This window comes from Arthrobacter sp. FW305-BF8, assembly GCF_021789315.1.
In the GTDB taxonomy this organism is placed as follows: Bacteria; Actinomycetota; Actinomycetes; order Actinomycetales; family Micrococcaceae; genus Arthrobacter.
The window spans coordinates 3,949,041-4,176,636 of sequence record NZ_CP084561.1; the positions used below are offsets into that span (position 1 = coordinate 3,949,041).

216 protein-coding genes and 1 tRNA gene (2 of these 217 only partly in view) are annotated in these 227,596 nt (G+C 67.0%); 112 read left to right on the forward strand and 105 right to left on the reverse strand.

The features are described from left to right. The 7 genes from LFT45_RS17880 to LFT45_RS17910 all read left to right on the forward strand — a co-directional run. Nucleotides 1-295, forward strand: partial view of a glutamate--cysteine ligase gene (locus LFT45_RS17880; RefSeq protein ID WP_236804940.1) — the 3' end only. The gene continues 860 nt to the left of window position 1, outside the view; the window shows 295 of its 1,155 coding nt (coding positions 861-1,155); its start codon lies beyond the left edge, outside the window; the stop codon is at nt 293-295. A 29-nt stretch (nt 296-324) separates the two neighbouring features. Further along, complete coding sequence (locus LFT45_RS17885) at nt 325-1,761, forward strand: M20/M25/M40 family metallo-hydrolase (protein WP_442863571.1); 1,437 nt, start codon at nt 325-327, stop codon at nt 1,759-1,761. Then, nucleotides 1,733-2,707 (forward strand): alcohol dehydrogenase catalytic domain-containing protein, encoded by a 975-nt coding sequence (locus tag LFT45_RS17890; protein WP_236804942.1) that lies wholly within the window; start codon nt 1,733-1,735, stop codon nt 2,705-2,707. The genes LFT45_RS17885 and LFT45_RS17890 overlap by 29 nt, the downstream gene beginning before the upstream one ends. Before the next feature lie 14 nt (nt 2,708-2,721). Further along, nucleotides 2,722-3,288, forward strand: a complete 567-nt coding sequence (locus tag LFT45_RS17895; RefSeq protein ID WP_236804943.1) for a hypothetical protein — start codon at nt 2,722-2,724, stop codon at nt 3,286-3,288. Nucleotides 3,289-3,414: 126 nt separating this feature from the next. Further along, nucleotides 3,415-4,017, forward strand: a complete 603-nt coding sequence (locus LFT45_RS17900) for a Rho termination factor N-terminal domain-containing protein (RefSeq protein WP_236804944.1) — start codon at nt 3,415-3,417, stop codon at nt 4,015-4,017. A 121-nt stretch (nt 4,018-4,138) separates the two neighbouring features. After that, nucleotides 4,139-4,429 (forward strand): hypothetical protein, encoded by a 291-nt coding sequence (locus LFT45_RS17905; protein WP_236804945.1) that lies wholly within the window; start codon nt 4,139-4,141, stop codon nt 4,427-4,429. 92 nt (nt 4,430-4,521) lie between these two features. Further along, nucleotides 4,522-5,196 (forward strand): DUF6766 family protein, encoded by a 675-nt coding sequence (locus tag LFT45_RS17910; protein ID WP_236804946.1) that lies wholly within the window; start codon nt 4,522-4,524, stop codon nt 5,194-5,196. Between the two features lie 7 nt (nt 5,197-5,203). Here the strand turns inward: LFT45_RS17910 and LFT45_RS17915 are convergent, their stop codons facing one another. Next, on the reverse strand, nt 5,204-5,491 hold the full coding sequence (locus LFT45_RS17915; RefSeq protein WP_236804947.1) for a DUF6221 family protein: 288 nt from the start codon (nt 5,489-5,491) through the stop codon (nt 5,204-5,206). A 73-nt stretch (nt 5,492-5,564) separates the two neighbouring features. Next, a complete protein-coding gene (locus tag LFT45_RS17920) occupies nt 5,565-6,116 on the reverse strand; it encodes a universal stress protein (RefSeq protein ID WP_236804948.1) in 552 nt (183 codons plus the stop codon). A gap of 106 nt (nt 6,117-6,222) precedes the next feature. Between LFT45_RS17920 and LFT45_RS17925 the strand changes: the two genes are divergently transcribed. From LFT45_RS17925 to LFT45_RS17950, 6 genes are all read left to right on the forward strand, one after another. Next, nucleotides 6,223-6,696, forward strand: a complete 474-nt coding sequence (locus LFT45_RS17925) for a hypothetical protein (RefSeq protein ID WP_236804949.1) — start codon at nt 6,223-6,225, stop codon at nt 6,694-6,696. A 206-nt stretch (nt 6,697-6,902) separates the two neighbouring features. Next, entirely contained in the window at nt 6,903-7,526 is a 624-nt protein-coding gene (locus tag LFT45_RS17930; RefSeq protein ID WP_236804950.1) for an arsenate reductase/protein-tyrosine-phosphatase family protein, read from the forward strand. Nucleotides 7,527-7,580: 54 nt separating this feature from the next. Beyond that, on the forward strand, nt 7,581-8,663 hold the full coding sequence (locus LFT45_RS17935; RefSeq protein ID WP_236804951.1) for an LCP family protein: 1,083 nt from the start codon (nt 7,581-7,583) through the stop codon (nt 8,661-8,663). Nucleotides 8,664-8,692: 29 nt separating this feature from the next. Continuing rightward, nucleotides 8,693-8,857, forward strand: a complete 165-nt coding sequence (locus tag LFT45_RS17940) for a hypothetical protein (RefSeq protein WP_236804952.1) — start codon at nt 8,693-8,695, stop codon at nt 8,855-8,857. Between the two features lie 232 nt (nt 8,858-9,089). After that, entirely contained in the window at nt 9,090-9,896 is an 807-nt protein-coding gene (locus LFT45_RS17945) for a histidine phosphatase family protein (protein WP_440157781.1), read from the forward strand. Continuing rightward, the gene (locus LFT45_RS17950; RefSeq protein ID WP_440174599.1) at nt 9,880-10,875 is read left to right on the forward strand and encodes an ADP-dependent NAD(P)H-hydrate dehydratase; all 996 of its coding nucleotides are present in this window, start codon (nt 9,880-9,882) and stop codon (nt 10,873-10,875) included. Before LFT45_RS17945 ends, LFT45_RS17950 begins: the two co-directional genes overlap by 17 nt. 23 nt (nt 10,876-10,898) lie before the next feature. Here the strand turns inward: LFT45_RS17950 and LFT45_RS17955 are convergent, their stop codons facing one another. After that, nucleotides 10,899-12,317, reverse strand: a complete 1,419-nt coding sequence (locus LFT45_RS17955; protein ID WP_236804953.1) for an ABC transporter substrate-binding protein — start codon at nt 12,315-12,317, stop codon at nt 10,899-10,901. Between the two features lie 378 nt (nt 12,318-12,695). Here LFT45_RS17955 and LFT45_RS17960 point away from each other — a divergent pair, with 378 nt between their 5' ends. Next, nucleotides 12,696-13,118, forward strand: a complete 423-nt coding sequence (locus tag LFT45_RS17960; RefSeq protein WP_236804954.1) for a hypothetical protein — start codon at nt 12,696-12,698, stop codon at nt 13,116-13,118. Nucleotides 13,119-13,182: 64 nt separating this feature from the next. Continuing rightward, a complete protein-coding gene (locus LFT45_RS17965) occupies nt 13,183-13,599 on the forward strand; it encodes a CBS domain-containing protein (protein ID WP_236804955.1) in 417 nt (138 codons plus the stop codon). Here LFT45_RS17965 and LFT45_RS17970 read toward each other — a convergent pair. After that, complete coding sequence (locus tag LFT45_RS17970; RefSeq protein WP_236804956.1) at nt 13,593-14,522, reverse strand: FRG domain-containing protein; 930 nt, start codon at nt 14,520-14,522, stop codon at nt 13,593-13,595. The genes LFT45_RS17965 and LFT45_RS17970 overlap by 7 nt on opposite strands. A gap of 110 nt (nt 14,523-14,632) precedes the next feature. Between LFT45_RS17970 and LFT45_RS17975 the strand changes: the two genes are divergently transcribed. The 8 genes from LFT45_RS17975 (at nt 14,633) to LFT45_RS18010 (ending at nt 25,394) form a co-directional block, all read left to right on the forward strand. Then, the gene (locus tag LFT45_RS17975; RefSeq protein WP_236804957.1) at nt 14,633-15,001 is read left to right on the forward strand and encodes a LuxR family transcriptional regulator; all 369 of its coding nucleotides are present in this window, start codon (nt 14,633-14,635) and stop codon (nt 14,999-15,001) included. Between the two features lie 105 nt (nt 15,002-15,106). After that, nucleotides 15,107-15,571 carry a DUF4383 domain-containing protein gene (locus LFT45_RS17980; RefSeq protein WP_236804958.1) on the forward strand — a complete coding sequence of 155 codons (465 nt, stop codon included), beginning with the start codon at nt 15,107-15,109 and terminating at the stop codon, nt 15,569-15,571. Nucleotides 15,572-15,701: 130 nt separating this feature from the next. Continuing rightward, on the forward strand, nt 15,702-17,453 hold the full coding sequence (gene ctaD, locus LFT45_RS17985; RefSeq protein WP_236804959.1) for an aa3-type cytochrome oxidase subunit I: 1,752 nt from the start codon (nt 15,702-15,704) through the stop codon (nt 17,451-17,453). A 150-nt stretch (nt 17,454-17,603) separates the two neighbouring features. Beyond that, the gene (locus tag LFT45_RS23375; protein ID WP_336885586.1) at nt 17,604-17,996 is read left to right on the forward strand and encodes a hypothetical protein; all 393 of its coding nucleotides are present in this window, start codon (nt 17,604-17,606) and stop codon (nt 17,994-17,996) included. 631 nt (nt 17,997-18,627) lie between these two features. Beyond that, on the forward strand, nt 18,628-20,868 hold the full coding sequence (locus tag LFT45_RS17995) for a S9 family peptidase (RefSeq protein WP_236804961.1): 2,241 nt from the start codon (nt 18,628-18,630) through the stop codon (nt 20,866-20,868). Between the two features lie 197 nt (nt 20,869-21,065). Next, nucleotides 21,066-21,860: a peptidoglycan-binding protein gene (locus LFT45_RS18000; protein ID WP_236804962.1), complete on the forward strand. Its 795-nt coding sequence runs from the start codon at nt 21,066-21,068 to the stop codon at nt 21,858-21,860. A 7-nt stretch (nt 21,861-21,867) separates the two neighbouring features. Continuing rightward, nucleotides 21,868-24,504, forward strand: a complete 2,637-nt coding sequence (locus tag LFT45_RS18005) for a hypothetical protein (protein ID WP_236804963.1) — start codon at nt 21,868-21,870, stop codon at nt 24,502-24,504. 83 nt (nt 24,505-24,587) lie between these two features. After that, complete coding sequence (locus LFT45_RS18010; protein WP_236809413.1) at nt 24,588-25,394, forward strand: class I SAM-dependent methyltransferase; 807 nt, start codon at nt 24,588-24,590, stop codon at nt 25,392-25,394. A gap of 45 nt (nt 25,395-25,439) precedes the next feature. Here the strand turns inward: LFT45_RS18010 and LFT45_RS18015 are convergent, their stop codons facing one another. Beyond that, on the reverse strand, nt 25,440-25,775 hold the full coding sequence (locus LFT45_RS18015) for an STAS/SEC14 domain-containing protein (protein WP_442863572.1): 336 nt from the start codon (nt 25,773-25,775) through the stop codon (nt 25,440-25,442). 173 nt (nt 25,776-25,948) lie between these two features. Between LFT45_RS18015 and LFT45_RS18020 the strand changes: the two genes are divergently transcribed. Continuing rightward, entirely contained in the window at nt 25,949-27,658 is a 1,710-nt protein-coding gene (locus tag LFT45_RS18020; RefSeq protein WP_236804964.1) for an ATP-binding response regulator, read from the forward strand. Between the two features lie 86 nt (nt 27,659-27,744). Here LFT45_RS18020 and LFT45_RS18025 read toward each other — a convergent pair whose 3' ends face one another. After that, complete coding sequence (locus LFT45_RS18025; RefSeq protein ID WP_236804965.1) at nt 27,745-27,903, reverse strand: hypothetical protein; 159 nt, start codon at nt 27,901-27,903, stop codon at nt 27,745-27,747. Between the two features lie 212 nt (nt 27,904-28,115). Between LFT45_RS18025 and LFT45_RS18030 the strand changes: the two genes are divergently transcribed. From LFT45_RS18030 to LFT45_RS18040, 3 genes are read left to right on the forward strand one after another with little or no spacing between them, the layout of a single operon-like run. Then, entirely contained in the window at nt 28,116-29,183 is a 1,068-nt protein-coding gene (locus LFT45_RS18030; protein ID WP_236804966.1) for a hypothetical protein, read from the forward strand. Further along, the gene (locus LFT45_RS18035) at nt 29,184-29,600 is read left to right on the forward strand and encodes a DUF7793 family protein (RefSeq protein ID WP_236804967.1); all 417 of its coding nucleotides are present in this window, start codon (nt 29,184-29,186) and stop codon (nt 29,598-29,600) included. It begins immediately after the preceding gene. Further along, entirely contained in the window at nt 29,584-31,125 is a 1,542-nt protein-coding gene (locus tag LFT45_RS18040) for a putative bifunctional diguanylate cyclase/phosphodiesterase (RefSeq protein WP_236804968.1), read from the forward strand. Before LFT45_RS18035 ends, LFT45_RS18040 begins: the two co-directional genes overlap by 17 nt. A 62-nt stretch (nt 31,126-31,187) precedes the next feature. Here LFT45_RS18040 and LFT45_RS18045 read toward each other — a convergent pair whose 3' ends face one another. Together LFT45_RS18045 and pta are read right to left on the reverse strand one after the other, a co-directional pair. Continuing rightward, nucleotides 31,188-32,342, reverse strand: coding sequence for an acetate kinase (locus tag LFT45_RS18045; protein ID WP_236804969.1), 1,155 nt, complete (start codon nt 32,340-32,342; stop codon nt 31,188-31,190). 8 nt (nt 32,343-32,350) lie between these two features. Beyond that, a complete protein-coding gene (pta, locus tag LFT45_RS18050; RefSeq protein ID WP_236804970.1) occupies nt 32,351-34,477 on the reverse strand; it encodes a phosphate acetyltransferase in 2,127 nt (708 codons plus the stop codon). Nucleotides 34,478-34,730: 253 nt separating this feature from the next. Between pta and LFT45_RS18055 the strand changes: the two genes are divergently transcribed. The 4 genes from LFT45_RS18055 to paaK are packed head-to-tail and all read left to right on the forward strand — an operon-like array spanning nt 34,731 to nt 37,681. Then, entirely contained in the window at nt 34,731-34,925 is a 195-nt protein-coding gene (locus LFT45_RS18055) for a hypothetical protein (protein WP_236804971.1), read from the forward strand. After that, complete coding sequence (locus LFT45_RS18060) at nt 34,903-35,805, forward strand: CPBP family intramembrane glutamic endopeptidase (RefSeq protein WP_236804972.1); 903 nt, start codon at nt 34,903-34,905, stop codon at nt 35,803-35,805. The genes LFT45_RS18055 and LFT45_RS18060 overlap by 23 nt, the downstream gene beginning before the upstream one ends. 36 nt (nt 35,806-35,841) lie before the next feature. Further along, the gene (locus tag LFT45_RS18065) at nt 35,842-36,297 is read left to right on the forward strand and encodes a hotdog fold thioesterase (RefSeq protein WP_236804973.1); all 456 of its coding nucleotides are present in this window, start codon (nt 35,842-35,844) and stop codon (nt 36,295-36,297) included. Between the two features lie 10 nt (nt 36,298-36,307). Further along, nucleotides 36,308-37,681: a phenylacetate--CoA ligase PaaK gene (gene paaK, locus LFT45_RS18070; protein WP_236804974.1), complete on the forward strand. Its 1,374-nt coding sequence runs from the start codon at nt 36,308-36,310 to the stop codon at nt 37,679-37,681. 60 nt (nt 37,682-37,741) lie between these two features. Here the strand turns inward: paaK and LFT45_RS18075 are convergent, their stop codons facing one another. After that, nucleotides 37,742-39,931, reverse strand: a complete 2,190-nt coding sequence (locus LFT45_RS18075) for a multicopper oxidase family protein (RefSeq protein ID WP_236804975.1) — start codon at nt 39,929-39,931, stop codon at nt 37,742-37,744. A 251-nt stretch (nt 39,932-40,182) separates the two neighbouring features. Here LFT45_RS18075 and LFT45_RS18080 point away from each other — a divergent pair, with 251 nt between their 5' ends. From LFT45_RS18080 to LFT45_RS18095, 4 genes are all read left to right on the forward strand, one after another. After that, nucleotides 40,183-40,800, forward strand: coding sequence for a TetR/AcrR family transcriptional regulator (locus LFT45_RS18080; RefSeq protein ID WP_236804976.1), 618 nt, complete (start codon nt 40,183-40,185; stop codon nt 40,798-40,800). Nucleotides 40,801-40,868: 68 nt separating this feature from the next. After that, nucleotides 40,869-41,702 (forward strand): DUF427 domain-containing protein, encoded by an 834-nt coding sequence (locus LFT45_RS18085; protein ID WP_236804977.1) that lies wholly within the window; start codon nt 40,869-40,871, stop codon nt 41,700-41,702. Nucleotides 41,703-41,953: 251 nt separating this feature from the next. Further along, nucleotides 41,954-42,277 carry a helix-turn-helix domain-containing protein gene (locus LFT45_RS18090; protein WP_236804532.1) on the forward strand — a complete coding sequence of 108 codons (324 nt, stop codon included), beginning with the start codon at nt 41,954-41,956 and terminating at the stop codon, nt 42,275-42,277. Next, on the forward strand, nt 42,274-43,128 hold the full coding sequence (locus LFT45_RS18095; protein ID WP_236804533.1) for an IS3 family transposase: 855 nt from the start codon (nt 42,274-42,276) through the stop codon (nt 43,126-43,128). Before LFT45_RS18090 ends, LFT45_RS18095 begins: the two co-directional genes overlap by 4 nt. A gap of 110 nt (nt 43,129-43,238) precedes the next feature. Here the strand turns inward: LFT45_RS18095 and LFT45_RS18100 are convergent, their stop codons facing one another. Further along, nucleotides 43,239-43,646, reverse strand: a complete 408-nt coding sequence (locus tag LFT45_RS18100) for a VOC family protein (protein ID WP_111902543.1) — start codon at nt 43,644-43,646, stop codon at nt 43,239-43,241. A gap of 157 nt (nt 43,647-43,803) precedes the next feature. Further along, nucleotides 43,804-45,915 carry a phenylacetic acid degradation bifunctional protein PaaZ gene (paaZ, locus tag LFT45_RS18105; protein ID WP_236804978.1) on the reverse strand — a complete coding sequence of 704 codons (2,112 nt, stop codon included), beginning with the start codon at nt 45,913-45,915 and terminating at the stop codon, nt 43,804-43,806. A 137-nt stretch (nt 45,916-46,052) separates the two neighbouring features. Here paaZ and LFT45_RS18110 point away from each other — a divergent pair, with 137 nt between their 5' ends. From LFT45_RS18110 to LFT45_RS18120, 3 genes are all read left to right on the forward strand, one after another. Then, on the forward strand, nt 46,053-46,511 hold the full coding sequence (locus tag LFT45_RS18110; protein WP_440157768.1) for a PaaI family thioesterase: 459 nt from the start codon (nt 46,053-46,055) through the stop codon (nt 46,509-46,511). A 36-nt stretch (nt 46,512-46,547) separates the two neighbouring features. Next, on the forward strand, nt 46,548-47,297 hold the full coding sequence (locus LFT45_RS18115) for an ABC transporter permease (protein WP_236804979.1): 750 nt from the start codon (nt 46,548-46,550) through the stop codon (nt 47,295-47,297). Between the two features lie 114 nt (nt 47,298-47,411). Further along, a complete protein-coding gene (locus LFT45_RS18120) occupies nt 47,412-47,708 on the forward strand; it encodes an antibiotic biosynthesis monooxygenase family protein (protein ID WP_236804980.1) in 297 nt (98 codons plus the stop codon). A gap of 44 nt (nt 47,709-47,752) precedes the next feature. On the opposite strand, the gene LFT45_RS18125 is transcribed toward LFT45_RS18120, so the two are convergent. Together LFT45_RS18125 and LFT45_RS18130 are read right to left on the reverse strand one after the other, a co-directional pair. Continuing rightward, nucleotides 47,753-49,948, reverse strand: coding sequence for a S1 family peptidase (locus LFT45_RS18125; RefSeq protein WP_236804981.1), 2,196 nt, complete (start codon nt 49,946-49,948; stop codon nt 47,753-47,755). Then, entirely contained in the window at nt 49,945-50,670 is a 726-nt protein-coding gene (locus LFT45_RS18130; RefSeq protein ID WP_442863573.1) for a tyrosine-protein phosphatase, read from the reverse strand. The genes LFT45_RS18125 and LFT45_RS18130 overlap by 4 nt, the downstream gene beginning before the upstream one ends. Nucleotides 50,671-50,909: 239 nt before the next feature. On the opposite strand from LFT45_RS18130, the gene LFT45_RS18135 reads away from it, so the two are divergent. From LFT45_RS18135 to LFT45_RS18145, 3 genes are all read left to right on the forward strand, one after another. Beyond that, nucleotides 50,910-51,785, forward strand: a complete 876-nt coding sequence (locus LFT45_RS18135; RefSeq protein ID WP_236804983.1) for an SGNH/GDSL hydrolase family protein — start codon at nt 50,910-50,912, stop codon at nt 51,783-51,785. Nucleotides 51,786-51,854: 69 nt separating this feature from the next. Next, complete coding sequence (locus tag LFT45_RS18140) at nt 51,855-52,286, forward strand: SRPBCC family protein (protein ID WP_236804984.1); 432 nt, start codon at nt 51,855-51,857, stop codon at nt 52,284-52,286. Between the two features lie 34 nt (nt 52,287-52,320). Next, the gene (locus tag LFT45_RS18145) at nt 52,321-52,551 is read left to right on the forward strand and encodes a DUF6480 family protein (RefSeq protein ID WP_236804985.1); all 231 of its coding nucleotides are present in this window, start codon (nt 52,321-52,323) and stop codon (nt 52,549-52,551) included. A gap of 69 nt (nt 52,552-52,620) precedes the next feature. On the opposite strand, the gene LFT45_RS18150 is transcribed toward LFT45_RS18145, so the two are convergent. The 5 genes from LFT45_RS18150 to LFT45_RS18170 form a co-directional block, all read right to left on the reverse strand. Continuing rightward, nucleotides 52,621-53,475 (reverse strand): 3-hydroxyacyl-CoA dehydrogenase family protein, encoded by an 855-nt coding sequence (locus LFT45_RS18150; protein ID WP_236804986.1) that lies wholly within the window; start codon nt 53,473-53,475, stop codon nt 52,621-52,623. Then, a complete protein-coding gene (locus LFT45_RS18155; RefSeq protein WP_236809420.1) occupies nt 53,472-54,278 on the reverse strand; it encodes an enoyl-CoA hydratase/isomerase family protein in 807 nt (268 codons plus the stop codon). Before LFT45_RS18155 ends, LFT45_RS18150 begins: the two co-directional genes overlap by 4 nt. A 44-nt stretch (nt 54,279-54,322) precedes the next feature. Beyond that, a complete protein-coding gene (locus tag LFT45_RS18160) occupies nt 54,323-55,534 on the reverse strand; it encodes a thiolase family protein (RefSeq protein ID WP_236804987.1) in 1,212 nt (403 codons plus the stop codon). Between the two features lie 188 nt (nt 55,535-55,722). Further along, on the reverse strand, nt 55,723-56,412 hold the full coding sequence (locus tag LFT45_RS18165; protein ID WP_236804988.1) for a pentapeptide repeat-containing protein: 690 nt from the start codon (nt 56,410-56,412) through the stop codon (nt 55,723-55,725). Beyond that, the gene (locus LFT45_RS18170) at nt 56,412-56,870 is read right to left on the reverse strand and encodes an SRPBCC family protein (protein WP_236804989.1); all 459 of its coding nucleotides are present in this window, start codon (nt 56,868-56,870) and stop codon (nt 56,412-56,414) included. Before LFT45_RS18170 ends, LFT45_RS18165 begins: the two co-directional genes overlap by 1 nt. 120 nt (nt 56,871-56,990) lie before the next feature. Between LFT45_RS18170 and LFT45_RS18175 the strand changes: the two genes are divergently transcribed. Next, complete coding sequence (locus LFT45_RS18175) at nt 56,991-57,167, forward strand: CsbD family protein (protein WP_236804990.1); 177 nt, start codon at nt 56,991-56,993, stop codon at nt 57,165-57,167. Between the two features lie 139 nt (nt 57,168-57,306). Continuing rightward, nucleotides 57,307-58,029: a dienelactone hydrolase family protein gene (locus LFT45_RS18180; RefSeq protein ID WP_236804991.1), complete on the forward strand. Its 723-nt coding sequence runs from the start codon at nt 57,307-57,309 to the stop codon at nt 58,027-58,029. A gap of 71 nt (nt 58,030-58,100) precedes the next feature. Here the strand turns inward: LFT45_RS18180 and LFT45_RS18185 are convergent, their stop codons facing one another. After that, nucleotides 58,101-59,561: an amino acid permease gene (locus tag LFT45_RS18185; protein WP_236804992.1), complete on the reverse strand. Its 1,461-nt coding sequence runs from the start codon at nt 59,559-59,561 to the stop codon at nt 58,101-58,103. Nucleotides 59,562-59,815: 254 nt separating this feature from the next. After that, the gene (locus LFT45_RS18190; protein WP_236804993.1) at nt 59,816-60,193 is read right to left on the reverse strand and encodes a VOC family protein; all 378 of its coding nucleotides are present in this window, start codon (nt 60,191-60,193) and stop codon (nt 59,816-59,818) included. Between the two features lie 406 nt (nt 60,194-60,599). Between LFT45_RS18190 and LFT45_RS18195 the strand changes: the two genes are divergently transcribed. Further along, nucleotides 60,600-60,887, forward strand: a complete 288-nt coding sequence (locus LFT45_RS18195; RefSeq protein ID WP_236804994.1) for a hypothetical protein — start codon at nt 60,600-60,602, stop codon at nt 60,885-60,887. Continuing rightward, entirely contained in the window at nt 60,884-62,695 is a 1,812-nt protein-coding gene (locus tag LFT45_RS18200) for a hypothetical protein (protein WP_236804995.1), read from the forward strand. Before LFT45_RS18195 ends, LFT45_RS18200 begins: the two co-directional genes overlap by 4 nt. 109 nt (nt 62,696-62,804) lie before the next feature. On the opposite strand, the gene LFT45_RS18205 is transcribed toward LFT45_RS18200, so the two are convergent. Next, nucleotides 62,805-64,535, reverse strand: a complete 1,731-nt coding sequence (locus LFT45_RS18205) for an ABC-F family ATP-binding cassette domain-containing protein (RefSeq protein ID WP_236804996.1) — start codon at nt 64,533-64,535, stop codon at nt 62,805-62,807. A 179-nt stretch (nt 64,536-64,714) separates the two neighbouring features. Here LFT45_RS18205 and LFT45_RS18210 point away from each other — a divergent pair, with 179 nt between their 5' ends. The 5 genes from LFT45_RS18210 to LFT45_RS18230 all read left to right on the forward strand — a co-directional run bounded on the left by LFT45_RS18210 (nt 64,715) and on the right by LFT45_RS18230 (nt 69,167). Continuing rightward, the gene (locus LFT45_RS18210; protein WP_236804997.1) at nt 64,715-65,476 is read left to right on the forward strand and encodes a CPBP family intramembrane glutamic endopeptidase; all 762 of its coding nucleotides are present in this window, start codon (nt 64,715-64,717) and stop codon (nt 65,474-65,476) included. A gap of 67 nt (nt 65,477-65,543) precedes the next feature. Then, the gene (locus LFT45_RS18215) at nt 65,544-65,984 is read left to right on the forward strand and encodes a VOC family protein (RefSeq protein ID WP_236804998.1); all 441 of its coding nucleotides are present in this window, start codon (nt 65,544-65,546) and stop codon (nt 65,982-65,984) included. Nucleotides 65,985-66,005: 21 nt separating this feature from the next. Further along, the gene (locus tag LFT45_RS18220; RefSeq protein WP_236804999.1) at nt 66,006-66,974 is read left to right on the forward strand and encodes a 1,4-dihydroxy-2-naphthoyl-CoA synthase; all 969 of its coding nucleotides are present in this window, start codon (nt 66,006-66,008) and stop codon (nt 66,972-66,974) included. A gap of 61 nt (nt 66,975-67,035) precedes the next feature. Next, a complete protein-coding gene (locus LFT45_RS18225; protein WP_236805000.1) occupies nt 67,036-68,193 on the forward strand; it encodes an AMP-binding protein in 1,158 nt (385 codons plus the stop codon). A gap of 92 nt (nt 68,194-68,285) precedes the next feature. Continuing rightward, the gene (locus LFT45_RS18230) at nt 68,286-69,167 is read left to right on the forward strand and encodes a 1,4-dihydroxy-2-naphthoate polyprenyltransferase (protein ID WP_236805001.1); all 882 of its coding nucleotides are present in this window, start codon (nt 68,286-68,288) and stop codon (nt 69,165-69,167) included. A 21-nt stretch (nt 69,168-69,188) separates the two neighbouring features. Here the strand turns inward: LFT45_RS18230 and LFT45_RS18235 are convergent, their stop codons facing one another. Further along, nucleotides 69,189-69,512, reverse strand: a complete 324-nt coding sequence (locus LFT45_RS18235; RefSeq protein WP_214852757.1) for a DUF4229 domain-containing protein — start codon at nt 69,510-69,512, stop codon at nt 69,189-69,191. Between the two features lie 198 nt (nt 69,513-69,710). On the opposite strand from LFT45_RS18235, the gene LFT45_RS18240 reads away from it, so the two are divergent. Further along, nucleotides 69,711-70,229, forward strand: a complete 519-nt coding sequence (locus LFT45_RS18240) for a PLD nuclease N-terminal domain-containing protein (protein WP_236805002.1) — start codon at nt 69,711-69,713, stop codon at nt 70,227-70,229. A 151-nt stretch (nt 70,230-70,380) separates the two neighbouring features. Further along, entirely contained in the window at nt 70,381-71,406 is a 1,026-nt protein-coding gene (locus tag LFT45_RS18245; protein ID WP_236805003.1) for a DUF808 domain-containing protein, read from the forward strand. 127 nt (nt 71,407-71,533) lie between these two features. Here the strand turns inward: LFT45_RS18245 and ccsB are convergent, their stop codons facing one another. The 5 genes from ccsB to LFT45_RS18270 are packed head-to-tail and all read right to left on the reverse strand — an operon-like array spanning nt 71,534 to nt 76,427. Further along, a complete protein-coding gene (gene ccsB / locus LFT45_RS18250) occupies nt 71,534-72,643 on the reverse strand; it encodes a c-type cytochrome biogenesis protein CcsB (RefSeq protein WP_236805004.1) in 1,110 nt (369 codons plus the stop codon). Then, complete coding sequence (gene resB, locus LFT45_RS18255; RefSeq protein WP_236805005.1) at nt 72,643-74,385, reverse strand: cytochrome c biogenesis protein ResB; 1,743 nt, start codon at nt 74,383-74,385, stop codon at nt 72,643-72,645. The genes ccsB and resB overlap by 1 nt, the downstream gene beginning before the upstream one ends. After that, nucleotides 74,385-75,140, reverse strand: a complete 756-nt coding sequence (locus LFT45_RS18260) for a cytochrome c biogenesis CcdA family protein (RefSeq protein ID WP_236805006.1) — start codon at nt 75,138-75,140, stop codon at nt 74,385-74,387. Before LFT45_RS18260 ends, resB begins: the two co-directional genes overlap by 1 nt. Nucleotides 75,141-75,146: 6 nt before the next feature. Beyond that, nucleotides 75,147-75,758 carry a TlpA family protein disulfide reductase gene (locus LFT45_RS18265; RefSeq protein WP_236805007.1) on the reverse strand — a complete coding sequence of 204 codons (612 nt, stop codon included), beginning with the start codon at nt 75,756-75,758 and terminating at the stop codon, nt 75,147-75,149. A gap of 3 nt (nt 75,759-75,761) precedes the next feature. After that, the gene (locus LFT45_RS18270) at nt 75,762-76,427 is read right to left on the reverse strand and encodes a histidine phosphatase family protein (protein WP_236805008.1); all 666 of its coding nucleotides are present in this window, start codon (nt 76,425-76,427) and stop codon (nt 75,762-75,764) included. 198 nt (nt 76,428-76,625) lie between these two features. Here LFT45_RS18270 and LFT45_RS18275 point away from each other — a divergent pair, with 198 nt between their 5' ends. Further along, entirely contained in the window at nt 76,626-77,174 is a 549-nt protein-coding gene (locus LFT45_RS18275; protein WP_236805009.1) for a YceI family protein, read from the forward strand. A gap of 383 nt (nt 77,175-77,557) precedes the next feature. Then, nucleotides 77,558-78,379 (forward strand): hypothetical protein, encoded by an 822-nt coding sequence (locus tag LFT45_RS18280; RefSeq protein ID WP_236805010.1) that lies wholly within the window; start codon nt 77,558-77,560, stop codon nt 78,377-78,379. A gap of 97 nt (nt 78,380-78,476) precedes the next feature. On the opposite strand, the gene LFT45_RS18285 is transcribed toward LFT45_RS18280, so the two are convergent. Both LFT45_RS18285 and LFT45_RS18290 read right to left on the reverse strand, forming a co-directional pair. Continuing rightward, nucleotides 78,477-79,190 carry a redox-sensing transcriptional repressor Rex gene (locus LFT45_RS18285; RefSeq protein ID WP_236805011.1) on the reverse strand — a complete coding sequence of 238 codons (714 nt, stop codon included), beginning with the start codon at nt 79,188-79,190 and terminating at the stop codon, nt 78,477-78,479. Between the two features lie 86 nt (nt 79,191-79,276). After that, nucleotides 79,277-79,534, reverse strand: a complete 258-nt coding sequence (locus LFT45_RS18290; RefSeq protein ID WP_236805012.1) for a glutaredoxin family protein — start codon at nt 79,532-79,534, stop codon at nt 79,277-79,279. A gap of 83 nt (nt 79,535-79,617) precedes the next feature. On the opposite strand from LFT45_RS18290, the gene LFT45_RS18295 reads away from it, so the two are divergent. Beyond that, nucleotides 79,618-80,436: an HAD family hydrolase gene (locus tag LFT45_RS18295; RefSeq protein ID WP_236805013.1), complete on the forward strand. Its 819-nt coding sequence runs from the start codon at nt 79,618-79,620 to the stop codon at nt 80,434-80,436. 171 nt (nt 80,437-80,607) lie between these two features. Here the strand turns inward: LFT45_RS18295 and LFT45_RS18300 are convergent, their stop codons facing one another. The 8 genes from LFT45_RS18300 to LFT45_RS18335 all read right to left on the reverse strand — a co-directional run bounded on the left by LFT45_RS18300 (nt 80,608) and on the right by LFT45_RS18335 (nt 89,279). Further along, nucleotides 80,608-80,706 (reverse strand): 30S ribosomal protein bS22, encoded by a 99-nt coding sequence (locus LFT45_RS18300; RefSeq protein ID WP_003792170.1) that lies wholly within the window; start codon nt 80,704-80,706, stop codon nt 80,608-80,610. A gap of 219 nt (nt 80,707-80,925) precedes the next feature. Then, entirely contained in the window at nt 80,926-81,138 is a 213-nt protein-coding gene (locus LFT45_RS18305; RefSeq protein WP_003797758.1) for a helix-turn-helix domain-containing protein, read from the reverse strand. A gap of 98 nt (nt 81,139-81,236) precedes the next feature. Then, nucleotides 81,237-82,373, reverse strand: coding sequence for a 3-deoxy-7-phosphoheptulonate synthase (locus tag LFT45_RS18310; protein WP_236805014.1), 1,137 nt, complete (start codon nt 82,371-82,373; stop codon nt 81,237-81,239). A gap of 338 nt (nt 82,374-82,711) precedes the next feature. Continuing rightward, nucleotides 82,712-84,016 carry an MFS transporter gene (locus LFT45_RS18315; RefSeq protein ID WP_236805015.1) on the reverse strand — a complete coding sequence of 435 codons (1,305 nt, stop codon included), beginning with the start codon at nt 84,014-84,016 and terminating at the stop codon, nt 82,712-82,714. Between the two features lie 90 nt (nt 84,017-84,106). Then, nucleotides 84,107-85,630, reverse strand: coding sequence for a rhamnulokinase (locus LFT45_RS18320; protein ID WP_442863574.1), 1,524 nt, complete (start codon nt 85,628-85,630; stop codon nt 84,107-84,109). Next, nucleotides 85,627-87,678, reverse strand: coding sequence for a bifunctional aldolase/short-chain dehydrogenase (locus LFT45_RS18325; protein WP_236805016.1), 2,052 nt, complete (start codon nt 87,676-87,678; stop codon nt 85,627-85,629). The genes LFT45_RS18320 and LFT45_RS18325 overlap by 4 nt, the downstream gene beginning before the upstream one ends. A 5-nt stretch (nt 87,679-87,683) precedes the next feature. Beyond that, nucleotides 87,684-88,850 carry an L-rhamnose isomerase gene (rhaI, locus tag LFT45_RS18330; RefSeq protein WP_236805017.1) on the reverse strand — a complete coding sequence of 389 codons (1,167 nt, stop codon included), beginning with the start codon at nt 88,848-88,850 and terminating at the stop codon, nt 87,684-87,686. Nucleotides 88,851-88,910: 60 nt separating this feature from the next. After that, a complete protein-coding gene (locus LFT45_RS18335) occupies nt 88,911-89,279 on the reverse strand; it encodes an L-rhamnose mutarotase (protein ID WP_236805018.1) in 369 nt (122 codons plus the stop codon). A 178-nt stretch (nt 89,280-89,457) separates the two neighbouring features. On the opposite strand from LFT45_RS18335, the gene LFT45_RS18340 reads away from it, so the two are divergent. The 3 genes from LFT45_RS18340 (at nt 89,458) to LFT45_RS18350 (ending at nt 94,772) form a co-directional block, all read left to right on the forward strand. Beyond that, nucleotides 89,458-90,483, forward strand: a complete 1,026-nt coding sequence (locus LFT45_RS18340) for a LacI family DNA-binding transcriptional regulator (RefSeq protein WP_236805019.1) — start codon at nt 89,458-89,460, stop codon at nt 90,481-90,483. A gap of 164 nt (nt 90,484-90,647) precedes the next feature. Further along, nucleotides 90,648-92,717: a DUF6807 family protein gene (locus LFT45_RS18345; RefSeq protein WP_236805020.1), complete on the forward strand. Its 2,070-nt coding sequence runs from the start codon at nt 90,648-90,650 to the stop codon at nt 92,715-92,717. 39 nt (nt 92,718-92,756) lie between these two features. Beyond that, on the forward strand, nt 92,757-94,772 hold the full coding sequence (locus LFT45_RS18350; RefSeq protein ID WP_236805021.1) for a beta-galactosidase: 2,016 nt from the start codon (nt 92,757-92,759) through the stop codon (nt 94,770-94,772). Nucleotides 94,773-94,863: 91 nt separating this feature from the next. Here LFT45_RS18350 and LFT45_RS18355 read toward each other — a convergent pair whose 3' ends face one another. From LFT45_RS18355 to LFT45_RS18365, 3 genes are all read right to left on the reverse strand, one after another. Further along, nucleotides 94,864-96,213, reverse strand: a complete 1,350-nt coding sequence (locus tag LFT45_RS18355) for an ABC transporter substrate-binding protein (RefSeq protein WP_236809423.1) — start codon at nt 96,211-96,213, stop codon at nt 94,864-94,866. A 142-nt stretch (nt 96,214-96,355) separates the two neighbouring features. Then, nucleotides 96,356-97,303, reverse strand: coding sequence for a carbohydrate ABC transporter permease (locus tag LFT45_RS18360; RefSeq protein WP_236805022.1), 948 nt, complete (start codon nt 97,301-97,303; stop codon nt 96,356-96,358). Then, complete coding sequence (locus tag LFT45_RS18365; RefSeq protein WP_236805023.1) at nt 97,293-98,237, reverse strand: carbohydrate ABC transporter permease; 945 nt, start codon at nt 98,235-98,237, stop codon at nt 97,293-97,295. The genes LFT45_RS18360 and LFT45_RS18365 overlap by 11 nt, the downstream gene beginning before the upstream one ends. Nucleotides 98,238-98,610: 373 nt before the next feature. Here LFT45_RS18365 and LFT45_RS18370 point away from each other — a divergent pair, with 373 nt between their 5' ends. Together LFT45_RS18370 and LFT45_RS18375 are read left to right on the forward strand one after the other, a co-directional pair. Beyond that, nucleotides 98,611-100,641: a DUF6807 family protein gene (locus LFT45_RS18370; protein WP_236805024.1), complete on the forward strand. Its 2,031-nt coding sequence runs from the start codon at nt 98,611-98,613 to the stop codon at nt 100,639-100,641. Beyond that, nucleotides 100,638-101,771: a M24 family metallopeptidase gene (locus LFT45_RS18375; RefSeq protein WP_236805025.1), complete on the forward strand. Its 1,134-nt coding sequence runs from the start codon at nt 100,638-100,640 to the stop codon at nt 101,769-101,771. The genes LFT45_RS18370 and LFT45_RS18375 overlap by 4 nt, the downstream gene beginning before the upstream one ends. A gap of 108 nt (nt 101,772-101,879) precedes the next feature. Here the strand turns inward: LFT45_RS18375 and LFT45_RS18380 are convergent, their stop codons facing one another. Genes LFT45_RS18380 through LFT45_RS18395 form a run of 4 tightly spaced genes read right to left on the reverse strand, consistent with a single transcriptional unit; the run spans nt 101,880 to nt 106,365 of the window. Next, the gene (locus LFT45_RS18380) at nt 101,880-103,013 is read right to left on the reverse strand and encodes a mandelate racemase/muconate lactonizing enzyme family protein (RefSeq protein WP_236805026.1); all 1,134 of its coding nucleotides are present in this window, start codon (nt 103,011-103,013) and stop codon (nt 101,880-101,882) included. Further along, entirely contained in the window at nt 103,013-103,918 is a 906-nt protein-coding gene (locus LFT45_RS18385; protein ID WP_236805027.1) for a 5-dehydro-4-deoxyglucarate dehydratase, read from the reverse strand. The genes LFT45_RS18380 and LFT45_RS18385 overlap by 1 nt, the downstream gene beginning before the upstream one ends. Then, nucleotides 103,915-104,922, reverse strand: a complete 1,008-nt coding sequence (locus LFT45_RS18390; protein ID WP_236805028.1) for an NAD-dependent epimerase/dehydratase family protein — start codon at nt 104,920-104,922, stop codon at nt 103,915-103,917. Before LFT45_RS18390 ends, LFT45_RS18385 begins: the two co-directional genes overlap by 4 nt. A gap of 24 nt (nt 104,923-104,946) precedes the next feature. After that, nucleotides 104,947-106,365: a Gfo/Idh/MocA family protein gene (locus LFT45_RS18395; protein ID WP_236805029.1), complete on the reverse strand. Its 1,419-nt coding sequence runs from the start codon at nt 106,363-106,365 to the stop codon at nt 104,947-104,949. Nucleotides 106,366-106,583: 218 nt separating this feature from the next. On the opposite strand from LFT45_RS18395, the gene LFT45_RS18400 reads away from it, so the two are divergent. Further along, on the forward strand, nt 106,584-107,597 hold the full coding sequence (locus LFT45_RS18400; protein WP_236805030.1) for a LacI family DNA-binding transcriptional regulator: 1,014 nt from the start codon (nt 106,584-106,586) through the stop codon (nt 107,595-107,597). Between the two features lie 107 nt (nt 107,598-107,704). On the opposite strand, the gene LFT45_RS18405 is transcribed toward LFT45_RS18400, so the two are convergent. Further along, nucleotides 107,705-108,295 (reverse strand): TetR/AcrR family transcriptional regulator, encoded by a 591-nt coding sequence (locus LFT45_RS18405; protein ID WP_236805031.1) that lies wholly within the window; start codon nt 108,293-108,295, stop codon nt 107,705-107,707. Between the two features lie 133 nt (nt 108,296-108,428). Here LFT45_RS18405 and LFT45_RS18410 point away from each other — a divergent pair, with 133 nt between their 5' ends. Both LFT45_RS18410 and LFT45_RS18415 read left to right on the forward strand, forming a co-directional pair. Further along, nucleotides 108,429-109,706 carry an MFS transporter gene (locus tag LFT45_RS18410; RefSeq protein ID WP_236805032.1) on the forward strand — a complete coding sequence of 426 codons (1,278 nt, stop codon included), beginning with the start codon at nt 108,429-108,431 and terminating at the stop codon, nt 109,704-109,706. Next, nucleotides 109,707-112,214 (forward strand): beta-glucosidase family protein, encoded by a 2,508-nt coding sequence (locus tag LFT45_RS18415; protein WP_236805033.1) that lies wholly within the window; start codon nt 109,707-109,709, stop codon nt 112,212-112,214. 82 nt (nt 112,215-112,296) lie between these two features. Here the strand turns inward: LFT45_RS18415 and LFT45_RS18420 are convergent, their stop codons facing one another. Continuing rightward, nucleotides 112,297-113,004 (reverse strand): FadR/GntR family transcriptional regulator, encoded by a 708-nt coding sequence (locus tag LFT45_RS18420; RefSeq protein ID WP_236805034.1) that lies wholly within the window; start codon nt 113,002-113,004, stop codon nt 112,297-112,299. Between the two features lie 107 nt (nt 113,005-113,111). On the opposite strand from LFT45_RS18420, the gene LFT45_RS18425 reads away from it, so the two are divergent. After that, complete coding sequence (locus LFT45_RS18425; RefSeq protein WP_272912724.1) at nt 113,112-114,446, forward strand: alpha-hydroxy acid oxidase; 1,335 nt, start codon at nt 113,112-113,114, stop codon at nt 114,444-114,446. Nucleotides 114,447-114,527: 81 nt separating this feature from the next. On the opposite strand, the gene LFT45_RS18430 is transcribed toward LFT45_RS18425, so the two are convergent. Both LFT45_RS18430 and LFT45_RS18435 read right to left on the reverse strand, forming a co-directional pair. Then, nucleotides 114,528-115,187, reverse strand: coding sequence for an ArsR/SmtB family transcription factor (locus LFT45_RS18430; protein WP_236805035.1), 660 nt, complete (start codon nt 115,185-115,187; stop codon nt 114,528-114,530). A 108-nt stretch (nt 115,188-115,295) separates the two neighbouring features. After that, complete coding sequence (locus LFT45_RS18435; protein ID WP_236805036.1) at nt 115,296-116,507, reverse strand: acetoin utilization protein AcuC; 1,212 nt, start codon at nt 116,505-116,507, stop codon at nt 115,296-115,298. Nucleotides 116,508-116,612: 105 nt separating this feature from the next. On the opposite strand from LFT45_RS18435, the gene LFT45_RS18440 reads away from it, so the two are divergent. Then, nucleotides 116,613-118,046, forward strand: coding sequence for a TrkH family potassium uptake protein (locus LFT45_RS18440; protein ID WP_236805037.1), 1,434 nt, complete (start codon nt 116,613-116,615; stop codon nt 118,044-118,046). Then, a complete protein-coding gene (locus LFT45_RS18445) occupies nt 118,039-118,725 on the forward strand; it encodes a potassium channel family protein (protein WP_003797805.1) in 687 nt (228 codons plus the stop codon). Before LFT45_RS18440 ends, LFT45_RS18445 begins: the two co-directional genes overlap by 8 nt. A gap of 405 nt (nt 118,726-119,130) precedes the next feature. Here LFT45_RS18445 and proC read toward each other — a convergent pair whose 3' ends face one another. From proC to LFT45_RS18470, 5 genes are all read right to left on the reverse strand, one after another. Continuing rightward, nucleotides 119,131-119,964 carry a pyrroline-5-carboxylate reductase gene (proC, locus tag LFT45_RS18450; RefSeq protein ID WP_236805038.1) on the reverse strand — a complete coding sequence of 278 codons (834 nt, stop codon included), beginning with the start codon at nt 119,962-119,964 and terminating at the stop codon, nt 119,131-119,133. A gap of 476 nt (nt 119,965-120,440) precedes the next feature. Next, a complete protein-coding gene (locus LFT45_RS18455) occupies nt 120,441-121,433 on the reverse strand; it encodes a Ppx/GppA phosphatase family protein (RefSeq protein WP_236805039.1) in 993 nt (330 codons plus the stop codon). Between the two features lie 84 nt (nt 121,434-121,517). After that, nucleotides 121,518-121,967, reverse strand: a complete 450-nt coding sequence (locus LFT45_RS18460; RefSeq protein WP_236805040.1) for an SseB family protein — start codon at nt 121,965-121,967, stop codon at nt 121,518-121,520. 50 nt (nt 121,968-122,017) lie between these two features. Then, nucleotides 122,018-124,741: a type I DNA topoisomerase gene (gene topA, locus LFT45_RS18465; RefSeq protein WP_236805041.1), complete on the reverse strand. Its 2,724-nt coding sequence runs from the start codon at nt 124,739-124,741 to the stop codon at nt 122,018-122,020. Nucleotides 124,742-124,915: 174 nt separating this feature from the next. Further along, nucleotides 124,916-125,584, reverse strand: a complete 669-nt coding sequence (locus LFT45_RS18470) for an ArsR/SmtB family transcription factor (protein ID WP_236805042.1) — start codon at nt 125,582-125,584, stop codon at nt 124,916-124,918. A gap of 186 nt (nt 125,585-125,770) precedes the next feature. Between LFT45_RS18470 and LFT45_RS18475 the strand changes: the two genes are divergently transcribed. Then, nucleotides 125,771-126,082, forward strand: coding sequence for a hypothetical protein (locus LFT45_RS18475; RefSeq protein ID WP_236805043.1), 312 nt, complete (start codon nt 125,771-125,773; stop codon nt 126,080-126,082). A 111-nt stretch (nt 126,083-126,193) separates the two neighbouring features. Here the strand turns inward: LFT45_RS18475 and LFT45_RS18480 are convergent, their stop codons facing one another. Further along, nucleotides 126,194-127,801 (reverse strand): DUF7059 domain-containing protein, encoded by a 1,608-nt coding sequence (locus tag LFT45_RS18480; RefSeq protein WP_236809426.1) that lies wholly within the window; start codon nt 127,799-127,801, stop codon nt 126,194-126,196. Between the two features lie 162 nt (nt 127,802-127,963). On the opposite strand from LFT45_RS18480, the gene LFT45_RS18485 reads away from it, so the two are divergent. The 3 genes from LFT45_RS18485 to LFT45_RS18495 all read left to right on the forward strand — a co-directional run bounded on the left by LFT45_RS18485 (nt 127,964) and on the right by LFT45_RS18495 (nt 129,685). Further along, nucleotides 127,964-128,551 carry a hypothetical protein gene (locus LFT45_RS18485; RefSeq protein WP_236805044.1) on the forward strand — a complete coding sequence of 196 codons (588 nt, stop codon included), beginning with the start codon at nt 127,964-127,966 and terminating at the stop codon, nt 128,549-128,551. A gap of 10 nt (nt 128,552-128,561) precedes the next feature. Next, a complete protein-coding gene (locus LFT45_RS18490) occupies nt 128,562-129,005 on the forward strand; it encodes a hypothetical protein (protein ID WP_236805045.1) in 444 nt (147 codons plus the stop codon). Between the two features lie 119 nt (nt 129,006-129,124). Then, nucleotides 129,125-129,685, forward strand: a complete 561-nt coding sequence (locus LFT45_RS18495) for a hypothetical protein (protein WP_236805046.1) — start codon at nt 129,125-129,127, stop codon at nt 129,683-129,685. A 27-nt stretch (nt 129,686-129,712) separates the two neighbouring features. On the opposite strand, the gene trhO is transcribed toward LFT45_RS18495, so the two are convergent. Beyond that, the gene (gene trhO / locus LFT45_RS18500) at nt 129,713-130,606 is read right to left on the reverse strand and encodes an oxygen-dependent tRNA uridine(34) hydroxylase TrhO (protein WP_236805047.1); all 894 of its coding nucleotides are present in this window, start codon (nt 130,604-130,606) and stop codon (nt 129,713-129,715) included. Nucleotides 130,607-130,730: 124 nt separating this feature from the next. On the opposite strand from trhO, the gene LFT45_RS18505 reads away from it, so the two are divergent. Beyond that, nucleotides 130,731-131,423, forward strand: coding sequence for a GNAT family N-acetyltransferase (locus LFT45_RS18505; protein WP_236805048.1), 693 nt, complete (start codon nt 130,731-130,733; stop codon nt 131,421-131,423). A 122-nt stretch (nt 131,424-131,545) separates the two neighbouring features. Then, on the forward strand, nt 131,546-133,942 hold the full coding sequence (locus LFT45_RS18510) for a DEAD/DEAH box helicase (protein ID WP_236805049.1): 2,397 nt from the start codon (nt 131,546-131,548) through the stop codon (nt 133,940-133,942). Nucleotides 133,943-133,995: 53 nt separating this feature from the next. Here LFT45_RS18510 and LFT45_RS18515 read toward each other — a convergent pair whose 3' ends face one another. From LFT45_RS18515 to ssd, 7 genes are all read right to left on the reverse strand, one after another. Next, a complete protein-coding gene (locus tag LFT45_RS18515) occupies nt 133,996-134,346 on the reverse strand; it encodes an Rv3654c family TadE-like protein (protein WP_336885587.1) in 351 nt (116 codons plus the stop codon). A 41-nt stretch (nt 134,347-134,387) separates the two neighbouring features. Further along, on the reverse strand, nt 134,388-134,939 hold the full coding sequence (locus LFT45_RS18520) for a TadE family type IV pilus minor pilin (RefSeq protein WP_236805051.1): 552 nt from the start codon (nt 134,937-134,939) through the stop codon (nt 134,388-134,390). After that, entirely contained in the window at nt 134,936-135,223 is a 288-nt protein-coding gene (locus tag LFT45_RS18525; protein ID WP_236805052.1) for a DUF4244 domain-containing protein, read from the reverse strand. The genes LFT45_RS18520 and LFT45_RS18525 overlap by 4 nt, the downstream gene beginning before the upstream one ends. 405 nt (nt 135,224-135,628) lie before the next feature. Beyond that, on the reverse strand, nt 135,629-136,243 hold the full coding sequence (locus LFT45_RS18530) for a type II secretion system F family protein (RefSeq protein ID WP_236805053.1): 615 nt from the start codon (nt 136,241-136,243) through the stop codon (nt 135,629-135,631). Between the two features lie 43 nt (nt 136,244-136,286). Beyond that, a complete protein-coding gene (locus LFT45_RS18535) occupies nt 136,287-137,090 on the reverse strand; it encodes a hypothetical protein (RefSeq protein WP_236805054.1) in 804 nt (267 codons plus the stop codon). Continuing rightward, nucleotides 137,087-138,316 (reverse strand): TadA family conjugal transfer-associated ATPase, encoded by a 1,230-nt coding sequence (locus LFT45_RS18540; protein WP_236809428.1) that lies wholly within the window; start codon nt 138,314-138,316, stop codon nt 137,087-137,089. The genes LFT45_RS18535 and LFT45_RS18540 overlap by 4 nt, the downstream gene beginning before the upstream one ends. 119 nt (nt 138,317-138,435) lie before the next feature. Next, the gene (gene ssd, locus LFT45_RS18545; RefSeq protein WP_336885588.1) at nt 138,436-139,776 is read right to left on the reverse strand and encodes a septum site-determining protein Ssd; all 1,341 of its coding nucleotides are present in this window, start codon (nt 139,774-139,776) and stop codon (nt 138,436-138,438) included. Between the two features lie 220 nt (nt 139,777-139,996). Between ssd and LFT45_RS18550 the strand changes: the two genes are divergently transcribed. Together LFT45_RS18550 and LFT45_RS23380 are read left to right on the forward strand one after the other, a co-directional pair. Then, entirely contained in the window at nt 139,997-141,820 is a 1,824-nt protein-coding gene (locus tag LFT45_RS18550; protein ID WP_236805055.1) for a bifunctional 3'-5' exonuclease/DNA polymerase, read from the forward strand. Between the two features lie 409 nt (nt 141,821-142,229). Beyond that, nucleotides 142,230-142,343 carry a hypothetical protein gene (locus LFT45_RS23380; protein ID WP_336885589.1) on the forward strand — a complete coding sequence of 38 codons (114 nt, stop codon included), beginning with the start codon at nt 142,230-142,232 and terminating at the stop codon, nt 142,341-142,343. Between the two features lie 59 nt (nt 142,344-142,402). Here the strand turns inward: LFT45_RS23380 and LFT45_RS18560 are convergent, their stop codons facing one another. The 3 genes from LFT45_RS18560 to LFT45_RS18570 form a co-directional block, all read right to left on the reverse strand. Beyond that, nucleotides 142,403-143,080, reverse strand: coding sequence for an NUDIX hydrolase (locus LFT45_RS18560; RefSeq protein WP_236805056.1), 678 nt, complete (start codon nt 143,078-143,080; stop codon nt 142,403-142,405). Further along, on the reverse strand, nt 143,077-143,901 hold the full coding sequence (gene nth, locus LFT45_RS18565) for an endonuclease III (protein WP_440157785.1): 825 nt from the start codon (nt 143,899-143,901) through the stop codon (nt 143,077-143,079). Before nth ends, LFT45_RS18560 begins: the two co-directional genes overlap by 4 nt. Nucleotides 143,902-144,039: 138 nt before the next feature. Further along, complete coding sequence (locus LFT45_RS18570) at nt 144,040-145,629, reverse strand: hypothetical protein (protein WP_236805057.1); 1,590 nt, start codon at nt 145,627-145,629, stop codon at nt 144,040-144,042. A gap of 404 nt (nt 145,630-146,033) precedes the next feature. Between LFT45_RS18570 and acs the strand changes: the two genes are divergently transcribed. The 7 genes from acs to LFT45_RS18605 all read left to right on the forward strand — a co-directional run bounded on the left by acs (nt 146,034) and on the right by LFT45_RS18605 (nt 154,118). Then, entirely contained in the window at nt 146,034-148,031 is a 1,998-nt protein-coding gene (acs, locus tag LFT45_RS18575; RefSeq protein ID WP_236809432.1) for an acetate--CoA ligase, read from the forward strand. 175 nt (nt 148,032-148,206) lie between these two features. Next, nucleotides 148,207-149,517 (forward strand): ABC transporter substrate-binding protein, encoded by a 1,311-nt coding sequence (locus LFT45_RS18580; protein WP_236805058.1) that lies wholly within the window; start codon nt 148,207-148,209, stop codon nt 149,515-149,517. A 15-nt stretch (nt 149,518-149,532) separates the two neighbouring features. Then, complete coding sequence (locus tag LFT45_RS18585; protein WP_236805059.1) at nt 149,533-150,504, forward strand: carbohydrate ABC transporter permease; 972 nt, start codon at nt 149,533-149,535, stop codon at nt 150,502-150,504. Then, a complete protein-coding gene (locus tag LFT45_RS18590; RefSeq protein ID WP_236805060.1) occupies nt 150,501-151,412 on the forward strand; it encodes a carbohydrate ABC transporter permease in 912 nt (303 codons plus the stop codon). Before LFT45_RS18585 ends, LFT45_RS18590 begins: the two co-directional genes overlap by 4 nt. 44 nt (nt 151,413-151,456) lie before the next feature. Continuing rightward, nucleotides 151,457-152,239, forward strand: coding sequence for a DeoR/GlpR family DNA-binding transcription regulator (locus tag LFT45_RS18595; RefSeq protein WP_236805061.1), 783 nt, complete (start codon nt 151,457-151,459; stop codon nt 152,237-152,239). 332 nt (nt 152,240-152,571) lie between these two features. After that, on the forward strand, nt 152,572-153,048 hold the full coding sequence (aroQ, locus tag LFT45_RS18600; RefSeq protein ID WP_102971618.1) for a type II 3-dehydroquinate dehydratase: 477 nt from the start codon (nt 152,572-152,574) through the stop codon (nt 153,046-153,048). A gap of 2 nt (nt 153,049-153,050) precedes the next feature. Next, on the forward strand, nt 153,051-154,118 hold the full coding sequence (locus LFT45_RS18605; protein ID WP_236805062.1) for a DUF2332 domain-containing protein: 1,068 nt from the start codon (nt 153,051-153,053) through the stop codon (nt 154,116-154,118). A 57-nt stretch (nt 154,119-154,175) separates the two neighbouring features. On the opposite strand, the gene LFT45_RS18610 is transcribed toward LFT45_RS18605, so the two are convergent. Further along, the gene (locus LFT45_RS18610; protein WP_236805063.1) at nt 154,176-155,363 is read right to left on the reverse strand and encodes a MarP family serine protease; all 1,188 of its coding nucleotides are present in this window, start codon (nt 155,361-155,363) and stop codon (nt 154,176-154,178) included. Between the two features lie 193 nt (nt 155,364-155,556). Between LFT45_RS18610 and LFT45_RS18615 the strand changes: the two genes are divergently transcribed. After that, complete coding sequence (locus LFT45_RS18615; protein ID WP_003797871.1) at nt 155,557-156,234, forward strand: Crp/Fnr family transcriptional regulator; 678 nt, start codon at nt 155,557-155,559, stop codon at nt 156,232-156,234. 568 nt (nt 156,235-156,802) lie between these two features. On the opposite strand, the gene LFT45_RS18620 is transcribed toward LFT45_RS18615, so the two are convergent. From LFT45_RS18620 to LFT45_RS18630, 3 genes are read right to left on the reverse strand one after another with little or no spacing between them, the layout of a single operon-like run. Continuing rightward, entirely contained in the window at nt 156,803-157,714 is a 912-nt protein-coding gene (locus LFT45_RS18620; protein WP_236805064.1) for an NUDIX hydrolase, read from the reverse strand. Between the two features lie 16 nt (nt 157,715-157,730). Beyond that, nucleotides 157,731-158,264 carry a RidA family protein gene (locus LFT45_RS18625; RefSeq protein ID WP_236805065.1) on the reverse strand — a complete coding sequence of 178 codons (534 nt, stop codon included), beginning with the start codon at nt 158,262-158,264 and terminating at the stop codon, nt 157,731-157,733. A gap of 1 nt (nt 158,265) precedes the next feature. Continuing rightward, entirely contained in the window at nt 158,266-158,421 is a 156-nt protein-coding gene (locus LFT45_RS18630) for a DUF4177 domain-containing protein (protein WP_236805066.1), read from the reverse strand. 37 nt (nt 158,422-158,458) lie between these two features. On the opposite strand from LFT45_RS18630, the gene LFT45_RS18635 reads away from it, so the two are divergent. From LFT45_RS18635 to LFT45_RS18655, 5 genes are all read left to right on the forward strand, one after another. After that, complete coding sequence (locus LFT45_RS18635; RefSeq protein ID WP_236805067.1) at nt 158,459-160,804, forward strand: transglycosylase domain-containing protein; 2,346 nt, start codon at nt 158,459-158,461, stop codon at nt 160,802-160,804. A gap of 2 nt (nt 160,805-160,806) precedes the next feature. Next, entirely contained in the window at nt 160,807-161,754 is a 948-nt protein-coding gene (locus LFT45_RS18640; protein WP_236805068.1) for a metallophosphoesterase, read from the forward strand. A 94-nt stretch (nt 161,755-161,848) separates the two neighbouring features. Next, nucleotides 161,849-163,666, forward strand: coding sequence for an ABC transporter ATP-binding protein (locus LFT45_RS18645; protein ID WP_236805069.1), 1,818 nt, complete (start codon nt 161,849-161,851; stop codon nt 163,664-163,666). Continuing rightward, complete coding sequence (locus LFT45_RS18650) at nt 163,663-165,537, forward strand: ABC transporter ATP-binding protein (RefSeq protein WP_236805070.1); 1,875 nt, start codon at nt 163,663-163,665, stop codon at nt 165,535-165,537. The genes LFT45_RS18645 and LFT45_RS18650 overlap by 4 nt, the downstream gene beginning before the upstream one ends. 82 nt (nt 165,538-165,619) lie before the next feature. Then, nucleotides 165,620-165,696: transfer RNA gene (locus tag LFT45_RS18655), tRNA-Pro, on the forward strand. A gap of 119 nt (nt 165,697-165,815) precedes the next feature. Here the strand turns inward: LFT45_RS18655 and LFT45_RS18660 are convergent. Beyond that, entirely contained in the window at nt 165,816-166,169 is a 354-nt protein-coding gene (locus LFT45_RS18660) for a hypothetical protein (RefSeq protein ID WP_236805071.1), read from the reverse strand. A 116-nt stretch (nt 166,170-166,285) separates the two neighbouring features. Further along, nucleotides 166,286-166,615, reverse strand: coding sequence for a hypothetical protein (locus LFT45_RS18665; RefSeq protein ID WP_442863575.1), 330 nt, complete (start codon nt 166,613-166,615; stop codon nt 166,286-166,288). Nucleotides 166,616-166,651: 36 nt separating this feature from the next. Between LFT45_RS18665 and LFT45_RS18670 the strand changes: the two genes are divergently transcribed. Next, entirely contained in the window at nt 166,652-167,914 is a 1,263-nt protein-coding gene (locus tag LFT45_RS18670) for a helix-turn-helix domain-containing protein (RefSeq protein WP_236805072.1), read from the forward strand. A gap of 70 nt (nt 167,915-167,984) precedes the next feature. Here LFT45_RS18670 and LFT45_RS18675 read toward each other — a convergent pair whose 3' ends face one another. Continuing rightward, entirely contained in the window at nt 167,985-168,923 is a 939-nt protein-coding gene (locus LFT45_RS18675; RefSeq protein ID WP_236805073.1) for a phosphoribosylaminoimidazolesuccinocarboxamide synthase, read from the reverse strand. A gap of 2 nt (nt 168,924-168,925) precedes the next feature. Further along, complete coding sequence (gene purD / locus LFT45_RS18680; protein ID WP_236805074.1) at nt 168,926-170,281, reverse strand: phosphoribosylamine--glycine ligase; 1,356 nt, start codon at nt 170,279-170,281, stop codon at nt 168,926-168,928. 94 nt (nt 170,282-170,375) lie between these two features. Here purD and LFT45_RS18685 point away from each other — a divergent pair, with 94 nt between their 5' ends. The 3 genes from LFT45_RS18685 to LFT45_RS18695 are packed head-to-tail and all read left to right on the forward strand — an operon-like array spanning nt 170,376 to nt 173,424. After that, the gene (locus tag LFT45_RS18685; protein WP_236805075.1) at nt 170,376-171,953 is read left to right on the forward strand and encodes a molybdopterin-dependent oxidoreductase; all 1,578 of its coding nucleotides are present in this window, start codon (nt 170,376-170,378) and stop codon (nt 171,951-171,953) included. Nucleotides 171,954-171,977: 24 nt separating this feature from the next. Continuing rightward, nucleotides 171,978-172,994, forward strand: coding sequence for an asparaginase (locus LFT45_RS18690; protein ID WP_236805076.1), 1,017 nt, complete (start codon nt 171,978-171,980; stop codon nt 172,992-172,994). 28 nt (nt 172,995-173,022) lie between these two features. Beyond that, entirely contained in the window at nt 173,023-173,424 is a 402-nt protein-coding gene (locus LFT45_RS18695) for a sterol carrier family protein (protein WP_236805077.1), read from the forward strand. Nucleotides 173,425-173,559: 135 nt separating this feature from the next. Here the strand turns inward: LFT45_RS18695 and LFT45_RS18700 are convergent, their stop codons facing one another. The 6 genes from LFT45_RS18700 to LFT45_RS18725 all read right to left on the reverse strand — a co-directional run bounded on the left by LFT45_RS18700 (nt 173,560) and on the right by LFT45_RS18725 (nt 179,264). Further along, a complete protein-coding gene (locus LFT45_RS18700) occupies nt 173,560-175,038 on the reverse strand; it encodes a cation:dicarboxylate symporter family transporter (RefSeq protein ID WP_236805078.1) in 1,479 nt (492 codons plus the stop codon). Nucleotides 175,039-175,210: 172 nt separating this feature from the next. Then, nucleotides 175,211-175,555 (reverse strand): hypothetical protein, encoded by a 345-nt coding sequence (locus LFT45_RS18705; RefSeq protein ID WP_236805079.1) that lies wholly within the window; start codon nt 175,553-175,555, stop codon nt 175,211-175,213. Nucleotides 175,556-175,566: 11 nt separating this feature from the next. Further along, nucleotides 175,567-175,980 carry a hypothetical protein gene (locus LFT45_RS18710; RefSeq protein WP_236805080.1) on the reverse strand — a complete coding sequence of 138 codons (414 nt, stop codon included), beginning with the start codon at nt 175,978-175,980 and terminating at the stop codon, nt 175,567-175,569. 139 nt (nt 175,981-176,119) lie between these two features. Then, a complete protein-coding gene (locus LFT45_RS18715; protein WP_236805081.1) occupies nt 176,120-176,881 on the reverse strand; it encodes an SDR family oxidoreductase in 762 nt (253 codons plus the stop codon). 45 nt (nt 176,882-176,926) lie between these two features. Further along, on the reverse strand, nt 176,927-177,670 hold the full coding sequence (locus LFT45_RS18720; RefSeq protein ID WP_236805082.1) for an aspartate/glutamate racemase family protein: 744 nt from the start codon (nt 177,668-177,670) through the stop codon (nt 176,927-176,929). A gap of 25 nt (nt 177,671-177,695) precedes the next feature. After that, entirely contained in the window at nt 177,696-179,264 is a 1,569-nt protein-coding gene (locus LFT45_RS18725; protein WP_236805083.1) for an NCS1 family nucleobase:cation symporter-1, read from the reverse strand. 328 nt (nt 179,265-179,592) lie between these two features. On the opposite strand from LFT45_RS18725, the gene aceE reads away from it, so the two are divergent. Further along, nucleotides 179,593-182,334 (forward strand): pyruvate dehydrogenase (acetyl-transferring), homodimeric type, encoded by a 2,742-nt coding sequence (gene aceE / locus LFT45_RS18730; RefSeq protein ID WP_236805084.1) that lies wholly within the window; start codon nt 179,593-179,595, stop codon nt 182,332-182,334. A 69-nt stretch (nt 182,335-182,403) separates the two neighbouring features. Here the strand turns inward: aceE and LFT45_RS18735 are convergent, their stop codons facing one another. Further along, complete coding sequence (locus LFT45_RS18735; RefSeq protein WP_102974445.1) at nt 182,404-182,589, reverse strand: YegP family protein; 186 nt, start codon at nt 182,587-182,589, stop codon at nt 182,404-182,406. 141 nt (nt 182,590-182,730) lie between these two features. Here LFT45_RS18735 and nboR point away from each other — a divergent pair, with 141 nt between their 5' ends. Then, nucleotides 182,731-183,351, forward strand: a complete 621-nt coding sequence (gene nboR, locus LFT45_RS18740) for a nicotine blue oxidoreductase (protein ID WP_236805085.1) — start codon at nt 182,731-182,733, stop codon at nt 183,349-183,351. Between the two features lie 17 nt (nt 183,352-183,368). Here nboR and LFT45_RS18745 read toward each other — a convergent pair whose 3' ends face one another. The 7 genes from LFT45_RS18745 to LFT45_RS18775 all read right to left on the reverse strand — a co-directional run bounded on the left by LFT45_RS18745 (nt 183,369) and on the right by LFT45_RS18775 (nt 192,450). Then, nucleotides 183,369-184,019 (reverse strand): uracil-DNA glycosylase, encoded by a 651-nt coding sequence (locus LFT45_RS18745; RefSeq protein WP_236805086.1) that lies wholly within the window; start codon nt 184,017-184,019, stop codon nt 183,369-183,371. A 98-nt stretch (nt 184,020-184,117) separates the two neighbouring features. Continuing rightward, the gene (locus LFT45_RS18750) at nt 184,118-185,098 is read right to left on the reverse strand and encodes an aldo/keto reductase (RefSeq protein WP_236805087.1); all 981 of its coding nucleotides are present in this window, start codon (nt 185,096-185,098) and stop codon (nt 184,118-184,120) included. A 57-nt stretch (nt 185,099-185,155) separates the two neighbouring features. Beyond that, nucleotides 185,156-188,011 carry a molybdopterin-dependent oxidoreductase gene (locus tag LFT45_RS18755; protein WP_236805088.1) on the reverse strand — a complete coding sequence of 952 codons (2,856 nt, stop codon included), beginning with the start codon at nt 188,009-188,011 and terminating at the stop codon, nt 185,156-185,158. A 2-nt stretch (nt 188,012-188,013) separates the two neighbouring features. After that, nucleotides 188,014-188,961, reverse strand: a complete 948-nt coding sequence (locus tag LFT45_RS18760; protein ID WP_236805089.1) for an FAD binding domain-containing protein — start codon at nt 188,959-188,961, stop codon at nt 188,014-188,016. After that, nucleotides 188,952-190,202: an XdhC family protein gene (locus LFT45_RS18765; protein ID WP_236805090.1), complete on the reverse strand. Its 1,251-nt coding sequence runs from the start codon at nt 190,200-190,202 to the stop codon at nt 188,952-188,954. The genes LFT45_RS18760 and LFT45_RS18765 overlap by 10 nt, the downstream gene beginning before the upstream one ends. Nucleotides 190,203-190,383: 181 nt before the next feature. Continuing rightward, entirely contained in the window at nt 190,384-191,949 is a 1,566-nt protein-coding gene (locus LFT45_RS18770) for an NCS2 family permease (RefSeq protein WP_442863576.1), read from the reverse strand. Between the two features lie 6 nt (nt 191,950-191,955). Continuing rightward, complete coding sequence (locus LFT45_RS18775) at nt 191,956-192,450, reverse strand: nucleoside deaminase (RefSeq protein WP_236805092.1); 495 nt, start codon at nt 192,448-192,450, stop codon at nt 191,956-191,958. A gap of 428 nt (nt 192,451-192,878) precedes the next feature. Here LFT45_RS18775 and LFT45_RS18780 point away from each other — a divergent pair, with 428 nt between their 5' ends. Together LFT45_RS18780 and ligD are read left to right on the forward strand one after the other, a co-directional pair. Next, nucleotides 192,879-194,267, forward strand: coding sequence for an 8-oxoguanine deaminase (locus LFT45_RS18780; protein ID WP_236805093.1), 1,389 nt, complete (start codon nt 192,879-192,881; stop codon nt 194,265-194,267). 112 nt (nt 194,268-194,379) lie between these two features. Further along, nucleotides 194,380-195,624, forward strand: coding sequence for a non-homologous end-joining DNA ligase (ligD, locus tag LFT45_RS18785; protein ID WP_236805094.1), 1,245 nt, complete (start codon nt 194,380-194,382; stop codon nt 195,622-195,624). 8 nt (nt 195,625-195,632) lie between these two features. Here the strand turns inward: ligD and LFT45_RS18790 are convergent, their stop codons facing one another. Beyond that, nucleotides 195,633-195,803 carry a hypothetical protein gene (locus LFT45_RS18790; RefSeq protein ID WP_236805095.1) on the reverse strand — a complete coding sequence of 57 codons (171 nt, stop codon included), beginning with the start codon at nt 195,801-195,803 and terminating at the stop codon, nt 195,633-195,635. 377 nt (nt 195,804-196,180) lie between these two features. On the opposite strand from LFT45_RS18790, the gene pucL reads away from it, so the two are divergent. Further along, the gene (gene pucL / locus LFT45_RS18795; RefSeq protein ID WP_236805096.1) at nt 196,181-197,089 is read left to right on the forward strand and encodes a factor-independent urate hydroxylase; all 909 of its coding nucleotides are present in this window, start codon (nt 196,181-196,183) and stop codon (nt 197,087-197,089) included. Nucleotides 197,090-197,344: 255 nt separating this feature from the next. Further along, nucleotides 197,345-198,826, forward strand: coding sequence for a nucleobase:cation symporter-2 family protein (locus LFT45_RS18800; protein WP_236805097.1), 1,482 nt, complete (start codon nt 197,345-197,347; stop codon nt 198,824-198,826). Here the strand turns inward: LFT45_RS18800 and LFT45_RS18805 are convergent. Together LFT45_RS18805 and LFT45_RS18810 are read right to left on the reverse strand one after the other, a co-directional pair. Then, a complete protein-coding gene (locus LFT45_RS18805) occupies nt 198,823-199,800 on the reverse strand; it encodes an IS481 family transposase (protein WP_236805098.1) in 978 nt (325 codons plus the stop codon). The two genes, LFT45_RS18800 and LFT45_RS18805, sit on opposite strands and share 4 nt — an antisense overlap. A gap of 218 nt (nt 199,801-200,018) precedes the next feature. Continuing rightward, nucleotides 200,019-200,774 carry an IclR family transcriptional regulator gene (locus LFT45_RS18810; protein ID WP_111904951.1) on the reverse strand — a complete coding sequence of 252 codons (756 nt, stop codon included), beginning with the start codon at nt 200,772-200,774 and terminating at the stop codon, nt 200,019-200,021. A 212-nt stretch (nt 200,775-200,986) separates the two neighbouring features. Between LFT45_RS18810 and LFT45_RS18815 the strand changes: the two genes are divergently transcribed. The 6 genes from LFT45_RS18815 to LFT45_RS18840 all read left to right on the forward strand — a co-directional run bounded on the left by LFT45_RS18815 (nt 200,987) and on the right by LFT45_RS18840 (nt 207,571). Continuing rightward, nucleotides 200,987-202,474: an NAD-dependent malic enzyme gene (locus LFT45_RS18815; protein ID WP_236805099.1), complete on the forward strand. Its 1,488-nt coding sequence runs from the start codon at nt 200,987-200,989 to the stop codon at nt 202,472-202,474. Nucleotides 202,475-202,497: 23 nt separating this feature from the next. Further along, complete coding sequence (gene aceB, locus LFT45_RS18820) at nt 202,498-204,096, forward strand: malate synthase A (protein ID WP_236805100.1); 1,599 nt, start codon at nt 202,498-202,500, stop codon at nt 204,094-204,096. 3 nt (nt 204,097-204,099) lie between these two features. Continuing rightward, the gene (locus LFT45_RS18825; RefSeq protein WP_236805101.1) at nt 204,100-205,374 is read left to right on the forward strand and encodes a DUF6986 family protein; all 1,275 of its coding nucleotides are present in this window, start codon (nt 204,100-204,102) and stop codon (nt 205,372-205,374) included. A 15-nt stretch (nt 205,375-205,389) separates the two neighbouring features. Beyond that, nucleotides 205,390-206,202, forward strand: coding sequence for a bifunctional allantoicase/(S)-ureidoglycine aminohydrolase (locus tag LFT45_RS18830; RefSeq protein WP_236805102.1), 813 nt, complete (start codon nt 205,390-205,392; stop codon nt 206,200-206,202). Nucleotides 206,203-206,371: 169 nt separating this feature from the next. Then, nucleotides 206,372-206,728 carry a VOC family protein gene (locus tag LFT45_RS18835; RefSeq protein WP_111904956.1) on the forward strand — a complete coding sequence of 119 codons (357 nt, stop codon included), beginning with the start codon at nt 206,372-206,374 and terminating at the stop codon, nt 206,726-206,728. A gap of 33 nt (nt 206,729-206,761) precedes the next feature. After that, entirely contained in the window at nt 206,762-207,571 is an 810-nt protein-coding gene (locus tag LFT45_RS18840) for an SDR family oxidoreductase (protein WP_236805103.1), read from the forward strand. Between the two features lie 100 nt (nt 207,572-207,671). Here the strand turns inward: LFT45_RS18840 and LFT45_RS18845 are convergent, their stop codons facing one another. Next, a complete protein-coding gene (locus LFT45_RS18845; RefSeq protein ID WP_236805104.1) occupies nt 207,672-208,847 on the reverse strand; it encodes a zinc-dependent alcohol dehydrogenase in 1,176 nt (391 codons plus the stop codon). 197 nt (nt 208,848-209,044) lie between these two features. On the opposite strand from LFT45_RS18845, the gene LFT45_RS18850 reads away from it, so the two are divergent. Further along, nucleotides 209,045-209,347, forward strand: a complete 303-nt coding sequence (locus tag LFT45_RS18850) for a hypothetical protein (RefSeq protein WP_236805105.1) — start codon at nt 209,045-209,047, stop codon at nt 209,345-209,347. Between the two features lie 58 nt (nt 209,348-209,405). Here the strand turns inward: LFT45_RS18850 and LFT45_RS18855 are convergent, their stop codons facing one another. From LFT45_RS18855 to LFT45_RS18865, 3 genes are all read right to left on the reverse strand, one after another. Next, nucleotides 209,406-210,125, reverse strand: coding sequence for an HAD family hydrolase (locus LFT45_RS18855; protein WP_236805106.1), 720 nt, complete (start codon nt 210,123-210,125; stop codon nt 209,406-209,408). An 11-nt stretch (nt 210,126-210,136) separates the two neighbouring features. Next, nucleotides 210,137-210,472, reverse strand: a complete 336-nt coding sequence (locus tag LFT45_RS18860) for a YegP family protein (RefSeq protein WP_236805107.1) — start codon at nt 210,470-210,472, stop codon at nt 210,137-210,139. A gap of 75 nt (nt 210,473-210,547) precedes the next feature. Continuing rightward, nucleotides 210,548-212,353 carry a glycoside hydrolase family 15 protein gene (locus LFT45_RS18865; RefSeq protein ID WP_236805108.1) on the reverse strand — a complete coding sequence of 602 codons (1,806 nt, stop codon included), beginning with the start codon at nt 212,351-212,353 and terminating at the stop codon, nt 210,548-210,550. 195 nt (nt 212,354-212,548) lie between these two features. Here LFT45_RS18865 and LFT45_RS18870 point away from each other — a divergent pair, with 195 nt between their 5' ends. From LFT45_RS18870 to LFT45_RS18880, 3 genes are read left to right on the forward strand one after another with little or no spacing between them, the layout of a single operon-like run. Next, nucleotides 212,549-213,235 carry a GAF and ANTAR domain-containing protein gene (locus tag LFT45_RS18870; RefSeq protein WP_236809434.1) on the forward strand — a complete coding sequence of 229 codons (687 nt, stop codon included), beginning with the start codon at nt 212,549-212,551 and terminating at the stop codon, nt 213,233-213,235. A gap of 10 nt (nt 213,236-213,245) precedes the next feature. Further along, complete coding sequence (locus tag LFT45_RS18875) at nt 213,246-213,983, forward strand: DUF72 domain-containing protein (RefSeq protein ID WP_236805109.1); 738 nt, start codon at nt 213,246-213,248, stop codon at nt 213,981-213,983. A 52-nt stretch (nt 213,984-214,035) separates the two neighbouring features. Then, on the forward strand, nt 214,036-215,109 hold the full coding sequence (locus LFT45_RS18880) for an App1 family protein (RefSeq protein WP_236805110.1): 1,074 nt from the start codon (nt 214,036-214,038) through the stop codon (nt 215,107-215,109). A 13-nt stretch (nt 215,110-215,122) separates the two neighbouring features. Here the strand turns inward: LFT45_RS18880 and LFT45_RS18885 are convergent, their stop codons facing one another. Next, a complete protein-coding gene (locus LFT45_RS18885; RefSeq protein ID WP_236805111.1) occupies nt 215,123-216,691 on the reverse strand; it encodes a glycoside hydrolase family 1 protein in 1,569 nt (522 codons plus the stop codon). Nucleotides 216,692-216,757: 66 nt separating this feature from the next. Then, nucleotides 216,758-217,150, reverse strand: coding sequence for a VOC family protein (locus LFT45_RS18890; RefSeq protein ID WP_236805112.1), 393 nt, complete (start codon nt 217,148-217,150; stop codon nt 216,758-216,760). Between the two features lie 152 nt (nt 217,151-217,302). Here LFT45_RS18890 and LFT45_RS18895 point away from each other — a divergent pair, with 152 nt between their 5' ends. Then, nucleotides 217,303-218,829: an AAA family ATPase gene (locus tag LFT45_RS18895; protein ID WP_236805113.1), complete on the forward strand. Its 1,527-nt coding sequence runs from the start codon at nt 217,303-217,305 to the stop codon at nt 218,827-218,829. Nucleotides 218,830-218,841: 12 nt separating this feature from the next. Here LFT45_RS18895 and LFT45_RS18900 read toward each other — a convergent pair whose 3' ends face one another. The 3 genes from LFT45_RS18900 to LFT45_RS18910 form a co-directional block, all read right to left on the reverse strand. Further along, nucleotides 218,842-219,231 (reverse strand): hypothetical protein, encoded by a 390-nt coding sequence (locus LFT45_RS18900; protein ID WP_236805114.1) that lies wholly within the window; start codon nt 219,229-219,231, stop codon nt 218,842-218,844. Between the two features lie 33 nt (nt 219,232-219,264). Further along, the gene (locus tag LFT45_RS18905) at nt 219,265-219,603 is read right to left on the reverse strand and encodes a J domain-containing protein (RefSeq protein ID WP_236805115.1); all 339 of its coding nucleotides are present in this window, start codon (nt 219,601-219,603) and stop codon (nt 219,265-219,267) included. A gap of 90 nt (nt 219,604-219,693) precedes the next feature. Then, nucleotides 219,694-220,116: an Hsp20/alpha crystallin family protein gene (locus LFT45_RS18910; RefSeq protein ID WP_236809437.1), complete on the reverse strand. Its 423-nt coding sequence runs from the start codon at nt 220,114-220,116 to the stop codon at nt 219,694-219,696. A 137-nt stretch (nt 220,117-220,253) separates the two neighbouring features. Here LFT45_RS18910 and LFT45_RS18915 point away from each other — a divergent pair, with 137 nt between their 5' ends. Beyond that, the gene (locus LFT45_RS18915; protein ID WP_236805116.1) at nt 220,254-220,568 is read left to right on the forward strand and encodes a MerR family transcriptional regulator; all 315 of its coding nucleotides are present in this window, start codon (nt 220,254-220,256) and stop codon (nt 220,566-220,568) included. A gap of 10 nt (nt 220,569-220,578) precedes the next feature. On the opposite strand, the gene LFT45_RS18920 is transcribed toward LFT45_RS18915, so the two are convergent. Together LFT45_RS18920 and LFT45_RS18925 are read right to left on the reverse strand one after the other, a co-directional pair. Continuing rightward, nucleotides 220,579-220,884 carry an MmcQ/YjbR family DNA-binding protein gene (locus tag LFT45_RS18920; protein ID WP_236805117.1) on the reverse strand — a complete coding sequence of 102 codons (306 nt, stop codon included), beginning with the start codon at nt 220,882-220,884 and terminating at the stop codon, nt 220,579-220,581. Between the two features lie 4 nt (nt 220,885-220,888). Then, a complete protein-coding gene (locus tag LFT45_RS18925; RefSeq protein ID WP_440158362.1) occupies nt 220,889-221,665 on the reverse strand; it encodes a phosphatase PAP2 family protein in 777 nt (258 codons plus the stop codon). 124 nt (nt 221,666-221,789) lie between these two features. On the opposite strand from LFT45_RS18925, the gene LFT45_RS18930 reads away from it, so the two are divergent. The 3 genes from LFT45_RS18930 to LFT45_RS18940 all read left to right on the forward strand — a co-directional run bounded on the left by LFT45_RS18930 (nt 221,790) and on the right by LFT45_RS18940 (nt 224,104). After that, nucleotides 221,790-222,032, forward strand: coding sequence for a hypothetical protein (locus LFT45_RS18930; protein ID WP_236805118.1), 243 nt, complete (start codon nt 221,790-221,792; stop codon nt 222,030-222,032). 124 nt (nt 222,033-222,156) lie between these two features. Beyond that, nucleotides 222,157-222,354 carry a hypothetical protein gene (locus tag LFT45_RS18935; protein WP_236805119.1) on the forward strand — a complete coding sequence of 66 codons (198 nt, stop codon included), beginning with the start codon at nt 222,157-222,159 and terminating at the stop codon, nt 222,352-222,354. A 163-nt stretch (nt 222,355-222,517) separates the two neighbouring features. Further along, nucleotides 222,518-224,104 carry an alkaline phosphatase D family protein gene (locus LFT45_RS18940; protein WP_236805120.1) on the forward strand — a complete coding sequence of 529 codons (1,587 nt, stop codon included), beginning with the start codon at nt 222,518-222,520 and terminating at the stop codon, nt 224,102-224,104. Between the two features lie 89 nt (nt 224,105-224,193). Here the strand turns inward: LFT45_RS18940 and manD are convergent, their stop codons facing one another. The 4 genes from manD to dgoD form a co-directional block, all read right to left on the reverse strand. Next, entirely contained in the window at nt 224,194-225,423 is a 1,230-nt protein-coding gene (gene manD / locus LFT45_RS18945; protein ID WP_236805121.1) for a D-mannonate dehydratase ManD, read from the reverse strand. A 73-nt stretch (nt 225,424-225,496) separates the two neighbouring features. Beyond that, entirely contained in the window at nt 225,497-226,489 is a 993-nt protein-coding gene (locus tag LFT45_RS18950; RefSeq protein ID WP_236805122.1) for a sugar kinase, read from the reverse strand. Continuing rightward, nucleotides 226,486-227,145 (reverse strand): bifunctional 4-hydroxy-2-oxoglutarate aldolase/2-dehydro-3-deoxy-phosphogluconate aldolase, encoded by a 660-nt coding sequence (locus LFT45_RS18955; protein ID WP_236805123.1) that lies wholly within the window; start codon nt 227,143-227,145, stop codon nt 226,486-226,488. Before LFT45_RS18955 ends, LFT45_RS18950 begins: the two co-directional genes overlap by 4 nt. Before the next feature lie 26 nt (nt 227,146-227,171). Next, a protein-coding gene (dgoD, locus tag LFT45_RS18960) for a galactonate dehydratase (RefSeq protein WP_236805124.1) crosses the window boundary here: on the reverse strand, nt 227,172-227,596 show its 3' portion. The gene runs 724 nt beyond the window's last position; 425 of the gene's 1,149 nt are visible here — the last part of the coding sequence; the start codon falls outside the window, past its right edge; its stop codon occupies nt 227,172-227,174.

A 227,596-nucleotide genomic window follows, 5' to 3' on the forward strand; every position in this document is an offset into this window, starting at 1 on the left:
GGCGGGCGTGGACGGAAACCTGGTACACCCGTTGCTTAACGCCCCGCGCCCGGCAACTGAAGTGGTGCAGGCCCTCTTGACCCATGTACACCCCTCCCTGGCAGAAACAGGCGACGAGGAACAGGTAACCACCGGGCTCGCTCGCATTCTTGCGGCCGGCACGGGTGCACGGCGGCAGCGGGAAGTGATGCTCAACAGCCAAAGCCTGACGGCCGTAGTGATGGAGGCCGTGGAACTCACACATGGAACAAGGCAGGGGCTGCCTGCTGTGCCGGGACGACTTCAATCAGCCTGACTACCCGACGGGAGCACCACCATATGGATGTGGACGATAAGGTCCGAAGCTACCTGGACGCCAACCTGCCTGCGCTGCTGGAGCGGCTGACCGAGTGGGTCCGCATACCCTCGGTGGCCGGCGTTCCCGAACGGAAACACAATCTGACCCGGTCAGCAAACTGGCTGGCCGGGGAACTGCGCGACGTCGGGTTCCCCACAACGGAGATCTGGGAGGGGGCCGATGGCCCTGCTGTCTTTGCCGAATGGTCCGGCGCCCCGGACGCCCCCACGGTTCTTATCTACAGCCACCATGATGTCCGCGCCGTCAAGGAGGAAAACTGGGACCAGACCTCCCCGTTCGACCCCGTGCCGCGGGACGGCCGCCTCTACGGCCGGGGAAGTTCGGATGCCAAGGGCCAGGTCATGGCCCACATGTGGGGCCTTCGCGCGCACCTTCACGCCACGGGACGCACGGCACCGGCCGTAAACCTCAAGGTGATCGTGGAAGGCGAGGAAGAGGCTGGCTCCCCGGGACTGGCAGACATTCTTCGGGAGCACCGGTCCCGACTGGACGTGGACGCAGTGATTTTCTCCGACACCCTGCTGTGGCGCGCCGACCATCCGGCACTCTGCACCAGCATCCGCGGCATGCTCGGGGCCAGGCTCGAGGTCTATGGTCCGCTGACGGACATTCATAGCGGCGCCGTGTCCGGCACCGCGCCCAACCCTGCCTTCGCGCTCAGCAACGTGCTTGCGCAGCTGCATGACCAAAAAGGCAGGATCACGCTCCCGGGCTTCTACGACGACGTCGAGGAGATCTCTCCCCGCCGCCGTGCCGAACTGGCCGCACTCCCATTCGACGCGGAGGACTGGCTGGAGCGTTCGCATACCCGCAGCATCGGCGGCGAGGAAGGCTACACGGTTCCGGAGCGGCTCTGGGAGCGTCCCGCCGTCGAGGTCATTGCGGTGGCGGCTGGGGACCCCATCGGCGTTGCCCGGGCAGCGGTTCCCTCGATGGCGTCGGCGGACCTCAGCATCCGCACCGTCTCCGGGCAGAAAGTGAAAGAAGTCGCTGACCAGCTCCGGCGCTGGGTTGCCGCGACCATCAGTGACCGCTACGCCTACGAGCTGTCGATCGAAACCGAGACCGCCCAGGAAGCCTACCGAACGCCGGACTGCGTATTTGTAGAGGCCCTCTCGGTGGCAATGGCAAAGGGCTTCGGGGCTGGCGACGTGGGGCGGATGGGAAACGCGGGCGGCGGACCCGCCGACCTTCTCTCCTCCGCGCTGGATGTTCCGGTGGTCTTTTTCGGGACGGGGCTGGTGGAGGACAACTGGCACGACAGCGACGAAAGCGTAAACATCGACATCCTGAAAGCGGGCGCAGCGACGCTGGCATTTCTCTGGGATGTACTGGGGCGGAAACAGGACGCCCTCTTGACCTCCTCGCTGCCGGGTGGAAGAAAAAGACATTCCAAAGGTTGAACATCCTAACGACGCCATTGCGCGCGTCTCCCTGGCAGCGACCTGCGGCTCGGACCTGCATCTTTATCACGGCATGATGCCTGACACCCGGGTGGGGATGACGTTCGGGCACGAATTTGTCGGCACGGTCCACGAGGTCGGATCCTCTGGGCAGAACCTGAAGCCCGGGGACCGTGTGATGGTGCCGTTCAACATCTTCTGCGGGTCGTGCTACTTCTGCGCCCGGGGGCTTTATTCCAACTGCCACAACGTGAACGCGAACGCCACGGCGGTGGGCGGCATTTACGGGTACTCCCACACCTGCGGGGGTTACGACGGCGGGCAGTCCGAGTATGTACGCGTGCCCTTTGCGGACGTGGGACCTTCCCTGATTCCCGAGTGGATGGACGAGGAGGATGCGGTACTGCTCACGGACGCCGTCGCCACGGGTTACTTCGGCGCCCAGCTCGGTGACATCAGTGAAGGCGACACCGTGGTGGTCTTCGGTGCCGGACCGGTGGGACTATTCGCTGCCAAGTCCTCGTGGCTGATGGGGGCCGGGCGGGTGGTGATCGACGCCGTGGGCGCAGAAGCGGACGGCAACCTCACCCAGCATGTGACGTCCTCCCAGCTGAAGTTGCAGGGCGGGTCGCCTGTGGCCCTCAATTGGGCCATTGATTCTGTCCGCAAGGGCGGGACAGTGTCCGTGATGGGGGCCTACGGTCCCATGTTCAGCGCCGTTAAATTCGGCGACGCCGTGAACAAGGGCCTGACGCTGCGGATGAACCAGTGCCCGGTCAAGCGGCAGTGGCCGCGGCTCTTCGAGCACGTCCGCAACGGCTACCTCAAACCCAGCGACATTGTCACGCACCGCATCCCGCTGGAACACATCGCGGAGGGGTATCACATGTTCTCCGCCAAGCTTGATGGGATCATCAAGCCGCTCATCGTCCCGAGTGCCAGCTGAAAGGAGCGGATGCCATGCCCTACACAGCAGATAAGCCCCAGCCGAAGGAAACCAGCGAGCAACTGCGGGCCCGCATCCCGGGGTGGGGCGTAGACCTGGACCCGAAGGACCGGCCGTCCGTGCCGCGGGAACGCAGGGACCGCCCCACCGGGGCCCACTGGGAGTTCCCTGAGCGGCAGGAAGAGAAGGTACCGCGGGAGCGGTCCATCGAGCACAAGTTCCTTACCCCCGTCTTCGGCACGTCCACCCCGCCCGCCGGCGTCTCCGGAACCCTGCGCAGGTTCGCCTACCGGTACAGCGAAGGCCGGGCGGCCCACTGGCTGATCCTGCTCGCCGCCGACCGCGTGAACGCCTGGGAGGCCCATCTGGGGTCCTTCGTTTCGCTGCATCCGGACAACCCGATCACCGAAACCGGCGTCCTCAGTGAGTTCTCCGGGCACGGCGTCCGGTCACGATTCGGCAAGAAACGTGCCGACCTCGCGCACCAGTGGATCGACCCTGCCCTGGTCGCGGGCCCATGGATCCTCGCCGGTGCGGCCGTAGTGGCCATTGCCCGAAACTTGCGCCGGCACAAGGCCTGACATCCCAGAGTCGAAAACGCACTTCTCCTGTTCAGAGGGATGGGACAGCTTGACGGCGCGCACCGCACGGACTAGACAATAAGTAGCCTTAGTAATTGTTGACGTCCTGCACGAGGAGGAATTGCCATGAGCGACAAGCCAGGTAACCAGACGCCGAACACGCCCGATGTCAGCGAGACGGAGCTGCGCGAGATGAAGGTGGATGCACTGCGCCAGGAGGCGAAGGACGAAAACGTCAGCGGGACTTCCGGGATGCGCAAAGAGGAACTGGTGCAGGAAGTCGCCAAAGCCCGTTCCGAAGGCGGGGGCAACGACGACGGCGGCGCTGACGCTGGTGATCTGGGCGCCGGCCCCGAAGGCGGCAAGATCCGCCACGGCAACGCCTCGTCCAGCTCCTTGAAGTATTCGCAGGAGGTCACCTCCACTGAGGATGAGCCCGAACGGGAGGGCCGCAGCCTGGCCACGACCCACCACGAGGTCATCAGGCAGTGGGCCGAGGAACGCGGTGGGGTGCCGGCCACGGTTGAAGGCACCGAACACGGCGACCATCTTGGCGTGCTGCGCATAGATTTCGGCGGCAACGACACCAACCTGCGCCGCGTCAGCTGGGAGGAATGGTTCAAGACGTTTGACGGCCGAGGCCTGAATTTCATCTACCAGGAACAGCGTACGGATGGAACGCAGTCCAACTTTTTCCGTCTTGAAAACCCGGAACGTGAAGACGCATAGGGCACGGCGAGGCCTCCAGCCTGCATTTCTCGCCCTGCTCACGGTTGCAGGGGGCGCACTTTCCGGTTGCGCACCGGAGGGAACTGCGGCGTCCCTCGCAGCCGAAGAATTCCACCGGGATGTGGCCAATTCCGACATGACCGCGGCATGCTCGCTGCTCCAGTCCAAGACGCGGGAGGACACAGCCCGGGCGAGTGACGCCGGGACGTGCGAAAGCCAGCTGGAAAAGGCAAAAATTCCGGACGCCGGGAAGCTGCTGAGCACCGAGCAGTTCGGCCGCGACGCCTTCGTGGAGTTCGAGAACGACGTTGTCTTCCTGGCCGCCTCCGATGCGGGCTGGAAAATAACGGGCGCCGGTTGCAAACCCAACGGAGAAGAAGCGCCGTTCACCTGCGAAGTGGGAGGCAAATAGAATGCGCTGGAGCTTTGCCCTTTATCTCATCCTGATCTTCGGCGGACTGGCCTACATGGCCATCGTCGGGCTCGTTCGGGGATAGGCGGACGGTGAAAAAAGCACTCAGAAATAACGGCCTTAGCCTCTTCTTCGGCGTGATCTTCCTTCTGGCCCTGCTGGGCCAGGCGCTCACCGGCCACGCACTTTTCAACGAGGAGCAGGTCGCCTCCGGGCTGGAGGAGATCAGCTTCACGCAGTACCTGGTGTCGTCGAACTTTGCCGTGGACGTCTCCGAAAACTGGCAATCCGAGTACCTGCAGTTCCTGCTATACATCTTCGCCACCATCTGGCTGGTCCAGAAGGGATCCCCCGAGTCGAAGGAACTTGACGAGCCCGGCATCGAGTCGGATGAGGAACAACTCGTGGGCGAGTACAGCAATGCGAAATCCCCCAAGTGGGCGCGCGTTTCCGGCTGGCGCCGCACCCTGTACTCCAACTCGCTGTGCCTCACCATGGGGCTGATCTTCCTCCTGTCCTGGCTGGTCCAGTCGATTGCCGGCAACAGTAACTACAACCAGGAGCAGATCCAGAATTTCCAGCAGCCGGTCAGCTGGCCTGAGTACATCGCCTCGCCGGAGTTTTGGAACCGCACCCTGCAGAACTGGCAGTCGGAGTTCCTCGCGGTCGGTTCCATGGTTGTGCTGTCGATCTACCTTCGCCAGCGCGGCTCACCGGAGTCCAAGCCCGTCGGCTCGGCGCACGACGACACCGGCGCCACCGGCTAGTGCCGCCTCACAGCCCGTCAACGGTCCAGCCTTCCTGGTAGTCCGGGTGGTCCTTGTAAACCGCGGCGAGGGACATCAGGACGTACTCGCTCGTGGTGCCAATCGCGGAGGGGACATCGGTGACCAGCGGGACATTGCCCAGAATCACTCGTTTGGCCGCGCATTCCGAAAGCACGCGCCCGGGATTGAACCAGCCGACAACGGGTCCCGCCGATCCCTCCATCTCCAGTCCCCGCCGGGCATCCGCCTCGTCCTCGGCGATCCGCGCTTCCAGAAAATCGATCAGGTCGGCCATGTGAAGTCCCTCGCATTCAGCTTGTCTGGGTGATGGTGTTTGTGTGTGGACCGTCAGGCTAGTCCGAACAGCGTCAGGCGTCCTCCTTCGGGCGGTGCCGTCTCTGCGGAGCGAGCGGAACAACCACTACCGGCCGGGTCTGCCAGTGCGTCAGGTGGCCGGCCACCGAGCCGAGCAGCAACTGCTCCAGCCGCGCGCCCACCCCGCCTTCGCGCGTGCCCACCACAATGACCGAGGCATCCGCCGAATCGGCCAGCCGCGCCAGCGCCCGCGCGGGTTCCCCGACAAGGGTCAGGAGCGACCAGCGGATCCCCGCCTTGCCGAGGACAGCCTGCAGGTGCTCCCTCAGGTGGGCGCTCGTTTGCTCGGCGTCGTCGACGGTTCCGTCCTGCCCCGCCGTTTGCAGCAGGTCCTGGTCGTCCCGCTCGTTGCTGAGGTAGGAGGTGATGTCCACGTAGGCACAGATGAGCTTGACGTTCAGGGAGTACGCCAACCGGGCGGCGCTGTGCACGACGGCGGCCGGCTGCCCGGGCACGATGCCGGCCACCACCGGGCCGGCAATCCGCTGGGGGACGAATTCGTCCTCCCCGCCCGGAGAACCGGCCTTCCTTGCTGGCTCATTCATGAGTGATGCCATTCCACACTGTCCTCACGGCAGATCCGGGTGACTCTCATTGCCAGCCTACTAGGACCCACTGGCATCGGCGGGCAACCAGGTGGAGGATGGGCGCATGGCGGAACGTGATGGTCGCACACAGTTTGCTGTTGCCGGCTGGCTCTTCGGGTCCGCCAGTGTTGTCCTGGGCTTGGTCATTCACGCTGCGGCCGGCCATACCGTGCCTGCGGCGCCGATCGTCGTCGCCACCGCCGCGCTGCTGAGCCTGGCCGGCGCAGCCGTCACCCGCCTTGGTGTTCCGAACTGGGCCCTGCTGGTGCTGGCCGGGGTGGGACAGCAGGTCATTCACTGGGCGTTCGCATTCTTCTCCAACCCGTTGGCCACCACCACCCTGGCCGGCCACGGACATGCAGCCGCAGCCCAGTTCACCGGCCCCGGCCTGCTGCTGGCCGGCGTGCCAACCCAGCCCCTGCACGTGCTGCTCTATGCGCACGTTGCGGCGGCGCTGCTGACATTTCTGCTGGTCCAGCGGCTGAAAAAATCGGCCCCGAAGCGGTTCAGCCCGGGGGCGGCAGCGTACCCCAGATAGGGCAGGCCGAAGGCGTCCCCGATGCTGGGCCAGCAGACATGAGTCCCGGGCCATGCTGGCACCGCTGTCCCGGTAGCAGCATGAAAGAAAGCTGGGAGTTGTTTGGGAGGGCGCACCCCGATCCTCCGGAAGACGGGTTGGCTCACGTGTTAAGTTGAAGTGGTGGGACAGGCCTGTCCTGCGCGCCAGACTGAGAGAGCCAATACGTGGAATCGCCTTCGCCAGTCCGAATCCTGACCGTCTGCACGGGCAACATCTGCCGTTCCCCCGTGGCGGAACGCCTGCTCCAGGCAGGCCTTGACCAGGTGCTCCCCGGCGGCTTCGAGGTGCGCAGCGCGGGAACCCGCGCCCTGGTGGGTGACCCCGTCCAGCCGCTCTCCGCGGACATCATCCACACCTTCGGCGGCACGGCCGAGGGCTTCGCGGCACGCCAACTGTCGGGCAAGATTCTTCGGAACGTGGACCTGGTCCTCACCATGACGTCGGGGCACCGGGGCGAGGTGCTGCAGCTGGACGCGTCGCTGCTGAAGCGCACCTTTACCATCCGCGAGTTTGCCAGGATGCTCGACGTACTGGAGGAGCGCGAGGACCAGCCACCCCGGAGCGGCGGCCTCAACGGTGAACGGCTCGCGGCCAACACCAAGCTGTGGCGCAAGCTTCCCGCCAAGGCAGCATCCGTGCGGCACCTCGCGCTGGCCCCAGACGCCGCGGACAACGACGTCGTCGACCCCTACCGCCGCAGCGACGAGTACTACCGGCAGATGGAAGACGAACTGGCCCCGGCGATCATCTCCATCCTGCGTTTCGCCCGGCTGAACGCGCCCTCTTAAACCCGGCCGGCCGCCGTCGTTCTCATGAGCGACTTTTGATGGTAGCGTCCGATCATGAAATCCCGGAACAGTCCGGGAGCAGGGGGCAACGGCGACCCCGCTCCAGGTGCCAATGGCGGCGCCAAACCCAAGCGGACCATACGCAACGTGGTTTTAATAGGGCTGCTCGGGATTGCCCTGGTGGCCTCCGGCTTCCTGTTCAATGTGGCACAGATATGGAATACCCAGACCGCCAAGACAGAGATCAGCGCGGCCCCGGAAAACCCTCCGCAAACAGCCACCGCCAAACCTTCGCCCGCCAAACCGGTGAAGCCCCCACCCCCGCCCACGCTGCCGATGAACATCCTGCTCATCGGCAGCGATCACCGTAAAGGCGACGCCCCCACGCCCAAGGGCCTGCCGAACCAGCGCTCGGACGTCCTGATTCTGGTGCACCTCGCGGCCGACGGCAAACACGCCTACGGCATCTCGCTCATGCGCGACCTGTGGGTTTCGATCCCTGGATACGGCGAAGCAAAGATCAACGCCTCGCTCGAGCAGGGCGGCATGCCGCTCGCCGTGAAAACAGTGGAATCGCTGTTCGGGCAGAAGATCCAGCACTCGGTCATGATCGATTTTGAAGGCTTCAGGGGAATCACCGAGGCGCTCGGCGGCGTGGACGTGAACGTTCGGGAGGCCTTCACCTCGACGCACGACACGCACCAACATTTTCCCGCCGGAGTGAACCGGCTCAAGGGCCAGCGCGCGCTCGAATTCGTCCGCGAGCGCTACGCATTTGCAGACGGTGACTTCCAGCGCGTCGCGAACCAGCAGCTTTTCCTCCGCTCCACGCTGGGCAAGCTGCTCTCGGCCCGCACCCTGGCGAACCCGGTCACGCTCTACAAGCTGGTCAGCACAGCGTCCAAGTACATTACGGTGGACAAGGGCCTCAATGCTGCGACGCTGGCCAGCCTCGCCTACAGCCTGCGGAATGTCCGGGTGGAGGACGCGGTCTCGTTCACGCTTCCGACGGCGGGATTTGGGACCAGCACCGACGGGCAGTCGATCATCCTGCCGGACTACGGCGCCGTGGCCCAGGTTGGCGCAGCGCTGGGGAAGGACCGGTTGGGGCAGTACGCCGCCACGCTGGGGAAGTGAGACGCTCTCAAATAAGGGGAAATTATTCGATGAGAAAACTCTTATGGATCATCGTTGCCGTCGCGGTGGCGTTTTTCATCGTGGGCGCCGTCATCAAGGCGGTGGCCTTCCTGCTGTGGGTGGCGCCGGTCCTCCTGCTGGCAGCCGTGCTGGTGTTCTTCATCAACCGCTCGGGCGGCCAACGCATCCCCTGACCCTTCCAACGCTTCCTCAGATCCTGCACGTTTCGGCCCATCGCTTCCTCACGTCTTACCTGAGGAAGCGTGCCGGAAAAGGCGACGAGATGTGAGGAAGCGTGCCGAAAAGGGCGACGAGACCTGAGGAAGCGTGTGGGGTTGCGCGGCGGGTGGTTACTCTGCTGACATTCCGGGTACGGCACTAGTAACGTGGAAAATTCGCAGGCCTAGGCTGAACGGGAGTGCAATCGTGGGACAGAACGGAATCTCCGCTGACGGAACGCACAAGGATGCCCCGGTACCGGCTGCCTGGACCGCCGGTGCCGTGGAACTCATCCTGATCCGGCACGGCGAGAGCCAGGGCAACGTGGCCGCCACCGACGCAACGGTTTCGGGCGCCGAGGTGATCGCGGTCCCGGCCCGTGATGCCGACGTCGAGCTTTCCTCCACTGGGCGGGAACAGGTGACGGCCCTGGGCCGCGCACTGGCGGCGGTTCCCGAGGACCGCCGGCCCGACGTCGTCATCTCCTCCCCGTACATGCGTGCCTACCAGACGGCGGAGATCGCCGTGGAGACGGCGGGCTGGCCCGTCCCCGTCCGCTCGGACGAGCGCCTCCGCGACCGCGAACTGGGCATCCTGGACATGCTCACTGCCTTTGGCGTGGAAACCCGGCTTCCGCAGGAGGCAGAACGACGGCGGTGGCTGGGCAAGTTCTACTACCGCCCGCCGGGCGGGGAATCCTGGGCGGACGTGGCACTCCGGCTTCGTTCCGTGATCGGGGAACTGAACGCGCTGGGCAGCGGCCACCGGGTGATGCTGGTCTGCCACGACGCCATCGTCATGCTGTTCCGCTACATCCTCGAAGGCATGTCCGAACGGGAGCTCCTGGACGTGGCGGCCAGCAATCCGGTCCTGAACGCCTCGATGACCCGTTATGTGCGGCCGGACGGCGTGGGCCCGTGGACGCTGGACAGTTTCAACGTGGCCGACCACCTGATGGAGCAGGGCGTTGAAGTGACGGAACACGCCGGGGACGCCAGTGTCCACCCGCGCTGAACCTGCCAGGGCGCCTGCCGCCGACAGTGCCGCCGGCGCGGCCGCCACCCTGATCACGCCGACGCTGCTGCGGAGCTGGCCGCTGCCCTCGGCCGGTTCCGACAAATACTCCCGCGGCGCGGTGCTGGTCATCGGCGGCGGCCGGCGCACTCCGGGTGCCGCACTGCTCGCCGGCACCGCCGCACTGCGCGCCGGAGCCGGCCGGGTGACCCTGGCCGTAGCGGAGTCAGTGGCCGTTCAGCTGGGGGTGACGCTGCCGGAGGCAGGGGTGATCGGGCTGCCCCAGTCCGCAGGCGGTTCCGTGGCCGATGCCGGGCTGGAAAACCTGCTCGCGGACTTCGATGCGGCCGATGCCGTCCTGATCGGCCCGGGACTGGACGACATCGAGCAGACCGAAGCCCTCCTCCGCGGCCTGCTGCGGCATGAGTCCTCCCGGGATCCGGGTGATGCTCCGACAGTTGTGCTTGACGCCTACGCCCTGGGCGCCCTCCCCCGGCTGCTCGACGAACTGGGCCCCTGGGCGGGGCGGCTGATCCTCACGCCGAACCCCACCGAGGCCGGGATCCTGCTGGGCCGGGACGCTGCGGACTTGGCGGCCGACGTCGTCGAGCTCGCCCGGAAGTACCGGGCGGTGGTGAGCTGCCAGGGCGTCATTGCCGGGCCTCCCGGCGTGGGAAACCCCGACGGCGGCGCACCCGGCACCGGCCCCCCCGGCGTCGACTTCCCGGACACCGGAGACCACTGGGAAATCACTACCGGATACGGCGGCCTGGGGACGTCCGGCAGCGGCGACATTCTGGCGGGTGCGATTGCCGGGCTCCGCGCGCGGGGCACCAGCGACGCCCAGGCCGCCTGCTGGGGCACGCACCTTCACGCCGCAGCAGGCGACAGGCTCGCCAGCCGGGTGGGCAGCCTGGGCTATCTGGCTCGGGAACTTGCCGAGGAACTGCCCCCGCTCATGATGGAGTTGTCCACCTAGCAGCGGCCAGCGCAACCGGCGGCTCACTTCATTGACTTCAGGATGGAGCGGAGGGACGCGGCGGCCTTGGCGGCTGCGGCCTGCGGCCCGGCCCGGCCCGCTGCAACGTCGCTGACGGCATTCGCTATGGGCAGTTCGTTCGTAGCAGCAGCGGCAAGGTCACCGTGGCCCGGGACAATCCCCCAGTGTTCCAGGTCCCCGGAGCCCTGCAGCACGGTGGAGAGAAGGTCTTTTCCGTAGACGCTGCCGAAACGCTCAGCCTTTCCCGCTGCCACGGGAATGGACATCCAGGCCTCCGCGTACTCGCCCGGATTTGCGGCGCTGCCGGAGCGCACGGGAACCCGCTCCTCCGGGGCGATTGCCAGCCAGTCGGCATAGCCGTCGGTCAGGAAGTACTCCACGAACCGGCGGGCAGGTTCGGTGTCCGAATCAGCTGTCACGGTCCACGAGATGACCTCGCCGAAGTGTGCCGGACGCTGCCCGTTGGGACCCTGGAGGCCGGCAACTACCCCCGTGTTCCGCGCCAGGAACAGCGGGTCTTTGCTGCATTCGGGGCAACTGGGCCGTGCGTCAACGCGGGTGCCGGCCAGTTCATCCAACATGTGCGTGGGCCAGATCGCCATGGCGGCCTTGCCGGCGAAGTACGCGGTCCGCACCGTATCAACATCCTGGACGCCGGGCCTGGAGTAGTCCCTGAGCAGGTCTCGGTAGAAGGCGAGCGCCGCCACGCACTGCGGGCTGCCGAACGTGATACGACCCTTGGCATCGACCATCTCGCAGCCGTTGCCCTGCGCAATGTGCTCAAAGGACTGCTGCGTGAACGCCTGGCCGGTCTTGTTGGCCGCGACAATGCCCGCCAGCTCCGGGGAATTCAGCTTCCTGGCCGCGGCAACAATGTCCGCGTACGTCCGCGGCGCCTTCAATCCAGCCTCGGCGAAGAGGTCCTTGCGGTAATAGATCAGCTGCTGCCAGGCGGAGCCGGGAACGGCCAGCTGCTGGCCGTTTTCGCGGGTCAGTTCGAGTGCGCGGGCCGTCCAGGTTTGTTCGCCGAGGCTCTGCACTATGTCCGCATTTGTCTTGTAGTTGATGTGGCCGGCCGCCGCCATGGTCCGGACCTGCCCCAGCGACAGGGAAGCCATCACGTCGGGAAGGTCTCCGGAGGCGGCCGAGGAGGTCAGCACCTGGTTGAAGCGGTGCGGGGGCACCCCCACAAGGTCAGCCTTGATGCCTGTGGCCGCGGTGAAATCCTCGATGACCACCCGAAGCTTGGCCATGCGGTCCGGAAGCGTCTCGGTGGTCCAGACCGTGATGTTGTGGTGGTCGGCGTCCAGGTTGGGTGCGGGTGGCTGCCCGTTGCCGGACGTGCACGACACCAGGAAGGCCGCCGCCAAGGACACCGCCGCTAGAACGCCCGCCCTGACGTGGCCTCTGGTCCTATTCACCTGGCGCTCCTGCCAAACGGTGCCGCAGTATGGGTGCACGGCGGGCAACGAACCCCCGCGCACAACTAGGAGACCTGTATTAAGAGCGTATCCAATTGCTGCCCGACTGTCAGCAGGGCGGGGCTTCCGCACCGCTCGGGGCGCAAATGAAGGGACGGCCCCCGCTCATTCCGCCGGAGGCCGTCCGCGAGAGGATCCGGATGCTGCTGCCGTGCGCTATCAGGGATTGAAGGCGTACGACGGCGGCCGGCCGGCTGTTTCGGCGGAGCCCGGCCGGCTGGGGCTCCTATTGCTTGCTCCGGGAGGGCGGGAGTATTTTAAGCGTGGGATTGAGCTCAAGCAGCAGGGCACCGATGCCCCCTTACCAGGAGCACGTCAATGACGACTATCTCCAACGCCCAACTGCCCGGCGAAGCGCAGCGTCCCTCCGGCGACCCCTTGTGGTGTTCCGAGTGCCAGACGGATGAGCACCTGATCGTCGAGTCGATCGAGGCCCTTCATCCCCCGCAGGACGGCTTAGTGGACGTGTCCTACACCTGCGTCGAGTGCGACCACTTCTATGCCCACCCGGCCGGCGTCCACGATGTCGCCGGTGTGCTGAACCGTCACGGCCAGGTGATGGGGGTGCTGCAATTCGGCGGCGAATACTTCCACTGCGGCGCGCCGATGACATCGGCCAGTTCGGGAACCAGCAGCATCTTCGGCTCGGAGCTCGGCCGGCACCGCACCATCCACGACGTGCATCTGCCCACCCGGCTGCTGCACTGCGTCTGCGGGTTCCAAATGGAGGTGCCGGACTGACAAGGACCGCAGGGAGCGGCGGCAGCCCGCCGTCGTACGGGCAACGAAGGTGAGGAGAACGGCAATGTCCATCTTGGCACGCGACATCATGACCGGTGGGGCAGAGTGCATCGGCGCCAACGAAACCCTGGAACAGGCGGCCAGGAAGATGAAAGACCTCGACGTTGGTTCCCTCCCGATCTGCGGTGAAGACAACCGGCTCAAGGGCATGCTGACCGACCGGGACATCGTGGTCCGCTGCCTGGCGGAAGGCGGCGACCCCAAGAGCACCAAGGCAGGCGATCTCGCCGAAGGCAAGCCCGTGACCATCGGCGCCGACGACACAGTCGAGGAAGCCATCAGGACCATGCAGCAGCACCAGGTGCGCAGGCTGCCGGTCATCGACGGCCACGACCTGATCGGAATGCTCAGCCAGGCCGACATTGCCAGGAACTATCCGGAGGACCGGGTGGGCGAACTAGTGGAGTTCATCTCCTACTGAGCGCCAGAGCGGGTGCCGGGCTGCCCATCGCCGGAACCGGGCTGCCCGTCGCCGCTGTCGGCAGGCTCGGTGTCGGCAGGCTCGGTGGGCGAGATCTGGGCGTCCGGGTACACCTGCTCGGGGCGGTCGCCGTAATAACGGGCGAGCCAGCGGCACAGCCCGTCGAGGCCGGGAAACAGCACACGTTCGGTGACGTTTGCCTGGTCCAGGTGGTTCCGGATGGCCCATTTCAACTCAGCCGGAAACACCACCTTGCGGTACAGCTCCGGATGCTCCGCCAGCCAGTCCGCCAGCGAAGCCTCCGGATCCGTCATGATCGAGAACACGGCGGACTGGTTGACGATCCGGTCATCCAGTGACGGAGGTTCAAAGAACAGCGGGACGCCGCCGCCGTCGTCGGACCTGTATTCATCGAAGCCTTCCAGCGACTCAGCCGCAGCGGAGAGGATTTCTGTGGTGAACAGGCCGTGGCCCAGCGGCTCCACATGGGTCCGCAGGCCCGACGGCAGCAGCTCGTGCGCCGCCACGTAGTCCACGCACCAAACCACACCGGGCCGCCCGTAGCCCCGGAGGTTCGAGGTGGCGAAGTGGAGTGCGACGTACGGGGAGAACGTCCAGTCGAGCAGGCGGGTTGGAAGTCCGTGGTGCTGCGCGACGCTCAGCCAGTTCCAGAGCGAATCGCCAGGCGTGGCATTCCGGTGGGCGTACTTCTTGAAGTTGCGCAGCAGGTGCTGCTCCAGGCCACCGGCGGCTTCAGCCTGCAGCCTGGCGAGGCCGGTCTCCAGCGGGTATTCGTCCGAGGAGAGGCCGCGGTAGGCGATGTTGATGCGGTACTTGGCCTCCGACGGCTGCCACTGGTCCTGGGTCAGGGCAAAGACCAGCTCCTGAAGATCTCCAACTTGGACTTCCTGTCCGTTTCCCACAGAACCGCCTTTTGGACTGGCGCCAACACAAGTTGCGCCGGGTACTTATCTTCAGATACTAATCATGCTTACTATATTCATGCCAGCATTGGACAACCGCAGGAGAATCTATGCGCAGAGTGTTTGCCACTTTCACCGCCGTACTTGCCCTTGCCGGTGCCGGACTTTTGCTCGCTGCACCGTCGTATGCAGGGCCATCCGTTACGAGCGCAACGGCGGCTGTCCACGCCGGGACAGTCCAAGCTGTCGCGGTCCAGACGGGCACGTCCGATGCGGCCGGAACGCCCGCGCCCACCGGAACGTCGTCCCCGTCCGCAACCCCGTCGGAGCCTCCGGCCAACCCAGGCACCGGAGAACCGGCCGAATCGGAAGCCAACCGCCTCAACTACGCCCCGTACGTCATCGCGGCGGTATTGATTGTCACCCTGATCGTCATCTTTGTCTGGCGACGCCGCCGCGGGAACAAAACCGTGGTCTAAGTGCCGCCGAGAACGGGCTTCCATAACAGGGCCACATCAGAGTAGCCGCTTCACCAGTTCCAATTGAGTAGCCGTTTCACCACTTCCAATTAAGGAGTAGGCGCCATGACCACCATGGACAGCGCGGCCGGTGCAAGGTCCCGGCTGCAAAGGGCCGCCCAGGCCGTCGGAGCAGTATTCCTGCTCGTCGGCATCCTCGGCTTCATTCCCGGCATCACCTCGAATTACCCGTCGCTGGGAATGGCCGGACCCGCCTCCGAAGCCATGCTTCTGGGCGTCTTCCAGGTATCCATCCTGCACAACATCGTCCACCTGCTCTTCGGCGTGGCCGGACTGCTCATGGCCCGGACGCCGGGACAGGCCAAGAGCTACCTGCTGTACGGCGGGGTCATATACCTGGTCCTCTGGCTGTATGGCCTGCTCATCGGCCACGACACCGCAGCAAACTTCGTTCCGGTCAATACAGCTGACAACTGGCTGCACTTCCTGCTGGGCGTCGGCATGATCGGACTGGCCCTGTTGCTCTCCCGCAACACCAGGAGGGTCCACGGTCCAGCCACGGGCCATTAATCTGTAAACCTTTTGCGGGGGTGCCGCAGGCGCTATCCTGATGCCGTCGGTTCTGTGAACCGCTCACGGTGTTGCCGGCACCCCCGCACCAAACGGGGCGTTGAAGCGCGATGCCGGGGAGTGGCAGAAAATGACCGCATATCAGCAACCAGCCAGCACCACCGCCACCGAGGCTCCTCGTGTGGTGCCCCGCCGAAAAGGCAACATGGTGGTCAAGTGGATCACCTCCACAGACCACAAGACCATCGGGTACATGTACCTGATCGCGTCCTTCGTTTTCTTCTGCCTCGGCGGCGTGATGGCTTTGATCATCCGCGCAGAGCTCTTCGAACCCGGCATGCAGATTCTGGTGACGAAGGAACAGTACAACCAGATGTTCACCATGCACGGCACGGTCATGCTGCTCATGTTCGCCACCCCGCTGTTCGCCGGCTTCACCAACGTGATCATGCCCCTGCAGATCGGTGCACCTGACGTCGCGTTCCCCCGGCTGAACGCGCTGGCCTTCTGGTTCTTCCTGTTCGGCTCCACCATCGCCGTGTCCGGCTTCATCACCCCGCAGGGATCGGCGTCCTTCGGCTGGACGGCGTACGCGCCGCTTAACAACACCACGTTTACACCGGGCATTGGCGGTGACCTCTGGGTCTTCGGCCTGGCACTGTCCGGCTTCGGCACGATCCTAGGCGCGGTCAACTTCATCACCACCATCATCTGCATGCGCGCCCCCGGCATGACCATGTGGCGCATGCCGATCTTCACCTGGAATACCTTCATCACCTCGGTGCTGGTGATCATGGCCTTCCCGCCACTGGCCGCCGCGCTGTTCGGTGTCGGCGCGGACCGCCGCTTCGGCGCCCACATCTACGACCCCGAGAATGGCGGGGCGTTGTTGTGGCAGCACCTGTTCTGGTTCTTCGGGCACCCCGAGGTGTACATCATCGCGCTGCCGTTCTTCGGCATCGTGTCCGAGATCTTCCCGGTCTTCAGCCGCAAGCCGATCTTCGGCTACAAGGGCCTGGTCTACGCGACCATCGCCATCGCCGCCCTGTCGGCCACGGTCTGGGCGCACCACATGTACGTCACCGGCTCCGTGCTGCTCCCGTTCTTTGCGCTCATGACCATGTTCATCGCGGTCCCCACCGGCGTGAAGTTCTTCAACTGGATCGGGACCCTGTGGGGCGGTTCGCTGACATTCGAGACCCCCATGCTGTGGAGCATCGGCTTCCTCATCACGTTCCTCTTCGGCGGCCTGACCGGCATCATCCTGGCCTCCCCGCCGCTGGACTTCCACGTCTCCGACTCCTACTTCGTGGTGGCACACTTCCACTACGTGGTCTTCGGCACCGTGGTGTTCGCGATGTTCGCCGGCTTCTACTTCTGGTGGCCGAAGTGGACGGGCAAGATGCTCAACGAGCGCCTCGGCAAGATCCACTTCTGGATGCTGCTCGTGGGCTTCCACGCCACGTTCCTGATCCAGCACTGGCTAGGCGTTGAAGGCATGCCCCGCCGCTACGCGGACTACATGCCGCAGGACAACTTCGAGGCCATGAACCAGTTCTCCACCATTGGCTCGTTCCTGCTGGGGGCCTCGCTGATTCCGTTCTTCTGGAACGTTTTCATCACCGCCCGGAGCCGGGAAAAGGTGGAAGTCGACGATCCCTGGGGCTTCGGTGCCTCGCTGGAATGGGCCACGTCCTGCCCGCCGCCGCGGCACAACTTCACGTCCCTGCCGCGCATCCGCTCCGAACGCCCCGCCCTGGACCTGCACCATCCCGAGCTGCGCGTTCGCGAACACGACGCCGTGCACTCCCCGGTGGCTGACGCTCTGGGTGCTGCAGACATCGGCGAGCGCGACGTGAAGAACCCGAATCCGGACGTCTGATCCGGCGGCTCCTGGCACTCAGGCCCGGCCGCTGCCGCAGGCACCTTCCGGCACAGACTGAGGCCCCGGACTCCTTGGGGAATCCGGGGCCTCGCTGTGTTCAGTTCAAGTAGCTGTGCAGTTCAGCAAGGTGTGCAGTCCAGCTAACTTATGAACCGCTCAAGCAGCCGCAGCGACCGGGAAGCGGCGCGCTCGGGCGCCCGTACCGCCGTCGGCCGGGGCCAGGACGCGGACGTTGCATTCGGACTGCTGCGGATCAATGGAACGCGGCAGGTGGTGCGTTTTGGAGCATTCCCGCAACTGTTCCAGCGCGACGGGTTCGACACGGGCGTGGCTGACATCGACGACGAGCTGCAGGCCCTGACGGAGGTGGTTGGCGCGCTTCATAACGACGTAAAGAGCTTGGATGCTTTGGGCGGTTACATGTCCCTGGGCGGCGACCTGAGCCTCACCGCAGTCAAGGTCCACGCGGACCAGTACCTTGAGCTTCTGGTTCAAAACTTCTCCCCTCATGCTTGGCCGCGACGCTGCGACCGGATCTAACCCTAGCCTGCATGTGACTCAGGTAACAGGAAAATCCCGAATGTTGCGGAATTGGGACATTTCCCTGCTGCTCGGCATGCGGTTGGCGACGCGCATTTGGGCCCGGGACACGAAAATGGCCCGGCGATGCGGGAATCCCCGCATCGCCGGACCATGTGCGCGTCCTCAGGTATTTTGTGCGTCCCCAGCTAGTTTCCGCGTCCCCAGGTATTTTGCGTGTCCTCACCGCCATCCTCACGCGTTCGACGACGACGGCGGACGGCCGGCGGGCAGCCTAACTGCGGGTCGGGTCGGGGCGCAGTGGCTCGGGCCCGGGGTCCGGCACCGGAAGCGGGCCGGGCGGCTCGGGCGTGGGAACAGGGTTCGGCGGTGCGGGACGGGACGGGTCCGGCCGCATCGGATCCGGTCCGGGCTCCGGCGGAAACGGCTCCGGTTCATGCACTGGCGGGATGGTCATGCTTCCCCCTCGAAGGCTCGTGTGGGTTCATATTGCTGACGCGAGTTCAGGATACGCCCGGCGCCTGAACGGGGACAGGGCCTTGGCTTGCGGGCGGAGAGCGTCAAAAAGCCAACCTCTCCCCCGGTAGCGAACGGCAGCCCAAATGTCGGAGCGGCTCTATATATTGAGGAAATGACCCACACTCCGCTGCAGCAACCCGCAAGCTCCTCCGCCGCTGCCCCGCCCCGGCCGCCCGTCGCCAAGAGGGTGCCGGCCGAGCGAACGCATCACGGGGATACCTTCCTGGACCAGTATGAGTGGCTGCGGGACAAGGAGTCCGAGGAAGTCGTGGCGCACCTGAAGGCAGAGAACGCCTACCAGGAAGCCCTGACGGCCCACCAGGAACCGCTGCGCGAGGCCATCTTCCAGGAGATCAAAAGCAGGACCAAAGAGACAGACCTGTCCGTTCCCAACCGCAAGGACAGCTGGTGGTACTTCAGCCGGTCTGTCGAGGGCAAGGAGTACGGCATCCAGTGCCGGGTCCGCGCCCGAAACACAGGCAATCCCGTGGCGGAGTGGACGCCGCCGGCTGTGGAGGCCGGCGTCGAGATCCCCGGTGAGGAAGTCCTGCTGGACGGCAACGTCGAGGCCGAAGGCAAGCCGTTCTTCTCCGTGGGCGGCACCGCAGTCACCATCGACGGAAACCTTTACGCCTACGCCGTGGACAACTCCGGCGACGAACGGTTCACCCTGCGGATCAAGGACCTGCGAACCGGCGAACTGCTGCCGGACATCATCGAGAACGTCTTCTACGGGGTTTCCTTCTCCCCGGACGGCACCCGCATCTTCTACACCGTGGTGGATGATTCCTGGCGGCCGTACCAGGTCAAGTCCCACGTCCTGGGAACCCCCGTCACCGACGATGAGGTGATTTACCAGGAGGATGACGCCGCCATGTGGCTGGGCTTTGAGCTCTCCTCGGACCGGCGTCACCTCGTGCTCGGCATCGGCTGCTCCGAGTACAGCGAAACGCGCCTGCTGCGCTTTGACGACCCCGCGGGCGGCCTGTCCACCGTCATCTCCCGCAACGAGCGCGTGCTTTACGAGGCCGAACCCTTCCTGCTTGAGGGCCCGGACGGGCAGAAAACCGAACGCATCCTGATCACCCACAACCGCAACGCCGTGAACTCGATGGTCTCGCTGGTGGACCCGGCCGAGCTGTCCAAGCCGCTGGCCGAACAGCACTGGAGCACCGTCGTCGAGCATTCCGACGACGTCAGGGTCAACGGGGCGGGGGTCACCGCCACCCACCTGGTGGTGTCGATCCGGAAGGACACCATCGAGCGGGTCCAGGTGATGCCCCTGTCCGGGCTGGGCACCGCCGCCCAGCAGGCTCCGGTGGAGCCCGCATTCGATGAGGAGCTGTACACCTCGGGGGTGGGCGGCTCCGACTACGAGGCCCCCGTCATCCGGCTGGGCTACACGTCCTACTTCACCCCGTCGCGGGTGTACGACTTCGTCCTGCCCACGCCGGAGCGGCCGGCCGGCGAACTGCTGCTGCGCAAGGAAAGCCCGGTGCTCGGCGGCTACGACGGCTCCGACTACGTGGCCACCCGGGAGTGGGCCGAGGCCGCCGACGGCACCCGGATCCCCCTGTCGGTGCTGCGGCACAAAGCCGTCAAGCAGGACTCGACGGCGGCCGGGCTGGTTTATGGCTACGGCTCGTATGAGCTGAGCATGGACCCGGGCTTCGGCATCGCCCGGCTTTCCCTGCTGGACCGCGGAGTTGTGTTCGTCATCGCCCACATCCGCGGAGGCGGCGAACTCGGCCGGCACTGGTACGAGGACGGCAAGAAGCTCAGCAAGAAAAACACGTTCACAGACTTCATTGCGGCCACAGACTGGCTGGCGCAGTCCGGCTGGGTGGCACCGGACCGGATCGCCGCACTGGGCGGATCCGCGGGCGGCCTGCTTATGGGCGCGGTGGCCAACCTCGCCCCGGAGAAGTACACCGCCATCGTGGCGCAGGTTCCGTTCGTTGATCCCCTCACCAGCATCCTGGACCCCGAGCTGCCGTTGTCGGCCCTCGAGTGGGAGGAATGGGGCAACCCGATCACCGATCCCGCGGTGTATGAGTACATGAAGTCGTACACGCCGTACGAGAATGTCCGCGAGGTTGCCTACCCGAAGATCGCGGCGGTGACGTCCTTCAACGACACCCGCGTGCTCTACGTGGAGCCGGCCAAGTGGGTGCAGGAACTGCGGAACAAGACCACGGGCAGCGAGCCGATCGTCATGAAGATTGAGATGGACGGTGGCCACGGCGGGGCTTCGGGCCGCTATGTGCAGTGGCGCGAGCGGGCCTGGGATTACGGCTTCATTGCGGACTCGCTAGGGGCCACGGAGCTGCTGCCCGGCGCCGGGCTCAAATAGCCCATCCGTTGCTCCGGAAGTGCCCTTTTGAACCCTGAGAAGGGCATCTTCGGAGCAATGAAGGGGTTTTGTGGGGTTCCCGCCTGCGCTGAGGTGTTTTCAGGAAATAGTAATCCTGCTTACTATTGACGGGCATACGGGCTCGGTGCACCTGTCCGCTGGGGGCGGGGAATCCGACGCCGGAACTGGAGCCTAGCGTGAGCAATGAACAGGGATTGACCCCGCTTTCCGACGACGAACTCAATGCGCAGGCGGGCACCGCCCTGCCGGACAAGGAAGTCGCGTCCGTACTCGACCTCAACGCGGACCTCGACTTGGGCATCAGCGCCGCCGCGCCGATCGACCTCGCCGTGGCGGCCAATGCCAACGTCGCAGCGCCGATTGACGCGGCGGCCTCCGCCAACATCCTGTCCTTTGGGTCGGAGTCGCAGGCCCTCGCCGACCAGGGCGTCATCATCGACCAGGGAATTACGGCGGATGCCACGGCGGACTCCGCGCAGGACAGCACCATCACCCAGGGGTCCGGTGTTGACGGCGGTAATGCTGACGGCGGAAATGTCGACGGCGCGACGCCGGACAGCACCTCGGATGGCGTCATCGACGGCGGCACTCCCGACAGCACCTCGGATGACGTCATCGACGGCGGCACGCTGCCCGATGGCACGGTTCCCGACGGCACCCTTCCGGACGGAACCCTTCCCGACGGCACGGGTGTCGGTGCCCTACCCGTCGATCCGGCCGATGCCCTCGGCGGAGACCTGCTCAACGTCAACGTAGATCTCGCGGCCGACGCCGACATCGCCGCACCCATCAACGGCGCCGTGGCTGCGAACGCCAACGTTGCCGCGCCCATCGACGCGGCAGTTGCAGCCAACATCGGCTCGATCGACAGCGATGCCTTCGCCGTGGCCCAGCAGGACGCCATCATCACGCAGGACATCGACGGCGAGGCAACCGCATCGGCAGATCAGCAGTCCGATCTGCAGCAGTAGTTCCTGAATGAGCGCCAAACACAGCGGGCCGTCCGGAGTGGACGGCCTGCCGGTTTCCCCTACGCCCCCAGCCGGCCCGGTTCCCTCACCGGATCCGGTTCCCTCACCGGGTCCGACGACGGCGGGCGGGTCCCCCACGCGAGGTACCCGCGCCGCCGTCGTACTCAGCCCTGGCACAAGCGGCGACGTGCCGGTGCGGGCGGCGGGGATCCAGCTCATCGGTGAGGCGAAGGGGTCCGGGTACCGGGAGGCCCCTTCGCTGGTCCGCCGAGCCGACGGCCAGACCATCCAGCTCACCCGGCTGCTTTTTCACGTCCTCGAAGCCATCGACGGTGTTCGGGACGTGGATGAGATCGCCGAGGTGGCCAGCCCGCGGTCAGGCCGGCTCATCACCGGAGACAATGTCAGGACGCTGATCGAGGGGCAGCTGCTGCCACTTGGCCTGCTGCAGCTGGCGGACGGGTCGCAGCCGGAAGTCCGCCGAACGGATCCGCTGCTGGGCATGCGATTCCGGTACACCGTCACGGACCCGGAACGCACCCGGAGGCTGACGGCCCCGTTCGCGGTGCTGTTCAATCCCCTGATCGTGGCAGTTGTCGCCGTGGGATTCCTGGCATCGTGCTGGTGGGTCCTGATGGTAAAAGGCCTGGCCTCCGCCACGCACGACGCCTTCGCCAACCCTTGGCTGCTCCTGCTGATTTTCGCCGTCACGGTACTGTCGGCCGGCTTCCACGAATTCGGCCACGCCGCTGCAGCACGCCGCGGCGGTGCTACTCCCGGCGCGATGGGTGCCGGGCTCTACCTCGTCTGGCCAGCCTTCTACACGGATGTCACCGACTCCTACCGGCTGGGGCGTGGTGGCAGGCTGCGGACGGATATGGGCGGCCTGTACTTCAACGCCATCGTCGCGATCGCCACCATGGGTGTCTGGTGGGCGACAGGTTTCGATGCGCTGCTCCTGGTGGTGCTCACGCAGATCCTGCAAATGGTGCGCCAACTCCTTCCTCTGGTCCGCTTCGACGGGTACCACATCCTGGCCGACGCCACAGGCGTGCCCGACCTCTTCCAGCGGATCCGGCCAACTCTGCACGGGCTCCTGCCCTGGCGCTGGGGCAAGCCTGAACCCGAGGCGCAGGCCCTTAAGCCGTGGGCGCGGGCCATCATCACGGTCTGGGTCCTGGTCACCGTCCCCCTGCTGCTGCTCAGCCTGGTGCTCATGGTTGTCTCCTTCCCGCGGCTCCTGGGCACGGCGTGGGCGAGCCTGCAGCATCAGCAAGCCCTTCTGTCCGGAAGCCTTGCGAGTGGAAATGTTGGTGACGGTGCCGTGCGCGTGCTGGCGATTGCCGCCGTCGTCCTTCCCGTGCTGGGCGTGGTGTACATGCTGCTGCGGCTGGCGCGGCAACTCCTCACGGGACTCTGGACCAAAACCCGGGGCAGGCCCCTGCAGCGCGCCACCGCCTTGGCAACGGCGGGCGCCGTCGCCGCCGGGCTGGCGTGGGCGTGGTGGCCAGGGCCCGACAACTACCGCCCGGTGCAGCCCTACGAACGCGGGACCCTCGCCGATGCCACGGCCGCCGTCTATCCGGCCATGGCTGGTCCCGACGGCGCCCTTCACGAGGGCCGGACGGGGCAGACCGTGGCGCTCTGGCCGGACGGAACGGCGCTGCCCACGCGGGAGGAGCCGCAACTCAGCATGGTGCTCGTGCCGAGGCAAGGAGCAGCAACCGCATCCGCTCCGGGCCAAACGGAACGCAACCAGCCCGGCCCGGCCCGAGACCAAAGCCCGGGTACGGCAACCGGTGACGCCGCGCCGCCGTCGTGGGTTTTTCCCTTCGACAAGCCCCCGGCCCCGGAAGAAGACGGCAACCAGGCACTCGCCGTGAACACGACCGACGGCTCCGTTACTTACGACGTCGCGTTCGCGCTGGTGTGGGCCGAGGACGGGCCGGTGGACACCCGCAACGAGGCGTACGCCTTCGCCAGTTGCACGGACTGCGCGGCGGTGGCCGTCGGGTTCCAGGTGGTGCTGATCGTTGGCCAGGCGGATGTGGTGGTCCCCGAGAACCTGTCCGCCGCCGCGAACTACAACTGCCTCCGCTGCCTGACGTACGCCCTGGCCAGCCAGCTGGTACTCACCCTGGACGGGCCGCTCAGCACGGACGGCGTGGCCCGGCTCAATGCGCTGTGGCAGGAGATCGCCGAGTTCGGACGCACCCTGCAGGGCGTTCCCCTGTCCGAGATCGAGGGACGGTTGGGCGCCTACAAGGAACAGCTCATGGAGATCATCCGAACCGATCCAAGCGCCACGCCCCAAACCGGCACGGGCGCGCCGTCGCCGGGATCATCGCCGTCGCCCGGAGCCACTGGCGGGTCTGACCCGGGCTCGGGATCCCAGCCGGGTGCACCGACGCCGGGCCAGCCGGCCGTCCCGTCGCAAGGTGCGCAGTCGGGCGCAGCATCTCCGGGTGCCCCGCCGCCAGAAACGACGGCGGGCCCTGCGGTTCCCGCGCCAGCCTCCACAGGTGCGGCCCCGGACCCCGCAGTTCCCGCACCAGCCCCCACAGGTGCGGCCCCGGACCCGGCGGCTACGGGTCCTGCCAGCGCGGCGCCCGGGTCACCGACGCAGGACGCGGCCGGCCCGTAGACCCCCGGGCGGCGAAATAACGAGCGCGGGCCACGGGGTGCCCGCTGAACGGCGATGTGTCCCAGGCAACATATATTTGAATGATGCTCTCGGCGCTCAAGAAATACCTGCTGCTCCCCAAACTGGTGAAGTTGTCCTCGAACGCGCCAAAGGATCCCGGTGTGGCCTGGGACCAGTACTGGGGGCGGGTGGGAGCCACTGGCGCCCGAGGCGACGTCCTGTGGGATTCCGGCAGTGACCACGAGCTGCAGGCGTATCTGGAGCACCTGACGCGGCAGCTGGACCCCAACATTCCCCTCGTCGATGTCGGGTGCGGCAGCGGCGTCTTCAGCCGCGCGCTTGCCACCTACTTTCCGTACGTTCTGGGGGTGGACGTCTCAGCCAACGCCGTCGCCCGTGCGGCCACCGAATCAGAAGGGCTGGCGCGGGTCTCCTTCGTCGCGGCCGACATGACAAGCGCCGCGGGCACCCGTGCCGTGGCCGACGCCCTGGCCGCAGCCGGATTCTCCGGTGAAGCCAACATCTTCATCCGGGGCGTCTTCCACGTGCTGAAACGGCCTGCCCAGGCAGCGTTGGCCGGGCAGCTGCATACGCTCGTGGGCAAACGCGGCCGCGTGTTCCTGGCCGAGACTAACTTCCGCGGGAATCCCATCGAGTACGTCAGTCATCTTGGTGCGACACCGCACTCCATCCCCGGACCCCTCGAAAAGGCCATCCGCGCCCTGCCCATCCCCGGCCGCTTCGGCGCCGAGCAGCGCCGGCGGGCCTTTCCGGAGGCGCAGTGGGATGTGGTGGAAGACGGTCCGGTCACCATTGAAACCCGGCCCCTCAGGTCCGTTGACCGGCCGGAACAGATTCCGGGCTATTTCGCGGTGCTCCAGGCACGCTGAGGGCGCGAAGGAGCCCGCCGGAGAGCCGGCGGGCAAGACCTGGGGCTACCTGAGCTTCAGCCAGGCGAGGGCGTCGGCCTCGGACGTGAAAAACCTTGTGGGGCACGGGAGCTTGTTGATGCCCAGGAAGAAGTTGGCCATTACCCGGTCTACCGGAGACGAACCGAGCAGCGCGATCCTTGAGGCCTGGCACGGACGGCCGAAGACGGCACGCGCGCCGCGGCTCACATCGGCAGTCGTGGCCATGTCCACGAGCATGGGATGCCGGTTCTGACCGCAAAGGAGGTTCACCCTCTCCATGGCAGCCTCGGCATCGGCCTCGGTGATGCTGGCGTCCCGCGCCCAGGTCAGCCGAAGGAGGTATTCGGGATCCAATTCCAAGTCGAACAGTGTGTGACGGCCCGTGCTGTGGGAATCCAAATCAAACCTCCGCGGTGGCTAAGGGGACAAGTATCAAGGTACAGCCATTCCGTACGCGGCCAACGCTCCGCGGACTGATAATGTGAGTCCAAAGTCACGGTAGCCTCAAAAGGCACTCGCAACACAGGGGGCACATGGTCCAGGCACCGGCGGAGTCTGCCTCCGCACCTCGCGAGGCGGTGGTCGCCCTAACCGACGCCGCCCGCCTGGACGCCGTGGCGTCGGTTCTCACCGATGCGGGTTTTACCGTCCGTAAAGCGCCCGACGCCGGATCACTTGCCGATGCGCTGGAAGGCAACACCGCCGCCGTCGTACTTCTTGATACCGAACTGACGGACGGGTACGCGTGGGAGGGCACCCCCGTGCTGCTGCTGGTGGACCTCGCCGGTGACTTCGACCTGGCCCAGCTCGAACCGTGGGGCATCGCCGACTACATCTCCTATGACGCAGCTGCCCGGGAGCTGACCCACCGGGTGGAAACGCTGATTGGCCGGGCCCGGGAACGCCGCCGCATCCGGGCTGAAGCCGAGTTCCTGCGCGAAAGCCTCCGGAACGTCTCGGCCGCCATCCGCGGCACCAACAGCCCCCAGCAGATGGCGGGGCACCTGGTCCGCGGCTTCGGGGAATCCCTGGGGGTGGACCACGTCTGGTTCACCACGTTCCAGGATTCGCGCGTGCCAAGGATCAGCGCCCAGTGGTGCCTGCCCGGCCACTCCAAGCTGCCGGACACGCTCGGCTCCTTCGAGGATGCTGCCCGGGAGCAGACGACGTCGCTGTGGTCGGCCGCCGAGGCCCTCGCGGTTCCGGACCACCAGAGGGAACAATCCGCAGCACTGGCCGAGGGATTGCGGGAGTGGTCCGGCCTGGGCCCGGTCCGCGCGTCGGTTGCCCTGCCCGTGGGGGAAGGCGAGACGGCCCTGGGGATCGTTTGGATAGCGCAGGTGTCGGCTCCTCGCGACTGGACCAGGGCCGAGATCGCCCTAATCCAGCACGTCGCTGGCAACCTCGCCCACAGCCTCATCCAGGGCCACCTGATCAGCGCCCAGTTGCAGGTGCTGCAGCAGCTCCGCGAACTGGACAAGGCCAAGACAGACTTCCTCGCCACGGTCAACCACGAGCTCCGCACGCCGCTCACGTCCATCACGGCCTACCTCGACATGATCCGCGACGGAGCCGGTGGCCCCGTTCCCGCGGGCATCGAATCCATGATGGACGTCATCTCGCGGAACTCCGACCGCCTCCGACGGCTGATCGAGGACATGCTCACGGTCTCCCAGCAAGACACCCCCGGCAACCTGAACCTCAAGCAGGTGGAGCTCGGCCAGGTCCTGCGGATCGTCGTGGCCGCATTGCGCCCGCTCGCCGAGTCGCGGAACGTCACCATCGCCGGCGCCGACTCGCACGAGGACGTCAAGGTCCAGGCCGACGAGGCCCAGCTGGAGCAGGTCTTCACCAACATCGTGGCGAACGCCATCAAGTTCACGCCCCATGGCGGCCGGATCAGCATCACCTTCATGTCCCTTGACTCCGCGGGCGGGAGGTCCTGCGCCGCCGTGAGCATCACAGACACAGGGGTGGGGATTCCCGATCAGGAAATCGCCCAGGTGTTTACGCGTTTCTACCGGGCATCCAATGCTTCCTCAGCCGCCATCCCGGGCAGCGGCCTGGGACTCGCCATCGCACAGGACATCGTCCGCCGCCATGGCGGCTCACTGGACCTTTCGTCCGTTCTGGGCAAGGGAACCACCGTATCCGTGACCCTTCCGGTCGACGGACCCCAGGCCGAGGAGAACGCCGAGGACGACCACGACGCAGGGTCCGGCGGCCCCACGCCCGACGCCTAAACAACCGGCTTAGCCCAAACGAAAGCCGCCCCGGCCATTATGGTCCGGGGCGGCTTTTCACAATTTTGCTTGGCCAGGGGCCAATCCTAGTGGGGCCACCAGCCGACGCTGGCGTAATTGACCTCGGAGCTCGAAGTGGAGGTCGTGGAGATGTCCTTGTCCTTCGAGGCCGCGTTGGCAGGAGCAGCGAAGCCTGCAACTGCAAGGATGCCGGTCATAACAAGTGTTGCGGCAAGTTTCTTCATCCGCTGTCCCTTTCGTTGTTTGTAGCTGTAAACCGAATTGCACATTACGGCGACAGTATACGGTCATCAGATCAAGGTTTGGTCAAGTCAAATCCTGTCAATTCCGAAGGATTCGCCATGTTTTTTTCGCCCGTTCTTGCAATTGCCGTAACAACCGTGGTTCTGCCCCTTACCCGGTCCTCCCACGGACGGGATTGTGGATAATTGGGAGCATGCCTATGCAGCGTGACCTGTCCCCCTTCGTGATTGCAGAGCTGGCTGCGCGCGAAAGCTGGAAGCGGCGGGACTACACCGCCGGACACGACCAGGCCGGGCACGCGGCGGAACTGGCCCGGGAGGCCGGTGACGAGCTGCGCTGGTGGAAGATGGTCCTGCTACAGGCCGAATGCCTGCGGGACCAGGGCGCCATGCAGGAGTGCCAGAAGCTCGCCGCGGAACTCGCAGCCCATCCGGTTGCGGGTTCGGCCCCCGATCTGGGTGCCCGCGCCGCCATGCTGCTGGCACATTCGTTGCAGGGCCTTGGCCGGCTCCACGAGGCGGTGGATGCTGCTTCCACCGCAGCCGCTCTGGTGGCCGGCGACTTCGAAAACGTTTACCTGCACATCCACGCCCAGCAGGCACTGATCGCCGCCCTCGGGGAAAGTGGCCGGCTCGAGGACGCCTGGGAGGAGTGCATGGACCTGGAGTCGCTGCTCACCGAGCACGTGGACGAAGATACAGCCGGCAAGGCCTATTGGGTTATTGGCAACGTCGCGTTCCTCAGCAACCGGGTCAGCGAAGGCGGCCACTACCACGACCTGGCCGCGGGCAAACTTTCCCCCTCGCAGGACGTCGACCTGTGGGCCAGGTTCAACCGCGCCTCCGCCGAAATGCGCCTGCAGGCTAAGCTGGCTGACGCGGCAACGCTGCGCTGCATCGAACGCGCGGAACTTGCCACCGAAGTGGTGGGCGGCAGCGAACGGGACATCCTGGAGATGTCACTGGTGCGTGCCCACTGGTGCTTCCTCACCGGGGACATGGAAGCGGCAATCAGCCTCCTGACTCCGCTTCGCAGCAAGTTCCCCATCCTTGCCACCCAGACCGCGGCGGAAGCCACCTTCATCCTGGGCAAGGCACTGATGGCGCAGGGACACGAACCGGAATCGCTGCGAATGCTTGACGATGCCGCTACGCTGTTCGATACAGCTGCTGCACCGGAGCGTAGCGCCACCGTCCGTGGCTTCATCGCCTCAGCGGAGCCTTCGGACCGGCGCCAACAGCAATTTCTCCAGGGGGGGTAAATGCCAGAAGCCAGAGTGTTTCCCGGTGCCGCGCCGCTGCAGCCCACGGCGCCTCCCGCCGCTGCCGTCTTTACCGTGCTGCCCGACCTTGCCGTCAAAGCGGTCCTCCCGCCCGGCGCGCACCTTAACGAGACCGCGGCCGCCCACCTGCACCGCCGCCTCGGCGAGCTGGCGGGAGAACGGAGGGTCGCCGTCGTACTTGAACTCACGGGAGTGGCCTCCGTGACCCGCGCGGCACGTGCTGCCTACGCAGCGATCCCGTCGGTGTCCGCCTGGGCGATCCTGGGCGAATCGCCGGTGGACAGGCTGCTGGGGCACTTTCTGCTGGGCGGCGAATTCAGCTCCGTGCCGGCCCGCTATTTCACCGACGAAAACGACGCCCTCGACTGGTTGAGCCGCCTTGACGACGTTCTCTAACGACGATCCCCGGCTGGGGAAGCTTCTCGACGGAATCGTCCGCCTGGCAGCCGGGGAACTCCACTCGCGCATTGAGATTTCCGAGGCCAGGGACGAGCTGGACGCGGTGATCATGGGCACCAACCTGCTCGCCGAGGATTTGCAGATCATCTACCAGGAGCTCGAGCAGCGCGTGGAACTGCGCACGCGCATGCTCAACGCGGCGCACGAAGAGCTGCAGCAGATGGCGCTCACCGATTCCCTGACCGGACTCTACAACCGGTCGGCGCTGGTCAGCGCCGTCAACGCGGCCCAGGCAGAGGTGGCCGACGGCGGGCCTCCGCCGGCGCTGCTGCTGCTGGACCTGGACGCCTTCAAGAGCATCAATGATTCGTACGGCCACTCGATGGGCGACCAGGTGCTGGCAACGGTCGGCGCACGGATCCGTTCGTGCGTGGGCGACGGCGGCATGGTGGCCCGGCTGGGCGGCGACGAGTTCGCCGTCCTGCTTCCTCCCACCACGCCGGCCAAGGCGGCCGCCGTCGGAAACCGGATCCTGGATTCGCTCAACGAAACCCTGCAAGTGGACGGCAAGACCATCCGCTGCGGCGCGAGCCTGGGGCTTCGGATTGCGGATCCCGGCGAGACGTCGGAGGAGCTGCTGATGGAGGCGGACATCGCGATGTACGCCTCCAAGGCCGATGGCCGCAACAAGCTGCGGGTGTTCGAACCGGCCATGCTGCATGCCCGGCAGCTCCGCAACCAGCTGGTGGGGGAACTGCGCGAGGCTATCGCTAATGACCAGCTGGTGCTGTACTACCAGCCGGTCATCGAACTTGCCTCGGGCAAAATCGAAGGCGTGGAGGCCCTGGTCCGTTGGAAACACCCCAAGCGCGGCCTGATTATGCCGGACGAATTCATCCCCATCGCCGAGGAAACCGGCCTCATCTCGGAGCTGGGCAACTGGGTACTGAAGAATGCGGTGGAGCAGCTCCGGCTCTGGCGATCGTCTTCCGCAACCGGCCGGCACAATTTCGACATGCGCATCAACATTACGGCGGCGGACCTTCAGCGGCTCCAATTCATTGAGGACGTCCGGGAAGCGCTCACCGCCGCCGACCTCGAGCCGGGCCTGCTGGTCCTGGAGCTCACGGAAGGCGCGATCATCCAGGGCAACGAGCTCGACAGGTACACGCTCGCCAGCCTCCGGAAGCTAGGCGTGGGCCTGGAGATCGACGACTTCGGCACCGGATACTCGTCCATCAGCTACCTCCGGCGCCTGCCCGTGGACCGGGTCAAGGTGGACCGGACACTGCTCACCGCCCTCGGCAGCGACCCCGCGCAGCCGGCCCTGATCGCCGCCATCCACCAGCTCATCCGGGCCTGCGGGCTCGAGGCCGTGTGGGAGGGCGTTGAGAACGCGGAGCAGGCCGAGCACCTGCGCAGCACGGGCTGCATCAGCGGGCAGGGCTACTACTTCAGCCGCCCCCTCCCCGCCGCGGAGTTCACCGACCGCCTCGCCACGCAGGACGTCTGGCCCGGCTGAGGACCGCTGATTGGCTCGCGGGTTTCGACAAGCTCAACCAGCGGGGCGCAATGGACGAGCGCCTAGCCTCCGACGACGGCGGCTGTTGCCTCGGCGATGGCGCGCTCCTCGTCCGTGGGCACCACCAGCACGGGGATGGCGGAGGCCTCGGTGGAAATCAAGCGGGGTTCCCTGGACCGCTCACTGTTCAGCCCGGCGTCGAGCTCGATGCCCAACGCCCCCAGCTTCTCCCCCACCAGGGCACGGAACTGGTGCGAGTTCTCGCCTATCCCGGCCGTGAAAACCAGCGCCTTCGCCCCGCCGACCGCCACGTGGTAGCCCCCGATGTACTTGGCCAGCCGGTAGGAGGTGACAGCCAGGGCAGTGGCCGCGCGCGCATTGCCGGACTCGGCCGCCTCCACCACCGAGCGCATGTCGTTGCTGCCGGCCAGCCCCTTGAGCCCCGACTCGCGGTTCAGCATCGAATCGAGGTCCTCGGCGTTCCAGCCGGTGCGGGCCAGGAACACCAGGATGGACGGATCCAGATCGCCGGAGCGGGTGCCCATGACCAGGCCCTCCAGCGGCGTGAAACCCATCGAGGTGTCCACGGATTTGCCGCCCCGGATCGCCGTGACGGAGGCGCCGTTGCCGAGGTGGGCGATCACGCCGTCGAACTCCTCCACGGGGATGTCCAGCAGCGCGGCGGCACGGTTGGTGACGTATTCGTGAGACGTGCCGTGGAAGCCGTAGCGGCGGATCCCGTGGTTGGTGTAGAGCTCGTCGGGAACGGCGTAGCGCCAGGCGTGCTCGGGCAGACTGCGGTGGAAGGCGGTGTCGAACACGGCCACCTGCGGCATGTCCGGCCACTTCTTGGTGATGGCGCGGATGCCCAGCACGTTGGCAGGGTTATGCAGCGGCGCGAGCGGGTTGAGCCGCTCGATGGCACGGGTGATCTCGTTGTCGATCAGCACGGGCTCGCCGAACCGCTCGCCGCCGTGCACCACCCGGTGCCCGACCGCGTCCAACTGCCTCTCGCCCAGCACCTCATGGATGGCCGCGTCCACCTGTTCGAGGGCTTCGGCATGGTCCGCCGGGCCGACCACTTCGCCGTCGCCCTGGCCGCCGTTGGACACCCCGATCCGCTCGATCAGTCCCTCGGTGAGCACGCTGCCTTCGGCGACGTCGCGGACCTGGTACTTGAGCGAGGACGAGCCGGAGTTGATGACGAGCACGAGCATGGGGCCTCCTAAGCCTGGGCTGCTGAAACGGCGGACGGTTCTGTACTGGGTTCTGGGGCGGGTTCCGCGGTCTGCGCTTGGATGGCGGTGATGGCCACCGTGTTCACGATGTCCTCCACGGTGCAGCCGCGGGAGAGGTCATTGACGGGCTTGCGCAGCCCCTGCAGGACCGGCCCGACGGCGACTGCTCCGGAGCTCTGCTGCACCGCCTTGTACGTGTTGTTGCCGGTGTTGAGGTCCGGGAAGATGAACACGGTCGCCTGCCCGGCCACGGACGAGCCAGGCATCTTGGATTCGGCGATGGAAGCATCCACGGCGGCGTCGTACTGGATGGGGCCTTCGACGGCGAGGTCCGGGCGGCGCTCACGCACCAGGTCGGTGGCCTGCCGGACTTCCTCCACGGCCTCGCCGGAGCCCGAACCGCCGGTGGAGTAGGACAGCATGGCCACCCTCGGCTCCACGCCGAACTGGCCCGCGGTCTCCGCCGAGGCCAGTGCGATGTCCGCGAGCTGCTCCACGTTCGGATCCGGGTTCACCGCACAGTCGCCATAGACCAGCACCCGGTCCGGCATGAGCATGAGGAACACCGAGGAGACGATCTTCACGCCCTCCCGGGTCTTCACGAACTCCAGCGCCGGGCGGATGGTGTGGGCCGTGGTGTGCGCTGCGCCGGAGACCATACCGTCCACGACGCCGAGCTGGACCATCATGGTGCCGAAGTAGCTTTCGTCCTGCATGACCTCCAGCGCCCGGGCCAGGTCCACGCCCTTGTGCGCCCGCAGCTCGGCGTACCTGGCGGCGAAGTCCTGGCGCAGCTCGGACGTTGCGGGGTCCACGATGTTGATGCCGGCGAGGTCGATGCCCCGGCTGGCCGCGAGCTCCCGGACGTCGGCTTCCCGGCCCAGCAGCGTCAGGTCGCAGACGTCCCGGCGGTGCAGGATCTCGGCGGCCTTCAGGATCCGGATGTCCTTGCCCTCCGGCAGCACGATGTGACGGCGCTGCGAGCGGGCCCGTTCAATGAGGTCGTGCAGGAACCGCAGCGGGGTCATTCGCTCGGCGCGGGGCAGGTGCAGGCGCTCGAGCATCTCGGCCTCGTCCACCTGCCGGGACCACAGCCCCAGCGCGGACGCCACCTTCCGCCGGTGGCCACTCCAGATCTCACTGCGGACCTCGGAGACGCGCCGGGCCGTGGTGTAGGTGTCGTCCTCCGTGGCGAACACCGGGAACGGGGCGGAGGCCAGAAGCGGATAGATGTTGGCGTCCGGGGCCAAGCCGCCGGTGAGGATCAGCCCCGACGGCACCGGGAACTCAGGCGAGAACGACGACGCCAGGCAGGCCACCATCACGTCCGCCCGGTCGCCGGGCGCAATCACCAGCGCGCCGTCGTCGAGCACGTTCAAAAAGTTGCCCACGTTCATGGCGGCCACCTTGACGTCACGGACGTCCCGCTCCATGTCCGCGCGGCCGGCAATCTGCTGCAGGCCGAGGACGGCGCCCACCTCCCCGGTGGTGGGCCGGGCGATGTCCTCCAGTTCAGGGAAAACGTACACCGGCCGGCCGGAGGCGCCCGGCTTCACCGCGGCGACGATTGCGTCCACGTCCTCCGGGTCCGCCCGGTTAACCATCATGGCCAGCAGCGAGCACTTCTCGGCGGCCAGCTCCTTGCGGGCAACGTCGACGGCGGCCGCAGCCTCCGCCACGCTGCGACCCTTGGCGCCCACCACCGCCACGACGGGCGCGGCCAGGTTGTTGGCGAGACGCGCGTTGAGGTCGAACTCGACGGCGGCGTCGTGGCCGGTGAGGTCCGTGCCCTCCACGATGATCACGTCGCAGTGCCGGCCCATCTCCGCGAAGATCTCCACACAGCGGGAGTCGATGTCTTCGCGCCTGCCCTCCGCGAGCAGGCCTCGGACTTCGGTGAATGTCAGCCCTCCGCGGCAGCGATCGTCCCCGAGATCAAAGCGGGACTTCATCAGCGCCACCATCGGATCCGCGCCGGCGTCCTCCCCATGGACCACCGGCTTGAAGAATCCGATCCGGTCCGCGTGCCGGTGGAGCGTGTCCGCCAGGCCCAGCGCTATGAGCGACTTCCCCGATCCCGGAGTGGTCGCACTGACATATATCCCTTTGGCCATGTTCTGTCCCCTGGTTGGAAGCTCCTGCATGGAACGTACTGCATTGGACGTGCCGGTGTGCTGACTTGCACGCGCCGGGGCGCGCACTCCCCCATACTTTCACTTGTTGCCTCGCTTCCGGGAGCAGACAATGGTGTTGATTGCCACGTCGGCGCACATTCGCCGTCCGGACCCGGAGTGGGCCAGCGCCCCGGGACCGGCCCATCCGCAGCAGCCTCCCGAGCTGCAACGTTCCTGAACGATGGTGGTCCCGATGAACCCCGCTGGCCGCGCTTCCGATCCATCCGCAGCATCGTCCGCCCGTCCCCTGCGCCGGCTCATCGCTGGGCTCCCGGTGGCAGCGTTCCTGATCGTAGCGGCCACCGTTTTGCTGGTGGTCCTGGCGCTGCTCCGGAACTTCCGCACACTGACGGCGGAGGCGGGTCATGGCGCAGCCGTCGCCGGCTGAGCAGCCCATGCCCGCCGGACGGGCAGTGCCCGCTGACGGCGGGGACCGCCGTCGGACCCGAAAGGACGGGCCGCGGCGCCGGGCCCCGGCCTGGCCGGCGGGCCACCGGCTCCCGCTGTTCTTTGCTCTGGCCTTCGCCATTTCCTGGATGCTTTGGCCGCTGACCCTCCTCAACCCGGACAGCTCGCCCCTGGTACCGTTCGGACCCGCTTTGGCCGCGGCCATCACCGCCTACCTCGCAGGCGGCAAGGCCGAGCTGCTGCGACTGCTCCGGCAGCTCGCCCGCTGGCGCGTGGCCGGCCGCTGGTACGCTGGCGCCGTGGGACTGCCATGCCTGCTGGTGGCGGTCTCTGCCGGTCTCACCGTCTCCGGCGGCGCACCCGAGCCTTCGCTTGGCCCGAACCCCGGCTGGTTCATGCTGCTGGGCACCTTCGCCTTCACACTGGTGGCCGTGGGCCTCTTCGAGGAGCTGGGCTGGCGCGGCTACGCCCTGCCGCTCCTGCAGCGGGACCGCCCCGCCCTGTCCGCGGCGCTGCTCCTCGGGCTGGTGTGGGCGGCATGGCACCTGCCCGAGCTGCTGTCAGATCCCACCGGGCAGCGGCCGCCGCTTCCGTTCCTGCTGATGGTCCTGGCGCAGTCCGTGCTGCTGGCCTGGCTCTACAACAGCAGCGGAAGTGTGCCCATCTGCATGGTCTTCCACGCGGCATTCAACACCTCCGGCGCCCTGGTCTTCCCCGCCATGCTGGGGCCCGACTACCTCACGCTCTGGTGGACCGTGGCGCTCCTCCATGTCCTGGCAGCACTGGTGGTCATTGCCGTCGCCGGCCCCCTCCGCCTGGCCCGCACCCTTGACACGCACCCCTCCAATGGGATTACCTAATGAACATTCGGTAAATAAAGCTGGAGGCAACGACGCATGGCTGAAACGGCAATCCCCGGTGTGGCCCACCACATCCTTGAGAACGACTACGCCTCGGAATGGATGGGCATAGAAGTCCTCGCCGTGAGCGACGGCCACGCAACCATCCGGATGACCCTCCGGCAGGAAATGCTCAACGGCTTCGGCATGGCCCACGGCGGAATGATCTTCGCCTTCGCAGACACCGCTTTCGCCCTCGCCTGCAACCCCGCCTCGCCCGCCGACCCCGACAGCATCACCGTTGCTGCCGGCGTCGACATCAACTTCCTCAAGCCGGCCTACCAGGGCCAGGTGATCACCGCCGTCGCCGACCGCCGCTCCAGCGCTGGCCGCAGCGGCCTTTACGACATCCAGATCTTCGCTGCCGATCCCGGTGCTGGGGCCAGCGCCGGCCAGCCGGGGGAACTCATTGCCGAGTTCCGCGGACGCAGCCGTACCATCCCCAAGAAGTAGGAAGCAGACCATGACCCTCCACGCCCCTGAACCCACCGTCGCTGCGCGCACTGTGGCCGTCCCCGCCGCCACCGACGCCATCCTGGACCCCGAGGAGACCATGTCCCGGGACGAGCTTGAGGCGCTGCAGCTCAGCCGGCTCCAGCACACCGTCGCGTACGCCTACGACCGGGTCCCGCTGTACAAGCGCAAGTTCGACGACGCCGGCATCCACCCCTCGGACCTGCGCGAACTCGCTGACCTCGGCAACTTCCCCTTCACCACCAAGGAGGACCTGCGCCAGGAGTACCCGTTCGGCATGTTCGCGGTGCCGCAGAGCGAGGTGGCCCGCGTGCACGCGAGCTCCGGCACCACGGGCCGCCCCACCGTCGTCGGATACACCAAGCAGGACCTGGCCGACTGGGCCAAACTGGTGGCCCGCTGCCTCCGCGCCTCCGGCGTCCGTCCGGGCATGAAGGTCCACAACGCCTACGGCTACGGCCTGTTCACCGGCGGACTGGGTGCCCACGCCGGCGCCGAGGCCCTCGGCTGCACGGTGATTCCGATGTCCGGCGGGCAGACCGAGCGCCAGATCCAGATGATCCAGGACTTCGAGCCGGACGTCATACTGGCCACGCCCACCTACCTGCTCACCATCGCCGATGCCATGGCGCACATGGGGATCGACCCGACCTCCACCTCGCTGAAGTACGCGGTCCTGGGTGCGGAGCCATGGACGCAGGAGATGCGGCACGAGCTTGAGGTCACCATGAACATCAAGGCATGCGACATTTACGGGCTCTCCGAGGTCATGGGCCCCGGCGTCGCGGGCGAATGTGTGGAGACCCAGGACGGCAGCCACATCTGGGAGGACCACTTCCGGCCGGAGATCATCGACCCCTTCAACCCTGCCCCGGGCAAGGAGAACGTGCTGGGCGACGGCGAGCACGGCGAGCTGGTGTTCACCTCGCTCACCAAGGAAGCCCTGCCGATCATCCGGTACCGCACCAAGGACCTCACGCGCCTGCTCCCCGGCACCGCCCGCCCGGCACATCGCCGGATGGGCCGCATCACCGGCCGCAGCGACGACATGATCATCCTCCGCGGCGTGAACCTCTTCCCGTCCCAGATCGAGGAAATCGCCCTGCGCATCCCCGAGCTCAGCCCCCACTTCCAGCTCGAACTGACCCGGCCGGAAGGCCAGCGCATGGACCAGCTGACCGTGAAGATCGAGCGCCGTGACAATGTCACGTCCGAGGACAGCACGACGGCGGCCCGCACCCTGCGCGAGCAGATCAAGATCCACGTGGGTTCTTCGTGCACCGTGAATGTGGTGGAGCCAGGCTCGCTCGAACGCTCCAACGGCAAGCTGCGCCGGATCTACGACCTGCGCCCGAAGGGGTAAGTCCATCCGCACGCCGGGACCCGCCAGCCGGCGGGTCCCGGCGCCAGGTTCAACGGACGGTCATGGCGTGATCGACCAGCCGAACATCATGGCGTGGTCCTCGTGTGCCAGGTTGTGGCAGTGCGCCACGTACGGGCCCACGAAGTCGCGGAAGCCCCGGTAGAGGATCGTCGACTCGCCGGGATCGAGGGCCACCAGGTCTTCCTTGGACACGTCATCGGGATGCGACTTGTCGCCACCCCGGGTAACGTCCTTGCCGTTGCGCATGACCGTCCGGTGTTCCTCCATGTGCAGGTGGAACGGGTGGACCCAGCCGCCGCCCCCGTTGCGGACCTCCCACAGATTAAAGCTGCCCTTCCTTTGCTGGGCCAGGGGTGCGCGGCCGGCGGGATTTCTCAGGCTCGCCGCCACCGCTGCCGGGTCAAAGGGCTTGCCGTTGATGAGCCACTCGGTCTCCCCTCCCAGGCTGCCGCGCTTCACCTCGAAGACCATCCTGTTGTCCAGCATGGTCTGCCAGTTGCTTGGCAGCGGCGGAAGGGGCCGGAGGGCCGTGGGGATCAGGCTGTCATCCGGGGCGCTGTCGCCGATCACGAACTTAAGCACCGGCACCTTGTACTTCGGGTCCGGCGAGAAGCGGGACGAGTTGGACCACATGCGTCCGTTGGGCATCTTCATCACGTTGGTGAGGTAGATGACGTCGCCCTTCGTGGTGGGCGTACCGTCCTGGTACCGGGTGAAATCGATGATGACCTCGCGGCGCTTGGCCGGCCACAGCTCAAAGGAGTCGCGCTTGAGCGGCACTGGCAGCAGCCCGCCGTCGGACGCGATCTGGGTGAACTGCATGCACTGCTGCGCGTCGGGGATGCGGTACTGGCCGTCGAGTTCGTCGTCCTGGTAGCCCAGGGACGCCGACGATTTTGGTCCCTGGGTAGAGCTCATCAGCTTGAACTCGTAGATCCTCGCGACGGAAGCATCCAGGAAGCGGAAGCGGTATTTGCGTCGCTTTACCTCCAGTACCGGCGACGCGGTGCCGTTGACCGTGAAGATGTCGCCCACGAAGCCGTGATTGGGGAAGTGCTTGTAGAAGGTCTTGCCCCACCACTCCGGATGCTCGGCCGGGTTCTTCGCGGCCGGGAACTCGTTCTGCACGTCGTGGATGTCCTTGTGCACAGTTTCGCCGTCGTCCAGCCGGCAGTCGTAGAAGGCCAGCGGGATGTCGTACTTGACGTCGAAGGACCCGTCCGGGTTGTTGGTTCGCACGCCGGGCAGCCGCAGTCCCTGGCGCTCGTCGCCCATGTCCGTGCCGTATTTCGGGTCATAGATCGGGTACAGGCCCACCATGCCCTTGTAGACGTTGGAGCCGGTGTGGTCCATCCGGTGGTCGTGGAACCAGAAGAAGCTCTGCTTCTCGCGGTCGTCGCCGCCGGCCGGCCAGTTCAGGTAGAGGTTGTCCACGAACATCTTTGGCAGGTAGCCCGGGTGCTTCGGCCCGCTCACCATGGAGTAGTGCGGGTTGCCGTCGCTCTCCGGGGCAGTGTGGCCGTTATGCAGGTGGGTCAGAAAGGACCAGTCCGGTGACCCGAAGTCCTGGCGGTCCAGGTTCAGCGGGTTCTCGTCCAGATGGTTTTCGAACCGCACCAGCACTGGCCTGCCGTATTCGGCGTTGATCATCGGGCCGGGAAAGGTCCCGTTGAAACCGTAGATCGTGCTCGGGGGCAACGTCCGCTTGATGCCGGCATCGACCCTTCTGCCGAGTGAGTCGTATGACCGCGTCGGATTGCCGTCCGAGTCGATCGGAAGCACCTGCGACGTCGTGAACCTGTGGGTCCGCAGCAACACGTCGATCTTGTAGACAATGGGGTCCGGATAGCCGATCCGACTCGGCCACAACTGATGCTGCTCGTTGCGCAGCGAGTTCTGCTGGCCCGGCCCCGGCCCCGGCGGATTCCGCCAGGAGCTATAGACCGACCGCGGCACCGGGGCCAGCGCCTTGGGGATGGGCAGCGCGTCACGGAACGGCGTGAGGATCAGCGGACTCGTTGGGTATTTTTCGATGTAGAACAACTCGTCACTCAGGGCTGTCGATGTGGCGGCGAATGCGCCGTCGGGTGACAGGAGCCCTCGCTGAGCCAGCATCGGACCGGCCCAGGTTTGTGCGGCCGCGAGCGCCGCTCCGGCTCCTCCGGCCGCACCCAGGCGCAGCAGCGCGCGGCGTCCCAGCCCGTTTGACGTTGCAGATTTTTCAGACATGCTCAGTGCCTCCTTGGCCCGGGCACATGCCAAACGCATCGCCCCGGCGGTCATCCCAATATGTGGTTCTGAGACCGAACGCCGTCCACCGGGACCTCCTTGTCCCGCGGGTCAGCTTTGCCGCACTGATTCCCCTGGCGGAAGAAAACTGTGGGATCCGGACCTTGGGAAAACGCTGACGGCCCGCCGCGCAGACCCTCCGAATTGGCGGTCTGCCGGGATTACCGAACGTTCATGAGAAAATAGCCCGTATGCCCAGTACAGCAGCAAACACAGCAGCCCCCACCAAGCGCGGCCGTCCCGGCTACGACCAGCAGTCCGTGCTGCTGATCGCCGTCGACGTCTTCAACCGCCACGGCTACGACGCCACATCCATGGGCATCCTCGCCGAAAATCTGGGCATCTCCAAGTCGGCGATCTACCATCATGTGCCGTCAAAGGGCGACCTACTGAAGCTGGCCCTGGACCACGCGCTCGGCGGGCTGGAAGCCATCCTGGAGCAGCCGGGGGCAACCTCCGGGGCAGCCGACGCGCGGCTGGAGTTCGTGCTGCGCCAGACCATCGCCGTGCTGGTGGAGCGGCTGCCCTTCGTCACGCTGCTGCTGCGGCTGCGCGGGAACACGGATATCGAACGGGACGCCATGGAACGCCGCCGTGCCTTCGACCACCGGGTAGCCGAGCTGATCTCCGCGGCCCGCGATGAGGGGTCACTGCGCCAGGACATAGATCCCCGCACCGTGACCCGCCTCCTGTTCGGAACCATCAACTCGATCGTCGAGTGGTACAAGCCGGGCGGTTCGCTCTCGCCGGAAAAGCTGGCCGACGACGTCATCACCATGGCGTTCGACGGCCTGCATGCCAAGCCCTGACAGGCTAGCGAACAGGCGTTGGCGAATTAGCCGTTGACGCCGGGCGCCCTGATGCCCACATTGTATGCATGGCCACGAAACTGTCGGATCTTCTGTTCGGCGCATTTCCTGATCTCCGGTACCAGCCCACCTCCAAGAGGATCCGTGCGGGCATCGACGGAAGCCCCGTCGTCGACACTGTGGAAGCCCTCCTGGTCTGGGAACCGAAACGCGTCACCCCGGTTTACGCCGTGCCCGAAAAGGATCTGCTGGCGCGGCTCGAGCCGCCTGGAGCTGATGCGGACGCCGGTCCGGACGAGTATCCGGTCCGCCTGATGGCAGAGGCTCCGTCGGCCCTGGACCCGCGGACCGGGTTCAGGCGGCACACTGCGGCGGGCGAGGAGCTCGACGTCGTGGCATCCGCGTTCAGTGTGCCCCGGGCAGCGTTCCGGCCCTCGGATCCGGATCTGGAAGGCTACGTCATCCTGGATTTCGGCGCCTTCCACTGGTTCGAGGACCACGAGGAGATCATCGGCCACCCGCGGGACCCGTTCCACCGCGTGGACATCCGTGCCACGCTGCGGCGCATCGAGGTGAAGCTCGACGGCGTGATGCTGGCGGACACGGTCGGAGCCCATCTGCTCTACGAAACGCTGCTTCCCGTGCGGTACTACATCCCGCCCGAGGACGTCCGGCTGGACCTGCTCGAGGCCAGCCCGCACCGCACCGTCTGCCCCTATAAGGGCGAGGCCAAGTACTGGAGCTTTCCGGAGTCGGCCCGGGGCAAGAACATCGCCTGGGCCTACGACTCGCGGTTCATCGACGCCCGCCAGATCCACGGCCTGGTCTGCTTCTTCAACGAGCGGGCTGACGTGTCCGTGGACGGCGAACCGCAGGGCCACCCGGTCACCCCGTGGTCCTGAAACGCCAAAACCAACCCTCTCCCACCCCCTGTACTGCTCCCCGGAAGTTGGACTGAGATATTCAGTTCCGACTTGTGGGGAGCAGTTTTATGCGTGCGTCTAGTTCGTTGTCTGAGGTCCAGCGCAAGGCCGCTGTAGCGTGGTTCGAGAAGGGCATCGCAGCTAGAGCGACGGCCGGAGTGCTGGGTGTGCCCTTGCCGCCGGTTCGGGGTCTCTACCTGCGGTGGAGGATTCATGGTCGAGGAGTTTTGATGCCGCAGCCGCCAACGTCGTACTCATTCGAGTTCAAACTCGCCTTGGTGGAACGGTTCCTAGCGGGCGAGACCGCCCCGGACCTGGCAGTGGAAGCCGGCCTGTCCTCACCTCGCGTGCTGCAAAAGTGGGTACGGGGCTACCGGGAGGAGGGTGCTGATGCATTGCGGCCGAAGCCCAAAGGCAGGCCCCGTAAGTCCGACGCCCCGCCGCCGCCGGATACACCGGAGATGGAACGGTTACGCCGGGAGAACGAGCGGTTGCGGGCGGAGGTGGCCTATCTGGGAAAACTGCGGGCCTTGAGGGAACAGGGACGACGGTGAAGGTCCAGGCCGTCATCTCCCTCAAGGCTGATTATCCGCTGGGCGTCCTGCTGGACGTCGCCGGGCTTGCCCGGTCCACGTTCTTCTATCACCAGGCCCGCCTCCAGGCCCCCGATCCGCGGGCGTCGCTCAAGACCACGATCACCGAGATTTTCAACGACAGCCAGGCCCGGTACGGGCACCGGCGCATTCACACAGAGCTGCTCAAGAAAGGGTGGACGGTCGCGAAGAAGACCGTTCTGAAGCTGATGCGTGTCCTGGGGCTGGTCTGCAAGGTCCGGCGGAGGAAGCGCTACAACTCCTACCAGGGCGAGCAGGGCAGGATCGCCCCGAACCTGCTGAACCGGGAGTTCGACGCCACCGCCCCGAACCAGAAGTGGGTTACCGACGTGACAGAGTTCAGCGTCGGAGGCCGAAAGCTTTACTTCTCCCCGATCATGGACCTCTTCGACCGGCAGATCATCTCCTACGCCATCGGCTCGTCCCCGAACCTGGAGCTGACCAACGCGTCGCTGCGCGACGCCTTGGCCACGCTCGAGGACGGGCAGAAACCGCTGGTGCACTCGGACCAGGGCGTCCAGTACCAGCACATCTCCTGGCGCACTCTCCTCAAGGAAGCCGGCGCGGTCCAATCAATGTCCCGCAAGGGCAACTGCTACGACAACGCCGTGATGGAGAACTTCTTCGGCCACCTCAAGGAAGAACTCTTCCACCACGTCCGGTTCCTCAGCCCCGGCGCCCTGGCAACAGCACTGCACGAGTACATCCGCTGGTACAACACCGACAGAATCTCAACGAAGCTCAACGGCCTGAGCCCGATACAATACCGAAGCCAGGCCCTTGCAGCCTAGGCCTTACTAACCAGGTCCAACTATCGGGGACCAGTTCACCCTGCCGCCTAAAACCAAACCCCTCCTCACCTAGGTGAGGAAGGGTTTGGGAATCTGCAACGGTGGGCGGATCAGAGCTGATATTCAGCCTGGGTTCCGAGCCTTTCGTGGACGCAGAGGATGTTGTTTTCGGTGTCCATGAACCAGGCGCATTTCTCGGCGTCGGTCGAACAGATGTGGTGATCGGTCTTCAAATCGGGGAGGTCGTAGTCCTGGAACCGAACGCCCTTGGACTCCATGTCCTGGACGGTCCGTTCGATGTCCGTGACCTCGAAACTCAACGCAGTGTGCTCCGAGTGCTTTCCGTCAGTTACAGGCATCAGCTGCAGCATGGGGCCGTCAGCGTTGCCGAATAAATCGCTTCCATCCTCAGCCTTGCCACGGTGTGGGAGGCCCAACGTTTCCGCGTAAAATCCGCGGGCGCGGTCCGGATCATCGACAGGCAGGATGGTTGTGGCTGTTCTCAGTGCTAGGGTCATTTCGCCACCTCCTACGCGGGTCATTTTACGCCCGGAGAACCCCGAAAGAGCAGGGCAAATTCCGCCCGGCCGCCCAGTGAGGAAGCGTCCGGGAAAACCCTGCAGGATCTGATGGAGCGTCGGGGGAAACCCTGCAGGATCTGATAGCGCGTCGGGGTTACTTCTCCACGAGGGTGAGGACGTCGTAGGTGGCCACGATTTCGTCGTTCTGGTTGGTCAGGACGGCATCCCAGGCCACCTCGCCGTACTCATCGGTCTCGCGCGGGGTGATCTTCTTGGCGGTCAGGGTCACCCGGATGGAGTCGCCCGCAGCCACAGGAGTGATGAACCGCAGGTTCTCCAGGCCGTAGTTGGCCAGGACCGGACCCGGAGCCGGCTCGACGAACAGCCCGGCAGCCCAGGCCAGCAGCAGGTAGCCGTGCGCCACGATGCCCGGGAAGAACGGGTTGGCTTCCGCGGCCTCCTGGTTGGTGTGGGCGTAGAACGTGTCACCGGTCGAGTTCGCGAAGGCCGAGATGTCCTCGAGCGACACCTCACGCAGTTCCGAACGGACAGCGTCGCCGATGTGCAGGGTCTCGAGGGACTTGCGGAACGGGTGCGTGCCCTCGGTGTCCACGGTGAAGTTGCGGTCGGCGCCGGTGTGCCAGATCCCGGTCACGGCGGTGAGCATGTTGGGCGAGCCCTGGATGGCGGTGCGCTGCATGTGGTGCATCACCGAACGGATGCCGCCCAGTTCCTCGCCGCCGCCGGCACGTCCCGGTCCGCCGTGGACCAGGTGCGGGACGGGCGATCCGTGGCCGGTTGACGACCGCGCGTCCTCGCGGTTCAGCATCAGCACGCGGCCGTGGTGGGCGGCGATGCCCGTGACCAGTTCCTGCGCAACGGACGGATCGTTGGTGCAGACCGAGGCGACCAGCGAACCGCCGCCGCGGGCGGCGAGCCGGACGGCGTCGGGAATGTCCTTGTACCCGATCACGGACGACACCGGGCCGAAGGCTTCCAGGGAGTGCACCGGCTCGGCGTCGGCGTCAGCCCAGCTGAGCACCACGGGAGACATGAAGGCACCGCCTTCCACAACGCCGGTTGCGCCATCCGCGCTGGTGACCGACGGCGAATCGAGCGTTCCGTACGCCAGCTCACCGCCGGCGTCGAGCATGGACTGCACGGCGGCGCGGACATCGGCGAGCTGCTCCACCGAGGCGAGCGCGCCCATGGTGACCCCCTCGGCCCGGGGATCGCCGAGCACCACGCGCTGCTCCACGCGGGCTCCGATGGCGGAAACCACGGCGGGCACCAGTTCCTGCGGCACGATGGCGCGGCGGATTGCGGTGCACTTCTGCCCGGCCTTAACCGTCATTTCGGTGACCACGGACTTGATGAAGGCATCGAATTCCGGGGTGCCTTCCACGGCGTCCGGGCCGAGGATGGCGGCGTTGAGCGAGTCGGTCTCCGACGTGAACCGCACGCCGCCCAGCACAACGTTCGGGTGGGACCTGAGGGACTGCGAGGTGGACGCCGAGCCGGTGAAGGCCACGAGGTCGCGGTAGTCCAGCACGTCCAGCAGCCCGCGGACCGAGCCGGAAATCAGCTGCAGCGATCCCTTGGGCAGGATGTTGGATTCGATGATGGCCTTCACCACGGCCGCGGCGACGTAGCCGGTGGGTGTGGCGGGCTTGACGATGGTGGGGACGCCGGCGATGAACGCGGGCGCGAGCTTCTCGAGCATGCCCCAGACCGGGAAGTTGAAGGCGTTGATCTGCACCGCGACCCCGGGGATGCGGGTATAGATGTGCTCGCCGGCGAACGAGCCGTCCTTGGACAGCACTTCCATGGGCCCGTCCACCACCACCTGGGCGTTGGGCAGCTCACGCCGGCCCTTGGACCCGAACGTGAACAGCACGCCGATTCCGCCGTCGATGTCGATCATCGAATCGATCTTGGTGGCGCCGGTCTGCGCGGAGAACGCGTAGAAGTGCTCGCGCCGCGCATTCAGGTACTGCGCCAGCTCCTTGAGCTTGAGGGCACGCTGGTGGAAGGTCAGCTTGCCGAGTTCCGTTTGGCCGGTGGTGCGGCCGTAATCCACGACGGCGGCAAGGTCCAGTCCGTCGGTGCTCACCTTGGCCAGGATCTCCCCCGTGCTGGCGTCCCGGACGGGAACAGCGGAAGCTGCCGAGCCGGCGTCGGGAGTCCACCAGGAGTCCTGCACGAAACTGGGGACGGTTTGCACGGTGTCCAGGGTGGCCTCGGGGGCAGTGGCGGTGGTGGTCATCGTTGACGGGTCCTTCCAACGGGGACAAATCTGATCCGGCCAGAACATTACTGACCGTCCGTTCGGTAATATGTCTACAGTACATGAATGAGCCCCGCTGCACACTAGTGGCACCCCACACGACCCAAGGAGAGCACATGACGCCGGAAGCCCGTGACGCAGAACTGGCGGCCACTAAAGCACCCGAAGGCCCAACGCCCGGAGAGCTGTGGAAGATCACCCTCGGCGAGCTGGACGAGAAGATGGGCGTGAGAATCGTGGAGGAGTCCGTCGAGCGCGTCGTGGCGACCATGCCGGTGGAGGGAAACCGGCAGTCATTCGGCCTGCTGCACGGCGGCGCCTCGCTGGCCGTGGGCGAAGCCGTGGGATCGTGGGCTGCGGTGATCCACGCCAGCACGCTGGGTAAGACCGCCGTGGGCGTGGACGTCTCCGCAACGCACCACCGCTCGGCCCGGACCGGCGTCATCACCATCACGGCCACTCCCATCCACCTTGGCGGCACGCTGACCACGCACGAAGTACTGATCACCAACGACGCCGGGCAGCGGCTCTGCAGCATGCGGATCACCAACCTGCTGCTTGCCCCGAGGGCCTGACGTCCTACGCGGGGGCACCCCGGCTAGGCTGATCTGGTGACCGAGCTTGGCAGCCTGACCCCCACCCTAATCGCGGTGGGTCTCCTGATGGTCCTGACGGCTGCCGTCCTCAAGGGTTTCCGGGTTCCGCATGCTTTCGCGCCGGCCCTCGCCATCCTCCGCGGCGCCGCGCAGCTCGCCGCGGTCAGCCTGATCCTCGGCGCCGTGATCGCCAGCGCCGAATGGGTGGCCGTGGCGCTGGCCGTCATGTTCACGGTCGCCACCCTTACCGCCGCACGCCGCCTCGCCTGGTCCTGGCGCCACCTTGCCGTCGTGGCCGGTTCGATGGCCGCCGGCATCCTCGCATCCCTGGCCATCGTGTTCGGTACCGGCGCCATCGAGCTCACCTCCCGCTACGCGCTGGCGATCGGCGGGATCGTGGTGGGCAATTCCATGGCGATCGCGGCGCTTGCGGGCCGCAGGTTCAACGAGGCGGTGATCGACCGCTGGGACCAGGTGGAGGGCTGGCTCGCCCTGGGCGCTTCTCCCGGGCAGGCAACCCGCGAGATGGCACGCAGCGCCGTGTACTCCGCCCTCATTCCGTCGGTGGACCAGACCAAGACGACGGGCCTGGTCACGCTGCCGGGCGCCTTCGTCGGCGCAATCTTCGGCGGGCTTTCACCGCTGGAGGCGGGCCGGTTCCAGATCGTCGTGCTGGCCTCGATCATCGCCGCCGGGTCGGTCACCGCCATCATGCTCATCACCTTGCTGGCCCCGGTCCGCGTGCGGCCGGCACCGCTGAAATAGGAACCCAGCCGAAGTAGGGGTCCGGCTGTGGCGTAAGCCAGCAGCGTCTTCCCTGTGCTGCGGTGCGGGACGATAATCAGGTATCCGCTCTGCACACCAATGGAGGTGGTGGATGTGTCTGTCTACACATTGGGTATCTGGCTCGTGAAGCCGGGCCACGAGGACGACTTCGTAAAGGCCTGGAAGGACATGGCCGACAGGACCCACAAGGACTATCCGGGCGGCCGGGGCCTGCTGATGCGTGACCGGGATGTGCCCAATCGCTTCATCAGCACCGGGCCCTGGGCCTCACTCGAGCAGGTCGAGCAGTGGCGGGCGTCGCCAGCGTTCACCGAGGGCCTCGCATCGATCCGCGACATCATTGAGCACTTCGAACCGCACACGCTGGACGAAGCCGCCACAATCGGCTGAGCCGGCACGGCTTCCTCCGCCCCAGCTCCGCTGTCGCCGTGAGGCTAGCGCCTGCCGCGGCGCCGCACGACTACCAGCACCAAGCCGCCGAGCAGCAGGGCCGCGCCAGCTACAGCAGCGGCGAGCGTCAGACCGGATGCCCCCGTGTCGGCGAGCAACATCGGCCGTGAATCCGGGTCCGGAACTGCAGCAGGAAGCACGGCCACCACCGTCGGCTGCGGCGCGGGCACAAGGCCGGCCGGTTTGGGGTCCTGGGCCGCCACCGACGGGGGCGCGGACGGTGACCCGCCGGGGCTGGGCGCAACGGCACCGGCACCGCCTGGTGCTGGTGATTCAGGCGCCGCCGGTTCGGGCGCTGCGCTGAAGGTGCTCAGCCCAGAGCGGCTGAAGCCGTTTACTGTCTGGGCCGTGAACTCCCCGGCCGGAGCGGGTGCAGGGAAGGCCCAGTTTCCTTGGTCGTCCACGTCCACGTCGAACGGTTCGCTGCCGGGGAACGTCACCCGGACCTGCGTTCGTGCCGGCACGTCGGTGGCCGGAGATGCGGCGAGCCGGCCGGCGACGCGCTGGCCGGTTTTGATGGGCCCCGGAGGCAGGACGCCGGCAAGGACTGGCCTGTTCAGAAACAGCCTCAGCTCCACGCCGGGAAGGACCGCCATGGACTCCTCAAGTGTTGCCGCCACGGCGAAGTTCTCGGTGGAGAAGCTGCTGTTACCCGCGGAGTGTGTGCCCACGGCGTAGTTTCCGCTGATCCAGGGGCCGCCGGAATCGCCGCCGCTGGATTCCACGGATCTGGAGAACAGTCCGCGGAAGGAACGCAGGTCTGCAGGGTCCCCCGAGCCCCCGCCCACGATGTAAATCCCCACTTCGTCGACAGTTCCGCACGACCAGCCAACCGTCCGTCCGGAACGGCAGACGGGTTGCCCCTGGAACGGCGCCGCCGTGCCCACGATGGGTACTGAGCCGGTTGCGAGATTGGCGGCATCCGCCCAGGTGGCGGCAGCCGGGCGCGCATCCAGATCCGCTCGGATGGACTCGATGACGGCGATGTCGTTCCCGGGGGTGCCGGGATTCTTCGGATCGGTGACCCTCGAGTTCCCGGGGCCGCCAAACTGGCTGAACCCGAACGTTCCAAGTTTTCCGGTGACGGCGGGGTCGGTCACGGATCCGCCCGCGGGATCCCCGGCGGGCAGGGTCACCTCGGCGAGCCGCGCGGCGCCGTCGTCAGCGCAGTGGCCGGCAGTGAGGACCAGGGGCTGGCCCTCAGCGTTGAAGGCACTGAACCCGGCGGAGCAGGCCACCCAGCCGTCGATCCTGTAGCCTTGTCCGCCGAAGAAGTCCTCCTCCCGGACCAGAGGTTCGCCGCTCTCCAGGACCACGTTGACGTACTGCTCCACAAATTCCGACGGCGACAGGTGTGACCCGCCGGGCGTGCCGGCAGTCGCGGCCGCAGGACCGTCGCTGTCAGCAACACGCCGGGCCTGCGGCTTCGACTCGGGCTGGTTCACACCACCCGTGCGGATGACGAACTTGCCGTTCGCCTCGGCCACGGCCTGGAGGCCTGCCGGTCCCACTTCCCGGAGGTAGGCCTGGTAAAGCTGGTCGATGCCTGTCGCACGGAGATCTGCCGCCGCGCTGTCCGGCTCGGCGGCAGGCGGGGTGGGTGAAGAATCGGGGGCCGCCGGGAGCGGGGAGGATTGCGAGGAAGGGGTCTCCGGGGCGGGCGCCTCGGAGCGTACCAGCACGAACTCCTGCCGGGACGCGGCATCGGCCCGGTTGAGTGCGCGCACGGCGTCGGCGAGCTCCGCGCCGGTGCCTTCGACCAGGATCCTGCCCCCGTCCAGCCTGATCGATTCGAATCCTGCCGCCTTCCGGAGCCTTGGCAGGGCGGCGGCCGCTCGTTTGCCTTGCTCTCCTGCGGCGTTGAATTCCGCCATTGTCATGCCCAGGTCCCGCAGAACGGCGCCGGCAAGGCCTTCTCCCGACAGTTCGGCTGTTGCCGCCCCGGCCGCCGGGGCTGTTGGGAATGCGGCGGTGCCCGGCGCTCCGGAACCCGCGGCAGGATCCGCGGCAGGGGACGGCGACGCCGGCGACGCGCCGGCGCCGGCCGCAACCGCCGCCGTCGTGGTTTCCGGGGCAGCGTAAGCCGGCACGGACGCGACCGGGGCACCGAGCGCCACCGCAGCCGCGGCCCCAAGGGCGAGTGCGCGCCGGAGCAAAGGGCCGGAAGTGGAAGAGGTCACAGGGCAACCCTAGCGCCGAGGACGGCCAGCACCTGCTCCAGCTCAGGCTCGGTGACGCCGTTCCGCAGCAGGAATTCCCGGGTATTGAGCTGCCGCACGAAGCCCAGAACCCGGGCACCGCGGGTTTCCAGGAGCGGGGCGAGGGTGTCCTCGTCAAGGTAGCGCTCGTGCGGATGTGGGGGCCACATGGTCCGATGGCGTTCGTTGATGCCGCGCATGGCGGCCTGGTAGCTGGCGACGATCTCGGAGTCGCCTGCACCGGCGAGGTCCTGCAGCATGGCCGCGATCATGCCGCTCCGGTCGCGGCCGGCGGAACAGTGAATCACCACGCCCCCGGAGGAAGCGGCCACCGCCTTGAAGACGGCGGCCAGCCGGTCCGGGAACAGACGGGCATTGGCGGCATAGTGCGCGGGATCGTTGAGGTACGGATCGCAGAGGGCCTTGAACTCAAGGTTGTCCGGGTCCTCCGTGGGCGTGTGGACGACGTCGAACGCGGCGAGCGCCCCGCCCACGTCAGGGTCGCTGGGCCTGGGCTGGCGTTCCGCGGCATTGCGGAGGTCAACGATGGTGCGGATGCCGTCCCCGTAGGCCTTCCTCCAGCCAGCCTCGGTAACCCATTCCCGCCGCCCCATCCGGTACACGGAGCCGGCCACGAGCCAGGCGTTCACTGCCCCGTCCCAGCCGACCTGTCCGCTCGCATTCACGCAGCCAGCTAACCACATCTTCCGGTCCGGGTGCAGGGGCTTAAAGCAAGTAGTGCCGGAGCGCGCGGCGGAAAAACGAGTACCGCGTGCCGGGGTTCAGACCCTTCCGCGGGCATACCCTAGGGCGATGAGCGCCGTTTTGCGCCATCAGTTTCCAGGCCTGCCGCCCACGGCAGGCCTGGCTCATCGCTTGCCGATTCTCCGCAGCCTTCCCTGCATCCGTTTCCGTGGTTTTCCCTGAATGAGGGGGTTTCATCGTGTTGACCAACGAACCGATCCGACGCCGCACAGCCCGACTGGCCGGCGCCCTGGCCGCTTTGGCGCTCACCGCCAGCCTTACCGCCGCACCCGCCACAGCCGCCGATCCGCCGCCCATCTACCTCGGGTTTGGCGACTCCTATGCAGCAGGAATCGGCGGCGGGGCATATGAGGCTGGGCCCGCATGGATTCCGGCCCTGCCCTGCGTTCAGACAGCGGCGGCGTATTCGCGCATGCTGGGCGGCGAAAACCTGGCCTGTTCGGGGGCGACCACGGCAGACGTGTCCGCCGTCGTGACGGCTGCTGCCTACAACCGCACCGCGGCGCCGTACCTGGCGAACGCCTCAGTCATCACCGTCACGGTGGGCGGAAACGACATCGAGGCTGGAACTGCGGCTGCGCAATGCGCGGCCTCCACCGCCACAGGATTCTGCAAGGCCGCCCTGGTGAATTCGCTGGCGGTTAAACTCCCCCAGCTGCCCGGCAAGATCAAGGCCATGGTGGCAGTGATAAAGAAATACGCTCCCCGGGCCAGGATTGTGCTGACCGGATACCCCCGGCTGTTCACCGCGAACGCCTCGATGCCCGAGGAGCAGAAAACCACCATCCGCACCTTGAACTCCGCCGCGGACCTCCTCAACGGCACCATCGCACTCTCCGCGCTGGCCAACCGGGTGAAGTACGTCAGCGTCACGAACCAGTTCACCAATCATGGCATCGGATCCGCCGATCCCTGGATCGTCGGCCCCCCCGAGCCACTCTGCCTGCCCACCATCAACTGCGCGCTGAAGGGGCAGCCCGGGGACGTGTTCCACCCGACCGCTACAGGCTACCGCTACGGGTACGTGCCTGCCCTCGCCGGGCTGGTGCCCTGACGGCCGGCCGGAACGGGCCACATGCGGGCCGGGGGTGTGCCCTCCGGCCCGTGTGGCTAGGCTGGGATCATGATCACAGTCTCGGGCACTGTCAGTTCTTCCCTGCCGGCGCGGACTGCGTTCGCTTACTTGTCCGCCTTCGAACACACCAGTGAGTGGGACCCGGGCACGGCGGTGATGGACAAGCTGACCGAGGGGCCCGTTGCCGTCGGCCACCGCTACCATGCCGAGGCGCTGTTCCGGGACAAGCGCCAGCCCATCGAGTATGAGGTCATCGAGCTCTTCGACAACCACATCAAGCTCCGGGGCGAGCACCGGAATCTCGTGGCCTTTGACTCAATCGACGTGCGGTCGCTCAGTTCCGGTTCCGAGATCCTGTACACGGCCCAGTTCAGCATCAACTGGCCCTACAAGCTGCTGCAGCCGTTCCTCAAGCCGCAGTTCATGAAGCTGCGCGATCCGGCCCTGAACGGGCTTCGGCAGAAACTCGAGTCGCTGTAACCGTCCCAGCCGCACTTCAGCACAGGAGGACCCCATGAGCAGCCAGAACCCCGACCCCCTTGAAGACCACCTGACCGGGTTGGAACCGGGCGGCGGAGTACCGCCCGGGGAAACGCCGCCTGCTGAAGCTTCAACCGGCGGACCGCAGGGGCACGACGAGGGCGGACCGCCGCGGGGAACCCAGGTGGCGGTGCTGATTGTCATCGGAATTGTGGTGCTGCTGTGCCTGCTGTTCTTCGTCGGCTACTTCGTGGGACTGCTCTAGGCCCACGCTCCTGTAGGGGGTCGCGGCCGACGGCGGCAGGGGCAGGCTGACCGGATCAGGTTCAGTCGCTCAGTCAGCCCAGTCGAAGAACCCCTTGCCGGTCTTGCGGCCCAGTTCGCCTCGGGCCACCTTATCCCGAAGGATCTGCGGCGGGGCGAAACGCTCCCCCAGCGTTGAGTGCAGGTACTCGGCGATGCCCAGGCGGACGTCCAGGCCCACAATATCGGTGGTCTTCAACGGGCCGGTGGGGTGCTTGTAGCCAAGCACCATGGCGGCATCGATGTCCTCCGCCGACGCCACGCCCTCTTCCACCATGCGCATCGCTTCCAACGCAATGGCCACGCCCAGCCGCGAGGACGCGAACCCCGGGGCATCATTGACGACGACGGCGGTCTTGCCCAGCGCTTCCGTCCAGCCTTTCGCTTGGTCCGCCAGCCCGGGTGACGTCTCCTTGGCCACCACCACCTCGATCAGGGTGGATGCGGGCACGGGATTGAAGAAGTGCAGCCCCACGAAGCTAGCCGGCCGCTGCAGCTGGGCCGCGAGGTCGGTGACCGAGAGCGACGAGGTGTTCGAGGCCAGGAACGCCTCGGGGGCAAGCTGTTCCTCGACGGCCTTCAGGGCGCTGACCTTGAGCTCGAAGTCCTCCGGCACCGCCTCCACCACGAGGCCGCAGCCAGCGAAGGCCGAGTAGTCGGTGGCCGTGCTGAAACGGGCCAGGACATCCTCCGGGGCTCCGTCCAAAGCGCCGCGGGCTGCGGACTTGGCCACGGCGTCGGCGACCCGCGTGCGGGCGCCGGCGGCAGCATCGCCGTCGCGCTCCACCACCACCACAGTGGCGCCCTTGATCAGGAAGGCGTGGGCGATTCCTGCGCCCATCCGGCCGCCGCCGAGGACTCCGACGTGCTGGGGAATGGCGGTCATGACTTGGTCCCGTCTGTGGTGTTCTTGTCGTTTTTCTTGTCTGTGTTCTTCCTGTCTGTGCTTTTCCTGTCCAGGAAGTTCTGCATCCGGTCGAATTTGGCCTGCGATTCGAACAGGATTCCCTGCGCCAGCTGGTCGATCAGCGGATGTGCCTCGGCCGGGGCGTGGAACACCGACTTGGTGATCCGGACGGCCAGCGGGTCCTGGCGCGCAATGCGGTCGGCCAGCCGGTGGGCGGCGTCCATGAGCTCGGCAGCCTCGTGGAGTTCGGTGACCAGGTTGACGGCGAGGGCCTCCTCCGCCTTCAGCACCCGTCCGGCCAGCAGGATTTCCTTGGCCAAGGGCTCCCCCACCAGCTCCTTCAGCCGCCAGCTGGCGCCGGCAGCGGCCAGGATGCCCAGGCCGGTTTCCGGGTTGCCGATCCGCACCGCCGGGGTGCCGATCCGGAAGTCGGCAGCGTAGGCCAGTTCGGCGCCGCCGCCCAGGCAGTAGCCGTCCAGCGCGGCGATCACCGGCATGGGCAGTTTGGCGATCCGCACAAAGATGGTGGAGTTGATGCCCTGCAGTGCGTCGTCGCGGCGCCGCTCCCGCAGCTGGGCGATGTCCGCGCCGGAGGCAAACACGCCCTCGGTGCCGGCGATGATGAGGACCTTGGGCTCCTTCTCGAGCGCGGCGCACACGGCATGGAGCTCGTCCACCATCTGCTGGTCGATGGCGTTGCGGACGTCCGGCCGGTTGAGGAGCACCACCACCCGGTCGGCGCGCTCTTCGACCAGGATGGTGCTGAATTGCAGGGTGCCCAAGTGTCCGTCCGCGCTGTCCTGGCTTTCGCTGTTCTGGCCCGGCACTACACGCGCTCCAGCAGCATGGCTGTTCCCTGGCCCACGCCGATGCACATGGTGGCCAGGCCGATCCGCGCGTCTTCGCGCTCCATCCGGCCCAGCAGGGTGATGGCGATCCGGGACCCGCTGGAACCCAGCGGGTGCCCCAAAGCGATCGCACCGCCGTCGTTGTTCACAATGTCCGGGTCCAGCCCAAGGCGCCGCACGCTCGCAAGGGACTGGGTGGCAAACGCCTCGTTAAGTTCGACGGCGCCAAGGTCGCCGACGCTGAGCCCGCTCCGTTTAAGCACCTTCTGGGTTGCCGGAACCGGGCCGATGCCCATGATTTCCGGCTCGCAGCCGGCGGACGCGCCGTCGATGATGCGGGCGCGCGGCGTCAGGCCCAGCCGCTGGATTGCGGCCTCGGAGGCGACGATGATCGCGGAGGCGCCGTCGTTGAGGGAGGACGAGTTGCCGGCGGTGACCACCGAGCCGCCCGGAACCACCGGACGGAGGCCGGACAACACGTCCATGCTGGTGCCGGCGCGGGGTCCCTCATCGGTGTCCACCACCGTCTCGGCCTTGCGGCTCTTGACCGTCACCGGGACGATTTCGTCCTTGAAACGGCCAGCGTCAATGGCCGCGAGCGCCCTTTCGTGCGAGCGGACCGCGAAGGCGTCGGCGTCCTCGCGGGAAATGTTGTCCACGCGGCCCACCTCCTCCGCGGTTTCCGGCATGGAGAACGTCATCTTGCCGTCGCGCGACAGCTCGCCCTTCTTGAACAGGGGGTTCACGAAGCGCCAGCCGATGGAGGTGTCGAAGATGTCGCCAGGCTTGGCGAACGCCGCCTGCGGCTTCTCCTGGACCCACGGCGCGCGGCTCATGGACTCCACGCCGCCGGCCACCACGATGTCCGCAGCGCCTGACTTGATCATTTGGCTGGCCATGATGATGGCGCTCAGGCCCGAGGCGCAGAGCCGGTTCACGGTGATGCCGGGGATGTGCAGCGGGAGGCCGGCGAGGATGGTGGCCATGCGCGCCACGTTTCGGTTCTCCTCGCCGGCGCCGTTGGCGTTGCCGAGGATGACCTCGTCGATCGCGTCCGGATCAACTCCCGCCCTGGCCACGGCCTCGCGGACCACCAGCGCGGCGAGATCATCGGGCCGGACCGCCGAGAGCGCCCCGCCGTATCGTCCTACCGGGGTGCGGGCACCGCCGACCAGAAAAGCCTCGACCATGAGAACATCCTTTTCGCAGAAGCTGGGCCGGCAGCGAATAAATTACCGACCGTTCGTTCTATAAAGATTACACGGTGCGGGCAACCGGTCAACGGAACCGGAGTTTTTGTCCACTTGTCGCGACTTGACGTGCCGCGAAGTCGTGACAAGTGGACAAAAACTCCTCTGCTTCCGCGGGCACGACTTCGTCAGGCGACGACCACGCCCAGGTGGGCCGCCAGGAGTGGAGCCAGGAGTCCCAGCTGGTACTCGTCAATCACGACGCCGGCCAGGCTGCCCAGACCGCTGATGCTCCGGAAGTCCGTGCTGCGCAGGTCGAAGTCCTTCAGCTTGGCGCCCGCCAGGTCCAGGGTTCCGATGGTGCAGTTCTTCAGTGCCACCCGGGCGGCGGTTGCGGAACCCAGGTCCAGCTCGCTGATGATGCAGTCGCTGATCTGCACGTCCGCCAGCCGTGAGCCGCGCAGGTTCAGGTAGTCCAGCTTGCCGCCGTCAATCCGCACCGACTGCCAGCCGCTCTCGTAGAGCTCTGCCGAGCCCCATCTCGGGTTGCTGATGACGACGTCGTGCATGGTGGACCGGGCCAGGTTCAGGACGGGGGCAAAGGCCTCCTCGATGACGCAGTCCCGGAAGCTGGCACCGCGCAGCTGGGCTTCATTGAAGGAGACACCGGCGAATTCGCACTCGGCGAAGGTGACACCGCTGAGCTCCAGCCCGTCGGCGGCCGCCCGGGTATAGCGCATGCCGTCGTACCGCTCGGCGCGCCGAAAGTCCGGCTCATCGTCCTCCCGGAGGCCCTCCAGCCGGACCGGTACCAGCCTTGGCGGCGTGATCTTCGAGGCGGCGCCCTGCCGGGGTTTCCCCGCGGACCGTCCCGCCACTACAGCTGCTCCGCTTTCGCGGCAATCTCGGCGAGGTCCTTCGCCAGGGCCTTTCGCGTCATGCTCATGCCCAGCCGCCCGAAGAGGGCCAGCATCAGCCGGCTGAACACGGTGGGCCTGAGGAGCTCCGCGCCAAAGGTCAGGGTCAGGTCGGTCCCGCTGCCACGTTCTTCCAGCGTGAACCTGGACGTGTAGTCTGCTCCACCCTGCAGCGCCTTGACTGTTGTGCTGCGTGGCGGATCTGCCTGCGACACCCACATTTCCACGGTTTCGCGCCGGCCCATCATGGATCTCGTCTCCTTCCAGCGGGTCCCTTCACCGTACGGCCCCTCGCTGACCATCTGGATGGATTCGACGCCGGAAAGCGTGGCGGCCGACCCCGGAATATCCGAGATCACCCGCCAGACTTTCTCCGGGGTGGCGTTCACGTGCTGACTCAGGCTGATGCTGTGATCCATCCTTCGAGCCTAGCCGCGGCGGCAGACGTTTTGGTCCGGTACTTGAAATAGTAAGCATGCTTCGTGTTAGGCTGAAACGGCTTTGTCAGTTCAACCGGCAACGGAAGGTGGTTCCCCACCATGGGTATCGGAGACAAGATCCAGAACGCTGCAGAGGACTTCGGCGGTAAGGCGAAGGAAGCAGCAGGCAACGCGACGGACAATGACCGCCTGAAGGCAGAGGGCCAGAAGGACCAGGTGGTCGCCGACGCCAAGAAGGTCGGCGAAGACGTCAAGGACGAACTTAAGCGGGATTAGTACCCCCGCTCAACGGCGACGCCGGACTCCCTTGGGGGGAGCCCGGCGTCGCCGTTTTTGCATGCCGGCCGTGTTGAAGCCCAGAGTCGGCCGATGCAAGACTGCGGCGCCACACTGCGGTCCGTGCAACACTGGGCCCATGACGCACGTAGACCTGAGCGGGACTGCCACTGCCGCCGGATCCAAGAACCTTCGCGGCTACCTCGCCACCCCTACCGGCACCGGTCCCTTTCCCGGCGTTGTGATGATCCACGAGGCGTTCGGCCTCACCGACCAGATCCGCCGCCATGCCGACCGGCTGGCCGCTGCCGGCTACCTCACGCTCGCCGTGGACCTCTACAGCGACGGCGGCCCGCGCCGCTGCCTGATCGGCACCATGAAATCCATGATGACGGGCGAAGGACGGGTCTTTGCCGACATCGCCGCGGCGCGGAGTTGGCTGCAGGCATCGCAGCTCTCGAACGGCCGGACGGGCGTCATCGGCTTCTGCATGGGCGGCGGGTTCGCGCTGCTGGCGGCCAATGACGGCTTCGACGCCGCTTCAGTGAATTACGGCCGCCTCCCCCGCGACCTCCAGCCGGCCCTCCGGGGCGCGTGCCCGCTCGTGGCGAACTACGGCACACAAGACCGCACCCTGCGGGGCGCGGCGGCCAGGCTGGAATCCGCCCTGGCCGTGGGGGGCATTGAACACGACGTCAAGGAATTCCCGACGGCGGGGCACTCCTTCCTGAACGACCAGGAGGAAGGCCCCCGGGCACTGCGCCCGCTGGCGCGCGTAATGGGAATTGGCCCGGATCCGGCCGCCGCCCCGGAGGCATGGCGCCGGATCGAGGAGCACTTCGCCCGGCACCTGCGGGACTAAACCTCCAGCGCGAACGACGACGGCGAGCGCCTCCGAAAAGGAGGGCCCGCCGTCGTAATCAAAACGGAAGGCTAGCTGAAGAGTTCGCTCTTCGGCTCGTTGTTCTTGACCTTCTGCCAGCCGAGCCACAGAACCACGGCGAAGAACGGAACGGTGGCAAGGGTCCACAGGCCGAGGTGGAAGACCTCGCCGGTCTTGCTGGTCATGGTGTCGAAGCCGATCAGCACCGTGATGGCGAGCAGGCCCACGAGCCCGGCCCAGCTGGTCCAGGGCGAACCCGGCATCGGCAGGCTCGAAACCTGGCCCTTGCGGTGCCGCAGCGCGATCTGGCTCGCGAAGATGGCGCCCCACGTGAAGATGACGCCGATGGAGGCGGTGTTGAGCGCGAGGTCGAAGGCGTGCGAGCCGCCCAGCCAGATGTTGAGCAGGATGCCCACCAGGTAGAACGCGGCGATGGCCAGGATCGCGGCGTACGGTATGTGGCGCTTGGACATCCGGGTGAGCCACTGCGGGGCGTGCCCGTTGTTGGCCATGGTGCGGAACACGCGGCCGATCGAGTAGAGCCCCGAGTTGCAGGAGGACAGGGCGGCGGTGATGACCACCATGTTCATCACGTCGCCCACCCAGCCCAGGCCCATCTGGCCGAACACGGTGACGAACGGGGAAGTGCCGGCCTTGTACTGGTCGGACGGGAGAAGCATGGCCAACAGGGTGACGGAACCGACGTAGAACACCACAATGCGGAGCACGACGGCGCGGATCGCCTTGGGCACTTCGCGTTCCGGATTCTGCATCTCACCGGCGGTGATGCCGACGAGCTCGATGCCGTTGTACGCGAAGATGACCGCGTTCAGGACCAGGACCATCACCAGGGCGCCCTTGGGGAACAGCCCGCCGTCGGCCGCGAAGAGGTTGGCGACCGAGGCATGGCCGTCGCCGACCCTGGCGTTGGTGACCACCATGAAGGTGCCCACGGCCAGGAAGATCAGGATGGCGCCCACCTTCAGGCAGGACGCCCAAAACTCAAATTCGCCGAACGCCTTGACGCTGAGCAGGTTGACCGCCACCAGCAGGGCCAGCGCGGCGATGGCGGAGGCTTCCACCGGTACGTTCGGGAAGAAGAACTGGAAGTAGAGGCCGATCGCGATGAGTTCCGCGATCCCGGTCATGCCCCAGTTGATGAAGTACATCCAGCCGGAGAGGTAGGCGCCCTTCTTGCCGAACATTTCACCGGAGTAGCTGACGAAGGAGCCGGAGGTCTGGCGGTACATGACGAGTTCACCGAGGGCGCGCATCAGCAGGTAGGCGATGACGCCGGCGATGGCGTAGGAGAAAATCAGCGCGGGGCCGGTGGAGGCCAGGCGGCCGCCCGCGCCCATGAAGAGGCCGACGCCGATGGCGCCGCCCATGGCGATCATGGTGACGTGGCGCCGGCCCAGGGTCTTCTTGTAGCCCTCGGCGCTGAGGGTCGAGTCGACGGCGGCGGATGGAGCCGTCGGGCTCATAAGTTCTGTTGGGGTACTTTGAGGCACAACTGTTCCTTGTAGGTCGGGGGTTGCCTTGGATAGGGCACTGCCGGTTCCGGAACCTGGAGAATTTGTACAGATAATTCGACTTCATGCCCCTCTTGAGGACCGTATGTGTACAAAAACTCGTGGAGCATCGAAGGTTCGCACGGCCTATCCATCGTACAAGATTCCCCGGGGTGGTGCGTGACGGGGACAACATTCCCCGCCGGAACGGGTGCCGGGCATGGTGCGAGCGGCTCTGTCGGGACGTCGTCAGATCAGGGCTCAAGCCGCCTGCGCAGGAGGCAGAACTCATGGCCCTCGGGGTCGGCCAGGACGTGCCACTGCTCGTCGCCGGTCTGCCCGACGTCGGCGGGACGGGCACCGAGGGCGAGCAGCCGTTCCAGTTCGGAGTCCTGGTCCCGGTCGACCGGGTTGACGTCGATGTGCAGCGGGAGTTTTCCGCTCCGCGGGTTGCTGCTGGGGCTCAGGATGATGGTGGGCTGCAGGCCGCCGAAGCCGGCACCGGGCGGGCCGATCTCGATCGCACCGTCCTCCCGGCCGAGTTCGACGTAGCCGAGCACCTCACTCCAGAACCGCGCGAGCAGTTCGGGGTCGGCACAGTTGAGGACAAGTTCGCTGATTCGGCAAGCCATGGACTTCAGTGTACGGAGACGCCTTGCGGTAAGGCAGCACATTCGGAACCCGCGGGATGCCGTCTCTCACCCGCGAGACCCCGGCTCTAATTCGAATGGAGAAAAGGCTCCCGGCGGGGCTCTGTTGCGGCTACTGTGAGCACCATGGCCGGGGATCCGTTTCCGGCCATGGCACCGCACCGTCTCATGCGGCGCCGGCACTTGCGCCATTTGTTCAGGGGGAACTATGAGAAAGAGAGCTCTACTGCTGCCGGCTGCCTTGCTGCTGGCAGCCTCGGGGTGTTCCGGCGGGGGCACTGGCCCTTCCGGACCCAGCCCTAGCGCATCACCAGCCAGTACGACGCCGGCGTCCCAGCCGCCGCCGGAATCCTCACCACCCACTACGGCCCCTGTCCTTCCCACCGATGTGTCCACATCGCTGAACGCGATCGATGCCCTGCAGGAGCACACCTGCGCGGCCGGCGCGGACGGCCAGTGGACGTTCAAGGGAACCCTGGTCAACTCCTCGGACAAAGCCAAGACCTACACCGTGGCCATCGCGGTCACCGTTGGCGCGGCAGTCCAGGGCCACACCCTGATCACGGAAACCGTCCCGGCAGGGAAATCGGCTGAGGTTTCTGCTGAGAACTTCGCCAAAACCACGGGCCAGGGCGGCACGTGCGAACCCGTTGTCTCGGTGGAGGACGCTTCGTGAAAAAACCAATATTTGCGGCTGCCCTGCTCCTGAGCCTGGTGGCCGGGTCCCTTGCGTCCTCGCCCGCCCTCGCGGTTGATTCCACCCCTTCGCCGCCGGCCCAGGCAACGGAAACTGCGGATGCTTCCACGTCAGGCGCGGAAACAACTGGCACCGCCACGATGACGCCAAGTCCCGGCGCGATTACGTCGGAATCGCCGGGGGCTACGACAGCAACCAAACCAGCCACGGGCGCCACGACAGATCCGGCGACGGACGCCGCCACAGGCGCCGCGGCTGACCCGGTCACTGAACCAGCAACGACCGACCCGGCGGCACCGTCGCCGCCGGCGGACCCGCCCGTAACGGAGCCAGAACCCGAACCAAAATTCGTGACCCATGGCGCCATCGGCGGAAAGTGGACGCGAATGGGAGGCGCAACCGGGGTCCTCGGCGAGCCAATCTCCAATGAGCGGTGCTCGGCTGGCATGTGCGTCCAGAACTTCAAAGCCGGCTCCGTCTACTGGACGCCCGCCAGCGGCGCCCACCCGGTCCTGCACGTCTCCGGCAGGACCGGACCACACTGGTACGGCAACGGCCGGCTGGCGGCGTTTGGCTACCCCGTTACCGACGAAGTGGCCGTAGCCGGCGGAACCACCCAGAAATTCTCAAGCGGGCGGCTCCTCACCTCGTCCAGCAACGGCGTACTGCCGGTCTGGACGAGGGGCGCCATAGGTGCCCGGTGGACCGCGCTGGGAGGTGTGAACGGCCTGGGCCTGCCTGCCACCAAGGAAGCCTGCGGACTGAAGAACCGGGGGTGCTCCCAAACATTCGCCAAGGGATCGGTCTACTGGTCACCGGCAACAGGAGCCCAGCTTGTCCGTGGCGCAGTCCGCACCAGATGGACTGCCAGCGGTGCGCAGAACAGCAGCATGGGATACCCGGTAACCGGCGAGATCTGCGGCCAGCCGGGCAAGGGTTGCGTGCAGCGCTTCCAGGGCGGCCGCATCTATTGGTCGCCAAGCTCCGGGGCATGGATCATCAGAGGGGCAATCGGCGGCAAGTTCGCAGCCACCGGCGCCACCCGCGGTTCACTCGGGTACCCGGTCAGCAACGAGAAGTGCACTTCGGGGCAGTGTGTGCAGTCGTTCCAGCGCGGCTTCATCAGCTGGATTTCCAGGGCAGGTACCCGCAGCTACGGCATAACCGAATGCCAGAAACTGAACAACGGACGGTCCAGGTACTCGGCGTACGGTGCCAACCGAGTGCTCCTCACGTTCACCCAGGGTTACAAGCAGTCGCGCGCAACCAACGTCTACTGCGTTCGGATCGCCGGCATGTACCTCCCGGACTGGAAGACGGACGGCTATGTGGGCGCCTCGGGCTTCAAGGCGCCGGGAGTGCCGTCCGGCCCCACCCGCAACCTGTACTCACCCACGGGGTCGTACTCGGTAACGGAGGCATTCGGCCTGGGCAACCCGGGAACGCAGCTCCCCTACCGCACGCTGAACCCCCGCTCCCGCTGGGGCGGCAACCCGTGGACCGCGACGTACAACAAGTACTTCGAGTCCTCGTCCTGGGTGGGCTGGGACGAGAACATGTGGTACTTCGCCACACGCGCCTCGCATGACTACCGTCAAGGCGTGGTCATCAACTACAACCGTCCCAACATTGTGCAGGACGCCGGCTTCGCCATCTTCCTGCACATGAACAAGGTCCCGACGGCAGGCTGCATCTCGCTCGACGACTGGGCCGTAGTGGATTACATCAAGAAGTCGAAGCCTGGCGACCGGATCATCATGGGAACCTACGGCGCCCTGTTCCGGTAGCCACTCTTCCGAGAGGCAGGAACCCAGGTTCGAAAACCCAGGCAGTCAATAACCCAGGCCCCGCGGCACACCCGCGTGGCCTGGGTTTTTTCTGCCAGCATTCGGAGGGTCAGGCGGGCAGCGCCACCTCTTCCAGCGTGCCCGCCGCCATCGTGTACCTGAGCCACGTTCCCGGCGTCCCTTCGCCGGCCCGGCGGCGGGACCTGCCCGCGCAGCCGTCAAACCATTCGCCCAGGGCCCGGTCATGGCTGACCATCACAACAGTTCCGCTGAAGTCCGCGAGCGCCGATTCCAGTTCCTCCACGAGCACGGGAGCCAGGTGGTTGGTGGGCTCGTCGAGGAGCATAACCTCGTTGTGACCGAGCAGGAGCCGGGCGAGCGACAGCCGGCGCTGCTGTCCGGCGGAAAGGGAGCCCACCGGAACATGGAACTCGCTGGTGCGGAAGAGGCCCAGCCGCAGCAGCGCCTCGGCGTGGTCGTCGATGTTCCCGCCCAGCCCTGCAGCAAAGGCCGGCAGCAGCCGCAGGGATGGCTGCTCGGGCAGCTCCAGCTCCTGCTGCAGATAACCGATCCGGCCGTGCCGCACCACCTGCCCCGCGGCCGGCTCGAGGGTGCCAGCCAGAACGGAGAGCAGCGTGGACTTGCCGGCGCCGTTGGGACCGGTGATGAGGATTTTCTGCCCCCGGTCCACACGGAACTCGGGCACGTCCAGCCGGCCGGGCACCCGGGCGTTGCGGGCGTGCAGGACCCGGCTGGCCGTGTCCGGGGATTCACCGCCCAGGTCCGGCCCGGCGCCGTCCGGCCCTGCGCCGTTCAGCCCGGCGTCGAGCTTCAGGCGTTCCGGCGGGCGCTCCACCGGGTTGTCCTCCAGGCGGCGCAGTCGCTCCTGGGCATTACGGACCTTGCTGGCGGCGGCGCGCTCCCACGTTCCCGTCTTGAAGTCGAAGCCCGCCTTGTCGTTGTCCCGTCGGCGGGCATAGCCCATCCGGTCCGCGACGGTGTCCGCCTGCCGCCGTTCCGAGGCCATGGCGTCCAGCCAGCCGTGGTACTGCTGCACCCAACGCTGGCGTTCGGCCCGTTTCTCCTTCAGGTAGCCGTCATAGCCGTTGCCGTAGCGGTTCACGGTGTGGCGCTCGGCGTCTACCTCGATGACAGCGGCAGCGATTTTCCGCAGGAGCACGCGGTCGTGGGAGACCACCACCACGGCTCCGCGGTGCGCGGCGAGTCGGGCTTCCAGCCAGGCAGTGCCGCCGGCGTCCAGGTGGTTGGTGGGCTCATCCAGGAGCAGGATGTCCGCGGGGTCGGCCAGCAAGCAGGCCAGGGCGACGCGCTCCTGCTCCCCGCCCGACAGCGACCCCAGTGCCCGGCCTCGGTCCACCCCGCCCAGGCCCAGCTTGTCCAATGCCGCGTCCACACGGGATTCCGCCGCGTAGCCCTCGCGCAGCTGGTACTGGGTCTGCAGGTTCCCGTACGCCTCGAGTTCGTTCGGTCCGGCCGCCGCAAGACCGTCCTCCAGCCGTTCCAGCTCGGATTCCATTTCCCGGAGCGCGAGTAGTGCATTGTCGATCGCGTCGGCCACGGTCAGCCGGGCGGGCAGCCCCGACGTCTGCGCCAGGTATCCCACCCGCCCGTGCCGCCGGACCGTGCCGTCTGCCGGCGCCTCGATTCCGGCCAGGATCCGCAGCAGGGTGGATTTGCCGGCACCGTTCTCGCCCACGACGGCGGCGTGCTCCCCCTCGGCGATCACCAGGTCGACGCCGGTGAAGAGTTCGCGGTCACCGTAGCCGTGGGAGACGCCGGACAGGTGCAGCTGTTCGGTGCGGAAATTCGGTTCAGTCATGGGAAGTCCTCGCAGTCCAAAGGGCGGCCCCGGAGCTCGATGCTCTGCGGGGCCTGGTCTAGGGCCAAGTGGACGCCGGTGGATGCCGGCGTCGGGGTCTAGGACTTCATGGGTCCAGCCTGCCCGGCTGCGGGCGGCCCCGTCAAGGTTTCCACGGGCTGGCGCACTACGCTGGAAGCATGGTGAATACCAGACGCATGCTCCCGACCCCGCGGCCGGATCTCTACCGGTTTTCGCCGCTGGACCTCACCGCCGTGGGGCTTTATGTCGCCGTTGCGGCCTTCTTCGCGCTGGCCGGGGAACTGATCCTGCCGCTGCTGCGCGAACTGGCCCCGACGCCGGCCGTCGCGTCCTATGGCGTGAACCTCCTCTTCTACGGAGGCATCGGCGCCCTGGCCCTGTTTGCCGCCCGCGGAGTGGTGTCCCGGGACCTCAAAGTGCTTGCCACCCGGCCCTGGTTCACGCTCGCCATGGTGCCGCTGGCCGTCGTTGCCATGATGATTGTCACCGCGATCCTGGTGGCCGTGGGCGGGACCACCGAGACGTCCGCCAACCAGGCCGGGCTGCAGGCGCTCATGCGGCAGGTGCCGGCCTGGCTCATGGTGCCGCTGATCGTTGTGGTGGGCCCGTTCGTCGAGGAGTACGTGTTCCGGCACCTGCTGATCGGGAAACTGAGCCGTCGGGTCAACATCTGGCTCTGCTGCGGGCTGTCCGTGGTCCTCTTTGCCGCCCTGCACATCGTGGGCCAGGAAGCGATCACCCTCCCCGCGCTCATGCCGTACCTGGCGATGGGCGCCACGCTGGTGTTCGTCTATGTGTGGACAGGGAGGAACCTGATGTTTTCCTACTTCGTCCATGCCGCCAAGAACCTGCTCGCTGTGGTCTTTTTGTACACCATCCCGCCGGAGCTCCTGGACCAGCTGCAGCGGGCCCAGGGCTAGAATCGCCCGCACCCGTCGGAAGACCCGCCCCTATCCGGAGGCGGCGCCGTCGTCGTAGTTTGGTGCCATGGGACTCAACATTCAGATCGCCATCGATTGCAAGCACCCGCATGACCTCGCCGACTGGTGGGCCGAAACGCTGGACTGGTCAGTGGAGCCGCAGGATGAGGGATTCATCCGGTCCATGATCAGCCAGGGCTTCGCGACGGACGACCAGACCACGACGCACAACGGCAGGCTGGTGTGGAAGGACGGCGCGGCGATCAGGCCCACCGAGGAACTCGACGCCAAGGCACCCGCCCGGCGGCTGCTGTTCCAGACCGTGCCGGAGCAGAAGACGATCAAGAACCGGGTGCACTGGGACGTCAGGCTCGACGGCCGGGACAAGGACGACGTCCGCGCCGAGCTTGAGGCCCGCGGCGCCACCTTCCTCTGGACTGCCAGCCAGGGGCCCCACGAATGGCACACCATGGCGGACCCCGAGGGCAACGAGTTCTGCATCAGCTGAGCCGATTACTAGACTTGGACGGTGAGCAACGAATTCCCCGCCAAGGTATCGGACGTCTTTGACCCGTCCCGCTGGCGCACCGTGTCCGGCTTCGACGACTTCCAGGACCTGACCTACCACCGGCAGGTGGAGCGGTCCGACGACGGCACTGTGGCACGGGACCTGCCCACGGTCCGCATCGCGTTCAACCGGCCGGAGGTGCGCAACGCCTTCCGTCCGGGGACCGTGGACGAGCTCTACCGCGCCATGGACCATGCCAGGATGACGCCGGACGTGGCCACCGTGCTGCTCACCGGCAACGGCCCCTCCCCCAAGGACGGCGGGCACTCGTTCTGCTCGGGCGGGGACCAGCGGATCCGGGGACGGGACGGCTATCGGTACGTAGTACAGAACACAGCCGACGGCGAGACGCAGGAAACCATCGACCCGGCCCGCGCCGGGCGGCTCCACATCCTGGAAGTCCAGCGGCTCATGCGGACCATGCCCAAGGTGGTCATCGCCGTCGTCAACGGCTGGGCGGCCGGCGGCGGGCACTCACTCCACGTGGTCTCGGACCTGACCATCGCTTCGCGCCAGTTCGGAAAGTTCAAGCAGACGGACGCCACGGTGGGCAGCTTCGACGCCGGCTACGGCTCGGCGCTGCTGGCCCGGCAGATCGGCCAGAAGGCCGCCCGGGAGATCTTCTTCCTTGCCCGTGAGTACTCCGCCGAGGACATGGTCCGGATGGGGGCAGTGAACGAGGCCGTCGACCACGAGCGCCTCGAGGAGGTGGCCCTGGAGTACGCCGCGGACATCGCCCGGCAGTCCCCGCAGGCCATCCGGATGCTCAAGTTCGCCTTCAACCTCGCCGACGACGGCCTGGCCGGCCAGCAGGTGTTCGCCGGCGAAGCCACCCGGCTGGCGTACATGACGGACGAGGCCGTGGAGGGCAAGGAGGCCTTCCTGCAAAAGCGCGACCCCGACTGGTCCCGGTTCCCGTACTACTTCTAAAGCCCGCACCCGTCGGAAGGCACCCCATGCTCCCCAGGCCCGCGCATCCAAGGCGCACGCAGTGAATATCGAGCCGGCCCTCAAGGCGCTGGCGGCCGCCCTCCACGGTGAGGGCCCCGCCGTCGAACTCTCAGTGAGCCCCGACGGCGAGCCTGTGGTGACGCCCGTTCCGACCCCCGGGTTCGAGGACGCCGTCGCCGTGGTCCGCACCTCCGGGTCCACCGGGACGCCCAAGGCGACGGTCCTGACCGTGGATGCGCTGGCGGCGTCGTCGATGGCCACCGCTTTCGCGCTCAAGGGCGAGGGTCAGTGGCTGCTGGCCCTGCCGCTGCAGTACGTGGCCGGTGTGCAGGTGCTGGTCCGGTCGCTGTTCGCCGGCACCCGGCCATGGGCCATGGACCTGTCCGGGGGCTTCACGGCCGAGGGCTTCACCGCGGCCGCGCTGGAGCTGACGGACAACATCCGCTTCACGTCGCTGGTGCCCACGCAGCTGCAGCGCCTGCTCGCCGACCCGTCGCCTGACACGCTCGCTGTGTTGCGCCGCTTCAACGGCATCCTGCTCGGCGGCGCCCCGGCCTCTGCCGAGCTCCTGGAGTCGGCGCGCAACGCCGGCCTCCGGGTGGTCACCACCTATGGGGCGGCGGAAACCTGCGGCGGCTGCGTGTACGACGGCTATCCGCTCGAGGGCGTGGCTCTGCGGCTCGCCGAAGACGGCCGGATCCACCTCGGCGGGGCCACGCTCGCGGCCGGCTACCTGGGCCCGCCGCGGCAGACCGCCGAGGCCTTCGTCGAGGAGGACGGCACCCGCTGGTACCGCACCAACGACCTCGGCACCCTCGATCCCGATGGCCGGCTCACCGTGCTGGGCCGCGCCGACGACGTCATCATCACCGGCGGCGTCAAGGTGTCCGCCGCGCACGTGCAGGCGGAGCTGGAAAAGTCCGACGGCGTGTCCGCGGCTTTTGTTGCCGGCGTCGAGTCCGCAAAATGGGGCCAGGCCGTGGCGGCCTATGTGGCCGTCGCCGGAACCGCGTCCGGGGACGGCGCCGGTGGCGCTGCACGCGACGGGGCCGCGTGGGCCGAGGAATGGCACCGGACGCTGGGGCTGCTGGCCCCCAAGACTGTTCTTCCGGCCGGTGAACTGATCATGCTGCCCAACGGCAAGCCGGACCGGCTGGCCATGATTGAACGGCTCAACGCGCTCCATCAGGGAAAATAGAGTAGTCCTGCCGCGCCGCTGCGGCTTCCGTGTGCCCAGCGCACGCCCATGCTTTTTTGAACGCATCACCGACCCAACGCGAGGTACTTACCGTGGCAACAGCCGCACAATGGATCCAAGGCGCCCGGCTCCGCACGCTGCCGGCCGCGATCGCCCCTATCCTGATCGGCTCGGCGGCAGCCTACGAGATGGCTTCCTTCCGTCCGCTCAATGCGGTTCTGGCGGCCCTCGTGGCGCTGCTGCTGCAGATCGGCGTCAACTACGCGAACGATTACTCGGACGGGATCCGCGGGACGGACGAGAACCGGGTGGGGCCGCTGCGTCTTGTCGGTTCCGGTGCCGCCCGCCCCGAGCACGTGAAATATGCCGCGTTCGGCGCCTTCGGCCTGGCGATGCTCGTGGGGCTGGTGCTGGTCATCATCACCCAGACCTGGTGGCTGCTGCTGGTGGGCGCGGGCTGTGTGATGGCGGCATGGGGCTACACCGGCGGAAAGAACCCGTACGGCTACATGGGCCTGGGCGATGTTTTCGTGTTTGTCTTCTTCGGCCTCGTGGCCACCCTCGGCACCACGTACACCCAGGCCGGGCAGATCGGCCTGCCTGCCGTGATTGGCGCCATCGGCACGGGACTCATCGCGTGCGCCCTGCTCATGGCCAACAACGTGCGGGACATCTCGTCGGACATCGAGGCCGGGAAGAAAACCCTGGCGGTGCGGCTGGGCGACAAGCACGCGCGCGAGAGCTACGTGCTGATGCTGGCCGTGGCCATCCTGCTGGTGGTGATCCTGGCGCCCACGCGGCCGTGGATGCTGATCGTGCTGCTCCTGATCCCGGCCTGCCTGATGCCGGCCTGGCTGATGATCAACGGGCGGAAGCGCAAGAGCCTCATCCCGGTCCTGAAGCAGACGGGCCTCATCAACCTCGGCTACGCCGTGTTGTTCTCGCTGGGACTCGTGCTGAGCAGCGGGCTATAAGCCTAGGCGCGTCGCTGGAGGCTAGGCGCCTTCGCCGCGGGGTTCGCGGTTCTTGGCGTCGTTGCGGATGGTGACGTCCGGGTGCGTGTCGACGAGGCGGTCCTCGGCCTGGGCATCGTCCACCTCGCCGGCGGTGCGGATGGGCTTGGCACGGCCGGAGAAACGGGCATGCAGGGACGCCGTTGCCGCATCGCGCTGCTTCTGGAAGAAGAGGTAGCTGATGGCGAAGGAAATCAGCCCTGCACAGATGACGGCAAGAAACCACCCCAGCTGCAGGAAGACGAACAGCACAAACAGGGGCAGGAAGATTGCGAACCGGATCAGGGAGTATTTCAGAAAAGCCACGATCCAAGTTTAGCCGTCCTGCCTGAACGTATCCTGCCGGTGGTAAAGGCGCCCTGTTCGCCTTGCTCCGGCCGTCTCGGGGCACGTGGCCCGGCCCAGGTCCGATGTCACCTGGGACTGCCGTTCGGCGTTTTACTGGCGCATTACTGTGGGCATACTGTAATCTCCGCCGGGGCACGCGGCGGCTAGACTGATTGCATGCCTCGTGTCGCCATCGCAGTCGCCGTTCTCGCCATCTACGTCTATGGACTGGTGGACGTTATCCGGACCGATGGCCGTTTCACGCGCGGGTTCTCAAAAACAACCTGGATCATCATGGTTGCACTCCTGCCGCTCATCGGCGCGGCGCTGTGGTTCCTGATCGGCCGCCCCCGCGCATCGGCCGTGGCCCAGCCCGTCTACCAGCACCACCCCACCGCCCCCGACGACGACCCCGACTTCCTGCGGAACCTCGAGCAGCGTCGCCGCCAGGCCGAGGCGGAACGCCTCCGCAAGCTGAGGGACGACGCCGCGCGGAAGACCCAGGCCGACGGCGGCCCCCACCGCTCGGGCAGCACAGGCACGGGAGCTGCAGGCACGGGAACTACGGGCACTGCCGCTCCGGGAGCCACCAGCGGCAGTTCGGATGCCGGCGGCCCAGCCGGTGGTGAGCCGGGTCCACGCAAGCCGGGCGCCGCCGGCGAGGCCAACGCCGAAGGTAACCCCGAGGCGAAGTAGCACCCTCGAAGCCCATCACGATGTTGAGGGTACAGGCGCTTGGATCCTGCCTATTCATGCCTGCCACGTATACTCCGAACATGCCAATCACGCGCCTTAGTCGAGCCCTCCACGCCCAGCCGTCCGCCGTCGAACCGTGCGGGAGCGACCTGTGAGCGGCGGTCTCGTCGCACTGTTGGATGACGTCGCCGCATTGGCCCGGATAGCCGCCGCGTCGGCGGACGAAGTCGCTGCCGGTGCTGCCAAGGCTGGGGCCAAGGCCGCCGGCGTGGTCATCGACGACGCTGCCGTCACCCCGCAGTACGTGTCCGGGGCGGATCCGTCCCGCGAACTGCCGATGATCAAGAAAATCTTCTGGGGCTCGCTCCGGAATAAGCTGTTGATCATCCTGCCGGCGCTGCTGCTCGTCAGCGCCTTCGTCCCCGGGATCATTCCGTTCATCCTCATGCTGGGCGGCACGTACCTCTGCTACGAGGGTGCCGAGAAGGTTTGGCACAAGCTCCGCGGCCACCACTCAGCGGAGGAAGACGCGCCGGCGGTCGATCGGGGGCCGGGGGCGGAGGCCAAAGTCGTCAAGGGCGCCATCACCACGGACTTCATTCTGTCCTGCGAGATCATGGTCATCGCCATGAACGAGGTGGCCACTGAGTCCTTGTGGGTCCGCGCGCTCATCCTGGTGGTCGTGGCGTTTGTGATCACCATCGCCGTGTACGGTGCGGTGGCGCTCATCGTCAAAATGGACGACGTCGGCCTGCACCTGACCACCAAGGACTCAGCGGGCTCCCAGCGCTTCGGCGAGCTGCTCGTCAAGGGGATGCCCGCGGTGCTGGGCGCTATAACCCTCGTCGGGACGATCGCCATGCTTTGGGTTGGCGGCCACATCATGCTGCAGGGGGCACACGACCTCGGCTGGCACGCGCCGTATGACCTGGTCCATGCCCTCGAGACACCTTTCGCCGGGATCCCGGTGGTGGGCGGCTTCCTGGCCTGGCTCGTGAACACCCTGTGCTCGGCCGTCCTCGGAATCGCGTGGGGCCTCGTCATCGTGGCTGTCATGCACCCGCTGATGAAAGTGCTGCCCTTCGGCAAGGAGAAGGGCGGGCACGGGGACGGAGACGTCCGCGCCACAGCCGCCGGACCTCAGCCAACGAAACGCGACGTCGATCCCGCCCCCTAGCTCGTACCCGCACGGGCGGGAAACAGCAGTTCGAGCGTTTCGCCAAAGGGCCGCCCAGCAGCAAGCTGAGCGGCCCTTCTTGGTGAATCGGAGAGCCAAGCGGCCCGTCTTGATGGTTCGGCAGCGCCTAAAGCCCGGAGTACGAGTGCAGGCCGTTGAAGAACTGGTTCACGATGGTGAAGTTGAAGACCACGCACAGGTAGCCCACGATCGACAGCCAGGCCGCGCGGGTCCCCGTCCAGCCGCGCGTGGCACGGGCGTGCAGGTAGCCGGCGTAAACCACCCAGATCACGAAGGTCCACACTTCCTTGGTGTCCCAGCCCCAGAACCGGCCCCAGGCCTTCTCTGCCCAGATCGCACCGAACATGAGGGTGAAGGTCCAGCCGATGAAGGCGATCGCGTTGATGCGGTAGGACAGGTTCTCGAGGCTCAGCGCGGACGGCACCAGGCGCATGAAGCCCAGCTTGTCCGCACCACCGGCCGCAATGGTCCTCTGCCGGTGCGACTGCACCAGCTGCAGCGCGGACATGGCGAAGGTCAGCGTGAACAGCGCCGAGGACAGCACCGCGATGGAGACGTGGATGATCAGCCAGTAGCTCTGCAGCGCGGGCACCAGGTGGCCGACGGGCGTCCAGAACGCAACGGAGGCGGCCACCAGCATGATGACCACCAGGCCCACCACGAACGTGCCGAGAAAGCGCAGGTCGCGGCGGATCAGCACGACGAGGAACACGGCGGCAGCCACGAACGCGCCGGTGGTGAGGAACTCGTACATGTTGCCCCACGGCACGCGGCCGGCGCCGACAGCGCGGGTCAGCACGGCTGCGGCGTGGATCGCGGCGCCCAGGACGGTCAAGGCCACGGCAACGCGTGCGGGCGCCCGGCGTTCGCCGTAGCGCATGCTGTCGTCGGCGGTCTGCCCGGCGGCGCCGTCCGCGGAGGAGGCGTACGACGACGGCCGCTCGGCACGGTCTGCCGGTCCGGACAGGCGGCCCTCACCGCTGCCCGCGGCCCGCGGCGTGGCTGCTCCTGCGGACGCGCCCGCCGCCACCGGAACCTTGGCGGACGTAGCCGCCGACGCATCTGCAGCTGCGGCCTTGAGGTCAATCGCCTTCAGGGACTTGCTACTCCTGGCCAGGTCCCACGCGAACGCGATGAAGGCGACGGTGTAGGTGCCGGCCGCCAGCAGCATGAAGAGCTCGCTGTACTGGCCCATGGTCTCGTTGATGGGAAACATTACTGGTCCTTCTTCGGCTCAGGCGAGCCGGCTGGTGAGGAGTTGGAAGGTGCTGTTTCGGGGTCGGGGTCGATGTTCCACTGGCGCGACAGCAGGCTGCGCAGCGTTGCGGCTTCGCCGGCTAGCCGGTGGTCCTCGCCGCGGGCCAGGAGACCGTATTCCACCATGGTCCGGCCGTCTTCGTGGGTGCCGGTGCGGACCCAGACGCGGCGCCGGTTGACGTAGAGCGAGACGATCAGGCCGGCCACGGCAAGGAGCGCGAAGATCAGTGCCGAAAGCTGCCCGGGGTTGTGGTGGATGTCCAGGCCCACGTACTTCTTCACACCGTCGAACGTGATGGACCCCTTGCCTTCGGGCAGCGTGTAGGTGTTGCCCGGTGCGAGCGTGATGCCACCTGCCTCAGCCTTGCGGCTGTTGAGCTCCTTGAGGCCCTTGACGTCAAGCTCAAACACGTTCTGCGGCGCACCCTTGTCCAGGCCGAGGTCGCCGTAGTACGAGTTCAGGCTCAGCTGCGGGTTAATGAGGTCCGGGTCCCCACTGAAGGAGATGCCCTGCTCGGTCACGAACGCCGTCGGCAGGAAGAAGCCGGCGAAGCCCAGCTGGTCGGGCTTCGCGTCGGGAACCTTGATCACCACGGAGGAGTAGTAATTCTCACCCTGCAGCTTGGCCACCACGGGACCCTGCATGGCCACGTTGCCCTTGCCGTCGCGGACCGTGACCACTGGGGCGTAGCCGTTGCCCGTCAGGTAGATGCTGGTGCCGCCGAGTGTGACGGGGTCGTTGACCTTGAGGACTTCCTTCTTGGCCGGCGCCCCGGGGTTTTCCTTGGTGGTGACGTCCGCCGTGAAGTCGATGGGCTGGCCGAACTTGCCCTGCGATTCGCGGTCGAATGTGGCCTGGAACTTGTCCAGCTGAATGGAGTAGGGCTGGAGCTGGCTGCTCTGGAAGTTGGTGCCGGGGTTGAACTGGTCGTAGCCCACCAGGGTGTTCACGAAGGTGTCGCCCTCCACGAGGATCCGCTGGCCGCTGTAGCCGAACAGTCCGCCGGCGGCCACGGACACCAACACGCCGATCAGCGAGGTGTGGAAGACCAGGTTTCCCACTTCCTTCAGGAAGCCGCGCTCGGCGCCCAAAGACGGCCGCGCACCGTCGTCGTGCCTTACTTCAACGCGGTACCCGCGTTTCTTCAGCAGCGCCGCTGCCTCGTCAATGGCGTCCGACGCCGGGATCCCGGCGTCCGCGGGCACCACCAGGGTGCCGTACTCGGGCAGGCGGGACAGCCGCTTCGGGGTGCGCGGCGGCTGCGAACGCATGGCCTTGTAGTGGGCGATGGCGCGGGGCACCACGCAGCCGATCAGCGAGATGAACAGCAGGATGTAGATGGCCGAGAACCAGGCCGAGGAGTAAACGTCGTACAGCTGCACCGAATCCAGCAGCTTGCCGTAGTCGGGGTGGTCCTTGATGTACTGCGTCACCACGGAGGGGTTGGCAGGCCGCTGCGGGAACAGCGATCCGGGCACCGCGGCCACCGCCAGCAGCAGCAGGAGGAACAGCGCGGTGCGCATGCTTGTCAGCTGGGTCCAGGCCCAGCGGAGCATGCCCACGATGCCCAGGGACGGGAGGGCGGCCCCGGCCTTGGCGGCCTTCACGGCGTCTTTGGGCGCGCCGTCCTTATGGGCAGGCCCGGGCTGGCCAGCGTCCTCGGCCGGGGATTTCTCGGTTGACTTCACACGCTCGCTCATCAGATCGGCAACTTCACGTCGGTTTGGAACCAGTACTGCAATTCGGTGACCCAGGCTCCCCACAGACCCGTGGCCATCAGGATGCCCAGAACAATCAGGACTCCCCCGCCGGTGCGCTGGATGGCCAGCCGGTGCTTGCGGAAGAAGGACATCACGCCCGCGCCGCGGCGCACCGCCAGGGCGATCAGCAGGAACGGGATGCCCAGCCCAAGGCTGTAGACGAAGGCCAGGAACGCGCCCTTCGCGGCGGAGGAGCCGCCGGAGAGGCTCAGGAGCTGGACGGCGGAGTAGGTGGGGCCGATGCAGGGTGCCCAGCCGAGGCCGAACGTGATTCCCAGCAGCGGAGCGCCCCAGAGGCCCGCAGGCGGTTTCGCGTGGATCTTGGCGTCGCGCTGGAACCAGGAGAAGCCGCCCATGAACACCACGCCCATGAGAATCACCAGGACCCCGAGGATCTGGGTGACCCAGGCGTTCTGCCCGCCCGAGATCAGCGAGCCCAACTGTCCGAACGCGCCGCCGAGCAGCACGAAAATCACCGAGAAGCCGAGAACGAACAGGCCGATGCCAGCGAGCATGCGGCCACGCTTCTGCTTCTGCAGGTCCACGCCCGTGAGCCCCGTGACGTAGCCCAGGTATCCGGGCACCAGCGGGAGCACGCACGGCGAGAGGAAGGACACGAGTCCGGCCAGCAACGCCACGGGGATGGCGAGCAGCAGCGAACCGTTCAGGATGGCTTCGGCGAAGGGGCTGTTCACGGGAGGTTACTCTGCCACGGCGGACTGGATGAGAGCTTTGAGTGTGCCCTTCTCGATCTCCCCCAGAACGCGCGACGCCACCCGGCCCTGCTTATCCACCACGAGCGTTGTGGGAACGGCGCCCGGGGGCACCAGGCCGGACACGGCCAGCAGCACGCTGCCGTCCTTGTCGTCGAAGCTCGGGTAGGTGAGGCCGAAGGTCTTGTCGAAGGCGTCGGCTGTGGCCTTCTCATCGCGCAGGTTCACGCCGAAGAACTGGACGCCCTTGGTCTTGAACTCCTGGTGGAGGGCCTCCAGGGATGGCGCTTCCACCCGGCAGGGCGCGCAACCGGCGAACCAGAAGTTCAGCACGGTGACCTTGCCCAGGAAATCCTCGGGGGCAACGGCGGTGCCGTTGAACAGGGTTCCCTGGATCTGGATGCCGGACTTGCGCTCGGCTGCGGCGAACTCAGTCACCGAACCGTCGCCTGCCACGTAGTTCTTGTTGTCCCCGGCCTTGGCCTGCTTGGCCAGGGCGTCCTCCTGGGCGCAGGCGGACAGGCCCAGCGTGATCGCGGTGAGGGCCAGGCCGCCGGCGGCAAGGACGCTGCGGCGGGAACTTTTGGGTGTTTCAGTCATAACTTAGGCTCCGGGGGTGCTCGAGGCACCGGGAAGAAGGGCGGCGGCGGGTTCGCTGTACTCCACGCGCAGCAGGGCGCCGTCGTCGCCGAAAACCAGGGAGGTGAGGGAGGTCAGCGTGCATTCGCGTTTCCGCGGATCGTGCCACAGCGGCTTGCCCTCGGCGCTGAGCCGCGTGGCCCAGATTGGAAGCTGGTGGCAGACCAGGATGGCCTCGGCACCGTCGCCGCCCAGTTCGACCGCCTTCGCGCGCGCTTCCTGGACGGCCTCCGTCACGCGGGCTGCCTGCTGTTTGTAGGGCTCGCCCCACGAGGGCCGGAAAGGGTTGATCAGGTGCGGCCAGTGCTTGGGTTTGCGCAGCTCGGCCTTGGTGACTTTGAGCCCTTCGAAGTAGTTTTCCGCCTCGATGATGCGAGCGTCGGTGTGGATGTCCAGCCCGAGAGCTTCCGAGGTGGGCTGGGCAGTTTCCTGGGCGCGGGTGAGCGGCGACGCCACCAGGTACACGATGCTGGCGCCCTGGGAAACGCGTTCGCGGAAGTGCTCGGCGAGCGTCTGCGCCATCTGCCGGCCAAGTTCGGAGAGGTGGAATTCAGGCAGCCTGCCGTACAGGACACCTGTGGGGTTATGGACCTCGCCGTGGCGGAGCAAATGGACAGTGGCTTGGGGCATGTCTACCAGTTTCTCAAAGGGCAGGGGTAATGACGAAATCTTCTACATCAAGTAGAACTCAGAAATTTTTCAAAAAGTTCCCCGGCGGTGGAATAAAAGATGCAAATGCATGTTTATACTGGATGCAGCAGTTAGTTGAGGCTTCAACGAAAGCTTCAATGATCACCCGATTGACCTACTGATACAAGGAGAACCACCATGGCACTTTCCACCGAACTCACCCGCGGCACCTGGACCCTCGACAACTCCCACAGTGAGATCGCCTTCACTGTCCGCCACGCCGGCATCAGCAAGGTCCGGGGCCAGTTCAAGGACGCCGCCGCAACCCTGGACCTCGCCGAGGACGTAACGGCCACCAAGGTCGAGGCCACCATCAAGACCGCCAGCTTCGACTCCGGCGACGCCAACCGCGACGCCCACGTCCGCGGCGAAGACTTCTTCGACGTCGAGAAGTTCCCGGAAATGTCCTTCGTCTCCAACGGCCTCGTTGCCAACGGCGACAGCTACGAGCTCCAGGGCGACCTGACCATCAAGGGTGTCACCCGCCCCGTCTCCCTCGAGACCGAATTCAACGGCGTTGCCGTTGACCCCTTCGGCAACACCCGCGCCGGTGTTTCCGCCGAGACCACCATCAGCCGCAAGGACTTCGGCCTGACCTGGAACGCCGTGCTGGAAGCCGGCGGCGTCCTGGTCAGCGACAAGGTTGCCATCAACCTGGAACTGGCCTTCATCGCACCTGCAGCGTAGGTCTCCCGGGCCCGTCCCGCAGCCACGGCTACTCGCCCCGAAACGCCCCGTCCGCGGATTTTCCGCAGGCGGGGCGTTCGGCGTTGGCCACGACGCTGATGTGGGTCCCCAGCTCGCAGAACTGCTCGCCGCGGCACGGGGCCGACCCTGATCGACACCCGCCAACTCTCGACGGCAACGCTTCCCGGCGACGCCGCCGATATTCACAGCGGAGAATCCCCTGTTGGCAGCGTTTCCGCATGTTGGCCCGCCTTTTGGAATACCTCTCCGGAATGATCCGCCGCGGACCTGCTGAGGGGTACGGTGGGAAGTGAACCATGCTGGGGAGGGCAGGCGTCTGAACCGGTAGCCGATTCAGAACGTCACTACGCAAAGGACCGCTCATGAGCAATCCTCCAGTCCCCCACTCCAATGACCCCGGCTCCAACGAGCCCAACGACGGATCCCAGCCGGGCAGCGGGCAGCCCCGCTACGGTCAGGGCGCGCCCCAGTACGGGCAGAACGCACCGCAGTACGGCCAGGGCGAGCAGGGCACCCCACAGTACGGCCAGAACGCACCACAGTACGGCCAGAATTCGCCCCAGTACGGACAGGGTGCTCCACAATACGGACAGCCCCAGTATGGCCAGAACCCGCCGCAGTATGGACAGCCGCAGTCCGGCCAGTCGCCCTACGGCCAGAGCCCTTATGGCCAGTCCCCCTACGGGCAGTACCCGTCGGAACAGGCCCAGGCAGCCACCGGCGACGGCGTCCCGAAGCTGGTGAATTATTCCTTCTGGATGATCATCGCTGCGGGCGTCCTGTGGATCCTGTCCATCCTGATCACGATTCCCACCCTGGATGACCCGGCCATGCGGAGCACGTTCGAAGAGCAGCTGCGCGGCAGCGGCCAGGACATCGCCTTCGAGGACGTCAAGGGCTTCATCATCGGAACCATGGTGGTCTTTGCCCTGATCGGCGCCGGCCTCTACGCGCTGGTGGCGTTCAACGTCCGGAAGGGCAAGAACTGGGCCCGCATTCTGGGCACCGTCTTTGCCGCTCTGTCCGTGTTCACCCTCTTCCCGGCGGGCCTGAACACCTTGGTGGGCCTTCTCGGCATCGCCGCGATCATCATGCTGTACCTGCCGGGAGCGGCACCGTACTTCCAAAAGCCGCAGCCGTTCGCCAACCCCTACTCGCAGCCGGGCGGTCCGTACGGCCGCTAGGCAAAGCGCACAGTGCCAGCTACGGGCAAGCCGCCAGGCACCTGCAAAGCACTAAGTCTCTTGCCGCCAACGGGCGCGGATTCCTGAAAGGCCGGAGTTACTCCGGCTGGCCGGGCGTCTGCGCCCGTTGCGCATGGTAGGCCAGGATCTGCAGCTCGGTGGCCATGTCCACCTTCCTCAGCGTCACGCCGTCGGGCACCTGGAGCATCACGGGAGCAAAACTGAGGATGCTGCGCACGCCGGCGCCCACCACCCGGTCACAGATACTCTGGGCCACTGCGGCAGGCAGCGCCAGCACCACCATGTTGGTGCCGGTCCGCTCCAGGACAGCTTCCAGGTCCGCAACGTCACTGACCCGCAGCCAGCCCACCTCGTTGCCCACCACCATCTGGTCAGCGTCGAAGATGGCAACCACGTCGAAGCCCCTGGATTCGAAGCCGCCGTAGCGGGCCAGCGCCTTGCCCAGGTTGCCGGCGCCGACAATCGCGACCTTCCAGTCATGCGTCAGGCCCAGTGCGGCGGCGATGTGGCGGCTCAGGTACTGCACCTCGTAACCCACGCCGCGGGTGCCGTAGGAGCCCACGTGGGACAGGTCCTTGCGGAGCGTTGAGGAGCTGACCCCGGAAAGCTCAGCCAGTGATTCGGAGGAGACCCGCTCGGTGCCTTCGGCCAGCAGGGAGTTCAGGGCGCGCAGGTAGATCGTCAGCCGGGCCACGGCCGCCGGCGGAATCTGCTTACCGGCAGCCCCCGTAGGCGCAGTTGGGCCGGCTGGCCCGGGCACGGCCTGGGGTGGTGAATCGAGCGAAGTCACTATCTGCTCCGTTGCGTCGCGTTGTGAGTCCACTCTAGATCCCCATCAGTTAAGTCAACAAAGCAAGCGCCATTGTTCGAAATCGGCTAATCCCCTGCGATGGCGCGGCGCAGGACACGCTCCAGGCGGGCCTCGTCGATCTTCCAGAAGTCGCGCTGGATCCCGTCAACCAGCACCACTGGAATCTCCTCGGCATAGCGGTCGCGCAGTTCGTCGTCCGAGTCCAACTGCCGCTCCGACCACGAAAGTCCCAGCCGGGCAGTCACCCGCCCGACGGCGTCGCGCGCCGCTGCGCACAGGTGGCAGTCAGCTTTGGTGAGGAGAACGACGTCGGGGTTTGCCATGCTTCAACCGTATCGCCGTTCCCGGCGGTGAGCGACGCGGCGGCAGTCAGCCGCGGGGTACTGCATTGACTAGACTCAGTGGCATGCCCGAGGAGAAGTACGTCGCTGTGGCCCACCGTCCGGTTGCAAAGCAGCAACACGGCGAGGCAGCCTTCTTCGACGTCGACAACACCCTCATGCGCGGGGCGAGCCTGTTCCACGTGGCCAGGAAAATGCACCAGCGCGGAGCCTTCACGCTGGCGCAGGCTGCGGGGATGGCGTGGAAGCAGCTCAAGTTCGTACTCCGGGGCGAGAACCTCAATGACGTCCACGCGGTGCGGGATTCAGCGCTGAGGCTCGCCGCCGGCATCACGGAGGAGGACATCCGGGCGCTGGGCGAGGAAGTCTACGACGAGATGATCGCCTCCCGGATCTGGCCGGGGGCGAAAGCCCTGGCCGAGCAGCACCTGCGGGTGGGCCGGAAGGTATGGCTCGTCACTGCGACGCCGATCGAGGTGGCCACGGTGATTTCCACCAGGCTGGGGCTCACCGGCGCCCTCGGGACCGTGGGCGAAACCAAGGACGGCTTCTACACCGGCAGGCTCGTCGGGGACATTCTGCACGGCGCAGCCAAGGCCGTGGCGGTACAGGGCATCGCGGATGCGCACGGCCTGGACCTGAAGCGCTGCTGGGCCTACAGCGACTCCTACAATGACATCCCGCTGCTGACGATGGTGGGGCACCCGGTGGCGATCAACCCGGATGGCCGCCTGCGCAAGCACTCCCGCGAGCACAACTGGCCGGTCTACGACTTCCGCTCGGGCCGCCGGGCCGCCACCCTGGGCCTCAAGGCAGCCACGGCAGGCGGAGCCGTCTACGGCCTGTGGCGGGGCTACACGCGCTTCCGCGGCCCCCGCGCCTGACGCGCTTCTTTCCCCGCGACGCGCAAATTTCCCCACGACGCGGGAATTCCCCCTGCGCCAGGCATTTTGTGCGTCGCTGGGCGGCACGCGCGTCGTCAGCCAGGAACGTCGCCGGACGCAAAAATGCCCGCACCCTCGAAAGGGAACGGGCATTGACGCGTAGAGCGGACTCTACTTCTTATTGCGGCGCTGGTGGCGGGTCTTGCGAAGCAACTTGCGGTGCTTCTTCTTGGCCATACGCTTGCGACGCTTCTTAATAACTGAACCCACGAAAGTTCCTTACAAACTAGATGCAGTACCTGTCTGATGGAGAAGGTCCGTGGACTGAGCAACAGACTGAACAACTGACAGATTCTTACAATGACGTAAAACGTTCCTTAACAGGGTACCGCTTATCCGGAGCATCCCCTGACCAGCACACTCCGTGGCGTGCAGCGGCCCCCAAGGCGGCTGCAGCAACCACGGGATCGGTGCGGTCAGTCGGTCCGGTTAGGCGGTGCCCGTATGACCGTCCACGACAGCACCCTTGAGGTACTGTTCGACGGCGGTCTCCGGGACGCGGTAGGAGCGGCCGAACCTGACGGCGGGCATCTCCCCCGAATGGACAAGGCGGTACACGGTCATTTTGGAGACACGCATTACCTCAGCCACCTCGGCCACGGTCAAGAACTTGGCGTTCGAGAAGTTCGACTCTGCGGACATTACCCATATTCCTTTGCTCTCAGCAACGACGCCGGTCTATCTGCGGTGTGCGCCGATGCTGAGCCATCGAACAACCGTGTGCTAGTTACTCTAGATGCTCACGTGGCCATTGTGAAAGCCCGGCGTTTCCGCGAGGATGCCGCCAGCTGTTCAAGCACGGACGCCGTCACATCCCACTCCATGCAGGCATCCGTGACGCTCTGGCCGTAGACCAGGTCCGAGCGGCCGGCGGCGTGATCGGCCACGTCTAGGGTCTGTGCGCCGCCCACCAGGAAGCTCTCCAGCATGACGCCGGCAATGGCCCCGGCAGCCGTTCCAGCGTCCTCCAGCTGGGCGCCGATCTCGAGCGCCACCTCGGCCTGGCGGTGGTGGCTCTTGCCGCTGTTGGCGTGGCTGGCGTCCACAATCAGCCGCGGATTGAGGTTCTTGGCGGCGAGCTTGGCGGAGGCCGCTTCGACGTCGGCGGCGGAGTAGTTGGGCCCCTTGCGGCCGCCGCGGAGGATCACGTGGGTGTCGGGGTTGCCCGCGGTGGACACCAGCGCGGCCCGGCCGTCGCCGTCGATCCCGAGGAAAGCCTGGGCTGCGGCCGCGGCGCTGCACGCGTCCACCGCGACCTGGAGGTCGCCGTCGGTCCCGTTCTTGAACCCGATGGGCATGGAGAGGCCGGAGGCGAGCTGCCGGTGGATCTGGCTTTCCGTGGTCCGCGCACCGATGGCACCCCAGGAGATGAGGTCGGCCATGTACTGCGGGCTGATGGGCTCGAGGAACTCGGTGGCGGTGGGGAGTTCCAGGGCGGTGACCTGCTGCAAGAAGCTGCGGGCCGCTCGCAGGCCGGTGACCATGTCGTGGCTGCCGTCCAGCCGGGGATCGTTGATCAGGCCCTTCCACCCCACGGTGGTGCGGGGCTTCTCGAAGTAGGTCCGCATGACGATCAGCAGGTCTTCCCGGTGCTTCTCGGCCTGGCTCACCAGCCGGCGGGCGTATTCCAGGCCGGCCTTGGGGTCGTGGATGGAGCAGGGGCCCACGATCACCAGCAGGCGGTCGTCAACGCCGTCCATGATGGCCCGGACTTCATCCCGGCCGCGTTCGACGACGTCGGCCGCCTTCGCGTCCAGCGGCAGTTCCGCGATCATCTCCTGGGGCGTGGGCAGGGCGGTGAACTCGCTGACCCTCAGGTTCGACGTGGACTGGCGTTTCGACGACGGCTGCTGGGTTTCGGTGGCTGTTGCGCTCATTTTCGGGGGTCCTGTTCCGGGTGGGAGCGGGCCCCTGATCAGAACCCGCCGTAGAAATGGCGAAGGGCAGAGAATGATCTCTGCCCTGTTGGCTCTGAAGGAAAGTTGGATGCGTGTCAGTTAGACGCGGGCCCCTCCAGAGCCAACGAAAAATACGCATACCAACGGTTAGTCATGGAAACGACCATAAGCCCGCACTGACGGATCACCAAATCAACTGCGTCACATTCGGACCATGCAGCACCGCAGACCGGCGAGGAGCGCGGACGTACAGTTGTGGCCCCTAGGAAGCGTTTCCCAGGAGCCACAAGTGTACGTTCGCGCTGGACTGACCGTGTTTACGCTGTGGTTTGTTCCACCCGCTGCTTGGCGGGCTCTCCGTAGCGTTCCTCCTCGATCTGCTCAAGGCTCTTGCCGCGGGTGTCCGGAGCCCAGATGACCCCGATGAGCAGGGCCGCCACCAAGGCCCCAATCATGATGGCGCCGACAAAGGGCACGCCGCGCTCGGCGAGCAGCGTCGGGAACCAGTAGCTCAGCAGGCCCACAACGATCCGGGCCACGAAAAAGAGGACACCCTGCGCGCTGGCCCGGTAGCGCGTCGCGAACATCTCTGCCGCCCACAGCGCATAGAAGGCCTGCGCGCCGATGCCGGCCGAGATGCCCCACAGCGCCGCGAAGAGAATCAGTACCGGCGTTGTGACGTGGACAAAGACCAGCAGGACCCAGGCGGCAAGGCCCAGCACGGCGCCGATCCCGTACAGCAGGCGGCGGTCGACGCGGTCGCCGTACTTCATGAAGCCGAAGTACGTGGCCGCGACGGTAAGCGTCCACAGCAGCACCTGCAGCAGGTTCTGCTCAGCGGACGATTCGACCCCGGACGACTCGTAGACCCGCGGCATGAAGATGCCCATCTGCCCGGCAACCAGGTTCCAGAGGGCGTAGACGCCCACGAGGAAAAGGATGGCCTTCAGGTTGGTGGCGTTGGTCAGCAGCTCGCGGTAGTTTCGCCGCTTAATGCCGGAGGCTTCCTCCAGCAGGCGCGCTTCGTTCGACTTCTTCCAGGTGTGGGACTCGGACAGCCGGCGGCGGATCCACCAGGTGATGAAGGCGATGACGAACAGGTGGGCGAAGACCAGGCGGCTTCCCAGCAGCCCCAGCGGAACGACGACGGTGGCAAGGAGGAAGACCAGGGCCGGAGCGAGCGACCACGCAAACTGCGCGGTGCCCACGTGCCGGGCCCGCTGTTCGGAGGGCGCCTCTTCCGCGATATAGGTCCAGGCAACGGGCACTCCGGCTCCGACGGCGATCCCTGTGAGGATCACGCCGACGACGAGCATCCACGGTGCCACGGCAAAAATCACCAGGGCCGTGCCGATCATGTAGAGGATGAGGTCGTAGGTATAGATGAACTTGCGGCCGTAGCGGTCGCCCAGCGGGCCGCCGACCATCGCCCCGACTGCGGCACCGAAGGCGTTGGCGCTGAGGGCGGCAATAAGGCCGACGACGAGGTTGCTGAACCCGAAATATTCCTGCCACAGCGTCAGGCTCGTGGCCAGGGCGATGATGGATCCGGCTTCGATGTAGTTGGACATGGACACAGCGACAGTGGCCTTCCAGCCGCCGATCTCTGGGGTTTTGGTCATTCTGGATCTTTCTCTGGCGACGCCGTTGGCGCCGGGCAGCCGCGTTGGGCGTGCCCTGTCTTGATACGTTTCAAGAATGGCGCGACGACGTCAGATCGCCGCATCGAGTGTCAGGGGTTGGTAGCGGCGCAGGGCCGTTCCGGCACCGGCTATTTTGCGGAGTTGCGGCAACCCGCCGGCGGCCGCACCTGCGGCGCGGGCCTGGATAAGCACGTTGCCGAGGGCCGTGGCCTCGACCGGGCCGGCGATGACCGGTTTGCCGGTGGCTTGGGCCGTGAGCTGGCACAGCAGCGTGTTCTGCGAGCCGCCGCCGACGATGTGCACCACGTCGACGGCAACACCGGCGAGGCGTTCGGCGTCGGCGATGGTGCGTGCGTAGCCGGCGGCCAGGCTGTCCAGGATGCAGCGGACAATTGCTGCAGGCTCGTCGGGAAGGACGGCGCCGGTGTTGCGGACTGCTGCGCGGATGCGGTCCGGCATGTTGTCCGGGGCGATGAAGGCGGGGTCGTCGGGGTTGATCCGTGGCCCGCCGGGCGGCAGGGCCGCGGCTGCGTCGAGGAGGTCCCCGATCGCCGGCCGGTAACCGGCGCCGGCCCAGGTGCGCTGGCATTCGCTGAGCAGCCAGAGGCCGCCGACGTTGCGCAGGTACCGGGTGGTGCCGTCCACGCCGCGCTCGTTGGTGAAGTTCGCCGCCCGGCTGGCTTCGGTCAGCACCGGGTGCTGCAGCTCTAGCCCGACGAGGGACCAGGTGCCGGAGGAGATGTACGCGAAGTTTTCCTCGTTGCTGTCCGCTGTCGCGGGGACGGCGGCGACGGCCGAGGCGGTGTCGTGCGAGCCGACGGCCACCACCTTCGTTGCCTCAGGCAGCCCGGTCCGCTCGGCGATTCCGGGCAGCAGGGTGCCGAGGGTTTCGCCGGGCTGGATCAGCGGCGGGAACAGATCCTGGGGCAGGCCCAGGGGTCCGAACAGCTCGCTGGCCCACTCCCCCGCGACGGCATCGAACAGCCCTGTGGTGGAGGCGTTGGTGGCCTCGGCGCGGCGGACCCCGGTGAGCAGGAACGCGATCAGGTCCGGGATCAGCAGGGCCTGCAGCCCGCCCAAATCCGGTTCGGTGGCGAGCTGATAGAGCGTGTTGAACTGCAGGAACTGCAGCCCCGTGGTGGCGTAGAGCCGTGCCGGGTCCAGCTTCTGGTGCACGCGGGCGACGGCGGCGCGGCTGCGCTCGTCCCGGTAGCTGTAGGGCTGTGCGGTGAGTTCGCCGGCCTTATTGACCAGGCCGTAGTCCACCGCCCAGGTGTCGATGCCGATGCTGATGATGGTTTCCCCACGCTCGCCCGCAATGCGGGCCGCGGCAGCGAGGCCGGTGAGCACCTCGGCGAAGAGGGCGTCGAAGTCCCAGCGCAGGCCGCCGTCGGACTCCACCACACCGTTGGGGAAACGGTGCACGACGTCGAGCGCCGCCCGCCGGCCGCCGTCGGCCTCTCCTCCAGTGCTGATGCGTCCCAGGATGACGCGTCCCGAGGAGGCGCCAATATCGACAGCGGCGAACACACTGCCGGCGAACAGGCCGCCGTCGACATCTCCCCCTACAGGGGATGCAGGTACGGTGTTCACCGCAGGAACGCTGCCGCGACGCCGGCGTCGACAGGGATGTGGAGGCCGGTGGTGTGCGAAAGTTCGTTGCTGGTGAGCACGGCCGCGGCGTTGGCGACGTGTTCGGGCAGGACCTCGCGCTTGAGCAGGGTGCGCTGGGCGTAGTACTCGCCCAGTTTCTCCTCGTCCACGCCGTAGACGGCGGCGCGCTTGGCGCCCCAGCCGCCGGCGAAGATCCCGGAGCCGCGGACCACGCCGTCGGGGTTGATGCCGTTGACGCGGATGCCGTACTCGCCCAGTTCCGCGGCGAGCAGGCGGACCTGGTGGGCCTGGTCGGCCTTGGTGGCGGAGTAGGCGATGTTGTTCGGGCCGGCGAACACGGAGTTCTTGGAGGAGATGTAGATGATGTCCCCGCCCAGGCCCTGGTCGATCATGACCTTCGCGGCGGCTTTGGCCACGAGGAAGGAGCCCTTGGCCATGACGTTGTGCTGGAGGTCCCAGTCCTTCTCGGTGGTTTCCAGCAGCGGCTTGGAGATGGACAGGCCGGCGTTGTTGACCACCAGGTCCACGCCGCCGAAGGCCAGCACGGCCTCGTCGATCGCGGCGGCCACCTGGGCCTCGTTGGTCACGTCGGCCTGGACGCCGACGGCGACGTCCGGGCCGCCGAGTTCGGCGGCGACGGCCTGGGCGTTCTCGAGGTTCAGGTCCGCGATGACCACGCAGGCGCCCTCCGCGGCGAGGCGGGTGGCGATGGCCTTGCCGATGCCCGACGCCGCCCCGGTCACCAGGGCGATGCGGGTGGCATGGGACTTGGGCTTGGGCATCCGGGCCAGCTTGGCTTCCTCCAGGGCCCAGTACTCGATGCGGAACTTCTCGGCCTCCTCGATCGGGGCGTAGGTGGAGATCGCTTCGGCGCCGCGCATCACGTTGATCGCGTTCAGGTAGAACTCCCCGGCCACCCGGGCGGTCTGTTTGTCCTTGCCGAAGGAGAACATGCCCACCCCGGGGACCAGGACGATGGCGGGGTCGGCGCCGCGCAACGCTGGGCTGTTCGCATCCGCGTGGCGGTCGTAGTACGCCTGGTAGTCCTCGCGGTAGGCGGCGTGCAGTTCCTTCAGCCGGGCCACGGAGTCCTCGATGGAGGCGTCCGCGGGCAGGTCCAGGACGAGCGGCTTGACCTTGGTGCGCAGGAAGTGGTCCGGGCAGGAGGTACCCAGCGCGCCCAGGCGGGGGTGCTCGGCGGCTTCAAGGAACTCAAGCGCCGCGGCCTCGTCGCTGAAGTGGCCCACCTGCGGCTTGTCCGCCGAGGCCAGGCCGCGGATCACCGGGGCCAGCGCGGCAGCTTTGGCGCGCCGCTCAGCCTCGGGCAGCGGGGCGTAGCCGGGCAGCTTCGGGCCGAAGGGCTCGGCCTTGCCGTTGGCGGCGATGTACTGCTCGGCCTGTTCGATGATCCAGAGCGAGTTGGCTTCGGCTTCCTCGCTGGTCTCGCCCCAGGCGGTGATGCCGTGCCCGCCCAGGATGGTGCCGATGGCCTGCGGGTTGGCGTCCTTGATCGCAGCGATGTCCAGGCCCAGCTGGAACCCTGGCCGGCGCCACGGCACCCAGACCACCTTGTCGCCGAAGATCTTGGCGGTCAATGCTTCACCGTCGGCGGCCGTGGCGACGGCGATGCCCGAGTCGGGGTGCAGGTGGTCCACGTGGGCGGCGTCCACGAGGCCGTGCATGGCGGTGTCGATCGACGGGGCGGCGCCGCCCTTGCCGTGCAGGCAGTAATCGAACGCGGCCACCATCTCGTCCTCACGCTCCACGCCCGGGTAGACGTTCTTCAGCGCCTGCAGCCGGTCCAGCCGCAGCACCGCAAGGTTCCCCGGTTTCAACGTGCCGAGGTCACCGCCGGAGCCCTTCACCCACAGAAGCTGGACGTCCTCGTCAGTGACCGGGTCCTTTTCGGCGCCCTTCGCGGAGGTGTTGCCGCCGGCGAAGTTCGTGTTCCGCTTGTCCGCGCCAAGGCGGTTGGAACGGGCGATCAGGTCTTCAACAGTCTTGTTTGTTGTGTTCTGCATGTTCATGCCCCTTACGCGCCCCATCCGGATTGCTGGCCGCCCACGCGGTCCTCGTTGATCTTCTTCTGGTAGCCGCTGGCCTTGTACGCCGCCAGCGGGTCCGCGGGCAGGCCGCGGGCTTCACGCCACTCGGCCAGGAGCGGCCGGACGTCGGTGTAGAAAGCGTCGTTGAACACCGCATTTGCGGCCAGCACATCCCCGGCTCGCTGAGCCTCGGCCAGCGCGGCCGTGTCCACCAGCAGGGCGCGGGCGGTCATTTCCTGCACATTCAGCACTGAGCGGATCTGGCCCGGGATCTTCTCCTCCAGGTTGTGGCACTGGTCCAGCATGAGCGCAACGCCGGACTCTTTGCCGAAGCCGCCGCCGCGGATCACCTCGTGCATGATGCGGAACAGCTGGAACGGGTCCGCGGCACCCACGATCAGGTCATCGTCCGCGTAGAAGCGGGAGTTGAAGTCGAACGAGCCCAGCTTGCCCAGGCGCAGCAGCTGCATGACGATGAACTCGATGTTGGTGCCGGGGGCGTGGTGGCCGGTGTCCAAACAGACAAAGGCCTTCTCACCCAGCGCCAGAGTCTGCGCGTAGGAGGTGCCCCAGTCCGGAACATCCGTGTGGTAGAAAGCCGGCTCGAAGAACTTGTACTCCAGCACCAGGCGCTGGTCCTCGCCCAAGCGTCCATAGATCTCCTGCAGGGACTCGGCCAGCCTGTCCTGGCGGCCGCGCATGTCATCCTGGCCCGGGTAGTTGGTGCCATCCGCGAGCCAGATCTTCAGGTCCCGGGAGCCGGTGGCGTGCATGATGTCGATGCACTCAAAGTGGTGGTCGATCGCGCGGCGCCGGACGGCGTCGTCCGAGGACGTCAGCGAGCCGAACTTGTACTCGTCATCCTGGAAGGTGTTGGAGTTGATCGTGCCCAGCCCCACGCCCAGGCCGGCCGCGTAGTCATTCAGGGCCGCGTAGTCGTCCACCTTGTCCCACGGGATGTGCAGCGCCACGGTGGGCGCCAGTCCGGTGAGCTCATGGACCTTGGCGGCGTCCGCCAGTTTCTCCTGGACGGTGCGCGGCGTACCTGGCGTGCCGAACACCTTGAACCTGGTGCCCGAGTTGCCATAAGCCCACGACGGAACCTCAATAGCAAGCTCCGAAAGCCGGCCCAGTGCCGATGCTGTGTTGTTCATGATCAGTCTTTCGTCAGTGTGTCGCGGTGAAGGTGCTTGGAGATTTAGTGCTTGAAAGCTTTAGTGTTCGACGACGACGGCGGCGTCGGCGCTGCTGCCGGCGGCGGCCAGCTGCCCGTCCAGGTTGAACACCTCGTCGAGGACGCGGAAGCCCTCGTCGGGCGGAACATCGCTGTCCCGGAAAAGTGTGGCCATTTCCGCCTGCCAGCGGGCATTGACGTCCGTGAGGGCCATCCGGGCCCGGACCGCGTCAAAGTCGTCGCATTCGAGGTAGCCGATCAGCAGCCCGTCGTCGTCAAGAAACAGCGAATAGTTGTTCCAGCCCGCGTCCTTGAGCGCGGCCAGCATCTCCGGCCAGACGGCAGCGTGGCGCCGGCGGTACTCCCCCAGCAGCCCCGGCTGGACGGAGGATCGGAAGCAAACCCTCATGTTGTACTCCTGTGGACGTTTCGGTTGCTGCGAAGGGAGAGGTAGCGAATTCGTTCGGCTTTGAATGTCTACCGAAGTTGAATCGTTTCATTGTTACGATTCAAAGTACTCTGGACGGAAGAAGGGTGTCAAGCGTTTTCACCCGGACGGGCAAATCGATCTTCGGAGGATCAGCAGAATGTCGCGGGCAGCAAGCATCAAGGACGTCGCCAACCACGCGCAGGTTGCGGTGGGGACGGTCTCCAACGTCCTCAACAATCCGGACCGCGTCTCCAAGCGCACCAAGGACAAGGTGCTCCAGGCGATCGACGAGCTGGGCTTCGTCCGCAACGACGCCGCACGGCAGCTGCGCGCAGGGCACAGCCGGACCATCGGCGTCGTGGTCCTGGACGTTGGCAACCCCTTCTTCACGTCGCTGGTCCGCGCCGCGGAGGACGCTGCCGCTGTGAACGGCAGCGCCGTGCTGCTGGGCGACAGCGGCCACGACGCGAACCGGGAATCGCACTACATCGACCTCTTCCAGGAACAGCGGGTCCAGGGCCTGCTGATCTCCCCGGTGGGCGACGTCGCCGACCGGCTGGAGGCCCTCCGGCAGCGGGGTGTTCCCACGGTCCTGGTGGACCGGCTGGCCGATGAGGACCGCTTCAGCTCCGTCTCCGTGGATGACGACGCCGGCGGTTACCTCGCCGCCCGTCACCTCCTCGACCTGGGGCGTCGGAAGCTGGCCTTCGTGGGCGGCCCACTGTCCATCCGCCAGGTATCCGACCGCCTTCTGGGCGCCCGCCGCGCCGTGGCCGAGGTGGACGGCGCAGCACTGGAGGTGCTCGACTCCGACGGCCAGTCCGTTCTCGCCGGACGGGAGGTGGGCAACAGCCTCATGGAGCGAGGCGCAACCAACATGCCGGACGGCATCTTCTGCGCCAACGACCTGCTGGCGCTCGGAGTGATGCAGTCCCTGACCATGATGAACAACGTCAGCATTCCCGACGACGTGGCCCTGATCGGCTACGACGACATCGACTTCGCCGTGTCCGCCGTCGTGCCGCTTTCCTCCATCCGCCAGCCCACCGACGCGATCGGCAGGACTGCCATCGAGCTCCTGACGGAGGAACTGGACGCCCAGCACCCGCGGCACCGTGCCGTCGTGTTCACGCCCGAACTGGTGGTCAGGCAAAGTACCGCCGGCGCCGCCGCGCCCCACTAAGCCGGCCTGCGCTCGGCACGACTCCCACCGGACCGGCACTTCCGGTCAGGGAGTACACTTGGTGGCAGACCGCCCGGGAAAGCGCTTGCCAAGGACGCATGCACGCTCCCGTGTAACGGTTGACGATGGCGTCGCGCAGCACCGCAGCGCCGGACAGGAGCACCATGGATATCCCTCTGACGCAGCCCGGCCCGTCAGGCCCGTCAGGCCTGCCAGCCGCCAAAGCCGCTTCCCCGCACCGCACCGGCCCGGCACGTGTGGCCCTGATCGGCGTCCATGGCTTCGGCGCCCACCACCTGAAGAACCTCGAACGGCTGACCCAGGCCGGCGCAGTGGAACTTGTGGCCGTGGCCGACCCGAAACCGCCGGCCCCCGACGCATTGCCCCGCACCACGGCGGTCCACCCCGACCTGGAATCCCTCCTCGCGGGCAACCACCGGCCCGACGTGGTCATCGTCGCCACGCCCATCCAGACCCACGCGCCGCTTGCCCTGGCCACCCTGGCCTCCGGCGCCGACCTCTATTTGGAGAAACCCCCGGTGGCATCGCTGGCCGACTTCCGGCAACTGCAGGAGGCCGCTGAAGCGTCCGGGCGCAGCGTGCAGATCGGATTCCAGAGCCTCGGATCGCAGGCGCTGGTGGCCATTGACGGGCTCCTCAAGGACGGGACCATCGGCACGCTGCAGGGGATCGGCGCAACCGGGCGCTGGGTGCGGGACCGCGCCTACTGCAAGCGCTCCCGGTGGGCCGGCAAGCGGAGCATGGATGGCGTGGACGTGGTGGATGGCGTGGCTACCAATCCCCTGGCACACGCCATCGCCACCGCCCTGCGGATCGCCGGCGCCCGGACCGTGGAGCATGTGGCCTCCGTGGAGACGGACCTGTACCGCGCGAATGACATCGAGGCCGACGACACCTCGGTCATTCGGATCCGGACCTCCGCCGGCCTGCCGATTACATGCGCCCTGACGCTCTGCGCCTCGGAGTCCGTGGAGCCGTACATCACCCTGCAGGGCTCTGAGGGAACGGCCGTTTTCCACTACACGAAAGACCGGCTGCACATCAGCAACGCGGACGGAGAGCACTCGCTGCAGTTCGGCCGCGACGACCTCACCGAAAACCTGCTGGAATACCTCGCTGGGGACACAGAACTCACCAGCGCCCTCAACGACTCCGGCGCGTTCATGCTGGTGCTTGAGGCCGTCCGCACCGCCGAGCCGCCCGCGCCGGTCACTCCTGGCTACGTGCGCTGGGAGGGCGACGGCGATGCCGCCCGTGCGGTGATTCCCGGCATCGAGGACGCCCTAGAGCGGGCCATCGGCGCCCACGCCACCTTCCGCGAACTCGCCCTGCCGTGGGCGCGAGCCACTGAGCCTGGCGCCGCCACTGTGCTGTTCGACGACGGCGGCCGTCCGCTGGCAGTCCGGCGCACCGGCGCGCGGCTCAACGCGCGGTTATCGCCGCGGCCCTACCTGCACCCGGTGGCCACGCTCGGCGGGACCGTTGTGACGGACCATCTCCCCGCCGACCACCCGTGGCATCTGGGCGCCGGCTTCGCGCTCCAGGACGTCAATGGCACCAACTTCTGGGGCGGCAAAACGTACAGGCGCGACGCCGGCGCGTACGTCTCCCGGCAGGACCACGGCCGGATCGAACTGCTCCCCGCCGCTGCGGGTGATCCGGACGGATTCGACACCCGGGAGCTCCGGTGGCTCGGCACGGACGGACAGCCCCTGCTCACCGAACAGCGGACCGCCAGCCGCGAGGTCCTGGGAGGGAGCGTGTGGCGCCTGGACCTGGGCACGGAACTGACCGCCGTCGTCGACGTTTCACTGGGCAGCCCCGGTTCCAACGGCGCAGCCGGCAGCGGCTACGGCGGTTTCTTCTGGCGCCTTCCGGCCTGCAGCGGTGCCCGCATCTTCACGTCCGACGCCGAGGGCGAATCCGCCGTCCACGGCTCCGTGGCGCCGTGGCTGGCATGGACCGCCTCCTTCGGCGAGGTGCCCGGCATCCGTTCCGGGCAGGCTGCGACCCTCGTGTTCGGGGCCCCGGCCGAGGCAGCCGATCCGTGGTTCGTCCGCTGCTCCGGGTACCCCGGCGTCGGGTCGGCCCTGGCCTGGGACCGGCCAGTGACGCTGGCCGCAGGGGAATCGCTTCGGCGGAGCCTGAGTGTGTGGGTGTGCGACGGCGAACTGTCGCCGGCCGCCGTCGCATCCCTCCTGGCGCGGCGCTAGCCTAAGACAGGGTCAGCACCGTCCCGGCAAAGGAGCCCCATGCCCGAGCAAGAAGCCTCTCCTCAAGCTCCCCTCTGGAACAGCGGCCCGGGTCTGGCCTACGGAGGCGACTACAACCCCGAGCAGTGGCCGGCCGAGGTCCGGCTGGAGGACATCGGCCTCATGAAGGAGGCCGGGGTGACCCTGCTCAGCGTGGCCATCTTTTCCTGGGCGCTCCTGGAGCCGCGCGAAGGGGAGTACGACTTTGCCTGGCTGGACGAGGTGCTGGACAGCCTGGCCGGTGCAGGCATCCGGGTTGCCCTCGCCACGGCCACAGCCGCTCCCCCGGCCTGGCTGGTGCGGAAGCATCCGGAAGTCCTGCCGGTGACAGCAGAGGGCACCGTCCTGGAACGCGGCTCCCGGCGGCACTACACGCCGTCGTCCGCCGTTTACCGCCGGTATGCCACGGGCATCACCCGGAAGCTCGCCGAACGGTACAAGGACCACCCGGCGCTGGCACTGTGGCACGTGGACAACGAGCTGGGCTGCCACGTTTCCGAGTTTTACGGCGTGGAGGACGCCGCGGCGTTCCGGCGCTGGCTGGAACGGCGCTACGGCGGCATCGAGGCGCTGAACGAGGCGTGGGGCACGGCCTTCTGGTCCCAGCACTACGCCTCGTTCGAGGAGGTCATCCCGCCTCGGGCCGCCCCCACCACCCTCAACCCGACGCAGCGGCTGGACTTCCAGCGGTTCAGCTCGTGGGCGCTGATGGACTACTACCGGAGTCTGCTGGCGGTGATCCGCGAGGTGACGCCCAACGTTCCGGCCACCACCAACCTCATGGTGTCCAGCGCCACCAAGTCCCTGGACTACTTCGACTGGGCGAAGGACCTGGACGTGGTGGCCAACGACCACTACCTGGTGGCCGCGGATCCGGAGCGCGAAATCGAGCTGGCGTTCAGCGCGGACCTCACACGCGGCGTCGCGGGCAACAGGCCTTGTATCCTGATGGAGCACTCGACGTCGGCGGTGAACTGGCAGGCCCGTAACCAGCCGAAGATGCCCGGTGAAATGCTCCGCAACTCGCTGGCCCACGTGGCCCGCGGCGCCGATGCCGTCATGTTCTTCCAGTGGCGGCAGAGTGTTGCCGGCGCCGAGAAGTTCCATTCGGCGATGGTGCCGCACGGCGACCGCGACACCCGGGTGTGGCGGGAGGTGGTGGCCCTCGGCGAAGCCCTCAAGCGGCTTGGGCCGGTCAAAGGCTCCACCGTGGAATCCCGGGTGGCCATCGTGTTCGACTACGAGGCCTGGTGGGCCAGCGAACTGGACTCGCACCCGAGCGAGGACGTGAAGTATTTGGACCTGATCAGGGCGTTCCACCGCTCGCTGTTCCTGCGCGGCGTGGGCGTGGACTTCGTCCCCCCGGCCGCGGACCTCTCCGGCTACCGCCTGGTCCTGGTGTGCACGCTGTACTGCGTCAACGATGACGCAGCGGCCAATGTTGCCGCCGCTGCCGAGGCCGGAGCCACGGTGCTGGTCAGCTACTTCAGCGGCATCGTCGACGAGCGCGACCACATCAGGCTGGGCGGCTACCCTGGAGCCTTCCGGGAGCTGCTGGGCATCAGGACCGAGGAGTTCCACCCGCTGCTCGAGGGCGGCCGGGTGACTTTGAGCGACGGCACCATTGGCCGGGTGTGGAGCGAGCACGTCCACCTTGCCGGGGCGGAGGCGGTGGCCACCTTCACCGGCTACCCGCTCTCCGGCGTGCCCGCACTGACCCGGAGGAGCGCCGGCCCGGGCGCCGCCTGGTACCTGGCCACCCTCCTCGATCGCGACGGCATCGAACGCCTCTTGGACCGGCTCCTGGCCGAAGCGGGAGTGGCGGCCTCCGCGGAAGCCGCCGCCGGCGTCGAACTGACCCGGCGGGTCACGGCGGACGGGCGCCGCTTCCTCTTCGCCATCAATCACGGCCGGGAGGACGCGGAAGTGAAGGCCGACGGCGAGGAACTGCTGGGCGGCGGGCGTTTCGGCGGCATTGTCCCCGGCGGAGCTGTGGCCGTGATCGCCGAGGACTGACCGGTTCTCTGGAGTTTTTGACCCCACGCGCGGAAAACCCCGGGCAATCTCTGGTGGGAGACGGCCCAGGGATTTCCTTTCCGTGGTGGAGCTAGCTGCTGATGGCTGACGTCATCTCATCCACCGCTTTCTTACCGGCTTCATCTGCGGAAAGCCTGTTGAACAGCACCTCGGAGGTGTAACGTTTGATGATTTCCTGGATGGCACCCGCGCCCTTCGGCGGCGGGGCAGGAGCCTCACCGAGTTCGTTCTTGATCTGGTCGATGAACTTCACAACCTTGACGTCCGCAGGGGTCAGCTTGGCGGAGATCGCCGCGCGCACATCGGTGTTCGGGTAGACACCACGGTCGGCCAGGAGTGCCTCGCCGGCCTTGGCGTCGTTCGCCAGGAAGTTGATGAATTTGGCGACTTCCTCAGGGTGCTTGGTTCTGGAGGATGCCGACCAGAACTGCGAGGCCTTGTACCAGAGCTTGGCATCAGCAGCGGAGCCGGTCTTGGTGGGGAACCTCAGAACCTTCAGTTCCGAGCCTGCGGCCTTTTCCAGGGCGGGAAGCTGGTTGGACCACCAGAAGGCGAGTCCATTCTTGCCCGTTGCGAGGCCGCTCTGGTCCAGGGGTGCTGCTTCGGCCTCAACAACCTCCGACGCCGAGGGAACTGCCTTGCCCTCACTCATCTGTTTCAGGAAGGCCCACCAGGCGGCGATGTCCGCCGGCTCAAAGCCGAGCTTGCCGTCTTCGGTGTAGAGGGACTTTCCGTTCTGCCTCAGCCATACGCCCAGGGATGCCTCATCGGTCCCGTAGGCGGCCGCCCCGTAAGTGCCCTTCGGGGATTTAGCCGTCACCTCGGCGGAGATCCGTTCGAAGTCTTCCCAGGTCCAGGTCGCGTCGTCGGGCAATGCCACACCTGCTGCCTTGAACACGGCCGGGTTCGCAAGGATGGTGGCTGCATTGATGCCGGCGGGGATACCCGTCAGGCCGTCCTCGCTCTGCCCCGCCTTCAGCGTGGCCTCGTCGAGCTTGGATGTGTCGATGCCGTACTTCGAGAGGTCAAGCAGGGCTCCGCGGCTGGAGTACTCGGTGATGTACTTTTCGTCCATCTGGATGATGTCGGGAGCGTCGTTCGCAGCCACCTGCGTGGCCAGCTTGTCCCAGTAACCGCTCCAGTCGCCGTACTCCGGCTTGATCTTGATCTTCGGGTTTTCGGCTTCGAAGGCCTTGATGGCTTCCTGGGTGACCTGCGCCCTCTTGTCGCTGCCCCACCAGGAGAAACGGAGTTCAACCGTTCCGTCGGCGCTCTGGGCGGCAGATCCGCCGCCACAGGCGCTGAGCGCAAGGACGACGGCGGCTGCGGCAGCAACCACTCCCGCCTTCCGGAGCCGTCGCGGGGTCTTGGATACCTGGGGCCGGCGGGCCTCGGCATCAGGGCCAGGTTTGGGGAACAGTTGCACAGTTCACTCCGATCTTCGTTGATCTTGAAGGAGATGGAAAACGCTTTCCAGCTAATGGAATAAGTACTTATCTTGTATTACAAGCATTTGTGCCCGATTGCGCCGGGAGCCGGTGGCCCCGGTGTTCGTTCGCGGCCTACTTGATGCCGGTCGTGGCTATTCCCTTGATGAGGAACCTTTGCCCAAAGAGGAAAACCAGGAACACGGGCAGGAGCGAAACGATGGACATGGCGAAGAGTGAGCCCCAGCTTGTGGCGGACTGCGAATCCACGAACGCCCGGAGCGCAACGGGAACGGTGAACATGTCAGGGTCCGTCAGGTAGATGAGGGCACCAAAGAAGTCGTTCCAGGTCCAGATGAAGGTGAAGATGGTGGTGGTGGCCAGCGCGGGGACCATCAGCGGCAGAATTACGCGCAGGAAGATCCGCGGGTGGCCGGCGCCGTCGATCCTTGCGGCCTCATCAAGTTCCTTTGGGATGCCCCGGATGAACTGGACCATCAGGAACACGAAGAACGCGTCGGTGGCCAGGAGCTTCGGAACGATGAGCGGCCAGAAGGTGTTCACCCAGCCGATCTGCGAGAACAGGATGTACTGCGGGACAATCACCACGTGGAACGGCAGCATGATGGTGAGCAGCATAATGCCGAAGAAGATCTTCTGCCCCGTGAACTGGAGCCTGGCGAAGGCGTAAGCGGCCATGGAGCAGGAGATCAGGTTGCCGAGGATTGATCCCAGCACAACCACCGCGGAATTGAGCATGTAGTGGCCGAACGGGTGGGTCAGCGCCGACCATCCGTCCGTGTAGTTGCCCATCTCGAGGCTGTTCAGCCACAGACCGGGTTCGCGGAAGATGAGTTCGTTGGCGCGCAGCGAGGAAACAACCATCCACAGCAGCGGGTAGATCATGACTCCGCCGGTGACGATCAGGATCGCATGCTTGATCAGTGCCTTGGAACGTGCGCTGCGGCTAAAGGCAAGGCTGCCGCGTGGTTCGCGGCTCTTGCGTGGCCCTCGGGGGTTCGTTGGCTTGCCGGCCGGAGCTTTCTTACTCGGGGCGGGCAGCGTCTCCAGCTTAGTCGTCATAGAAAACCCAATACTTTGCAGCGATAAAGTTGATGGCGGTGAAGGCGCCGATGATGACCAGCAGGAACCAGGCCATGGCGGAGGCGTATCCCATATCGAACTGGCCGAAGCCCTTTTGGTAGAGGTAAAGCGTGAAGAACATTGTCGAATCCGAAGGGCCGCCGTTGCCGCCGGAGACGATGAACGCCTGCGTGAACGACTGGAATGATCCGATGATCTGCAGCACCAGGTTGAAGAAGATGATGGGGCTCAGGAGCGGCAGGGTGATGCGCCAGAACTGCTGGAGCTTGGTGGCTCCGTCCACCTCGGCGGCTTCGTAGTACATGTTGGGTATCTGGCGCAGGCCGGCCAGGAAGATGATCATCGGAGCGCCGAAAGTCCAGACGTGGAGCAGGATGATGGACCCCAGCGCCGTACTCGGGTCAGAAATCCACCCCGGACCCTCGATGCCGGCAAGGGCAAGTACCTGATTCACGAGGCCGGTGGTGCCGAAGATCTGCTTCCACAGGATCGCGATGGCCACCGAGCCGCCCAGCAGCGACGGCAAGTAGAAGACAGAACGGTAGAACGGGAGGCCACGAAGGCCTTTGTCCAGTACCAGCGCGATCAGCAGGGCAACCGCCAGCTGCAGCGGAACGCCGACGAGTACATACGTGAACGTCACCCCGAGCGAATTGTGCAGTCTCGCGTCGGTGAACATCCGCTGGAAGTTCTCCAGGCCCACCCACTCCGGGGCCTGAATCAGGTTGTAGTCGGTGAAAGAGAGGTACAGCGACATCACCATGGGACCGACGGTGATGGCCACCAGTCCCACCAGCCACGGAAGCAGGAAGATGTAGGCGGCCTTGTTGTCCCGCCCGCCGGCCTTCTTCTCTTCGGCAGTCTTCGGACCCTTGCGGCGCGAGAGGGACGTGAGTTCGGTAATGGCACTCACGGCGCGCACCTCGCTCGCTGCGGCTTAGGTATGTGTTGAGCGGCCATGCGGTCTCCTTTGGTCATCGTGGCCATTCCCGCGCGGGCGTTCCGTCCCAGATACTCAGGAACGCCTCTGCCGCGGATTAATGCTTCATTCGGCAGGAGTGCTTTGTGCCCTCCGTCACTCTCGTGAAGCCGTCGCTACAACGGTAAACGCTTTCCAAGGCGATGTATAGATTATTTCGTAAATTTAGGAAAACGCTTTCCACGTCCGGCCAAGCCATGGGAGGCCACCAGCAGGCAGGTGTCAGAAAACGCTTTCTCAGGTACGGTGTTACTGCCTGCGTTTCCCTCCCTGTCCAGCAGTACTTCCCACGCAAGGATCAACCCGCATGTCGCTACCTTCCGCTTACGCTCCCTCTCCCGCCCCCCACAGGGCACAGAACCCTGTCCCCCGGATCGCCCTCGTCGGCGTACACGGTTTCGGCGCGCGGCACCTGGCCAACCTGGCCCGGCTGGAGGCGTCCGGAGTGCTCGAATTCGTGGCAATAGCGGACCCCCGCCCTCCCGCAGACGGAGTCCTGGAAGACTCCGTAGCCGTCTTCGAGACTCTCGATCACCTCCTTCAGGCGGGGACCGCTCCGGATGTCGTCATCCTGGCTACCCCCATCCAGACACACGTTCCCCTCGCCATGGCTGCCCTGTCCGCTGGCGCGGACGTTTACGTGGAGAAGCCCCCCGCAGCGTCCCTGCAGCAGTTCCAGGAACTGCTGGCGGCCGCAGAGTCAGCAAGCCGGCTCGTGCAGGTTGGCTTCCAGAGCTTGGGATCCGACGCGTTGCCCGCGATCCGGCGGCTTATCGCGGACGGGGAGATCGGGGACGTGCTCGGACTGGGCGCCGCGGGAACCTGGCTACGGACTCGCGGCTACTTCAAGCGCTCGCGCTGGGCCGGCAAGCGGGCCATCAACGGAACCGATGTGGTTGACGGCGTCGCCACCAACGCGCTGGCACACGCCGTGGTGACGGGTCTCAGCATCGCCGCTGCCCGCACCCTTGATGATGTGGCCTGCGTGGACACCGATCTCTATCGCGCACACCCTACTGAAAGCGACGACACGTCGGTGATCCGGGTCCGCACCTCCGCGGGACAGGTCCTCACCTGCGCACTGACCCTTTGCGCCGCCCGGCAGACACCTCCTTCCATCACTGTTTTCGGCACGGCAGGCAAGGCAGAGCTCTTTTACACGGAGGATGAACTGGTGGTGAGCACTGACCACGGCGAACGCCGGGAACTATTCCCCCGCACGGATCTGCTGGAGAATCTGCTGGAGGTACGCGCCTCGGGCGGAGAGCTGCTCAGCCCGCTGTCCGGCTCGGGAGCCTTTATGGCTGTGCTCGAAGCAATCCGCACGGCACCCGCACCGCAACAGATTGACGACAGGTACATCAAGTGGGAAGGCAGCGGCGATGATTCCCACCCCGTCGTAGAGGGAATCGCTGAACTGATCCAACGCGCCACCCTCGCGCAGGCAACCTTCTCGGAACTGGGCGCACCGTGGGCCAGACCGCTGGAGCCAGCCGCCACTTGCACGGTCGGCGGACGCGAAGTAGCCAGTTATCAGGACGGCAGCCGCATCCGCCCCGCCTCATCCCCGCGGCCTTACCTGCATCCGGTTCGTACGCTGGCAGGCACCGTGGTGACTGACCACCAGCCCACCGATCACGTGTGGCACCTTGGCGTCGGAGTGGCAGTACAGGACGTCAACGGCATCAACTTCTGGGGCGGGCGGACGTGCACGCGCGACGCCGGCCGTTACGTCTGGCGCCCGGATCACGGCAGGATTGTGCGCACCTCAACGGGCAGTGACTCATCCGGCAGTGCGCTCTCTGAGGTACTGTCCTGGAACGGACCCGACGGCGCCCCGGTTCTGCGGGAGCAGCGCAACTGGACATGGGCCGCCGTCGACCTTCAGACCTGGCGCCTGACGCTGGACTTCACCCTGACGCCGGCGGGTGACGCTGCCGTCAGCCTGGGCAGTCCCGGTTCCAACGGGCGGCGGCTAGGCGGCTACGGCGGGTTCTTCTGGCGCCTGGCTTCCTGCGACGACGCCCGAGTTTGGTCCCCGGCGGGATCAGGGGAGGCCGTGGTGCATGGATCCGTGAGCCAGTGGCTCGCGTGGAGCGGAACCTTCGGCGGGAATCCGGCCACGCTGGTCTTCACATCCCCGGCGGATTGCGACGATCCGTGGTTCGTGCGGGTGGGAAGTTATCCGGGTGTCGGACAATCACTCGCCTGGGAGGAGCCGGCCCTCCTGCAGCCCGGAGAATCGGTCACCAGGAGTGTCACCGTGTTCGTGTCCGATGCGCGGCTCGGAACCGCTGACATTGACGCACTGGTGACGGGCATGGAGGGCAGCTCATGAACGCCGGGCAGGTTGGCCAAGCGCTGGCGGCACGGCCCGACTGGGAGTCGCCTGCAGGCAGCACCGCCCCCGGGACGCCGGCGGACCGTGCGATAAAGCGGCGGCGGGTGCTGGACATTCTCGAGGCCGCGGAACGCGACTCGCTCCTCCTCACCAGCAACACCGCCCTCACGTGGTACCTGGACGGCAGCCGGATGCACATCAGCCTGGCGGGCGACCCGATCGCGGCGCTCCTCGTGGACCGGACCGGCGACCGCCTCATCACCTTCAACAATGAGGCGGAACGGCTCGCCGCCGAAGAGCTGCCACCCGGCGTCGAACTTCACACGGTTCCCTGGCACGGACAGCTCGCGGACGCCGCCGGTGCACTGGCCGGACCCGGAGAGCCGCTGGCAGAGAATGCCGTGGCCGCGGAATTGCGGGCAGCCCGGCAGCCCATGCTGCCCGGCGAGAGTGCCCGCTACGCGCAGCTGTGCGCGGATGCCGCAGGCGCCATGACCGACGTCCTGTCCCGGGCAAGGCCGAACACTACCGAGTTCGAGGTCGCCTCCGCGCTTGCCGCGCAGATCGTCGCGGCGGGCGCGGAGCCCCTGGTCCTGCTCTGCAACGGCAGCTCGCGCAGCGCGTTCCGGCACCCGCTGGCCACCCACTCGCCCCTGGGCCGCCGCGCCATGGCCGTGGTCTGCGCCCGGCGGCACGGCCTGGTGGCCAACGTGACCAGGTGGGTGAGGTTCGACGCCGGCACCCCCGACGAGCTGGACGCCGAGAAACGCATCGCGGCGGTTGAGGCGGACATCTTCGCTGCCACGGTTCCGGGCGCCCGGCTCGGCGGCATCTTCGCCGAGATCCAGGCCGCCTACGCCCGGCACGGCTTCGGCACCGACCAGTGGATGCTGCACCACCAGGGCGGACCCGCCGGCTACTCAGGCCGCGATCCGCGCGCCACCGCCGCCACGGACGACGTTGTGGTGCCCAACCAGGCCTTCACCTGGAATCCGTCCGGCCCGGGCGTCAAGATCGAGGACACGGTCCAGCTGACGGCAGCGGGAACCCGCGTCCTGACGCTCGACCCGCGGTGGCCGGCGTCGGACATCAACGGACTCCCCCGCCCGCTGACGCTCCAGCTGTAGCCCGGGCCTACCCAAGTAGGTAGCAGCACAGGGCGTTCCCAGACCTGGGAACGCCCTGTGCTGCTACCTACTTGGGGTGCGCGTACCCACTTGGGCTGACCGCGGGACCTACGAGAGCCGGAACGCCGGGTCAGCCGGCAGGTCGAAGCTGCGGTCCCGCGGCTCGGGCAGGAGCGCCGCGGTGAAGCTGAACCCCAGTCCCGGGAGGCCCGTGCCGTAAAGGCGGCTGTTCCGGATCCGGACCGGCGACTGGCCGGCCAGAATGCCCAGCTGTTCGAAGGAGGCGTCCTCCACGTCCTCCACGCTTACGGACTCGGCGAGGGTCAGGGCCAGCTGGCCGGACAGCTCGGGCAGCAGGTGCGGTGCCACCCGGATGCTGTTGGCCCGGGCCAGCTCGACGATGCGCCGGAAGGGCGTAATACCGCCCACGCGGATGATGTTGGGCTGGATGATGTCGACGGCCTCGGCCTCGATGAAGTCCCGGAAGCGGTAGATGGTGTGGACGTTCTCGCCCAGGGCGATGGGCACCGGCGACTGCTTCCGCAGGCGGCGGTAGGCCGAGAGGTCGTCGGCGCGCAGTGGTTCCTCCAGCCAGTCCAGGCCGAACTGGCCCAGTACGTCCAGGGCACGGAGGGCGGCGGGCAGGTCCCAGCGCTGGTTCGCGTCGATCATGAGCCGGCGGTCCGGGCCAAGCACCGAGCGGACGGCTGCCACGCGTTCGGCGTCCTCGGCCAGGTCCGGTTTGCCCACCTTGATCTTCACGGCCTGGTGGCCGGCGGCCACCCACCGTTCGGTCTGCGCCACGAGTTCCTCAAGCGAGTAATGCAGGTTGACGCCCGAGCCGTAGACCTCCACCGATTCCTGCCGCTGGCCCAGCAGCCCGGCCACTGGCACACCCGCGGTGCTCGCCGCCAGATCCCAGAGGGCAAGGTCGACGCCGGCCATGGCAATGGTGGTGAGCCCGCCGCCGCCGGCCTCGTGCAGCCGTTTCCAAAGCGGGTCCCAGACAACCTCCGGGTTGGCGTCGAGCCCGGTGATGAACGGCGCGATGTCGTGGTCAAGGAGGGCCTTGACGGCCTGCGGCCCAATGGTGGGCGTCCAGGAAAAACCGTGCCCCGCACCGCCGTCGTCCGTAAAAAGGCTGGTGGCGATGATGTGGTTCTCCGGCGCATCAGCACCCCAGCTGCGCCGCAGCGGCACCGTGATCAGGCGCGTGTGGAGTCCCGTGATCTTGGCCGCCATCAGCGGCCGGCCAGTTCGTGGCCCTTGGCCAGGATTGCCTTGAGCTCCACGAGCTGGTCCTCGGTGGGGTCCACCAGCGGGGGCCGGACCGGTCCCACCGCCAGGCCGCTGAGGCGCAGCCCCGCCTTGATCAGGGAGACGCCAAAGCCCGGAGTCTGGTCCCGCAGGCGCACGAGGGGCGCGTAGAAGCCTTCGATCAGGGCCTCGCGGCGGGCCTCGTCGCCGCTGGCGTAGGCGTCGTAGTAGGCAGTGGCTATTTCCGGTGCCATGGCGAAGGCCGCCGAGGAGTACAGCGGGATGCCGAGTCCGCGGTAGGCGCCTTGCGTCAGTTCGGCGGTCAGCAGGCCGTTGAAGAGCAGGAAATCCTTCCGGCCGCTGGCCTTGACGGCGGAGACGATCTCCTGGGCCAGGCCGACGTCGCCGATCCCGTCCTTGAAGCCGATCACCTTGGGGTTGGCGGCCAGCTGTGCAATGGCCTTTGCCGTGAACTTTGCCGTGCCGCGGTGGTACACGATCACCGGGAGGCTGCTCGCGCCCGCCACCGCCTCAATGTAGGCCACCACGCCGTCGGTGGGACCGGACACCAGGTACGGCGGCAGAACCAGCAGCGCGTCCGCGCCCGCCTCCTCGGCCGCGCGGGCTGCGGCGAGCGCGTGGCCCAGGGGACCGCCGGCGCCGGCGATGACCGGCACCTGGCCGTTGACGGTTTCGACGGCGGCCGCCACCACGGTGCGCACCTCGTCAATGCTCAGGGCATGGAATTCGCCGGTGCCGCAGGCCGGGAACACCCCGCCAGGACGGTGCGCCAGGCGCGAGGCGATGTGTTCCTTCAGGACCGCAACGTCCACTGCGCCGTCGGCGCCGAAGGGGGTGACGGGAAAGAAAAGCACGCCGTCGAGGTTCATTTGGTCTCCTGTGGTCCGGGTGTGGCTGATCCTGGGCTGGCTGGTCCTGGGCTGGCTGGTCCTGCGGCGGCGCCGACCAAGGTTTCCCCGGTCCGGGTTTCCCCGGTCCGGGCGAGTTCAGTGCGCCACGTGCGCCGGGGCTCCCAGCCGAGCAGCCGCTTGGCTTTGGCGATGGAAAAGGCGGGACTGGTGCCGGTGAGTCCGGCGGCGTGGCCGGCACTGCCGGGCAGGAACCGGGGCAGAAGCGCGGCCAGCGGTTCGGTGGCCAGTGCGTCGGCGGCCCCGACGAAGAAGGTCTCGCCATTGGGGATGGACTCCATGTTCCGCAGGAGCACATCCAGGAAGTCGGCCACATCCCGGGCATCCACGTAGTTGAAGAGGGCCGGCGCGGACAGGGCGGGGTCGGTGAGGCGTTCGCGGACGGTGTGCCCTTGCTGGGTGGGGGCGCCCTCCCATTCCTCCGGCGAGATGACGTAGCAGGGACGGAAGGCCGCATAGCGGATGCGGTCCCCCTGGGCAGCTGCGAACATCTGCACGGTCTGTTCGGCAATCAGCTTCGACAGCGCGTAGGCGTTCCAGGGGCGGGGCCTCGTGGCCTCGTCCACCGGGAAGGTGTCCGGCAGCCAGCCGGCGGGCGAGCCGTAGCCCAGGACCGTGGGGCTGCTGGCCGTGATGATCTTCCCGATGCCGAGTTCGGTGGCCGCGCTGACCACCGTGAACGCGAGGCGCGTATTCGTGCTGAAAATGACCTCCTCGGGTGCACTGAAAGGCACGGCGATAGCAGCGAGGTGGATGACGGCGTCGGGCGCTGTGCGTTCCAGGAGGCGGAACGCCTCGCCGGGGACCAGCAGGTCCGCCGTTTCCTGTGCGACGCCGGCCGGGAATGTGCCGTCCGGGACAGCGTCCCGGTCCGCCGAGATGACCTCGTGGCCCGCTCCGGCGAGGCCAGCGACGACGCTGCGTCCCAGCCGCCCGGCGCCGCCGGTGACAAGAATTCTGCTCATGGTGTATTCCTGTTCCTGCTGCGTTCAGGCCCGGCCGCGGCGCAGTTCCACGCCCAGGCCAAGCTCACTGATGCGGACGGGAAGTTCGGATTCCAGCGAGGCGTTGCCTGCGATGCCGACAGATACCGAGCGCAAGCCGTCCAGGTAACCGGACGGGCGCCCCAGCGGATCCTCGCCCGGGCCGTTGAAAAGGTCGGAAAGCAGCAGGTTGTCGCCGCCGCCGTGGCCGCCCTCGCCTTTGACGATGGGCACTTCATAGGCGGGCTCCCAGTGGCGCTGGACCACGAGCCGTTCGCCGTTGCGGCGTACGGCGTCGTCCTCCTCAACGGGCGTGGCGGAGGGGTCCACCACCGTCTTCTTGTCGGTGCTGTGGACGACGGCGGCACGCTCCACCACCTCCAGCTCGGCCCTGCCTTCGGTTCCGTTAACGGCAACCCGGTAGCCCTCCCACGGGCTGTGGGCGTTCAGGGAGTAGTTGAGCGTTGCCCCGCCGTCGTAGTCCACCGTGAGCGCCAGGTTGTCCTCAATGGTGATGCCCTCGGTGAAGACGTCCTGGTCCCGGCGGTAGCCGTCGAACTTCTCGTTGTCGAAGTACAGCTCACGCAGCCGCTCGTCCTCGCGGAGGTCCAGTGCGAAGGGGTCCCTGCCCTGGGAGCCGTTCTCCAAGGTGCCATCATCTGTGGTGCCGCGCTCGGGCCGGGCGCCGAGGCCGCGCTCCGCGGCATTTTTGGCGCCATAGAACCGCAGGCCGCCGGAGGCGTAGACCCGCTCGGGAACGTCGTCGATCCACCAGTTGACCAGGTCGAAGTGGTGGGAGGCCTTGTGGATGAGCAGCCCGCCGGAGTTCTGCTTGTCGCGGTGCCAGCGGCGGAAGTAGTCGGCTCCGTGGACCGTGTCCAGGACCCAGCTGAAGTCTACGGACGTGACCTTGCCGATCACGCCGTCCCGGATGACCTGCTTCAGCGCGCTGTTCCGCGGCGAGTAGCGGTAGTTGAAGGTGACCACCACGTTGCGGCCGGTGGCTGCAACGGCTGAGGTGATGCGGCGGCAGCCCTCGGCGTCGATGGTCAGCGGCTTTTCGACGACTACATCGGCACCCGCCTCCAGCGCCTCGACGATGTAGTCCGCGTGGGTGTAGTCGGGGGTGGTGACGATGACGCGGTCGATCGCGTTTGCCCTGATGTATTCGGTCAGGTTGCCGGGGTCGAAGGAGTCGGCCGGCGCCTCGGCGCCGAGTTCCCGGATGAGCCGCTGGTAGTACTCCACGCGGCCCGGATTGGCGTCCGAGAGGGCCACCAGTTCGGCCACATCGGCGTGCTGGCCGAGGATGGCCCGGATGTACATTTCCGAGCGGCCGCCGGTGCCGATCAGGGCGATGCGGGACCGCGTCACCGGTGTTTCCGTTTCAGGCTGTGGCTGCCGGGCGGTGTCGACATTGACCATGGGTGGGCCCCTTTCCAAAGGCGGTAGGCGGGCGGCTTGACGCCCTGCCCACATGAAGGAAGAATCCTGAGAAAGCGTTTTCTCGAAACGTTATAAGCTTTGTATCAAGACTCCGGTGAGCGCGTCAACCATCCTTCGAAAGCCGGGCGTGCAGCAGCAGCGGACCGTGTTAGCGTTCCGTGGCAGCGGACTGACGGAGGAGGACAGGAAGGAAACATATGGGCAGGAGAACCGGCACCCGGCGTGTCGGCATCGCGGACGTCGCTCTCAAGGCCGGCGTCTCGCACGCCACCGTTTCCCGCGTGATGAACGGCAACTTCACCGTGGATCCCGCCATTGCCCAGCGCGTGCGGGATGCCGCGGCGGAACTGAACTACCAGCCGAATCCCGTGGGCCGCAGCCTTGCCCTGGGCAAGACCGACACCATCGGCATCGTGGTGCCCGACCTCGCCAACCCCACATTCCAGGCCATCCTGCGCGGGCTGAGCATGGCCGCGGCCCAGGACGGCTACCGCGTGCTCATCGCGGACTCCTCGGAAGTCTCCAGCGAGGAGGCGATTCTGGCCGGGGAAGCGCGGCGCCGCTGCGACGGGCTCGTGCTGTGTGCGCCGCGTATGGGCGACTCCGAACTCGAGGAATTAGCCCCCTCGCTTCACCCTTTGGTCCTGATCAACCGCAGCACCACGGAAACCCGCGTGCCAAGCCTTGAGGTGGACTACAGCCAGGGCGTCCAGGAGCTCGCGGATCACTTGGTGGACCTGGGGCACACCAGCATCGCCTTCCTGGCCGGCCCCGCCCGAAGCGCCTCCAACCGGGCACGCATGGCAGGGCTGGACAAGTTCCGGGCCGCACATCCCGGCGTCGAACTCCGGATGCTCGAGGGCGGCTCCAGCTTCGAAACCGGCCACGAAGCGGTGGACGAGGTGCTGGCCAGCGGGGCCACCGGAGTCCTCGCATTCAACGACCTCGTGGCCATGGGGCTCCTGAGCGGATTGCACGAGCGCGGCGTCCGCGTTCCTGGGGACATCTCCATCACGGGCTTCGACGACATCCCTTTTGCCCGGTACACCACCCCGCCGCTCACCACCGCCGCAGTGCCGATCACGGAGCTCGGCGAACACGCCTGGCACAGCCTGCGGGCCCTGATCCGCAACGCCGAGGCACCCGAAGAGGAGAGTACCTTCCAACCCCGCCTTGAAATCCGGGGAAGCACCGGCCCCGCGGCAAAGTAACCCCCGGGTCCGGAGTTTTTGTCCAGATAATGGCCGCTAAAGGCCCCCGAGGTCGTGACAAATGGTCAAAAACTCCTTGCCTCGGGCGCTTTAGGGGCGCCGGGGGGTTAGGACTTGGCCGGGACCAGGAGCACGTCGACGAGCTCCGTCAGGCCGCCGGCCATGTCCACCTTCTTGTCGTACAGCCACTGCAGCTGGAGGCCGTCGAAGGCTGCGATGACCAGCCGCGCGAGTGACTCCGCTGCGACGTCGGACCGGACCTCCCCCGCGTCCTGGCGCCGGACGATGTCGAGCGCCAGCTCCTCGACCAATTGGGAGTACCTGTCCTGGAAGTAGCCGTGCGAAGCGTGCCCGGGATCATTGGCCGTAGCCGATGCCACGGCGTAAAGCGTGGTCAGCCCGGGCTCTTTCTCGTTCCGTTCCGCGACCGAGGCCAGCATGGACAGTCCAAACTCGGCCAATCCCCCGATGTCCCTGCTGCGCCGGTCGCGCTCGGCAAGCACCGCCGTCAGCAGCTCCTGCTTGCCGCTGAAGTAGTGGAAGAGCGTTGCTTCCTTGACCCCCACAAGCTCGGCCACGCGCTTGAGGGCAGCGCCCTCGAAGCCTTCGCTGGCAAATACATCTGTGGCGGTCTGGATGATCTGCTCGCGGCGTTCGGCGCCTTTGGCGTACTGCCCGCGGGGCTTGGAGGGAGACATTTCGCCAGTTTATTTCACGGCTCCGGCCGCCGGCGGACAAGTCAAAATTTAGCAAAACCTAGTCACACTCGGTTTTCGGCGCTAGGCTTACTCTGCGGCCCAACGGTGGGTCACTTTTTCGTCAGGAGGCAATGTGGCCATCGAATCCCTCTCCGAGGAGACCGCGGCACCGCCCGCACTCTCTTCAACCGCAGGACCGTCCGTCAAGGCACCCCGGGCCTACGTCATCGGCATGCCCATCGCCAGCGCCGGCCTGTGGATGGCCCTGCTCGCGCCGGCCCTCGTCGTCCTCGCCATCAAGGTCTCCGAGATCACCACTCCGGAAACCAGGGCCGGAGCACTGAGCCTGGTGGCCGGCGTCGGGGCCGTCATCGCCCTGCTGGCAAACCCGTTCTTCGGGCGCCTGAGCGACCGCACTACCTCCCGGTTCGGCATGCGCAAGCCGTGGATTGTTGGCGGTTCGCTGATCGGACTCGCCGCACTCTTCTTCCTGGGCCTCGCCGGCGATGTAGCCGGCGTCCTAGGTGCCTGGGTGGTGGCGCAGCTGGGATTCAACGCCGCGCTGGCCGCCCTTGCTGCGACGCTCCCGGACCAGGCCGGCCCGGCCGAGCGCGGCCGACTCTCCGGCCTCATCGGCATGACCCTGCCGATTGGCCTCGTGGCCGCGGCCTACTTCGCGCAGCTCTTCGACAATGCCTTCCAGATGGCGGTGGTTCCCGGAATTGTGGGCACCGCGCTGGCCATCGGCTTCGCCTTCACCTTCAAGGACCGGCTCCTCACCGAGCGGCCGGCGCCCCTTGACCTGAAGGAGATCCTGGGCTCGTTCTACTTCGATCCGCGCCTCCACCCCGGCCTCGGCTGGGCCTGGCTGACCAAGTTCATGGTCTACATCGGCTACTGCGCGGGCCTGCTCTACCTGCCGTACTTCTTCGCCGACCAGCTCCATGTGGCCGAGGAAAGCATCCCCTCGCTGGTCTTCCAGGCCACCCTGGTCAGCTCCGCGGGCACCGTGGTCACCAGCATCGCGGGCGGCTGGATCAGCGACCGGATCGGCAAGCGCAAGACCCTGGTGATTGCCTCCAGCCTCATCATCATGGCGGGCCTGATCGTCATCGCCATGAGCCCCGGCACGGGCCAGGTCCTCGTGGGCCAGGCGATCGTCGGCCTCGGCCTGGGCTGCTTCGGCGCCGTCGATGTGGCCCTCATCGCCGACCTGCTGCCCAGCGGCCAGACGGAAAATGCCAAGACCTTCGGTGTCTTCAACATTGCCCAGGCGCTCCCCCAGTCCATCGTGCCCGCCGTCGCCTTCCCCGTCATCGCGCTCGGCGGCTACCCCGCACTCTTCCTAGGCGGGGCCGCCGTCGGAATCATCGGCGCCGTCCTCGTCACCCGCATCAAAGGAGTCAAGTAAGTGAACCCCACCCTGTCCGCACAAAAGTCCTTCCGCGCCGCAAACGCGGAACTGCCGGCGGAAGCCGAAGCGCGCCTGCGCGAGTTGGCCGGAAGCCTGAGCCTGGAGCAGCAGGTCAAGCTGCTCACCGGCGCCGATGTCTGGTCCACGCACGCACTGCCGGAAATCGGGTTGAGCCGGATCGTGCTGTCCGACGGGCCCGCAGGCGTCCGCGGCGAAGACTTCGACGAGCGGCACGACTCAGTCTCCCTGCCGTCGTCGTCCGCCCTCTCCGCCACCTGGAGTGTGGACATCGCCCGCCGCTACGGCCAGGTGCTGGGCCAGGAGGCCCGCCGCAAGGGCGTCCACGCCGTCCTGGGACCCACCATCAACCTGCACCGTTCCCCGCTGGGCGGCCGCCACTTCGAATGCATGAGTGAGGATCCGCGCCTCACCGCCACCCTGGCCGCCGGTTACGTTTCCGGCGTGCAGTCCATGGGCGTGGGCGCCACCCCCAAGCACTACCTCGCCAACGAGGCCGAGACTGACCGCTTCACCGCCGATTCCGTCGTCGATGAGCGGCCCCTGCGGGAGCTCTATCTGGCCGCGTTCGAGGATGCCGTCACCGAGGCGCGCGCCTGGCTGGTCATGAGCTCCTACAACTCCATCAACGGCACCACGGCCAGCGAGAACAAGCTCCTGGAAACCCCGCTGTCCACCGAGTGGGGCTTCGACGGCGTCGTAGTCTCGGACTGGACGGGCGTCCGTTCGGTGGATGCCGCCAACGCCCGCCAGGACCTGGAGATGCCCGGCCCGGTGGGCCACTGGGGCGCCAAGCTGCTTGCCGCCGTCGAGGACGGCCGCGTCAGCGGGGACGCGATCCTGGAAAAGGTCACCCGCATTCTGCGCCTGGCCGCCAGGGTCGGTTCGCTCGAAGGTTTCGATGCCGCAGCCACCGCCTTCCCCATGGAACTCGACGGCGCCCAGGTGGCCCGCGAGGTGGCAGTCCGCGGAGCCGTGCTGGTCCGCAACGAGGGCGGCCTCCTCCCGCTCGACGCCAATTCGCTCAGCAGCGTTGCCGTCATCGGCCACAACGCCGAGGAGGCCCGCACGCAGGGCGGCGGCAGCGCCACCGTCATGCCGCGGTACACGGTCTCGCCGCTGGAGGGCCTGCGCAAGGCACTGCCCGACGACGTCACGGTCACCTACGCCCGCGGCGCCAAGGTGGCCGAGGGGCTGCAGCCGTTCGCCCGCAAGGCCCTGCACAACCCGGTCAGCGGCGTGCCGGGCATGCGCGTCACCTTCCTGGCGGCCGACGGCACGGAGATCTCGGGCGAAGACCGGCTGGCGTCGCACCTGATCTGGTTCGGCGTCGGCATTCCGGAGGGCGCGGCTGCCATCCGCATGCAGACCGAATGGACAGCCGAAACCGCCGGCGTCCACCACCTCGGCGTGGGCACGGTGGGCCCCATCGCCCTCTCCATCGGCGGCACCGAGGTCTTCAACGGCGAACTTGAGGACGACACCGACGTCCTGGGCGCCGCCCTGTTCGATCCGCCCCAGACCATCCACGCCTTCGAGGCCGCCGCCGGCCAGCGGTTCGTCATCGACGCGCTGTACCAGCTGCCGCAGCAGCAGGAGATCCCGCTGACCGCCATCCTGCTCGGCGAGGAGGCCATGGTCACCGACCCCCAGGCCGAGATCCGGGCGGCCGTCGAGGCGGCACGGACGGCCGATGTCGCCGTCGTGGTGGTGGGCACCAACGCCGCCATCGAATCCGAGGGCTTTGACCGCAAGGACCTGGACCTCCCGGGCCACCAGAACGAGCTTGTCGAGGCCGTGGCCGCGGTCAACCCGCGCACCGTCGTGGTGGTCAACGCCGGTTCGCCGGTGCTGATGCCGTGGCTGGACCGGGTCAGTTCGGTGCTGCTGGGCTGGTTCGGCGGCCAGGAGTTCGGCACCGCCGTGGCGGATATCCTGCTCGGCAAGGAGGAGCCCGGCGGCCGGCTTCCCACCACCTGGCCGGCTGCGCTCGAGGACGTTCCCGTGCTGAGCACCACGCCCGTTGACGGCAAGGTGGTCTACAGCGAGGGCATTCACGTCGGCTACCGCGCCTGGCTCAGGCAGCAGGCCGCCGGCGGGGCCGCTCCGCTGCTGCCGTTCGGTTTCGGCCTCGGCTACACGACGTTCGAACTCGGCTCCGCGCACGCGCCGCAGTCCGTTCCGGCGGGCCAGGACCTCGTGGTGCACGTCCCCGTCCGGAACACCGGCACCCGCACCGGCCGCGAAGTGGTCCAGGTCTACCTGTCCCGTGAGGATTCGGCGGTGGAGCGGCCCGTCCGCTGGCTGGCGGGGTACGCGGGGACTCACCTGGCGGCAGGCGGCACGGACACCGTTGAGGTGCGGATCCCGGCCCGCGCCTTTGGCCATTACGACGGCGGCTGGCAGGTTGAGCACGGCACCTTCCGCCTGCTGGTGGGCAGGCACGCGGCCGACGACTTCCAGGCGCTGGAGGTCGAGGTCCGCTGACCCGTCAACCCAACTGACTCGCAGTTAATGTCGTTTTGACCGCTCATAACGGCATCAACTGCGAGCCAGTTGGGAAAGTCAGCTACGGCCGGGCCGGGTCCGAATCCTTCGGGCCCAGCCCGGCTTCTTTGTAGTACCCCCGGATGTGGGCGGCAACAAGCTCCGCCGCCCTTCCGCCGTCGTCCTTCCAGATAGCCGCGAGGATCTCACGGTGCTCGGCCCGCAGCCGCGAGGCGGTGGCGTCCCAGTCCGGCAGGTTCGCGGTCAGCTGCCCCGCGTAGCCCTGGATGGCCTCCCGCAGCGACCCCATCATGGCGCTCACGACGGCGTTGCCCGCGGCGTCGGCCAGGGCCAGGTGGAAGCGGACATCCATGGCAAGGAAGTCGTCGATGCCGTGGTCCTCGTCCATGTCGTCGAGCAGGGCCCCGGCGAGGTCGAGTTCGGGGGCATCCCGCCTTGCCCGGGCGGCCGCCCAGGACTCGAGCAGAACGCGGGTCTCCACGACGTCCTCCACCGGCAGGTGCTGCGTGGCCACGTGCAGCCGCAGCGCTGAGCCGAGGGCCGCCGTCGGATCCGAGATCACGACCGTTCCCGCTTCGGGGCCGGAACCCACGCCGGCCCGGACCACACCCATGGCCTCGAGGACTCGGATGGCCTCGCGGACGGAGGTGCGGGAGACCCCGAGCTGTTCGGCCAGCGTCCTCTCGGCCGGAAGGCGGCCGCCGACGGCGAGCTGGCCGCCGGAGAGCTGGTCCTCGATCCACCGCAGGACAAGTTGGTGCGTGCGCATGAGCCCATGGTACTTGATGTGGTTGGACCACATGCTTTAGAGTGTGGTTAGACCACAGCGGGGAGTCTCCTGTTCAGCATCTCCCGGCATGCCCACGGAGGAAAGCCATGACCCACACCATCCAGCCGAGCAACCCCGAGACCACCCCGGCCCCGGACGCGACGGACATTCCTGCCACGCGGCCCGCCACCGGCGTCGCCGCAGCAGCCGTTCCGGCCGCCCTGAAGCGCCGCATCCCAAAGTACTCTGACCTCGCCCCGCTGATGCAGTTCAAGAAGCCCGAGTTCAGCAAGGAAGCACGGCTCAAGCGCGCCAGCACCGTCTGGGAACTGCGCGACATCGCCAAGCGCCGCACCCCGCAAGCCCCGTTTGACTACACCGACGGCGCGGCAGAGGAAGAGATCACCCTGCGGCGCGCCCGCGAAGCGTTCCTGGACATCGAGTTCCGCCCGGGCATCCTGCGGAATGTGTCCAGCATCGACCTGAGCACCGACATCCTTGGCCAGTCCTCCCGGCTTCCCGTGGGCATCGCGCCCACCGGCTTCACCCGGATGATGCAGTCCGAGGGTGAATACGCGGGCTCGCAGGCCGCCGAGGCCGCCGGCATCCCCTACACGCTCTCCACCATGGGCACGGCCTCCATCGAGGACGTGGCCGCGGCGGCACCCAACGGCCGGAACTGGTTCCAGCTGTACCTCTGGACGGACCGGGACCGCTCCCTCGAACTGATCGAGCGGGCAGCCAAGGCCGGGAACGACACCCTCATGGTCACGGTGGACACCGCCGTCGCCGGCGCACGCCTGCGCGATGTCCGCAACGGCATGACCATCCCGCCGGCACTGACGCTGAAGACGGTCCTGGACGCATCCTACCGGCCGGCCTGGTGGTTCAACTTCCTCACCCACGAGCCCCTCACCTTCGCCTCGCTTTCCCGGTACACGGGCACGGTGGCCGACCTCATCAACTCGATGTTCGACCCCACCCTCACCTTCGAGGACCTGGACTGGCTGCGCGAGACCTGGAAGGGCAAGCTCGTGGTCAAGGGCATCCAGACCGTGGACGACGCCCGCAAGGTGGTGGACCACGGCGCCGACGGCATCGTGCTGTCCAACCACGGCGGCCGCCAGCTGGACCGCGCGCCCATTCCCTTCCACCTGCTCCCGGAAGTTTCCCAGGCGCTCAAGGCGGACAACAGCAAGGCCGCGGTCATGCTGGACACGGGCATCATGAGCGGTGCAGACATCATCGCCGCGCTGGCCCTCGGCGCCGACTTCACGCTCATCGGCCGCGCCTACCTGTACGGGCTCATGGCCGGCGGCCGGGCCGGCGTCGACCGCGTCCTGCAGATCCTCGAAAAGGACATGGCACGCACCATGGCGCTCCTCGGCGTCAGCAGCATTTCCGAGCTGACCCCGGACCACGTGCGGATCCTGCGCAAGTAGCCTGCTCTACTCACTGACTCGCAGTTGTTGTCGTTTTGGGGCTTCAAAACGACAACAACTGCGAGTTAGTTGGGTGCCGGGCTACTTCTTGCGGCCGAACTTGGGCAGGTTGGCCAGCAGGTCGGCGGCCTTCGTCGCGGCGCGGCCCACGGTGCGGCCGATCTGCTGCGGGACGGTGTCGTCCTGGCCGGCGGTGCCTGGGATCTGACCGCTTGGCACCTGTCCGCCGGGAACCACGACGGCGGGACTCAGCTGGCCGCTCGCCGGCCGCCCGGGTGCGTGGGTCGCGTCGTCCGCCGTGCCAGCATGTGCCGCGGCGGCTGCAGCGAAGGCGTCCGGGACGTCCGCGGAAGGGCTGCCCGCGGCGGGCGTGAGACTTCCGGTCGATGTTCCGGCTGAGGCCGCACGTGCAGTACCCGCCTGGGCATCCGCGGCCTCCTGAGGTGCGGCGTCCCTTGTCGCTGCGGCGGAAGCCGCGCGTCCGATGTCGAACGTCTCCAGCCAGCTGGCCACGCCCGCCAGCGGTTTCCGATTGAGCGCGTAGTAGCGCTTCTGGCCCTGCGCGCGCATGCTCACCAGATCGGCTTCGCGGAGCACCTTTAGGTGTTTTGAGATGGTGGGCTGGCTGGCGGCGAGCTCCTCGACCAGCTCCCCCACTGCTTTGTCCCCCGCTTGGAGGGACACGAGAATGTCGCGCCGCGTTGCCTCCGCAATGACGGCAAATACGTCGTCTGTCACCATGAGACCCACCCTAGCGACATATACGCCGAATGGCATCTACTATTTCGCCCGAGGCTGGTCCGTGAAGAAACTGAGCCAACCAAACCAAGGAACCGGTCGAACCAGGGACTAGTCGAACCAGGGGTCCAGGCCATACAGCGGGAAGACTTCCTTGCGCGTGGCCATCACGGTGCGGTCGATGTCGTCGTTGGGATCGAAGCCCACCTCCCACGACCGCCACCAGACGTCGGCGTCGTCGCCCATGCTCTCCGGCGTGTCAACGCCGTAGCGCTCCTGCACGTACGTCCGCCACGCCTCGGGCACGGGCGTGCGCAGCGGCACCGGACGGTTCGCAGCGATGCCTATCAGGTGGCTCCACGTCCGCGGCACCACGCCCGTGATGTGGTACCCGCCGCCGCCGGTGGCGATCCAGCGGTTCCCGCAGTACCGGGCGGCCAAGCTTGCGACGGCGGTGGCGGCCTCGCGCTGCCCGTCCACACTCACGTTCAAATGGGTGAGGGGATCTAGCCGGTGCGAGTCGCAGCCGTGCTGGCTGACGATGACTTCGGGCGCGAAAGCGCCCACCAGCTGCGGGACCACGGCGTGGAACGCCCGCAGCCAGCCGGCGTCACCCGTTCCCGCAGGCAGTGCCACATTCACCGCGCTGCCCAGGGCCTCGGGGCCGCCGATCTCGTTGGCGAAGCCGGTGCCGGGGAACAGGGACATGCCGGTTTCGTGCAGCGAGATGGTGAGGACACGGGGGTCGTCCCAGAAGATGCTCTGCGTCCCGTCCCCGTGGTGGGCGTCGACGTCGATATATGCCACCCGCTGCACGCCGCCGTCGAGCAGTTTCCGGACGGCCAAAGCGGCATCGTTGTAGACGCAGAAGCCACTGGCCCGGTCCCGGGACGCGTGGTGGAGGCCGCCGCCGAAGTTCACGGCCCGGACGGCGGATCCGTCCAGGATGGAGCTCGCCGCGAGGAGGGAGCCGCCAGCCAGGCGCGCCGCAGCCTCGTGCATCCCGGCGAACGCGGGGTCGTCCTCGGTGCCCAGCCCGTAGGACTCGTCCGCGGCGGCGGGGTTGTCGCTGGCCTGGCGCACCGCGGCCACAAAGTCGGGGCTGTGCACGGTGGTGAGCTCGCCGTCGTTGGCCAGGTCCGGGGCAGCCAGGGTGACGTGCTTTAGGTCGAGCAGGCCCAGGCTCCCGGCCAGCCGCGCGGTCAGGTCCAGGCGCTCGGGCGCCATGGGGTGGCCCAGGCCAAAGTTGTACGCCGTCATGGCGGCGTCCCACACCACCGTCGTTGGCAGTGCGGGGAGGCTGAGTCCGGGCTGGAGTGTCATCACTCACAGGCTACCGGAGCCCCGTCTGTTCCCAAGCCCGGCCACGGCAAGGTGTTTAGTGGTTTACTACTGGAGGAAGCAGAGCCAATCGAGGAACAGCCGCACATGACCCAAAGCCAGTCGAGGTCCAAGAGCCCGGCCAGCTGGCAACCCGCAGCGCCGGAGCGTGAGGGCCTGTGGATATTCACGGGCATCCGTGACTTCATCGATGACATTGCCAACACATCGCCGGCCCGCCTTGCCCTGAGCGCCTTCGTGGTGGTCATCGTCCTCTTCACCGCTCTCCTGTCGCTGCCGGCCTCCTCAGCAACCGGTGACTTCACGCCACTCCACCAGGCCCTCTTCACCGCCGTCTCGGCCGTCTGTGTCACGGGCCTGACCGTGGTGTCCACCGCCGTGCACTGGTCCTTCTTCGGCCAACTGATCATCCTGGTCGGCATTTTCGTCGGCGGCCTCGGCACGCTGACGCTGGCCTCGCTGCTGGCCCTCATGGTGAGCAAGAAGCTGGGGGTCAGGGGCAAGCTCATCGCCCAGGAGGCCATGAACAACGCCGGCCGCCTGGGTGAGGTGGGTACGCTGCTGCGGATCGTCATCACCACCTCGGTGGTCATCGAGGCCGCCCTCGCCATCGCCCTGATCCCGCGCTTCATGGTGCTCGGCGAGCCTTTCTGGCAGTCCGTCTGGCACGGCGTCTTCTATTCGATCTCGTCCTTCAACAACGCCGGATTCACCCCGCATTCGGACGGCATCGTCCCCTACGAAACAGACCTCTGGATCCTCATCCCGCTCATGCTCGGCGTGTTCCTGGGCAGCCTCGGCTTCCCGGTCGTCATGGTGCTGCAGCAAAACGGGCTGAACTGGAAAAAGTGGAACCTCCACACGAAGCTCACCATTCAGGTCTCGTTCATCCTGCTCGCGGCCGGAACCGTGCTGTGGGCGCTCATGGAGTGGGACAACGCCCGGACCATCGGCGGCATGGATCTCGGCGACAAGATCACGCACTCGCTCTTCGCCTCCGTCATGACGCGCTCCGGCGGCTTCAACCTGGTGGACCAGAACCAGATGGAATCCACCACCATGCTGCTCACGGACGCCCTCATGTTCGCCGGCGGCGGCTCCGCTTCAACGGCCGGCGGCATCAAGGTCACCACCATCGCCGTCATGTTCCTGGCCATCATCGCCGAAGCCCGCGGCGACGCCGACGTCAAGGTCTACGGCCGGACCATCCCGGAGGGCACCATGCGCGTGGCCATCTCCGTGATCGTGGCCGGCGCAACGCTGGTGTCCGCGTCCGCCTTCCTGCTCCTGCACATCAGCGGCGCATCCCTGGACCGGGTGCTGTTCGAAACGATTTCAGCCTTCGCCACAGTCGGCCTCAGTACAAACCTCAGCGCCGAACTGCCGCCGGAGGGCGTGTATGTGCTGTCGGCCCTGATGTTCGCAGGCCGCGTCGGCACCGTCACGCTTGCCGCTGCCCTGGCCCTGCGCCAGCGCAGCCAGCTGTACCACTACCCGGAAGAGAGGCCAATCATTGGCTAATTCGTCAGGCGCTCCCAACCGCCCCGCCCACAACGCGCCGGTACTGGTGATCGGGCTGGGCCGCTTCGGTTCCTCCACGGCCGAGCAACTGGTCAAGCAGGGCCGTGAGGTGCTGGCCATCGAACGCGACAGGTCCCTGGTCCAGAAATGGTCACCCGTTCTGACCCATGTGGTGGAGGCGGACGCCACCAACATCGACGCGCTGCGCCAGCTGGGCGCGCAGGAGTTCAGCTCGGCCGTGGTGGGTGTGGGGACGTCCATCGAGTCCTCGGTGCTCATCACCGTGAACCTGGTGGACCTGGGCATCGAGCACTTGTGGGTCAAGGCCATCACGCCCTCGCACGGCAAGATCCTCACCCGCATCGGCGCCAACCACGTCATCTACCCGGAGGCCGACGCCGGCGTCCGCGCGGCGCACCTGGTCTCCGGGCGCATGCTGGACTTCATCGAGTTCGACGACGACTTTGCGATCGTGAAGATGTATCCCCCGCGTGAAACGGTCGGTTTCACGCTGGACGAGTCCAAGGTCCGGTCCAAGTACGGCGTGACCATCGTGGGCGTGAAGTCCCCGGGCGAAGACTTTACGTACGCCCGCCCCGAGACCAAGGTGTCCGCCCGCGACATGCTGATCGTGTCCGGCCATGTGGACCTGCTGGAGCGGTTCGCCGCCCGGCCGTAGCGGCGGCGAGGCTAGTAACACGCCCGACGACGGCGCGGCCCACCGTCGTGCCCAACGTACCGCCCGCCGTCGTGCCCAACGTACCGCCCGCCGTCGGGAGTTTTTGTCCAGATATTGGGCCCAAAAGGGCCTTTAACTCGCGGTATCTGGACAAAAACTCCAATGCAAGAGGTGCGGGCGGTGGGCCCACGCCCGCAGGGACTAGCCGAGCTTGCGAGGCAAGGGGGCGGGCGGTGGGCCCACGCCCGCAGGGTTCCCTGGCCGAGCTTGCGAGGCAAGGGGGCGGGTGGTGGGCCCACGCCCGCAGGGTTCCCTGGCCGAGCTTGCGAGGCAAGGGGGCGGGTGGTGGGCCCACGCCCGCAGGGTTCCCTGGCCGAGCTTGCGAGGCAAGGGGGCGGGCGGGGACTAGCCGAGCTGCTTGGTGATCTCGGCGGAGCGGTCCGCTGCGGCGCGGGCGCCCGCGGCGATGATGGCCGGCAGGCCGCGGTCATCGAACGTGGCGATGGCCCGCTCGGTGGTGCCGTTCGGACTCGTCACGGCTTTGCGCAGGGCCGCCGGTTCGGCGCCGGGTTCCGCCAGCATGAGGCCGGCTCCCGCCACGGTTTCGCGGGCCAGCAGCAGCGCCAGCTCCCCGTCAAGGCCCAGTTCAACGCCGGCGGCGGCCATGGCCTCGGCCAGGTAGAACGCGTAAGCCGGACCGGAACCGCTGATGGCGCCGAGAGCGTCCACCTGCTCCTCCGGGATTTCGACGACGGTTCCCACCGCGCCGAGTATGTCTTTCGCCCGCTGGAGCTGCTCCGGCGAGCAGTGGGTGCCCGCAGACACCGAGACCACGCCGCGGCCAAGCTTCGCCGGAGTGTTGGGCATCGTCCTGATCACCGGCTGGCCCGCGGGCAGGGCAGCTTCGAGCTGGGCGATGGAAACGGCCGCAGCAACGCTGATGACGATCGTGTCCGGGGAAAGTGAGCCACTGACTTCGCGGGCCAGTTCGGCGATCCCCACGGGCTTCACGCCGAGAATCACGATGCCAGCCCCCTTTGCCGCCTGCTTGTTGTTGTCGGGTTCTTCGCTGCCGGCGATGGCCGTGATGCCGGAGTGCCGTTCGGCCAGCTCGGCAGCCCGTTCCGCGCGCCGGACGGTGGCCACGATCTCCATGGGATCCATGCCGCTCTCCAGCAGGCCGCCCAGGATGGCCTCGTTCATTGATCCACAGCCAAGAAATGCGATTCGGTTGCTCATTGCTCCATCATTGCAGTTCATCGTGCCGGATGCAGGCCGGGGGCTATTCACAGGAAGCTCACATGTTGGTTGAAGCATTCACACACCTTCGGCCCCTAACTTGGGTAATACCTCATTGAGGGTGCGAGTGATGAAGCAAGCATGGGGATGCTTGTCAGGCACCGACGGACTGCAGCGGTTTTGCCCATTTTTCTGCAGCAGGCCGTCGGTGTCTTTGCTTTTAAACCCGTGCGCTTTGCAATCCCGCCCGGCGGCTGGCGGATTCCCAGCCTGCTTTCAGGTAAATCCCCCAGAACACCCATACTCCCCCGTTAGAGTAGAAAACGCCTCACAGGTGCGAGTGATGGAGCCGGTTCCTTCGGGACCGGCGCGGCGCCGGTCGGTTGCAGAAGAGTTCCCCCCAGCTTCTTCTGCGTAACCGGCCGGCGCTTACTCGTTTAAAGCGGCCGGCGAAGGCGGCGGCGGCGAGGCGAACCCTAGAGCGCAGGCAGCGCGGAGGCCTGCTGGACGCCCACGTGCGGTGCAGGTTCAAGCGGGCCGTCGACGACCAGCTGGTCGAGCCGGCGGAGGATGAGGCCCTCGCGCAGCGCCCAAGGGCAGATCTTGATCTTCTTGTACTCAAAGAGCTCCATGGCCGCTTCGGCCACCAGCGCACCGGCGAGCAGCTGGTTGGCGCGGGCCTCGGAGACGCCCGGCAGGTGCAGCCGGTCTTCGGTCTTCATGGCAGAAATGCGCTGCGCCCAGATGCCGAGGTCCGTGCGGTTGAGGTCGCGCTTCACATACGGGCCGGCGTCGCTGGGTGCGGCCCCGGCAATCCGCGCCAGGGAGCGGAAGGTCTTCGAGGTGCCGGCCAGGACGTTCGCCCTCCCCACCTCGTTGAAGTTGCGCACCACCGGTTTGAGGGTGGCCCTGATGTAGCGGCGCAGTTCCTTGACACTCTTCGCGGAGGGCGGATCCTCGTGCAGCCAGTCCCGGGTCAGCCGGCTCGCGCCGAGGGGCACGGAGGTTGCCAGTTCCGGCAATTCATCCTGGCCCAGGGCCATTTCGAAGGAACCGCCGCCGATGTCGAAGTTCAGGACGGTGCCGGCTCCCCAGCCATACCAGCGGCGGACGGCGAAGAACGTCATGGACGCCTCCTCGCTGCCCGTGAGTTCCTGCAGCGTCACCGTGGTTTCGTGCTTCACCCGCGCCAGCACCGCGGGTCCGTTGGTGGCCTCGCGAATGGCTGACGTACAGAAAGCCAGCAGGTCATCGGCCTTGTGGCGCGCCGCGAACTCCCAGGCCTCGAGCACGAACTCCGTGAGCTCATGCTGGCCGGCGTCGGTGATGTTGCCGTCCCCGTCGAGGTACTGCACCAGCGAGAGGGGTCGCTTGTGCGAGGCGAAAGGCACAGGCCGCGCGCCGGGGTGGGCATCCACCAGCAGGAGGTGGACAGTGTTTGAACCGATATCGAGGACGCCTAGCCGCATCCTGCCATTATTCCTCCCGCCGGCGCAGCGGACGCAACCTGGCGCTTACATTGCGGGCTTTGGTGCGCGGACGGCCGCGCGGGGTTACTCGCCCTCGAGGCCCGCCGGGTTGGGGTCCACTTCATCGGCGCGCTTGAAGTCGCGCTTGATGTTGGCAATGCCCTCGGGATTGATCTCGAAGCCGTAGGCCGCACCCGGGTTGATGACCATTCCTAGCTCATCGCCGATGTTGGCGATGATGGCCGCGCCCTGCGTGCCCAGCACGTTCGGAGCGGCCTCCAGGTACTGGGAATCAACCCGGCTGGGGTGCGAGAACACCGCAAGGACAGGCTGGCCGTCGGCATTGCCCAGCACCAGCGGCTCCACCTGGGAATCCTCGCCCTCGAGAGCGTCGGAACTGATGATGTAGACCTCGTTGTTGAGGAAAGACAGGATGACGTCCACCGGATCGGCGTCCGGCTGGCCGCCCAGGGCCAGCTTCTCCTCAAGGTCGTTCAGCGGCGTGGTGTCTGCGGGTTCCGGCTGTTCAGTCATGCATCTACTCGACCACGTTGCACGGCACGGCGCAATTCCCGCAGGTCCGACTACTTCTTCGCTGTGGCCTTCTTCGCCGGGGCCTTGCGCGTGGTGGTGCGCTTGACCGGGCCCTTGGCCCGCTTTTCGGCGAGGAGTTCGACGGCGCGTTCCCGGGTCAGTTCCTCCAGCGACGTGTCGCGGGGCACGGTGATGTTGGTGATGCCGTCGGTGATGTACGGACCGAAGCGGCCCTCCTTCACCACGATGTTCTTCTCCGACACCGGGTCCGGACCGAACTCGGCCAGCGGCGGCACGGCCGCGCGGGCACCGCGCTGCTTGGGCTGGGAGTAGATCTCCAGTGCCTGCTCCAGCGTGATGGTGAAGATCTCCTCTTCCGAGCCGATGGACCGGGAGTCCGTGCCCTTCTTCAGGTACGGGCCGAAGCGGCCGTTCTGCACCGTGATCGGATTGCCCTCGGCGTCCTCGCCGAGCACCCGGGGAAGGCTCATGAGCTGCAGCGCCTCGTCCAGGGTGACAGCGTCCACGGTCATGGACTTGAACAGCGAGCCGGTGCGCGGTTTGGCCTTGACGGGCTTCTTCGGCGGCTTCGGCTTGCCGTTCTTGTAGTACTCCACGGGCTGGTTGGCCAGCTGTTCCTCGGTCATCTCCGGGATGATCTCGGTGACGTAGGCGCCGTACCTGCCGTTCTTGGCAACAACCGTGTGGCCGGTGTGGGGATCGGCGCCCAGGACCCGTTCCTCAGGGGCGGCCGTTTCCATGAGCTCCACTGCCTTCTGCGCAGTGAGCTCATCCGGAGCGAGGTCTTCCGGCACGTTGGCGCGGGCGGACTCCACCACTTCGCCGGTCTTGGGGTCGACCGTGGGCAGCGAGCTCTCCAGGTACGGACCGAACTTGCCGACGCGCAGCGTGATGCCGTCCGCGATGGGCACGGAGTTGATCTCGCGGGCGTCGATCTCGCCCAGGTTGTTCACGATGCTCAGCAGGCCGGGGTCGGCGTCTTCACCGTAGTAGAAGTGCTTGAGCCAGGCAGCACCGGCGGCCTGGCCGTTGGCGATCTTGTCCAGGTCGCCTTCCATGTCGGCCGTGAACTCGTAGTCCACATAGTCCGTGAAGTGCTGCTCAAGGAGCCGCACCACGGAGAACGCGATCCAGCTCGGCACCAGCGCCGAGCCCTGCTTCCGCACGTAGCCGCGGTCCTGGATGGTGGAGATGGTGGAGGCATACGTGGACGGGCGCCCGATGCCCTTCTTTTCCAGCTCGGCGGTCAGGGAAGCTTCCGTGTAGCGCGGCGGCGGCGAGGTCTCGTGGCCGACGGCGATGATCTCCGAGGCGGTCAGGCCGTCACCCTTGGCGACGTTCGGAAGGCGGCGGGCCTCGTCGGAGTCGTCGTCGCCGCGGCTTTCGTCCTTGCCCTCTTCATAGGCGGCCAGGAAGCCGGGGAACGTGATCACCGTACCGGAGGCGGAGAACTCGGCGTCGCGGCCGTCGGCGGCCACTGCGCCCAGCCGGATGGTGGCGGTGGATCCCTTGGCGTCACCCATCTGGGAGGCGACGGTGCGCTTCCAGATCAGCTCATACAGGCGGAATTCGTCGCCGCTGAGCTGCTTGGCCACCTGGGCCGGAGTGCGGAACGAGTCGCCGGCGGGACGGATGGCCTCGTGGGCCTCCTGCGCGTTGGCGGCCTTGCTGGTGTAAACGCGGGGCGACTGCGGAACGTACTCGGGACCGTACAGCTCGGCAGCCTGCCGGCGCGCGGCCGTGACGGCCTCGTCGCTCAGCGCCGAGGAGTCCGTACGCATATAGGTGATGTAGCCGTTCTCATACAGCCGCTGGGCGATCTGCATGGTGCTCTTGGACGAGAACCGCAGCTTGCGGCCGGCCTCCTGCTGCAGCGTCGAGGTGGTGAAAGGCGCGGCGGGGCGGCGCGTGTACGGCTTGGTGTCCACCGAGCGGACCCGGAAGTCGGCGTCCTGCAGGGCGGCGGCCAGCGAGGTGGCGAGTTCCTCGTTGAGGTGCGCAACATTGCGCGAGGTGAGTTCGCCGTCGTCGTTGAAGTCCCGGCCGGTGGCCACCTTGGCACCGTCAACGGCGGCGAGTTTCGCTTTGAAGGAGCCGGCGTCGGCACCGAACTGCCCGGTCAGGTCCCAGTAGGACGCGGACCTGAAGGCCATGCGCTCGCGTTCGCGGTCCACCACCATGCGCGTGACCACGGACTGCACGCGGCCGGCGGACAGTCCGCGCGCCACCTTGCGCCACAGCACCGGGGAGATCTCGTAGCCGTAGAGGCGGTCAAGGATGCGGCGGGTTTCCTGCGCATCAACCAATGCGGCGTCGACGTCGCGGAGGTTGTCCATGGCGCGGTGGATGGCTTCCTTGGTGATTTCACCGAAGGTCATCCGGTACACGGGAACCTTGGGCTTCAGGACCTCCAGGAGGTGCCACGCGATGGCTTCGCCCTCGCGGTCCCCATCGGTTGCGAGATAGAGCGCGTCGGCGTCTTTGAGCTGGGCCTTGAGCTCGGCCACCTTTTTCTTCTTGTCCGGGGACACCACGTAGTAGGGCTTGAAGTCGTTTTCGACGTCGACGGCGAACTTGCCCAAGGAGGTTTTCTTCAGGTCCGCGGGGAGCTCGGACGGCTGCGGCAGGTCGCGGATGTGACCGATGGAGGCCTCAACGATGAAGCCCTCGCCCAGGTACTTGGCGATGGTCTTGCTCTTGGCCGGAGACTCCACGATCACGAGTTTCTTGCCGGTTTTGGCCTTGCTTGGCACAGTGCTCCTACAGAAAAAGGTTGCTCGGGCAGATCAGCCCATACTGGCCTAGTTCACCATATTTTGCAGAATTCTGCGCTGTCACGTGGAAAACGGTGGCCCCCGTCACGGCCGCCGCAGCCTGCCGCCCGGTCGGGTCCCCGCGGGCCGGCACACGCCCGTCCGCCGCGCCCGTCAGGTGCTGCCCTGGCCGCCGGAGGCACCCGGCAGGGGACGGTCGTCCGGAATCATCGACCACATGGTGGCGATCCGCTCGGCGCCCGGCGGAATGCAGTTAGGATCCTCCAGCTCGTAGTCCCGGAGCAGCTCAAAGACCCTTTCCGTCAGTTCACTGCACTGCTCGGCGGTCAGATAGAGAAGGTTGTTGGCGAGCAGCACGGCCGACGCCGGCTCGGCGGACTCGCCGCGTTTGCGCTGTTCGTCACGGGCCCGGGCATAGGAACTGGCGCGGCGCCGGAATGCGTCCAGTTCGAGGTCGATCACCGCGAAGTCCGGACCGGCCACCGCCCCGCCGGAGTTGATCGCAAAGTCCGTGCCCGCCGCCTTCCACCGGCGTTCGCGGGCGTCCGCAGACGCCTCGGCCGGGACCACGATGCCCCACTTCTGCAGTGCCCGCAGGTGGTAGCTCATCGCGCTGGGGGTGAGCCCGGTCTGCTGGGCAAGTTCCGTGGCGGTGCGGCTGGACTGGGTGGAGTACAGCTCGGAGATGACCTCCAGGCGGGCGGCATGGGCCAAGGCGCGGATCGCCTTGGGGTCGGTGATTTCCACCTTCTTTTCCGGCCGGTTCCTGCGGCGCGGCGCGGCTTCCGGCGCCGGTCCCGGGGACGGCGTGTCAGTACTCACTTCATCAGTTTACGCAGCACCAGGAAGTTCTGAAAGAAATGCTTGATATCCACGGTCCATGGCCGGCCCGGCTTGCCCCGGAAATACTAAGCATGCTTTGCTTACATGCGTAAACAGACCTCCCGGAAGCAGTTCGCGGCGGGGCCGCCGACGTTGGCAGCCCCGTGAGAAGCCCAAAGGATGACAATGATTACCCTCAACGAAGACGCTTTGCTGGCTGCAGCCCGGCCCGCCGGAGAACCGACAGGCGCCAGCCTGGACGCGGGCGCGGCCACCGACAGCCTGCCGGCGGCAACCGGCATCCCGCGGCACTGCCGGCGGTCCATGAAGCGTCTGGATCAGGAATTCTCCCTGGAAATGGCGATCAGGGTGGAAGGCCAGCGCCTCATCCGCTCCATGAAGGCCGTGGGCACCGCCGACGCCGTGACCTACCGGTGCATGTGCGGCTTCACCATTGACGTCCCTGCTCCCGGGATGGGCCGCGCCCTGATTAACTGACAGCGCCTCCACGCTCCCAGCGCGAAGAGTCCAGCGCGAACGGACAGTTGCGGCCCCGGATCCGGTGGGATCCGGGGCCGTAGCTGTCCGTTCGCGCTATGGGGGCCGGCGTCAGTCCGGAGGTGCGGGCAGCAGGAATCCGTCCCCAACCAGATTGGCCACTTCGGCGAGCAGACCAGCCCGGAAGGTCTCGCCGTCGAACCCTTCCGCTCCGCCCAGCAGCGCTTCAAGGGCGCCGATAATCTGCCCGGCGGTCAGGTCGCCGTCGCACGCGGAGACAAAGCCCGCCAGCTCCGTGCTCAGCAGGTTGGTGCGGCGCAGGCCGGCTCCCTGGCGCAGCAGGATGACGCCAGGGTGTTCCGCGCCGGGGCGCTGGTGGCGCTCCTCGGTGACGTCCTCGGCCACAAGAAGGTGGGCCGCGGACACGTCGTGCTCCGCCAGCCAGTCGGCCCGTTCCACCGCTGCCGCCAGGTGGGGGCCGACGGGCTGTTCAATCGGATAGGTGATCTCCTCGAACCGGCGGATCCGCCGTTCACCGGCCGGCCGGCGCAGGAAGACCATGCCGAAGCCGATCCCGCCGACATTCCGCGACGCGAAGTCCGCCAGGTACGCGGCGTAGGCCTCCTGGTAGTGCCGGCGGTCCCGGGTTTCGGAGGCGTCCTGCAGCCAGGTCTCGGCGTACTGCTCCGGCCCCACCTGTTCGCGCTGGATGAACCAGGCGTCCGTGTCCGGACCGGCCCAGCTTTGCGGCCGCTCATCCCATGCCGAGCCGTCCGGGATTTCCCAGTTACCCAAAAGCTGGGCCGTTCCGCCCGGGGCGAGCACCTCGGGCAGGGAGCGGACGAGCGACGCGACGATGTCGTCCCCCGGCAGGCCGCCGTCGCGGTAGGTGAACTGGTCCGCCGCGGCCTCCCCCGCAGTGCGCGGCGTGATGACGAAGGGCGGATTGGACACCACGAGGTCAAAGACCTCGCCGGCAACAGGCTCGAGGAGCGATCCGATCCGCAGGCTCACCCGCTCCTCCGGCCGTGCCGGATCAATGGCCAGGGCTTCTGCGTTGAGCAGGAGGTTGAAGCGCGTGAATGCGAGGGCGCGCTCCGAGATGTCAGTGGTCGTGACGTGGCCGCTGTGCTGCAGGAGATGGAAGGTCTGGATGCCGCAGCCGGTGCCCAGGTCCAGTGCTCTATCGGCAGGGCGGCGGATGGTGGTCTGGACAAGGGTGGTGGATGCCTGCCCGATGCCCAGGACGTGGTCGTGCCGGAGGACGCCGGGCCGCTGGTGCGCGGCGAGGTCGCTGGCCACCCAGATTTCGACGCCGCCGTTCCCGCCTGACTCCCAGCCGTACGGCCGCAGGTCCGCTTCGGCGGCCACCTCGGTCCCGGTGGTTTTCGCCAGGCCAAGAGCCACCAGGCCTTCGGCGCGCGTCCGCGGCAGCGCGGCGTCGAGCACCTCCGCTTCCTGCGGAACGGCCAGAAGCCAGAAACGCACGACGGCGGCCAGCGCCGCGGTGGCCGGCTCGCCGTCGGCTGCTGCTTCAGTCGCGATCAGTGCCGGGATGAGCTGGTCCCGGTTCAGGGCCGCGTACGCCGAGTCCCCCAGCAGATCCGCCACACCCTCGAGGGTGTAGCCCACTGCGCGGAGGTCCGAGGCCAGCGCCTGCAGGAGATCGGGCAGGTCGCTTCGCGGTGCGTCGGGGGTGTTGCCGGTGGTGAAGTGCATTGGTTCGGTCACCGGCCAAGTCTATTTCCCGGCCATGGCTGTGTGCCGGTCATGCCCTTCCGGCTCCGCCGGGCGCAGCGGTCCGAGGACCCTGGCACGGCGCGTGGTGCCGCGTATTGTCCCCGCCTGACTATTGTCGGCGCCTGAAGCTACAGTTGGGCCATGCTCGGAACCCAGGCAGTGGCGGCCGATCCCGATTGGCTGCGATACGCGGCGGCATTCGCACCACTGCTGGCCGCCGTCATTGCCGGCTGGATCGCCTGGCGCACGCTCGCCCAGCGCCGCGAGGCGGACCGGCGGGACCAGTGGTGGAAGCGCACCCAGTGGGCCATCGGCCTTGCGATGGACCGGGATTTCAGCAGGGCCATCGTGGGCCTCGTCGCACTGAAGCACCTAGCGGCCAGCGATCTGTGCACCGACGAGGACTACGAGATGCTGGACAAGATCGGCGGCGCCAAGATCGATGCCCTAACCCTGTCCGGCGAGAGCGCCAGGCGCGAGGCCGCGAAACCCCCACCCGCGGAACCGCAGCGGCCCGAACCGCCCCCGCACCACGAGACTGCAGTGCCGACCGGCTCGGGGCATCGCACGGTCATCCCCGTGACCCTGGAGTCCCGGGGCGAACGGGTAATGGTGACCTCTGGGGGCATGGCCAAAGTCCTGACCGAGGCAGACAGACTTGTCTCTTTTGTGGCCTTGCAGCGGAGCGGGAGGAGAGGACCGGAATCCGGCGGCACCGCAAACCGGTAAGTTTGAAGTCATGCCTGACCGTTCTCCTCTGATTTCCAGTGCCCTGGGCGGGGCGGCCGCCTCCGCCGTCATACTGCTGGCAACTGTTGCCTGCTCCCCCGTGGTGTCGATCGAAAATGCCGATGTTCCGCAGTGGCGGGCCACCGCCCTGCCCTCCGACGGCGAGGCAGTGCTGGAGGACTCCGGCAAGATCCTCAACCGGGACCGGATCATCCAGACGGCGGCCAGCGTCCCGGCGGGCGAGTACACACTGACCATTACCTGCGACGGCGGCGGGAAGGCGTTCTTCGCGGTGACGCTCGCGGGCAAGGAGCTGGCGGAAGCCGGAGCGGCCTGCAACGGCAGCAGAGAAACCGCGGATATCAGGGTACCGAAGGCCGGGCGGATGGAAATCAGCGCCTCCAGCGTGGACGCCCCGCTCCTGTACGCCTACCATCTGGTTCCAGCGCGCTAATCCGGGCCGCAATCGGCAGCGGGCCGCACGGACCCGCCGCTCCGGGACAGCCCGGCATAATTTGCTCCGCCGAGGATTGCCATCTGTACCGGCGCCTCCGGCAGGCCTAAAGTCGGGGTATGCCCACGGTGCGGATGGCCCCCGCGCATCGTTTCCCGGGGCGGGCGCAACGCACGCTTTGGCTGCGGGCGCCGGCAGCCGCCGTCGTGCTTTTCTTTGTGCTGGTTGCCACCGTCCTGGGCGGCTGTGAATACAGCTATGATGACGGCCGCGGCGAACTTCCAGAGGCCCCTGTGGTGACCGATCCCGTGTTGCCCCGGGATCCGCTGGAGAACGTGCCGGTGTCGGGCGAGGAGCTCAGCGAGTGGGCGAAGGAAGTCATGCCTGACGCCGAGGGACAGGTTTTCAAGACGAACTACGGCAGCGTTGAGAGGGGACACAGCAAGACGGAATCCACCGGCCAGCTGCCGAGCGGCACGTACTCCCTCACCCTCGCCTGCCGGAGCAAGCGGCGGGTCTCATTCACTGTCCGCGACTCCGAGTTCGCCCTGGTTGACCTGAGCCTCCGTTGCGGCTCGTCCCGCGTCAATGTGGTGCACCTGTCCAAGGACTCCGTGCTTCGGGTGACGGTGGAGGTGCGATCGGACGCCAATTTCGCCTACCGGATCAGCCGGATCTGATGCAACGGCTTTAGCCGTCCCGGCAGTTCAGGCGGCGCAGCCGTCCGGGCAGCGCAGCGTCTCGGGGTTGGCCGCGCACGCGGCGCAGTAAAGGGTGAGCGTGCGGCAGCTCGGGTTCGAGCAGTTCTCGAACTTGCTCGTGGGCGTCTGGCACCGGACGCACTCGCCGATGGTCTTGGCATCCTCACTGAATTCGAGGTGCATGCGTTTGTCGAAGACGTACAAGGAGCCTTCCCAGAGGCCCTGGTCCTTGAACTTTTCACCGTAGCGCACGATGCCGCCGTCCAGCTGGTACACCTCTTTAAAGCCGCGGTTCACCATGAGGCTGGACAGCACCTCGCAGCGGATGCCTCCGGTGCAGTACGTGACGACGGGCTGGTCCTTGAGATGGTCGTACTTGCCGGAGTCGAGCTCGGTGATGAAGTCGTGGGTGGTGGCGACGTCAGGGACAACGGCGTCCTTGAACTTGCCGATCTGTGCTTCAAAGGCGTTGCGGCCGTCAAAGAACACGACGTCCTGGCCGCTGGCCTTCCTCGCGTCGACGAGTTCGTGGAGTTCCTCGGGCAGCAGATGCGTCCCGCCTCCCACGACGCCGTTATCGTCCACCTTCAGTTCGCCGGGCGCACCGAACGAGACGATTTCATCGCGGACCTTGACGCTCAGGCGGGGGAAGTCCTCCGCACCGCCGTCGGACCACTTGACGTCGATACCGTGGAAGCCCCGGTATTCACGGGTGGTTTTCACGTACTGCTTGACGGCCCCGATCTCCCCGCCGACGGTGGCGTTGATGCCGTCCTTGGAGATGAGGATCCGTCCGGTCAGGCCGAGCTTTTCGCACAGGGCACGCTGCCAGAGCCGAACAGCGTCCGGGTCTGCGAGGGGAGTAAAGCCGTAAAAGAGTACGATTCGGTTCAAAGCCACGTATTTAAGGGTACTTGGTGGCCGCCGGGGACGGATTCGGACCGGGGAAGAGCGTCCTATCACAATTGCATAAGCAAGCGCCCAAGCCCTGTTGCTTATGACAGCGCTGGAATACTCTCATCACATGACGCCAGAAGCCATGGTTGGAGACATCACTCATCTGCTTGAAGTCTGGGTAGCCGGTTGGGCTGGTTGCCGGGGCTATGAGACGCGCACCGAGGGACGGTTCCCCGCCGCCCTGCGTGCGGACACGACCGGGGACTGGGAGTACTTCGCTTCTGACCCGACGGACGCCGAGTTCGCGGACCTGGCGGCGAAGACTGCCGAGGCCCCTCAGCGGGTCCTGACCATCCTGACCAATGATGTGGGGCGCTACAAGCTCCTGGCTGAACGACACAACCTCAACGCCACGTCAGCGTCCCAGACCATGATGGTAGTGGACATGGAAACGCAGGATTCCGAGGACCCGTGGCTCTCGGACGACGACCTGTCCCTGAAGACGTGGGAGTCCGATGGCGTCCACTTTGCCGAAGTACGGTCCGGCGACACGCTGGCCGTGAGCGGCCGCGTGGTGGTCATCAACGGCACCGCGGTGTTCGACAAGATCGTCACCGAACCCTCCTTCCAGCGCCGGGGCCTGGGCAGCTTCATCATGAAGGCGCTGGCGGCGCAGGCGTTTTCGCACGATGTGGAGGACGGTCTTCTGCTGGCATCCCTGGACGGGCAGAAGCTGTATTCACATCTGGGCTGGTCCTCGGTGTGCCACGTCCTGATGCTCTCCGCCTCCGATGAGGGCTCCGACCTCTCCGTGGTCTGACCCTCCCCGGCGTATGCCCCTGCCGGGTTCCGTCCGGGCCAGCAGGCGTACGCCGGTTCACTGTTCTGTGCCGGTTCGGTGTTCTGTGCCGGCGATTTTTGCCCGGATGAAACAATGTTGGGGTGAACCCCCATGACTCGCTGATTCCGTTGCTGGGCCGCGGCCCGGACCCGGAGCAGCTACGGCACGTGCGGACCATCCCGGCCCGCAACGCCGTGCATGAACCGTGGCCGGCCTGGGCACACCCGGACCTTGTCGCGGCCTACGGCAAACTCGGCATCCACCAGCCCTACCGGCATCAGATCCGGGCGGCGGACATTGCCCACGCCGGCGGACACGTGGTGATTGCAACCGGGACGGCGTCCGGGAAATCCCTGGCCTACCAGCTGCCGGCGCTGGATGCGATCCACCGGTCCGAACTACGCGTCCTGTCGGACCCCGGAAAAATCCACGACGATGGCGCAGTGACGCTCTACCTATCCCCCACCAAGGCGCTGGCTGCTGACCAGCTCGCGGCCATCCGGTCCCTGAATCTGCCCACCGTCCGGGCTGAAACCTACGACGGCGACACCGATCAGGCCTCCCGCCGCTGGATCCGCGACCACGCCAACTTCATTCTGGCCAACCCCGACATGCTGCACTTCGGCATCCTGCCGAACCATGCCTGGTGGGCGGGGTTCTTCCGCCGCCTGCGCTACGTGATCGTAGACGAGGCGCACAGCTATCGTGGTGTCTTCGGCTCCCATGTGGCCAACCTGATGCGCCGGCTGCGGCGTATCTGCGCTTACTACGCGGCCGATGGCAGCTCCGCCGGACCGGTGTTCATTGCGGCGTCCGCCACCGCTTCCGAACCGGAAAAGTCCTTTGGCCGGCTCATTGGCGCCGGCGTCCAGGCAGTATCGGAAGACTCATCGCCGCACGGGTCCACGACGGTGGCGTTCTGGGAACCCGCGCTCAGCGAGGTGCGCGGCGAAAACGGGGCGAAGGAACGCCGGACGGCAGTGGCCGAGACCGCCGACCTTCTCGCCAACCTTGTCTCGTCCCGGATCCGGACCATCGCTTTCATCAAATCCCGGCGCGGCGCCGAAACCATCTCTTCCATCACCAAGCGGCTCCTGGACGAAGTCGACCCAAGCCTGCCGCAACGCGTGGCGGCCTACCGTTCCGGATACCTCCCGGAGGAACGCCGCGCCTTGGAAAGGGCGCTGCGGACCGGGCAGTTGCTGGGCATTTCGAGTACTTCCGCCCTCGAACTGGGCATCGACATCTCAGGGCTCGACGCAGTGCTCGTGGCCGGTTGGCCCGGCACCAGGGCGTCCCTTTTCCAGCAGATCGGCCGGGCGGGCCGTGCCGGACAGGACGCCATCGCCGCCTTCGTGGCCAGCGATGATCCGCTGGACACCTACCTTGTCAACCATCCGGAAGCCATCTTCGATGTGTCCGTTGAGGCGACTGTCTTTGATCCGTCCAACCCCTATGTCCTGGGGCCGCACCTCTGTGCCGCCGCCGCTGAGCTCCCGCTCGGCGTGGCCGAGCTGCCGCTGTTCGGCGCCACAGCAGAGAAACTCCTTGGGCAGCTGGTGGCCCAGGGGTATCTGCGGCGGCGCCCGGCCGGCTGGTTCTGGACCCACCCGCAGAGCGCGGCCGCCATGGTGAACCTGCGGGCCGACGGCGGCGGGCCGGTGAGCATCGTGGATGCCGACACGGGTTCGCTGCTGGGAACCATGGATTCGCCGCAGACGCACTACCAGGCGCACACGGGGGCCGTGTACGTCCATCAGGGCGCCAGCTACGTGGTGGAGGACCTGAACGAGGACGATCACTGCGTGGTTGTACGCCGGGCCAACCCCGACTACTACACGACCGCCCGGGACATCACGCAGATCGAGGTGCTCGAGACCCACCGGACGGAGCAGTGGGGCGATGTCGCCGTGCACTTCGGGGACGTCAAGGTCACAACGCAAGTAGTCTCCTTTCAGCGGAAGGCCCTGATTTCCAATGAAGTCCTGGGCGAGGAACCCCTCGAACTGGGAGCCAGGGACCTGTTTACGAAGGCCGTGTGGTTTGTGGTGGAGAACCGGTCACTCACAGGCGCCGGCCTTATCGAAGCGCAGTTCCCCGGAGCCCTCCACGCGGCCGAGCACGCCGCCATCGGCCTGCTGCCACTGGTTGCCTCGAGCGACCGCTGGGACATCGGCGGGGTTTCGACCGCAATCCATGCCGACACCGGTGTGCCGACGATTTTCGTGTACGACGGGCACCCCGGCGGCGCTGGCTTTGCCGAGCGGGGCTTCGAGAAAGCCAAAGTGTGGCTCTCGGCCACGCGGGACGCGATCGAGGCCTGCGAGTGCGAATCAGGTTGCCCTTCCTGCGTGCAGTCTCCCAAATGCGGGAACAAGAACAACCCGTTGGACAAGGACGCCGCCGTCACGCTGATCGATGTCCTGCTGAAAGACGCGCGTGACGCGGCAGCTCCAGAGGATTCCTGGGCGGACGCGGCGGCGCCCAACGCGGTCTAGGGAACGAACGGTCCAGGCAACAAACACTGTCCGGGCGACGAACGGCGGCTAAGTTAGGGCGGCGGTCCCGCCCTGGCGCGGCCGGTGGCGACGCCCAGGACGGGCCCGGCAGGCAGCTCGGTGCTGACTTCGACGGACTGGTCGCCTCCCGCGGTGCAGCTGGTGAGCGTTGCCTTGTAGCGGGCAGCCACCGCGGCCGCCACGAGGCAGGGCTCCCCGGCTGAAACACCCCGGAGCGCGTCAGCCGCGGCCAACGCGGCGAGGTCGGCCGCCGCGGCTGCCTTGGATGCCGCTGCCGACGCCTGCGCCAGCAGGAGGAGCAGGGACATGACCATGACAAGCACCATGCCGAGCCCCGCGGCCAGCACAGTGCCCGATCCGCGTTCGGACCCGACTCCCGGCACCGGATTCCTATGCTGGTCGAGGGGCTGTTTGCGCCGCCGGTTCATAGGGGCCGCCCGGCAGGAAGGCCGTACCCAAGCTCGGCCGGTGCCGCCCGCACCGCCTGCACCGTTTTCGGAGCCGGAGCCGATGATGCCGCTTCGCTGCGCGCCTCGGCCCTGGCGGTCAGCGTCCACGGCACCATGCGGCCCACGGGCCCCGCCGCCCGGTCGGACACTGTGACGCTCATCCATTCGCCGCCGGGCACCACGGCGGCCGACGCCGAAGGGCCGGCCAGCTTCCGGACAATACCGTCGACGGCGGCGGGGTCCTCCCCTCTGGCGAGTGCCCTGGCAGCGGCCCGGGCCGCATCCTCCAGCCGCAGCTGGGTGATCCCCGCCGCAGACCCCGCCAGCAGCATCGCCAGAAGCAGCAGGACCGCCGGAAGAGCCACCGCAAACTCAGCGGTCACCGCGCCGCGGCTGTTCCCGTGATCGCTCTCGGCGCCGCGGGCCTTCCCCTGTCCGCGGCTGCCGGCCTCATCTCCGGTTGCGTTCCTGTGTTGCCGGCAGGACACAAGTCCGGCCGCCTGCGGGGTCTGCGGAGCGGGTGTCACGGCAGGGCCAGCGCCGTACGGATCAGGTTGAGCAGGAAGCCACGGACTTCGTCGCTTCGCAGGATAAACACGAGGATCCCGGCGAAGCCTACCGCCGCCAGCGTGGCGATGGCATATTCGGCAGTCGCCATGCCGGCCTCCGAGCCCAAGAAACGCCCGCGTGGCCGTGGCTTCACCCGCGGCGCCATGCTGGCTCCCGGGTAGATCTCCAGCACATCGGCTTCTTCGGAGTCCTGGCGCAAGGGCCGGGCGGCTTCACCCGTGCTGTGGTGGTTGAGGGACATGAAATTTCCTTTCTGGAGTCCCGGCAGGTTGCCGGTGCATTCGACTCTCCCGTCCGCCGCCGGGACCGGTAAGGGTTGACCTTTCCTAAGTGGAAAAGCGACCGGATCGGCCGCATGTGGAGGGAGAGTACCGGTGGATCCGCGGTGGCCGCACGGGCAGTCTGCACGCGCGGCAACGTCGACATACGAGAGGGCGGTAATGCATGGCAGCGCTACGCACGTGGCAGTGCAAAAAGGCTTGTGGCGTCAGTTCCGACTGCGGAAGAATGTGCCAGTCCCGCGGGACGATGTGGCGCGAAGCAATATGCGAGCGCCCGCGGGACGCGCGGGCGCAGGCGACAGCGGCGCGGTCTCACGCACCAACCGGGCTTCGCTGCGTGAAAAGCCTCAGCTTCCTGAGTGGACTCAGCCGCCCGATGGGATCAGTGCGAGCAGCACTGGAACGACTCCGAGGCATATGAACGCCGGCAGCGAACAAAGCCCCAGCGGCACCACCAGCTTGACTCCAAGGGAGGCCGCGCGCTTCTCCGCGGCCCGGAAGCGTTCCCGCCTCATTCTGGCCGCCTGGGCATAAAGGATGGACGACGACGGCGCACCAGTCAGCGCGGCGAAGCCCAAGGCGTCGCGCAGGGCCAGTATCTCCGGCGAGCGCACGTCTGTACTCCGCCATGCCGTCTCCCAGTCGGCACCAATGGCCATGGCCCCCACGACCGGCCGCAGGGTGCGGCCGAACTCAGGTGCCGCCGCGGCGGCCACCAGTTCCAAGGCTCGTCCGATACCCGCACCTGCATGGAGCATGGCGGCAATCAGCTCGAGCATCATGGCAATATCCCGCAATCCCGGGGACTGCCCTGCGCGCTCTTGGGGATCCTCCTCCCCATCTGCAATACCGTTGCCCGCCGCAGCGCCGCGTTGGCGGAGCAGCCCTGATCTACCGTGAACGGTTCGGCTGAAAGCGAGGCCCGCGGCGGCAGCCAGTGCCAGGGAGACAAGGGCAGCAGCCAGAACAGATCCGCTCATTGCACTGCTCCGGTCATGCAGCGGATGCCCGGCTGTCGGGTGATCATGACGCAGCCTCGCCGGCCGCTGCCCGGACGAGCCTCGCGGACCAAATGCGGCCAGCAGCGGTCAGTCCTATCCCCGCAACCAGCGCAGCCATCCCGAACGGCGTGCCCAGCAACATCGCCAGCGGGTCCACGCCCAGGCAGACACCCAGTCCCAGTCCCAGCAGAGGGAGCCAGGTGAGCAGTGCCACCGTCGCCTTCGGTCCGGCGAGCGCCGTCTGCCGGGCTGCTTCAGCGTCGTCTTCCACCTCCAGCTGGGCCGCAAAGCGCGTCAGGACGTCAGCCAGTGGACAGCCGCTGGCGGCCGCTATGTCGAAGCACGCTGCCAACTCAGCCCATATCCGCGACTCTCGGCCTCCGGCTCCAGGCCGCGAGGGCGAACTTGCTGACCGTATTGCGTCCGCCACCGGCGCTCCCCGCAGGGCCGCTCCGCGGGCGGCTGACAGTGCGGCTGCCGAGCCGGGGCTGAGCCGTGGCTGGCGGGCGTCGTCACCTGCAGACCCCTGCTCCACGTAAAGCCGCCACAGTTCGTCCCACAGGCGAGAAGGAGACCGGCCGCCCTTCAGCAGGGCAGCCAGCTGCTGAACCACAACCGTCAGGGACACGGTTGACTCCCTGCGGCGGCCCCGGGCGAGGCCGAAACCGCCCCGGCCCGTCGTGACGGGCCTACCGCCGCGGCGAACACCGCCGCCGGTTGCGCCACCCAGGCCGAAGGCGCTGCGTGCCCGCCGAAGTGGCCCACGCGCAGGGCTCAGGATCAGCCACGCGGCAAGCGCAAGGACACCCACAAAGACCCCGGTCATGCTGCACCGGGGACGGAGTCGCGGGCCAGGCCGGCAACGGGGACGGCGCCTGCCTCAGGGGCCAGAGCCGGATCCAGGGCTAAGCCTGGATCGAGGGCCAGGCGCTGGGCAAGGACCTCCCACGCAGGCCCGGGAACTGGCCTGCCGGCTGAAACGTCCAAGGCCACGGCGACGTCGAGGCCACCCGGCCGCTCGGCCAGGACGCCGATGCACGCTACGTAGCGTCCGCGCCTCGACCGGGCCACATGCACCACCACGTCAAGGGCGCTGGCAACCTGCAGCCGGACCGCATCCTGCCCAAGCCCGGCCAGGGCTCCGAGAGCCGTGAGCCGGGCCGGAACCGCACCTGCGGCGTTGGCGTGGATGGTGCCGCCACCTCCTGTGTGGCCCGTGTTCATGGCCGTCAGTAGTTCGCGCACCTCGGCACCCCGGCACTCTCCCACGATCAGGCGGTCCGGCCGCATCCTCAGGGCCTGGCGAACCAGTTCCCCGAGGTCCACGGCGCCGCCTCCCTCGAGGTTGCCGTGCCGCGACTCCAGGGAAACCACGTGCGGGTGTACCGGATTCAGCTCCGAGGCGTCCTCAATCAGGACCAGCCGCTCCCCGGGATGGCAGAGCCCCAGCAAGGTGGACAGGAGGGTCGTTTTTCCGGAGCCGGTGGCTCCGCTGACCAAGAAGCTCAGCCGCTGCTCCACCATCTGTTCCAGTACGCATTGAACCAGGGGCCCAAACATGCCCCCGTCCCGGAGCTCGTCCACGGTGAAGACCTGTTCCCGCCGGATCCTGATGCTGAGCAGCGTCCCCGCCGCCGAGATGGGCGGCAGGACGGCATGGACCCGGTAGCCGCCTTCAAGCCGCACATCCACGCACGGCGATCCGTCGTCGAGCCGCCTGCCGCCCGATGCCACCAGCCTGGCGGCAAGAGCCCTGAGCTGGGCCTCCCCTGCGAAGGTCACGGTTGTCCGTTCGATGCCGCGGCCCCTGTCCAGCCAGACGGAGTCCGGGGCGTTCACGAAGATGTCCGTGACCGTCGGGTCCCGGACCAGGTGCTGCAGCGGCCCGAGGCCATTGAGCTCAGCGCTGATGCGTTCAGCGGCGGCGAGGGAGCCGGCTGTGCCGAGCAGTTTCCCGGTGGCCTGCACCGCGGCCGCCACCCGTGACGGAGTCACTGGCCCGGCGTCGGCCATGACCGACTCGCGGACCGTCTCGAGAAGCCCTGCATCCAAGACCCGGGTGGCACGACGGCGCCCGGCTGCCTCCGCGGCACGGGAAGCCGATGCACCACGAAGCCCGGGGGCGGCACGCCCGCCATCGGCGCCGGCCAGGGGCACACCCAGATGGGCACTCACCTGAGGTCCTCTGCCTGCAGGTCGCCGGCGAGGAGGCCCAGCACCGACGACGCGAAACGCCGAACAGACTTCCGCCTGCCCTGGTCGAGCAGGCGGCCCAGCTCCGTGGCCGAGGCCGTCCCCCGCACTTCCGGCATCACTCCGTGCAGGGGGAGCCCCACGGATTCGGCAACCAGCGTGGCGTCAAGGGCAACCCCGGCCTTTCCCCTGATGACCAGGGCCGATTCGACCGGCGGAAGCTCCTCCAGCAGTCTGGCGGCGGCGACTGCAGCCTTCAGCTGGGCCGGTACGACGACGAGGAGGCGGTCGCAATCCCAGGCGAACGTGCGCAGCGGCTCAGCGTTGCGGCCGATATCGACAATCACCACCTCGTAGCCCCGCCGCGCGGCGTCGAGGACGTTTCCCACGGTAGCCGGGTCCACGAGCGGAGGCCGTTCCCTGCTTCCGGGCCAGGACAGAAATGAGAACCCGCCGGCGACGGGTAAGGCGTCCGCAAGCTGCTGCGGATCAATGCTGCCACTGGCATCGGCCAGGTCCGGCCAGCGCAGACCCGGGGACTCCTCCGCGGCCAGGGCCAGTTCGAGTCCGCCGCCCCAGGGATCGGCGTCGACGAGCAGGACCCTGGCACCCAGTTCAGCTGCGGCCTGCGCGAGCCACGCCGCCGCGGTGGTGGCGCCTGCCCCTCCGCAGCCCCCGGTGATGCCCAGCACCAGGCCTCCGGCCTCCGGTGAACGAGACCGGCTGAGGTACTCGGCCAGCCAGGCGGCAGCGTCGGGAAGAACGGCGACGCGTTGTGCCCCCAGCGCAGCGCCCAGATGCCAGAGAGTATCCCCTTCCCCGCTCAGCCCGACGAGGACGGCAGGGGCACGTCGCCGGGGCGGCAATTCACGGACGTCGCTGCCTACCAGGACGTCGGCGGCGGAATCCCAGAATGGCGCGGCCTCCGCCACGTCGTCCACCACCCGCAGCCGCCCTCCGGCAGCTGCAACAATCCGTTCCACTTCACCCCGCAGGAACTCAGATACCGTGACCAGCAGGACGTCGCCGCCGTCAGCGGGGAGCCAGGTTCGGGGTTCAGTGCCGGTCAGTGACTTCGCCGGCGCGGGCCTGGACCGGGCCGCTGGCCGCCGGCTGCTACGAAGCGCCGGTGAGGGTTCGTCCGGGAAACCGCGCGCCGGCCCTGCCCCGGCACCGTCGGCACCGGGCGCCGCAGCACCGGGCGTCGCAGCACCGGGCGGCCTGACTTCCGGGGGCGCAGCATCCGGCAGCGCGCTATGCCCCAGCGCGGTATCCGGGTCTGATGGGAGTCGCCGGTTACGGGCGTGGTGCCTGCTCATGCAGTAACTGTGCCCAAAAGACCGGCCGCCCGTCAGAGACGGATGGGTGTATGTGGAAAACCGGCTCCCTCATCGAGCGAGGAAGGCCCGGCCCCTGTGGAGGACAAGAGGCAGAGGACTTACGGCAGAGGACAGTGCGGGGACCATGCGGACAATCCGGTGGCGCACGAGACGCCGTGCGCGACGCCAAACAGCGTGGCGGCAGGGCAGAATTGGACCTATGTATCTGTTGCTCGCCGCCCACCCTGACGGCGCAGCCATACAGGAACTCACGGCAGCAGGCCGCCCCCACCCCGCCAATCCGGAGCCACGGATCGTCAGCCTGACCCCGCCGGGAGCCCGCGAGGAAGCCCCGCCACCGGTGGCGTCCCAAACGGCGCCCGAGACCGGAGCGCCAACCGCGCCCGGCAGCGGAACCGGGCTGGCCGCCGTCGTCCGCGAGCTCGAGAAGCGGCGCCCGCGCTGGATCTGGCACCGCACCCAGGACTGGTACCCGTCGCTGCTGGCGGCGGGCGTCGACGTGGAACGCTGCTACGACCTCTCCCTGTGCGGCGCCATCCTGGCCCATTCCGAGTTCACGGCCCACACCCGGTACGCCAAAAACGCCGAGAAACTCACGCAGGACGACGAGCTGCAGCCGCCCCGGATGCTCCAGCCGCCCCCTCCGCCCGCGGACCAGGGCGCCCTCTTCGACGACCCGGGCACGGCAACCCAACCGCGGCAGACCCTGGCCGAGCTGCGCGCCGAATACGCTGCCCAGCAGGAGGCCCTCGCAGCCGCCGCGGGACCGGTTGCCGCAGGACCAACCGGCGCAGGTGACGGCAACCGGCGGCAGCGGCTCCAGCTCCTCCTCGCCGCCGAGTCGGCCAGCGCCCTGGTTGCGGCCGAGATGCAGCATGCCGGCGTGCCCTGGCGGGAGGAACTGCACGAGCACATCCTGGCCGAGCACCTGGGCCCGCGGCCGCCGCTTGGCCACCGCCCCGCCAAGCTCGAGGCCCTGAACACCGAACTTCGGGGCCTGCTGAACGCTCCGAGCCTCAATCCGGACTCGCCGCAGGAGCTGATGCGTGCCCTGCACCGCAACGGCATCGAGGTGAAGTCCACCCGGCAATGGGAGCTGAAGGGATCCAGCCATCCGGCCATCGCGCCCCTGCTGGCCTACAAGAAACTGTCACGGCTGCACACCGCCAACGGCTGGGCGTGGCTGGACGCCTGGGTGCGGAACGGGAGGTTCCGGCCCGAATACGTGGTGGGTGGGGTGGTGTCCGGCCGCTGGGCGTCACGCGGCGGCGGAGCACTGCAGATCCCCCGCCAGGTCCGCGGCGCCGTGCACGCAGACCCGGGACACAAGCTCATCGTGGCCGACGCGTCCCAGCTGGAACCCCGTGTTCTCGCCGCGCTCGCGCAGGATTCGTCCATGGCAGAGGCCGCCCGGGACCAGGATCTGTACGCGGGGATCGCCGCCAAGGGGTTCGGCGGCGACCGGGGCAAGGCAAAAATGGCTCTACTGGGCGCCATGTACGGGGCTACCTCAGGCGAGGCAGGCCGCCTGATGCCGCAGCTGGCCAAGACCTACCCGCGCGCGGTGGGCTTCGTCGAGCGCGCCGCCCGCGACGGCGAAGCCGGCAAGACCGTCACCTCGCGCCTTGGACGCAGCAGCCCGCCGCCGTCGGAACGGTGGTTCTTCAGCCAGCGCTCCACCTCGGCAGAGGAACAGCGCCGTGCCGACTCAATCGCGCGTTCCCGCGGACGGTTCACCCGGAACTTCGTTGTCCAGGGGTCCGCGGCGGACTGGGCGGCCTGTTGGCTGGCTGAACTACGACGGCGGCTGCGCACCATGCGTGCCGACGGTTCAGCCACGGGGGAACTCGTGTTTTTCCTGCACGACGAGGTGATGGTCCACGCCCCCGACTCCGCCGTGGACGCCTGCATCCGGGCCATCGAGGACGCCGCCAACGCCGCCAAGGAGCTGCTCTTTGGCCCCATTCCGGTCGAATTCCCGGTGAGCGTGGCCATCGTCGATTCCTACGACAACGCGAAGTAGCCGCAGACACCCGCCCGGAGAAGCCAGCCGAAGCGAAACGGGGGCGCTTTGACACGGGACAGGCCGCCCGCCGTCGTAATAGACGACGGCGGGACCGCCAAAGTGCCCCACGGCGGCACCGCCGGCCCGCCTGACGGCAGGACAATAGCTCCTTCCCAGGGGAAACAGAAGTCACATCCGTCACAGATGGAACGTGCGGTTGTACTGAGTAATGTACCGGCGAGTAGTTCGCTTCGTGTGGTGTGGGCCACTAAGCTCTATGGTGGCCGGGCAGTGGCAATAAGTTGGCCCGGCACGTGCGACGAAGCATCAGCAGGGGGTTTCCACGCCAATGGCGGGCAAGTTTGAAGTTCACCAGGACAGCGATCAGTCTTACAAATTCCGTCTCATCGATGGGGACGGAAACATCGTGGCAGAGTCGCCGCGGTTCAAGAGCGTTTCCGGAGTAGTGGCAGGCATCAACGCATTGCGCGAAAACGCCGCCACCGGCCTGGTGGTGGATCTGCGGAAATCGCAGCACTGACAGCGGCGGAGTAGCCGGCGGAAGCACCGGCCCGGAACGGCCAAAGTCGGCAGTACCGCCTACAGATCCAGCGGGTGAAGCCTGGTCCTGTCCCAGGGCACGGCCCAGCCGAGCTGGTCGAACAGCTCGTTCAGGATCATTCCCGTGAAGCCCCAGACCACCAAGCTGTTCACGTTGAATGCCGGGCTCTGGAACGTCTGGTTCATGCGCGTCACGGCAGCCATGGTGCGGTTTTCGGGATCGAGCAGGTCGCGGACCGGCACCCGGAAGACCTGGGCGGACTCGGCGTAGTCCACCACCCGGACCGGCGACGGTGAGGCCCACCAGGCCAGGACCGGGGTCACCAGAAAGTTTCCGCGCGGAAGGGCCAGTTCCGGCAGGGCACCCAGCACTTCGACGCCTGAGGGGTCCACCCCGGTTTCCTCCTCCGCTTCCCGCAGGGCGGCCTCCACCGGAGTCTCCCCCACATGGATGCCGCCGCCGGGAAAGGCCACTTGGCCTGGATGGTCATCGAGGGTATGGGCGCGTTCCAGGAGCAGGACGTCCAAGTCGGCAGCCACGAGGGGCTTGCCGGAGGCCGCGGGCACATCGTCCAAGGCGCCGAAAAGGATCAGGACGGCCGCCTTACGGGCAGCGGACTCGTCAACGGTCAGCTTGCGCCAGTAGGGATTGCGGGCAGGACCGGTCCCCGCCCTGATCGAATCGACGAGGTCCACCAGGTCCTCGCGCGCTGTCATGGCGTCCTCCGCTGTGATTCCATCCGGATCTCGGCGGCGCGGTGGGTCTCGGCCAGCAGCCTCGCCAGAAGCTCCTCGCTTCCGGGCGCCAGCTCGTATTTCAGCAGTTTCGCGGCCTTGGCGGGGTTCGTCTCGCCCGACCCAAAGCTGGGGCACCAGTTGGCCACGGCACAGGCCCCGCAGGCCGGCTTGCGGGCATGGCACACCCGCCGGCCGTGAAAGACCACCCGGTGGGACAGCATGGTCCAGTCCCTGGGCTCGAACAGTTCCGCCACGTCGGACTCGATCCGGACCGGGTCGTCCGATTCCGTCCAGCCGAAGCGCCGCGCCAGTCGCCCGAAGTGGGTGTCCACCGTAATCCCCGGAACGCCGAACGCATTGCCCAGCACCACGTTCGCCGTTTTCCTTCCGACGCCCGGGAGCGTCACCAGGTCTTCCAGCCGTCCGGGCACCACGCCGTCGAACTCGTCCACCACGCGGTTGGCCAGCGCGAGGAGGTTCCGTGTTTTGGCGCGGAAAAACCCCGTCGGCTTGATGATGGCTTCCAGCTCGGCGGTGTCCGCTTCCGCCATGGCGCGGGCGTCCGGAAAGCGGGAAAAGAGCAGCGGCGTGATCAGGTTGACCGTCACGTCCGTGGTCTGCGCGGACAGCACCGTGGCCACGAGGAGCTCGAAGGGGTTCCGGAAGTCGAGCTCGGCGTGGGCGTACGGGTATTGCTCGGCGAGGGCCCGGTTGATCCTGCGCGCCCGGCGCTTCAGGGCCAGGGCCGACTCGCCGGAGCGGGCCCGCGGGCTCGCCGCGGGCCCGCTTTCGGCGGCGATGATTTCCGTGGGGGCCTCCCCGGAGACGCCCGCGGGGGTCTCCGCAGAGACGTCCGCGGGAGCGTCCCCGGAAGCAGGTGCCACCGGGATGCCCGGCGTGCCGCGCCGGCGCGAAGCGGAATCGGCCACGGCGGCAGGCTAGCCGCGCTCGATGTTGCTGAGGTCGCGCAGGACGCCCACCCGGCCGTCCGTGTGCTGGACCAGGAATTCATCCCCGCGGTCCTCCAGTGCCAGGACCCAGCCACCCGGCTCGATGCCGAACAGCGGTGCGCCGGTGCGCTCATCAACGGCCGTGCGGTGCTGGGCGACGGCGAACCAGAAGGCCTCGTGGACCTGCTCCTGTTCGGATTCCTCCGGCCGGCTTGCCGGGTCGACGGTGGCGCCGATCGGCTCCTGCGACCGCACCTGCTGCTGCACATCCACCCTCGGGTGGACGGCGGTGGCTGGCGTGGCAGAGGCAGCCCGCGCCGCCTCTGCTTCACGTGCCGCCTCCGCTGCACGTGCCGCCTCTGCTTGCCGCGCGGCAGCGTCGGGCTTGGCCTCGGCCACGGGAGCATCCGCTGCAGGAGCTTTTTGGCTGGCCGCTCCTGCGCCAGCCGCCGGGGGCACCGTGGCTGCGTCCGGCCGGGTCTGCTCGGCCTCCGGGGTGGCCGGTTGGACGTCCGCGCCGGCTGCCTTGGCGGACGGCACTGCCGCGGTTTGCGCGGCGACGCCCCCGGTCTGCGCGGAGGGCTCTGCGCCTGCCTGCACGACGGCGGCCTGTCCCGTTTCCGGGGACGCCGCGGCACTGCTGGCCGCGTTGGCCGCGGGCCATGTTCCGGCCGCCGGCGCTACACCAGCTGCTCCGGCTGCTCCGGCTGCTCCGGCAATGGGAGCTGTAGCACCGGGAATTACCGCGCCGGCAGTTCCCGCCTGGGCCGCACCCTGCCCCTGCTGGCCGACCGCCGTCGCACCGTGAGACACATGGCCGCGGGATTCTGGCCCCGCGCTTGCGCCAGTAACGCTGCCGGGGAAGACAGCGGCCGAAGCGGCTCCAGCGGAAGCGCCGGCGGAAGAAGTACCCGGCTTGGCAGCGGCCGGCGTAGAAGCGGCTGCTTTCGGTTCCTTGGGGGCTTTCGGCTTCCGCACGGGAACGGCCGAGTCACGCGCCATGACGTGGGCCGGGACGTCGGAGCGGTCCAGGAAGTCACCGGCGAAGAACGGGATGAACCTGGCCAGCACTGTGGCGGCCAGCAGCACGAGCGAGCCGATCAGGCCCACGAGCAGGCTGGGCGTGTAGGCGCCGGCAACGGACAGGAAGAAGAAGGCTACCGCAAACGAGGCCACTACAGAACCGAACTGGTCCACCGAAAGCGATCCGATGCGGACCTTCGTGTCGGGGGCGAGCCGGCGGGCCACAAACAATGCCGCAACAATGAGCGGCAGCACCACACCGAGCCCCAGGAAGAACAGGCTTCCGAGGTTCCACAGGTTGTAGCGCACAGCGAACATCGGAATCAGGGATGCGATAAAGAGGACAAGGGCGGCCGCGAAGACGGTCAGGTCCCGGACGGTGAAAGGTCCGGCAACGGCCTCGTTCCGCACGCCCTGCTGCTTCATGAAAGTCGGCGCCGCGTTGTGCGCTTCCGGCCGCCCGGACGGTCCCGCCCCAAGCGGTGCCTGACCCTGCCCCGGCTGGGCTGGGTCCTGCCGGGCCGGGCCCGGCTGGCCCTGGCTTTGCTGATTCATTCTGTTCTCCTTAGCGTGGCGGCGCCCGGACGGGTGTCCGCTGCGTGGTTCCGCCCTACGGCCGGAGCCTGACCGACAAGCGGTCTGGCTGCTTCCGGCCCCTGTCACGAGTCCATCTCAGCCTAGCCAAGTAGAGGGTGCTTCACTAGCTGACTGGCCGCGGTGCGGCGTGCTCACAGAAGCGGCACAGGCCTCCCACAGAACCATTCACCGCTAAATGGGCACCGCTCGCGGCTCCTAATGTGACGGGGCCCACGCGCAGATGCCTGACGCGCTAGTCTGGTCTCGGAACAGCTCTTTGCGGTGTATCCGTGACGGGCCGTTGCCCGGCGCCGTGCAGCGGCGGGGCAGTGGCCGGGACCGGCGCACCGCGCAGGAAAGATCGATGAATGATGAGGTTCACCATGTCCCAGGACACCCCCGGCTCGACGGCCACCGCTGCCACCACCAGCCAGCAGGGCGATGCTCTTGAAAACCTGCTGCATGAGAACCGCAAGTTTGCCCCTTCCGAGGAGTTCGCGGCGAACGCGGTCGTGGGCGCCGGCGTTTACGCAGAGGCAGCAGCCGACCGGCCCGCCTTTTGGGCCAAGCAGGCCCGCGAACTGCTGAACTGGAACAAGGACTTCACCGAGGCCCTCGACTGGTCCAACCCGCCGTTCGCCAAGTGGTTCGTCGGCGGCGAGGTCAACGCCGCATACAACGCCCTGGACCGGCACGTGGAGAACGGCCTGGGCGACCGGGTAGCCATCCACTTCGAGGGTGAGCCGGGCGATTCCCGCTCCTACACCTACGCGGAACTCACCGACGAGGTGAAGAAGGCCGCGAACGCGTTCGAGTCCCTCGGCGTGGCCAAGGGCGACCGCGTGGCCGTCTACCTGCCCATGATCCCCGAGGCCGTCATCACGCTGCTCGCCTGCGCCCGGATCGGCGCGGTGCACTCGGTGGTGTTCGGCGGGTTCTCCGCTGACGCGCTCCGGTCCCGGATCGAGGACGCCGAGGCCAAGCTCGTGGTCACCGCGGACGGCACCTACCGGCGCGGCAAGCCCAGCGCCCTGAAAACAGCAGTCGACGCCGCCCTCGAGCAGGCGGGCCACACCGTGCAGAACGTCGTGGTGGTCAAGCGCAACGGCCAGGACGTGGACTGGCACGAGGGCCGGGACCACTGGTGGGCGGACACCGTCGGGGCAGCCTCCGCCGAGCACTCCGCGGTCGGGCACGACTCCGAACACCCTTTGTTCATCCTCTACACCTCCGGCACCACCGGTAAGCCCAAGGGCATCCTGCACACCACCGGCGGGTACCTCACCCAGACCGCCTACACCCACAAGGCCGTCTTCGACCTGCACCCCGAAACGGACGTGTACTGGTGCACGGCCGACGTCGGATGGGTCACCGGCCACTCCTACGTCGCCTACGCGCCGCTCATCAACGGCGCCACCCAGGTCATGTACGAGGGCACCCCGGACTCCCCGCACCAGGGCCGCTGGTGGGAGATCGTGGAGAAGTACAAGGTCTCCATCCTTTACACCGCCCCCACCGCGATCCGCACGTTCATGAAGTGGGGCCGGGACATCCCGGACAAGTACGACCTCTCCTCCATCCGGGTCCTGGGCTCGGTGGGCGAACCCATCAACCCCGAAGCCTGGATGTGGTACCGGGACGTGATCGGGGGCAACAAGGCCCCGATCGTGGACACCTGGTGGCAGACCGAAACCGGCGCTCAGATGATCGCCCCGCTGCCCGGCGTCACGGAGACCAAGCCCGGGTCCGCGCAGGTGCCGCTGCCCGGCATCGCCGTGGACGTCGTGGACGAGAACGGTGCCTCCGTCCCTGACGGGCACGGCGGCTTCCTGGTGATTCGCGAACCCTGGCCGGCCATGCTCCGCGGCATCTGGGGCGACCCGGAACGGTTCAAGGACACCTACTGGTCCCGCTTCGAGACCATGTACTTCGCCGGCGACGGCGCCAAGAAGGACGAGGACGGCGACATCTGGCTCCTGGGCCGCGTGGACGACGTCATGAACGTCTCCGGGCACCGGCTCTCCACCACCGAAATCGAGTCCGCCCTGGTGAGCCACCCGGCCGTGGCGGAGGCCGCCGTCGTGGGCGCCACCGACGAAACCACCGGCCAGGCCGTCGTCGCGTTCGTCATCCTCCGCGGAGATGCGGTGGATTCCGGCGACGAAATCGTCCAGGACCTCCGCAACCACGTGGGCAAGGAAATCGGCCCGATCGCCAAACCGAAGACCATCCTGGTGGTGCCCGAACTGCCCAAGACCCGCTCCGGCAAGATCATGCGCCGCCTCCTCAAGGACGTCGCCGAGGGCCGTGACGTGGGAGACGCCACCACGCTGGCCGACAACACCGTCATGCAGCAGATCGCCGCGTCCCTGAAGAAGTAGCGGAGCCAACTGAGGGCCCGTCCGGAACACCGGACGGGCCCTTCCTTTTTGCGCCCCTGGCAGGTCCCGCCGTCGTCGTTCAGTGTTATTTATCGATCTTTCCTGTTCCCTTTTGCGAGGTTATAGTCAGTGATACATGACAGATGTCACAGGTCTCCATTCCCCGGGAGAGATCATGGCAGCACATCCGGAAGCGTCCATCAGCGCCAGGCCAGCCCGGCGGACGTTCCTCGCAACTATCGGCGTGAGTGCCGCCGGCCTGGCGGGCGTGCCACTGTTGGCCGCATGCACCGGAGGCAGCGGACCGTCCGCCGGAGGCTCGGAGTCCTCCGGCCTGTCGTTCGGCTCAGGTTCCTCGGACGAAGTTCCCAAGAAGGCGTACCAGGCAGTCACCGATGCCTTCACGCAGAAGACGGGCAAGACGGTCCGCACCAATGTGGTGCCGCACAACGACTTCCAGAACAAGATCAACTCGTACCTGCAGGGCTCGCCGGACGACGCCTTTACCTGGTTCGCGGGCTACAGGATGCAGTTCTATGCCAGCAAGGGACTTCTGGCACCGGTTGACGACGTCTGGGCCAAGATCGGGGGCAACTTCTCGGACGCCCTGAAGAAGGCGTCCACCGGCCCGGACGGAAAGATGTATTTCGTCCCCAACTACAACTATCCGTGGGGTTTCTTCTACCGGAAGAGCGTGTGGGCCGGCAAGGGTTACGAGGTGCCGGAAACCTTCGATGCCCTCAAGGCCCTGGCGGCCAGGATGAAGGCCGACGGCATCATCCCGATCGGTTTTGCGGACAAGGACGGCTGGCCCGCCATGGGCACGTTCGACTACATCAACATGCGCCTCAACGGCTACCAGTTCCACGTGGACCTGTGTTCCCACAAGGAGTCCTGGGACCAGAACAAGGTGACAGACGTCTTCGACACGTGGTCCGCCCTGCTGCCCTTCCAGGATCCTGCGGCGCTGGGCCAGACCTGGCAGGACGCCGCAAGGGCGCTGGCTGCCAAGAAGACAGGCATGTACCTGCTCGGCTCGTTCGTCACGCAGCAGTTCACCGATCCGGCGGTGTTGAAGGACATCGATTTCTTCGCGTTCCCGGAGATCGCCACCGAGGGGCGGGACGCGGTGGAGGCACCGATCGACGGGCTGTTGCTGTCCACCAAAGGCGGCGGGAACGCGGCCGCGCACCAGTTCATGGAATTCATCGGCACCCCCGAGGGCCAGGACACCTACGCCTCCGTGGACGCCTCCAACATCGTCACGGCCAAGGGCGCGGACACTTCCAAATTCACGCCGCTGAACAAGAAATGCGCAGACACCATCGCGCAGGCGAAGTCCATCAGCCAGTTCTTTGACCGCGACGCCCTGCCCGCCATGGCCAACAACGTCATGATTCCGGCCCTGCAGACCTTCCTCAAGAACGGCAAGATGGACGTCAAGAACCTTGAGGCGCAGGCCAAGTCACTGTACGCCGCCCAGTAGCAGCCGGGGACTCCCATGAGCGCAACAGCAAGAGACCTCGTCCCGCCGGAGTCCCGGGCCCCGTCCGGGGCGCCGGCAAAGCGGGTCCGCAGCGGAAAGGTCCGCCGGCTCTCCAGACGGGACAAGATGGTTCTGTCCCTCATGGTGGGCATTCCCAGCCTGATCCAGTTGATTTTTATCTGGCTGCCCACGGTGATGTCCGTCGCGCTGAGCTTCACGCGCTGGAACGGGCTGGCACTGAGCGACATCAGGCCGGCAGGCGGCGACAATTATCAGTACATCTCGCAGGACTACCCGCCGTTCTGGCCCGCCATCCAGCACAACATGCTGTGGCTGGCGTTCCTGGCCCTGGTGGCAACCCCGCTGGGCCTGCTGCTGGCAGTGCTGCTGGACCAGCAGATCCGCGGCAGCAGGATCTACCAGAGCATTTTCTTCACGCCGGTGATGCTGTCGCTGGCACTGATCGGTATCATCTGGCAGCTGTTCTACCAGCGTGACAACGGCCTGCTGAACTTCCTGCTCGGAACCTCGGGAACGCCGCAGGCCGTTGACTGGTTCGGGGATTCCTCGATCAACATCTGGGCAGCCATGACCGCGGCCACGTGGCGCCACGCGGGCTATGTCATGCTCCTGTACCTGGCGGGCCTGAAGGGCGTGGACCCCAGCCTGAAGGAAGCAGCAGCGATCGACGGGGCCAACGCGGTGCAGACCTTTTTCCGCGTGGTGTTCCCGGCCATGCGGCCCATCAACATCGTCATCGTCGTCATCACCATCATCGAGTCGCTGCGGGCGTTCGACGTTGTCTACGTCATCAACCGCGGCACCAACGGCCTGGAGCTCCTCAGCGCCCTGGTGATCCAGAACCTCGTGGGCGAAGGCCAGGTGATCGGCGTCGGATCCGCCCTTGCCGTGGTCCTGCTGGTCATCTCCCTCGTGCCCATCGTGTTCTACCTCAGCCGCACCTTCGGCAGGGAAAACAGGGCATGAGCGCCGCGGTCTCCCCCGGCATGGCCACGAGTCGGCCGGCAACCCGCTCCGGCAGCAGGCCGAAGCGGCACTACGGCACGCATATCTTCCTGACGGCCATGGCGGTCATGTGGCTGATCCCCCTGCTCTGGGCCGTGTTCACCGCCCTGCGGCCGATCGCCTCCACCAACGAGCACGGCTACTTCAGCCTGGCCGGCGACTTCAACTTGGATAACTTCATCCAGGCCTGGTCCCAGGGCGGCTTTGCCAAGTACCTCTGGAACTCGGTGATCATCTGCGTCCCGGCGGTACTGCTGGTGCTCTTTTTCGCTTCCATGATGGCCTTCGCAGTCAGCCGGGTGAGCTGGAAGTTCAACGTCACCCTGCTCATCATGTTCACGGCGGGGAACCTGCTGCCGCCCCAGGTGCTGGCGGCGCCGCTGTTCGAGATGGCCAAGCACTTCCAGGTGCCTTACTCCTTCAGCGACTCGGGCAACATGCTGAACACGTACATCATCGTCATTGCGGTGAACATGGCGTTTCAGATGGGATTCTGCACGTTCGTGCTGTCCAACTACATGAAGGCGCTCTCCGCGGACCTGACCGAGGCCGCGCTCGTGGACGGTGCCGGGATCTGGCGCCAGTACCGGGAGATCATCATGCCGCTGTGCCGCCCGGCCTTTGCCGCCCTTGCGACCCTGGAAGTCATCTTCATCTACAACGATTTCTTCTGGCCCCTGCTGTTCATCCAGAGCGGTGACCGGCTGCCCGTCACCACCGCGATCAACAATCTCCAGGGCGAGTTCCTGAACAACTACAACCTGCTGGCGGCCGGCGCCGTCATCACGGTAATTCCCACCCTGATTGTTTACCTGCTCCTGCAGCGGCAGTTTGTTGCGGGCCTGACTCTTGGTTCCAGCAAGGGCTAGGCGATGATGGGCAGTACCAGGTTTCACCTACTGAAAGGATCCCAATGCTTCCCGCGGCCCGCCACCAGTCCATAGTGGACGCCGTCCGGCGCGAGCGGGTGGTCCGCGTGTCGGACCTCGCGCAGCAGCTGGGCGTGTCCCTGATGACGGTGCGCCGTGACATCGAGATGCTGGAGGAAAGCGGCCAGGTCGAGCGGATCCACGGCGGCGCCAAGCTGCCCGGGGATGCCAGCACGCACGAGCCCGGGTTCGAGCTGAAGTCCACCCAGCTGACCGCGCAGAAACGCGCCATTGCCATGGAGGCCGCCGCACTGGTCCATGAGGGCATGGCCGTGGCCCTGAGCGCGGGCACCACCACCTGGGCGCTGGCCAAGGAACTCGCCAACGGCCCACGGATCACCGCCGTGACCAACTCGGTGAAGATCGCCGACCTCTTCCACCATGCCTCCGCGGCGGGATCCGGGCGCCACGCCTCCACCGTGATCCTCATCGGCGGCGAGCGCACGCCGTCGGACGCCCTCGTGGGTCCCATCGCGACGGCGGCGCTCCGCCAGCTCCATCTGGACCTGCTGTTCCTCGGGGTGCACGGCATGGACGCGGAGGCCGGCTACACCACGCCGAACCTGCTGGAGGCGGAAACCAACCGTGCCTTTATCGCCGCGTCCCGCAAGGTGGTGGTCCTGGCGGACCACACCAAGTGGGGCACGCAGGGAATCAGCACCATCGCCAAGCTCGAGGAAGCCGACGAGGTGATCTGCGATTCGGGCCTGTCCCCCGACGCCCAGCGGATCCTCCGCGACCGGGTGGGCCGGCTGAGACTGGTTTAGGCGCCGGCTGGTCTAAGCCAGCACCGGTGGTGTGGTTCGGCCAGCCTTACGGGCAGCCGCAAGACTGCCTGACCAGAATCTTCGTCGGGAAGACGCGGTGCTGGGCCGGCTCGCCCCGGTCCGCTCCAACCGGTGCCCCGACGCTGGTGTTGAAAGTCACGGCCCTCTGAGCTGAGCCGACTGCTGGCCCTGCCGCCCGCCGTCGTTCTCCATCCTGCACCACGTCCGTCCCGCACCGCCGGCCCTCCAGCCGGCGGTGCGGGACGCCGCGTTTTCCGTAACGAAAGCCCCGCCCTCGGAGCCCGGCAACCCGACGCGATAGATTTGCAGGCATGACTGAAGCCCCCTCCGCCACCGAAGCCGGCCGCGGCACCATCCTCGTCCTCAACGGCCCCAACCTGAACCTCCTCGGCACCCGCGAGCCGGAAAAGTACGGCACGGCCACGCTGGCCGACGTCGAGCAGCTCGCCAAGGACACCGCCGCCGCCCACGGGCTCGACGTCGAGTGCTTCCAGTCCAACCATGAGGGCGCGCTGGTGGACGCCATCCACGCCGCCCGCGGCAAGGCCATCGGCATCGTTCTGAACGCCGGGGCCTACACCCACACCTCGGTGGCCATCCGGGACGCGATCTCCGCGGTCCAGGTCCCCGCAGTGGAAGTCCACATCACCAACGTGCACGCCCGCGAGGAGTTCCGCCACCACTCGTACCTCTCCGACATCAGCAAGGCCGTGATCGCCGGTGCCGGGGTTCTGGGCTACCGGTTCGCCGTGGAGTATCTCGCCGACCTGAATGCCGGCAAGGCCTGACCATGGCGGCGGCGGCCCTCGGCACCGCAGAGTGGTACCGTCACTTCGGCACGGTTGATGCCCCCGGTTCCTCGCCCTGCTACGCCGACTGGTCGCTGCGCATCGCAGAGGATCCCGGGCTGATCGCCCGGATCGACCGCTGGCCGTACAACAAACGCCAGCCCCTGCTGATGCTCGCCGCCGCCCGTTACCTCGGCGCCCAGGTCTCCCCGTACCCGGAGTTCCGCGCCTTCCTGGACGAGCACTGGGCCGAGGTCTCGCGCACCGTCATGTCCCGCGCCACCCAGACGAACGAAGTGGGCCGCTGCGCCACCCTGCTGCCGTCGCTCGCGGCCATCGCGGCCGCTGAAGGCCGGCCGCTTGCGCTGATCGAGGTGGGCGCCTCCGCGGGCCTCGCACTGTTCCCGGACCGCTACAGCTACGAGTTCGACGACGGCGCGGCAGTCACGCGGCTGGACCCCGGCGCGTCCGGCGAACTGCAGGCCGGGTCCGGCGCTCGGTCCGGGCCTCCCGCCCATCGGCCGGAGCCTCCCGTCCTGCGCTGCAGGACAGCAGGCCCGGTTCCCCTACCGGACAGCTTGCCTCCTGTGGTGTGGCGGGCCGGGACCGACCTCAATCCCTTGGACGTACGGAATCCCGACGACGTCGCCTGGCTTGAGGCGCTGATCTGGCCGGAGCAGGAGTTCCGCCGTGAGCGCCTGCGCCGGGCCATCACCGTTGCGCGCCAGGATCCGCCTTTTCTCGTGGCCGGCGACCTCAACGAACAGCTGCTGTCGCTTGCCGGCCAGGCCCCTCCCGATGCCGCGCTGGTGGTGTTCCACAGTGCCGTCATGGGTTATGTCAGCGCCGACGGTCGCGCCAGGTTCCGGTCCAGCATGCAGAGCCTGGCGAGGGACCGGAGTTGCCACTGGCTGTCCAACGAGGGCGAGACCGTGATCATCCAGCAGGACGGCTCGGTGGTTGTCCCGGAGATGGATCCCGGCCGGCTCCGCGGCAACTTCCTGCTGCTGCACAACGGCCAGCCGGTGGCCATCACCGGCCCGCACGGCCAGAGCCTAGATTGGCTGTAACCGGCTGATCCTCTCGCGGGAGGCCTGGTTGCCGGATGCCGCTATTGCTGTATGCCGCTATTGCTGGATGCATTGCCCGGACGACACGGGGCTGGACAGGCCCGGTGCCTCTGCGGCCACCGGACGGAGATCGATCATCGGAATCGCGAACCCCAGGGCCGCGCTGGAAGTTGTCTTTGCGAAGATGACGCCTGCCACCTCTCCGTTGGTGGTGAGAAGCGGCCCGCCGGAGTTGCCGGGCTGGACGTCGCCGGCAAGCTTGTACACCTCGTCCGGAACAGGGTTGTTGCCGTAGATGTCCGGCACCAGCACTGTCGAAATGCCCTGCACAGTGGCCGGCTTGGACTGGTAGGGGCCGCCGTGCGGGTAGCCGGCAAATGCGGCGGCGGTTCCCGCGGGCAGGTCAGAGCTCAGCGGCAGCGCCGCGGTGGGCAGTCCGTCCACGGCCAGGACTGCGAGGTCGCGCTTGCTGTCAAAGTAGACCACCCGGCCCGGCATGGCACCCCCGCCGGGAATCTCCACAACAGGCTGCGACACCCCCGCAATGACGTGCGCGTTGGTCACCACGCGTCCTGATGACACCACGAAGCCGGTTCCGGTCTGGTTCTGCCCGCACTGGAACGCGGTCCCCGCGATCCTCAGGACCGAACCGGCTGCCCTGTTCAGGGCCGGCGTGTCCGTGCTGGCGTCCGGAACCGGGAGCTGCTGCTGGTCCTGGCCGATGCCCTCAATGAGCGTGGGGATGCCGTCACCCATAACCGCCGAGCGCAGCTGCGCCATCGCGGATTTGACCGGGTTGGGCGTCAGCCCGTCTATGAAACGGATCACCTTGGACTCGGCCAGTTGCTGCGAGACGAAGGGCACGCCAAGTGCGCTGATACTGAACGCCAGCATGGACATGACCAGAGCGGACACGACCAGATTGACGGCCCCGCCAATGAGTCTGTCCACAGCCCGGAGCGGCCGCATGCGAACGGCGCTGCGGATACTGCGCCCGATCATGGTTCCGAGCGCGTTGCCGAGGACCACCAGGAGGACTGCGGTGCCGATGATGGCGGTCAGGCGCCACCCGCTGTCCTCAACGAAGTCGCTGACCAGCGGGACGGAGAGGAAAGCGGCCACGGCGCCCGCCGTGAAGCCGGCCAGGCCGCCGACGGTCACCAGGAAGCCGTTGCGCAGGCCGTAGATCAGATAGGACAAAAGCGTCAGTATCAACGCAAGGTCCAGAACGGTCAGGCCAAACACCGGGTCTCCTCACAAGCAGCTAAGCCCCGATTCTACTGGCGAAGTCTGACAAATTGCCGTGGATGCGTTGAGCCTGCGCTGGTCTCGCGGCGTCTTTTAGGGCGTTTCGGCTGCCAAGTACGTCACAGAACGTTGAAAATTCTGAAACAATGGCACAAGCGCCCCCAGACGACACTTTTACTCAGGAGAATTCATGGACATCGAGGTATTGCGACGCGCACCCCTTTTCGCCACGCTGGACGACGACGCGTTCCGCCTGCTGACGGACGAACTGACCGAGGTCGACCTGTCCCGCGGTGCATCAGTCTTCCGCGAGGGCGACCAGGGTGACCAGCTCTACTTCATCGTCTCCGGCAAGGTGAAGCTCGGCCGCACCTCCCCCGACGGCCGCGAATCGCTGCTGGCCATCCTCGGCCCGGGTGAGCTCTTCGGCGAGATGGCCCTGTTCGACCCGAGTCCGCGCACCGCCACGGCCACCGCCGTCTCGGAGACCCGCCTGGCCGGCCTCAAGAACGAGAGCCTGAACTCCCTGCTGCGGACCCGTCCCGAGGTCTCGGCGCAGCTGCTGCAGGCGCTGGCCCGCCGCCTCCGCCGCACCAACGACTCTCTCTCCGACCTGGTCTTCTCGGACGTGCCCGGCCGCGTGGCCAAGGCCCTCCTCGACCTCGCCGACCGCTTCGGCCGCCCCGCCACCGACGGCGTTCTCGTGGCACACGAACTCACCCAGGAAGAGCTGGCCCAGCTCGTCGGCGCATCCCGCGAAACCGTCAACAAGGCACTGGCCGAGTTCGTTCAGCGCGGTTGGCTGCGCCTGGAAGCCCGCGCCGTCGTGATTTTGGACATGCAGCGCCTCCGCCAGCGCTCCCGCTAAGCACCCACGAAAGGCCGCCCTGCGCACATATCAGGGCGGCCTTTTCGTTTAACGCACCACCGGCGGAAGGCGGCCCTTCGGCGTCGCTTAGACACAACGCATAGGGACCCCTCCGGTCGCTGAGCGACCTCCAGGGTCCGATGCGTCGCGATGCGCTCCTTTCCGAAGAACCGCAATCCGCCTCGGCCGGTGGTCGGGAAAGGTCGTTGGTTGAGCTGTCGAAACCACAGGTCGCCCGGATTTCGACAAGACCTGAGGAAGGGTCGCCCAAACCTCGACAGGACCTGAGGAAGCGTTGGGGAACAGTCGACAAGACGTGAGGACGCGTTAGCGAAAAGGCGACGGGATCTGCGAGAGGGTTGCAGGAAAACCGGTAGAAACTGCGAGAGGGTTGGTGAGTTAACCGCGAGCGGGGCTGCGGGCCTTCGGGTAGGAGCGCATCGCGGCGCATCGGGGTCCGGAGGTCGCTCAGCGACCGCAGGGGCCCCTATGCGTCGTGTCTAAGCGACGGCGAAGGGCCGGCCGCCCGGCGGAGGTGACCAGAGCAGACGGAACCACAGGCAAAGGCTTAGCGCTCGCGCTGGGGCTCTCCGGCTACTGTCTTGGCTGCCTCGACTTCGAGCATGAGTGTCCCGTTTTCGTCGACGAGCCGGGGCTGATAGACGTGCGGGGTTCGCTTGTAGCTGAGGTAGGCAATGCAGCCGTTGGCTTTGGCCATCTTCTCCAGCATGATCTCCGAGCCGGGGACCATGAGCTGGCCGAGGGTGAGGCCGACGGTGTTCTCCTGGCCCACCTCGTCGCCCAGGACGGTCGTGTCGCGCTCGGCGATGACTTTGGTGGCGCACACCCACCGGCCCCAGACGCCTTTGCTCTCCAGGATGGAGGGCTGCTGGTTCATGGGGACGGTGGCGGCGAAATACCGGGTGTTGAAGCGCCGGTGTGCGAAGTCCGGGCTCAGCCAGTTCACGAGCGGCTTGAGCAGGTCGGTGCGCAGGGACAGGCCCCGCTTGGCCAGCTCCGCGGTGAACGACTTTTCCTGCGACGCAACCGCTTCGCGGGCCTTCATCCACTCCACCGTGGACGTTGCCTCCACGGTGGAGGACAGGTCCGGGCCTGCCAGCAGCACGCCGGTCTCCTCGAACAATTCCCGGACTGCACCCACCACGTGGCGGCGGGCCAGGCCGACGTCGTCCGTCCCCATCTGCTCGGCCCAGTGCTGGGGCGAAGGCCCCAGCCAGCCGACGGCGTCGTCGTCGGACGCGTCCAAGGAGCCACCCGGGAAGGCGAGGACGCCCAGCGGGGACGAGCCGGGACGGTACCCGAGCCAGGTTTCCAGGCCGGTGGGCGAATCCCGCAGGAGTACCACGGAGGACGCGAAACGGGGCTTGCGCGGAGTCCGTTCGCCGTGTTCGAGCCAGCTTTGTGCTGCCCCTTCAAGATCGGGAGGAAGAACAAAGAGCCGGCGTGCTAGGTGGGGCAAAGGAACCTACTGCTCCTTAGCTGAATTCCGCGATCAGTTCGACTTCCACGGGAGAGTCGAGCGGCAGGACTGAGACGCCGACGGCGGAACGGGCGTGCTGGCCCGCGTCACCGAAGACGCGGCCCAGGAGCTCGGAGGCGCCGTTGATGACGCCGGGCTGGCCGGTGAAGGACGGGTCGGAAGAGACGAAGCCCACAACCTTGACGATGCGCGTGATGCGGTCGAGGTCGCCGATGACGCTCTTCACGGCGGCCAGTGCGTTCACGGCACAGACGGCGGCGTAGGCCTTGGCGTCTTCCGGGGACACCGTCGGTTCGTCCGACCCGCCCTCGGTGCCTGCGGACACCTTGCCCGTAGCTTCGAGTTTGCCGTTAATAAACGGCAGCTGTCCCGAGGTGTAAACGTGGTTGCCGGTGACGACCGCCGGCACGTAAGCGGCGACGGGGGCGGCAACTTCCGGGAGGGTCAGTCCGAGCTCGGAAAGACGCTGTTCGACGGCGGACGACGGCGTCAGATCAGTGCTGGAAGCGGTTTCGTGGGGGCTGGTCATGCTAGTGCTTCTCCCTCTTGAGGTAGGCGACAAGTCCGTTGCCGTCGGGTCCGGGGACTACCTGAACAAGCTCCCAGCCGTCGTCTCCCCACTGGTCCAGAATCTGCTTCGTGGCGTGGATGATGAGCGGAATTGTGGCGTACTCCCATTTGGTCATGAAATAAAGCCTAATCGTTGCCGGTAAACTGGAGAACATGGCGACTCGTAAGAACCCCATATTCGACACGGCCACCACCCTCGGAAAGATTTTTGGCTTCCTTGGCGTGAGCGCTATTTGTGGCGTCCTCGTGGCCGGCCTGCTGGTTCCCGCAGCCGCCGTTTCGGGCAGCACAGCCAGCGGCTCGATCGAATTCTTTGACACCCTGCCCGCTGAGCTCCAGGTGGACCCGCCGAGCCAGTCCACCAAGGTCCTGGCCGCCGACGGGAGCGTGATCGCCAACCTGTACGCGGAAAACCGTACCCGCGTTCCGCTGGACCAGATCTCCCCGTACATGAAGGACGCGGTGATCGCCATTGAGGACAGCCGGTTCTACGAGCACGGCGGTGTGGACACCACCGGCATCCTCCGCGCCCTGGTCAGCACGGCGCGGGGCAACAAACAGGGTGCCTCCACCATCACGCAGCAGTACGTCAATAACGTCCTCAACGCCAACCTTGAAGCCGAAGGCAACTCCGACGAGATCAAGCTCAACGGCGTTAACAAGGGCGTTGGCGACAAGCTCCGCGAAATGAAGCTCGCGATCGCCCTGGAGAAGAAATTCACCAAGGAGCAGATCCTTGAGGGCTACCTGAACATCGTCTTCTTCAACCGTGACGCGTACGGTATTGAGGCCGCCTCCAAGTTCTTCTTCAGCACCACCGCTAAGAACCTCACCCTCCCCCAGGCCGCACTGCTTGCCGGCCTGGTGAACAGCCCTTCAGCCTTTGACCCGATCACCAACCCGGACAACGCCAAGAAGCGCAGGGACCTGGTGCTGAGTGCAATGCTCACGCACAACAAGATCACCAAGGCCCAGTACACCGCCGCCGTTGCCACCCCCGTCGCGCCCAAGGTGACGCCGGCACGTCAGGGCTGCGCGTACTCGCCCACTGCCCCGTACTTCTGCGACTACGTCCTGCACCTCCTGCTGAACAACCCGGCCTACGGAGCGGACGCCACCGAACGCGAGAAGAAGGTGTTCCGCGGCGGCCTGACCATCAAGACCACCCTGGACCCGAAGGCGCAGAAGGCCGCGCAGGACCAGGTGAACGGCGCTGCGGGCTCGAACCCGGACAAGTGGGGCGCCGCGCTGGTTTCCCTGGAGCCGGGCACGGGCAAGATCACCAACATGGCCCAGAACACCTCCTGGTTTGCGGGCAAGGGCAAGTTCGACTCCCAGATCAACTTCAGCGTGGATCAGTATGACGAGCAGGGCAACGACCTGAACGGCCTGGGCGGTGCACAGCCCGGCTCCACCATGAAGCCGTTCACGTTCGCCGAATGGCTGAACGAGGGCAAGTCGATGAACACCATCGTCGACGCCTCCCAGCGCCGCTACCCGCAGAATTTCCCGTGGCAGAACACCTGCGACACGCCCACAGTGGGCTGGTATGACAGCACCAACGGCACCGAGGACCTGCAGAACGCCGAGGAAAACTATTACCGTCCCATGAGCGTGCTCGACGGCCTGAAGAACTCGATCAACACGGCGACGTTCGCCTCGGCCTCGCAGGTAGACCTGTGCGGCATCCAGAAGGTTGTGGACGCCGTCGGACTGCACGAAGGCCTGCCCACCCGCGACAAGGAAACCAACGCAGTGGTGGATCCGAACCCGAAGATCACCATGACCACCATCGGTAACCTGCTGGGCTCCCGGCAGACGGCTCCGCTGACCATGGCCGCGGCCTTCGCCACCTTTGCGAACGACGGCAAGTACTGCGCGCCGATCGCCATTACGTCGGTGACCGACCAGACCGGAGCCCAGCTGCCCGCCCAGTCCCCTGCCTGCAGGGACGCCCTCAAGCCCGAGGTGGCGCGCGGCGTGAACTACGCCCTGCAGAAGGTACTCAACGAGGGATCCGGTTCACTCATCCAGCCCAGGATCTCCACCGAGACCAACTTCCCAATCGCTGCCAAGACCGGTACGTCCAACAACAACGGCTCCACCTGGGTTGTTGGCCACACCATGGGCCTCGCGACGGCGGCCTGGTTTGGTGATCCGCTTGGCTCGCAGCAGCGTGCGGGCCAGAACGTGACGGTCAACGGCAAGTTCTACACCGGGATCGACGGCTACATGATCGCCGGGCCGATGTTCTCCAACTTCATGTCCCAGATTGCGCCGGGCTACGGCACGGAGCCCTTCCCGGAACCGCCGTCGAACCTGCTGTACGGCACACCGCAGTTCGAGCCCACAGTCCCGAACGTTCCGAACATCCCGTCCCAGGGCGGAAACACCGGCGGAAACACGGACACCGGCAACAGCGGTGGAAACACCGGGGGCACAGGCAACAATGACAACAAGAGCAATGGAAACGGCAACAGCACCAAGGAGAATGGCTGACCGTGACTGACCTTTCACAGGTGGCGAGCCGCGTCCGTAGCATCGGGCGCGGCTTTGCCGTCACCGCCGGTGCCGGAACCGCGGCCGCCTTGGCCGCCTTGGCATACGGGCTCTGGGAAAAGAACCAGTTCGTCCTCCGCGAGGAGACCGTCCCGATCCTTCCGGCCGGCAGGGCCCCATTCCGGATCCTGCACCTGAGCGACATCCACTTCGTGCCGGGCCAGAAGGCCAAGGCGGAGTGGCTGCAGTCGCTCGCCGCGCTTAGGCCGGACCTGGTGGTCAACACGGGTGACAACCTGAGCCACCCCAAGGCCGTGGACGCGCTGCTCAACGCTCTGGCACCGCTCATGGACTTCCCGGGCGTGTTTGTTCCAGGCTCCAATGACTACTACGCGCCCAAGCTGAAAAACCCCGCCCGCTACCTGCTGGGCCCCTCCAAAGCAGCATCGGACCGGGAGGAACTTGACTGGCCCCGCCTGCGGTCCGGCTTCGGCATGGGTGGCTGGATCGACCTGACCAACCGGCACCAGTCCATCGTCCTCAACGGCATGCGGTTCGACTTCTCGGGCGTGGATGATCCGCACCTCAACCGTGAACGGTACGCCGGCTGGCCGCGCGGCACCCGGGGCCAGAACGCAAAGGACCACCTGCGCGTCGCCGTCATCCACGCCCCCTACCAGCGGGTCCTGGACCACTTCACCGATGACGGCGCGGACCTGCTCCTGGCCGGCCACACGCACGGCGGACAACTGTGCATCCCGGGGTACGGCGCCGTCGTCGCGAACTGCGACATCCCCACCTGGCGGGCCAAGGGCCTCAACGACTGGAGCAGCAACGGGCGTACGACGCCGGTCAACGTCTCGGGCGGAATCGGCACCTCGCGCTTTGCGCCGGTCCGCATCGCCTGCAAGCCCGAGGCCGTCCTGCTGACGCTCACCCCGCGCGCCTGATCAGTCACCTGTGAAGGGTGCCACCCATGGCATAGGGTAGTTGCTACGGGAAACTACACCAGAGCCTTCACACAGTTGAGTTCAAGAAGCGGGCATGGCCAAGCAGAGTTCATTTTTTCGATCCGTCAGCCGTCTCTATCCGCACGTGAAGCCGGTCCTGCCGCGCCTGCTTATGGGCCTGCTCTCGGCTCTCCTGGCCAGTGTGGTTGCCCTTGCCATCCCGCAGGTGCTGCGCGTGCTCATCAACGATTCCCTCCGGCCCGGGGCCACCGTGGACGCCGTCTGGGGCTCGGCCGGCCTCATCCTGGCCCTGGGCGTCGCCGAAGCCGTGCTGGTTGCCCTCCGCCGCACCTTCGTGATCAACCCCGCCACCACCGTGGAGACCCGGATGAGGGTCTCGCTCTACGGCCACCTGCAGAACCTTCCCGTCTCCTTCCATGACCGCTGGGGCTCAGGCCAGCTCCTTTCCCGCGCCATGACGGACCTCAACTTCATTCGGCGCTGGATGGCATTCGGGGCCATCATGCTGGTGGTGACCACCCTGACGGTGGTGATAGGCGTCGTCGTCATGTTCACCATGAGCTGGCAGCTGGCCCTGATCTTCCTGGCCGCAGCAGGGCCCGTGATGGTCTACGGTTTCCGGTTCCGGACCCGCTTCAGCAAGGTTGCCCGGCGCAGCCAGGACCAGGCCGGCGACCTTGCCACCACGGTTGAGGAGTCCGTCCACGGCATCCGCGTCCTGAAGGCCTTCGGCCGCAGCCGAGAAGCCCTGGAAACCTTCAACGGCCAGGCCGAGGAACTGCGCCAGACGGAGATTGCCAAGGCCCGGCACCAGGCCGTCTTCAGCATGGTGGTGACGCTCCTGCCGGAGCTGGCGCTGGGCGCCGGCCTGGTCACTGGAATCATGCTCGCAGCCAGTGGCCAGCTCAGCATCGGCTCCCTGGTGGCCTTCTTCGCCACTGCCGCCGTCATCGCCGCGCCCGTCGAGTTCTCCGGCATGCTGCTGGCCATGGCCCTGACGGCGAAAACCGCCCTGGACCGGCACTTCGAGGTCATGGATTCCGAAAACACCATCACCGGCGCGGCCGAACCCCGCCGCCCTGCCGACGTCAAAGGCGCGCTGAGCTTCAACAACGTAACGTTCGCCTTCGACGACGCCCCGGACAAACCGGTGCTGAAGGACGTCCGGCTGGACATCTGTCCGGGCGAAACGATGGCGCTGGTAGGCATCACCGGCAGCGGCAAGAGTGCCCTGCTGCAGCTGGTGCCACGGCTCTACGATGTCACGGCGGGTTCCATTGAGCTCGACGGCGTGGACCTTCGGGACTTCAGCGTCGAGGAACTCCGCACCCTGGTGGCCGTTGCCTTCGAGGACACCACCCTGTTCTCCAGCTCAGTACGGGACAACGTGCTGCTCGGCGTGCAGTCCGAAGACACCGACACCCGAGAAAAAATCCTTGCCGAGGCCCTGGACACGGCGCAGGCACACTTCGCTTACTCACTGCCCGAGGGGCTGGACACCCTCATCGGCGAGGAGGGCCTCAGCCTGTCCGGCGGCCAGCGCCAGCGCCTCGCCCTGGCCCGGGCCATCGCAGCGGCGCCCGCCGTGCTGGTCCTGGACGATCCCCTCTCCGCCCTGGACGTGAACACGGAGGAGCTCGTGGAAAACCGCCTGCGGGAGGTGTTGGCAGGCACCACGACGCTTATCGTCGCCCACCGCCCGTCCACCGTGGCTCTGGCCGACCGGGTGGCGCTGCTGGAGGACGGCCGCATCGCCGCCGTCGGAACCCACGCCGAACTGCTGGCCGGCAACAGCCACTACCGCCACGTGATCGCGAGCCTGGAAACGGAGCCCCGCGACCTGGACTCCGAATTGTCGGCCCTCGACGACGCCGAGGAGGTCAGCCGGTGAGCAGCACAGCCTTCGGTACCGCCAATGAGGACAACGCCAACCTAAGCAAGAGCGACAGCAAGGCGGTACGGCGCCGGTCGCTCGCCCTGCTGGGGTCGCTGATCCGGCCCGTGCGGCTGCGGTTCTGGCTCACGATCGCCACGGTGGTCCTGTCACAGGCGGCCCGGGTGGCCGGCCCCGCGCTGATCGCCTTCGGCATCGACCACGCCCTGCCCGCCCTCCGCGCGGGCAACAGCCTCCCGCTGGTGCTGGCCGGCGTCGCCTACCTGATCACGGCGCTGGCAGCGGCAGGGCTCACCGCCCTGTACGTAACGTCGACGGCGGCACTCAGCCAGGCCATGCTGCTCGACCTCCGGCTGTGGGTGTTCCGCCATACCCAGCGGCTCAGCCTCGAGTTCCACGAGAAGTACACCTCGGGGCGGATCATCGCGAGGCAGACCTCCGACCTGGAGGCCCTGCGTGAACTACTGGACTCGGGAGTCAGCTCGCTCGCCTCCGGCCTGCTGTTCATGCTGTTCACCGCGGCCACCGTCTTTGCCCTCGACTGGCGCAGCGGACTGGTAGTGCTGGCCGCGGCCGTCCCCATGTTCTTCCTGGCCCGCTGGTACCAGAAGCACTCACAGCAAGCGTTCCGCCAGTCCCGGGTGGTCTCGGCCCGGCTCATCGTGCACTTCATCGAGACCATGACCGGCATCCGTGCCGTCAAGGCCTTCCGCAAGGAACGCGAAAACGCCGGCCGCTACGGCGAACTTGCCGAGGACTACCGGCGGGCGACCGTCCGCTCCATCAACCTGAACGGCGTCTTCCAGCCCGGCCTGGTGCTGATCGGCAACGTGTGTGTGGCCGCCGTGCTGCTGTTCGGCGGCTTCCGGGTGCTGACCGGTGACCTGGCCGTGGGCGTGCTGCTGGCCCTGATGCTCTCGACGAAGCGCTTCTTCCAGCCGGTGGACCAGATGGCAATGTTCTACAACTCCTTCCAAAGCGCGCAGGCCGCGCTGGAGAAGGTCTCGGGCCTGCTCGAGGAGGTGCCCACGGTCCGACCGCCGCGGAAGGCGGTGGAACTCCGCGACGCCCGCGGCGCCGTCGAATTCCGGAACGTGGAGTTCCGCTACGGCAGCGGGCCACTCATCATTCCCACGCTGAACCTCACCATTCCGGCGGGCCAGACCGTGGCGCTGGTGGGGCAGACCGGGGCGGGCAAGTCCACGCTGGCCAAGCTGATTGCCCGCTTCTACGACGTGTCCGCCGGTTCCGTGATGCTCGACGGCGTGGACCTGCGGCAACTGGCCACCGCGGACCTGCGGCGGAACATTGTGATGGTGACCCAGGAGGCCTTCCTGTTCAGCGGGTCGGTGGCGGACAACATCGCCCTGGGCCGGCCGGAGGCACCGCGCGAGGAGATCGAGGCGGCTGCGAAGGCCGTGGGTGCGCACGACTTCATCATGGAGCTCCCTGAGGGATACGACACCGACGTCAACAAGCGCGGCGGCCGGGTCTCCGCGGGTCAGCGCCAGTTGATCAGCTTCGCGCGCGCGTTCCTCGCCCGGCCGGCGGTCCTGATCCTGGACGAGGCCACGTCCTCGCTGGACATCCCCTCCGAACGGCTTGTGCAGAGCGGCCTCGCCGGGCTGCTGCGAGGAATGGACGGAACCGGCCCGGCAGACGCGAGCCCGGCCGCCGACGGAACGTCCCCCGGAACCGCGCGCACGGCGCTGATCATCGCGCACCGGCTGTCGACCGTGGAGACGGCGGACAGGGTGCTCGTGGTCCATGACGGACAGGTGGTGGAAGACGGAAGCCCGGACGAACTGATCGGTGGCAACGGCCGCTTCGCCCGCCTGCACAGCGCCTGGAAGGACTCGCTGGTCTGAGCCACAGCGGCTCGCCGGATGCCGATTTCGCATGTGGCCCAGTATCGGATATCCTTGTTCAGTTGCTTTCGCAGCAACGGATCGGGATGTAGCGCAGCTTGGTAGCGCGCTTCGTTCGGGACGAAGAGGTCGCAGGTTCAAATCCTGTCATCCCGACCAAAAAAGAGGGTCTCCCCAGGGAGGCCCTCTTTTTCGTTTCTTCGGCGACCCACCCCAACTGGGTAGCAGCACAGGGCGTTCCCAGCGCTGGGAACGCCCTGAAGTGCTACCTAGTTGGGTCAGTTTCCGCCGAGGCTCTGGTTGTGGATGTTCTGGGTCGCCTGCCCGTCGCCCAGGAGAGGAATTCTCGGCCGGCGGGACCCGTCGTCGGCCAGGTAGTCGCCCCGGCTGTCGTAGCTTTGGACCTGGTTCAGGTAGCGGTGCCGCAGACGCAGGCCGACGGCGAAAAGCACCAGTGACTCCAGCAGCGCCGCAATGCCGATCATCCCCCACACGAAAGTCCCGGCGTCGGCCGTTCCCCTGAACACCTCAACCACGGCTGCTCCGGCAGCGGCTGCCACAATCAGTGACGTGCCGGCGATGGTCCAGAGGAAAAAGGCCCGCTGCAGGCCGTCGGCTGCTCTCCGTGTCATGGTCCCCACTCCTTTGTTACGGCTGCTGTTCCTGGCAGAAAAACGTTCTGGGAAGAAAAACGGCCCCGGAACATGATGTGCGCATGTTCCGGAGCCGCTTTCCTCATGGAAGCTGTTTACATGGGATCGGGCCAGTTGCCAATGGTGGTCTTTGACACCATGGGATCAGGCCAATTGCCGATAGTGGTCGTGTTCACGTCCTTGACGCGCATCGGATCCGGCCAGTTGCCAATGGCAACCGAGGTGCCCGCGTTGTCCGCGATCGAGCCTGCAGACAGAACGGCGGGAGCCGCAGCAGAAAATGCGAGGGCCCCCGCCAAAACGGCGGCGGCTGCTATCTTCTTCAACATTAAGAGTTCCTCAATACGAGTCGGATTCGTTACCAAGTCAGCACAGTCCTTGTTGACATACATTGTAAAATGTTTTCCACAGAGGGTGTCAAGCATTCTGTACAAAGGCTGTCCGGAATAGGAGGAACCCCAGTGGGTAACGGATTCGGGGAGAAGCTCCGCGCTGAGCGGCTGGAGCGCGGACTGACTCAGGCCGAACTGGGCAGGGACCTGTACTCCCCCAGCTACATTTCCCTGCTGGAGACCGGCCGCCGGGAACCCACAGCCGACGTCATCGAAGAGCTCGCCCGGAGGCTGGAACTCGCGCCCAAGGCGCTCGAAGCGTGGAGCCAGCCCATCTCGGTCAGCGACGCCGAATACGTGCTGGCCGGCCTCTATGCCCGGCAGGCCTGGGACCTGCGCGACTATGCCCTCGCGGCCGAACACGCCGCCAACGCCGCCCGGATCGCCCTCGACGGCAAGAACACCAGCGCCTGGTGGAACATGACCTACATGCAGGCCGAATGCCTCATGAAGCAGGGTCAGCTCAAGGAATGCCAGAAGATCATGGAGCATCTGTCCGAGCATCCCATGGCCACGGAATCGGCAGGCCTGGGTGTCCGGGCGCGCCAGATGCTCGCCGCCCTGTGTCACGGGCAGGGCCAGCTGGGCGCCGCCGTCGAACACGCCGAGAAGGCCGTGGAGCTGTGCGCCCAGCTGCCCAAGGGTTCAACGCTCATCATCGGGGCGCTCCGCGCGCTGATCGGAGCACTTGCCGAGAGCGGCCGGCTCGACGAGGCGTGGAAGTACTGCGAGGACATGAATGAGCAGATGGACGAGCATTCGATGTCCCAGCTCGCGGGCGAGGTGGCATGGGTGATCGGCAATGTCGCGTTCATGCGGCATGACTACCCGGAGGGCATCAAGCACCACGAGCGGGCGGCGAAGCTGCTCTCCCCCGCCAACGACATCGAGCTGTGGGCCCGCTTCAACAAGGCGTCGGCCGCCGTCCGCCTCTCCTCCGGGATCGTTGAGCCGGAGACCCTGTCCGCCATCGAACGCGCCGAACTCGCGCTGTCCATCGTCGGCGGAAACAAGACGGACCAGCTGGAAGTCGCGTTCATCCGCGCCCGCTGGCTCTACCTCACCGGGGACATCGTGGCCGCGGTCCAGAAGCTTCGCGACATCCACGCCGAACGCAAGGACCTGGCCAAGCACACGGCCGGCGAGGTTTCGCTGCTTCTCGGAAAATCGCTGAAGGCTGCGGGCGAAGGGGATGAGGCGCTGGTGCATCTGGAGGAGGCGCAGAAGGAATTCAGTGCCGCGGGCGCGCAGGACCGGGTCCAGCAGGCCCTCGATGCCGTGCTGGAGATCCGGCTCGCCCAGCGCCGTGCGGCAGCGGCCGAAGCCAGCTAGCAGGCACCGAGCGAATGCCTCAGGCGCCCCCGGGAACAGTCCCGGGGGCGCCTGACGTTTCTTGAAAGCGCTAGCTGAACGTGCGGCCGGTCAGCTTCTCGTAGGCCTCGACGTAGCGGGCCCGGGTACGGTCCACGATGTCCGCGGGCAGGGCCGGCGGCGGCGTGTCGGAGGCCTTGTCCCAGCCGGATTCGGCGGACGCCAGCCAGTCCCGGACAAACTGCTTGTCGTAGGAGGGCTGCGCCTTGCCGGGCTCGTAGGTGGCGGCGTCCCAGAACCGGGACGAGTCCGGCGTCAGGACCTCGTCGCCGAGGGTGATGGCGCCGTTCACGACGTCGTAGCCGAACTCCACCTTGGTGTCGGCCAGGATGATGCCGCGTTCGCGGGCAATCCCCTCGGCCTTGGTGTAGATGCTCAGCGTCAGTTCGCTCAGGCGCGCGGCAATGTCGTCGCCCACGATGGACACGACGGCGTCGTAGGAGATGTTTTCGTCATGCTCCCCCACCTCGGCCTTGGCCGACGGGGTGAAGATCGCGTGCTCCAGGCGGGAGCCGTCCACCAGGCCTTCCGGCAGCGGGATCTCGCAGACGGTGCCGGACTGCCGGTATTCCAGGAGGCCCGAGCCCGTGAGGTAGCCGCGGGCGATGCATTCCACCGGGAACATCTCCAGCTTCTTGCAGATCATGGCGCGGCCCTCGACCGCTGCCGGCACGCCGTCCTCAACCGTGGACGCCAGGACGTGGTGTTCCACATCCAGCTGGTCGAACCACCAAAGGCTCAGCTGGGTCAGGATCCGTCCCTTGTCCGGGATTTCGCTGCTGAGCACGTGGTCGTAGGCGCTGAGGCGGTCACTCGCTACCACCAGCACGCATTCCTGCCCGAACTGCTCGTTGATGGAGTCGCTGGCCGGGACGTACAGGTCGCGGACCTTGCCCGAGTAGACGTGCTTCCAGCCGGGCAGCTCCGCGTGGGCCGTGTCCAGACCGCGGGTGTTTTCCTGTTCAGCCACCGTTACGCCTTTTCTTCCGAAGCGGAGCCGGCCTGCGCAGCCGACGGGGCCGCGACGGCGGCCGACACCTTGATTTCGCCGCGTGCGGCCTTGCCTGCGATGTCCGTGCGGAACTGGGCGCCTTCCAGCTGAACCAGCTCCACACCGTCGTACGCCCTTTCCCGGGCCTCCACGAGGTCGGATCCCAGCGCCACCACGGCCAGCACGCGGCCGCCGGCGGAGACCACCTTGCCCTCGCCGTCGAGCTTGGTTCCGGCGTGGATCACGTGGACACCCTCCAGCTCGTCAACCTTCTTGAGACCACGGATGCGGTCTCCCGTGCGCGGGGTGTCGGGGTAGTTTTCAGAGGCAACGACGACGGCGACTGCCGTGTCCTTGGACCAGCGCAGCTCTTCTGCCTGGTCCAGTTCGCCCTTGGCGGCTGACAGGAGCAGGGAACCCAGGGGCGTCTTGAGCCGTGCGAGCACGGCCTGGGTTTCGGGGTCGCCGAAGCGGACGTTGAATTCGATGACGCGCGTGCCGCGCTTGGTCAGCGCGAGGCCGACGAACAGCACGCCGACGAACGGGGTGCCGCGGCGGGCCATCTCGTCCACTGTGGGCTGGGCGATGCGGTCGATAACCTCCTGCACAAGGCCGCCAGGAGCCCAGTCAAGCGGGGTGTACGCCCCCATGCCGCCGGTGTTGGGGCCTTCGTCGTTGTCGTAGATGCGCTTGAAGTCCTGCGCCGGGGACAGTGCCACCGTGTTGCGGCCGTCGCACAGTACGAACACGGAGACTTCGGGGCCGTCCAGGAACTCCTCGATGACCACTGTTCCGCCGGCGTCGAAGCAGCTCTGGGCGTGGGCCAGGGCGTCGTCCCGGTTGTTGGTGACCACCACGCCCTTGCCTGCGGCGAGACCGTCGTCCTTGACGACGTAGGGTGCGCCGAAGGTGTCCAGCGCCGCGGCTGCCTCATCCGCATTCGCGGCCACCAGGGCCATCGCGGTCGGAACGCCGGCTTCGGCCATGACCTGCTTCGCGAAAGCCTTGGAAGCCTCGAGCTGGGCGGCGTCCTTGCTGGGCCCGAACACCGGGATGCCGGCGTCGCGCACGGCGTCGGACACACCGGCCGCAAGGGGAGCTTCGGGGCCAACCACCACGAGGTCGACGTCGAGCCGGGTGGCGAGCGCCGCCACCGCGTCCGGATCGTTCCCGTCGATTGCGTGCGTGGGGACGAGCTTGCTGATGCCCGCGTTGCCCGGAGCCGCGTGGACTTCGGAAACGTTGGGGTCTGCAAGGAGGGAGCGGACAATGGCGTGTTCGCGGCCGCCGGGGCCAATGACGAGTACCTTCACAGTCTCCAAGGGTACTTTGTGCATCGTGCTGGCTCCTAAGCTGTGACCGGCGCCCAGTTGAGGCCGGCAGTTGAGGCCGGCGGACAATCCGTGCAGCCCGCCGCTACGAACCCATGCCATGAAGAAGCTCATGAGGTGGTTCACGGGACCGGCCGCGCTGGCGGCGCTGGCAGGGGTGGCTGCCGCCGCCGTCGTACTTTCCGTTGCGGAACTGGCGGGGGCGTTCTTCACCGCCCGCGCCACTCCCCTGTTTGCCCTGGGTTCGACGTTCATCGATTTCACGCCGCCCTGGCTGAAGGACTTCGCGATTGCGACGTTCGGCACCAATGACAAGGCCGCGCTTTTCGTGGGGATGGGCCTGACAATTTTCGTGCTGGCGTGCGTGCTGGGCGTGGTGGCGTACCGGAGATGGGCGCTGGGAGCGGCCGGCGTGCTGTTCATGGGCGCGGTGATCGTGGCCAGCGTGGTGACCCGCGCGGGCGTCAGGCCGCTGGACGCCGTGCCCTCGCTCGTCGGAACCGTCGCCGGGCTGATCGTGCTGCGGCTGCTGGTGTCGCGGCTGTGGCGCCTGCACGCTTTTCCCGTTTCTCCGGCCGACGTTGCGGCCAAGGAGCCGGAGCGCCCGGCCACCTCCCGGCGGGCCTTCTTCGCGGCGACCGGCTTCACGGCGGCCGCCGCGGGCATCGCCGCCGCCGGGGGCCGGCTGCTCAGCGCCGCGCGCAGCAATGTGGCGCAGGCACGGGAGTCCCTCCGGCTGCCGGCGCCTGTCCGGCCCGCAGCCGCGGTGCCCGCCGGCGTGCAGTCGGCCACGCCCGGCGTGACACCGTGGCTCACGCCGGCCAGGGACTTCTACCGGATCGACACCGCCCTGAGCGTCCCGGAGATCAAGGCGGAGGAGTGGGAACTGCGCGTGCACGGGCTCGTGGAGGAGGAGGTCCGGCTCACCTTCCAGGACCTGCTCGACGCCGACCTGATCGAGTCCCATGTGACCCTCACCTGCGTCTCGAATCCGGTGGGCGGCAACCTCGCCGGCAATGCCAGGTGGCTGGGACTCCCCATCCGCGAGGTGCTCAAACGGGCCAGGCCCACTGCCGGCGCCGACATGGTGCTCTCCACCTCGATTGACGGGTTCAGCGCCTCCACGCCGCTGGAGGTCCTGCAGGACGGCCGCGACGCCATGCTTGCCGTCGGCATGAACGGCGAGCCGCTGCCGCTGGAGCACGGCTATCCCGTGCGCATGGTGGTGCCCGGACTGTACGGGTTCGTGTCCGCCACGAAGTGGGTGGTGGACCTCGAGGTGACGCGCTTCGCCGACAGCAAGGCCTACTGGACCCAGCGCGGCTGGTCGGACCGCGGCCCCATCAAGACGATGGCCCGGGTGGAGGTGCCCAAGTCATTCGCCGTGGTGAAGGCCGGGAAGGTGCCCATCGGGGGCACCGCCTGGGCGCAGACCAGGGGCATCACCAAGGTCGAGGTGCAGATCGACGGCGGTGACTGGACGGCGGCAGTGCTTTCGGAGGAGGCCTCCGTGGATACGTGGCGGCAGTGGTCCTTCGCCTGGGATGCGACGCCCGGTTCCCACTACATCAAGGTGCGGGCAACGGACGGGACCGGCGAGGTGCAGACGGAGAAGCGCGCCGATCCGGTGCCGGACGGCGCCTCGGGCTGGCAGTCGGTCATGGTCACCGTTGAGTAGGCTGCGGCACCATAGACTGGGCCCATGGCCCTAACTTCGCACGCAACGTTCACTGTGGATTCCGCCGTCGAACTCGCCGTGGTTGAACGAAGCGGATTCGTGGAGTCCCGCCATATCGGGGCGGCCGTGGTGCTCGCCGCGGACGGCCACGTTGTCACCCAGCTGGGCGACATCTCCACCCCCATCCTGGCCAGGTCCACGCTCAAGCCCCTGCAGGCGCTGGCGGCCATGCAGTCCGGGGTTCCGCTCCGCGGCGCCCAAGTGGCCCTCGCCTGCGCCAGCCACACAGGATCGCTCGACCACATGGACGTCGTCGAAGGCATGCTCAAGGCCGCGGGTGTCAAGGAGGACCAGTTGCAGTGCCCTGCCGCCTGGCCGCAGGACGAGACGGCACGCACCTGGCTGACCCAGTCTGAGCGGGGCAAGTCCCGGCTGGCCTTCAACTGCTCGGGGAAGCACGCGGCCTTCCTGTGGGCCTGCACCGAAAACGGCTGGGACACGCACAGCTACCTGGAACCCAACCATCCGCTGCAGCAGCGCATCCGCACGGTGATCGAGGAGTATTCCGGCGAACAGATCGCGCACCTGGGCATCGACGGCTGCGGCGCGCCGGTGGCGGCCATCTCGCTGACCGGCCTGGCCCGCGCCTACTCCCTGCTTGCCAAGGCCCCATCCGACAAATCCGCCAACGCCCGCGCGGCCACCATTGCCACCTCCATGCTGGATTACCCGTGGGCGGTCCAGGGCAGGGGCGAGGCCAACACGATCGTGATGGAGGAGCTGGACGTCATCGCCAAGATCGGGGCCGAGGGCGTCCTGGTCATGGCCACGTCCCAAGGGGTCGCCGTGGCCCTCAAGATGCTCGACGGCAACCTGCGGGCCACCTCGCTGGTGGGGCTGACGCTGCTGGCCGCCTGCGGAGCCGTCGACATCCCTGGCGTGTCCAGCGTGCTCGAGAAGGTGGTGGAGCCGGTCCTCGGCGGGGGCCGTCCCGTGGGCAAGATCCGCCTCGGCCACGCCGTCTCGGCCCTGCTGGACTAACGTACTTTTAGCTTTCAAGGAGGCACCGGTGGCCGTTGCGCGCCGCAGAATCGACCCGGCCGACGGCAAAGCGGCCCTGAACGAATGGGCGGCAGGCGCCGTCCCGCCGTCGGACGCTGTCCCAACGCCTACGGCTGCTCCGGCGGTGCCCCGTTCGGTGATCGCGACGGCGGTCCGGTACTCGCTCGAGGAGGTCACCGCCCGCGCGCCCGGGAATTCCGTGGAGGTGCGGGTGCCGCCGTTCGGCGTCACCCAGTGCGTTGAAGGCCCGCGGCACACGCGCGGTACTCCCCCGAACGTCATCGAGTGCGACGCCGCCACCTGGCTGGCGATGGTGACCGGACGGCTGAGCTGGGCCGACGCCGTCAGCGCCGGACGCGTGGCCGCCTCCGGCCTGCGCGCGGACCTGTCAGCCCTGCTCCCCCTCTGACGCAGCAGGACCCCGCCCCAGACCGAACTGCTCAGCCGGGGGCGGGATCCTGCCTTCAATCCTCTGGAGTTTTTGTCCAGATATCGCGACTTCAGGGGCCTTCAGCGGACGATATCTGCACAAAACCTCCTTACGTTATTCGTGGTTGATGGCGGCGGACGGCCTGCTCATCTGAAACTCCGGCATCTCACCGGGGTTCGGGCCGCCGCGGAACTTGGGCGAAGCCTGCCCGCCCCCGCTGATCCGCTCGAGTTCCTGCTCCTGGAAGTCCTCCTCCACGCCGAGCATGACCGCCGAATCGTGGTTGGTGATCTCGCCGCGGAATGCCCGCACCATGACGCTGCGGTCGAACTGGCCCTCCCACTTGGAGACCACGAAGGTTGCCACGCAGTTGCCCAGCAGGTTGACCACCACGCGCATGGAGTCCATGAGCCGGTCGGCCCCGAGGAGCAGGGCGACGCCGGCCACCGGGAAGATTCCGAGCGCCGCCGCCGTGGCGGACAGTGCCAGGAAGGACGAGCCGGGAACGCCGGCCATGCCCTTGGAGGTCAGCAGCAGGACGCCGAGGGCCGCGAGCTGCTGGCCGAGGTCCAGGTGGTGGCCGAAGGCCTGGGCGAGAAACAGCAGGGAGATGGACAGGTAAATCGCTGCACCGTCCAGATTGAACGAGTAGCCCGTCGGAACCACAAGACCGGTGGTGGCCCGGGAGCACCCGGCATTCGTCAGCTTGGTCATGATGCGCGGCATCACAGCTTCCGTGGAGGCGGTGCCCAATGCCAGCAGGAATTCCTCGCGGGTGTACTTGAGGAACTGCCACAGCGGAACCCGGGCGAAGCTCCAGGCCACGACGAACAGGAGCCCGATGAAGATAACAGCCGCGCCGTAGCAGGCGGCAATCAGCATGGCGTAGGTGCCGAGGGTGTCCAGCCCGTACTGGCCGATGATGAAGGCCATCGCACCGAAAGCACCAATTGGCGCGACCTTCATGATCCAGGACATGATCTTGAAAACGAGTTCCAGGACCGTCTCCATGAGGCTGACCACCGGCAGGCAACGCTCGCGGCCGATGACGACGATGGCGGCGCCGAAGAACACGGAGAAGAACAGGACCTGCAGCAGGCTGTTGTTCGCGAAGGCGCCGATGACGCTGGTGGGGATGACGTCCAGGATGAACGCCGCCGCGTCCTTCGGCACGGCGTGGCCGGTCTTGGCGTCGAGGGCCTCCTGCGACAGGGTGCTCGGATCGATGTTCAGGCCCGCTCCGGGCTGGACGATGTTGCCGACAACCAGGCCGAAGACCAGGGCGAAAAGCGTGGCCGCTGTGAAGTAGAGAAGAGCCTTGACTCCTACCCTTCCGACCGCCTTGACGTCGCCGACGGCTGAAATTCCCGTAACGATCACGAGGAAGATCAGCGGCGCGATGATCATCTTGATGAGCTGGATGAAGCCGTCACCGAGCGGCCTCAGTTGAGCGCCTAGGTCCGGCCAGAAATGCCCTATGAGAACACCTGCCACGACGGCGATCAGAATTTGGAAGAAGAGCGACCTATACAGGGGCTTCTTCTTCGACGGCACCGAACTCGCCTTCAGCGCCGAGGAATCTGGGATCTTCATTGATCTGTACCTATCAATTGGGAACTGCCCCGGATCGGGGTCTGTCTCCAACGTAACCCCGGTCACACTATTCCGCAAGAGGAAATTCAGTTTTCACGATGCGGAACTCGTAGGACCGGTGACAATCGGGTTTTTGTCCACTTGTTGGGGCTTGGAGCCCCTTCAGCGGGCGTTATCTGGAAAAAACTCTCACCTTTTCGGGGGCCAGGTGGTGGAGCCCCTCATATTCGATGCACGTCCGGAACCGCCGGCAACCCAGATCCGTCCAGACCGGCCTGTGCTTGCTTTCAGGCGGCGAATCGACGCCCACGCGCAACAGATCGAGCGCGAACCGCGCCTTCTGCACCCCGTGGATGCCGTTGGCGCGGTCCACAAACGCCCGTAGTTCGGCCAGCGGCACCATGGCGACTTTGGGCGGACCGAAGTGCCTCGCGTGTTTACTGACGATTGCGTCGCCGGCCACCACAAGGTCGTCGAGGGGCAGGACCGAGCCGAGGTCCACCCAGGTCCGGGCCACGGACGTAAGCCTCAGTCCGTCAATCTCAACCAGATCACCCTCGCGGATCTTGAGCCGGTGCCCGGCGATCCCGCGCCGTCGCGGGAGTGACGCGCCGCTTTGCCGGGAGAGGTGCAAAACCGTCCCGGCTCCCGGAAATGGGGTCCGCTTTTCTTGCCCCAGGGCACCGGTTCGACGACGGCGGTCACCGGCCCGCCGCCGTCGGGCCTGAACTCCGCCCACGGCGGCAGCGGAACGCCGTGGAGTTCCGCTGCCGTGATCAGGGCTGCGAAGTCGTCCGGATCGAGGGCAGTGTGCGACCGGACGAGCGCCGGAAGGTCCGGACCACACGACCTGGGCACCCGAATACCCCGGCTTGGACGGTGCATGTCGCGGGCGAAGAGCCGTCCGGCGGGGACGCCGGTGACCATCTGGTCATGCTCCATTGAGGCATCTCGAGGAGGCCTGCTGGACGTTATCCACAGGCGGACCTTCCAGCGGAGGAGTTTTTGTACAGATATTCGCCGCTGAGGGGCCTCTAAGTCGCGATATCTGGACAAAAACTCGGGAGTCGGGAGGGAAGGGTCAGCCGCGGCCTATGAAGGGCATTCCGGCGGCCGTGATCACCACCGAGCCCACACTGGCCGACGGCGGCATCCCCGCCATCATCAGCACCGCCCGGGCAGCGTCCTCCACCGGGAACATCGGTTCCACCCTGCGGCTGCCGTCGGCCTGGAGCGCGCCCGAGCCGACACCGATGGTGTCCATGATTTCCGTGGCGGTGTTGCCGATGTCGATCTGCCCGCAGGTGATGCCGAACTCCCGGCCGTCCAGCTCGATGCTCTTGGTCAGGCCCGTCATGGCGTGCTTGGTTACGGCGTAGGCCACAGTGCGCGGACGAGGTGAATGCGCGGAGATCGAGCCGTTGTTGATGATCCGCCCGCCCTGCGGCGACTGCGCCTTCATCGCCCGGACGGCCGCCCCGGCGCACAGCACCGAACCGGTCAGGTTCACGGCGACGGTGGCCTCCCAGTCCGCAAGGCTGATCTCATCCACGGAAGCCGCCGGCCCGAAGACGCCGGCGTTGTTGAACAGGACATCCACCCGGCCCCAGCGCCGGAGGACAGCAGCGAACAGGCGTTCGACGTCGTCGGGCACGGTGACATCGCACGGCACCGCAAGCGCCTCCGGATTCCCGTCTGCTGTTTCCAGGAGCTGCTGCTCACGGCGGCCGGCCAGCGCCACTCGGTAACCCTCCCCAAGCATCTGCCGGGCAACCGCCCGGCCGATTCCGGAACCGGCGCCGGTGACGACGGCGACCCGCCCGGAAGTGGGTTGAACGGCCATGCTGATTCTCCTGGAGTAGTTGGAACTTTAGGTGGCCATTGGCATCTAGGTGCCGGCCCGAACGGCATCCACCGCCAGCGGCCAGCCTATGACGGTCTTGGGCCGCGGCGTGGCGTACGTCCGCACCTTGGACGTGGAGAGCTGCATCCGGACCAGGGACTCCGCGATGGTCACCGCGGCGGCAACGCCGTCCACCACGGGCACTCCGGCGCGCTGCCGGATCTGTTCGTCGAGGCCCGCCATGCCGCCGCAGCCCAGCACGATCACCTCGGCCTTGTCCTCCCGGACGGCGAGCAACGCCTGGCTGATGATGGCCTCCACTGCCCGCTCCTGCTCCTCCTCGAGCTCCAGCACGGCCATCCCGCTGGCCCGCACGGAAGCACAGCGGGCGTCGAGGCCGGCCAGCTTCAGTCGGTCCTCGATGAGTGGCACGGCACGGTCCAGGGTGGTGACCACGGAATACTTGTGCCCGAGGAACATAGCGGTGCTGGCCGCGGCCTCGGTGATGTCGACGACGGGCACGTCCAGCAGCTCCTGCAGCCCCTCCCTGCCGTGCTCGCCGTAGCCTGCCTGGATGACGGCGTCGAAGGGTTCGGGGTAGTTGACCACCCGGTCCATCACGGCGATCGCGGCCAGGTAGCTCTCAAAATTGCCCTCGCAGGAGTCGGCCCCTAAGCGCGGCGTGATCCCGACGATCTCGGTGCCGGGCGCCGCGATGCTTCGCGCCTGGGCGGCGATGGAGTCTGTCATGGACTGGGTGGTGTTGACGTTCGCGACGAGTATGCGCATAGTGTCCTCCTGGGTGGGGTGGCTCTTAGTGGGTGCTGGCGACGGCAATGGCCTCGCCGTCGACGTCCTCGAAGCGCTGCCTGCGGTCTGCGATCACGTAGTAGCTGAGTGCTCCGACACCGGCGCCGAAGAACCAGGCAAATGGTGCGGCCGGCTCGAAGGCGGGGATGAATGCGATCAGAAGCGCCAGGACGGACGCCGGGATGAATGCGATGACCGCCCGCGGGTTGACGCCCTTCTTGTAGAAGTAGGCTCCCTCCGGGTCCTCGGTGTAGAGCTCCGGGACGTTGACCTTGCCGCGGCGGAGCAGCCAGTAGTCGGCCATGACCACGCCGAACAGGGGTCCGAGCAGGGCACCGAGCCCGCCCAGGAAGTACACGATGACCAGGGGGTTGTTGTAGAGGTTCCACGGCAGGATTACCAGGCCGATAGAGCCGCTCACCCACGCTGCCCGGCGGAAATTGAGCCGCTTGGGGAAGAGGTTGGTGAGGGCATACACGGGGGCGACGAAGTTTGCCATGAGGTTGACCGCGATGGTCAGAATGAGGATCGCGAGGCAGGCCAGCACCAGGAACAGGGTGTTGGGGATGCTTTGGACGATGTCGGACGGTGTTTCGATGATGGTGCCGTTGATCTTGTACTGCCCGCCAGCGAGGACCACCACGATGGCGCCGAACAGGAGCATATTGATCGGGATGCCCCAGAAGTTGCCGCGCACGATGGACTTCTTGGATACGGCGGAGCGGGTGAAGTCGCAGAAGTTCAGGACGAACGTTCCGTAGATGGAGACCCAGAGGGCGCCGCCAGCAAAAATGGTCCGCCACATCTCGACGCCCTCAAGGCCGCGTATACCGGTCCACTGGACGGAGCCGCGCGCCTCGATGAAGACCCAAACGGCCAGCAGGACCATCGTCAGCAGGATGACGGGACCGGCGAAGGCCTCGTACTTGCGGATCATCTCCATGCCGAAACTGACGATCACGAGCTGCACGATCCACAGCCCCGCAAAGGAGATCCAGCCCAGAGTGGACAGGCCGAGGATGGAGTTGGTGTCCAGGTCATGGATGGACGGAACCATGGCCACGAGCATCACCCGGAGCACCACCGAGGCAAGGAACGTCTGGATCCCGAACCACGCCACCGCCACCGCGCCGCGCAGCAGGCTGGCGAGCTGGGCACCCCGGATGCCGAAACTGATCCGGCTCATGACCGGAAAGGGAACACCCGTCTTCTGCCCCATGAAACCCGAGAAGCTGAGGAGCACAAAGAGGAGGGCCGCTCCGATGGCCAGGGCTGTCAGGATCTGCCAGCCGCCGAGGCCCAGGGAAAAGAGTCCGACGGCGAACGCGTAGTTCCCGAGGCTGTGCACGTCGTTCGCCCACAGGGTGAAGATGCTGTATCCGGTCCAGCGGCGCCCTTGCCGCTTGGTGGGTGCGAGGTCGGTGTTGTAAAGGCTGGGGCTGATGTTGCGGGCGGCGGCCGTGCTGGCCGCCTCGCACAGGGCGTCGGCGGCCGCGGCCTGGTGAACTGGCTGGCCCGACGACGCTGTCGGGGTGGGAGCCGGTTCGACGCCGACTGATGGGGTCGTCTGCATCTGGTTCTCCAGTTTCTGGGATTTTCGCGGTGGTGAGCCCTCGATCGGCCTTCCTGGCTCTGCCGATTGCTGCTGTTATTCCACCTGGCGAAATAAGTTTGTTGAATAGTGAAACAAGAGTATGACCCACATCACCTGCCGGTCAAGATTCCCCACCGACTCCCCGCTGTCACAATCCGCCCGTCTCGCCCCAGGCCAGTCAGTTCCGCCAAGAGTATTCAGCAACGTTTGACCCAGATCCTTCGCGGCGGATAATCTCGAATAGCAAGAATGTTTTCTCACAATACGAAAACATGAGCCCAACATTCAAAGATGAAACGAGGCTGCCGTGGCTGCAGGAGAAGATACCTCCCATATCCTCAGCGGGTTGACTAACCAGCTGCCTGATCGTGATCCGGAAGAGACCGCCGAGTGGGTTGAGTCCCTGGATGCGCTGATCAGGGAACAGGGCACGGAGCGTGCCCAATACATCATGCGCAGTCTCCTGCAGCGTGCCGGCGCGCAGAGCGTCGGGGTTCCGATGGTGACCACCACGGACTATGTGAACACGATCCCGGTGGACCAGGAAGCGCAGTTCCCGGGCAACGAGGAGTACGAGCGCCGCTACCGGGCGTACATGCGCTGGAACGCCGCGGTGATGGTGCACCGGGCGCAGCGGCCCGAGATCGGGGTCGGCGGGCACATCTCCACCTACGCCGGCGCCGCGACCCTGTACGAGGTCGGGTTCAACCACTTCTTCCGCGGCAAGGACCATCCCGGCGGCGGGGACCAGGTGTTCTTCCAGGGCCACGCGTCCCCGGGCATGTACGCCCGGGCATTCATGGAAGGCCGCCTCTCCGAGGAGGACCTGGACGGGTTCCGGCAGGAAAAGTCCAAGGAAGGCCACGCCCTGTCCTCCTACCCGCACCCGCGGCTGATGCCGCACTTCTGGGAATTCCCGACCGTGTCGATGGGCATCGGCCCGATGAACGCGATCTACCAGGCCCAGTCCAACCGGTACCTGCACAACCGGGGCCTGAAAGACACCGCGGACCAGCAGATCTGGGCGTTCCTGGGCGACGGCGAAATGGACGAGCCCGAGTCCCGCGGCCTGCTCCAGCTCGCCGCGAACGAGAACCTGGACAACCTGAACTTCGTGATCAACTGCAACCTCCAGCGCCTGGACGGCCCGGTGCGCGGCAACGGCAAGATCATGCAGGAACTCGAGGCGTTCTTCCGCGGCGCGGGCTGGAACGTGATCAAGGTCGTCTGGGGCCGGGAATGGGATGACCTGCTCACCCGCGACGCCGACGGGTCGCTGGTGAAGATCATGAACGAAACCCCCGACGGGGACTACCAGACCTACAAGGCCGAATCCGGCGGGTTCGTCCGCGAACACTTCTTCGGCAAAACCCCGCAGACCAAGGACCTCGTCGCCGACCTCTCCGACGACGAGATCTGGAACCTCAAACGCGGCGGGCACGACTACCGCAAGGTCTACGCCGCGTACAAGGCCGCGACCGAATTCAAGGGCAAACCCACCGTGATCCTGGCCAAAACGGTCAAGGGCTACGGCCTGGGCCCGCACTTCGAAGGCCGCAACGCCACCCACCAGATGAAAAAACTCACCCTGGACGACCTGAAGGAATTCAGGGATTACTTGAGAATCCCAATTTCCGACGCCCGGCTCGAAGAGGATCCCTACCGGCCGCCGTATTTCCACCCCGGTCCGGACGCGCCTGAGATTGCCTACCTCCTGGAGCAGCGCAAGGCTTTGGGCGGCTCGGTGCCCGAACGGCGCCCCGGCCCCGGGGCGGTGGAAATGCCGGATCCCAAAACGTTCGACGTCGCCAAGCGGGGTTCGGGCAAGCAGCAGGCCGCCACCACCATGGCGTTCGTCCGCCTGCTCAAGGACCTGCTCCGCGACAAGAAGTTCGGGCACCGGGTTGTCCCGATCGTGCCGGACGAATCCCGGACGTTCGGCATGGACGCGTTCTTCCCGACCGCGAAAATCTACAACCCCAAGGGCCAGAACTACCTGTCCGTGGACCGGGACCTCGTCCTGGCCTACAAGGAATCCGCCCAGGGCCAACTGATCCACCCCGGCATCAACGAAGCCGGCGCCGTGGCAGCCTTCACCGCCGCCGGCACCGCCTACGCCACCCACGGCGTGCCCCTGGTCCCGGTCTACGTGTTCTACTCCATGTTCGGCTTCCAGCGCACCGGCGACGCCTTCTGGGCCGCCGCCGACCAGATGACCCGCGGGTTCATCATCGGCGCCACCGCCGGACGGACCACCCTCACCGGCGAAGGCCTCCAGCACGCCGACGGACACTCCCCGCTGCTGGCCTCCACCAACCCCGCCGTGGTCACCTACGACCCAGCCTACGGCTACGAAATGGGCCACATCGTCCGCGGCGGCCTCGAACGCATGTACGGGCACGACTCGACCGACCGTAACCTGATGTACTACCTCACGGTCTACAACGAACCGATCGTCCAGCCCGCGGAACCGGAGAACCTCGACGTCGAAGGTGTCCTCAAGGGCATTTACAAGCTCACGGCCTCCACCACCGAAGGCCCCAAGAGCCAGATCCTCGCCTCCGGCGTCTCCGTCCCCTGGGCCCTCGAAGCCCAGCGGATCCTCGCCGAAGACTGGGGCGTCTCCGCCGACGTCTGGTCCGTCACCTCCTGGAATGAACTGCGCCGCGACGGCCTCGCCGCCGAAGAGGAAGCCTTCCTCAACCCCGGCAAGGAAGCCCGCCAGCCCTTCGTCACCAAACAGCTCGAAGGCGCCCAGGGCCCCGTCGTCGCCGTCTCGGACTACATGAAGGCCGTCCCGGACCAGATCCGCCAGTTCATCCCGAACGAGTTCGCCACCCTCGGCGCCGACGGCTTCGGCTTCTCGGACACCCGCGCCGCCGCCCGCCGCTTCTTCAAAAACGACACCCACTCCATCGTCGTCAAAACCCTCCAGCTACTGGCGGCGAGGGCCGAGGTGCAGGAGGGCGCGCCGTCGTACGCCATGGACCGCTACAAACTCCTGGACGTCACTGCGGGAACAACAGGAGGAGCCGGCGGCGACGCCTGACGCACCACACAAAAACGACGGCGGCCCTCACCTGATGGTGGGGGCCGCCGTCGTGCTTCTTTGGGTCAGTCAGGGACGCCTGCGGTCGACAACGAAGCCGGTTGCTGCGCTCTCGCGGACCGCCGTGATTCCGGCAGTGACGGCCTTGATGTTGGAAAAGCTGGGCGAAACTGCCACCACGGTTCCGTCATCGGCCGTCAGCCTGAACCGGTATTGCCCTGCGCCTGCTGTCTCGATTACGAATGTGCCTGCCATAGATGCTCCTTCCGACAACTGCACCGTTGCAGCCGCCATTACGACCCCCAATTGCCAACACGACATATCCGACGTTAGCCGCCATTCACTGGACAAACCACCCCTACTACCGGGTAGTCTTTGCGCCTTAAGGTAGTAAGCATGGTTTCCATCCTTCCGTCCACCACCGGAGTGCTGCTATCAGCGGGGGCCGGCACCCGCTTGGGCCGCGGCCCGAAAGCCCTGCTTCCGTTCCGGGGCCGCACCCTCGTGGAGGTCCTGGCCGACGTGCTGCTCGACGGCGGCTGCCGCGAGGTTGTGGTGGTGCTGGGCGCTGGCGCCGCGGACGTCGCCGGGAGGACGGACCTGGCCCGGCACATCGTGGTGGAAAACCCGGAGTGGGCCAGCGGAATGGGCAGTTCGTTCCAGGCAGGAATCAATCGCGCGCGGCACGAAGACCACGTTCTGGTGGCGCTCGTGGACCAGCCGGGGCTTACGGCGGACACTGTCGCCAGACTCCTCCGGGCGCACCAGCCGGGCAGGGTGACGGCCGCCGCGTACGCCGATGCTGGAGGGAAGCTCCGGCGCGGACACCCGCTGCTGCTCGATACAACGCTGCGGGACCGCGCCGCCGAATCTGCAAAGGGCGACGCCGGTGCCCGGCTCTTCCTGCAGACCCACCCGGAGCTGCTCGACCTGGTGGACTGCACTCTGCCACCGGGTTCAGGCCAGTCCGGCGGCGAAGACCTCGATACCCCGGACCAGCTGCACCTGCTGGGCTAGTTCGCGCCTAGCTGGTCCTACTGGACCATCCCCGCCGCGAGAAGTTCCTGCAGTCCCTGTTTGAAGCGGGCTCTTCCGCCGTGGGCCGGGTGCCTGATTTTCGGCACGTCCAGGCCGCTGCGGCGGAGGCTGGTGTGCGCCACGTTGCCCACGGCCACCACGGTTTCGACGGGAAAGATCCCTGTCAGGGCCTGCCAGAACGTGGTGCCGAGCGCCGCTTCCGCGGGTGTTGGAGTGCGGTTAGACAGCGGCCGTCCCGGCACATGCGTGTGCCAGGGGCAGGCACTCCACAGCAGAGGGAGGAAGTCGAGCTCGGCCAGGACCTCCCACATCACCGTGGCGGTGGGCTCGGCGGCGACGCCGGCAGCCTCCGGCGGCAGCACGTACCCCGTGCCGGAACCGAACATGCCGAAGGAATTGGCCGGCCCCTGGAACATGGTGCGGTTGGTGAAGGGAACACCGGTAATCCGCATGCCCCGGAAGCCCGGCGCCTCCCCCACCAGGAGCACCTTCGGTGCCCGGTCCAGCATGTCCCCCAGATAGGCCGCCAGGTTCTGCCGGCGCACAGCGTTAGCGGGAACCGAGTGGTCGAAGAAGTTGTTGCAGCCCGGCGGCGTTTTGACGGCCGCGAGCCGGTCTATGAAGTCCTCGATCGACGATGAGGTCATTCGCCCGCCTCCCTTCAGCCCCTGGATCAAAGCAACGCGGGGTCAGATATCGCCCAATGAAGGGCCCTCATTGGGCGCTAAGTGACCCCGCGTTGCATTTACCAGCGGGGGTGGACGGCCTCGCGGAAGTAGTGGTCGTAGATCCAGCGCACGCCTTCGTCGAATTCCGGGCTGAGTACAGTTGCGGCCGCAGTGGCGTTGGCACGGGCCTGCTCCACCGAACGGGCGCCGGGAATGACCGATGTAACGCCGTCCTGCGCGGCGACCCACGCGATCGCGGCCTGCGCCGTTCCCGCTCCGGAAGGTACCAGCTGCTGGAATTCGGCCACTGCCTTGAGCCCCAGCTCGTAGTCCACTCCGGAGAAGGTCTCGCCGACGTCGAAGGCGTTCCCGGCGCGGTTGTAGTTGCGGTGGTCGTCCTCGGCGAAGACAGTGTCCTTGGTGTACTTCCCGGACAGCAGGCCGGAGGCGAGCGGAACGCGGGCGATGATGCCCACACCGGCGGCCTTCGCGGCCGGGAGCACCTCCTCCAGCGGCTTGAGCCGGAAGGCATTCAGGATGATCTGCACGGATGCGGTGCCCTCGTGGCGCAGGGCTTCGAGGGCTTCATCGGTCCGCTCCACGCTGACGCCGTAGTTCTTGATGGCGCCCTCGGCAACGAGGGTGTCCAGGGCGTCGTACACTTCGGCCCGGCTGTACACCGCGGTGGGCGGGCAGTGCAGCTGGACCAGGTCCAGGGCGTCGGTCCGAAGATTGCGGCGCGAACGGTCCGCCCACTCGCGGAAGTTGGCGAGGTTGTAGTTCTCCGGGCGCTGCTCCAGCCGGCGGCCCATCTTCGTGGCCACCGTGATGCCTGTGCCCGGGTTGTCGGCGAGGAAGGCTCCGATGGCCTGCTCGCTGCGGCCGTCCCCGTAGACGTCCGCCGTGTCGAAGAAGGTCACGCCGGCCTCGGCAGACGCCGCGAGGATGGCCTGCGCCTGTGCCGGGTCAACGTTGCCCCAGTCCGCGCCGAGCTGCCATGTTCCCAGTCCAACGACTGAAACGTTCCGTCCGGTCTTGCCTAAGATGCGCTGTTCCATCCCCCGACTATATGTTGCCGGGCCCACGCGGACTCACTTCGCGCGCCTTGACGCGGTTCATGGGGCGCAAAGTGACTCCGCGTTGCCTGGACCAGCAGGAACGCTGGAAGGAACGAGTCCCGCCTCCTTCAGCCCCAGGTAGATCTTGTCCCGGGCGATGGGCAACTCGGCGAACCGCACGCCGGTGGCGTTCCGGATGGCATTGGCGAGCGCCGGTGCCACGGGGTTGAAGGGGCTTTCGCTCATGGACTTGGCCCCGAGTGGTCCCAGGGAATCGTTGGTGTCGGCGAAGTACACCTCGCTGCGCGGCACGTCCGCGAAGGAGGGGATGTGGTACTGCCGGAGGATGTCCGTGGTGACCCTGCCGACGTCGTCCACGCGGACCTCCTCGTACAGGGCGGCACCCAGCGCCTGGGCGATTCCGCCCTCGATCTGGCCCCGACACTGCCGCGGGTTCACCACGACGCCGGCGTCCGCCGCCTGCACGCTCTGCAGGATCCGCAGCTCACCCGTCCCGGTGTTCACGGCCACGCGGAAGCCGTGGACGTTGAAGGCCACCGAGCGCGGCGTTCCGCCCCAGCGCCCCTCCGCCTCGAGTTCGACGCCGGCCTGCCGGGCGGCGGCGAACAGTTCAGTGAGCGGCACCCTGGTTCCCTCGCAGACGACGGCGTCCCCGTCGAGCACGCAGCCGGAGGACTGGATCTGCCGGACGCCGGCGGCGAAGGCCCGGATCCGGACGGCCAGTTCCTCGGCCGCGGCGAGTGTTGCCTTGCCGGCCACCACCGTCCCGGCCGAACCGAAGGCGCCGGTGTCGTGCTCGATCAGGTCGGTGTCGGACTGCCGGACGGCGACCCGCGCGGCCACCGTGGACAGCGCCGTCGCCGCCAGCTGCGCGTGCACCGTGGTGGTGCCGTTGCCGAATTCGGCGGTTCCGACGTCGGCGGCGTACGTTCCGTCGGCCAGGAGCCGGAGCCTGGAATGGGCGAAGTGGCCCCGCGGCGGAACGGTGTCGATCATGGACAGCGCCGTGCCCTCCCCCGTCACCCAGTCCGGCCCCGGGTCATCCAGCCCGGCGGCCCGGTATCGCTCCCGGCCGCGTTCCAGTGCGTCCTGCACCAGGCGCGTGCACTGGTCCAGCCCGTAGCTGCCGTAGTGGACGTCCTCCTCCGGTTCAGAGTGCGTGGAGAGCATGTCGTCGCCCTCGCGGACCATGTTGCGGCGGCGGAACTCCAGCGGATCCATGCCGATGCCCGCGGCGAGTTCGTCCACGGCCGATTCGATGGCGAAGATCATCTGGCTAAGTCCGTAGCCGCGGAAGGCACCGGAGGGCACGGTGTTGGTGTAGACGGCGAGCGCGTCCACCTTCTTGTTGGCGCACTTGTAGACGGCCAGGGATTCGCCGCAACCGTGGAACATGACCCCTGGGGCGTGGTTGCCGTAAGCCCCAGTATTGGTGAGGACATCCAGTTGCAGCGCCGTGAGCCTGCCGTCACTGCTGGCGCCGGCCCTGAGCTTGATGGTGAACGGGTGCCGCGTGGTGCTTGCGATGAACTGCTCGGTCCGGGTGAACTCCAGCTGCACGGGCCGGCGCAGTTTCAGGGCCGCGAGCGCGGCGATGTCCTCGGTCAGGACCTCCTGCTTTCCGCCGAAGCCGCCGCCCACCCGGCCGGCCACCACGTGGACCTGGTCCTCCGGCAGCCCGAACACGCGGCAGAGCGTCCGGCGCACCAGGAACGGCACTTGGCTGGACGTGCGCACCTGCAGCCGGCCGTCGTCGTCAACGGAGGCGATCGCAGCGTGGGTTTCCAGCGCCACGTGCTGGACCCGCTGGGTGCGGTAGGTCTGCTCATGGATGAAGTCAGCCGCCGCGAAGCCGCCGCTGACGCTGCCGAGTTCGGAGTGCAGCTCGGCAACGATGTTCCGCTCCGGCTGGGAGATCCGCGCCGTACCGGCATCCTTGTCCCCGTGCACTGCGGGAGCGCCGGGCCGGATGGCGTCCTGCGGCGTGAACACTGCTGCGAGCTCCTCGTATTCAACCCGGACAGCGCGGACGCCCGCTTCCGCCGCCCCCACCGATTCGGCGACGACGGCCGCCACCCGCTGGCCGCGGAACCTCACCACGGTGTCCAGCAGCCGGGTGTCATCGGGATCGTCGGTGTAGAGCTCGTGCTGGGCGCTGGAATACAGCTGGTCCGGGGCGTCCTCGGCGGTGAGGACGGCAACGACTCCCGGCACCTCCATGGCAGCCGAGGGGTCTATGGACAGGACCCGGGCGTGCGCATGCGGCGAGCGCACGAGTTTCATGTGCAGCAGGCCGGGCAGCGCCTCGGCCGGGACGTCCAGCGTGTAGCGCGCCTGCCCCGTGACCACCGCGCGGCTGGCCGGGGCCGGAACGTCGTCGCCCAGCCGGCCGGGCTCCGGGGCGGGCTGCCCCTCACCGGCGATTCCCGAACCAGGGCCTTCCGGGGCCGGGTGGCCCTCGTGCCCGCGGACGGCGTCCGCGATGGCCCGGTACCCGGTGCAGCGGCACAGGTTTCCCTTCAGGCTGCGCGGCAGGTTGTCCTTCTGGGCGTCGTCGAAGGTGGCGGCCGTCATCACCATGCCCGCGGTGCAGAAGCCGCATTGGAAGCCCTGGCGGTCCAGGAACTGCTGCTGCACCGGGTGCAGGTCAGCGCCCTCGCTCGTGCCTGCCAGGCCTTCGATGGTGGTGACGGCATGGCCTTCCGCGCGCACGGCCGGGTAGATGCAGCTGTGCACCGGGGTGCCGTCTACGTGCACGGTGCAGGCGCCGCAGTCGCCGCCGTCGCAGCCCTTCTTCACGCCGAAGTTGCCCTGCTCCCGGAGGAACGTGCGCAGGCACTGGCCGGGCCGCGGCCGCGCCTCTACGGGCGCGCCATTGATTTCCATGGCCATGCTCAGGCCCCTCTCTTCGTCTGCCTGGTTGGCTGCGTCTGCGCCGGCTGCGGTGGCCAGAAGTCGCCGGACACTGCTGCCGGCGCTCCTGCCGGCATGCCCAGTTCTGCCCGGATTTCCTCGGCCAGGCGGTGCGTCATGTCGCGGCGCCACGCGGGCAGCCCGTGGATGTCGTCGTGGTACAGGGCCACCGGGATGGCGGCCTCGAGTTCGTCCGCCAGCTCCGGTGCGTCCGGCAGGGCGCCGAACCGCAGCTGCACGGGCCGTTTGGTGGCGGCGGTGACGGTGAGCGTGAAGCGGCCCCCGCCGTCGAGCCTTCCGATCAGCAGCACCCCCGACCTGCCGAGGTTGCTCAGCGAGAGCCGGCGGAACGCCACCCGGGAGGACAGGGCCGACGCCGGCAGGCTGACGCTGCGGAGCAGCTCGCCGGGTGCCAGGGCGTTTTGCCCGTCCCCGGTGACGAAGTCAGCCGCCGGCAGTTCCCGGCGGGAGCCTCCCGGGCCGAGGACCGTGGCCGTGCCGTCCAGCCCGGCGCACAGCGAGATCATGGGCCCGGCGGGCAGGGATGTGCACAGGTTGCCGCCCACGGTGGACATGTTCCAGACCTTGAAGGACGCCACGAAGGAGTCGCAGCAGGGCCGGATCAGGTCCAGGCCGGGCCAGTCGTTCGTTGCGGTGCCTTCTTCGTCCCCCTCTCCGGACATCTTGTCCGGGAGCGCGTACAGTTCTGCGACCGTGCAGGTGGCAGCGAGCTTGATGCCGTCGGCCGTCACCGTGACCGGTTGCCAGCCAGCGGAGCCGAGGTCCAGCAGGCGCCGCAAGGGCTCGGGGCCGAATGCGGTGCTGCCGTAGGAAAAGAGGACGGTGCCGCCCGCGAGCCAGGCGTCGCCCTCGCGCCAGTCGGCGGGGTCGGTGGTGCGGACCACCGCCTCGATGGTGTTCATGTCCATGCGATCTCCTCGGATGCGGGAAGGGAATGGATGGGACCGCTGCCGTCCCGCAATGGAGGGCAAATGGCGGAACCGGTGCGCGCCGCGATCAGCTCGGCGGTGATGGAGACCGCCACTTCCGCCGGTGTGACGGCGCCGAGATCCAGGCCGATGGGCGAATGCAGCCGGGCCAGCCGCTCCGGTGCGACGCCTGCCTCAAGCAGCCCGTCGATGCGCTGCCGGTGACTGCGGCGCGAACCCAGCGCGCCGACGAAGGCAACGTCCAGTTCCAGCGCTTCCTGCAGCAGCGGGATGTCGAACTTGGGGTCGTGGGTCAGGACGCAGATGACGGTGCGGGAGTCGATGCGCCCCGCGGCGGCTTCCGCGGCGAGATACCGGTGCGGCCACTCGGTGGCCACCTCGTCTGCTGCGGCGAAGCGCTCCTGCGCTGCGAACGCCGGCCGGGCGTCGCACAGCGTGACGCGGTAGCCGAGCAGCTTGGCGGCCGGCACGAGGGCGGCCCCGAAGTCGTTGGCGCCAAACACCAGCAGCCGTGCCTGCGGCAGCCGGCTTTCCACCAGCAGGGTCACGGGCTCCGTCGACGTCGCCCCACCCTCTGTACCGTGGGCGCCCCGGCCAGAAAGGCCGCAGCCCTCCGGCGGCGCCAGCCGGACCAGCCCCGTCCGGCCGCCGCGCAGCAGCGGTTCGAGCTGGGCCGCGGCAGCATGGAGTGCTTCCCGCCTGGCCTCTGGGCTCAGGTTCAGAGCGTCCAGCCCAAGCAGTGCGGCGAGCTCCGCCGATTCCGCAATCCCAAAAGTGCCCGGATCAGGGATCACGAGGGCGGCGGGCAGTTCAGTCCCGGCGTCGACGCGTCGTATCAGCGCCAGCGGCCGGTTGAGGTCCCCGCCCGCGAACTTCCGCAGGGTCCCGAGCCCGGCGGCGCTGCCGTCCAGGGGCTGAATATGGACCTCCAGCTCACCGCCGCAGGTGAGCCCGACGGCGAACGCGTCCTCGCGGCTGAAGCCAAATGCTTCAAGGCGGGTGCCGCCGTCGGCCATCACTTCCAGCGCAGAGGCAACAACTGCACCCTCAACACAGCCGCCGGAGAGGCTGCCGAGGATCTCGCCCGACTCGGACACCAGCATGGAGGTCCCGGGCGGGCGCGGCACCGAGCCGCTGGCCGTGATGATGGTGGCGACGGCGCAGCGCTCGCCGGACTCCGCCGGGCGCCAGCCGGCCAGGGAAGGCATCAGATCCAGCATGGCAGCACTCCTTCTTCCCGTGCGATGGTGCCCATTCTCGTTCCTATCCTTGGTAGTGGAAAGCATTCGACGCCGGTCCGGCCCAGCGACGCGCAAACGGTCCGGGGATGCGCGGATTCCCGTGTCCTCCGGCCATTTGCGCGTCGCGGGGCGTTTTCCGCGTCGCCAGTCGTCCGGGGTCCTACGCTCCGAGCAGCGCGCTGACGGGACCCCGCGCGAAGTAGACCACGAAGCCCACGGTCACCACCCACATCAGGGGGTGGATCTTCTTCGCCTTGCCGGAGGCTGCGCCGATCACGGCCCAGCTCACGAAGCCCACGCCGATCCCGTTGGCGATCGAGTAGCTCAGCGGCATGGTGACGATCGTCAGGAACGCCGGCAGCGCCACCGCGAACTTGGTGAACTTGATTTCGCGGATCTGCGCCATCATCATCGCGCCCACCACCACCAGGGCTGCGGCTGCCACCTCAAGCGGCACCACGCTGGTGAGCGGGGTGAGGAACATGGAGCCCAGGAACAGCGCGCCCGTGACCACCGAGGCGAGCCCGGTGCGCGCCCCCTCGCCGATCCCCGCAGCGGAATCGATGTACACCGTGTTGGAGGAACCCGACGTGGCGCCGCCGACGACTGCGCCCACGCCTTCGACGATGAAGGCCGACTTGAGCCGGGGGAATGTGCCGTCCTTGTGCGCCACGCCTGCGCTCTTCGCGAGCCCGGTCATGGTCCCCATCGCGTCGAAGAAGTTGGTGAACACGAGTGTGAACACCAGCATCGTCGCGGCGAGTCCGCCGATCCGGCCGAAGGCACCGAACAGGTCGAACTGCCCCACGAGGCCAAGGTCCGGCGCGGAGACCAGATGGCCGGACAGCACCGGCGTGTTCAGGTGCCAGCCGCCGGGGTTGGTTTCGCTTGCGGGACCGATGTGCAGAACGGCCTCGACGACGGCGGCCAGCACGGTGGTAGCCACGATGCCGATGAGCAGGCCGCCCTGGACCTTCCGTGCCACCAGAATGCCCATGACCAGCAGGCCTACGATGAACACCATGGTGGGGATGGAGGTGATGGAGCCGTTGTCGCCGAGCTGAACCGGGGGCCCGCCCGCGGTGGCCTTGACGAAGCCCGAGTCGACGAAGCCGATGAAGGCGATGAACAGGCCGATGCCCACCGTGATGGCGGCCTTCAGCTCCTTGGGCACGGCCCGGAAGATCGCGGTCCGCGCGCCGGTGACACCGAACAGGACGATCAGGATGCCGTTGATGACCACCAGGCCCATGGCCTCGGCCCAGGTGACCTCCTGGATCACCGCCACCGCGAGGAAGGAGTTGATGCCCAGTCCCGCGGCCAGGCCGAACGGAAGGTTGGCGATCAGGCCGAACGCGATGGTCATGACGCCGGCTGTCAGCCCGGTGACCGCGCCCACCTGCGCCGCCGAAAGCCAGCCGCCGGCAACGTCCGTCGGGGCGTTGTCCGCGCTGAAGCCGCCAAGGATCAGCGGATTCAGGATGACGATGTAGGCCATCGTGAAGAAGGTGACCAGCCCGCCCCGCACCTCGCGGGCCACGGTGGAACCGCGCCGGGTGATATGGAAGAAGCGGTCGAGGAACGAGTTCGACGCCGGGGGCCTGGGGCTGCTGCCCCGCTGCGTTTTGCCGGTTGCCGGGTTCTTTTCCAGTGCCGCTGTCTGCCCTGCACCTTGAAGTGCAGCCTGCTGTTCAGCGGTATTGTCCAGGATTGTCATGTCAGCCACCGGGCCCTAGTAGTCAATCCTGGAGTCGAGCGTGTTCCAGGTGTTGAACGGTTCCAGGATGGCCGGGGCTGCGGGGTGGCCGAGCTCGAGCTTGGAGACCGGCATCAGGGTGTGGCGGTCCTCGTTGTCGAAGTACTCGTAGAAGACGGCGTCGTCGAAGCCCACGGAGGCGGCATCATGCCGGTCCGCGGCGAAGACCACGCGGTCGATGCGGGCCCACAGCGCGGAGGCGAGGCACATGGGGCATGGCTCGCAGCTGCTGTAGAGGGTGGCTCCGCGGAGGTCGAAGGTGCCAAGGCCGCTGCACGCGCGGCGGATGGCCGTGACCTCGGCGTGGGCGGTGGGATCGTTGTCGGCGGTGACCCGGTTGACGCCGTCGAACGCCTGACCGTCGGCGGTGACGATCACGGCGCCGAACGGGCCGCCGCTGTTCAGGACGTTGGCGGTTGCCAACCGGATGGACCTGGCCAGGTATGCCTCGGCCGTGACGGTGGTACTCATGATGCGACTCCCTTTGCTGTGGAAGCCGGTACCCCGCGACGGAACGGAAAGGACCAAGTGCGACGGTTACCAGGCTTCAGCATGTGCTTTTGAAGGTTAAGTTGCGCCTGGTAGATAGCTTCCCCGGAGACCGGGTGCCCGCCTTTGGCAACTCGAGATTAGCACCGGAATTTGGCCCGCGCCATAGTTTTCTGGAAACTTAATTTCGTAATGTGAAATCTGTGTTTCCGACGGCTCACGGCTGGCTGCTTCGGACCACCGATTCATGGCCGGTCACAAACCGCGCCCATTGACCGCCCTCCCGAGCCCGCCCTACGCTGGTGCCGACTCGCCGCCCACGCGTCACGTTACAGGGCAGCATGTCCCCTGGATCAGCAGACAGGACCACTGAGCTGGAAAGTATCAGCACGCTCAGACAAGGACCCCTCATGCCCCAGCCCTTCAGCCTTCCGTCAACGCACCCCGCCGCCGAATCCCGGCTCTGGATCAAGAACCCCCTGGCAGCCTTCACCGCCAACGGCCTCGACGCGTCGGGCGGCCTTGTGGTCAGCGGCGGCAGGATTGTGGAGGTCCTTGGCGCGGGACAGGCGCCCTCCGCTCCCTGCCAGCAAACCTTCGACGCCGGGAGCCACGTCGTGCTGCCCGGCCTGATCAACACCCATCACCACTTCTACCAAACGCTCACGCGCGCCTGGGGCCCGGTGGCCAACGCACCCCTGTTCCCCTGGCTGCAGAACCTGTACCCGGTCTGGGCCAGGCTGACCCCGCGGGACCTTGAACTCGCAGCCACCGTGGCCCTCGCCGAACTGCTGCTCTCCGGCTGCACCACCGCCGCCGACCACCACTACCTTTTCCCCGCAGGCATGGAGGACGCCGTCGACGTCGAAGTCGGCGCCGTCCGGCGCCTGGGCATGCGGGCCACGCTGACCCGGGGCTCCATGACGTTGGGAGAGGACGACGGCGGGCTGCCGCCGCAGTCGACGGTGCAGGCGCCGGAGACCGTGCTGTCCGACAGCGAACGGCTCATCCGCGAGTACCATGAGCGCGGCGACGGCGCCGTCATCCAGATTGCTCTGGCACCCTGCTCGCCGTTTTCCGTCACCAAGGAGATCATGGCCGAGAGCGCCGCAATGGCGGAGCGGCATGACGTCCGGCTGCACACACATCTCGCGGAGACCCTCGACGAGGAGCAGTTCTGCCTCGAGACGTTCGGGCTGCGCACCGTGGACTATCTGAACAGTGTGGGCTGGCTGACTGACAGGACGTGGCTGGGCCACGGCATCCACTTCAGCGACGCCGAAATCGCCCGGCTGGGTGCGGCGGGAACCGCCGTCGCCCACTGCCCGACGTCGAACATGCGCCTCGCGTCCGGCACCGCCCGGGTGCTCGAACTGGAGGAAGCGGGAGTGCCCGTGGGGCTGGGAGTGGACGGATCGGCGTCGAACGATGCGTCCAACATGATTCTCGAGGCGCGGCAGGCACTGTACCTGCAGCGGCTGCGCTACGGCGCGCACGTGCCGGTGGAGCGGGCACTGGGCTGGGCGACGCGGGGATCCGCGGCCGTTCTGGGCCGGCCTGACCTGGGCCAGCTGGCGCCCGGGATGCAGGCGGACCTGGCCCTGTTCCGGCTGGACGGCCTGCGGTTCTCCGGTAGCCATGATCCCCTCGCCGCCCTGCTGCTGTGCGCCGCCGACCGCGCGGACCGGGTAATGGTGGGCGGGCAATGGCGCGTGATCGACGGGCAAATTCCGGGAATGGACGTGGCCGGCCTGGTTGCCGAGCATTCGGCGGCGGCGCGGCGGCTGGTGAACGGCTGACACCCCACCGATCCCTAGCCGGTTCGACGGTTCCCTGCCCACACGACGCTGCGAATCGTCGAGTGGGCAGGGAACCATCGAAACGGGGCCGGTCAACTGCTAGCGTGGCGGCATGACTCCGTCGAAGACGCCGGCCGAGATCCTGGACATTGCCGGCACCGAGGTCCCCATCTCGAGTCCGGACAAGGTGGTGTTTCCGGAGCCAGGGCTGACGAAGCTCGATCTGGTGCGCTATTACCTGACGGTCGCGGATGGCGCGCTGCGGGGTGCCGGCGGAAGGCCGATGGTGCTCAAGCGCTTCCCGAAGGGCATTGACGCGGAGCCGTTCTTCCAAAAGCGCGTGCCCGATAACCACCCGGACTTCATTGACACCACGACGCTGCACTACGCGTCGGGAACCTCGGCGGAGGAGGCCGTCATCCGGGACGCGGCGGGCCTGGCGTGGGTGGTGAACCTCGGCTGCCTCGACCTCAACCCGCATCCGGTGCGCGCCGAGGACCTCGAGCACCCCGACGAGCTGCGGGTGGACCTGGATCCCATGCCGGGGGTCGACTGGTCACAGATCGTGGATGTCGCGTACGTGGCGCGGGAGGTGCTCGACGACGTCGGGCTCGTGGGCTGGCCGAAAACGAGCGGGTCGCGGGGACTCCACATTCTGGTGCGCATCGCGCCGCAGTGGTCTTACCGGGACGTTCGGCTCGCTGCCGAGACCCTGGCCCGTGAGGTCGAAAACCGCGCCCCCGGTCTGGCCACAGCGCGGTGGTGGAAGGAGGAGCGCGGCGAGAGTGTGTTCGTCGACTTCAACCAGAACGCCAAGGACCGCACCGTGGCATCGGCGTACTCAATCCGGCCGCTGCCCGACGCCCGGGTCTCGACGCCGCTCACCTGGGACGAGGTCCGCTCCGCCAGGCCGGAACAGTTCACGGTTCTCACAGTGCCGGAGCGCTTCGCCGCGGTGGGCGACCCCCACGCCGGCATCGACTACGCCATCGGCAGGCTCGATGGGCTCCTCGCTCTGGCTGCCGAGCTCGGCCCCGCCGAGAAGGCGCCGCGCGGGGGCAACGGCTCAGGCCGCCGGCAGTCGGTGATGCCGCTCATTGAGGTGGCCCGTACAAGGACCAAGCCGGAGGCACTTCAGGCGCTCGACGAATGGAAGTCCCGGCATGCGGACGTGGTCCCTGCGCTGCATCCCGCTGATGTACTGGTGGACGGAATGCGCGGGTCGAGTTCGCTCTGGTACAGGGTGCGGGTGAACCTGCAGCATGTCCCCGAAGCGGAGCGCCCCTCCCAGGAGGAGCTCATCGCCGACTACGACCCGTGGGCCGGCAAGGACTGGCCGGGCCGCCCGGAGTCCTGACGGCCCTGCTACCGCCGGCCGAAGACCGGAAGCGCCCGCAGCCAGCGCGACAGGCCGCCGGAACGCCGGTCGCAGTCGGCCGGGATGTAGAAGTCGGGATCTGTGGCGCCGAACGGCAGGTACAGCTCCTGGCCGGGCGCCGGGAATTCCGCGACGTTGTTCTGATCCTGCGAGTCCATCTGTTCCTCCTCGTTTCTTGCGCTTATCCGTTCGACTATTTTTCGTAGAGCGGAAATATATTTCTGATATGTGAAATCTTAGAAGTATCCAAGGACGCCGTCAAGACCCTCCTACGCCGGCCACCCACCGTCGTCGGTCACAATCTGTTTTTTAAACTTGTGATGTACACCACCGGCATGCTGCGCTACGCTTTAAGTCAATTCGTGGCGCACGTCACGTAACCTGGGAGCAGCAGGCAGGGTCGTAATGAGCTGGCATCACAACTGATGTCGGCTCATTTTTTGTTTGGGTCGACGCCACACGAAATGCGTGGGAAACACGCACTTAATTTCTATGTGGGACTTTCGTTCCACCTACGGGAAGTTGGGAACAGACCATGAGCAACAAGATCGTCCTCGGCCACAACCAGTACGGCAAGGCCGAAGTCCGCGTCGTCAAAATCACCCGCGACACCGACCGCCACGAGATCGAGGACCTGAACGTCACCTCGCAGCTCCGCGGTGACTTTGAGGCCGCCCACCTCGAGGGCGACAACGCCCATGTGGTGGCCACCGACACCCAGAAGAACACCATCTACGCCTTTGCCCGCGAAGGTGTCGGCTCCCCCGAGGCATTCCTGCTGCGCCTCGGCGAGCACTTCACCTCCAGCTTCGACTGGGTCACCGGCGGCCGCTGGGAAGCGGAGTCCTACGCCTGGGAACGCATCCAGGCGCACGGCAGCGGGCACGACCACTCCTTCGTCCGCAAGGGCCAGGAAGTCCGCACCGCCGTCCTGGTCCGGGACGGGGCTGCCACCCATCTGATCTCCGGGCTTAAGGACCTGACCGTCCTGAAGTCCACGCAGTCCGGCTTCGTCGGGTACCCGAAGGACAAGTACACCACCCTGCCGGAGACCACCGACCGCATCCTGGCCACCGACGTCTCGGCCCGCTGGCGCTTCAAGGCCGGCACGGATTTCAGCTCGCTGGACTTCAACAAGAGCTACGACGACGTCAAGAGCCTCCTGCTTGAGGGTTTCACCGAGAAGTACTCTCACGCCCTACAGCAGACCCTGTTCGACATGGGGGCCAAGGTCCTGGAAGCCCACAGCGAGATCGAGGAAATCAAGTTCTCGATGCCCAACAAGCACCACTTCCTCGTGGACCTGTCGCCATTCGGGCTCGACAACCCCAACGAGGTCTTCTTCGCGGCCGATCGCCCGTACGGACTCATCGAGGCAACCGTCCTGCGCGACGACGCCGAAGCAGCAGACGCCGCCTGGTCAGGCATCGCCGGCTTCTGCTAAACGGAACCCCGGTGCTTGAGCCTGTCGAAATCCTCCGGTCTCGACAGGCTCGACCACCGGGCTCGGCCGGCCCCGCCTCACCACAAAGGTCCCGAGTTTTTGTCCAGATATCGCGACTTAAACACCGCTAAGCCCCCAATAAGTGGACAAAAACTCCAAGCCACCGAGACTCCAGGCCCCACCACAAGTCTCAAATTGTTAGCCAGACATTGTTAGCCAGACGAAGGCGTCTGCCATGAACCAAGAAAGTCTGCCATGAACATCACCAAGAAAAGCCGCCCAGCGGCAACCCGCCCGGAAGATCAGCGCCTCTCGATCGGCAGCACTTTCGCCTACGGGTTCCAGCACGTCCTCACCATGTACGGCGGTATCATCGCCCCGCCCCTCATCATCGGTGCCGCGGCCGGCATGTCGTCCCAGGACATCGGCCTGCTGATTGCCGCCTGCCTCTTCGTCGGCGGACTGGCCACCATCCTGCAGACCGTCGGCATCCGCTTCTTCGGCTCCCAGCTCCCGCTGGTCCAAGGCGTCTCCTTCGCCGGCGTCTCCACGATGGTGGCGATTGTCCACGGCGGCGGCGGAATCCAGTCGGTCTTCGGTTCCGTGATCGCGGCCTCGCTGATCGGGCTGCTCATCACCCCGCTGTTCTCCCGGATCATCAAGTTCTTCCCGCCGGTTGTCACCGGCACGGTGATCACCACCATCGGCCTCACGCTGATGCCGGTGGCCGCCAACTGGGCCATGGGCGGCAACAAGGCGGCCCCGAACTACGGCAGCATGGCCAACATCGGCCTGGCCGCAGCCACCATGGCGATCGTCCTGCTGCTCAGCAAGGTGGGCAACGCCGCCATCTCAAGGCTGTCCATCCTGCTCGCGATGGTTCTGGGGACCCTGATCGCCTTCGCCTTTGGCATGGCCGACTTTTCCAAGGTGGGCACGGGCGAGATTGTCGCGTTCCCCACCCCGTTCGCCTTCGGTCCGCCAACGTTCGAAATCGCAGCGATCATCTCCATGCTGATCGTCATCCTGGTGACGCTCACCGAGACCTCCGCGGACATCATCGCGGTGGGCGAGATCGTGGGCACCAAGGTCGATTCCAAGCGGATCGGGAACGGCCTGCGGGCTGACATGCTCTCCAGCGCCATCTCCCCGTTGTTCAACTCCTTCACCCAGAGCGCCTTTGCCCAGAACGTCGGCCTGGTAGCCATCACCGGCGTCAAGAGCCGGTTCGTCGTCAGCGCCGGCGGCCTCATCCTCGTCATTCTCGGCCTCCTCCCTGTCCTTGGCCGGGTGGTCGCGGCGGTGCCGACGCCCGTCCTGGGCGGTGCCGGCGTCGTACTCTTTGGAACTGTTGCCGCCAGCGGCATCCGGACGCTCTCCAAGGTGGAGTACCGCAACAACATGAACCTGATCATCGTGGCCGCATCCATCGGCTTCGGCATGATCCCGATCGCGGCACCGTCGTTCTACGACCAGTTCCCGTCCTGGTTCAGCACCATCTTCCACTCCGGCATCAGCTCGGCCGCGGTCATGGCCATCCTGCTGAACCTGCTCTTCAACCACCTCAAGGCGGGCAATTCGGAGAACCAGTCAGTGTTCGTGGCGGGCACCGGACGTGTCGTCCAGGAAGACGACCTCAAGTGCCTCGCCGACGGCGACCGGTTCGAAGGCGGGAAACTGATCGACTGCGACGGCAAGGAAGTCCCCATCCAGACGTCATCCAAGTCCGAGCACTAGCTGTAATTCCCACTGAGGTTGTGAACGCGGCTGATGGGGGTCTTGCCTCCGATGCCGGTATAGGTTCTGTGGTGATTGTAGTGGTGGAGCCATGCCTCATAGGTGGCGGCACGCTCGGTTTCTGAGGTGTATGGCCTGGCGTAGGCCCATTCACTGGCGAGTGTCCGGTTGAAGCGTTCTACCTTGCCGTTGGTTTGCGGCCGGTAGGGGCGGGTCCGCCGGTGCTTGACGTGCGGACCCAAGGCAGCTGCGAAGGCTCTGGAGCGGTAGCAGGATCCGTTATCGGTGAGCACGGCCTTGACGACGATTCCGTGCGCGGCGAAGAACGCGACGGCGCGGATCCAGAAGGCGGATGCGGTTTCCTTCGTCTCGTCACCGAGGATTTCCGAGTACGCCAAACGCGAGTGGTCATCGACGGCGTGGTGCAGATAGGCGTACCCGGTCCCGGCGTGGCGGTTCCGCCGACCCTTGGCACGTCCCAGGGCGCGGTGTCCGCCGCCGTCAGGGATTCGTCCGAGCTTCTTGATGTCCACGTGGACCAGATCCCCGGCGTTCTCGTGTTCGTAGCGTTGCGGTGCGGGCTTGCGGACGGGCAGCCCGGTGCCCTGGTCCAGGCAGGACAGCGCCGGCATCCGGTACCTTTCCAGAATCTTGGCTACGGTCGAGCGGGCCAGGTGCAGGTGGGCCGCGATCCGGTGCGGTCCCCAGCGGCGATTAAAACGCAACGCCACAATCCGCCGTTCTCTGCGCATGGGCGTCCGGTTGGGACTGCGTAGCGGTCGGGACGACGCATCAGCCATGCCGTCCTCGCCGAGGGTCCGGTACCGGTCCACCCACTTCTTGGCCGTTGCCGGCGAGCACTGGAACCGCTCCGCGGCCCGGCGCAGCGTCCAGCCTTGCTCGATGACCAAGCGGGCGAGCTTCCCCCTGGCCTTGGGTGTCAGGTCGGCATTGGCATGGGTAACGTAGGACACGAGGGCCTCCTGGCGTCGAGATGAGTGTGGTAACCCAAATCGATACCGGAGGCCCTCGCCTTTTACATCAAGCCACGCTGTTCACAACGTCCGTGGGAACTACAACTAGCCAACGCGAACAAGCAGGTAATGCCCTCAAATCCGGGATTTGAGGGCATCACCTGCACGTTCGCGCTGTATTGCAGAACGACGGCGGGACGTCGGTGCGGGAAAGGGCGTCAGTTTTGGTTGAGCTCGTCCGAGATGGCCTGGGCTGCTTCGCGGAGGAGCGGCACGGCGCGGTCGGCGAAGGACTGGTCCACGCGGGAGACTGGCCCGGAGACGGAGATGGCGGTGGGCGTGGGGGCGTTGGGCACGGCCATGGCGAAGCAGCGCACGCCGAGCTCCTGCTCCTCCTCGTCGATCGAGTAGCCGCGTTCCCGGATCCGGTTGAGGTCGGCGATCAGGGAATCGAAGTCGCCGATGCTCTTGGCCGTGGGAGTGGGCATGCCGGTGCGGGTCACGATGCCGCGGACCACCTCGTCGTCCAGCTGCGCCAGGATGGCCTTGCCGACGCCGGTGTCGTGGGTATGGGCGCGGCGGCCCACCTCGGTGAACATGCGCATCGAGTGCAGCGACGGCACCTGGGCCACGTAGATCACCATGTCCGAGTCCAGCACGGCCATGTTCGAGGTCTCCCCCAGCCGGTCCACAAGGGACTTCAGCTGCGGCCGCGCCAGGGCACCGAGCTGCTTGTTGGCGCCTTCGCCGAGCCGGATCAGCCGCGGGCCGAGGGCGTAGCGGCGGTTGGGCAGCTGGCGGATGTACCCCAGCGCCACGAGCGTGCGCAGCAGCCGGTGGATCGTCGGCAGGGGCAAATCGGTGGAGGAGGAGAGCTCGCTGAGCGTGACGTCGCCGCCGGCGTCGGTGATCAGTTCCAAAAGTTCAAAGACGCGCTCAACGGACTGCACGCCTCCGGAGGCCTTCTCAGCCATGTAGCACTCTCCTGTTGTCTTGAATACGACAACTCTTATCCGCATCGTGAAAAAAGTTGCTTAGACAGCCAAAGATACAGCACGCCCGCGGGGTGCGTCGATGAAACCACCAAGGGCTTGTATTTCCATAAAGTAGATAATAATATCCATAATACGAAAACATTCACGAGAGCAGCCCACCTCAGCGATGGGCCCAATCAGGAGGACATTCAATGGCGAACCCGAGCCCCGGAAACTCAATCACCCTGCGCGTGGAGGCACCGTCGAGCTTCACAGCCACCAGCGAGCTCGCGGCAGCCGTCGGCGCGGCCGGAGCGGCGATCACCGCGCTGGACGTCACCGAGTCCCACCATGAGACGCTGGTTGTTGACGTCACCTGCAACACCACCGACCAGGACCACGCGGACCGCGTGAAGGATGCGCTCAACGCGCTCGACGGCGTCACCGTGCGCAACGTCTCGGACCGCACCTTCCTGATGCACCTCGGCGGCAAGCTCGAGGTGGTGCCGAAGGTGGCGCTGCGCAACCGCGACGACCTCTCCCGCGCCTACACCCCCGGCGTCGCCCGCGTCTGCCTTGCCATCGCCGAAAACCCCGACGCCGCCCGGAACCTGACGGTCAAGCGGAACACGATCGCCGTGGTCACCGACGGCTCGGCCGTCCTGGGCCTCGGCAACATCGGCCCCGCAGCCGCGCTTCCCGTCATGGAGGGCAAGGCCGCACTGTTCAAGCAGTTCGCCAACGTCGATGCCTGGCCCGTCTGCCTGGACACCCAGGACACCGAGGAGATCATCAAGATCGTCAAGGCCCTGGCGCCCGTCTACGGCGGCGTCAACCTCGAGGACATCGCGGCCCCGCGCTGCTTCGAGATCGAAAACCGGCTCCGCGAGGAACTCGACATCCCGGTCTTCCACGACGACCAGCACGGCACCGCCATCGTCACGCTCGCCGCCCTGGTCAACGCCCTGCGCGTCGTGGGCAAGAAACTCTCCGAGGTGAAGATCGTGGTCTCCGGCGTCGGCGCCGCCGGCTCCGCGATCATCCAGCTCCTCAAGGCGCAGGGCGCACAGCACATCATCGCCGCCGGCCGCTCCGGCGCCATCCACTCGGGTGAGAAGTACGACGACGAGCACCGCACCTGGATTGCCGCGAACACCAACGCGGAAGGCTTCGACGGCACGCTGCACGAGGCCCTCAAGGGTGCCGACGTCTTCATCGGCGTGAGCGCCCCGCATGTGATCGGCGAGGAGCAGGTTGCCTCGATGGCGGACAAAGCCATCGTCTTCGCCATGGCCAACCCGACGCCGGAAATCGACCCGACAGTGGCCTCCAGGCACGCAGCCGTCGTCGCCACCGGCCGCAGCGACTTCCCGAACCAGATCAACAATGTCCTGGCCTTCCCGGGCTTCTTCCGGGGGCTGCTGGACGCCGGGGCATCGGACATCACGCCGGAGATGCTGGTGGCTGCCGCCGAGGCGATAGCCAACCGGGTTGCTGACGACGAGCTCAACGCCAGCTACATCATCCCCAGCGTCTTCGACCCCCACGTGGCCGCCGACGTCGCTTCTGCGGTAGCAAACGCAGCCGCCGCGGCGGCCCACGCCGCAGCAGGTACTGGCATCGCGAAGGCAACAGCGGAAGACTCAACAGAAGAAGCAGCCTCTGCTGCGGCAGACACAGCAGCTCTCGCCAACGCCTGAATCAGCCCTGGAAAGGACCCACAATGGCTATCACAGTCACAGACCCCCGGCCGATCGAGCGTGCGGAGGAGATTCTCACCCCGAAGGCCCTGGCGTTCGTTGAGGAGCTCCACAAGCGCTTCGCCGGCCGGCGCGGCGAGCTGCTCACGGCCCGCAAGGCCAAGCGCGAGCAGGTGGCCAGGACCGGCAGCCTGGATTTCCTGCCGGAAACCAAGAACGTGCGCGACGGCGACTGGAAGGTTGCGCCGGCACCGGCGGCCCTGCAGGACCGCCGGGTCGAGATGACCGGGCCGGCGTCGCCGGCGAAGATGGCCATCAACGCGCTGAACTCCGGTGCGAAGGTGTGGCTCGCCGACCTTGAGGACGCCAGCACCCCCACGTGGGACAACGTCATCGACGCCATCCTCAACCTCCGCGATGCCGCCACCGGGACGCTGAGCTACACCTCCCCCGAGGGCAAGGAGTACCGGCTCCGCACCGACGCCCCGCTGGCCGTCATCGTGGCCCGCCCCCGCGGCTGGCACATGGAGGAGCGGCACCTGCTGCTCGACGGCGAACCCGCCGTCGGCGCGCTGGTGGACTTCGGCCTGCACTTTTTCCACATCGCCAAGCAGCTGGTGCTCAACGGCCAGGGCCCGTACTACTACCTGCCGAAGATGGAGAGCCACCTCGAGGCCCGGCTGTGGAACGACGTGTTCGTGTTCGCCCAGGACTACCTCGGCCTCGGCCAGGGCACCATCCGCGCCACTGTCCTGATCGAAACCATCCCGGCGGCGTTCGAGATGGACGAGATCCTCTACGAGCTGCGGGACCACGCCTCGGGCCTGAACGCCGGCCGCTGGGACTACCTGTTCAGCATCATCAAGTACTTCCGCGACGCCGGCGCCAGCTTCGTGCTGCCGGACCGCGCCACCGTGGCCATGACGGCGCCGTTCATGCGGGCCTACACGGAGCTGCTGGTCAAGACCTGCCACCACCGCGGTGCCTTCGCGATGGGCGGCATGGCCGCGGTCATCCCCAACCGGCGCGAACCCGAGGTCACCGCCCAGGCCTTCGAGAAGGTCCGCGCGGACAAAACCCGCGAGGCGAACGACGGCTTCGACGGCTCGTGGGTGGCCCACCCGGACCTCGTGCCCGTCTGCCAGGAGGTCTTCGATTCAGTGCTCGGTGACCGCCCCAACCAGCTGGACAAGCAGCGCCCCGAAGTCTCGGTCACGGCCGGCCAGCTCCTGGACATCGCCTCTGCCGAGGGCCAGGTCACCGAAGCCGGCCTCCGCCTGAACCTCTACGTCGCGGTGGCCTACACCGCCGTCTGGATCTCCGGCAACGGCGCGGTGGCCATCCACAACCTGATGGAGGACGCCGCGACGGCGGAAATCTCCCGTTCACAGGTCTGGCAGCAGATCCGTAACGAGGTGGTCCTGGCGGACACAGGCAACAAGGTCACCCGAGAGCTGGTCACCCGGATCCTCGCCGAGGAAACCGAAAAGCTGCGCGGCGAGGTGGGCGAGGAAGCGTTCGTCCGCTACTACCAGCCCGCCAGCGCCCTGATCGGCGACATCTGCCTCTCCGAGGACTACACCGACTTCCTCACCACCCCCGCCTACGAACTGGTGGGCTGAGGCATGGCGGTACCCGAAACATCGCTGACCGCGGCGGACCTGGCCCGGATCGATGGGCAGCTGGCGGACACCGACCGGCTGCTCGAGCAGAACTACCCGGGCGACGACGGCTCCCGCCAGCCCGTCCACACCGTGTACGTCCCCGCTGACCGTTTCACGCCGTCGCTCGCCGCCGACTGGGGAACCCAGGCGCTGGCGACGGCGGCCGCCCACGGCGGGCTGGCCCGGCTCGGTGCGCTGCTGGGCCAGGACGCCGAGCTCGCCGAGGCCGTCGCTTCCCGGGTGGAGGCGAAGCTGGGCGCCGAACCGATCGAAGACCTCCGGCTCGACTTCGAGGACGGGTTCGGGGACCGGGGCGACGACGCCGAGGACGCCGGCGCGGTTGCCGCGGCGTCCGCCGTGGCGGCCGCTGTGTCGGCCGGCTCCGCGCCGCCGTTCATCGGGATCAGGTTCAAGTGCTTCGAGGCCCCCACCCGCGTCCGCGGGCTGCGAACCCTCGACCTGTTCGTCTCCGGCCTGGCCGCAGCGGGCGAACTGCCCGAGGGCCTGGTCCTGACGCTGCCCAAGGTCACCACCGTGGCGCAGGTGCAGGCCATGGATTACACGGTCTCCCGGCTGGAGGAAATCCATTCGCTCCCCGCCGGCCGGCTCCGGTTCGAGGTGCAGGTGGAGACGCCGCAGCTCATCCTCGGACCGGAGGGAACCTCCCCTGTGGCACAGTTGCCGCATGCCGTCCCCGGCCGGATCAGCGGCCTGCACTACGGCACGTACGACTACTCCGCCTCCCTGCAGATCTCCGCCGAATACCAGTCCATGGAACACCCGGTGGCCGACTTCGCCAAGGAAGTCATGCAGCTGGCCGTGGCAGGCACCGGCATCCGGCTCTCCGACGGATCCACCAACATCATTCCCGTGGGCGACAACGTGGAAAACGCCTGGCAGCTGCACGGCCGCCTGGTGCGCCGTTCCCTGGAGCGCGGCTTCTACCAGGGCTGGGACCTGCACCCGGCCCAGCTCCCCAGCCGCTTCGCGGCAACGTATGCCTTCTACCGCCAGGGCCTGCCGGCCGCGGCGGCCCGGCTGCGGAACTATGTGGAGCAGACGGAAGGCGGCGTCATGGACGAGCCGGCCACGGCGCGTGCGCTCGCCGCGTTCGTGCTGCGCGGTGTGCAGTGTGGCGCCGTCGGGGCCGAAGAGGTCCAGGCACTCGCCGCCGTCGGGATCCCCCAGCTGACTGCACTGGCCCACCCGCGGTTGGCCACCACTTCCAACTCCTAAGTAAGGAATCTCCCCATGGGAAAGTACTACTCCCCCGAAGGCGGACTGCCGCCGCAGACGCACCTGACCACTGAGCGGGCCATCGTCACCGAGGCCTACACGGTCATTCCCAAGGGCGTCATGACCGACATCGTGACCAGCAACCTGCCGGGATTCAGCAACACCCGTTCCTGGATTATCGCCCGCCCCATTTCCGGTTTCGCCACCACGTTTTCCCAGCTGATTGTTGAGATCGGCGCGGGCGGCGGCGCGCCCAAGGCCGAGTTCGAGGCCGGCGTCGAAGGCGTCATCTTCGTGACCCGCGGCAAGGTCAGCCTCACCCTCGACGGCGAACTGCACCAGCTTGAGGAGGGCGGCTACGCCTACCTGGCCGCCGGTTCGGAGTGGGGCCTGGAGAATGTCTCCGACGACGTCGTGTCCTTCCACTGGATCCGCAAGGCCTACGAGCGGCTTGAGGGTTATGAAGCCAAGTCCTTCGTGACCAACGAGAAGGACGTGGAGCCGACGTCGATGCCGGACACCAACGACGTCTGGAAGACCACCCGCTTCACGGACTCCAGCGATTTGGCCCACGATATGCAGGTGAACATCGTGACGTTCCAGCCGGGCGGCGTGATCCCCTTCCCGGAAACCCATGTCATGGAACACGGCCTGTACGTCCTCGAGGGCAAGGCCATGTACCTGCTGAACAACGACTGGGTGGAGGTGGAGGCCGGCGACTTCATGTGGCTGCGCGCCTTCTGCCCGCAGGCCTGCTACGCCGGCGGCCCGGGCGAGTTCCGCTACCTGCTCTACAAGGACATGAACCGCCAGGTCCGCTTGACCTAGTCCAATCCCACGCCGCCCCAATCCCACATCGCCGAAACCGCCGGAAGACTGCCAGCACGCTGGAAGCTTCCGGCGGTTTCGCGTGTCTCCGGCGATTTCGATTCCCGCGTGCACGTCAGCCCGCCCGAAACCCCTTGCGTCACAACTGCACGCACGGAAGCATGGGGGCATGCTGACGATCGGAACGACTGTCCTCGGCGTCGACGACGTCGCCCGCGCCACCGCTTTCTGGTGCGACGCCCTCGGCTACATCCCCCGGGAGGACGGCGATGAAACGTGGGTGGTGCTCGTCCCGCAAAAGGGCGACGGCGCCCGGCTCGCCCTCATGCTCAGCGAGACTCCTGTGCAGTCCCATCCGCGCCTTCACCTGGACCTCTACGCCGACGACCAGGCAGCGGAGGTGGAACGGCTCGTCGAGCTCGGGGCAGCCAGGGTGGCCTGGGACTCGTATCCGGATGACCCGGACTTCATCGTGCTCGAAGACCCGGACGGAAACCGCTTCTGCGTCGTCGATGCGGCGGCCTGACCCCTCGAAAGGGACCACACGGAAGGACGCACCATGAATTTCTCGCCCGACTTCTCGCCCCGCACGGCCATCGTCACCGGCAGCGACTCCGGGATCGGCCGCGCCACCGCGGTGGCCCTGGCCGAGGCGGGACTGGACGTCGGTGTCACCTGGCACTCGGACCGGGACGGTGCCGAGCGGACGGCGGAGGAGGTCCGTGCAGCGGGCCGGAACGCGGTGGTCCGGCAGCTCGACACCACCGACCTCCTGGCGTGCGCCGGCGTCATCGAGGCCTTGGCAGAGGACCTGGGCGGCGTCGACGTGTTTGTCAACAACTCCGGCACGGGTGACGGCACCAAGTTCCTCGAGCTGAACTATGACACCTGGGCGAAGACCCTGGACACTAACCTCAACGGCGCCTTCCTCTGCATCCAGGCGGCAGCCCGCCGGATGGTCGACGCCGGGCGGGGCGGCCGCATCATCGCCGTCACGAGCGTCCACGAGACGCAGCCGCGGGTGGGCTCGTCGGCCTACGACGCGTCCAAGCATGGGCTGGGCGGGCTGATCAAGACCATTGCGCTGGAACTGGCCAGCCACGGCATCACCGCCAACTCGGTGGCCCCCGGCGAAATCGCGACGCCGATGACGGGCCAAGCCGATGAAGACCCCCGCACCAAGGACCGGCCCGGCGTTCCCCTCGGGCGGCCCGGCGATGCCCGGGAGGTGGCCGCGGTCATCGCGTTCCTTGCCTCTCCGGCGTCGAGCTACGTCACCGGGGCGTCATGGGCGGTCGACGGCGGGATGCTCCAGATGGGGCCGCAGGCCGGCTCGCACATCACCGGCCACGAGTGGCGCGAGCAGTAGGAGAAACGGAAAGCGGCTGGCGGGTGAGTCACCCGCCAGCCGCCGTCCCGGACCTCGCTGCTAAAGCCCGGTGTCTATATCCCGGTGCCGCACTTGCCGGTCAGGGCTTGAGGACCACCTTGATGCAGCCGTCCTCTTTCTTCTGGAACTTCTCATACAGCTCTGGCGCGTCGGCCAGCCCCGCGGTGTGGGTGACCAGATCCATCACGCCCAGCGGATCGGCGTCGTCCTCCACCAGCGGGAGCAGCTCGTCCGTCCACCGGCGGACGTTGCACTGGCCCATGCGGAGCTGGATCTGCTTGTCGAACATGGTCAGCAAGGGCATGGGGCTGGCCGTGCCGCCGTACACGCCGCTCAGGGACAGCGTGCCGCCGCGGCGGACCGCGTCAATGGCCGTGTGCAGCACCGCGAGACGGTCCACTCCGGCAGTTTCCATGGCCTTCTGCGCCACCTTGTCGGGCAGGAGCCCCAGCGCCTGGTGCGCGAAGGCTGCCACCGGCGAGCCGTGCGCCTCCATGCCGACGGCGTCCACCACCGCGTCCGGTCCCCTGCCGCCGGTCATCTCGCGCAGTTCGTCAGCCACGCCCTTCGCATAGTCCAGGACCTCGACGCCGTGTCGCGCCGCCATCTCGCGGCGTTCCGGTACCGGATCCACGCCGATCACGCGCTGGCCCAGGTAGGTGCCGATGCGGGAGGCGAACTGCCCCACTGGGCCCAGCCCGAAGACCGCCAGGGTGCCGCCGGCCGGAGCATCGGCGTATTTCACGCCCTGCCAGGCGGTGGGAAGGATGTCCGAGAGGAACAGGTACCGTTCGTCCGGCAGTTCCTGCCCCACCTTGACGGGGCCGTAGTCCGCGAATGGCACGCGCAGGTACTCCGCCTGCCCGCCGGGGACTGAGCCGTACAGTTCCGAGAACCCGAACAGCGCGGCCCCGGAGTTCTTTTCCCGGACCTGGCTGGTTTCGCACTGCGACTGCAGGCCCTGCGAGCACATGTAACAGTGGCCGCAGGAGATGTTGAAGGGTATGACCACGCGGTCGCCCTTTTTCAGGTTGGTGACGGCGCTCCCCACTTCCTCCACGATGCCCATGGGTTCGTGGCCCAGCACATCGTCCTTGTGCATGTAGGGGCCAAGCACCTCGTACAGGTGGAGATCCGAGCCGCAGATCGCGGACGACGTGATTCTCACGATCGCATCCGTGGGCTCCTTGATGACCGGGTCCGGTACCTCCTTCACGCTCACCGAGCGCTTGCCTTGCCAAGTCAGTGCCTTCAATGAAATGCCTTCCTGTAGCTGCACGTCGCGTCCTTTCGACCGTAACGTGCCCGGGTCCGAATGTGAAGGTCAGTATGCTTACCAATTTTATTGAGGCCGCGGAGGCGGAAGGACGCATCCTTGCCTCTTCTCTTGTTTCGGCCAGAGAAGGCTCCTAGCGTAGGAACTGTTCTTGCCCCCAAGGAAAGGCGCCCGTCATGTCGCTGTACCAGCCCGAACCGGTGGAAATCTCTACGCGCATGCGCCCAGGCGAATGGACAGAGGCGAGCCTCGAGGAACTGGTGAGCACCTACCAAGCAAAGATCCTCGCCATGGGGGCGGCGGTCTCGGACGTGCTCACCGAGGTGGTCCGGAACGACGACGGCTCCGTGGCAGTCGCGGTGTCGTGGAACAAGGGGACCTACGCCGACGAGCCCGAGGGGGGCGCGTTCACGATCACCGAGTCCACGAACACCCAGTCTACGAACACCCAGTCCGGGGCGGACACGGCCGGGGCCTGACCGCATCTGGGCCTCCAAGCCGGGACCCTCAAGCCCGGCCCCTTCAAACCGCGAAGCCCTATCCGGCCAGCAGCCTGCCGATCGCGCTGCCGCCCAGGTTGTCGAGGAGCTGCCGCGGACCGTCATAGACCTCAACGGCCCCCGCTTCCCGCAGCTCAGCTTCGCTGGTGCCCCCGCAGGTGAGGGCTATGGTGGGGATGCCGAGTTTGCTGGCCGCCATGACATCCCAAACCGCGTCCCCCACATAGACGGCCCCGGAGGCGTCAAGCCCCACGGCCTCCAGCGCCGCCACAAGGATGTCCGGCTCGGGCTTGCTGTTCTCCGCATCATTGGAGCTCGTCGCTGCGTCGATATAGTCATCCGCCGACAGGGCCGAGCGAAGCGCTTCGAGATCCTGTTCCCTCGCAGAAGAGGCCAGAGCCACCGCCAGTCCATTTTCATTGCACTTGGCCAGCAGGTCGCGGGCCCCATCCAAGGGGCGGAGTGATGGCCAGTAGGTGCCGAAAACCCCGGAATGGGCGGACAGAATAGTCTCGTCCACGTCCTTGTTCCGGGAGTCCGGCAGCAGACTGTCAACCAGGCGCGCCCCGCCCATCCCCACGCAGCGGTGGATCCGGGCCATGGGCACATCGAAGCCCGACTGGCGGAACGCCTGCCACCAGGCAAGGGTGTGGATATAGGCGGAGTCGATCAGGGTCCCGTCAACATCGAACAGGACCCCCTTCTCTCTGCGCTTCCCCGGTGACAACTGATTCTGCGACTCTTTACTTTCCGACACTCCAGCCGACCTCAGTGCTCGGCCAGCATCGGCGCGGGGACGCGGTCAGACCCGGGCACCCGGTGCGACGCGGCCCTCGGCGACCCATAACCGATGCCCACCGTCGACTTCATCGCCTGCCTTGCCGGCTTTCCATGACGCTTAGGGGCCGGGCGCTTCACTGCGTCCTTGCAGCGGTCACGAATCAGCCCCGTACCGGCAATCTCCCTGGCCTGGGCAACCCCGGCAACTGCTGCTCGTTTCGTCGGGAAGGTGACGGATACCGCCATCAGCGCCCCCGTTCCATCCAGCAGCCGGATCCTGTAACCGCCGTCGGGAGCGTCCACCAACTCGAAATATCCAGCCATTTGGCTCTCCTCCTTCTTCACCCTTCGGTGACGTGTTTAGTAAGTATACTTACCTAACGCCAAAGATGAGAGCTGTCATCCGGTACCGGCCTTGGACGGGAGCGGCCTGTCGCTGCGGCGGGGCCGGCGCTGGTTCAGTTCCAGCGCACTGGTCACCAGCGCGAAGTGGCTGAACGCCTGGGGGGTGTTCCCCAAGTGCCGACCGCTCTGGACACCCCATTCCTCGCTCAGCAGGCCGACGTCGTTGCGCAGCGACAGCAGCCGCTCGAACAATTCCGTGGCCTCCCTGCGCCGGCCTGCACCAAGCAGCGCCTCCACAAGCCAGAAGGAACAGGCCAGGAACACCCCCTCGGCCCCCGGCAGTCCGTCGTCGCTCGCTTCCGGCCGGTACCGGAGCACGAACCCGTCCTCCGTCAGTTCACGCTGGATCGCGTCAATGGTGCCGAGCACCCGCGGATCGTCGGGCGGAAGGAAACCCACGCGGGGAATCAGGAGCAGGCTGGCATCGAGTTCGGGCCGGCCATAGCTCTGCGTAAAGGTGTTCCGGCCGGGGTCGAAACCGTTCGCCATGACCTCGGCATGGATGGTGTCGCGGAGTGCCTCCCAGCGGTCCGCCGGACCGGGAAGCCGGGAATCCCGGACCCCCTTGACCATCCGGTCTGCCGCCACCCATGCCATCACCTTGGAGTGGGTGAAATGGCGCCGCGGACCGCGCATCTCCCACAGCCCGTTGTCCGGCTGGTCCCAGGCGCCTTCGAGGTATTCCATCAGCGCCACCTGGACGTCCCAAGCTTCGTCAGTGTGCTTCAACAGCGAGTTGCGGGTCAGGGCAAGGCAGTCCAGCACTTCACCCCACACATCCAGCTGCAACTGGCCGGCCGCGGCGTTGCCCACCCTCACCGGCGCCGAATTCTCATAGCCCGCCAGCCAAGGCAGTTCCATTTCCGGCAGCCTGCGTTCGCCGTGGATCCCGTACATGATCTGCAGGTCGGCCGGGTCGCCTGCCACGGCCCGCAGCAGCCAGTCGCGCCAGGCCGCGGCCTCGGAGGTGTAGCCTGCGGCCAGCAGCGCCTGCAGCGTCAGAGTGGCATCGCGGAGCCAGCAGTACCGGTAGTCCCAGTTCCGCGGCCCGCCCAACTGCTCCGGCAGCGACGTGGTCACGGCCGCAACGATCCCTCCGGTGGGTGCGTAGGTTAGGGCCTTGAGGGTAATCAGCGAGCGCTGGACCGCATCTTTGTACGGCCCGGCCACCTTGCATTTGTCTGCCCACTCCTGCCAGAAACGCTCGGTTGAGTCCAACACTTCTTCCGGATCCACGGAACGGGGCCGGCGCACATGGCTGGGCGCCCACGTCAGCACGAACGGCACCCGTTCGCCGGCCTTCACGGTGAAGTCGCTGACGGTGTGCATGCGTTCGCCCCGCAGCGGGGCAGTGGTCACCAGGTAGGCAGAATCAGGACCGGCGATGGCATGGAGACCGTGGCTGTCCCGGCGCACCCAGGGCATGATGTGGCCGTAGTCGAAGCGCAGGGCCAGCTCGCTTCTCATCCGGACATGACCGTGCAGCCCCACCACAATCCGCACGATGTCCGCGACCTCGTCACGGGGCGGCATGAAGTCAATAACCCGGACCGCGCCGTCGTCGGTTTCCCACTCGGTTTCCAGGATGAGGGTGTGCCGGCGGTAGCGGCGCCGCGTGCAGCCGCCCCCGGCTGCCGGGGCGAGGAGCCAGCGGCCGGCTTCGGAGGTGTCCAGGAGCGCATTGAAGCAAGCGGGGGAATCGAACCGAGGAAGGCACAGCCAGTCAATGGAACCTTCAGTGCTGACCAGGGCCGCGGTGTGCAGGTCCCCGACCACCGCATAATCCTCGATGCGTACCATGCCCTTACAGTGCCACAGCCGGACCCGCCGCACGAGGGGTGGCCGGGTGTAGCCTGAGGTTAGGCGGAGCGGCCGCCGGAGCCTGCCAGTCAACCTTGCCTCGTCTTCCCGGCGCTGCCGGGTTGCGGGGCGGAATTGGAGCCCTGAGTGGATAGTCGCGTGAATGAAGCCGACGTGGTGGGGCACGTCCAGGACATGTTGCTGGACACCCAGGATGTCCAGGATTTCCTCGACGAGCTGGCCCGGTTCTCTGCGGAGAGCATGTCGGGGCCGCGCGGCCAGGTCTATTGCGGCATCACCCTCCTGCGGCACCGTTCGGCGGCCACCGTGGCCAGCAGCAGCGAGCACGCCCAGGCGGTGGACGAGATCCAGTACCAGTTTGGCGACGGCCCCTGCCTGCGCTCCTGCCGGGAGGGCGTCCTGGTCCACGTACCGGACTTCGAGCTCGATTCAGAGTTTCCGGATTACAACGACACCGTGCTGAAGAACGGCATCCGTTCGGTTTTGGCGGTCCCCTTCGAGCTGCCCGGGGCCGATGCGCGCGCGGGCCTCAACCTGTACTCCGAGAAGCCGAACGCCTTTGACGCCTCCGCCGTGGAGAGGGCAGTCAACTACGTGCGGCAGGCCTCCAAGGGCCTCAGGCTCGCGGTCCTGCTCGCCCAGCGCACCGACAACGCGGCCAACCTGAGGAAGGCGATGGAATCGCGGACCATGATTGACACGGCCGTCGGCATCATCATTGCGCAGAACCGCTGCAGCCAGGAGGACGCCATCAACCTCATCAAGTCGGCGTCCAGCACGCGCAACCTGAAGCTGCGCGACGTCGCTGCTGCCATCGTGGAGTCCGCCGGCGGCGGCCCCCTAGCCACCCACTTCGACTGAGTTCCCACGGATGAACATCCACATCGGAACGTCCGGCTGGAGCTACGACCACTGGGAGAATGTGCTGTACCCGCCGGGGCTTCCCACCCGGGACCGGCTGCAGCATTATGTGGCACGGTTCAGCACAGTGGAGCTGAACGCCAGCTTCTACCGCTGGCCGCGGGACACCACGTTCGCCGGCTGGCGGACCAGGTTGCCGGACGGGTTTTCCCTGTCCGTCAAAGCCCCGCGCGGCCTCACCCACGGCAAGAAGCTGTACGGTCCCGAAGTCTGGATCGAACGGATCTCGCGGTGCTGGCACGAACTCGGCGACAAGCGCGCCGTGCTGCTGGTCCAACTGCCTCCGGGCATGGCGAGGGATGACGCCCGCCTGGACTATTTCCTCGGCGCGGTGCCCGAGTGGATCCGGGTGGCCGTGGAATTCCGCCATCCGAGCTGGGAGCAGCCGGAGGTGTACGGGCTGCTGGAACGCCACGGGGCGGCGTACACCATCATGAGCGGCGCCAACCTGCCCTGCAACCTGCAGGCGACCGCCCCGTTCGTCTACGTCAGGCTGCACGGGCCCGACCACCAGCACCTGTACGGCGGCTCCTACTCGGACGAGGAACTGGGCTGGTGGGCTGACAGGATCCGGGAGTGGCGCGGCTCCGGACGGGACGTCTTCGCGTATTTCAACAACGACGGCGGCGGCAACGCCGTGCGCAACGCCGCCACCCTGCGCGGCATGTTGGGAGACGGCTGGGAGTAACAGAGAACGGGACGGCAACCCATGGGCCCCTGCCCTGTGGCAGAGTGAAGGCATGGACATGGCGTCACAGGAATCACCGTTGGCAGGGACGAGTTTGTCAGGAACGCGCGTCTTCCGCCTGGCCCATTGGCTCTCGGATGCGATCAATACGGCGCGCCTGAAGACCGCCCGGCGCTGGAAGTTCGAACCCAAGACCGTCGCGTATCAGGGCTATGGTTCCACCGAGTGGGTCCGGGTCCTGGGCAGGGTGGTGCTGGCCAGCAAGCCCGTGCCCGGCAGCCGCGCCGACCATGCCGCCCGGAACGGCACCGAGAATGTGCGCGGCTGGCGAGCGTTCACCAGCGTTCCCATTCCCGGCTCGGACGTGGAGATTGAGATCGGCGGAACAGTCACAAAGGTCAAGGCGGACCGCGGCGGCCTGGTGGACATCGATATTCCGGTGTCCCTGGCGCCCGGCTGGCACACCGCCGTACTGCGTTCCGCGGGTGCCGAGCCGGCGGAAGCAAGCATCTTTGTCATTGCCCCCGGTACCCAGTTCGGCATTGTGTCCGACATCGACGACACCGTCATGGTCACGGCACTCCCCCGGCCCTTCCTGGCGCTCTGGAACACCTTCGTCCTGAGCGAGCGGGCCAGGATGGCCACCCCCGGCATGGCCGTGCTGCTGGACCGGCTCACCGTTGAGCATCCGGACGCGCCGGTCATCTATCTCTCAACGGGGCCATGGAACGCGGCGCCCACGCTCGCACGGTTCCTGACCCGGAACATGTATCCCGCCGGCCCGCTGCTGCTGACAGACTGGGGACTGACCCAGGACCGCTGGTTCCGCAGCGGCCAGGAGCACAAGCGCCGCAACCTTGAGCGGCTGGCGGCGGAGTTCCCGCACATGCGCTGGCTGCTCATTGGCGACAACGGCCAGCATGACGAGCAGATCTACTCGCAGTTCACGCAACACAACGCGGACAAGGTGGCAGCCATCGCCATCCGGCAACTGTCCGTGAGCGAGGCCGTCTTCGCCGGCGGGCACTCTGAAGACGGGGACCACAGCGCCTCGACAGTGCCGTGGATCTACTCCCCGGACGGCGCGGGCATAGCCCGCCAGCTACGGAACCTCGAACTGCTCTAGGTGCCCGGCCTGCTTAGGTGACCGGCCCGCCGTCGGGCGTTCCGCCGTCGGACATCCCTGCATCGGTCAGCATTCCATCAGCCATGGCTCCGTCCGGTTCTGCAGCCGCAGCCGCGACGGCAGCATCCGCGGACGCGGCCAGCTTCCGTTCCTCCTGGAGCTCCTGGAACCAGTAGAACGAGGCCTTCGGCGTGCGCACCTGCGTCTCGAAATCCACGTGCACCAGGCCGAACGGCTGCTTGTAGCCGCCCGACCATTCGAAGTTGTCCATGAAGGACCAGACGTAATAGCCGCGCAGGTCGATCGCCTCGGCCTCGCCGCCGGCGGCCGTGGCCCGGAGGGCGGTGCCGAGGTGGTCGGAGAGGTAACGGACCCGCCGCTCGTCGGGGATGAAGGTCCGGTTGGTGGACTTGTCGAGGACTCTGATGTCCTCAAAGCTTGCCCCGCCCTCCGTGATGATGACGGGCGGAAGGTTTGGGTACCGTTCAGCCATTTCCTTGAGCGCCACGGCCATGTACTCGGGCTTCACCGGCCAGCCGTAGGCAGTGGTTTCGGTGTCCGGCCACGGTTCGATGTGGAGCGGGGCACCGGGCGTGGCGTCCTTGAGGTCATCCCCCATCGCCTCCGCCATCGCCGCCGGAACGGGGCTGTCGCCCCCGCCCGCCGCCACCCGGGTGGGCATGTAGTAGTTCATGCCGTAGAAATCCAGCGGCTGGGAAATGACGGCCATGTCCTCGTCCGGATGGTCGAAGGACGAGAAGAACTTCCCGAGGCGGATGAGGTCCGGATACTTCCCGGTAAGCACGGGGTCCGCATAGAGCCGGTTCTGCGCCATGTCCATCGCTCCGGCACTCATCCAGTCAAGGGGGTTGCCGGAGTTGGGCACCACGGGTGAGTACACGTTGGTCATGCCGATTTCTCCGGGCACCCTGGCGGCCCGAAGGGCCTGCAGGGCCAGGCCGTGGCCCAGCAGCTGATGGTGCACGGTGGGCAGGCCGTTGGCGAAGTCGGCCTTTCCCGGGGAGTGCAGGCCCAGGGCATAACCGTTGGTGGTCACGGTGGCGGGTTCATTGATGGTCACCCAGCGCGCCACCCGGTCCCCGTAGGCGGCCGCGGCGATGGCGGCAAACTCCCCCAGCCGGTAGGCGGTGTCCCGGTTGAGCCAGCCGCCGTCCTCATCGAGAGCCAGCGGAGTGTCCCAGTGGTAGAGCGTGACCATCGGCGAAATTCCGTTGGCCAGCAGCTCGTCCAGCAGCCGGTCGTAGAAGTCCAGGCCGGCCCGGTTCACCGCTCCACGCCCGTCCGGCTGGATCCGCGGCCATGCCAGGGAGAACCGGTAGGAGTCGACGCCCAGCTCCTTCATCAGGGCCACGTCCTGCGGCATGCGGTGGTAGTGGTCGCACGCCACGGCGGGGCTGTGCCCGTCCACGATGTTCCCGGGTTTGGCGGCAAAGACGTCCCAGCCCGCGGGTCCGCGGCCGTCCTCATCGAGCGCCCCTTCAATCTGGAAGGCGGCTGTCGCCACCCCCAGGGTGAAATCGGCCGGAACCATGGCTGCCAGTTCTTTGGCGGAAGGATGCATCGCTGGACCTCTGTGACGTTGTGAAAGGCCGGTGGGCCAAAACTTCAGATTGCCGGAGTCTACCGCTCAGGGCGCCGCGCTGCCCGGATTGATCACGGAAATCACGTTCCCGGCCGGGTCCTTGAACCATGCGATATCCGGGCCCATCCCCCGGGCTATTCCCTTTTCGTCCGTGGGGAGGCCGGGATCGTCGTAAATCTTGGTCTGGACGCCGGCCGCGTTGAGCTCGTCAACCGCCGCTTCGACGTCGTCCACCACCAGGTTGAGGACGGTGAAGGTGGCCGGTTCATGGTTGTCCTTGGGGTAGACAAAAATCCTGTGGCCTTCCGGCATGGACAGCTCCAGCGTCCCCATCGCGCCGTCGGACACGGCCAGGCCCAGCGTCTGCCCATAGAAGTCCCGGGCGCGGGCCACGTCGTTGACGCTAAAGCTGGAAAACGAACCCTTGGGCGCAAACATGGCCTTCTCCTTCGACGGCTCCGGTCCTTCAACAGCTCCGGTCCTTCACCAGCTCAAGACAGCGGCACCTCTGGACTGCGGTACCTCCCAGAATGGCACAGGGCGGGGCCGCTGACGAGGGGACCTTGACCTGCGCTGGTAGGGTCTGCGGCATGGATGAAAAATTGGGGAAGTTCATCGATGATTTCGCGCAGCTCGTGCAGATCGCCCAGTCCGGGCAGCACCGCGTGAAGGCCGGAACGCAGCTGCTGACAACAATCACCGAGCATCTGGCGGTGCCGGCCGAGTCACTTGCGGTGGTGGTGGAGGAGGTGCCGGCGCACCGGTTCGTGGACGCGGACATCCTGATGGCCGAGCTCGCCGCCGAGGACGCGGAGTTCCGGCTGGTGGGCATCGGCGGCGGTGACCAGCGCCACCACCAGTCCCTGAGCGACATGCTGCAGCAGTCGCAGTTCTTCCCGCAGTTTCCGTTGTCGCAGCCCGATTACATCAATCTGGCTGTGGGGCCTGATGAACAGCGGCAGGCCGTGGCGCTGGGCCTGTGGCTGTTCAGGCATGCCGGCAGCCCGGTTGCTGTCCTGCAGCGGGACGCGGCTCCGCGGTACGGGCGGCAGACTGCGTGCCTCGAGGTTCTGGCTGCCGACGCCAAGAACGCCGCGGACTTCCTGGCCGAGTTCCGCCGGCGCATGCAGCGCGGCAGCGTCCTGAAGGGCCAGGTCATTTCCCTGGTCATGGGAGAGTACGGGCCCAGCACCGGAGGCGTGACGTTCCACGCCCGGCCGGAACTCACCGCCTCCGACGTCATCCTGCCCCAGGGGCTGCTCCAGAAAGTGGCTGATCACGCCCTCGGCATCGCCGCGCACCGGGAGTCGCTGAACGAGTACGGCCAGCACCTCAAGCGGGGCATCCTGCTGTACGGGAAACCGGGGACCGGCAAGACCCACACGGTGCGGTACCTGCTGAGCCAGAGTGCCGGCATCACCGCGATCCTGCTGTCCGGAGGATCCCTGGCCAGGATCTCCGAGGCGGCCGCTATGGCCCGGGCCCTCCAGCCTTCAATCGTTGTGCTTGAGGACTGCGACCTGATCGCCGAGGACCGGAGCTTCGGGCACGGGCCGCAGCCGCTGCTGTTCGAGGTGCTGGACGCCATGGACGGCCTGGACCACGACGCCGACGTCGCATTCGTCCTCACCACCAACCGCGTGGACATGCTCGAACGCGCCCTTGCCCAGCGCCCCGGCCGCGTGGACCTCGCCGTGGATATTCCGCTGCCGGCAGCGGACGAGCGCGTCGGGCTGGTGACGCTGTACGCGCGCGGCATTCCGTTCAGTCCGGAGGCTGTCCGGGACGCTGCCGCCCGCACCGAAGGAACAACGGCCTCGTTCGCGCGCGAGCTGGTCCGCCGTGCCGTCGTGCGTGCCGCACTGCACGCCGCACCCGTGTCGGACAACCACCTGCTCGGGGCGGTGGAAGAACTGATGGCCGACGGCGAGACTCTCACCAGGAGCCTGCTGGGCAGCGGCCCCGCCGGCGGCGGGGACGGGCAGGGCGGCTTCGCTGTTCCCGGCTTCCCTGGCCCGGGAATTGGCGGGCCGGGTTCACCCCGGCCGGGCTTCTTCCCAGGGCCTGATTTTCCAGGGCCTGATTTTGGCAGCGTTGGTTTCGCCGGGCCGGGTTAGTCCAGTTGCGGATCAGTCCACCAGCGGCGGCGGCCCAAAGAGGAATTCGTTGGCGTGGGACACGGCCTTGCGGAAGGCGTCATTCCGCAAGCCCACCAGGTTCTCGGAGCCGGCCTCGCCAGGCTCAAGGAACTGTGTGAGGCCAGGGCGAAGCACCCAAATGTCCCCGGCCGGCGGCAGGTAGAACACTCCGAACGTACGGTGCTGGCGGTCGTCGTCGGACCAGATGGGCACCACGGCCAGTGCGGCACCGGTTGTGGGATTGATCCACTGTGCGCGGGGAAGTGGCTCCTCATGGGCCTCGGGATCCAGGAACGGCGCTGTGCCCTTGCCCCAGCGCTGCTCGAAGCGCTCATGGAAGGCCGGGATCAGGTGGGAGTCGTAGCGGCGCCAATCGCTCATGGCTGTGGTTCTCCTCTGACGCTCGGGTCGGATTCAGGCCCAGGGTCCGCTCTCCCATCTGACGCGGGTGACGCGCAGCGGCGGTTCACGGTGCCGGACTACGTGGACCGGAATACTGTGTGGCTGGCTGGCTGATCGGTCGGGAGCCCCGGCACGAAGGATCTGGCGGTCGTAGGCCGCCCGGCGCTTCGGGTCCCGAAGCACGGAGAAGGCCTGCATGACGAGCTGCAGCTCGGCTGGTACCGCGTCGCCGTTGGCGAGATCCGGATGGTGGCGGCGCAGCAGCGCGCGGTAGGCACGGGCGACTTCCTGCTGCGACGCGCGGTGCGGAATCTGCAGCACCGCATAGTAGTCCGGTGCGGGTGTGGTCATCACTGAAGCCTGTTGAGGTGGTTGTTCCTGTAGCCGTGGCCGGGGCGGCCTTCGGGTAGGCGAAGGCCGCCCCGCCAGCGTGGCGGCCGGCTACGTCTCGATCTGCTGCAGCTGGCCCTTGCTTTCGATCTCGATCTTCCGTGGCTTTGCCTGCTCGGCGACCGGGATCCGGAGAGTCAGCACTCCGTAGTCGTAGCTGGCCTTGATGTTGTCCGCGTCCAGCGTGTCGCCGAGAATGAGCTGCCGGCTGAAGACGCCGCGTGGCCGCTCGGAAACCACCAGTTCGACGTTTGGCTGGGTGGCATCCCGGCGCTCCGCCCGGACAGTGAGGACGTTCCTTTCAACGTTCAGGTCCACGGCGTCCGGCGAAATCCCTGGCAGGTCAAAGGCCACCACAAATTCCCCGTCTTCCTGCCAGGCATCCATCGGCATGGCCGCCGGACGGGCTGCTGTTCCGAAGACCTGCTGGGTGAGACGGTCCAGCTCACGGAACGGGTCGGTACGGATTAGCATCATTTCCCACTCCCTTCAGCATGTAGGTTCTATGGCTACCCATCACCGTTATCTATGGTGGTGGATATAGATTTTTTATAGCACTGGTGACAAACTTGGGCAAGGGGAAAATCAGGAAAATTTGGACGGGGAATCACATGGCCAACCGGGACAGCACTGGGCGCGGGCTGTACGCCATTTCGGTGGTGGCGGAGCTCGTGGGAACAGGCCAGCAAAACATCCGGCTCTATGAGCGCCGCGGCCTGCTGACCCCGGAAAGGACCGACGGCGGCACCCGCCAATACAGCGAATCGGACCTGGCCGTCCTGCGCCGCATCGGAGAACTCCTGGACGAAGGGCTCAACCTGGCGGGCGTGGCGAAGGTGCTGGAACTGGAAATGGACAACGCCCGTCTCCGGCGGCAGCTGAAGCTTGCCCGGGCCCGAAGCGCCCGCCCGGACGAGGGCGATTGATCCCTGCAGGCTACAGCCGGCCGCCGGCGAGCAGGAAGGAATCCTCAAGCAGCTCGGCGAGCAGGCCGCCGTCAACCCTTGAAAGCCGGACGAGGACCAGCTGCGGTGAACGCTCATGGTGCGGCGTCCAGAAATATGTCTCCGGATCCGTGCCGGCCAGAGCCTCGCGCTCCTCGGTTTTGACCGTGAGCACGTCCCTTTCCCAGACGCGGGCCATCAGGGTTTTAGCGAACCAGGCTGGCTGGTTCCAGCTGACGCGCTCGGTCACGCCCGGCAGTGCAAGGCAGATCCTGCGGACATCCGCTTCAGTGGCCATGCTTTCAGTCCGGGGCGTCGGCCTTGGAAAGCTCGCCCGTAACTTCCTCGCCCGGCACCCGGGCGGTGCGCCAGGTGTCGACGGCTATCACGGCACCGAGCACCACCAGCGAGAGTGCCACGGAAGCGACGGCGTCGCTCACCCAGTGATAGCCCAGGTACAGCCGGCTGACGGACGCCAGGATTACTCCGATGATGGCACAGACAAAACCGACCACTGTTGTCTTTGGTTTCCGGTGGCGGGAAAAGACCAGGAATGCCGTAATCAGCAGGAAGTCAGAGGCCCCCAAAACGTGGCCCGACGGGAAAGAAAAGGTGTGGTCTGCGCCGAACAGCATCTGGTCCACGGGAGGGCGTTGTCTGTCGACCGACCGGCCGATGAGCTGCGCCAGCCCCACGCCGGTGAGCATTGCCGCCGCCAGCAGAATCGGCCGCCACGCATGCTTCGCCAGGATGCCCCATGCCACCGTGACAACGAGGACGATGATGGGCAGCGCCACGGGCCCGAAGATGACAGCCAGGACAATCATCACCACGGTCAGGACCTGCGAGCGCGTCGTCAGGAGCCACCTCCAGGACTCGTCATCAGCGCTGGCCAGCCCGTCATGATCCTGGACGCCTGCGAGAGCGAAGAAGAAGACGACTGCCCCCACAACCGCAAGGACGACCGCCGTCACGTAGAGCGCCTTCCGCGCACCAGGTTCCATGTAGCGTTCTTCAACCACAAACTTGTCGTGGAAGACGCGCCACCACCCCTGCTTGTCCGCTGATTCTTCTGCCACCTGAAAGACCGCCTGTGTGCGCCGGGGAAAACTGCCTTAGAAGTGAAATCCTAAGCCCCCTTACGGATGTCCTTCCCCGCTGTTACGGTAAAACTTCCAGCCCCACGAGGTCTCAGGAGACGACATGAGCACTGAAGGAAACGGCCAGGAAGACCAGAACAGCGGAACTTCACCGCAGACCCAGGGGGATGGCGTCCCGGACTCCGGTAGCGGCGTCGCGGTGGGCGCCGGCGAGCCGAATACCTTTGAGCCGGAAGAAGGCACGGACAGCACGCGGACCGGAGCGCCCGGCAGCGACCAGATTGCCACGGCGGAGGACACGCCGGACGTCGAGGAAACACCGGTGGACACCACCGAACCCAGCTGACCCGGCTGCGCCCCCGAGCCGCACGCAGAACCGCGAGGCCAGTTCCGGTAGCCCTGTCGTGAATGACAGGCGCGGTGGATAATTAGTTCCACATTCAAGTGGCAACGGGGCTACGGAGGCTGCCGTGAGGATCATCGGACTACTTGTGGTCATCTGGCTCATCATCGGCGTATTTGCCGCGTTTCAGCGGGGCTACTTTGGCGGCTCCCCGAACTCGTGCACGGAGGCCGGAACCGTGGCGATCACCATAGCCGCGGGGCCGCTGAACTACATGGGCGCCAACCCCAAGCTGACCTGCGAAGTGCCGCAGCCTTCCAAGTAGGCAGCCTTCCAAGTAGGCAGCCTTCCTAGTAAGGGCGCCTTCCAACTGGCAGCGGCCTTCCGGGTGCAGCAGCCGGCCGCTTACCCGGACGGCGCGTTTCCGTTCACTCGCGATTCACGCGCGCGTCCTCGCCCGTCCAAGCGGCCCCGTTAGGTTCGGGGCCATGGACATCACTCGCAGAACACTCATCACCAGCAGCCTCGGTGCAGGCCTCGTCATCGCCCTGCCCGGCACCGCCGTCGCCGATCCCCGGAACGCAGAAGCGAGCCTCCCCACAGATCCCTTCACCCTGGGCGTCGCGTCCGGCGACCCCTGGCCCGATGGCTTCGTGCTCTGGACCCGGCTCGCGCTCAACCCGCTCGCAGAAGACGGACTGGGCGGCATGCCCTCCCGCGTTGTCGCCGTGGCCTGGGAGGTTGCCGAGGACCCTGCGATGCGGAAGGTCGTCCAGCGCGGCGTGGAGCAGGCCCTGCCGGAAAGCGCCCACTCGGTCCACGCGGAAGTGCGCGGCCTGCAGCCCGGGCGCGAGTACTTCTACCGGTTCCGCGCCGGCCGCCACATCAGTCCTATTGGCCGCACACTGACCAGCCCGGCCTGGTACGAAACGCCGGCGGCCCTGTCCATGTCCTTCGCCAGCTGCGCCCAGTACGAGCACGGTTTCTTCACGGCCTACCGCCGCCTCGCCGAGGACCAGCCGGATCTGGTGCTGCACCTCGGCGACTACCAGTACGAGTACAAGAAGGGCTCCTACGTGACCCGCGGCGGGAACGTCCGCGACCACGAGGGCCCGGAGACGGTGACGCTGGAGAACTACCGCCAGCGCCACGCCCAGTACAAGGCCGACGCCGACCTCCAGGCTGCGCATGCCGCGGCGCCGTGGCTGGTGGTCTGGGATGACCACGAGGTGGATAACAACTGGGCGGACGAGGTCCCGGAAAACGCGGACCCGGCCCAGCTGAACAACACTGCGGCCAACTTCAGGAAGCGCCGGGCCGCCGCGTTCCAGGCGTACTACGAGAACATGCCGCTGCGCGCACCGTCCATGCCCGCCGGCGCAGACATGAAGATCTACCGCACGGTTCAGTGGGGCCAGCTTGCCAACTTCCACATGATGGACACCCGCCAGTACCGCGACGACCAGTTGGCGGGGGACGGCTGGCGCAAGAACGTCCAGGAGCGCCTGGCGGAGAACCGGACCATCACCGGGGCCGATCAGGAGCAGTGGCTGCTGGACGGTTTCCGGAAGTCCAAGGCGCGCTGGGACCTGCTGGGCCAGCAGGTGTTCTTCGCCGAGCGGGACCGCAACCAGGCCGCCGACATCGACGACGTGTCCATGGATGGCTGGGACGGCTACGCATCCTCCCGCCGCCGCATCACCCAGGGCTGGGTGGACGCCAAGGTGCGCAACGCCGTCGTCCTCACAGGCGACGTCCACCGCAACTGGGCCAACGACGTCAAGGTCGACTACAAGGATCCGGACACGCCGGTGGTGGGCTCGGAACTGGTCTGCACGTCCGTCACGTCCACAGGCAACGGCACGGGCTCCGTCTCGGACCCCACCATGGCCTGGAACGACCACCTGAAGTTCTTCAACGACCAGCGCGGCTATGTCCGGACTACCATCGCGAAGGATTCCCTGACGGCAGATTTCCGGGTGCTGGACTACGTCAACACCCCGGGCGCAGCGGTCAGCACCAAGGCGTCCTTCCGGATCGACGACGGCGTGCCCGGCCTCCAGCCCCGCGCCTAGTTCCCCGCTTCCCGGCAACGCGGGGTCACTTAGCGCCTGATGAGTGCCTCGAACGGGCGCTAAGTGACCCCGCGTTGCTTGGACCAGCGTCACCAGTCATGAACGGTTCCGTCGACGAGGCGGTTGTAGGGCAGGTAGGCCTGCTGGTACGGGTAGGCGGCCGCGGCTTCGGCGTTGAATTCGACGCCGATGCCGGGCTTGTCGCCCGGGTGCAGGTAGCCGTCGGTGAAGGTCATGAACTGCTCGAAGACCTCATTGGTCGCCGCGGAGTGCTGCATGTATTCCTGGATGCCGTAGTTGTGGATCGCCAGGCCCACGTGCAGCTGCGCGGCGAACCCGACCGGGGAAATGTCCGTAGGGCCGTGGAAACCGGACTTGATCTGGTACTGCGCAGCGAAGTCCATGACCTTCTTCAACGGCGAGATGCCGCCGAAGTGCGTGGACGCTGCCCGGACGTAGTCGATCAGCTGTTCCTTGATGATGCTCTGGTAGTCGTACACGGTGTTGAAGATCTCACCGATCGCCAGCGGCGTCGTGGTGTGCTGACGGACCAGGCGCAGCGCCTCCTGATTCTCCGCCGGAGTGCAGTCCTCCAGCCAGAACAGGTCATACGGCTCCAGCGCCTTGCCCAGCTTCGCGGCCTGGATCGGCGTCATCCGGTGGTGCCCGTCGTGCAGCAGCGGCAGTTCCGGGCCGAACTCGTTCCGGACCGCCTCGAACACCGTGGGCAGGTGGCGCAGGTAGGCCCGGGTGTCCCAGTCCTCCTCCACCGGGAACGCACCCCGGCCGGCCGGTTCATAGTCGTACCGCTCCCCCGACGCCTGCGCCTGCGCCGCCACCCCGTACACCGCCTTGATCCCGGGCACCGCGGTCTGGATCCGCACCGACTTGTACCCCAGTTCCAGGTGCTCCCGGACCGAATCAAACAGCGACGGGATATCCGAACCCGAGGCGTGGCCATAGGCGCGCAGCCCGTTCCGGGACGCCCCGCCCAGCAGCTGGTACACCGGCATGCCCGCCAGCTTGCCCTTGATATCCCACAACGCCATGTCCACCGCAGCAATCGCCGCCATCGTCACCGGCCCGCGCCGCCAGTACGAAGACCGATACAGGAACTGCCACGTGTCCTCAATCCGGTGCGGATCCTTCCCGATCAGCAGCTGCGCCACATGCTCCTTCAGGTACGCCGCCACCGCGAGCTCACGCCCGTTCAGCGTGGCGTCACCGATGCCGGTCACGCCGTCCTCGGTAGTGATCCGCAGTGTCACGAAGTTACGGGAGGGGCTGGTCACGAAGACTTCCGCAGCAATGATTTTCACAGGTCCAGGCCTTCCTTCACATCAGCAAAATTTCAACATTCCGGGCCGGGCGGCCCGGTGGGCGTTGCAGTCGTCAGCGCTGGGTACTGCCGGCAACATGGTTGCCCAGCAGTGCGAGTTCGCCGGTCCGGGGCAGGCCTTCCCAGTCCCCCGCCGTGCTCACGGCGAAGGCGCCCGCAAGCGCGCCGCGGCTGAGGCGTCCGGCCACGTTCTCGCCGTCGAGCAGGGCCGACAGGTATCCGGCGGTGAAGGCATCTCCGGCACCGACGGTGTCGATGCTCGTCACCGGCACAGCCGGCGCCTCATGGCGTCCGGCGGCGGTGTGGACACCGGCGCCGGCGGCGCCGCGTTTCACCACCACTTCCTGCACGCCCAGGGCAAGGAGCTGCTTCGCCGCGAGGACCTCGGCGGCCTCCGAAGAATCCGGCTCCGCTTCAGGAGCTGCGCGTTCCAGGTCCGGCTCCACCAGTCCGAGCTCGTCGTCGGACGCGATCAGGATGCTGGCATACGGCACGACCCGGGCCAACGCAGCCCTGGCCTCGTCACGGGACCAGAGCTTGCCGCGGTAGTTGACGTCCAGCGAGACGAGGATCCCCGCGCTTTTGGCCCGGCTGGCGGCATATTCAACTGCCTCCTGCGCCTGCGGGCTGAGGGCGGCGGTGATTCCGGTCAGGTGCAGCACCCGGGCGCCCCCGGCGAGAGCCACGTCGACGTCGTCGCAGTTGAGCGTGGAGCCGGCTGACCCGGAGCGGTAGTAGTAGGCGCGGGTGATATCGGCTGTGCGCTGTTCCAGAAACATCACGCCCGTGCTGCGGTCGGGATCCTGCCGGTGGAGCACGTCGATGCCTTCCCCGCGCAACTGGCGCAGGATGAACTCGCCGTGCGGGTCGCTGCCGACGACGCCGGCCCAGCGCACCCGGTGCCCCAGCCGGGCCGCACCCACGGCGACGTTCGATTCGGCCCCGGCCACATGCATCGACAGGCAACCACCGGCAGAGATCGGCCCGCCGGTCCTGAGCGAGACCATGGATTCGCCCAGCGTCAGCAGGTCGACGGCGGGGGTCACCGCGGGTTCTCCACGGCAGTGCGCCCGAAACCGGCGGCCAGGTCCACGAAGCTGCGTGCCCGCGACCGTACCGGCGCCAGGTCCCCGCCGGAGCCGGCGTCCCCGAAAAGCGGCCCGCCGAGGCCCACCGCAATGGCGCCCGCATCCCAATACGCTGTGGCCTGTTCGAGGCCGACGCCTCCCACCGCGATGAAAGGAATGTCCGGGAACGGGTCACGCAATGCCTTGAGGTACGGCGGTCCGCCGACCGAGGCCGGGAAAAGCTTGACGGCAGTTGCCCCGCGGTTCATGGCCTCGTAGGCCTCGCTGGGAGTCATCGCACCGGCCAGCACGGGTATCCCCTGCCGGGCGGACTCGTCCACAGATTCCGCCAGCGCCGGGGTCACGGTGAACTGCCCGCCGGCCTCACGGACGTTGTCCACGTCCCGCACGGTCAGGACGGTTCCCGCCCCGACGAAACAGCCGGCCGGAGCGGCCGCGCGCACTTCGCTGATCGCCTGCAGCGCGCCAGGGGTGGTGAGCGCGATTTCGACGTAGCGGAATCCCTCCTCCATGGCAACGAGTGCTGCCTTCGCGGCGGCCTGTCCGTCCGTGCCGCGCACGATGGCTACCAGCCGGCTGTCCCTGATGCCAGTGAGCAGCAGTTCCGGAGTCATAGTCCCTGTGTTTCCCATTCTGGCCGTCACCATTCCGCAAAGGAGCCGTCGGGATGCCGCCAGACAGGTCCGCGCCAGGCGTGGCCCTGCTTATCGGCGGCGCGGACCACGGCTTCGTCGATATCGATGCCCAGGCCCGGCCCGGTCAGCCGCTCGATGTGCCCGTCCACGAACTTGAGCGGAGTCTTGTCCACCACGTAGTCCAGCACCTCGGCCCCCTTGTTGTAATGGATGCCGATGCTTTGTTCCTGGATGAGGAAGTTGGGTGTCGCGAAGCCAACCTGCAGGCATGCCGCGAGTGCGAGCGGGCCCAGCGGGCAGTGTGGGGCGAGCTGCACTTCGTAGATCTCGGCCAGCGAAGCGATCTTGCGTGTCTCTGTGATGCCGCCCGCATGGGAGAGGTCGGGCTGGGCCACGGCGATTCCGGCCTGCAGCGCGGGCAGGAACTCCT

Excerpts from the sequence above, each read along its gene's own strand:
- LFT45_RS17895 (WP_236804943.1), top strand. The coding sequence starts at position 2,722 with ATGCCCTACACAGCAGATAAGCCCCAGCCGAAGGAAACCAGCGAGCAA.
- LFT45_RS17900 (WP_236804944.1), top strand. The coding sequence starts at position 3,415 with ATGAGCGACAAGCCAGGTAACCAGACGCCGAACACGCCCGATGTCAGC.
- LFT45_RS17915 (WP_236804947.1), bottom strand. The coding sequence starts at position 5,491 with ATGGCCGACCTGATCGATTTTCTGGAAGCGCGGATCGCCGAGGACGAG.
- LFT45_RS17920 (WP_236804948.1), bottom strand. The coding sequence starts at position 6,116 with ATGAATGAGCCAGCAAGGAAGGCCGGTTCTCCGGGCGGGGAGGACGAA.
- LFT45_RS17925 (WP_236804949.1), top strand. The coding sequence starts at position 6,223 with ATGGCGGAACGTGATGGTCGCACACAGTTTGCTGTTGCCGGCTGGCTC.
- LFT45_RS17935 (WP_236804951.1), top strand. The coding sequence starts at position 7,581 with ATGAAATCCCGGAACAGTCCGGGAGCAGGGGGCAACGGCGACCCCGCT.
- LFT45_RS17940 (WP_236804952.1), top strand. The coding sequence starts at position 8,693 with ATGAGAAAACTCTTATGGATCATCGTTGCCGTCGCGGTGGCGTTTTTC.
- LFT45_RS17960 (WP_236804954.1), top strand. The coding sequence starts at position 12,696 with ATGACGACTATCTCCAACGCCCAACTGCCCGGCGAAGCGCAGCGTCCC.
- LFT45_RS17965 (WP_236804955.1), top strand. The coding sequence starts at position 13,183 with ATGTCCATCTTGGCACGCGACATCATGACCGGTGGGGCAGAGTGCATC.
- LFT45_RS17975 (WP_236804957.1), top strand. The coding sequence starts at position 14,633 with ATGCGCAGAGTGTTTGCCACTTTCACCGCCGTACTTGCCCTTGCCGGT.
- LFT45_RS17980 (WP_236804958.1), top strand. The coding sequence starts at position 15,107 with ATGACCACCATGGACAGCGCGGCCGGTGCAAGGTCCCGGCTGCAAAGG.
- ctaD (WP_236804959.1), top strand. The coding sequence starts at position 15,702 with ATGACCGCATATCAGCAACCAGCCAGCACCACCGCCACCGAGGCTCCT.
- LFT45_RS23375 (WP_336885586.1), top strand. The coding sequence starts at position 17,604 with ATGAACCGCTCAAGCAGCCGCAGCGACCGGGAAGCGGCGCGCTCGGGC.
- LFT45_RS17995 (WP_236804961.1), top strand. The coding sequence starts at position 18,628 with ATGACCCACACTCCGCTGCAGCAACCCGCAAGCTCCTCCGCCGCTGCC.
- LFT45_RS18005 (WP_236804963.1), top strand. The coding sequence starts at position 21,868 with ATGAGCGCCAAACACAGCGGGCCGTCCGGAGTGGACGGCCTGCCGGTT.
- LFT45_RS18010 (WP_236809413.1), top strand. The coding sequence starts at position 24,588 with ATGCTCTCGGCGCTCAAGAAATACCTGCTGCTCCCCAAACTGGTGAAG.
- LFT45_RS18020 (WP_236804964.1), top strand. The coding sequence starts at position 25,949 with ATGGTCCAGGCACCGGCGGAGTCTGCCTCCGCACCTCGCGAGGCGGTG.
- LFT45_RS18025 (WP_236804965.1), bottom strand. The coding sequence starts at position 27,903 with ATGAAGAAACTTGCCGCAACACTTGTTATGACCGGCATCCTTGCAGTT.
- LFT45_RS18030 (WP_236804966.1), top strand. The coding sequence starts at position 28,116 with ATGCCTATGCAGCGTGACCTGTCCCCCTTCGTGATTGCAGAGCTGGCT.
- LFT45_RS18035 (WP_236804967.1), top strand. The coding sequence starts at position 29,184 with ATGCCAGAAGCCAGAGTGTTTCCCGGTGCCGCGCCGCTGCAGCCCACG.
- LFT45_RS18045 (WP_236804969.1), bottom strand. The coding sequence starts at position 32,342 with ATGCTCGTGCTCGTCATCAACTCCGGCTCGTCCTCGCTCAAGTACCAG.
- pta (WP_236804970.1), bottom strand. The coding sequence starts at position 34,477 with ATGGCCAAAGGGATATATGTCAGTGCGACCACTCCGGGATCGGGGAAG.
- LFT45_RS18055 (WP_236804971.1), top strand. The coding sequence starts at position 34,731 with ATGAACCCCGCTGGCCGCGCTTCCGATCCATCCGCAGCATCGTCCGCC.
- LFT45_RS18060 (WP_236804972.1), top strand. The coding sequence starts at position 34,903 with ATGGCGCAGCCGTCGCCGGCTGAGCAGCCCATGCCCGCCGGACGGGCA.
- LFT45_RS18065 (WP_236804973.1), top strand. The coding sequence starts at position 35,842 with ATGGCTGAAACGGCAATCCCCGGTGTGGCCCACCACATCCTTGAGAAC.
- paaK (WP_236804974.1), top strand. The coding sequence starts at position 36,308 with ATGACCCTCCACGCCCCTGAACCCACCGTCGCTGCGCGCACTGTGGCC.
- LFT45_RS18075 (WP_236804975.1), bottom strand. The coding sequence starts at position 39,931 with ATGTCTGAAAAATCTGCAACGTCAAACGGGCTGGGACGCCGCGCGCTG.
- LFT45_RS18080 (WP_236804976.1), top strand. The coding sequence starts at position 40,183 with ATGCCCAGTACAGCAGCAAACACAGCAGCCCCCACCAAGCGCGGCCGT.
- LFT45_RS18085 (WP_236804977.1), top strand. The coding sequence starts at position 40,869 with ATGGCCACGAAACTGTCGGATCTTCTGTTCGGCGCATTTCCTGATCTC.
- LFT45_RS18090 (WP_236804532.1), top strand. The coding sequence starts at position 41,954 with ATGCCGCAGCCGCCAACGTCGTACTCATTCGAGTTCAAACTCGCCTTG.
- LFT45_RS18100 (WP_111902543.1), bottom strand. The coding sequence starts at position 43,646 with ATGACCCTAGCACTGAGAACAGCCACAACCATCCTGCCTGTCGATGAT.
- paaZ (WP_236804978.1), bottom strand. The coding sequence starts at position 45,915 with ATGACCACCACCGCCACTGCCCCCGAGGCCACCCTGGACACCGTGCAA.
- LFT45_RS18110 (WP_440157768.1), top strand. The coding sequence starts at position 46,053 with ATGACGCCGGAAGCCCGTGACGCAGAACTGGCGGCCACTAAAGCACCC.
- LFT45_RS18130 (WP_442863573.1), bottom strand. The coding sequence starts at position 50,670 with ATGTGGTTAGCTGGCTGCGTGAATGCGAGCGGACAGGTCGGCTGGGAC.
- LFT45_RS18140 (WP_236804984.1), top strand. The coding sequence starts at position 51,855 with ATGATCACAGTCTCGGGCACTGTCAGTTCTTCCCTGCCGGCGCGGACT.
- LFT45_RS18145 (WP_236804985.1), top strand. The coding sequence starts at position 52,321 with ATGAGCAGCCAGAACCCCGACCCCCTTGAAGACCACCTGACCGGGTTG.
- LFT45_RS18150 (WP_236804986.1), bottom strand. The coding sequence starts at position 53,475 with ATGACCGCCATTCCCCAGCACGTCGGAGTCCTCGGCGGCGGCCGGATG.
- LFT45_RS18160 (WP_236804987.1), bottom strand. The coding sequence starts at position 55,534 with ATGGTCGAGGCTTTTCTGGTCGGCGGTGCCCGCACCCCGGTAGGACGA.
- LFT45_RS18170 (WP_236804989.1), bottom strand. The coding sequence starts at position 56,870 with ATGGATCACAGCATCAGCCTGAGTCAGCACGTGAACGCCACCCCGGAG.
- LFT45_RS18175 (WP_236804990.1), top strand. The coding sequence starts at position 56,991 with ATGGGTATCGGAGACAAGATCCAGAACGCTGCAGAGGACTTCGGCGGT.
- LFT45_RS18180 (WP_236804991.1), top strand. The coding sequence starts at position 57,307 with ATGACGCACGTAGACCTGAGCGGGACTGCCACTGCCGCCGGATCCAAG.
- LFT45_RS18190 (WP_236804993.1), bottom strand. The coding sequence starts at position 60,193 with ATGGCTTGCCGAATCAGCGAACTTGTCCTCAACTGTGCCGACCCCGAA.
- LFT45_RS18205 (WP_236804996.1), bottom strand. The coding sequence starts at position 64,535 with ATGACTGAACCGAATTTCCGCACCGAACAGCTGCACCTGTCCGGCGTC.
- LFT45_RS18210 (WP_236804997.1), top strand. The coding sequence starts at position 64,715 with ATGGTGAATACCAGACGCATGCTCCCGACCCCGCGGCCGGATCTCTAC.
- LFT45_RS18215 (WP_236804998.1), top strand. The coding sequence starts at position 65,544 with ATGGGACTCAACATTCAGATCGCCATCGATTGCAAGCACCCGCATGAC.
- LFT45_RS18240 (WP_236805002.1), top strand. The coding sequence starts at position 69,711 with ATGCCTCGTGTCGCCATCGCAGTCGCCGTTCTCGCCATCTACGTCTAT.
- ccsB (WP_236805004.1), bottom strand. The coding sequence starts at position 72,643 with ATGTTTCCCATCAACGAGACCATGGGCCAGTACAGCGAGCTCTTCATG.
- resB (WP_236805005.1), bottom strand. The coding sequence starts at position 74,385 with ATGAGCGAGCGTGTGAAGTCAACCGAGAAATCCCCGGCCGAGGACGCT.
- LFT45_RS18265 (WP_236805007.1), bottom strand. The coding sequence starts at position 75,758 with ATGACTGAAACACCCAAAAGTTCCCGCCGCAGCGTCCTTGCCGCCGGC.
- LFT45_RS18270 (WP_236805008.1), bottom strand. The coding sequence starts at position 76,427 with ATGCCCCAAGCCACTGTCCATTTGCTCCGCCACGGCGAGGTCCATAAC.
- LFT45_RS18275 (WP_236805009.1), top strand. The coding sequence starts at position 76,626 with ATGGCACTTTCCACCGAACTCACCCGCGGCACCTGGACCCTCGACAAC.
- LFT45_RS18280 (WP_236805010.1), top strand. The coding sequence starts at position 77,558 with ATGAGCAATCCTCCAGTCCCCCACTCCAATGACCCCGGCTCCAACGAG.
- LFT45_RS18290 (WP_236805012.1), bottom strand. The coding sequence starts at position 79,534 with ATGGCAAACCCCGACGTCGTTCTCCTCACCAAAGCTGACTGCCACCTG.
- LFT45_RS18295 (WP_236805013.1), top strand. The coding sequence starts at position 79,618 with ATGCCCGAGGAGAAGTACGTCGCTGTGGCCCACCGTCCGGTTGCAAAG.
- LFT45_RS18305 (WP_003797758.1), bottom strand. The coding sequence starts at position 81,138 with ATGTCCGCAGAGTCGAACTTCTCGAACGCCAAGTTCTTGACCGTGGCC.
- LFT45_RS18310 (WP_236805014.1), bottom strand. The coding sequence starts at position 82,373 with ATGAGCGCAACAGCCACCGAAACCCAGCAGCCGTCGTCGAAACGCCAG.
- LFT45_RS18315 (WP_236805015.1), bottom strand. The coding sequence starts at position 84,016 with ATGACCAAAACCCCAGAGATCGGCGGCTGGAAGGCCACTGTCGCTGTG.
- LFT45_RS18325 (WP_236805016.1), bottom strand. The coding sequence starts at position 87,678 with ATGAACATGCAGAACACAACAAACAAGACTGTTGAAGACCTGATCGCC.
- rhaI (WP_236805017.1), bottom strand. The coding sequence starts at position 88,850 with ATGAACAACACAGCATCGGCACTGGGCCGGCTTTCGGAGCTTGCTATT.
- LFT45_RS18335 (WP_236805018.1), bottom strand. The coding sequence starts at position 89,279 with ATGAGGGTTTGCTTCCGATCCTCCGTCCAGCCGGGGCTGCTGGGGGAG.
- LFT45_RS18340 (WP_236805019.1), top strand. The coding sequence starts at position 89,458 with ATGTCGCGGGCAGCAAGCATCAAGGACGTCGCCAACCACGCGCAGGTT.
- LFT45_RS18345 (WP_236805020.1), top strand. The coding sequence starts at position 90,648 with ATGGATATCCCTCTGACGCAGCCCGGCCCGTCAGGCCCGTCAGGCCTG.
- LFT45_RS18350 (WP_236805021.1), top strand. The coding sequence starts at position 92,757 with ATGCCCGAGCAAGAAGCCTCTCCTCAAGCTCCCCTCTGGAACAGCGGC.
- LFT45_RS18360 (WP_236805022.1), bottom strand. The coding sequence starts at position 97,303 with ATGACGACTAAGCTGGAGACGCTGCCCGCCCCGAGTAAGAAAGCTCCG.
- LFT45_RS18370 (WP_236805024.1), top strand. The coding sequence starts at position 98,611 with ATGTCGCTACCTTCCGCTTACGCTCCCTCTCCCGCCCCCCACAGGGCA.
- LFT45_RS18375 (WP_236805025.1), top strand. The coding sequence starts at position 100,638 with ATGAACGCCGGGCAGGTTGGCCAAGCGCTGGCGGCACGGCCCGACTGG.
- LFT45_RS18380 (WP_236805026.1), bottom strand. The coding sequence starts at position 103,013 with ATGGCGGCCAAGATCACGGGACTCCACACGCGCCTGATCACGGTGCCG.
- LFT45_RS18385 (WP_236805027.1), bottom strand. The coding sequence starts at position 103,918 with ATGAACCTCGACGGCGTGCTTTTCTTTCCCGTCACCCCCTTCGGCGCC.
- LFT45_RS18390 (WP_236805028.1), bottom strand. The coding sequence starts at position 104,922 with ATGAGCAGAATTCTTGTCACCGGCGGCGCCGGGCGGCTGGGACGCAGC.
- LFT45_RS18395 (WP_236805029.1), bottom strand. The coding sequence starts at position 106,365 with ATGGTCAATGTCGACACCGCCCGGCAGCCACAGCCTGAAACGGAAACA.
- LFT45_RS18400 (WP_236805030.1), top strand. The coding sequence starts at position 106,584 with ATGGGCAGGAGAACCGGCACCCGGCGTGTCGGCATCGCGGACGTCGCT.
- LFT45_RS18405 (WP_236805031.1), bottom strand. The coding sequence starts at position 108,295 with ATGTCTCCCTCCAAGCCCCGCGGGCAGTACGCCAAAGGCGCCGAACGC.
- LFT45_RS18420 (WP_236805034.1), bottom strand. The coding sequence starts at position 113,004 with ATGCGCACGCACCAACTTGTCCTGCGGTGGATCGAGGACCAGCTCTCC.
- LFT45_RS18425 (WP_272912724.1), top strand. The coding sequence starts at position 113,112 with ATGACCCACACCATCCAGCCGAGCAACCCCGAGACCACCCCGGCCCCG.
- LFT45_RS18430 (WP_236805035.1), bottom strand. The coding sequence starts at position 115,187 with ATGGTGACAGACGACGTATTTGCCGTCATTGCGGAGGCAACGCGGCGC.
- LFT45_RS18435 (WP_236805036.1), bottom strand. The coding sequence starts at position 116,507 with ATGACACTCCAGCCCGGACTCAGCCTCCCCGCACTGCCAACGACGGTG.
- LFT45_RS18440 (WP_236805037.1), top strand. The coding sequence starts at position 116,613 with ATGACCCAAAGCCAGTCGAGGTCCAAGAGCCCGGCCAGCTGGCAACCC.
- proC (WP_236805038.1), bottom strand. The coding sequence starts at position 119,964 with ATGAGCAACCGAATCGCATTTCTTGGCTGTGGATCAATGAACGAGGCC.
- LFT45_RS18455 (WP_236805039.1), bottom strand. The coding sequence starts at position 121,433 with ATGCGGCTAGGCGTCCTCGATATCGGTTCAAACACTGTCCACCTCCTG.
- LFT45_RS18460 (WP_236805040.1), bottom strand. The coding sequence starts at position 121,967 with ATGACTGAACAGCCGGAACCCGCAGACACCACGCCGCTGAACGACCTT.
- LFT45_RS18475 (WP_236805043.1), top strand. The coding sequence starts at position 125,771 with ATGATTACCCTCAACGAAGACGCTTTGCTGGCTGCAGCCCGGCCCGCC.
- LFT45_RS18480 (WP_236809426.1), bottom strand. The coding sequence starts at position 127,801 with ATGCACTTCACCACCGGCAACACCCCCGACGCACCGCGAAGCGACCTG.
- LFT45_RS18485 (WP_236805044.1), top strand. The coding sequence starts at position 127,964 with ATGCTCGGAACCCAGGCAGTGGCGGCCGATCCCGATTGGCTGCGATAC.
- LFT45_RS18490 (WP_236805045.1), top strand. The coding sequence starts at position 128,562 with ATGCCTGACCGTTCTCCTCTGATTTCCAGTGCCCTGGGCGGGGCGGCC.
- LFT45_RS18495 (WP_236805046.1), top strand. The coding sequence starts at position 129,125 with ATGCCCACGGTGCGGATGGCCCCCGCGCATCGTTTCCCGGGGCGGGCG.
- LFT45_RS18505 (WP_236805048.1), top strand. The coding sequence starts at position 130,731 with ATGACGCCAGAAGCCATGGTTGGAGACATCACTCATCTGCTTGAAGTC.
- LFT45_RS18525 (WP_236805052.1), bottom strand. The coding sequence starts at position 135,223 with ATGTCCCTCAACCACCACAGCACGGGTGAAGCCGCCCGGCCCTTGCGC.
- LFT45_RS18530 (WP_236805053.1), bottom strand. The coding sequence starts at position 136,243 with ATGAGCGGATCTGTTCTGGCTGCTGCCCTTGTCTCCCTGGCACTGGCT.
- LFT45_RS18535 (WP_236805054.1), bottom strand. The coding sequence starts at position 137,090 with ATGACCGGGGTCTTTGTGGGTGTCCTTGCGCTTGCCGCGTGGCTGATC.
- ssd (WP_336885588.1), bottom strand. The coding sequence starts at position 139,776 with ATGAGCAGGCACCACGCCCGTAACCGGCGACTCCCATCAGACCCGGAT.
- LFT45_RS18550 (WP_236805055.1), top strand. The coding sequence starts at position 139,997 with ATGTATCTGTTGCTCGCCGCCCACCCTGACGGCGCAGCCATACAGGAA.
- LFT45_RS18560 (WP_236805056.1), bottom strand. The coding sequence starts at position 143,080 with ATGACAGCGCGCGAGGACCTGGTGGACCTCGTCGATTCGATCAGGGCG.
- LFT45_RS18570 (WP_236805057.1), bottom strand. The coding sequence starts at position 145,629 with ATGAATCAGCAAAGCCAGGGCCAGCCGGGCCCGGCCCGGCAGGACCCA.
- acs (WP_236809432.1), top strand. The coding sequence starts at position 146,034 with ATGTCCCAGGACACCCCCGGCTCGACGGCCACCGCTGCCACCACCAGC.
- LFT45_RS18580 (WP_236805058.1), top strand. The coding sequence starts at position 148,207 with ATGGCAGCACATCCGGAAGCGTCCATCAGCGCCAGGCCAGCCCGGCGG.
- LFT45_RS18585 (WP_236805059.1), top strand. The coding sequence starts at position 149,533 with ATGAGCGCAACAGCAAGAGACCTCGTCCCGCCGGAGTCCCGGGCCCCG.
- LFT45_RS18590 (WP_236805060.1), top strand. The coding sequence starts at position 150,501 with ATGAGCGCCGCGGTCTCCCCCGGCATGGCCACGAGTCGGCCGGCAACC.
- LFT45_RS18595 (WP_236805061.1), top strand. The coding sequence starts at position 151,457 with ATGCTTCCCGCGGCCCGCCACCAGTCCATAGTGGACGCCGTCCGGCGC.
- aroQ (WP_102971618.1), top strand. The coding sequence starts at position 152,572 with ATGACTGAAGCCCCCTCCGCCACCGAAGCCGGCCGCGGCACCATCCTC.
- LFT45_RS18605 (WP_236805062.1), top strand. The coding sequence starts at position 153,051 with ATGGCGGCGGCGGCCCTCGGCACCGCAGAGTGGTACCGTCACTTCGGC.
- LFT45_RS18615 (WP_003797871.1), top strand. The coding sequence starts at position 155,557 with ATGGACATCGAGGTATTGCGACGCGCACCCCTTTTCGCCACGCTGGAC.
- LFT45_RS18625 (WP_236805065.1), bottom strand. The coding sequence starts at position 158,264 with ATGACCAGCCCCCACGAAACCGCTTCCAGCACTGATCTGACGCCGTCG.
- LFT45_RS18630 (WP_236805066.1), bottom strand. The coding sequence starts at position 158,421 with ATGACCAAATGGGAGTACGCCACAATTCCGCTCATCATCCACGCCACG.
- LFT45_RS18635 (WP_236805067.1), top strand. The coding sequence starts at position 158,459 with ATGGCGACTCGTAAGAACCCCATATTCGACACGGCCACCACCCTCGGA.
- LFT45_RS18645 (WP_236805069.1), top strand. The coding sequence starts at position 161,849 with ATGGCCAAGCAGAGTTCATTTTTTCGATCCGTCAGCCGTCTCTATCCG.
- LFT45_RS18660 (WP_236805071.1), bottom strand. The coding sequence starts at position 166,169 with ATGACACGGAGAGCAGCCGACGGCCTGCAGCGGGCCTTTTTCCTCTGG.
- LFT45_RS18665 (WP_442863575.1), bottom strand. The coding sequence starts at position 166,615 with ATGCTTGACACCCTCTGTGGAAAACATTTTACAATGTATGTCAACAAG.
- purD (WP_236805074.1), bottom strand. The coding sequence starts at position 170,281 with ATGCACAAAGTACCCTTGGAGACTGTGAAGGTACTCGTCATTGGCCCC.
- LFT45_RS18685 (WP_236805075.1), top strand. The coding sequence starts at position 170,376 with ATGAAGAAGCTCATGAGGTGGTTCACGGGACCGGCCGCGCTGGCGGCG.
- LFT45_RS18690 (WP_236805076.1), top strand. The coding sequence starts at position 171,978 with ATGGCCCTAACTTCGCACGCAACGTTCACTGTGGATTCCGCCGTCGAA.
- LFT45_RS18700 (WP_236805078.1), bottom strand. The coding sequence starts at position 175,038 with ATGAAGATCCCAGATTCCTCGGCGCTGAAGGCGAGTTCGGTGCCGTCG.
- LFT45_RS18710 (WP_236805080.1), bottom strand. The coding sequence starts at position 175,980 with ATGGAGCATGACCAGATGGTCACCGGCGTCCCCGCCGGACGGCTCTTC.
- LFT45_RS18715 (WP_236805081.1), bottom strand. The coding sequence starts at position 176,881 with ATGGCCGTTCAACCCACTTCCGGGCGGGTCGCCGTCGTCACCGGCGCC.
- LFT45_RS18720 (WP_236805082.1), bottom strand. The coding sequence starts at position 177,670 with ATGCGCATACTCGTCGCGAACGTCAACACCACCCAGTCCATGACAGAC.
- LFT45_RS18725 (WP_236805083.1), bottom strand. The coding sequence starts at position 179,264 with ATGCAGACGACCCCATCAGTCGGCGTCGAACCGGCTCCCACCCCGACA.
- LFT45_RS18735 (WP_102974445.1), bottom strand. The coding sequence starts at position 182,589 with ATGGCAGGCACATTCGTAATCGAGACAGCAGGCGCAGGGCAATACCGG.
- nboR (WP_236805085.1), top strand. The coding sequence starts at position 182,731 with ATGGTTTCCATCCTTCCGTCCACCACCGGAGTGCTGCTATCAGCGGGG.
- LFT45_RS18745 (WP_236805086.1), bottom strand. The coding sequence starts at position 184,019 with ATGACCTCATCGTCGATCGAGGACTTCATAGACCGGCTCGCGGCCGTC.
- LFT45_RS18750 (WP_236805087.1), bottom strand. The coding sequence starts at position 185,098 with ATGGAACAGCGCATCTTAGGCAAGACCGGACGGAACGTTTCAGTCGTT.
- LFT45_RS18755 (WP_236805088.1), bottom strand. The coding sequence starts at position 188,011 with ATGGCCATGGAAATCAATGGCGCGCCCGTAGAGGCGCGGCCGCGGCCC.
- LFT45_RS18760 (WP_236805089.1), bottom strand. The coding sequence starts at position 188,961 with ATGGACATGAACACCATCGAGGCGGTGGTCCGCACCACCGACCCCGCC.
- LFT45_RS18765 (WP_236805090.1), bottom strand. The coding sequence starts at position 190,202 with ATGCTGGATCTGATGCCTTCCCTGGCCGGCTGGCGCCCGGCGGAGTCC.
- LFT45_RS18775 (WP_236805092.1), bottom strand. The coding sequence starts at position 192,450 with ATGAGTACCACCGTCACGGCCGAGGCATACCTGGCCAGGTCCATCCGG.
- LFT45_RS18780 (WP_236805093.1), top strand. The coding sequence starts at position 192,879 with ATGCCCCAGCCCTTCAGCCTTCCGTCAACGCACCCCGCCGCCGAATCC.
- ligD (WP_236805094.1), top strand. The coding sequence starts at position 194,380 with ATGACTCCGTCGAAGACGCCGGCCGAGATCCTGGACATTGCCGGCACC.
- LFT45_RS18790 (WP_236805095.1), bottom strand. The coding sequence starts at position 195,803 with ATGGACTCGCAGGATCAGAACAACGTCGCGGAATTCCCGGCGCCCGGC.
- pucL (WP_236805096.1), top strand. The coding sequence starts at position 196,181 with ATGAGCAACAAGATCGTCCTCGGCCACAACCAGTACGGCAAGGCCGAA.
- LFT45_RS18800 (WP_236805097.1), top strand. The coding sequence starts at position 197,345 with ATGAACATCACCAAGAAAAGCCGCCCAGCGGCAACCCGCCCGGAAGAT.
- LFT45_RS18810 (WP_111904951.1), bottom strand. The coding sequence starts at position 200,774 with ATGGCTGAGAAGGCCTCCGGAGGCGTGCAGTCCGTTGAGCGCGTCTTT.
- LFT45_RS18815 (WP_236805099.1), top strand. The coding sequence starts at position 200,987 with ATGGCGAACCCGAGCCCCGGAAACTCAATCACCCTGCGCGTGGAGGCA.
- aceB (WP_236805100.1), top strand. The coding sequence starts at position 202,498 with ATGGCTATCACAGTCACAGACCCCCGGCCGATCGAGCGTGCGGAGGAG.
- LFT45_RS18825 (WP_236805101.1), top strand. The coding sequence starts at position 204,100 with ATGGCGGTACCCGAAACATCGCTGACCGCGGCGGACCTGGCCCGGATC.
- LFT45_RS18830 (WP_236805102.1), top strand. The coding sequence starts at position 205,390 with ATGGGAAAGTACTACTCCCCCGAAGGCGGACTGCCGCCGCAGACGCAC.
- LFT45_RS18835 (WP_111904956.1), top strand. The coding sequence starts at position 206,372 with ATGCTGACGATCGGAACGACTGTCCTCGGCGTCGACGACGTCGCCCGC.
- LFT45_RS18840 (WP_236805103.1), top strand. The coding sequence starts at position 206,762 with ATGAATTTCTCGCCCGACTTCTCGCCCCGCACGGCCATCGTCACCGGC.
- LFT45_RS18850 (WP_236805105.1), top strand. The coding sequence starts at position 209,045 with ATGTCGCTGTACCAGCCCGAACCGGTGGAAATCTCTACGCGCATGCGC.
- LFT45_RS18860 (WP_236805107.1), bottom strand. The coding sequence starts at position 210,472 with ATGGCTGGATATTTCGAGTTGGTGGACGCTCCCGACGGCGGTTACAGG.
- LFT45_RS18865 (WP_236805108.1), bottom strand. The coding sequence starts at position 212,353 with ATGGTACGCATCGAGGATTATGCGGTGGTCGGGGACCTGCACACCGCG.
- LFT45_RS18870 (WP_236809434.1), top strand. The coding sequence starts at position 212,549 with ATGTTGCTGGACACCCAGGATGTCCAGGATTTCCTCGACGAGCTGGCC.
- LFT45_RS18875 (WP_236805109.1), top strand. The coding sequence starts at position 213,246 with ATGAACATCCACATCGGAACGTCCGGCTGGAGCTACGACCACTGGGAG.
- LFT45_RS18880 (WP_236805110.1), top strand. The coding sequence starts at position 214,036 with ATGGACATGGCGTCACAGGAATCACCGTTGGCAGGGACGAGTTTGTCA.
- LFT45_RS18885 (WP_236805111.1), bottom strand. The coding sequence starts at position 216,691 with ATGCATCCTTCCGCCAAAGAACTGGCAGCCATGGTTCCGGCCGATTTC.
- LFT45_RS18890 (WP_236805112.1), bottom strand. The coding sequence starts at position 217,150 with ATGTTTGCGCCCAAGGGTTCGTTTTCCAGCTTTAGCGTCAACGACGTG.
- LFT45_RS18895 (WP_236805113.1), top strand. The coding sequence starts at position 217,303 with ATGGATGAAAAATTGGGGAAGTTCATCGATGATTTCGCGCAGCTCGTG.
- LFT45_RS18900 (WP_236805114.1), bottom strand. The coding sequence starts at position 219,231 with ATGAGCGATTGGCGCCGCTACGACTCCCACCTGATCCCGGCCTTCCAT.
- LFT45_RS18905 (WP_236805115.1), bottom strand. The coding sequence starts at position 219,603 with ATGACCACACCCGCACCGGACTACTATGCGGTGCTGCAGATTCCGCAC.
- LFT45_RS18910 (WP_236809437.1), bottom strand. The coding sequence starts at position 220,116 with ATGCTAATCCGTACCGACCCGTTCCGTGAGCTGGACCGTCTCACCCAG.
- LFT45_RS18915 (WP_236805116.1), top strand. The coding sequence starts at position 220,254 with ATGGCCAACCGGGACAGCACTGGGCGCGGGCTGTACGCCATTTCGGTG.
- LFT45_RS18920 (WP_236805117.1), bottom strand. The coding sequence starts at position 220,884 with ATGGCCACTGAAGCGGATGTCCGCAGGATCTGCCTTGCACTGCCGGGC.
- LFT45_RS18930 (WP_236805118.1), top strand. The coding sequence starts at position 221,790 with ATGAGCACTGAAGGAAACGGCCAGGAAGACCAGAACAGCGGAACTTCA.
- LFT45_RS18940 (WP_236805120.1), top strand. The coding sequence starts at position 222,518 with ATGGACATCACTCGCAGAACACTCATCACCAGCAGCCTCGGTGCAGGC.
- LFT45_RS18955 (WP_236805123.1), bottom strand. The coding sequence starts at position 227,145 with ATGACTCCGGAACTGCTGCTCACTGGCATCAGGGACAGCCGGCTGGTA.